Source organism: Pararobbsia silviterrae (assembly GCF_003628125.1).
In the GTDB taxonomy this organism is placed as follows: domain Bacteria; phylum Pseudomonadota; class Gammaproteobacteria; order Burkholderiales; family Burkholderiaceae; genus Pararobbsia; species Pararobbsia silviterrae.
Genome location: NZ_RBZU01000004.1, coordinates 287,755 through 481,948 on the forward strand (window position 1 = coordinate 287,755; position 194,194 = coordinate 481,948).

168 protein-coding genes and 2 pseudogenes (1 of these 170 cut by a window edge) are annotated in these 194,194 nt (G+C 63.9%); 105 read left to right on the top strand and 65 right to left on the bottom strand.

Annotated elements, in window-relative coordinates:
• The 6 genes from paaB to D7S86_RS30160 all read left to right on the top strand — a co-directional run.
• Positions 1 to 332, top strand: the 3' portion of a protein-coding gene (paaB, locus tag D7S86_RS11740) for a 1,2-phenylacetyl-CoA epoxidase subunit PaaB (protein ID WP_121086926.1). It extends 22 nt beyond the left edge of the window; only the last 332 of its 354 coding nucleotides appear in the window; the start codon falls outside the window, past its left edge; the stop codon is at positions 330 to 332.
• Positions 333 to 343: 11 nt separating this feature from the next.
• On the top strand, positions 344 to 1,117 hold the full coding sequence (gene paaC, locus D7S86_RS11745; RefSeq protein ID WP_121086928.1) for a 1,2-phenylacetyl-CoA epoxidase subunit PaaC: 774 nt from the start codon (positions 344 to 346) through the stop codon (positions 1,115 to 1,117).
• Positions 1,117 to 1,650, top strand: a complete 534-nt coding sequence (gene paaD, locus D7S86_RS11750; protein WP_121086930.1) for a 1,2-phenylacetyl-CoA epoxidase subunit PaaD — start codon at positions 1,117 to 1,119, stop codon at positions 1,648 to 1,650. Before paaC ends, paaD begins: the two co-directional genes overlap by 1 nt.
• A 21-nt stretch (positions 1,651 to 1,671) precedes the next feature.
• Positions 1,672 to 2,763, top strand: coding sequence for a 1,2-phenylacetyl-CoA epoxidase subunit PaaE (gene paaE, locus D7S86_RS11755; RefSeq protein ID WP_121086595.1), 1,092 nt, complete (start codon positions 1,672 to 1,674; stop codon positions 2,761 to 2,763).
• A 100-nt stretch (positions 2,764 to 2,863) separates the two neighbouring features.
• Positions 2,864 to 3,502: a TetR/AcrR family transcriptional regulator gene (locus D7S86_RS11760; RefSeq protein WP_121086597.1), complete on the top strand. Its 639-nt coding sequence runs from the start codon at positions 2,864 to 2,866 to the stop codon at positions 3,500 to 3,502.
• A 24-nt stretch (positions 3,503 to 3,526) separates the two neighbouring features.
• Entirely contained in the window at positions 3,527 to 5,719 is a 2,193-nt protein-coding gene (locus D7S86_RS30160; RefSeq protein ID WP_240648097.1) for an aldehyde dehydrogenase family protein, read from the top strand.
• A 13-nt stretch (positions 5,720 to 5,732) separates the two neighbouring features.
• Here D7S86_RS30160 and D7S86_RS11775 read toward each other — a convergent pair whose 3' ends face one another.
• Positions 5,733 to 7,877 carry a tetratricopeptide repeat protein gene (locus tag D7S86_RS11775; RefSeq protein ID WP_240648098.1) on the bottom strand — a complete coding sequence of 715 codons (2,145 nt, stop codon included), beginning with the start codon at positions 7,875 to 7,877 and terminating at the stop codon, positions 5,733 to 5,735.
• A gap of 473 nt (positions 7,878 to 8,350) precedes the next feature.
• Between D7S86_RS11775 and D7S86_RS11780 the strand changes: the two genes are divergently transcribed.
• The 3 genes from D7S86_RS11780 (at position 8,351) to pdeR (ending at position 13,430) form a co-directional block, all read left to right on the top strand.
• Positions 8,351 to 8,758, top strand: a complete 408-nt coding sequence (locus D7S86_RS11780) for a heme-binding protein (RefSeq protein ID WP_121086601.1) — start codon at positions 8,351 to 8,353, stop codon at positions 8,756 to 8,758.
• 95 nt (positions 8,759 to 8,853) lie between these two features.
• Entirely contained in the window at positions 8,854 to 11,037 is a 2,184-nt protein-coding gene (locus D7S86_RS11785; protein WP_121086603.1) for a malate synthase G, read from the top strand.
• 398 nt (positions 11,038 to 11,435) lie between these two features.
• Positions 11,436 to 13,430, top strand: a complete 1,995-nt coding sequence (gene pdeR / locus D7S86_RS11790) for a cyclic di-GMP phosphodiesterase (RefSeq protein ID WP_121086605.1) — start codon at positions 11,436 to 11,438, stop codon at positions 13,428 to 13,430.
• A gap of 82 nt (positions 13,431 to 13,512) precedes the next feature.
• On the opposite strand, the gene D7S86_RS11795 is transcribed toward pdeR, so the two are convergent.
• The 3 genes from D7S86_RS11795 to pgm all read right to left on the bottom strand — a co-directional run bounded on the left by D7S86_RS11795 (position 13,513) and on the right by pgm (position 17,322).
• Positions 13,513 to 14,379 (bottom strand): crotonase/enoyl-CoA hydratase family protein, encoded by an 867-nt coding sequence (locus D7S86_RS11795; protein ID WP_121086607.1) that lies wholly within the window; start codon positions 14,377 to 14,379, stop codon positions 13,513 to 13,515.
• A 573-nt stretch (positions 14,380 to 14,952) separates the two neighbouring features.
• Positions 14,953 to 15,558: a response regulator transcription factor gene (locus D7S86_RS11800; RefSeq protein ID WP_240648112.1), complete on the bottom strand. Its 606-nt coding sequence runs from the start codon at positions 15,556 to 15,558 to the stop codon at positions 14,953 to 14,955.
• Between the two features lie 96 nt (positions 15,559 to 15,654).
• Positions 15,655 to 17,322, bottom strand: a complete 1,668-nt coding sequence (gene pgm, locus D7S86_RS11805; protein WP_121086611.1) for a phosphoglucomutase (alpha-D-glucose-1,6-bisphosphate-dependent) — start codon at positions 17,320 to 17,322, stop codon at positions 15,655 to 15,657.
• A gap of 171 nt (positions 17,323 to 17,493) precedes the next feature.
• Here pgm and D7S86_RS11810 point away from each other — a divergent pair, with 171 nt between their 5' ends.
• Positions 17,494 to 17,832 (top strand): hypothetical protein, encoded by a 339-nt coding sequence (locus tag D7S86_RS11810; RefSeq protein WP_121086613.1) that lies wholly within the window; start codon positions 17,494 to 17,496, stop codon positions 17,830 to 17,832.
• A gap of 23 nt (positions 17,833 to 17,855) precedes the next feature.
• On the opposite strand, the gene D7S86_RS11815 is transcribed toward D7S86_RS11810, so the two are convergent.
• Positions 17,856 to 18,614 carry a class I SAM-dependent methyltransferase gene (locus D7S86_RS11815; RefSeq protein WP_121086615.1) on the bottom strand — a complete coding sequence of 253 codons (759 nt, stop codon included), beginning with the start codon at positions 18,612 to 18,614 and terminating at the stop codon, positions 17,856 to 17,858.
• Positions 18,611 to 19,015, bottom strand: coding sequence for a VOC family protein (locus D7S86_RS11820; RefSeq protein ID WP_121086617.1), 405 nt, complete (start codon positions 19,013 to 19,015; stop codon positions 18,611 to 18,613). Before D7S86_RS11820 ends, D7S86_RS11815 begins: the two co-directional genes overlap by 4 nt.
• Positions 19,016 to 19,490: 475 nt before the next feature.
• Here D7S86_RS11820 and D7S86_RS11825 point away from each other — a divergent pair, with 475 nt between their 5' ends.
• The 3 genes from D7S86_RS11825 (at position 19,491) to D7S86_RS11835 (ending at position 22,176) form a co-directional block, all read left to right on the top strand.
• Positions 19,491 to 19,862, top strand: coding sequence for a sugar ABC transporter ATPase (locus D7S86_RS11825; RefSeq protein WP_147432300.1), 372 nt, complete (start codon positions 19,491 to 19,493; stop codon positions 19,860 to 19,862).
• Positions 19,863 to 19,902: 40 nt separating this feature from the next.
• Complete coding sequence (pal, locus tag D7S86_RS11830; protein ID WP_121086932.1) at positions 19,903 to 20,430, top strand: peptidoglycan-associated lipoprotein Pal; 528 nt, start codon at positions 19,903 to 19,905, stop codon at positions 20,428 to 20,430.
• Between the two features lie 210 nt (positions 20,431 to 20,640).
• A complete protein-coding gene (locus D7S86_RS11835) occupies positions 20,641 to 22,176 on the top strand; it encodes a methyl-accepting chemotaxis protein (RefSeq protein WP_338069177.1) in 1,536 nt (511 codons plus the stop codon).
• A 144-nt stretch (positions 22,177 to 22,320) separates the two neighbouring features.
• Here the strand turns inward: D7S86_RS11835 and D7S86_RS11840 are convergent, their stop codons facing one another.
• On the bottom strand, positions 22,321 to 23,103 hold the full coding sequence (locus D7S86_RS11840; RefSeq protein ID WP_121086623.1) for an IclR family transcriptional regulator domain-containing protein: 783 nt from the start codon (positions 23,101 to 23,103) through the stop codon (positions 22,321 to 22,323).
• 307 nt (positions 23,104 to 23,410) lie between these two features.
• On the opposite strand from D7S86_RS11840, the gene D7S86_RS11845 reads away from it, so the two are divergent.
• On the top strand, positions 23,411 to 24,523 hold the full coding sequence (locus D7S86_RS11845; RefSeq protein ID WP_121086625.1) for a 4-hydroxyphenylpyruvate dioxygenase family protein: 1,113 nt from the start codon (positions 23,411 to 23,413) through the stop codon (positions 24,521 to 24,523).
• 87 nt (positions 24,524 to 24,610) lie between these two features.
• Entirely contained in the window at positions 24,611 to 26,611 is a 2,001-nt protein-coding gene (locus tag D7S86_RS11850; protein WP_121086934.1) for a bifunctional sugar phosphate isomerase/epimerase/4-hydroxyphenylpyruvate dioxygenase family protein, read from the top strand.
• An 18-nt stretch (positions 26,612 to 26,629) separates the two neighbouring features.
• On the opposite strand, the gene D7S86_RS11855 is transcribed toward D7S86_RS11850, so the two are convergent.
• On the bottom strand, positions 26,630 to 27,592 hold the full coding sequence (locus D7S86_RS11855) for a threo-3-hydroxy-L-aspartate ammonia-lyase (RefSeq protein WP_121086627.1): 963 nt from the start codon (positions 27,590 to 27,592) through the stop codon (positions 26,630 to 26,632).
• A gap of 211 nt (positions 27,593 to 27,803) precedes the next feature.
• Here D7S86_RS11855 and D7S86_RS11860 point away from each other — a divergent pair, with 211 nt between their 5' ends.
• From D7S86_RS11860 to D7S86_RS11895, 8 genes are all read left to right on the top strand, one after another.
• Positions 27,804 to 28,157 carry a DUF1488 family protein gene (locus tag D7S86_RS11860; RefSeq protein WP_205962794.1) on the top strand — a complete coding sequence of 118 codons (354 nt, stop codon included), beginning with the start codon at positions 27,804 to 27,806 and terminating at the stop codon, positions 28,155 to 28,157.
• Between the two features lie 38 nt (positions 28,158 to 28,195).
• Complete coding sequence (locus tag D7S86_RS11865) at positions 28,196 to 28,780, top strand: hypothetical protein (protein ID WP_121086631.1); 585 nt, start codon at positions 28,196 to 28,198, stop codon at positions 28,778 to 28,780.
• Between the two features lie 406 nt (positions 28,781 to 29,186).
• The gene (locus D7S86_RS11870; protein ID WP_147432301.1) at positions 29,187 to 30,116 is read left to right on the top strand and encodes a hypothetical protein; all 930 of its coding nucleotides are present in this window, start codon (positions 29,187 to 29,189) and stop codon (positions 30,114 to 30,116) included.
• Positions 30,117 to 30,335: 219 nt separating this feature from the next.
• Positions 30,336 to 31,430 carry a catalase family peroxidase gene (locus D7S86_RS11875; protein WP_121086635.1) on the top strand — a complete coding sequence of 365 codons (1,095 nt, stop codon included), beginning with the start codon at positions 30,336 to 30,338 and terminating at the stop codon, positions 31,428 to 31,430.
• Between the two features lie 16 nt (positions 31,431 to 31,446).
• Complete coding sequence (locus D7S86_RS11880; protein ID WP_121086637.1) at positions 31,447 to 31,983, top strand: cytochrome b; 537 nt, start codon at positions 31,447 to 31,449, stop codon at positions 31,981 to 31,983.
• Between the two features lie 150 nt (positions 31,984 to 32,133).
• A complete protein-coding gene (locus tag D7S86_RS11885) occupies positions 32,134 to 33,204 on the top strand; it encodes a branched-chain amino acid ABC transporter permease (RefSeq protein WP_121086639.1) in 1,071 nt (356 codons plus the stop codon).
• Positions 33,201 to 35,006, top strand: coding sequence for a branched-chain amino acid ABC transporter ATP-binding protein/permease (locus D7S86_RS11890; protein ID WP_121086641.1), 1,806 nt, complete (start codon positions 33,201 to 33,203; stop codon positions 35,004 to 35,006). Before D7S86_RS11885 ends, D7S86_RS11890 begins: the two co-directional genes overlap by 4 nt.
• Positions 35,003 to 35,794 carry an ABC transporter ATP-binding protein gene (locus D7S86_RS11895; RefSeq protein ID WP_121086643.1) on the top strand — a complete coding sequence of 264 codons (792 nt, stop codon included), beginning with the start codon at positions 35,003 to 35,005 and terminating at the stop codon, positions 35,792 to 35,794. Before D7S86_RS11890 ends, D7S86_RS11895 begins: the two co-directional genes overlap by 4 nt.
• 34 nt (positions 35,795 to 35,828) lie before the next feature.
• Here the strand turns inward: D7S86_RS11895 and D7S86_RS11900 are convergent, their stop codons facing one another.
• The 10 genes from D7S86_RS11900 to D7S86_RS11945 form a co-directional block, all read right to left on the bottom strand.
• On the bottom strand, positions 35,829 to 37,307 hold the full coding sequence (locus tag D7S86_RS11900; protein ID WP_121086646.1) for a glycosyltransferase family 2 protein: 1,479 nt from the start codon (positions 37,305 to 37,307) through the stop codon (positions 35,829 to 35,831).
• 27 nt (positions 37,308 to 37,334) lie between these two features.
• Complete coding sequence (locus tag D7S86_RS11905; protein ID WP_121086648.1) at positions 37,335 to 37,937, bottom strand: cytochrome b; 603 nt, start codon at positions 37,935 to 37,937, stop codon at positions 37,335 to 37,337.
• Between the two features lie 61 nt (positions 37,938 to 37,998).
• Complete coding sequence (locus tag D7S86_RS11910; protein WP_121086650.1) at positions 37,999 to 38,946, bottom strand: anti-sigma factor; 948 nt, start codon at positions 38,944 to 38,946, stop codon at positions 37,999 to 38,001.
• Positions 38,943 to 39,491 (bottom strand): RNA polymerase sigma factor, encoded by a 549-nt coding sequence (locus D7S86_RS11915; RefSeq protein ID WP_121086652.1) that lies wholly within the window; start codon positions 39,489 to 39,491, stop codon positions 38,943 to 38,945. The genes D7S86_RS11910 and D7S86_RS11915 overlap by 4 nt, the downstream gene beginning before the upstream one ends.
• Before the next feature lie 324 nt (positions 39,492 to 39,815).
• Entirely contained in the window at positions 39,816 to 41,174 is a 1,359-nt protein-coding gene (gorA, locus tag D7S86_RS11920; protein ID WP_121086654.1) for a glutathione-disulfide reductase, read from the bottom strand.
• 24 nt (positions 41,175 to 41,198) lie between these two features.
• Positions 41,199 to 41,621, bottom strand: coding sequence for a DUF1810 domain-containing protein (locus D7S86_RS11925; protein WP_121086656.1), 423 nt, complete (start codon positions 41,619 to 41,621; stop codon positions 41,199 to 41,201).
• A 186-nt stretch (positions 41,622 to 41,807) separates the two neighbouring features.
• Entirely contained in the window at positions 41,808 to 43,388 is a 1,581-nt protein-coding gene (locus D7S86_RS11930; protein ID WP_121086658.1) for a cation:proton antiporter, read from the bottom strand.
• 205 nt (positions 43,389 to 43,593) lie between these two features.
• Positions 43,594 to 45,060: an efflux transporter outer membrane subunit gene (locus D7S86_RS11935; RefSeq protein WP_121086660.1), complete on the bottom strand. Its 1,467-nt coding sequence runs from the start codon at positions 45,058 to 45,060 to the stop codon at positions 43,594 to 43,596.
• A gap of 6 nt (positions 45,061 to 45,066) precedes the next feature.
• A complete protein-coding gene (locus tag D7S86_RS11940) occupies positions 45,067 to 46,584 on the bottom strand; it encodes an MDR family MFS transporter (RefSeq protein WP_240648113.1) in 1,518 nt (505 codons plus the stop codon).
• Between the two features lie 106 nt (positions 46,585 to 46,690).
• The gene (locus tag D7S86_RS11945; protein ID WP_121086665.1) at positions 46,691 to 47,842 is read right to left on the bottom strand and encodes an HlyD family secretion protein; all 1,152 of its coding nucleotides are present in this window, start codon (positions 47,840 to 47,842) and stop codon (positions 46,691 to 46,693) included.
• A 109-nt stretch (positions 47,843 to 47,951) separates the two neighbouring features.
• Here D7S86_RS11945 and D7S86_RS11950 point away from each other — a divergent pair, with 109 nt between their 5' ends.
• The 3 genes from D7S86_RS11950 (at position 47,952) to phbB (ending at position 50,711) form a co-directional block, all read left to right on the top strand.
• Positions 47,952 to 48,701: a CerR family C-terminal domain-containing protein gene (locus D7S86_RS11950; RefSeq protein WP_121086667.1), complete on the top strand. Its 750-nt coding sequence runs from the start codon at positions 47,952 to 47,954 to the stop codon at positions 48,699 to 48,701.
• A gap of 305 nt (positions 48,702 to 49,006) precedes the next feature.
• Complete coding sequence (locus D7S86_RS11955) at positions 49,007 to 49,840, top strand: hypothetical protein (RefSeq protein WP_121086669.1); 834 nt, start codon at positions 49,007 to 49,009, stop codon at positions 49,838 to 49,840.
• A gap of 124 nt (positions 49,841 to 49,964) precedes the next feature.
• Positions 49,965 to 50,711 carry an acetoacetyl-CoA reductase gene (gene phbB / locus D7S86_RS11960; RefSeq protein ID WP_121086936.1) on the top strand — a complete coding sequence of 249 codons (747 nt, stop codon included), beginning with the start codon at positions 49,965 to 49,967 and terminating at the stop codon, positions 50,709 to 50,711.
• A 23-nt stretch (positions 50,712 to 50,734) separates the two neighbouring features.
• Here phbB and D7S86_RS11965 read toward each other — a convergent pair whose 3' ends face one another.
• The 3 genes from D7S86_RS11965 to D7S86_RS11975 all read right to left on the bottom strand — a co-directional run bounded on the left by D7S86_RS11965 (position 50,735) and on the right by D7S86_RS11975 (position 53,688).
• On the bottom strand, positions 50,735 to 51,568 hold the full coding sequence (locus D7S86_RS11965; protein WP_121086671.1) for a shikimate dehydrogenase family protein: 834 nt from the start codon (positions 51,566 to 51,568) through the stop codon (positions 50,735 to 50,737).
• 44 nt (positions 51,569 to 51,612) lie between these two features.
• Complete coding sequence (locus D7S86_RS11970; protein ID WP_121086673.1) at positions 51,613 to 52,974, bottom strand: MFS transporter; 1,362 nt, start codon at positions 52,972 to 52,974, stop codon at positions 51,613 to 51,615.
• Positions 52,975 to 53,307: 333 nt separating this feature from the next.
• On the bottom strand, positions 53,308 to 53,688 hold the full coding sequence (locus D7S86_RS11975) for a hypothetical protein (RefSeq protein ID WP_121086675.1): 381 nt from the start codon (positions 53,686 to 53,688) through the stop codon (positions 53,308 to 53,310).
• A 504-nt stretch (positions 53,689 to 54,192) separates the two neighbouring features.
• Between D7S86_RS11975 and D7S86_RS11985 the strand changes: the two genes are divergently transcribed.
• The 4 genes from D7S86_RS11985 to D7S86_RS12000 all read left to right on the top strand — a co-directional run bounded on the left by D7S86_RS11985 (position 54,193) and on the right by D7S86_RS12000 (position 62,864).
• Positions 54,193 to 55,494: an MFS transporter gene (locus D7S86_RS11985; protein WP_121086679.1), complete on the top strand. Its 1,302-nt coding sequence runs from the start codon at positions 54,193 to 54,195 to the stop codon at positions 55,492 to 55,494.
• 50 nt (positions 55,495 to 55,544) lie between these two features.
• Entirely contained in the window at positions 55,545 to 58,094 is a 2,550-nt protein-coding gene (gene nirB / locus D7S86_RS11990; protein WP_121086681.1) for a nitrite reductase large subunit NirB, read from the top strand.
• Positions 58,095 to 58,135: 41 nt separating this feature from the next.
• Entirely contained in the window at positions 58,136 to 58,519 is a 384-nt protein-coding gene (gene nirD, locus D7S86_RS11995; protein ID WP_121086683.1) for a nitrite reductase small subunit NirD, read from the top strand.
• Between the two features lie 133 nt (positions 58,520 to 58,652).
• Complete coding sequence (locus tag D7S86_RS12000; protein ID WP_121086685.1) at positions 58,653 to 62,864, top strand: sulfite reductase subunit alpha; 4,212 nt, start codon at positions 58,653 to 58,655, stop codon at positions 62,862 to 62,864.
• Here D7S86_RS12000 and D7S86_RS12005 read toward each other — a convergent pair.
• From D7S86_RS12005 to D7S86_RS12015, 3 genes are read right to left on the bottom strand one after another with little or no spacing between them, the layout of a single operon-like run.
• Entirely contained in the window at positions 62,858 to 65,098 is a 2,241-nt protein-coding gene (locus tag D7S86_RS12005; protein ID WP_121086687.1) for a DEAD/DEAH box helicase, read from the bottom strand. The genes D7S86_RS12000 and D7S86_RS12005 overlap by 7 nt on opposite strands.
• A 43-nt stretch (positions 65,099 to 65,141) precedes the next feature.
• A complete protein-coding gene (locus tag D7S86_RS12010) occupies positions 65,142 to 66,437 on the bottom strand; it encodes an ATP-binding protein (protein ID WP_121086689.1) in 1,296 nt (431 codons plus the stop codon).
• Positions 66,434 to 68,722 (bottom strand): tellurite resistance TerB family protein, encoded by a 2,289-nt coding sequence (locus D7S86_RS12015; protein WP_158601927.1) that lies wholly within the window; start codon positions 68,720 to 68,722, stop codon positions 66,434 to 66,436. Before D7S86_RS12015 ends, D7S86_RS12010 begins: the two co-directional genes overlap by 4 nt.
• 369 nt (positions 68,723 to 69,091) lie before the next feature.
• Here D7S86_RS12015 and D7S86_RS12020 point away from each other — a divergent pair, with 369 nt between their 5' ends.
• The 3 genes from D7S86_RS12020 (at position 69,092) to D7S86_RS30745 (ending at position 72,971) form a co-directional block, all read left to right on the top strand.
• Positions 69,092 to 69,847 carry a DUF4410 domain-containing protein gene (locus D7S86_RS12020; protein WP_240648100.1) on the top strand — a complete coding sequence of 252 codons (756 nt, stop codon included), beginning with the start codon at positions 69,092 to 69,094 and terminating at the stop codon, positions 69,845 to 69,847.
• Positions 69,848 to 70,032: 185 nt separating this feature from the next.
• Positions 70,033 to 70,458, top strand: a complete 426-nt coding sequence (locus D7S86_RS12025) for an SRPBCC family protein (RefSeq protein ID WP_158601928.1) — start codon at positions 70,033 to 70,035, stop codon at positions 70,456 to 70,458.
• A gap of 476 nt (positions 70,459 to 70,934) precedes the next feature.
• Positions 70,935 to 72,971: a methyl-accepting chemotaxis protein gene (locus tag D7S86_RS30745; protein ID WP_276313408.1), complete on the top strand. Its 2,037-nt coding sequence runs from the start codon at positions 70,935 to 70,937 to the stop codon at positions 72,969 to 72,971.
• A gap of 58 nt (positions 72,972 to 73,029) precedes the next feature.
• On the opposite strand, the gene D7S86_RS12035 is transcribed toward D7S86_RS30745, so the two are convergent.
• From D7S86_RS12035 to D7S86_RS12050, 5 genes and pseudogenes are all read right to left on the bottom strand, one after another.
• A complete protein-coding gene (locus D7S86_RS12035) occupies positions 73,030 to 73,296 on the bottom strand; it encodes a hypothetical protein (RefSeq protein WP_121086695.1) in 267 nt (88 codons plus the stop codon).
• Position 73,297: 1 nt separating this feature from the next.
• On the bottom strand, positions 73,298 to 73,915 hold the full coding sequence (locus D7S86_RS12040) for a flavin reductase family protein (protein WP_121086697.1): 618 nt from the start codon (positions 73,913 to 73,915) through the stop codon (positions 73,298 to 73,300).
• 328 nt (positions 73,916 to 74,243) lie between these two features.
• Positions 74,244 to 74,342, bottom strand: a pseudogene (locus D7S86_RS12045) (IS3 family transposase); the annotation flags it as partial.
• 143 nt (positions 74,343 to 74,485) lie between these two features.
• The gene (locus tag D7S86_RS29515) at positions 74,486 to 74,653 is read right to left on the bottom strand and encodes a hypothetical protein (protein ID WP_158601929.1); all 168 of its coding nucleotides are present in this window, start codon (positions 74,651 to 74,653) and stop codon (positions 74,486 to 74,488) included.
• A gap of 12 nt (positions 74,654 to 74,665) precedes the next feature.
• Positions 74,666 to 75,085 (bottom strand): hypothetical protein, encoded by a 420-nt coding sequence (locus D7S86_RS12050; protein WP_121086699.1) that lies wholly within the window; start codon positions 75,083 to 75,085, stop codon positions 74,666 to 74,668.
• A gap of 575 nt (positions 75,086 to 75,660) precedes the next feature.
• On the opposite strand from D7S86_RS12050, the gene D7S86_RS12060 reads away from it, so the two are divergent.
• Positions 75,661 to 76,050: a DUF427 domain-containing protein gene (locus tag D7S86_RS12060; protein WP_121086703.1), complete on the top strand. Its 390-nt coding sequence runs from the start codon at positions 75,661 to 75,663 to the stop codon at positions 76,048 to 76,050.
• 2 nt (positions 76,051 to 76,052) lie between these two features.
• On the opposite strand, the gene D7S86_RS12065 is transcribed toward D7S86_RS12060, so the two are convergent.
• Complete coding sequence (locus D7S86_RS12065) at positions 76,053 to 76,280, bottom strand: hypothetical protein (RefSeq protein WP_147432303.1); 228 nt, start codon at positions 76,278 to 76,280, stop codon at positions 76,053 to 76,055.
• A gap of 200 nt (positions 76,281 to 76,480) precedes the next feature.
• Between D7S86_RS12065 and D7S86_RS12070 the strand changes: the two genes are divergently transcribed.
• A complete protein-coding gene (locus D7S86_RS12070) occupies positions 76,481 to 77,557 on the top strand; it encodes an NAD(P)H-dependent flavin oxidoreductase (RefSeq protein ID WP_121086707.1) in 1,077 nt (358 codons plus the stop codon).
• 4 nt (positions 77,558 to 77,561) lie between these two features.
• Here the strand turns inward: D7S86_RS12070 and D7S86_RS29075 are convergent, their stop codons facing one another.
• Complete coding sequence (locus D7S86_RS29075) at positions 77,562 to 77,912, bottom strand: hypothetical protein (RefSeq protein WP_147432304.1); 351 nt, start codon at positions 77,910 to 77,912, stop codon at positions 77,562 to 77,564.
• A gap of 219 nt (positions 77,913 to 78,131) precedes the next feature.
• On the opposite strand from D7S86_RS29075, the gene D7S86_RS30660 reads away from it, so the two are divergent.
• The 5 genes from D7S86_RS30660 (at position 78,132) to D7S86_RS12100 (ending at position 83,295) form a co-directional block, all read left to right on the top strand.
• Positions 78,132 to 78,557, top strand: coding sequence for a LysR family transcriptional regulator (locus tag D7S86_RS30660; RefSeq protein WP_420813233.1), 426 nt, complete (start codon positions 78,132 to 78,134; stop codon positions 78,555 to 78,557).
• 88 nt (positions 78,558 to 78,645) lie between these two features.
• Positions 78,646 to 79,074 (top strand): group II truncated hemoglobin, encoded by a 429-nt coding sequence (locus tag D7S86_RS12085; RefSeq protein ID WP_121086711.1) that lies wholly within the window; start codon positions 78,646 to 78,648, stop codon positions 79,072 to 79,074.
• Positions 79,075 to 79,556: 482 nt separating this feature from the next.
• A complete protein-coding gene (locus tag D7S86_RS12090; protein ID WP_121086713.1) occupies positions 79,557 to 81,035 on the top strand; it encodes a catalase in 1,479 nt (492 codons plus the stop codon).
• A 394-nt stretch (positions 81,036 to 81,429) separates the two neighbouring features.
• Positions 81,430 to 82,404, top strand: a complete 975-nt coding sequence (locus D7S86_RS12095; RefSeq protein WP_240648101.1) for a glycosyltransferase family 2 protein — start codon at positions 81,430 to 81,432, stop codon at positions 82,402 to 82,404.
• A gap of 66 nt (positions 82,405 to 82,470) precedes the next feature.
• Positions 82,471 to 83,295, top strand: a complete 825-nt coding sequence (locus D7S86_RS12100) for an arylamine N-acetyltransferase family protein (protein ID WP_240648114.1) — start codon at positions 82,471 to 82,473, stop codon at positions 83,293 to 83,295.
• 91 nt (positions 83,296 to 83,386) lie between these two features.
• Here the strand turns inward: D7S86_RS12100 and pcaQ are convergent, their stop codons facing one another.
• Positions 83,387 to 84,325 carry a pca operon transcription factor PcaQ gene (gene pcaQ, locus D7S86_RS12105; protein WP_121086717.1) on the bottom strand — a complete coding sequence of 313 codons (939 nt, stop codon included), beginning with the start codon at positions 84,323 to 84,325 and terminating at the stop codon, positions 83,387 to 83,389.
• Positions 84,326 to 84,518: 193 nt separating this feature from the next.
• On the opposite strand from pcaQ, the gene pcaH reads away from it, so the two are divergent.
• The 3 genes from pcaH (at position 84,519) to D7S86_RS12120 (ending at position 87,408) form a co-directional block, all read left to right on the top strand.
• Positions 84,519 to 85,253, top strand: a complete 735-nt coding sequence (gene pcaH / locus D7S86_RS12110; protein WP_121086719.1) for a protocatechuate 3,4-dioxygenase subunit beta — start codon at positions 84,519 to 84,521, stop codon at positions 85,251 to 85,253.
• Between the two features lie 2 nt (positions 85,254 to 85,255).
• Entirely contained in the window at positions 85,256 to 85,846 is a 591-nt protein-coding gene (pcaG, locus tag D7S86_RS12115) for a protocatechuate 3,4-dioxygenase subunit alpha (protein ID WP_121086721.1), read from the top strand.
• Positions 85,847 to 86,016: 170 nt separating this feature from the next.
• Entirely contained in the window at positions 86,017 to 87,408 is a 1,392-nt protein-coding gene (locus D7S86_RS12120) for an MFS transporter (RefSeq protein ID WP_121086946.1), read from the top strand.
• Positions 87,409 to 87,423: 15 nt separating this feature from the next.
• Here the strand turns inward: D7S86_RS12120 and D7S86_RS12125 are convergent, their stop codons facing one another.
• The 3 genes from D7S86_RS12125 to D7S86_RS12135 are packed head-to-tail and all read right to left on the bottom strand — an operon-like array spanning position 87,424 to position 90,375.
• Entirely contained in the window at positions 87,424 to 88,743 is a 1,320-nt protein-coding gene (locus tag D7S86_RS12125) for an ATP-binding protein (protein ID WP_121086723.1), read from the bottom strand.
• Complete coding sequence (locus tag D7S86_RS12130; RefSeq protein ID WP_121086725.1) at positions 88,740 to 89,453, bottom strand: response regulator; 714 nt, start codon at positions 89,451 to 89,453, stop codon at positions 88,740 to 88,742. The genes D7S86_RS12125 and D7S86_RS12130 overlap by 4 nt, the downstream gene beginning before the upstream one ends.
• A 22-nt stretch (positions 89,454 to 89,475) precedes the next feature.
• Complete coding sequence (locus D7S86_RS12135; protein WP_121086726.1) at positions 89,476 to 90,375, bottom strand: LysR family transcriptional regulator; 900 nt, start codon at positions 90,373 to 90,375, stop codon at positions 89,476 to 89,478.
• 81 nt (positions 90,376 to 90,456) lie between these two features.
• Here D7S86_RS12135 and D7S86_RS12140 point away from each other — a divergent pair, with 81 nt between their 5' ends.
• The 7 genes and pseudogenes from D7S86_RS12140 to lpdA all read left to right on the top strand — a co-directional run bounded on the left by D7S86_RS12140 (position 90,457) and on the right by lpdA (position 97,621).
• Entirely contained in the window at positions 90,457 to 91,194 is a 738-nt protein-coding gene (locus D7S86_RS12140) for a histidine phosphatase family protein (protein ID WP_121086728.1), read from the top strand.
• Positions 91,195 to 91,288: 94 nt separating this feature from the next.
• Complete coding sequence (locus D7S86_RS12145) at positions 91,289 to 92,512, top strand: acyl-CoA dehydrogenase family protein (protein ID WP_121086730.1); 1,224 nt, start codon at positions 91,289 to 91,291, stop codon at positions 92,510 to 92,512.
• A gap of 68 nt (positions 92,513 to 92,580) precedes the next feature.
• A complete protein-coding gene (locus tag D7S86_RS12150; protein WP_121086732.1) occupies positions 92,581 to 93,534 on the top strand; it encodes an alpha/beta fold hydrolase in 954 nt (317 codons plus the stop codon).
• A 200-nt stretch (positions 93,535 to 93,734) separates the two neighbouring features.
• A complete protein-coding gene (locus D7S86_RS12155) occupies positions 93,735 to 94,769 on the top strand; it encodes a M14 family zinc carboxypeptidase (RefSeq protein WP_121086948.1) in 1,035 nt (344 codons plus the stop codon).
• Complete coding sequence (locus tag D7S86_RS12160) at positions 94,766 to 95,596, top strand: alpha/beta fold hydrolase (protein WP_121086734.1); 831 nt, start codon at positions 94,766 to 94,768, stop codon at positions 95,594 to 95,596. Before D7S86_RS12155 ends, D7S86_RS12160 begins: the two co-directional genes overlap by 4 nt.
• Before the next feature lie 177 nt (positions 95,597 to 95,773).
• Positions 95,774 to 95,989: pseudogene (locus D7S86_RS30175) on the top strand (biotin/lipoyl-containing protein); the annotation flags it as partial.
• A gap of 162 nt (positions 95,990 to 96,151) precedes the next feature.
• Positions 96,152 to 97,621 (top strand): dihydrolipoyl dehydrogenase, encoded by a 1,470-nt coding sequence (lpdA, locus tag D7S86_RS12165; protein ID WP_240648115.1) that lies wholly within the window; start codon positions 96,152 to 96,154, stop codon positions 97,619 to 97,621.
• Between the two features lie 12 nt (positions 97,622 to 97,633).
• On the opposite strand, the gene D7S86_RS12170 is transcribed toward lpdA, so the two are convergent.
• Both D7S86_RS12170 and D7S86_RS12175 read right to left on the bottom strand, forming a co-directional pair.
• Complete coding sequence (locus tag D7S86_RS12170) at positions 97,634 to 98,341, bottom strand: protein-L-isoaspartate(D-aspartate) O-methyltransferase (protein ID WP_240648102.1); 708 nt, start codon at positions 98,339 to 98,341, stop codon at positions 97,634 to 97,636.
• A gap of 89 nt (positions 98,342 to 98,430) precedes the next feature.
• Positions 98,431 to 99,324, bottom strand: a complete 894-nt coding sequence (locus D7S86_RS12175) for a helix-turn-helix domain-containing protein (protein ID WP_121086736.1) — start codon at positions 99,322 to 99,324, stop codon at positions 98,431 to 98,433.
• A gap of 116 nt (positions 99,325 to 99,440) precedes the next feature.
• Between D7S86_RS12175 and D7S86_RS12180 the strand changes: the two genes are divergently transcribed.
• The 5 genes from D7S86_RS12180 (at position 99,441) to D7S86_RS12200 (ending at position 104,971) form a co-directional block, all read left to right on the top strand.
• Complete coding sequence (locus D7S86_RS12180; RefSeq protein WP_121086953.1) at positions 99,441 to 100,262, top strand: SDR family NAD(P)-dependent oxidoreductase; 822 nt, start codon at positions 99,441 to 99,443, stop codon at positions 100,260 to 100,262.
• A 50-nt stretch (positions 100,263 to 100,312) separates the two neighbouring features.
• Positions 100,313 to 102,106 (top strand): FAD-dependent oxidoreductase, encoded by a 1,794-nt coding sequence (locus tag D7S86_RS12185; protein ID WP_121086955.1) that lies wholly within the window; start codon positions 100,313 to 100,315, stop codon positions 102,104 to 102,106.
• Entirely contained in the window at positions 102,103 to 102,474 is a 372-nt protein-coding gene (locus D7S86_RS12190) for an NIPSNAP family protein (protein WP_121086738.1), read from the top strand. Before D7S86_RS12185 ends, D7S86_RS12190 begins: the two co-directional genes overlap by 4 nt.
• Positions 102,475 to 102,604: 130 nt before the next feature.
• Positions 102,605 to 104,011 carry an MFS transporter gene (locus D7S86_RS12195; RefSeq protein WP_121086740.1) on the top strand — a complete coding sequence of 469 codons (1,407 nt, stop codon included), beginning with the start codon at positions 102,605 to 102,607 and terminating at the stop codon, positions 104,009 to 104,011.
• Positions 104,012 to 104,185: 174 nt separating this feature from the next.
• Entirely contained in the window at positions 104,186 to 104,971 is a 786-nt protein-coding gene (locus D7S86_RS12200; RefSeq protein ID WP_121086742.1) for a TetR/AcrR family transcriptional regulator, read from the top strand.
• Here D7S86_RS12200 and D7S86_RS12205 read toward each other — a convergent pair.
• Entirely contained in the window at positions 104,958 to 106,364 is a 1,407-nt protein-coding gene (locus tag D7S86_RS12205) for a DUF3734 domain-containing protein (protein WP_121086744.1), read from the bottom strand. The two genes, D7S86_RS12200 and D7S86_RS12205, sit on opposite strands and share 14 nt — an antisense overlap.
• A gap of 68 nt (positions 106,365 to 106,432) precedes the next feature.
• A complete protein-coding gene (locus D7S86_RS12210; RefSeq protein WP_121086745.1) occupies positions 106,433 to 107,227 on the bottom strand; it encodes an acetoacetate decarboxylase in 795 nt (264 codons plus the stop codon).
• A 312-nt stretch (positions 107,228 to 107,539) separates the two neighbouring features.
• On the opposite strand from D7S86_RS12210, the gene D7S86_RS12215 reads away from it, so the two are divergent.
• Complete coding sequence (locus D7S86_RS12215) at positions 107,540 to 108,103, top strand: hypothetical protein (protein ID WP_121086957.1); 564 nt, start codon at positions 107,540 to 107,542, stop codon at positions 108,101 to 108,103.
• 1 nt (position 108,104) lies between these two features.
• On the opposite strand, the gene D7S86_RS12220 is transcribed toward D7S86_RS12215, so the two are convergent.
• Entirely contained in the window at positions 108,105 to 108,623 is a 519-nt protein-coding gene (locus D7S86_RS12220) for a rubredoxin (protein ID WP_121086747.1), read from the bottom strand.
• A gap of 339 nt (positions 108,624 to 108,962) precedes the next feature.
• On the opposite strand from D7S86_RS12220, the gene D7S86_RS12225 reads away from it, so the two are divergent.
• Positions 108,963 to 111,329 (top strand): glycoside hydrolase family 3 C-terminal domain-containing protein, encoded by a 2,367-nt coding sequence (locus D7S86_RS12225; RefSeq protein ID WP_205962796.1) that lies wholly within the window; start codon positions 108,963 to 108,965, stop codon positions 111,327 to 111,329.
• A gap of 148 nt (positions 111,330 to 111,477) precedes the next feature.
• Positions 111,478 to 112,311, top strand: coding sequence for a ProQ/FinO family protein (locus D7S86_RS12230; RefSeq protein WP_121086749.1), 834 nt, complete (start codon positions 111,478 to 111,480; stop codon positions 112,309 to 112,311).
• A 314-nt stretch (positions 112,312 to 112,625) separates the two neighbouring features.
• Here D7S86_RS12230 and D7S86_RS29080 read toward each other — a convergent pair whose 3' ends face one another.
• A complete protein-coding gene (locus D7S86_RS29080; protein ID WP_147432305.1) occupies positions 112,626 to 113,168 on the bottom strand; it encodes a hypothetical protein in 543 nt (180 codons plus the stop codon).
• A gap of 354 nt (positions 113,169 to 113,522) precedes the next feature.
• On the opposite strand from D7S86_RS29080, the gene D7S86_RS29085 reads away from it, so the two are divergent.
• Positions 113,523 to 114,365: a hypothetical protein gene (locus D7S86_RS29085; protein WP_147432306.1), complete on the top strand. Its 843-nt coding sequence runs from the start codon at positions 113,523 to 113,525 to the stop codon at positions 114,363 to 114,365.
• A 16-nt stretch (positions 114,366 to 114,381) separates the two neighbouring features.
• On the opposite strand, the gene D7S86_RS12240 is transcribed toward D7S86_RS29085, so the two are convergent.
• Both D7S86_RS12240 and D7S86_RS12245 read right to left on the bottom strand, forming a co-directional pair.
• Positions 114,382 to 114,633 (bottom strand): DUF1488 family protein, encoded by a 252-nt coding sequence (locus tag D7S86_RS12240; RefSeq protein WP_147432307.1) that lies wholly within the window; start codon positions 114,631 to 114,633, stop codon positions 114,382 to 114,384.
• A gap of 265 nt (positions 114,634 to 114,898) precedes the next feature.
• Positions 114,899 to 115,303: a DUF3564 family protein gene (locus D7S86_RS12245; protein WP_121086755.1), complete on the bottom strand. Its 405-nt coding sequence runs from the start codon at positions 115,301 to 115,303 to the stop codon at positions 114,899 to 114,901.
• A gap of 379 nt (positions 115,304 to 115,682) precedes the next feature.
• Here D7S86_RS12245 and D7S86_RS12255 point away from each other — a divergent pair, with 379 nt between their 5' ends.
• The gene (locus D7S86_RS12255) at positions 115,683 to 117,266 is read left to right on the top strand and encodes a GNAT family N-acetyltransferase (protein ID WP_121086760.1); all 1,584 of its coding nucleotides are present in this window, start codon (positions 115,683 to 115,685) and stop codon (positions 117,264 to 117,266) included.
• Here the strand turns inward: D7S86_RS12255 and D7S86_RS12260 are convergent.
• From D7S86_RS12260 to D7S86_RS12275, 4 genes are all read right to left on the bottom strand, one after another.
• Positions 117,224 to 117,571 carry a hypothetical protein gene (locus tag D7S86_RS12260; RefSeq protein ID WP_121086762.1) on the bottom strand — a complete coding sequence of 116 codons (348 nt, stop codon included), beginning with the start codon at positions 117,569 to 117,571 and terminating at the stop codon, positions 117,224 to 117,226. The two genes, D7S86_RS12255 and D7S86_RS12260, sit on opposite strands and share 43 nt — an antisense overlap.
• A 489-nt stretch (positions 117,572 to 118,060) precedes the next feature.
• Positions 118,061 to 118,714, bottom strand: coding sequence for a peroxiredoxin (locus D7S86_RS12265; protein ID WP_121086764.1), 654 nt, complete (start codon positions 118,712 to 118,714; stop codon positions 118,061 to 118,063).
• A gap of 273 nt (positions 118,715 to 118,987) precedes the next feature.
• Positions 118,988 to 119,752, bottom strand: coding sequence for a helix-turn-helix domain-containing protein (locus tag D7S86_RS12270; RefSeq protein WP_240648103.1), 765 nt, complete (start codon positions 119,750 to 119,752; stop codon positions 118,988 to 118,990).
• Positions 119,753 to 119,913: 161 nt separating this feature from the next.
• Positions 119,914 to 121,557, bottom strand: a complete 1,644-nt coding sequence (locus tag D7S86_RS12275) for an oleate hydratase (protein ID WP_121086767.1) — start codon at positions 121,555 to 121,557, stop codon at positions 119,914 to 119,916.
• A 397-nt stretch (positions 121,558 to 121,954) separates the two neighbouring features.
• Here D7S86_RS12275 and D7S86_RS12280 point away from each other — a divergent pair, with 397 nt between their 5' ends.
• The 23 genes from D7S86_RS12280 (at position 121,955) to D7S86_RS12385 (ending at position 148,113) form a co-directional block, all read left to right on the top strand.
• Positions 121,955 to 123,085, top strand: coding sequence for an ABC transporter permease (locus D7S86_RS12280; RefSeq protein WP_121086961.1), 1,131 nt, complete (start codon positions 121,955 to 121,957; stop codon positions 123,083 to 123,085).
• 44 nt (positions 123,086 to 123,129) lie between these two features.
• Positions 123,130 to 123,993 carry an ABC transporter ATP-binding protein gene (locus D7S86_RS12285; protein ID WP_121086962.1) on the top strand — a complete coding sequence of 288 codons (864 nt, stop codon included), beginning with the start codon at positions 123,130 to 123,132 and terminating at the stop codon, positions 123,991 to 123,993.
• Between the two features lies 1 nt (position 123,994).
• Positions 123,995 to 124,933 carry an MlaD family protein gene (locus D7S86_RS12290; RefSeq protein ID WP_158601930.1) on the top strand — a complete coding sequence of 313 codons (939 nt, stop codon included), beginning with the start codon at positions 123,995 to 123,997 and terminating at the stop codon, positions 124,931 to 124,933.
• A 14-nt stretch (positions 124,934 to 124,947) separates the two neighbouring features.
• The gene (locus D7S86_RS12295; RefSeq protein ID WP_158601931.1) at positions 124,948 to 125,619 is read left to right on the top strand and encodes an ABC-type transport auxiliary lipoprotein family protein; all 672 of its coding nucleotides are present in this window, start codon (positions 124,948 to 124,950) and stop codon (positions 125,617 to 125,619) included.
• Positions 125,620 to 126,202: 583 nt separating this feature from the next.
• Positions 126,203 to 127,111 carry a LysR family transcriptional regulator gene (locus tag D7S86_RS12300; protein WP_121086773.1) on the top strand — a complete coding sequence of 303 codons (909 nt, stop codon included), beginning with the start codon at positions 126,203 to 126,205 and terminating at the stop codon, positions 127,109 to 127,111.
• A 410-nt stretch (positions 127,112 to 127,521) separates the two neighbouring features.
• Positions 127,522 to 127,971 (top strand): phage tail protein, encoded by a 450-nt coding sequence (locus D7S86_RS12305; RefSeq protein WP_121086775.1) that lies wholly within the window; start codon positions 127,522 to 127,524, stop codon positions 127,969 to 127,971.
• 12 nt (positions 127,972 to 127,983) lie between these two features.
• Positions 127,984 to 129,036, top strand: a complete 1,053-nt coding sequence (locus tag D7S86_RS12310; protein ID WP_121086776.1) for a phage tail sheath family protein — start codon at positions 127,984 to 127,986, stop codon at positions 129,034 to 129,036.
• A 166-nt stretch (positions 129,037 to 129,202) separates the two neighbouring features.
• A complete protein-coding gene (locus tag D7S86_RS12315; RefSeq protein ID WP_121086778.1) occupies positions 129,203 to 130,552 on the top strand; it encodes a phage tail sheath family protein in 1,350 nt (449 codons plus the stop codon).
• Positions 130,553 to 130,625: 73 nt separating this feature from the next.
• Positions 130,626 to 131,846 (top strand): phage tail sheath C-terminal domain-containing protein, encoded by a 1,221-nt coding sequence (locus tag D7S86_RS12320; RefSeq protein ID WP_121086780.1) that lies wholly within the window; start codon positions 130,626 to 130,628, stop codon positions 131,844 to 131,846.
• The gene (locus D7S86_RS12325) at positions 131,846 to 132,316 is read left to right on the top strand and encodes a phage tail protein (RefSeq protein WP_121086782.1); all 471 of its coding nucleotides are present in this window, start codon (positions 131,846 to 131,848) and stop codon (positions 132,314 to 132,316) included. Before D7S86_RS12320 ends, D7S86_RS12325 begins: the two co-directional genes overlap by 1 nt.
• Positions 132,313 to 132,483, top strand: coding sequence for a DUF5908 family protein (locus tag D7S86_RS30665; RefSeq protein ID WP_420813234.1), 171 nt, complete (start codon positions 132,313 to 132,315; stop codon positions 132,481 to 132,483). The genes D7S86_RS12325 and D7S86_RS30665 overlap by 4 nt, the downstream gene beginning before the upstream one ends.
• Entirely contained in the window at positions 132,480 to 133,172 is a 693-nt protein-coding gene (locus D7S86_RS12330; RefSeq protein ID WP_121086784.1) for a CIS tube protein, read from the top strand. Before D7S86_RS30665 ends, D7S86_RS12330 begins: the two co-directional genes overlap by 4 nt.
• 5 nt (positions 133,173 to 133,177) lie before the next feature.
• Positions 133,178 to 134,791 carry a phage baseplate assembly protein V gene (locus D7S86_RS12335; protein WP_121086786.1) on the top strand — a complete coding sequence of 538 codons (1,614 nt, stop codon included), beginning with the start codon at positions 133,178 to 133,180 and terminating at the stop codon, positions 134,789 to 134,791.
• 38 nt (positions 134,792 to 134,829) lie between these two features.
• The gene (locus D7S86_RS12340) at positions 134,830 to 135,249 is read left to right on the top strand and encodes a GPW/gp25 family protein (RefSeq protein ID WP_121086788.1); all 420 of its coding nucleotides are present in this window, start codon (positions 134,830 to 134,832) and stop codon (positions 135,247 to 135,249) included.
• Positions 135,246 to 135,662 (top strand): hypothetical protein, encoded by a 417-nt coding sequence (locus D7S86_RS12345; RefSeq protein ID WP_121086790.1) that lies wholly within the window; start codon positions 135,246 to 135,248, stop codon positions 135,660 to 135,662. Before D7S86_RS12340 ends, D7S86_RS12345 begins: the two co-directional genes overlap by 4 nt.
• A gap of 30 nt (positions 135,663 to 135,692) precedes the next feature.
• A complete protein-coding gene (locus tag D7S86_RS12350; RefSeq protein WP_147432308.1) occupies positions 135,693 to 138,476 on the top strand; it encodes a hypothetical protein in 2,784 nt (927 codons plus the stop codon).
• Positions 138,477 to 138,682: 206 nt separating this feature from the next.
• Complete coding sequence (locus D7S86_RS12355; protein ID WP_147432309.1) at positions 138,683 to 141,295, top strand: hypothetical protein; 2,613 nt, start codon at positions 138,683 to 138,685, stop codon at positions 141,293 to 141,295.
• A gap of 17 nt (positions 141,296 to 141,312) precedes the next feature.
• Positions 141,313 to 142,155 carry a phage tail protein gene (locus D7S86_RS12360; RefSeq protein WP_147432310.1) on the top strand — a complete coding sequence of 281 codons (843 nt, stop codon included), beginning with the start codon at positions 141,313 to 141,315 and terminating at the stop codon, positions 142,153 to 142,155.
• A 35-nt stretch (positions 142,156 to 142,190) separates the two neighbouring features.
• Entirely contained in the window at positions 142,191 to 143,582 is a 1,392-nt protein-coding gene (locus tag D7S86_RS12365) for a contractile injection system tape measure protein (RefSeq protein ID WP_276313410.1), read from the top strand.
• A gap of 72 nt (positions 143,583 to 143,654) precedes the next feature.
• Positions 143,655 to 145,760 carry an ATP-binding protein gene (locus D7S86_RS12370; RefSeq protein ID WP_121086800.1) on the top strand — a complete coding sequence of 702 codons (2,106 nt, stop codon included), beginning with the start codon at positions 143,655 to 143,657 and terminating at the stop codon, positions 145,758 to 145,760.
• 14 nt (positions 145,761 to 145,774) lie between these two features.
• Positions 145,775 to 146,386, top strand: a complete 612-nt coding sequence (locus D7S86_RS12375; protein WP_121086802.1) for a Pvc16 family protein — start codon at positions 145,775 to 145,777, stop codon at positions 146,384 to 146,386.
• 124 nt (positions 146,387 to 146,510) lie between these two features.
• The gene (locus D7S86_RS12380) at positions 146,511 to 147,524 is read left to right on the top strand and encodes an AraC family transcriptional regulator (protein WP_158601932.1); all 1,014 of its coding nucleotides are present in this window, start codon (positions 146,511 to 146,513) and stop codon (positions 147,522 to 147,524) included.
• Between the two features lie 196 nt (positions 147,525 to 147,720).
• Positions 147,721 to 148,113: a hypothetical protein gene (locus tag D7S86_RS12385; protein WP_121086806.1), complete on the top strand. Its 393-nt coding sequence runs from the start codon at positions 147,721 to 147,723 to the stop codon at positions 148,111 to 148,113.
• A gap of 33 nt (positions 148,114 to 148,146) precedes the next feature.
• Here D7S86_RS12385 and D7S86_RS12390 read toward each other — a convergent pair whose 3' ends face one another.
• From D7S86_RS12390 to D7S86_RS12400, 3 genes are read right to left on the bottom strand one after another with little or no spacing between them, the layout of a single operon-like run.
• Positions 148,147 to 148,464 carry an AtuA-related protein gene (locus D7S86_RS12390; protein ID WP_121086808.1) on the bottom strand — a complete coding sequence of 106 codons (318 nt, stop codon included), beginning with the start codon at positions 148,462 to 148,464 and terminating at the stop codon, positions 148,147 to 148,149.
• Complete coding sequence (locus D7S86_RS12395; protein WP_121086964.1) at positions 148,451 to 149,833, bottom strand: acyclic terpene utilization AtuA family protein; 1,383 nt, start codon at positions 149,831 to 149,833, stop codon at positions 148,451 to 148,453. Before D7S86_RS12395 ends, D7S86_RS12390 begins: the two co-directional genes overlap by 14 nt.
• A gap of 18 nt (positions 149,834 to 149,851) precedes the next feature.
• Entirely contained in the window at positions 149,852 to 151,156 is a 1,305-nt protein-coding gene (locus D7S86_RS12400; protein ID WP_121086810.1) for a CitMHS family transporter, read from the bottom strand.
• 97 nt (positions 151,157 to 151,253) lie between these two features.
• On the opposite strand from D7S86_RS12400, the gene D7S86_RS12405 reads away from it, so the two are divergent.
• Both D7S86_RS12405 and D7S86_RS29090 read left to right on the top strand, forming a co-directional pair.
• Positions 151,254 to 152,159: a LysR family transcriptional regulator gene (locus tag D7S86_RS12405; RefSeq protein WP_121086812.1), complete on the top strand. Its 906-nt coding sequence runs from the start codon at positions 151,254 to 151,256 to the stop codon at positions 152,157 to 152,159.
• A gap of 369 nt (positions 152,160 to 152,528) precedes the next feature.
• Positions 152,529 to 153,227, top strand: a complete 699-nt coding sequence (locus tag D7S86_RS29090) for a hypothetical protein (protein WP_147432312.1) — start codon at positions 152,529 to 152,531, stop codon at positions 153,225 to 153,227.
• 37 nt (positions 153,228 to 153,264) lie between these two features.
• Here the strand turns inward: D7S86_RS29090 and D7S86_RS12415 are convergent, their stop codons facing one another.
• A complete protein-coding gene (locus D7S86_RS12415; protein ID WP_121086816.1) occupies positions 153,265 to 154,959 on the bottom strand; it encodes a tannase/feruloyl esterase family alpha/beta hydrolase in 1,695 nt (564 codons plus the stop codon).
• A gap of 251 nt (positions 154,960 to 155,210) precedes the next feature.
• Between D7S86_RS12415 and D7S86_RS12420 the strand changes: the two genes are divergently transcribed.
• From D7S86_RS12420 to D7S86_RS12435, 4 genes are all read left to right on the top strand, one after another.
• Positions 155,211 to 155,888, top strand: a complete 678-nt coding sequence (locus D7S86_RS12420) for a response regulator transcription factor (protein ID WP_121086818.1) — start codon at positions 155,211 to 155,213, stop codon at positions 155,886 to 155,888.
• Complete coding sequence (locus D7S86_RS12425) at positions 155,885 to 157,267, top strand: sensor histidine kinase (RefSeq protein WP_121086820.1); 1,383 nt, start codon at positions 155,885 to 155,887, stop codon at positions 157,265 to 157,267. The genes D7S86_RS12420 and D7S86_RS12425 overlap by 4 nt, the downstream gene beginning before the upstream one ends.
• 8 nt (positions 157,268 to 157,275) lie before the next feature.
• Positions 157,276 to 157,974 carry a response regulator transcription factor gene (locus D7S86_RS12430; RefSeq protein WP_147432313.1) on the top strand — a complete coding sequence of 233 codons (699 nt, stop codon included), beginning with the start codon at positions 157,276 to 157,278 and terminating at the stop codon, positions 157,972 to 157,974.
• 197 nt (positions 157,975 to 158,171) lie between these two features.
• Positions 158,172 to 158,408 (top strand): DUF4148 domain-containing protein, encoded by a 237-nt coding sequence (locus tag D7S86_RS12435; RefSeq protein ID WP_158601933.1) that lies wholly within the window; start codon positions 158,172 to 158,174, stop codon positions 158,406 to 158,408.
• Between the two features lie 99 nt (positions 158,409 to 158,507).
• Here D7S86_RS12435 and D7S86_RS12440 read toward each other — a convergent pair whose 3' ends face one another.
• From D7S86_RS12440 to D7S86_RS12475, 8 genes are all read right to left on the bottom strand, one after another.
• Positions 158,508 to 158,804 (bottom strand): gamma-butyrobetaine hydroxylase-like domain-containing protein, encoded by a 297-nt coding sequence (locus tag D7S86_RS12440; RefSeq protein WP_121086966.1) that lies wholly within the window; start codon positions 158,802 to 158,804, stop codon positions 158,508 to 158,510.
• 109 nt (positions 158,805 to 158,913) lie between these two features.
• Positions 158,914 to 159,903, bottom strand: a complete 990-nt coding sequence (locus tag D7S86_RS12445) for a HEAT repeat domain-containing protein (protein WP_121086826.1) — start codon at positions 159,901 to 159,903, stop codon at positions 158,914 to 158,916.
• Between the two features lie 52 nt (positions 159,904 to 159,955).
• Complete coding sequence (locus D7S86_RS12450) at positions 159,956 to 160,744, bottom strand: ABC transporter ATP-binding protein (protein ID WP_121086828.1); 789 nt, start codon at positions 160,742 to 160,744, stop codon at positions 159,956 to 159,958.
• The gene (locus D7S86_RS12455) at positions 160,741 to 161,595 is read right to left on the bottom strand and encodes an ABC transporter permease (protein ID WP_121086830.1); all 855 of its coding nucleotides are present in this window, start codon (positions 161,593 to 161,595) and stop codon (positions 160,741 to 160,743) included. Before D7S86_RS12455 ends, D7S86_RS12450 begins: the two co-directional genes overlap by 4 nt.
• Positions 161,596 to 161,662: 67 nt before the next feature.
• Positions 161,663 to 163,084, bottom strand: coding sequence for an ABC transporter substrate-binding protein (locus D7S86_RS12460; RefSeq protein WP_121086832.1), 1,422 nt, complete (start codon positions 163,082 to 163,084; stop codon positions 161,663 to 161,665).
• Positions 163,085 to 163,122: 38 nt separating this feature from the next.
• Positions 163,123 to 163,368: a 4Fe-4S dicluster domain-containing protein gene (locus tag D7S86_RS12465; protein ID WP_121086834.1), complete on the bottom strand. Its 246-nt coding sequence runs from the start codon at positions 163,366 to 163,368 to the stop codon at positions 163,123 to 163,125.
• A 9-nt stretch (positions 163,369 to 163,377) separates the two neighbouring features.
• Positions 163,378 to 165,117: a fumarate reductase/succinate dehydrogenase flavoprotein subunit gene (locus D7S86_RS12470; protein ID WP_121086836.1), complete on the bottom strand. Its 1,740-nt coding sequence runs from the start codon at positions 165,115 to 165,117 to the stop codon at positions 163,378 to 163,380.
• Positions 165,114 to 165,884, bottom strand: a complete 771-nt coding sequence (locus tag D7S86_RS12475; RefSeq protein WP_121086968.1) for a GntR family transcriptional regulator — start codon at positions 165,882 to 165,884, stop codon at positions 165,114 to 165,116. Before D7S86_RS12475 ends, D7S86_RS12470 begins: the two co-directional genes overlap by 4 nt.
• A gap of 338 nt (positions 165,885 to 166,222) precedes the next feature.
• On the opposite strand from D7S86_RS12475, the gene D7S86_RS12480 reads away from it, so the two are divergent.
• A complete protein-coding gene (locus D7S86_RS12480; protein ID WP_121086838.1) occupies positions 166,223 to 171,748 on the top strand; it encodes a trifunctional serine/threonine-protein kinase/ATP-binding protein/sensor histidine kinase in 5,526 nt (1,841 codons plus the stop codon).
• 143 nt (positions 171,749 to 171,891) lie between these two features.
• Here the strand turns inward: D7S86_RS12480 and D7S86_RS12485 are convergent, their stop codons facing one another.
• Both D7S86_RS12485 and D7S86_RS12490 read right to left on the bottom strand, forming a co-directional pair.
• On the bottom strand, positions 171,892 to 172,794 hold the full coding sequence (locus D7S86_RS12485) for an IclR family transcriptional regulator (RefSeq protein WP_240648104.1): 903 nt from the start codon (positions 172,792 to 172,794) through the stop codon (positions 171,892 to 171,894).
• A gap of 78 nt (positions 172,795 to 172,872) precedes the next feature.
• Positions 172,873 to 173,946 (bottom strand): Gfo/Idh/MocA family protein, encoded by a 1,074-nt coding sequence (locus D7S86_RS12490; protein WP_121086840.1) that lies wholly within the window; start codon positions 173,944 to 173,946, stop codon positions 172,873 to 172,875.
• A 197-nt stretch (positions 173,947 to 174,143) separates the two neighbouring features.
• Between D7S86_RS12490 and D7S86_RS12495 the strand changes: the two genes are divergently transcribed.
• From D7S86_RS12495 to D7S86_RS12505, 3 genes are all read left to right on the top strand, one after another.
• Positions 174,144 to 175,451 (top strand): ABC transporter substrate-binding protein, encoded by a 1,308-nt coding sequence (locus tag D7S86_RS12495; protein WP_205962797.1) that lies wholly within the window; start codon positions 174,144 to 174,146, stop codon positions 175,449 to 175,451.
• Positions 175,451 to 176,296 carry a shikimate dehydrogenase family protein gene (locus D7S86_RS12500; protein WP_121086842.1) on the top strand — a complete coding sequence of 282 codons (846 nt, stop codon included), beginning with the start codon at positions 175,451 to 175,453 and terminating at the stop codon, positions 176,294 to 176,296. Before D7S86_RS12495 ends, D7S86_RS12500 begins: the two co-directional genes overlap by 1 nt.
• Positions 176,297 to 176,369: 73 nt before the next feature.
• Positions 176,370 to 178,163 carry an FAD-binding protein gene (locus D7S86_RS12505; RefSeq protein WP_121086844.1) on the top strand — a complete coding sequence of 598 codons (1,794 nt, stop codon included), beginning with the start codon at positions 176,370 to 176,372 and terminating at the stop codon, positions 178,161 to 178,163.
• A 12-nt stretch (positions 178,164 to 178,175) separates the two neighbouring features.
• On the opposite strand, the gene D7S86_RS12510 is transcribed toward D7S86_RS12505, so the two are convergent.
• The gene (locus tag D7S86_RS12510) at positions 178,176 to 179,159 is read right to left on the bottom strand and encodes a LysR family transcriptional regulator (protein ID WP_121086846.1); all 984 of its coding nucleotides are present in this window, start codon (positions 179,157 to 179,159) and stop codon (positions 178,176 to 178,178) included.
• Positions 179,160 to 179,348: 189 nt separating this feature from the next.
• On the opposite strand from D7S86_RS12510, the gene D7S86_RS12515 reads away from it, so the two are divergent.
• The 12 genes from D7S86_RS12515 (at position 179,349) to D7S86_RS12570 (ending at position 190,958) form a co-directional block, all read left to right on the top strand.
• A complete protein-coding gene (locus tag D7S86_RS12515) occupies positions 179,349 to 180,485 on the top strand; it encodes a muconate/chloromuconate family cycloisomerase (protein WP_121086848.1) in 1,137 nt (378 codons plus the stop codon).
• Between the two features lie 29 nt (positions 180,486 to 180,514).
• Positions 180,515 to 180,805, top strand: a complete 291-nt coding sequence (gene catC, locus D7S86_RS12520; protein ID WP_121086850.1) for a muconolactone Delta-isomerase — start codon at positions 180,515 to 180,517, stop codon at positions 180,803 to 180,805.
• A gap of 81 nt (positions 180,806 to 180,886) precedes the next feature.
• On the top strand, positions 180,887 to 181,822 hold the full coding sequence (gene catA / locus D7S86_RS12525) for a catechol 1,2-dioxygenase (protein WP_121086972.1): 936 nt from the start codon (positions 180,887 to 180,889) through the stop codon (positions 181,820 to 181,822).
• Positions 181,823 to 181,938: 116 nt separating this feature from the next.
• Complete coding sequence (locus D7S86_RS12530) at positions 181,939 to 183,297, top strand: Rieske 2Fe-2S domain-containing protein (RefSeq protein ID WP_121086851.1); 1,359 nt, start codon at positions 181,939 to 181,941, stop codon at positions 183,295 to 183,297.
• Entirely contained in the window at positions 183,294 to 183,782 is a 489-nt protein-coding gene (gene benB / locus D7S86_RS12535; protein WP_121086853.1) for a benzoate 1,2-dioxygenase small subunit, read from the top strand. Before D7S86_RS12530 ends, benB begins: the two co-directional genes overlap by 4 nt.
• Before the next feature lie 37 nt (positions 183,783 to 183,819).
• Positions 183,820 to 184,845: a benzoate 1,2-dioxygenase electron transfer component BenC gene (gene benC / locus D7S86_RS12540; protein WP_121086855.1), complete on the top strand. Its 1,026-nt coding sequence runs from the start codon at positions 183,820 to 183,822 to the stop codon at positions 184,843 to 184,845.
• Entirely contained in the window at positions 184,842 to 185,618 is a 777-nt protein-coding gene (gene benD / locus D7S86_RS12545) for a benzoate diol dehydrogenase BenD (RefSeq protein WP_121086857.1), read from the top strand. The genes benC and benD overlap by 4 nt, the downstream gene beginning before the upstream one ends.
• 46 nt (positions 185,619 to 185,664) lie before the next feature.
• The gene (locus tag D7S86_RS12550; protein WP_121086860.1) at positions 185,665 to 186,915 is read left to right on the top strand and encodes a GTPase; all 1,251 of its coding nucleotides are present in this window, start codon (positions 185,665 to 185,667) and stop codon (positions 186,913 to 186,915) included.
• Positions 186,916 to 186,917: 2 nt separating this feature from the next.
• A complete protein-coding gene (locus D7S86_RS12555; protein ID WP_121086861.1) occupies positions 186,918 to 188,492 on the top strand; it encodes a dynamin family protein in 1,575 nt (524 codons plus the stop codon).
• Positions 188,493 to 188,672: 180 nt separating this feature from the next.
• The gene (locus D7S86_RS12560; protein ID WP_121086863.1) at positions 188,673 to 189,275 is read left to right on the top strand and encodes a DUF1326 domain-containing protein; all 603 of its coding nucleotides are present in this window, start codon (positions 188,673 to 188,675) and stop codon (positions 189,273 to 189,275) included.
• On the top strand, positions 189,272 to 190,087 hold the full coding sequence (locus D7S86_RS12565; RefSeq protein WP_121086865.1) for a DUF2182 domain-containing protein: 816 nt from the start codon (positions 189,272 to 189,274) through the stop codon (positions 190,085 to 190,087). The genes D7S86_RS12560 and D7S86_RS12565 overlap by 4 nt, the downstream gene beginning before the upstream one ends.
• Positions 190,080 to 190,958, top strand: a complete 879-nt coding sequence (locus tag D7S86_RS12570; protein WP_121086867.1) for a DMT family transporter — start codon at positions 190,080 to 190,082, stop codon at positions 190,956 to 190,958. The genes D7S86_RS12565 and D7S86_RS12570 overlap by 8 nt, the downstream gene beginning before the upstream one ends.
• A gap of 336 nt (positions 190,959 to 191,294) precedes the next feature.
• Here the strand turns inward: D7S86_RS12570 and D7S86_RS12575 are convergent, their stop codons facing one another.
• The 3 genes from D7S86_RS12575 to D7S86_RS12580 all read right to left on the bottom strand — a co-directional run.
• Positions 191,295 to 191,834 (bottom strand): immunity 42 family protein, encoded by a 540-nt coding sequence (locus tag D7S86_RS12575; RefSeq protein WP_158601934.1) that lies wholly within the window; start codon positions 191,832 to 191,834, stop codon positions 191,295 to 191,297.
• Between the two features lie 39 nt (positions 191,835 to 191,873).
• The gene (locus D7S86_RS29095; RefSeq protein WP_147432314.1) at positions 191,874 to 192,308 is read right to left on the bottom strand and encodes a hypothetical protein; all 435 of its coding nucleotides are present in this window, start codon (positions 192,306 to 192,308) and stop codon (positions 191,874 to 191,876) included.
• A partial coding sequence (locus D7S86_RS12580; protein WP_147432315.1) for a hemagglutinin repeat-containing protein occupies positions 192,305 to 194,194 on the bottom strand: 1,890 nt, incomplete at its 5' end. The genes D7S86_RS12580 and D7S86_RS29095, both read right to left, overlap by 4 nt.

Genomic DNA, 194,194 nt, shown 5'->3' on the forward strand with positions numbered 1-194,194 from the left:
ACCTCGAACACGCGGAACCGGCCGCGGCTCCGGACGCCGCGTCGATCCCGCGCGCGCAATGGCCGCTCTGGGAAGTCTTCGTCCGCAACAAGGCGGGACTCGATCACAAGCACTGCGGCAGCCTGCATGCGGCCGACGGCGCGATGGCGCTGCAGCTCGCGCGCGACGTCTATACGCGGCGTCAGGAAGGGACGAGCGTCTGGGTCGTGCGCTCGGACCAGATTGTCGCTTCCGATCCGCGCGACAAGGACATGCTGTTCGATCCGGCCGACGACAAGATCTACCGGCACCCGACGTTCTATACGTTGCCGGATTCCGTCAACCATATGTGAGCGACGCGACGATGAATGCTTCGATCCAGGTCACCCGCGATCCGTCGGTCCAGTATCTGCTGCGGCTCGGCGACACGTGTCTGATCCATGCGCAGCGGCTTGCCGAGTGGTGCGGTCATGCGCCGATCCTCGAGGAAGACATCGCGATGACGAATATCGCGCTCGACTATATCGGCCAGGCGCGCGCGTTGCTCACGCTCGCGGGGCAGCGCGAAGGCGCGGGTCACGACGAAGACCAGCTCGCCTATCTGCGCGAGGAACGCGATTACGTGAACCTCACGCTCGTCGAGTTGCCGCGCGGCGATTTTGCGGTTGCGATGATCCGCGCGTATTTGCTGGCGAGTCTGCTTCGGCATGTCTGGCGCGCGCTCGAATCGTCGCGCGACGAGGCGCTGGCCGCCATCGCGGGCAAGGCGATCAAGGAGGTCCGCTATCACGCGCAGCACGCGGGCGAATGGGTCGTGCGGCTCGGCCGCGGCACGCCCGAATCGGCGCGCCGCGCGCACGACGCGCTGAATGCGCTATGGCCGTATTTGCGCGAGGCGTTCGTCGCGGATCCCGTCGACGATCACGCGCACGCGACCGGTTTCGGTCCGCGCTGGGCCGATCTGCACGATGCGTGGCACACCGAGGTGGTTCAGACGCTTGCCGCGGCGGGACTCGAACCGCCGCCGACGACGCGCTTCGAAAGCGCGGGAAAATTCGGCCGTCACAGCGAGCATATGGGCTACATCCTCGCGGAGCTTCAGCACCTGCAGCGCGCGTATCCGGGAGGCGCATGGTGATGACGATTCGCAACGAGGGATGCATCGATCCCGCGCAGGTCGCGCGGATCATCGACACCGTACTCGATCCCGAGATACCGGTCGTGTCGATTCGCGAACTCGGCATCGTGCGCGATCTGCAGTGCACGCACGATCATGTCGACATCGTGCTGACGCCGACGTATTCGGGATGTCCCGCGACGGAGGCGATCGAAGCCGCGGTGCGCGAAGCGTTCGCGGACGCGGGCTATTCGAACGTGACCGTCCGCTATCGGCTCGCGCCGGCCTGGACGACCGACTGGATCACCGACGAAGGCCGCCGCAAGCTGCATGCATACGGTATCGCGCCGCCCGTGCGGCGCGCCGCCGACGAAGCCGCGCGCCACGAACGTCCGATCCGCTTCTTCGACCGCCGCGCCGATGCGTCCGTCCCGTGCCCGCAATGCGGCAGCGCGCAGACCGAGCGGTTGTCGGCGTTCGGATCGACCGCGTGCAAGTCGCTCTATCGCTGCCGCGCGTGCGGCGAACCCTTCGACTATTTCAAGCCGATCTGAATCCGGCGCGCCGAGCCTGTCATGAACACCCATTTCTATGCGTTGCGCGTGCGCGATGTGCGGCCCGATACCGACGATGCCGTCGTCGTGACGTTCGACCTGCCCGATGCGCTTGCCGAGACGTTCCGCTTTTCGGCGGGGCAGTACCTGACGCTGCGCCAGCAGGTCGACGGCGCGGACTTGCGGCGCTCGTATTCGATTTGCTCGGGCGTCGACGATCGCGCGTTGAGCGTCGCCGTACGCAAGGTTGCGGGCGGCGCGTTCTCGACGTGGGTCAACGACGCGCTGCGCGTCGGCGACGATATCGACGTGATGCCGCCGCAGGGCACGTTTCATGTGAGCGCGCCGGCGTCCGGCGACGATCTGCATCGCGGACGCGCGTTTCTGTTCATCGCGGCGGGCAGCGGCATCACGCCGATTCTGTCGATCATGAAGACGGTGCTCGCGCGCGAACCCGCATGCCGCTGCACGCTGATCTACGGCAACCGCATGCAAAGCACGGCGATGTTCAAGGAAGAGATCGAGGACCTCAAGAACCGCTATATGACGCGCGTCGTGCTCCACCACGTGTTCTCGCGCGAGCAGACGGATACGCCGTTGAGCAGCGGCCGGCTCGATCGCGAAAAGATCGCGCGCGTCTTGCAGACGCTTGTCGGCGTCGAGGCAATCGATCACGCATTTATCTGCGGACCGCATCAAGTCAACGACGAGGCCGAGATGGCCTTGCTCGATGCGGGGCTCGCGTCCGAACGAATCCATATCGAACGCTTCGGCGCGCCGCCGCCGGTCGCGGGCGCGCGCGCGGAGCCCGTGCGCGCGGACGTCGCGCCCGTCGCGCGCATCACGATCGTGCGCGACGGCATGCATCGCGAGATCCGCTTCGACAAGACCGATACGAGCATTCTCGACGCCGCGAGCGGCGCGGGTCTCGATATGCCGTTCTCATGTAAATCGGGCGTCTGCTGCACGTGCCGCGCGAAGCTGCTGCGCGGCGAAGTCCGCATGGATCGCAATTTCGCGCTCGACAAGCACGAACTCGACGCGGGCTTCGTGCTCACGTGTCAGGCCTATCCGGTGACCGAGGAGGTCGTGTTGTCGTTCGACGAGCGATAGCGAGGACAGCGGACACGTCGCGATCGTGTTGCGCGAACGGGGCTCTGAAGCCCGGATGGCAAAATAGGATCTCGATCGATGCCCTGCAAGGAGTGATGCCATGGCCCGCAAGCGGACCGCCGATTACGATATCCAGCGCGACAAGATTCTCGAACAGGCCGCGAACCTGTTCGCGCGCGGCGGGTATCCGGGAACCTCGATGAACGACGTCGCCGAAGCCTGCGGCGTCTCGAAGCCGGCGCTCTATCACTATGTCCGCGATAAGTATCAGTTGCTCGTGCATATCTGCGAGCGCCATATCGAACGGCTCGAAGCCGTCGTGCACGATGTCGCGGCGCTCGGACTTGCGCCCGAGCCGCGCTTGCGCGCGCTGATCGCGCGCTTCGTCGATGAGTACTCGGTCGCGCAAAGCGCGCATCGCGTGCTGACCGAAGACGTCAAGTTTCTTGAAAGCGAGGATCGCGACCGGATCCTCGACGCCGAACGCCGGGTCGTCGCCTATCTCGCGCAGACCGTCGCGGCGCTGCGTCCCGAGGTCGATACGGCGCGCTTGTCGAAGCCGCTGACGATGCTGCTGTTCGGCATGATCAATTGGATGTTCACCTGGCTCAAGCCGGGCGGCGAACTCGACCATGCGGCGATGGCGCCGATCGTGGCCGATCTGTTTCTGGGCGGACTCGACGCCGTGAAGGTCGAGCGGCCGCTTGCCAGCACGATGGAACTGACGGGAGACACATGACATGAACACGGAGCGGCGCACGCGATGACATCGTCCATCGGCATTCTTCAGAGTCATATCGCGGGCAGATGGATCGGGCAGCACGCCGGTCAGGCCTTGCATAGCGCGGTCACGGGCGACGCGATCGGTGCGACGCATGCGGAAGCCCTCGACTTCGGCGAAGCGCTCGCCTATGCGCGCGGGACCGGACTACGCACCGTGCTCGCGCACGATTTCCAGCAACGCGCCGCGATCCTGCGCGCGCTCGCGAAGTATCTGTTCGAGCGCAAGGAATCGCTCTATGCGATCTCGACGCTCACGGGTGCGACACGCAACGACAGCTGGATCGACATCGACGGCGGCATCGGCACGCTGTTCGCCTATGCGAGTCTCGGCGGCAATGAATTGCCGTCGGGACACGTCGTGCACGAAGGCCCTGTCGTGCCGCTCGGCAAACAGGGGACGTTCGCGGGCACGCATATTCTCGTGCCGCGGCGCGGCGTCGCCGTCCATATCAATGCGTTCAATTTTCCTGTCTGGGGCTTGCTCGAAAAATTCGCGCCGACCTTTGTCGCCGGCATGCCCTGCATCGCGAAGCCCGCGACCGCGACGAGCTTTCTGACCGAGCGGCTCGTGCGCATGATCGATGCCTCGGGCCTGCTGCCCGCCGGTGCGCTTCAGCTCGTGATCGGCGGAACGGGCGATCTGCTCGATCGCCTCGAAGGCACGGACGTCGTGACGTTCACGGGCTCGGCCGAGACGGCCGCGAAGCTGCGCGCGAATCCGAACCTGCTGCGCAGCGGTATTCCGTTCAATGCCGAGGCCGACTCGCTGAACTGCGCGATCCTTGCGCCCGACGTACGCGCCGGCGATCCCGAGTTCGATCTGTTCGTCAAGGAACTCGCGCGTGAAATGACGACGAAAGCGGGGCAGAAGTGCACGGCGATCCGGCGCGCGATCGTGCCGCGCGCGCAGCTCGACGCCGTGCTTGACGCATTGCGTGCGCGGCTCGCGAAGACGACGGTGGGCGACCCGGCGCTCGAATCCGTGCGCATGGGGCCGCTCGCGTCCGCGGCGCAGAAACGCGATGTGCTCGCGCGGATCGCCGAGCTTGCCGCGGGGAACGAAGTCGTCGCGGGAGAGCATGGAGGGCGCGTCGAATCGGGGATCGAAGCGGGTCTCGAATCAGGCGGTCAATCAGGCAGTCAATCAGGCAGTCAATCAGGCAGTCAATCAGGCAGTCAATCGGGCATTCCGTCGAGCGCGGCTTGGGCGCCCATCGGCGAGCGCACCGAGCAGGGCGCCTTCGTCGCGCCGACCCTGATCGTGTGCCGCGATCCGCACGGCCACGCGGCCGTGCACGACGTCGAGGCCTTCGGCCCGGTGTCGACTGTCATGCCGTACGACGACATCGACGAGGCGGTCGCGCTGGCCGCACGCGGTCGCGGCAGTCTCGTCGGCACGCTCGTCACGCACGATCCCGCGATCGCCGCGCGCGTCGTGCCCGAGGTCGCGAGTCTGCATGGACGTCTGCTCGTGCTCGATCGCGAGTCGGCCGCCGAATCGACGGGACATGGCTCGCCGTTGCCGCAGCTCAAGCATGGCGGTCCCGGGCGCGCGGGCGGCGGCGAGGAGCTCGGCGGCATCCGGGCGATCAAGCATTATCTGCAGCGCGCGGCGGTCCAGGGTTCGCCGACGATGCTCGCGGCAGTCACACGCGAATATGTGCGGGGCGCGGCCGTGCGCGAATCGGAAGTGCATCCGTTTCGGCGACACTTCGAGGATTTGCAGGTCGGCGACTCGCTGCTCACGCATCGGCGCACGGTCACCGAGGCCGATATCGTCGCGTTCGGCGGACTATCGGGCGACTTCTTCTATATGCATTTCGACGAGATCGCGGCGCGCCAAAGCGCGTTCGGACGCCGCATCGCGCATGGCTATTTCGTGCTGTCCGCGGCCGCGGGCCTGTTCGTGTCGCCGGCCGAGGGGCCGGTCCTCGCGAACTACGGGCTCGACGCGTTGCGCTTCGTCAAGCCCGTGGGCATCGGCGATACGATCCGCGCGCGTCTGACGTGCAAACGCAAGACCGATCGCGCCAAGCGCGATGCGAACGGCGTCGGGCAGGGCGTCGTCGCCTGGGATGTCGAGGTCACGAACCAGGACGGCGAGCTCGTCGCCTCGTACGACATCCTGACGCTCGTCGCGAAGCACGCGCCTGCCGAGACAGGCGCGGCCTGACGCGTTCCGGATCTCAGGCCGCGAACGTTTCCACGCACGCCGCGCGTACGCGCTCGACGACGCTGTCCCATGTCTCGCCGGGCTGCCGGCGAAACAGTCGGACCGTCTCCGGGTACCAAGGCGTGTCTTCGCGGCCGTGCATCCAGCGCCAGTCGACGTCGTGATCGGGCAGCAGCACCCAGCACGGCTTGCCGAGCGACGCCGCGAGGTGCACGACCGCCGTATCGACGCTGATCACGAGATCGAGCGTCGCGATGATCGCGGCCGTGTCGGCCAGGTCGCCGATCTCGGCCGCGAGCGCCTCGATCGGCGCGCCGCGCGCGGCCCAGGCGGGCGGCGGCGTGACGGCTTCTTCCTGGCCCGTGCCTTTCTGCAGGCTCACGAACCGGAGGTTCGGCAGGTTCGCAAGCGGTGCGAGCGTCGCGAGCGACGACAGCGAGCGGTGCGCGTCGTTGTGATGACGCGGATTGCCCTTCCAGACGAGGCCCACGCGCGGACCCGGCGACAACGATGCGAGACGCGCGCGCCACGATTCGGCGAGCGCCGGTTCGACATGCAGATAGCACGCGTTCGCGCGCGGGTCGTCGATCGATGCGCGCAGATGCAGCGGCAGACTCAGCGGGCTCGTCCAGTAGTCGAAGTCCTTCGCGTTCGCGAGCGCTTCCTGATGATCGACGACGGCATCGATGCCCTCGACGCCGGCGACAAGCCGTCGCAATGCGGGCATGCATGCGAACACGACGCGTGAAGCGCCGAGGGCTTCGAGCATCGGGAAGTAACGGCCGAACTGAAGCATGTCGCCGAGCCCGTCTTCCTGCCAGAGCAGCAGGGACTTGCCCGCCAGCGGTTCGCCTTGCCAATGCGCGCAGCGGATCAGCTTGCGCGTCGCATGGTGAATGAACTCGGCATGGTCGTAGCGCGATTCATAGAGCGGCCACGCCTCGTCGAAGCGTCCCTGGCTCAGCAGCAGCGTGGCGAGGCCGAAGCGTGCTTCCGGGTAGTTCGCGCGCGTGCCGATCGCCTGGCGATACGCGGCTTCCGAGCCCGCGAAATCGCCGAGCGCCTTGAGGACGTTGCCCAGGTTATAGGCCGCGCGCTCGAAATCGGGGTGCCTTGCCAGCGCGTCGCGGAATACGTCGGCGGCTTCATCGAGACGTTCGAGATCGCGCAGCACGCACCCGAGGCTGTTCTGGACTTCGGCGACATCGGGCCGCAAACGGTGCGCTTCGCGGTACGCGTCGGCCGCGTCGGCGAGCCCGCCCCGCGCGGTCAGCACGAGGCCGAGATTGAAGTGGGCTTCGGCGTAGTCGGGCCGCAGATGGATCGCGCGGCGGCACGCCGATTCGGCTTCGCCGAGCCGCTTGAGCGCGGTCAGCACGGCGGCGAACGTGTTGAGCGTGCGCGGATCTTCGGCGCGGATCGTCAGCGCGAGCAGGCAGGCCTTCTCGGCTTCGCGCGCCATACCCGAGAGCCGCAGCGCGTCGGCCATCTCGCGCAGCGTGTCCGCATTGTTCGGTTCGAGCTTGAGCGCGAGCTGGTAGGCGCGCAGCGCTTCGGGCAGCCGGCCGAGGTCCTTGAGCACGTTCGCGAGCCGGATCGGCGTGCGGCGATGGCCGGGATTCAGCTTGAGCACGGCCCGATAGGCGTGCTCGGCGTCGGCGAGCTTGCCCTGGTCGTGCAGCGTCCTCGCGAGGCCGAACGCGATCTCGGCGTCGTCGGGCCGTGCCGCGTGCGCGTGTTCGTAGAGCGCGAGCGCCGCGTCGAGCTGCTTGTTCTCGCGGAGCACGCCGGCGAGCGCCGCGCGCGCGTCGACGTCGTCGGGATGCGCGTCGTGCCATGCGCGGTAGAGCGGTTCGATCTCGGCGCCGCGTCCGACCGCGCGCAGCAGGGTGCCGAGGTTCGTATAGGCGTCGGCGAAATCGGGGGCGAGCGCGATGCAGGCGCGCCAATGCGTCTCGGCCTCGTCCGTGCGATGCATCGCAAGCAGGCACAGACCCGCGATGTTGTGCGCATGCGCGTGCGCGGACGGCGCGAGGGGCGCGTCGATCGCGCGCTCGACGATATGGAGCGCGGGCGCATAGTGGCCGGCCGAACAGAGGGATTGAGCCTGGGCGAACCAGTTGTCGGCAAGCGGGGGACGCGTCGGGAGGTCAGTCACGGGAAATCGGGCAGCGAATAGTGGAAGCGGCGGGCGGCATCGCCCGAAGCAGCGGAAGCGGGCGGTATCGCCCGAAGCATGCCTGCATTTGCTTACATTGTCATTGAGCGTGGGGCGGGCCGAAGCGCCGGCGCGCAAGGCGATGCGGCCCGCCATACGGGAGCCGAGTTCGCGATCCGGTAACGACGCGGCGCGATGCGCCGCGCCGCATGCCGCGGGCCTGGCCGGGCGGCGCGGGCGCGCCCGCCCGGATGCGCGATAACTGTCTGATTCTCCAACTATTCGGGTCGGATGTCGGGCGCGGGCCCGATTCGATTTCTGACTGAAGTATCCTTTGCCGGTTGCACCGCGCGCTCGCCGGGGACGGCCGGACCGACGCGGCCTGATTTGAAACGGCCCCGGTCGATGGTTAGACTCTTGTCGTCGCAGGTTCGCTTGTCCCCCTTTCCACCCCCACGCAGAACGGAACACGCATGCAAACCAAGGCTGTCCTGACCACGGTCGAAGTCTCCCGCATTCTCGCCGCCGCGCGCGCCGAGGCGACGCAACACGGCTGGCCCGTCGCGATCGCGATCGTCGATGACGGCGGCCACCCGCTCGCGCTCGAGCGGCTCGACCAGAGCGCGCCGATCAGCGCCTATATCGCCGTCGAGAAAGCGCGCACGGCCGCGCTCGGGCGCCGCGAGTCGAAAGCCTACGAAGACATGATCAACGGCGGCCGGACCGCGTTCCTGTCGGCGCCGGTCCTCAGCGGCACGCTCGAAGGCGGCGTGCCGATCGTCGTCGACGGGCAGGTCGTCGGCGCGGTCGGCGTGTCGGGCGTCAAGGCGCCTGAAGACGCGCAGATCGCCAAGGCGGGCGTCGCGGCCGCCCAAGCATAGGCGCGCGGCCGCGCCGGACCGGGCGGGCGCGGCACGCGCCCCGGTCCGCGCGCCCGCGCGACATACGAGATTCACCATCCGAAGCAGAGGAACACATGTCTGAACGCATCCAGCACCACGGCCTGCAGGTCGCCGAGATTCTGAACCGTTTCATCGAACAGGAGGCGCTGCCCGGGACGGGCATCGATGCCGCCGCCTTCTGGAAAGGGTTCGACGCGCTCGTGCACGATCTCGCCCCGAAGAACCGCGCGCTGCTCGCCGAGCGCGATCGCCTGCAGACCGAGATCGATGCCTGGCATCGCGCGAACCCCGGTCCGATCGCCGATATGGACGGCTATCGCGCGTTCCTCGAACGCATCGGCTATCTGCTGCCGCGCACCGCGCCGACACAGGCCACGACGTCGAACGTCGATTCCGAAATCGCCCTGCAGGCGGGTCCGCAGCTCGTCGTGCCGGTTTCGAACCAGCGCTATGCGCTGAACGCCGCGAATGCGCGCTGGGGCAGTCTGTATGACGCGCTCTACGGCACCGATGCGATTCCCGAGACCGACGGCGCCGAGCGCGCCGGTGCGTTCAATCCCGTGCGCGGCGCGCGCGTCGTCACGCGCGGCCGCCTGCTGCTCGACGTCGCGGTGGCGCTCTCGAAGGGCTCGCACAAGGATGCGACCGCGTATCTCGTGCGCGACGGCAAGCTCGTCGTCAAGACCGCGGCGGGCGAAACGACGCTCGCGAATCCCGCGCAATTCGCCGGCTATCAGGGCGCGGCCGATGCGCCGAGCGCGATCCTGCTCAAGAACCACGGCCTCCATCTCGACCTTCAGATCGACCGCAACGCGCCGATCGGCAAGACCGATGCGGCCGGGATCAACGACATCATCGTCGAAGCCGCGATCACGACGATCATGGACTGCGAGGATTCCGTCGCGGCCGTCGACGCGCAGGACAAGGTGCAGATCTATCGCAACTGGCTCGGCCTGATGACCGGCGATCTGACCGAGCAGCTCACGAAGAACGGCAAGACGTTCACGCGTCGCCTGAATCCGGACCGGGCCTACACGGCGCCCGACGGCTCGACGCTCACGCTGCATGGCCGCTCGCTCATGTTCGTGCGCAACGTCGGTCACCTGATGACGACGCCGGCCGTGCTCGACAAGGACGGCAACGAGATTCCCGAAGGCATCCTCGATGCGGTCGTCACGAGTCTCGCGTCGCTGCGCGATCTCGCGAATCGCAAGAACTCGCGCACGGGCTCGTTCTATATCGTCAAGCCCAAGATGCACGGTCCCGCCGAGGTCGCGTTCGCCGACACGCTGTTCAGCCGCGTCGAAGCGTTGCTGGGCCTGCCGGCGAACACGCTCAAGATGGGCATCATGGACGAGGAGCGACGCACGAGCGTGAATCTCGGCGCATCCATCGCGGCGGCGTCGGCGCGCGTCGCGTTCATCAACACGGGGTTCCTCGACCGGACCGGCGACGAGATGCATACCGCGATGGAAGCGGGTCCTGTGCTGCGCAAGGGCGACATGAAGTCGTCGAAGTGGATCGCGGCCTACGAGCGCAGCAATGTGCTCGAAGGTTTGAACGCGGGCCTGCGCGGCCGCGCGCAGATCGGCAAGGGCATGTGGGCGATGCCGGATCTCATGGCCGCGATGCTCGAACAGAAGATCGCGCATCCGAAGGCCGGTGCGAACACGGCCTGGGTGCCGTCGCCGACCGCCGCGACGTTGCATGCGCTCCATTATCACGAGGTCGATGTCGAGGCCGTCCAGCGCGAACTCGAAAAGGTCGATCTGAACGCGACGCGCGAAGGGCTGCTCGTCGATCTGCTCACGATCCCCGTCGTCGATGCGCCGAAGTGGGGGGCGGACGAGATTCGCCAGGAACTCGAAAACAACACGCAGGGCATTCTCGGCTATGTCGTGCGCTGGATCGACCAGGGCGTCGGATGTTCGAAGGTGCCCGACATCCATAACGTCGGCCTGATGGAAGACCGGGCCACGCTGCGGATTTCGAGCCAGCACATCGCGAACTGGTTGCGTCATGGCGTCGTGACCGAGGCCCAGGTCCGCGAGACGTTCGAGCGCATGGCGGCGGTCGTCGACCGGCAAAACGCCGACGATCCGAATTATTTGCCGATGGCCGGCCACTTCGACACGTCGATCGCGTACAAAGCGGCATGCGCGCTCGTGTTCGAAGGACGTGCCCAGCCGAGCGGCTATACGGAGCCCCTGCTACACAAATTCCGTTTGACCTTCAAGACAGATAAACAACATGCTTAGCTTTCGGCGTGTCACACGCCGCTAAGCTTGGTATCCCAAACGGGCCGCGCATGAGCGCGGCCCGTTTTGTTTGGGCCGTATCGCGCACAGGCCTTGCCGGATAAGCCGCGCGCGGCATACGATGCCGGCCGGACGCCGCTTCGGTGTCCATAGAGGTGCGCTTTTTCGGTGCTTGAGCCATCCGTATATCGCACAAACTGAAATGCAAAGGATGCTTGCGCCTTCTCATCCGCTTACCGTTACAAAAATAACGTGCTACGCTGCCTGAAATTTTCATCGCGGATTGCTCAGTTCCCGAGATCAACGAGACGTCTTATCTCTGCATGCGGCGTTCGGGGCACCGCCAAGCAAAACCTGCCGTGACTGTTCATACCTTGAGCCTGGTCCGGAGGGGGGCCATGAGCGGCGAACTCGACTATCCGGTGCTATATGCCCACTTCGGCACAGCGAGCCCCTGCTGGCGCGTGTCGAGCGACAGCAATGCGCTGCAGTTATCGGCGATCAGCGGTCCCGCGACCGTGTCGGTCGCGCTGAGCGCCGAGCAGGCGTCGCGCGTCCGTGCGATGACCGGGGTCACCTCGCACCTCGTGCTCGATATTGTCATTTTCGGCAATCCGCTCCAGCTGCACCTCGTCGGCAAGAAAATCAATTTCCACGAATGGGCGGGCACCGCGTCGGCGTACAACGATACGGTGTCGGTCGCGCGCGATCTCGTGCATGGCTTGTCGTTTGCCGAGCAGGTCGTGTCCGAAGTCAATTCGCTCGTCGTCATTCTCGATCAGCACGGCAATATTCAGCGCTTCAATCGGCTTTGCGAGGAAGTGACCGGCGTGCGCGAGGAAGACGTCGTCGGCAAGAACGCTTACTCGATGTTCATGACGCCCGAGCAGGGCCAGCAGTCGAGCCAGAACATCAGCGGCTTTTTCCGCACGGGCGAAGCCTATGAAGTCGAGCGCCTTATCAATACGATCGTCGGGCCGCGGCTTTATTTGTTCCGCAATAAATTCGTGCAAAGCGGCAGCGGCGTCGACGAAAAGTTTCTGATCTGCTCGGGCACCGACATCACCGAAGAGCGGCGCGCGCAGCAGCGCCTGTCCGAACTCGCGAACACCGACGCGCTCACGGGTCTGCCGAACCGCAATGCGATTCACGACCGGATCCGCCGCGCGCTCGCGGCGGACGGGTCGCCTTCGGTCGGCATCCTGTTCCTCGATCTCGACAACTTCAAGCGCGTCAACGACCACTATGGGCACGTGATCGGCGACCGTCTGATCAAGGACGTCGCGTCGGCGGTCAAGGAATGTCTCGAAGAGGGCGAGACCGTCGCGCGCCTCGGCGGCGACGAGTTCATCGTGCTCGCGCAAGGCAAGACGACCGAGCAGCTCGAAGCGACGTCGCAGCGCATCCTCGACCGGCTGCGCACGCCGTTCAACCTCGGGCTGATCGAGGTCTATACGGGATGCTCGATCGGCATCGCCATTTCGCCCGCGCATAGCGACACGCTCGAAGGCCTGATCCGTTGCGCCGATACGGCCATGTATGTGGCGAAGGAAGCCGGCAAGCGGACGTTCCGCGTGTTCTCTCCGGAGATGAACAAGCGTGTCGCCGAGTACATGTGGCTCGATACGAATCTGCCGCGTGCGCTCGAGGACAATCAGCTCGTGCTCCACTACCAGCCCAAGGTCCGGCTCGAGACCGGCGAGGTGCTCGGCGTCGAGGCGCTCGTGCGCTGGAATTCGCCCGAGCGCGGCCTGGTCTCGCCGCTCGATTTCATTCCGTACGCGGAAGAGTCGGGCATGATCGGCCCGCTCGGCCGCTGGGTCATGCAGACCGCGGCGACGCAGGCGCAGCGCTGGCGTGAGCAGGGTCATGCGATTCGCGTCGCGATCAATATTTCGGCGCGTCAGCTCTCCGATACGGCGATCGTCCACGATCTGACCGACGCGCTCGAAACGGCCGGGCTCGCCCCGTGCCTGCTCGACCTCGAATTGACCGAGAGCTGCCTGATCGAGGACGAGGAAATGGCGCTCGGCCTCATTACGCAATTCCGCGAGATGGGCGCGCAAGTGCACCTCGACGACTTCGGCACCGGCTATTCGTCGCTGTCGCAACTCGCGCGGATTCCGCTCGACGTCATCAAGCTCGACCGCAGTTTCGTGCGCGGCATCAACACGAACGCGAAATCGCAGGCGCTCGTGCGCTCGATGGTCGCGGTCGCGCAAGCGCTCAACTACGGCATCGTCGCCGAAGGCGTCGAAACGGCGGCCGAAGAGGAATTCATCCGCAAGTGCGGGATCGAGTACGTGCAGGGCTATTTCTATGCGAAGCCGATGACGGCCGAGGCGCTTGAAACGTGGCTCGTCGAGCGGCAGAAGCTCAGGCTCATCGCCTGAGCTTCCGTGTGAAGCGGTATCTCTGACAACCTTCCTGGCTTAGCCCTTTAGATGGCGGCGAGCCAGGCCCCGGCGGGCAGAATTAGCCAACGTGGCGCAGCTTCGACGTGCGCCGGTTCTGCAGCATCACGAGCCGCTCCATGAACGCGAGGTCCTTCTCCTCGATCGTGAAGGCGGCGCGCACCCAGTCCTCGGTGATGTCCATGAGTTCCGAACGCGTGAGCGGGTTCACCCGATCGCGCGCGCGGAGCATGGCCTTCGTGCCGTTGAGCTTGGGTTTGATGCTGTCGATAAACGTACGCGTCGCAAGGAATGCATCGCCGGTTTCGAACGTGCCGTCGACGAGACCCTTGTCCTGATGCCACTCGGCCATATGCGATTCGCCCGTGCCGATGAGCTCCTCGGCCAGCTTCGGGGTCGCCTTGCGCGCGACGAGCGAATAGCCGCCCATTCCCGGGAACAGATTGAACGCGATCTCGGGGAACCCGAGGCGTGCGTCCTTCTGCGCCAGGATGTAGTGGTGCGCGAGCGCGGCTTCGAAACCGCCGCCAAGCGCCGAGCCCTCGACCATCGCGATCGACACGGCGCCGACACCGAAGCCCGTGTAGATCTCATAGAGACCGTCGATGCACGAACGCGCATAGGCCATCAGCGGTTCGCGATGACGCGAGCGAATCGTTTCGGCAAAGAAGTTCAAGTCGCCGCCGACGTTGAACAAGGTCGGCACGAGCGAGCCGGTCACCCAAAAATCGATGGGCAGACCCGATTCGCGCGCACCGCGCGCAAGCGAGATGATGTCGGTCACGAGGTCCTGATTGAAACACGGACGCGGGTGCGCGCGCAGCATCATCCACATGACGTTGCGACCTTCTTCATAATAGGCAGAAACTTGCGAGAGGTTGCCGGCTTCAGTAAAAGGACGGCAAGCAGGATGATTTTTGAGGTTCATCTTCAAGTCCAGGTAAGTGCTACGGTTCAGGGGGTGAAGCACACACAGCCTATGTCAGAAATTGCAGCGCGCACGCATCCCGTCCGGGCAGAATTTCCGCCAGACCATTTAGGTACGCGAACAACTCGAACAGCCTGCTTCACGCCAGCCGCGGCGTTTATTTGAGCGTGCTTGTTTAGAAGCCGGAATCGATACGTGTTTATGACGCGCACGTATTGCCCGGAGACTTCGGCAACTGCGTGCTAAAACACATGTTTAGGTTAGCGACTTGGTTCTTAGAGGATCGTTGTCTTGCGCACGAAACTCGTAGGAAAAATCATTCGAATGTGCGCTTGTGAACAAGAGCATGTCGAAATAGACCGCGAATGCGGTCTTCCGAACGCGCATCGGTCAAATTGGAATGCTTACATCGGTAATGAAATGCGTGATTTTCGCTAAGCGGCGATCTGTATTTCCGGTTGTTGCGTTTCGAGAAAAGCAGAACGGCTTATTGAAGCGGGGAGCGTGGACGAGGCGTGTGTGCCGAGCGCGGATACCGATCGCGCGCTCAGTGTGTCGCGGCGTGCGGAACCTTTAAGCGTCGGCGCCGACGCCGAGCTGTTCCGACATCTTGACGAGATCGGCGACCGAACCGGCCTCCATTTTTTTCATCATGTGGCCGCGATGGATCTTGACCGTGATTTCGCTGAGACCGATGCGCGCGGCGATCTGCTTGTTGAGCATTCCGGCGGTCACGAAATGGAGCACTTCGCGCTCGCGCGCCGTCAATGTCGCATAGCGTTCGCGCAGCTCGGACAGCCAGCGGTCATTGCGGCGGCGCACTTCGTCGCGCGCGAGCGCGGCCGACACGGCGTCGAGCAGGTCCTCCTCGCGAAACGGCTTCGCGAGGAAATCGATCGCGCCGGCCTTCATGGCGCGTACGGTCATCGGAATATCGCCGTGTCCCGTCATGAAGATGATCGGCAAATGAATATCGGCGCGCTGGAGCTGGGATTGGAACTCAAGACCGTTGAGTCCGGGCAGGCGTACGTCGAGGACGAGACAACTCGGCACGTCGGGCAGCGCACGGCGCAGGAGTTCGGGCGCGGATGCATACGATTCGACACGTAAGCCGACCGAGCGGAACAGGCTGTCGAGCGCTTCGCGCAGCGACAGATCGTCGTCGACGACGAACACGATCGGTGCCCCGTGCGTATCGGGGTGCGTGTCGGGGTGCGTACTTGCGGACGGATCGGACTCGGTCACTGCGAGGTCTCCGGGGTGCGCCGCGCGGTTTTATGCGCCAAGCGCCGAATCGACGAGCGTCTGGGCTTCGGCGATCACGCGCTGGAGATGCTCGGGCCCATTGAAGCTTTCCGCATAGATCTTATAGATGTCCTCGGTGCCCGACGGCCGGGCGGCGAACCATGCGTGATCGGTGACGACCTTGAGTCCGCCGATCGATGCATTGTTCGCGGGCGCGGAGGTCAGCACGGCCCGGATCGGTTCGCCCGCGAGTTCGTTCGAACGGACCTGTTCGGGCGTCAGCGCGCCGAGCTTCTTTTTCTGTGCGGGCGTCGCGGGCGCATCGATACGGTCGGCCGCGGGCGCACCGAATTCGTTCGCAAGCGCGGTATACAACTGAGCCGGATCGCGGCCCGTTTTCGCGGTCATTTCGGCCGAGAGCAATGCGGCCGTGATTCCGCATTTGTCGGTCGTCCAGACCGTGCCGTCGCGCCGCAGGAACGCCGCCCCCGCGCTTTCTTCGCCGCCGAAGCCCAATGACCCGTCGCAGAGGCCCGGCGCGAACCACTTGAAGCCCACCGGCACTTCAAAGAGCGTGCGGCCGAGCTTCGCCGCGACGCGATCGATCATGCTGCTGCTCACGAGCGTCTTGCCGACGGCGGTTTGCGCGCGCCAATCGGGGCGGTTGCGGAACAGATAGTCGATCGCGACCGACAGATAGTGATTGGGCGGCATGAGGCCCGCGCTCGGCGCGACGATGCCGTGACGGTCGTGGTCGGTATCGCATGCGAACGCGATGTCGAACCGGTCCTTGAGTTCGACGAGGCTGCGCATCGCATACGGCGAGGACGGATCCATGCGGATCTTGCCGTCCCAGTCGGCGGTCATGAAGCGGAAGGTCGGGTCGACCGCGTCGCTCGTGATCGTGAGATCGAGCTTGTAGCGCTCGGCGATCGGCCCCCAGTAGTGCACGCCCGCGCCGCCGAGCGGATTGACGCCGATGCGGATCCCCGAGGCGCGCAGCAGATCCATGTCGATGACTGCCGCGAGGTCGGCCACGAAGGTCGAGACGAAATCGTGCCGCCGCGTCGTCGGGACCCGGATCGCCTGTTCGTACGGAATGCGTTTGACCTCGTTGAGCCCCGCTTCGAGCAGTGCGTTGGCGCGCTGCTCGATCCATTTCGTGATGTCCGTATCGGCCGGGCCGCCGTTGATCGCGTTGTACTTGAAGCCGCCGCTGTCGGGCGGGTTGTGCGACGGCGTGATGACGATGCCGTCGGCGAGGCCCGACGTGCGGCCGCGATTGAACGTGAGGATCGCATGCGAGATCGCGGGCGTCGGGGTGTATTCGTCGCGCTCGGCGATCCGGATTTCAATGCCGTTCGCCGCGAGGACTTCGAGCGCGCTCACATAGGCCGGATGCGACAGCGCATGCGTATCGATGCCGAGAAACAGCGGCCCGTCGATGCGTGCGTGCGCGCGGTAGTCGCAGACGGCCTGGCTCACGGCGACGATATGCGCTTCGTTGAAGGTGCGCTCGAACGACGAGCCGCGATGCCCCGAGGTGCCGAACGCGATGCGCTGCGTGGCGACCGACGGGTCGGGGCGTTCGGTGTAGTAGGCCGTGACGAGTTTCGGAATATCGACGAGACCCGACGGCGAAATCAGCGTGCCGGCACGGGGATCGACTTTGCGCGCAGGATCGGACGGGGCGTTCATGGCGTCTCCTGTCTGGAGAATCTTGGGTAAGGGCGAGGGCCGGGAGTGAGGCACAGGCTACCACTAAACCGAACGCGCGGACCACGGGGCAAGGCACGGCGGTGGTACGCTTGGGCGTCGCGTCCTGTCTATTTATTGGTTTCCTTACCTGTCTTCCCAAGCGGTTTGCCGATGCCCTCCCGCCGAACGCCCCGACATCACTACAGCGTGTACGTCATCGAGCTGTCGCCGCGCGTCTGGGACGAGCCCCGCTTTCGCAAGGCCAACCCCGACTATCTGTTCGCGCGGCCCTGCGTCTATGTCGGCATGACGGGTCTCGACCCGGATCTGCGATTCGACAAGCACAAGGCCGGCATCCAGTCGAACCGGTTCGTGCGCGAGTACGGCCTGCGCCTGTTGCCGCCGCTTTACGAGATCTATAACCCGATGCCCTATGACGGCGCATGCGAGATGGAAGTCGAACTCGCGATCGGCTTGCGCGAGACAGGGTACGGCGTCTGGCAGGCGTGAACGGGGCGTTCGGGCGTCGCGTGCTAAGCGTGCACGAAGGTGCCGTGAGGGCGGCGCCGGCAGATCAGCAGCACCTCGTCGACATGCCGCAGATCGAGCAGGCCTTCGACCGGCATCAGCGGTTTCTGGAAATGCAGCCCGAGCGGCATCAGCACGCGGTTATAGAGCCAGTTCGCGAAACGCGGACGATGCCGCAGACCCCAGACGCCCGCATCGAGCAGCCATGACGATTCGGGCTGCATGCCGTAGACGGCGCTGTGCACGACGTTCAGACCGTTCGATTCGAGCAGCTCGATCAATTCGACGGGTTCGTAACGGCGCTGGTGGCCGACGAGCGCGTCGAACGCCGTCCAGCGCGACGGATGCAGCGGCATGGACAGCAGCACGACCGCATCGGGCGCCGCGACGCGCATGAGTTCAGCGAGTGCGCGCCGATCGTCGCTGACATGTTCGATGATGTCGAGCGCGCAGACGAGATCGAAGCGCGCGTCGTCGAACGGCAGCGCCGTAATGCGTCCGGCGATCGCGTCCGCGCCGTGCGCGCGCAGCGTCTCGACGGCCGATTCGCTGAGATCGACGAAGTGCGTACCGTCGATCGGCAGGCGCGGCCGCAACCCGGGCGCTACTTCGAGACGCGCGGTCGATGCGGCGATCAGCGGCTCGAACAACGGCCACGTATTGAAGCGCTTCGGATCGGTCAGCGAGGCCGACGACCAGAGCGCGTCGTAGAACTGACGGTTGACGTCGACCCCTTTCGATTCGTTGCCGAGCGCGTTGCTCATGATGTTGCCCCTCCATCCAGGCGTTTCGCGAAGCTCAGTTCATGTCCGTCCGGATCGCTGATATGAAAATAACGCTCGCCCCAGGGCGCGTCGGCGGGCACCGTGCTCGGGAGCAGGCCCGCGTCGAGTGCCTTGTCGTAGAGCGCATCGACGTCGGAGACGTGGAAGATCACGCGACCCCACCAATGAATCTGACCATGCGTCTGCGCGATGAGATTCACGAACGAGGGGCCGCAGGCGAAGGTCGTGAAGGCGTCGTGCTCGCCGCCGACCTTGAGTTCGAAGCCGAGTGCGCGATAAAAACCGACGGCCGCGCGCATATCGCGCGTGGACAGCGTGATGGCGCTCAGCGCCTCGATCTGCACGGATTGCGGTGTGACGATGGCGGTCATCGATCTCATCCTTCTCGGTGCGCCGGCGCTTCGATCGATTTGAACAGAGGCGGCGGCTAGTGCGACGGCTAGTGCGGCGGCTGGCGCAGCGGGCACGTGCCGCGTTGGCGCGTACCGTCGCGATGGCAGTGGCAAGCGGAGTATCAAGCGGAGCGTCGAACGCAGCGGCCCCTGCGACGACCCATGCGACGACCCCTGCGATGGCCCGCGTGGCGCTGAGTGTAGCGCGCCGCGCGCCGCCTCTGTGCAGCGGCCTTTGAATCGAGATCGCGCGCGTGTTACGGTCGGAAACACGGATGCGTATCCGCGCGGACTAGCCGCGCGGCGCGCGGCATAGGACAATCGCGTCTGCCGTGCGGATCGCAGTCCGTTTTTACCGAATGTGACACACGATCGTCCGAGGCGGTCGGAAAAAAGGTGCGCGGCTGGCATACCCGATCCGACGCGTTCGATGTACGTCTTACCCATGCCTGTGCGAATGGCGATGAACAAATTGTATGGACCCGTGTCAGTGATGGCGTTGATGGGGCTCGCGATGCTCGGCGGCTGTTCGAGTTCGAACGTCGCGACGTCGTCGGGGGCCTCGCCGGCGAGCCTCGGCGGCACGGCACCGATGATCTATGTGCAATCGGCGCGCCAGCCCGACGACATTACGCGGTGCTTGCAGGGACACGCGTCTTCATTGCGCGTCGCGAATCTCGGCGGCGCGATCCAGCTCGGCGACGGCCTTGAGTGGCTGATCACGCTGACGCCGTCGCGCGGCGGTTCGACCGTGGCGGTGCAACGGGCGATGAATGCGTCGGAACAGATTCCCGAGCCCGAGATGCGCTTCGATATTGCGCGCTGTACGACCTGAGGCCGGCATGCGGCTCACAAGCAAACGGGAGACGAAACGGATGACGATCGTGCGGTCGGGGGTGCTGGCGGTGGCGCTCGCATGCGCGTTGAGCGCATGTCATAAGGTATCGCTCGACGAGACGCCGAAAACGTCGGCGCCGGCAAGCAGTCCGCCGGCGACGGTCGCGCCGGGCCAGGCCGTGAGTTCGGCCGAGGTCGCGAGCAGCCCGATCGACGATCCGTCGAGTCCGCTTTCGAAACGCAGCCTGTATTTCGACCTCGACAGCTATAGCGTCAAGCCCGAAGCGAACGACATTCTCGCCGCGCACGCCAAGTATCTGCTCGCCGATCCCAAACGGCGCCTGCTGATCCAGGGCAACACGGACGAACGCGGCACGACCGAGTACAACCTCGCGCTCGGGCAGAAGCGTTCGGAAGCCGTCGCGCACGCGCTCGAAACGCTCGGCGTGCCCGATTCGCAAATCGAGGCGGTGAGTCTGGGCAAGGAAAAGCCGCAGGCCGACGGCCACGATGAGACGGCTTGGGCTCAGAATCGCCGCACCGATTTGATATATGAGGCGCGCTAAGGCGACGTGCTCAAGTCAAATTGACCGGATGCCCCGCATGTCGCGCGGGCATTGACGCGCCGCGTCATGTCATAAATTCCTTTTTAAGGTTCAGATCGTTCGATACCCGCCGTAAACATGGCTTGAGCGGCCGCGCCGTGCTGCCGCTCGCGAGCGCACCACTTGGGTCATGGACCAGCCGGGATTTCGAACACTATGAAGCGGTTAACGTTGAAGCAGAAATTGTGGGGCGTTGTGGCGCTGCTCTGGGTTTGCTTGATCGTCATGGTGGCCGTCACCGCGATCATGATCCGATTCTCTCTGCTCGAACAAAAGAAAGCCGTGCTCGCCGAGCAGACGCAGACAGCGCTTGGCATCGTCGCCTACTACCAGAAGCAAGCCGCGAGTGGCGCGATCACCGTCGATCAAGCCAAGCACCAGACCATCGAAACCCTGCGCGGGCTCCGTTACGGCCCGGATCGCAGCGGGTATTTCGGCCTTTACGACGACAACGCGATCGCGTTGCTCGTGCCGTCCAAACCCGAGCTTGAAGGCAAGTCCCAGCTCGACATGGTCGACCCGCAAGGCACGCATATCGCGGGCGAGATCATGAAGAGCTCGGCGCCCGGCGGCGGCCATTTCAGCCACTACATCTGGCCTAAGCCCGGACATACCGAACCCGTCGGCAAGATCACGTATGCGGACACGGTGCCCGATTGGGGCTGGCGCATCTTTACGGGCGCCTACGTCGACGATATCGACGCGACGTTCACGACCGTGCTGCTGAACAACCTGGTTCTGATCGGCGTGATCGGCGCCATCGTGACCGTGGGCCTGCTCTGGTTGATTCGGAGCATCCGCGTGAGCCTCGGCGGCGAGCCTGAATATGCGGCCGACATGTGCCGCCAGATCGCGGCCGGCGACCTGACCGCGCGGCTGCAGCTCAATCCCGGCGACACGAACAGCTTGCTCTATGCGATGAGTCAGATGCAGCAGCAACTGACGGATACCGTCGCGCGCATTCAATCGTCGGCCGAGTCGATCACGCACGGCGCGAACGAGATCGCCGCGGGCAATGCGGATCTGTCGCAGCGCACCGAGGAACAGGCCTCGGCGCTCGCGGAATCGGCTTCTTCGATGGAGCAGCTGACGGCCACGGTCAAGCTCAACGCGGACAACGCGGTGCAGGCGAGCCATTTGGCGCAGAGCGCGTCGGAAACCGTGTCCGACGGCGGCAAGGTCGTCGACGAGGTCGTGCAGACGATCGTCGAGATCGCCGAGAGCTCGAAGAAGATCGAGCAGATCATCAGCGTGATCGACGGCATTGCGTTCCAGACGAATATCCTTGCGCTGAATGCCGCTGTCGAGGCGGCGCGCGCGGGCGAGCAAGGACGCGGCTTCGCGGTCGTCGCGGCCGAAGTCCGCACGCTCGCGCAACGCTCGGCGAGCGCCGCGAAGGAAATCAAGGCGCTGATCGACGCATCGGTTACGAACGTCGAACGCGGACAATCGCTCGCGGGCGATGCGGGTTCGTCGATGCAGGCCATCCTGCAATCGGTCAAGCGCGTGACCGACATCATGGGCGAGATCTCGGCGGCGTCGTCCGAGCAAAGCACGGGGATCGGCCACGTCGGTGTCGCGATCGCGCAGATGGATACGGTGACCCAGCAGAACGCCGCGCTCGTCGAGCAGGCGACGGCCGGTGCGGCGTCGCTGGCCGAGCAGGCGAACCAACTGAAGGAAGCGGTCGCCGTCTTTCAGCTTTGATGGGATGCGATCGGACTTGATTTGACGCGAGGTGGGCCGGCATCGCGCCGGCTTCGGTATCGATGCAGCGCGTCCGAAAAGATCCGGCCTTGGGCCGGATCTTTGCATTTCCGCCAAGCCAAACGACTCTAAGCCAAGCCAAGCCTAAAGCACGTTGATCAACGCGACGGCGGCTTCCTGCAGATGCGGCAACACGCGCGCGACGGCGCGGTCCGTCGATTCGCGGCTCATCGGCATATTCGTGCTCAGCGCGGCAACGACATCGCCATGCCGGTTCTTGAGCGGCACTGCAATCCCGCGCACGCCGATCTGCAACTGCTGTTCGATGACGGCGAAGCCGTCGATGCGCGCCTGACGGATCGTCTGGTAGAGGCGATCGCGATTCGTGACCGTATGCGGCGTGAAGGGCGTCAGCGACGTCGTGTCGAGCCATTCGCGAACCGCGTCCTCTCCAGGCTTGTGCGCGAGCAGCATGACGCCCGGCGAGGTCAGCGGCGCGGGCACGCGCGCGCCGAGCACGAAGCCCGTCGTCATGACGCGGCTGGTCCCGTTGCGCGCGATGAACACGAGTTGCCATTCGTCGAGCACGCTCACATAGCACGACTCGTCGATCGTCGCGCTGAGCTGCTGCAAATACGGCTGGACCATGCGCGGCAGGCGCGCCGAGTCGAAATACGACCAGCCCACGCGCAACACGCGCGGCGTCAATCCGAAATATTTACCGTCGCTATACGTATAGCCGAGATGTTCGAGCGTCAGCAGATACCGGCGCGCGGCGGTGCGGGTCAGTCCGGTGCGTTCGGCGGCTTGCGTCGGCGTCATCCGGGGCATTGCGTCGTCGAAAGCCTCGAGAATCGCGAGACCTTTTTCGAGTCCCGCGATCCAGTCGCGGCGGTCGAGCTCGCGGCGCGGGGGTTGCGTGGCCATGATGTGCGTTCCTGTCTTCGTGCGCGCGCGGCGCGCTAAGCGTATCCCTTCGGGCGATTATCGGATCGCTATACGTTTGCTTAGTCCTATGGTTAACCCGTGTTTCGATCGTTTATCGAACATTCGAGATCGCTTGTCGAACATGAATGCGCGATCACGCGTTGTCGCCGCTTGAGCGAATGCCTAAGCTTCGCTCACCTCAGTCGTGACGTTGCCGAGAGGGACGTCGTCGGTGTACAAACGATGCGAGCGCAACTTGCGCGCTAAGCAGCGCGCGTGCGCACATCGTGGACTAGGGGAACCCGAGATGAACAGCGACTTTCAGAACTCCGTCAAACGCCCAGGCAACGTCCTTGAAACCCATGCGAATCCGCTGGGCACGGCGGGCCTTGAATTCGTCGAATTCGCGGCGAGCGATTCACAAACGCTTGGCAAGCTGTTCGAGCAACTCGGATTCACGTCTGTCGCACGGCATTTAAGCAAGAATGTGACGCTGTATCGTCAAGGCCGCATGCATTTTCTGCTAAACGCCGAACCTGACTCGTTCGCCGCGCGATTCGCCGGCGAATATGGCGCGGGCGTCTGCGCGATCGGGATTCGCGTCGACGATGCGGCGCGCGCGTTCGAGTCCGCGATCGATCTCGGCGCGTGGGCCTTCGAAGGCGAACGGATCGGTTCGAGCGAACTGGCGATTCCCGCGATTCAAGGCATCGGCGATTCGCATATCTATTTCGTCGACCGCTGGCGCGGCCGCGATGCGGGGCCCGCGCGCGGCACCTCGATTTTCGACATCGATTTCCGCGCGATCGACGAAGCGGCCAAGCCTGTCGAGGGTGTGTATCCGGGCGCAGGGCTCGTCGACGTCGATCACTTGACGCAGACCGTCGCGCCGGGCGGCATGCAGGAATGGCTCGATTTTTACCGCGACCTGCTTAATTTCCGCGAGATTCACGAGCTGCACGAGAACTGGCACGTGTCGCCCGATGCGCGCGTGATGGTCTCGCCGTGCGGCGGCGTCCAGATTCCGCTTTACGAGGAAGGCACGCGCCGCACGGCGCTCATGCACAGCTATCTGCCCGATCATCCGGGGCAGGGCGTCCAGCATATCGCGCTGTCGAGCGCCGATATTTTCGCAAGCGTCGACGCGCTGCTTGCCAACGGCGTCGAGCTTATTTCGCCGCCGCCGCGGTATTACGAGCAGATCGAAGCACGGTTGCCCGGGCATGGGCTCGATCTCGACGCGCTTGCGCGGCGCAGCGTGCTCGTCGACGGCGAAATCGACGCGCAGGGCCGTGCGCGCTTGTTCTTGCAGACCTTCGTCGCGCGACGCACCGGAGAGATCTTCTTCGAAATCGTCGAGCGGCGTGGGCATCATGGTTTTGGCGAGGGCAACCTCGACGCGCTCGCGCGCGCACGTTAAGTGCGTCCGTGAGCCGGTCGATCGACCTTCGCCGTGCGCGTTTGTAACGCGCATTGAAAACGGGGCGACCCGAAACGAGGAGGCGTGGTGAAGCGATCGATCGCAACGGTGTCCCTGAGCGGGACGCTCGAAGAGAAACTCCGCGCATGCGCGAACGCGGGGTACGACGGAATCGAGTTGTTCGAAAACGACTTGTTGTGCAGCGTGCATGCGCCCGAAACCGTGCGCCGCATGTGCGAGGACCTCGGCATCGAGATCGCGCTCTATCAGCCGTTTCGCGACTTCGACTCGACGGATCCCGCGCGCTTCGCGCGCAATCTCGAACGTGCGCGGCGCAAATTCGACCTCATGCATCGGCTCGGCGCGGACAAGATCCTCGTCTGCAGTCATGTCGGCGCGGATGCGGTCTTCGATCGCCAGCAACTCGTCGATCAGCTCGGACAGCTTGCGCGGCTCGCGCAGAGCGCGCACGTCGAGGCCGGTTATGAAGCGCTCGCCTGGGGCCGTCACGTGCATTCCTATCGCGATGCGTGGCGGGCGGTGCGCGAGGTCGATCATCCGAATCTCGGCATCGTGCTCGACAGTTTCCATACCTTGTCGATTCGTGACGATCTCAGCGAACTCGATTCGATTCCGGGTGACCGCATCACGTTCGTCCAGCTCGCCGACGCGCCCTTGCTCGCCATGGACGTGCTCGAATGGAGCCGGCATTTCCGGTGTTTCCCGGGGCAAGGCTCGTTCGAACTCGCGCCGTTTGTCGCGCCGATTCTTCGTAATGGCTATGCGGGGCCGCTCTCGCTCGAAGTCTTCAACGACGGGTTCCGATCCGCGCCCGCGCGCGTGACGGCGCTCGACGGACTGCGTTCGCTGATCTGGGTCGAGGATCGCGCGCGCGCCTATCTCGACGCGCACGACGTATTCGCGACGCCCGCGGCCGCGGTCTTCGCCGTGCACGACGGCGAATCGGGCTCGACCCATGACGAACCGCAAGGAATCGGGCACGCGACCGCAGCCGTGGAAAGCGTGCGCGCGCAGACCGCCGCGCCCGCGTCGCTGGTCAGCCCGACCGGCTTCGCATTCCTCGAATTCGCCGTCGACGATGCGACGCGCACGCGACTCGCCGACTGGCTCGCGCACTTCGGCTTCGTGCGCGCGCGGCGGCACCGCTCGAAGCGCGTATCGCTCTATCAGCAAGGGCCGGTGAACCTGATCCTCAACGCGGAGCCCGATTCGTTCGCGGATCGCTTCTATGGCGAGCATGGCCTGTCGCTGTGCGCGGCCGCGCTTGCCGTCGACGATGCGGACACGACGCTGAATCGCGCGACGACGTTTCGATATGCGCCTTACAAGGGCAGCGTCGGCCCCGAAGAGCGCGAGATTCCGGGTGTCGTCGCCCCGGACGGCAGCCTTATCTATCTCGTTGCCGACGGACCCGGCAAGCCGACGATCTACGACACGGATTTCGTCCCGACTCATGAAACCGCCCCCGCCGATGCGGCCGATCTGACGGGCATCGATCATCTGTGCCTCGCCTTGCCGCGCGATGCGATCGATTCGTGGGTCTTATTCGCGCAGGCCGCTTTCGGTCTTAAACCTGAGCAACAGTGGATGCTGCCGGATCCGTACGGGCTCGTGCGCAGCCGTGCCTTGCGCAGCGACGACGGCCGCTTGCGCATCTCGCTGAATACCTCGGACGATACGCGCACGAGCGTCGCGCGCGCGCTGACGACGTATGGCGGCGCGGGGCTCCATCATGTCGCGTTCGGGACCTCGAACGCGATCCGCACGGCCGCGCATCTCGCCGCGCGCGGCGTGCCGATGCTCGCGATTCCGGACAACTACTACGAGGACGTCGCCGCGCGCTTCGGGCTCGACGACGCGTTCGTCGCGCAGCTACGCGAGAGCAACGTGCTTTACGACCGCGATGAGCAGGGCGGCGAACTGCTGCATGCGTATACGCAGCAGATCGGCACACGGTTCTTCTTTGAAATCGTGGAGCGGCGCGGCGGATACGACGGCTATGGCGTCGCCAATACGCCCGTGCGCAATGCCGCGCATGCGTGGGTGCGCGCGCTCGCCCAGCAGTAAGGCGCGCACCGCTCGCGTTTACGCGCCGACGAGCTTCGCGAATCGATCGAGATCGACGTTGCCGCCGCTGATGACGATGCCGACGCGCTTGCCGTGCAAGCGGTCCTTGATCTCGCGCGCGGCCGCGAAACTCAGGCATCCCGTGGGTTCGACGACGAGCTTCATGCGCGACGCGTAGAAGCGCATCGCATCGACGAGCTGCGCGTCGGTCGCGGTCAAGATGTCGTCGACATCGCGCCGGATGATCTCGAACGTGAGGTTGCCGAGATGCTGCGTTTGCGCGCCGTCGGCCAGCGTTTGCGGCGTGTCGATATGAACGATGCGGCCGGCTTTCAACGATTGCTGCCCGTCGTTGCCCGCCTCGGGTTCGACGCCGTAGATCGTGCAATCGGGCGCGAGCGCGCGCGTCGCCAGCGCGCAGCCCGACAGCAGTCCGCCGCCGCCGAGGCAGACGAACAACACGTCGAGCGGGCCCGCGTCCTCGATCAACTCCTTGGCGACGGTGCCTTGACCGCTGAGCACGTCCGCATGATCGAAAGGCGGTATCAGCGTCATGCCGTGTGTTTCGGCGAGCTGCCGGCCGATCTGCTCGCGGTCTTCCGTATAGCGATCGTAGGTGACCACGTGACCGCCGTAGCCGCGCGTTGCCGCGACCTTCGAAGCGGGGGCATCGTGCGGCATCACGATGGTCGCGGGGATACCGAGCAGCGAGGCGGACAGCGCGATGGCCTGCGCGTGATTGCCTGACGAAAAGGCGACCACACCGGCGCGCCGTTGCTTTGCGTCAAATTTCGACAAGGCGTTGAACGCGCCGCGGAATTTGAACGCGCCCATGCGTTGAAGGTTTTCGCACTTGAAAAACACCTGCGCGCCGAATTCCGCATCGATCGTGCGCGATCGCATGACGGGCGTGCGATGGGCGTGACCTTCAAGACGCCGCGCGGCCGCGACGACGTCGTCATAGGTGGGAAGAGGCTGCATGACGCTCCATGGATGTTTGCCGTGGGGCGAGCCGCTCAGGAGGGCTCGAGGCTCGCCGATTATAGCGTTGCGTTCGGCGGGCCTTTGCCGTGTCGGACCTTGCAGCCGCGCGCGGACGCGATTTTGAAGCATGCCGGCTGCTCCGTCGGGCACGTCACTTGCGGCCCACGGCAGTGAGCGCTCAAGGCGCGGTTCGATGAGGAGCATCGCCATGCGAATCGAATTTCCCGAGGGTCGGCAGGTCTGGAACGGATCGGAATTACGCGTCGATTTTCCGGTCAGAGTCGATAACGTGGACGTGCTCTGTTCAATCTCGGCCGAAGCGCTCGAAGATCATTTCGGCGCGCATTCGACGCTTGAATCCGACGTGCTCGGCGCGTTCGAACGCGAAACGCGGCGCATTCGTGCGTTGTGCCGGCGCGCGCTCGAAGACAACCACGGACAGCCCGTCGTGTTGCGCAGCGGGCTGATTCGCCTGATGGATGCGCAAGACACGATGCGAGGAGACACGCCGTCGACCGGGCGCGCGGACTTGCCGTCGTCGAGCCGTTCGCGCGACCCGTGAGGCCGTCCGCTCGCGCATGCCCTCGACAGGGAGGCGTCATGTCATTGATTGTCGCAGGTCGATTCCAGACGTTCGAACGGGCCGAACAGGCCGCCCATCATCTCGTCGACGACGATGGTTTTCCGCGTGACGACGTCCAGGTCTTTTACGTGAACCCGCCGGGACAACACGATATGCATGCGAGCGGCGACATAGATGCCGATGGTGCGATGCAACCCGAGCGTTCAAGCACGAGCGTGGGTCTTGCAGCGGGCGCGCTCGTGGGGTTCGGCGTCGGCATTGGTGCAATGCAAATACTCGAACTCAACTGGCTTGCACCGGCCATCATGACGGCGGTCGGCGCGTATCTCGGTTCCTTGATCGGCGCGATGACGCATACGACGACACATGCGACGACCGGCCACGACGATCGGGCGCAAAGGGTTGCCGTCGAGCGGATACCGGAGCCCGTGCGCGAATCGGGCGTCATGCTCGCCGTTCATGTCAGCGACGACAGCGAACGACGCGCCGAAGAGAGCCTGCGCCATGCGGGCGCGCGCGATGTCGAGCTTGCCTCGGGCATCTGGAGCGAAGGGCGGTGGCGGGATTTCAATCCGGTCGCGGCGCCCGCGACCGCGCATTGATGCGTATGCGTGGATCTGCGCGAGATCCACGCACGGCGCGCGCCCTGTGTGTCGACGCATGCCGACGCATGCCGACGCGTGATGACGCACGCTGAACCATGTCGATGCGTGACGATGTCACGTACGCTCGATGATTATTCTTGGCTAGAACGTCTGTTCGAACCTAGGATGGTGTGTGTCGTGCATATCGGTGAGACGTCGGCGGCGCGCGATTCCGGATACATTGCTCGCGCACACCGCTTCACGCATCACGGATTCGATGTTCGTCAGAATCATTCGGATAACTGAGGACGCGGGGCATCGCGCTGTCATCGAGATGACATGCGCGCGTGTCGGGAGACGGACGGCGTAGGCGCGCAAGCGCGACCGCCGGCCGGCCGCGTCCGCCATAAAGACAGGTTCCATCGTGACTCAGCCGGCCCGCCCCGCACGTGCCTCGCGGCGCGTGCGCGTCAATCGTTCGATCGATGCGTCGCAGTCGTGTCCGCTCGATTCGAATGCGTCGAAGACATTGAATGCGTTCGATGCCTCCCATGCGTCGAATGCGCGATATCTTCCATCCGATCCGTTACGTGTCGATGCGGGTGTATTCGAATGGCATGCGTCACGGCCGCGCACGGTCGAGATTCACTACGATCTCGAGTTCGATGCGCTTGCCGCGCGTCTCGGCGCGCATGGGGCGCGGCGTGCGGACGACGTGTTCGTCCATGTCGTCAATGCGTCGGCATCGGCGGGCGGCGTGCTCGGTCCGCAGGGCGCGGGCCCGAATTTCGACGGCGGTCTGATCAGTCTCTGCGCATGCAATCACGGCATGCGCGCATCGCTCGACGCGTGCGACTGGCCGGGCCGATGGGTCGCGGGATTCACGACGTACAGCGGCATGTTCGGCCATCAGCAGTACCTGCGTTATCTGATGCGTGTCGGCGAGGCCTACGCTTCGCAGCATGAGCTCGTGTCGGCGCTCGTCCATTCGGGGCGGGCCGACGTCGTCGACGCCAAGGACGCGTCGCGGCACGCGAGCGGCGATGTCTGGCGGATCAAACCGGGCAGCGCATCCGATGCGGCGACGGGCCGCTGGCGCGCGACGACCTATTGCCGGCCCGTGATCGGTCATGCGCATCGCGAAGATGTCGACGACGAGACCTGGCACAAGGACATCGAATACGTCGACCAGCACGGCCGCCGCGCGGCGCTGCTCGTCGGGGATCCGCGCTGGAGCTTCGTCTGGAACCAACCTTTCATCTGCAAGACAGACCCCGGACCGTTGCGCGGTCACCGGCGGGTCTCGGTCACCGCCTTGCTCAAGCATCTGCGCGCCAGCGCGGTGGCGACATAAGCGCGGGCGGGGTCTCTCGCGGGCTCGGCCAGCCGGTCTGTCGCTTGCCAATTCTGACGAAATCGTCATGATCGCGTCACGTGGCGGTCCGCGCGGGGCCGCGATCATGACGTCATACCGCTCGCTGCGCGGATCGGCCCGTTCACCCGCCGCGCAGTCGTTTCGTCTATCGTCCCCACTAGTCCCCATTACGCCGCACGAGCGGCTCAGGAGCAGCAGATGGCTCATCCGACGCCCCCCGGACGCCCCGGACCCGGCTCGCCGCCGCGCGGCGGCGCGCTTGCCTGGCGACTCGCCGCGATCGGCGTGTGCGTTGTCGGCCCGGCGCTGGCCTTTGCCTACGTCGGCGGCTGGCTGCGTCCCGGCCATCTCTCGACGAGCACGATCATCGGCGCGCTGCAGACCAACGGCGGCGTTCATCCGGGCTACCGGCGCAATCATGCGAAGGGCGTATGCGTCGCGGGCTATTTCGAAAGCAACGGCGCGCTTGCCGCGTATTCGACGGCGCAGGTCTTCGCGCCGGGGCGGACCGACCTCGTCGGACGTCTTGCGATTCCCGGCGGCAATCCGTACGCACCCGACAGCAGCGCGCCGGTCCGCAGCTTCGCGCTGCGGCTGACGCAGCCCGACGGGCAGCAGTGGCGCACGGGCATGAACAATATCCCCGTGTTTCCGGTCGCCACGCCCAAAGCGTTCTACGAGCAGCTCGTCGCGACGCGTCCCGATCCCGTGACGCATAAGCCCGACCCGGCGCGCGTCAAGGCGTTCTTCGGCTCGCATCCGGAGACTCAGGCGTTTCTCCAATGGGCCAAGACCGCCAAGCCGTCCGCAAGCTTCGCGACCGAAACCTATTACAGTCTCGACGCGTTCTATCTCGTCGACCGGTCCGGCGAGCGGCATGCCGTGCGTTGGCAGACGGTGCCTGAAACGCCGGGCACGCCGGCCGCCGGCGACCCGAACGACACCGATTATCTGAGCAAGGACGTGTCGGATCGTCTCGCGAAGGGGCCGCTGCGCTGGCACCTCGTGTTCCAGTTCGCCGACCCCGGCGATCCCGTCGACAACGCGACGATCGCATGGCCGTCGACGCGCCGCACGGTCGATGCGGGCACGATCGTCATATCGAGCGAGCAGCCGCAGGACGGCGGTCCCTGCCGCGACATCAACTACGACCCGACCGTGGTGCCGAGCGGCATCGCCGTCTCGGACGATCCGCTGCTCGCGGCCCGCTCGGCCGCGTATGCGAAGTCCTATGTGCTGCGCACGGGCGAAGAAACCGGCGCGCCGGGCTTCGAGCCCCGTAAGAACCCGTGATTCCGAGGCCCCGACCATGAATTCGACCCCGCATTTCAGCGGCGCGCAGCGGCTGCTGCACTGGACCATGGCTGTCGCGATCGTCGCGATGCTGTTTATCGGCGCGGGCATGGTCGAGACCGTGTCCGAGCGGCATCGCTGGCTCATCGCGATCCACAAGCCTTTGGGCATCGCGATCCTCGTGCTCGCCTTGATCCGGATCGCCGTGCGGCTGCGCAAGGGCGCGCCGCCGTTGCCGGCCGACCTGCCGGGCGTCCAGCGGCTCGTTGCGCATCTGTCTCACCTCGTGCTCTACGGTCTCATGATCGCGATGCCGCTGCTCGGCTGGGCGATGGTCTCGGCGGGCGGCTATCCGGTCACGCTGATCGGCGGCTGGCGACTGCCGCCGATCGCGCCGGCCGACGCATGGTGGTTCGCGCGGCTGCATCTCGCGCATACGTATCTCGCGTATCTGCTGTTCCTGACCGTGCTCGGCCACCTCGGCGCGGCGCTGTTCCATGGGCTCGTGCGTCGCGACGGCGTGCTGTCGAGCATGGCGACGAGCGGGCGCTGACGGGGCCGGCGGGCCCGCGGCGCGCCGTGATCGACGACGCCGAAGTTGACAGCGCAGGCCCGGAACTGGCATACCGTCGGTTCGCCGTCGGCCGGACCCGCACAACGGGGGGGCCGACAGTCCCTGTCTTGTCTGCTTCCCACGACCACCATGGATGTATCGATAGCCGCGATCCTCGCGCAGGACGGGATCACGAGCGGTGCGATTTACGCGTTGCTTGCACTGGGCCTCGTGCTCGTGTTTTCGGTCACGCGCGTGATCCTGATTCCGCAGGGCGAGTTCGTTTCTTACGGGGCGTTGACGCTCGCCGCGATCGAATCGAAGACCTTTCCCGCCACGAGCTGGCTGCTTGTCGTGCTGGGCTGCGCGGCGTTCGCGGTCGAGGCCGCGACCCATCTGCGCGCGCGTGCCCGCGGCGCGGCGCGTCCCGGTGCCTCGGGGCGCGCGCTGCTCACGGCCTTCGCGCGCGACGTGCTGTATCCGTTCGCGATCTGTGGTCTCGCGCGCGTGCTGACCCGCCACGCGGACCTGCCGTTCTGGGCCGAGCTCGCGCTGACGGTCCTGATCGTCGTGCCGATGGGGCCGCTGATCTATCGCCTCGCATTCGAACGCATCGCCGAAGCCAGCACGCTCGTGTTGCTGATCGTCGCGGTCGCTGTCCATTTCGTGCTCGTCGGCCTCGGCCTGCTGATGTTCGGCGCCGAAGGCTCGCGCACGGCGAGCCTGACCGACGCGAACCTGACGCTCGGCAGTCTCAGCGTGTCCGGACAGAGTCTCGTGGTCGTGGTCGCCGCGGCGCTGCTGATCGTCGCGCTGTATCTGTTCTTCGGCCAGACACTCACGGGCAAGGCATTGCGCGCGACGTCGATCAATCGGCTCGGCGCGCAGCTCGTCGGTATCGGCACGACGCGCGCGGGCCGCATCGCGTTCACGCTGGCGGCCGGTCTCGGCGTGCTGAGCGGCGTGCTCGTTTCGCCGCTGACGACGATTTACTACGATGGCGGCTTCCTGATCGGGCTCAAGGGTTTCGTCGGCGCGATCATCGGCGGCCTCGTCAGTTACCCGATCGCGGCGGCGGGTGCGTTGCTCGTCGGCGTGCTTGAGTCGTACTCGTCGTTCTGGGCGAGCGCGTACAAGGAGGTCATCGTGTTCGCGCTGATCGTGCCCGTGCTGCTCTGGCGCAGTCTCGCGACGCAACACGTCGAGGAGGGCGAGGAATGAGCGCCGTCCAACGCGAACGCCTGCGCGCGGGGCCGCTCGTCGCGTGCGCGATCCCCTGGATCGTGCTCCTTACGCTGCCGCTGTGGCCCGCGCCGATCGCGGTGCCCGAGTACTGGATCACGCTGCTCGACTATATCGGCCTCTATTCGATCGTGGCCGTCGGGCTTGTGCTGCTGACCGGCATCGGCGGCATGACGAGCTTCGGACAGGCCGCGTTCGTCGGTCTCGGCGCGTACTCGACCGCGGTCCTGACGACGCAATACGGTCTGTCGCCATGGATCGGTCTTGTCGCGGGTATCGTCGTGACGACGCTCGCCGCCGCGCTGATCGGGGCCGTCACGATGCGTCTGTCGGGCCACTATCTGCCGCTGGGTACGATTGCCTGGGGGCTCTCGCTGTTCTTCCTGTTCGGCAACCTCGACTGGCTCGGCAAATACGACGGCATCAACGGCATTCCCGCGCTTGGCGTGCTCGGCTGGACGCTCGACTCGGGACGGCGCATGTATGTGTTGATCTGGATCGTCGTCGCGGTGGCGATGCTGTCGGTCCGCAATCTGCTCGACAGCCGGTCGGGCCGCGCGATCCGTGCGTTGCGCGGCGGCGGGGCGATGGCCGAGGCGATGGGGGTCGACACGGCGCGTCTCAAGATCGCGATTTTTATCCACGCGGCCGTGCTCGCCTCGTTATCGGGCTTTCTTTACGCGCATCTGCAGCGTGCCGTGAATCCGACGCCGTTCGGCCTCAATTACGGCATTCAGTATCTGTTCATGGCGGTCGTCGGCGGCGTCTCGCATGTCGGCGGCGCGGTGCTTGGCGCGGCCGTGCTGACCGTGCTGCAGGACTGGCTTCAGTCCGTGCTGCCGCGCTGGCTCGGCTCGAACGGCAACTACGAGATCATCGTGTTCGGGGTGCTGATGATCGCGTTGCTCCAGTTCGCGCGCGACGGGTTGTGGCCGATGGTCGCGCGTTTTGTCGAACGGCCGCGGCGCGCACGCCGCTTCGCCGCGGGCGCCGCGTTGCCGACGCGCGCGAAGCCGGCCGATGCCGAGGCTGTGCTCGTCGTCGATGCGATCCGCAAGACGTTCGGCGGACTCGTCGCGGTCAACGACGTGAGCTTCCGCGTCGCGGCGGGCGAGATCGTCGGACTCATCGGACCGAACGGCGCGGGCAAATCGACGACGTTCAATCTCGTGTCGGGCGCGCTCGCGGCGAGCGGCGGCGCGATTCACTTCCGCGGCGAGCGCATCGACGGGCGGCCCGCGCGCAAGATCGCCGCGCGCGGCATCGGCCGCACGTTTCAGCACGTGAAGATCATGCCGCGCATGAGCGTGCTCGATAACGTCGCGCTCGGCGCGCACCGGCGCGCGGGCGCGGGGATCTGGCGCAGCATGCTGCGGCTCGACCGGCATGACGAAGCGCGTCTGCTCGCCGAGGCGGCGCGCCAGGTCGAACGCGTCGGGCTCGGCGCGCATCTCGACGATGAAGCGGGCAGTCTGGCGCTCGGACAGCAGCGCGTGCTCGAGATCGCACGCGCGCTCTGCGCGGACCCCGTGTTGCTGTTGCTCGACGAGCCGGCGGCCGGTTTGCGCTTTCAGGAGAAGCAGGCGCTCGCGCGTCTGTTGCGCAAGCTCAGTGACGACGGCATGAGCATCCTGCTCGTCGAACACGATATGGACTTCGTCATGAATCTGACCGATCACCTCGTGGTGATGGAGTTCGGCACGCGGATCGCCGAGGGCACGCCCGACGAGATCCGCACGAATCAGACCGTCCTCGATGCGTATCTTGGAGGTGTCGAATGAGCGCGGTCGTACCACACGATGCCGGGCGAGCCGTTCCCGTGCTCGAAGTTCGCGGACTCGGCGCGCGATACCGCAAGGTCGAAGCGCTGCGCGGCGTCGATCTGAATCTGCATGCGGGGCAGATCGTCACCGTCATCGGACCGAACGGTGCGGGTAAATCGACCTTGCTCAACGCACTCATGGGGGCCTTGCCCGCGGGCGCGCAGGCGCAAGGGACGGTGCGTCATCTGGGCGACGCGGTCGGCGATCTGTCGATCGAGGCCCGCGTCGCGCGCGGCATGTGTCTCGTGCCCGAGTCGCGCGCGTTGTTCGCGACGATGAGCATCGAAGACAATCTCAAGCTTGGCGCATGGCGTCGCAAGAAGGCCGGCGAGCGACACTATCTCGATGCGCTCGACGCCGTTTTCGCGCTGTTTCCGCGTCTGCTTGAGCGGCGCACGCAGCAGGCCGGCACATTGTCGGGCGGCGAGCGGCAGATGCTCGCGATCGGCCGCGCGTTGATGGGCAAGCCCGATTTGCTGATGCTCGACGAACCGAGCCTCGGGCTCGCGCCGCTCGTCACGCGCGATATTCTGCGTGTCGTCTCGCAGCTCAAGGAAACGGGAGTCGCGACCTTGCTCGTCGAGCAGAATGCGCGCGCCGCGTTACAGATCGCCGACTACGCCTATGTGCTCGAAACGGGCGACGTCGTGCTCGAAGGGCCGGCCGCGGAACTCGCCGAGAATCCGCGTGTGATCGAGACCTATCTCGGTCTGGGCCGACGCGGCGCGCCGCAGACGGCGAGCTGATCGACGGCTCGCGGGCCGGCCGCGACGCGATCCCTTAGTCGACGCGTCGCCGGCGCGCGCGCTGTCCGAGCACGCCCGCGCGGTGCTGGACGCCCCACGTCTTGCGTCCGAGCGCGAACTGGAACCAGCCGAGCGTCGCGCCCGTGTGCCGCAGCAACTGGAACGAGAATGGCTCGGTGATGGCCGCGAGCAAGGCCATGCCGAGGTTCGACGTCGTCGTGTTGCGCGTCCAGCGCCGATAGAGATAGACCGACCAGACGTGGAAGGCGAGATCGATCGCGATCTTGCCGACGATAAAGCCGAGCGCGGGCACGAGCGCCGAGTACTCGCCCGTGAACAGGAAGCCGAGCAGCAGTGCGAACGCGGTCAGGCCGTAGATGGGCTGCACTGTGTCGATCGCCTTGATCGGCAGCATGAGCAGACCCACGGCGCCGTAGCGCCGATCGCCCGCCATGTCGCGATTCCAGTATTGCGTCTGCAGAAAACCCGCGAACCAGCGCCGCCGCTGCCGCAGGAACGATGCGAGCGTGCTCGGCGCATCGGTGAACGCCTGGGCCGCGCCGATCACGCGCACGGTCCAGCCGCGCGCGTGATCGACCGAGAACCGCCGCAGCCGATGAATCAGCTCATAGTCCTCGACGAGGCACTCGGGGTCGAAGCCGCCGACCTCGACGAGCGCATCGCGCCGAAAGCACGCGAACGCGCCCGAGATGAGCAGCAGGCTTTCCGCCCGCATCCACGCATAGCGCGAAATGAAGTTCCGGATGTATTCGTAGGTCTGGAACCACTGGAAAAAACGGCCCTCGCGCGTGTGTCCGCAGAGCGGCGTCAGAATGCCGGCCGCGCTGACGAGATACGTTTCGGTCGCAAACGCGTGGCGCATCGCGCGGCATGCGCCGGGTGCGAGCAAGGTGTCGGCGTCGACCGTCATCAGCGTGTCGCTGCGCATCGCGCCGATCGCGGCGTTGAGCGCGCGCGCCTTGCCGCCGTGCGCGACGCGCAGCCAGCGCAGCGTCGGATGCGTCGGGCTCGGCGCGCCGATCTCGCCGTCGGGCGCGCGTTCGAGTCCATAGCGTTCGGCGAGCAGCGCGGCGGTGGCGTCGGTCGATCCGTCGTCGGCGATGACGATTTCATCGGGTGCGTCGTCCTGCTCGAACAGCGCGTCGAGCGTCACGGGCAGCACGCTCGCTTCGTTGTACGCGGCGACGATGACGCCGAGCGTGACCCGTGCGGACGGGGCCACGCCCGGCGTCGCGACGACATCCGGCGGCACGCGCCGCAGCAAGGGCAGCGATTGAATCGTCACGAAGACGAGCAGCACGGTGTCGTAGCCGATATAGACGATGCCCGCGGACCACGCGAGCGTGCCCTTCAGAAAGAACGCGCGAGCGAACAGCAGGATCCAGAGCACCATGACGCTGCCGTGGATCAGCACGCTGATCCAGGTCGTCGGGCGTGGCGTGAGGCGGGGCGAAGCGGCGGCGAGCGCGGTTTCGAGTGGAGTGGGGTTCATCAACAGGACACTGGGAACGAAGAATGCCTAGGGCAACATGCGCCGGATCACGGACTTGCGATCGATCCATTCGTGCTTGAGCGCGCCCGCGATATGCAGCCCGACAAGCACATAGAGTCCATACGCCAGCGAGGTATGGATCAAGCCGAACAGATCGTGCAGATGCTCCTTGAGCGCGGGCGGCTGGCTCATGACGAAGCCGATGCGCGGAAACGGAATCAGATAGAACAGCGACATCGGATGCGTCGCGGCGGCTTTCCAGGCCGAGTCGTGCAGCCATCCCGAGAGCGGCATCGCGAAGATGAGCACGTAAAGCAAAATGTGCGCGGCATGCGCACTTTTCCGTTCCCACGCCGGAAATTCGGCGGGCAGCGGCGGCGGACGATGCGTCACGCGCCAGAGCACGCGCAGGATCGCCAGTCCGAGAACCGTGATGCCGATCGACTTGTGCGTGTCGATGACGGGGCGAACCCAGTTGTCGGGCAGCGAATCGGCGCTCCACGCCAGCGCGATATTGACGATGATGCCGAGCGCGATGAGCCAGTGCAGCACGATGGCGGGGCGCGTGTATCGGCCCGCGGGCGCGGCGTGCGAGGCCACGTCGCGTAGCGGTTCGGGGCGTGCGGTCATAGGGATCTCCGGATTCGCGGGTCGGTCGGATGACATGGGGTTAACGAAGCGGCGCGCGGGTTTATTCGACGCGCAGCCGTGACGGGTCGTCGGCAAGCTGTCGATGCACGGCCGCGAGATCGACGTCGCGATTGCGGCCGATCAGCGCGAACGCGAGCTTATCGCGACTCCATGAAACGACGTCCATGCCGTAGACATGTTGCGATTTCATCGGCTGGTCGGCTTTCGCATCGATGACGCACAGCGCGACGGGATCGCCGTGCACGGGCAGGTACACGATCTGGATCAACGGCCGGCCGCGGAATCGCAGGCGCTGGATACGCTTGAACGTGAGGCCCGCGTCGCGCAGATCGGGAATCGCGATCGGCAGATGGTCTTCTTGATGGACTTCGTCGAGCACGCGTGCATCGAGCGTCGCGCTGTCGGGTAGGTCGTAGACGGTGTCGCGCGTGTAAAGCTCTTGATAGCCGGCGGCGGCTTCGAGCCAGGGGGCGACGCGCGGTTCGCCGAGCATCGGCCCGAACTTGAGCGCTGCGCCGCAAACGAACGCGCCCGCGATAAAGGCGGCCGCGAGCCAGAGGCCGGGCCGGCGCGCACGATGCGTGCCGCGTGTCGATGCGGTCGCGTCGGAGGTTATCGCCGCGTCGGGCATCGATGCGATCCGTTCGTCTTGTGCGAGATCCGATGAGCCGAGGCCGTGATGCGTACGATCGGCATGCGTCGCGACGTCGGCGTTCGGATCGGTGTTCGCTCCGCGCTCGCCGCGCTCGCCGCGCGCGCCGTCGCCGGTTCGCGCGAGCGTCTCGATGAAGTCGGCGAGCGCGGCGGGCACGGGCGGGAGTTCCGCATGCGTGAACGCCGCGCGATAGGGCAACGCCGACGCGCGCAGCGCCGCGACCCGGGCCGCGAGCTCGTCCGAGTGCGCGATCGCCTGCGCGAGCTCGGCCTTGCGCGAAGGCGGCAGTTCGCCATCGACGTAGGCCATCAGCAAGGTGTCGTCGATGTTCATGGATGCGCATCCTTGCGCGCGCCGCGATCGGCGTCGGCATGCGGCGTCGGCGTGCTGAATTGCGCGCCGATGGTCAGGCGCGCGCGGGATAAACGGCTCATCACGGTACCGATCGGTATTTCAAGGACTTCGGCGGCTTCACGATAACTCAACCCCTCGACGGCAACGAGCAACATGACGACGCGCTGAGCGTCGGGCAACGCATCGACGGCGGCGATCACCTGCTTGTAGAGCAGATCGGCCAACGGGTCCGTCGCGGCGGGGTCGGCGACCGTCTCCACGAGCGCTTCGTTCCATTCGACGCGCGCGCGGCCGCGAATCTGTCGCGCGCGAATCTCGTCGATCCAGATCGAATGGACGATCGAGAACAGCCAGCTCAGCGCGGACGTGCCCGGTTGCCATTGATGGCGGCGTTCGAGCGCACGCACGCAGGCGCGCTGCACGAGGTCCTCGGCATCGTGGCGATCGGCGGCCAGACGCAGCGCGAACGCCCAGATCCGCGGCAGCAGTTCAGGCAGCAAGGCAGGTAATTCGTCGCGCGTCATCGACGGGTTCCTCGTCACGATGACGCAAGTCTAGCCAAGGTTTGCAGGCTCTGCTCGTGAAACAAACCGTAATCGATCGGGTCCCGAAAACGCGTGCGCGCAGGGCGTCGTCGCGGAATAAAACGCACCGGGGTCGCGTTTTATTCCCGCGCCTGGCGCATCGTTTTGAGAGGCGCCGAGCGTGTGCTCGTGCAGGCGCGATGTATGCGGACGCTGCCGTGTGTCGCGATAAGGAATGCGCACGGCGCGCGGGGTCCGCGAGCGCATGCGATTGTGCGATCGCAGCGCGTCAGGCCCGATCAGACGAATCTGTATGCTGCGTGATTACGCATTAACTGGCGTACGCATGGTCACGAACTCTTCGGCCGACGTCGGGTGAATGCCGATCGTCTCGTCGAACACGCGTTTGGTCGCCCCCGCCTTGAGCGCGACCGCCATGCCCTGGATGATCTCGCCCGCGTCCGCGCCGACCATATGCACGCCGAGCACGCGGTCGGTATCGGAATCGACGATGAGGCGCATGAACGTCTTTTCATTCGACTCGGTCAACGCGAGCTTGAGCGTGCCGAAACGGCTTTCATAGACCGTGATGTTGTGGCCCGCGAGGATCGCCTGGTCTTCGGTCAGGCCGACCGTGCCGATATGGGGCAGGCTGAATACCGCGGTCGGAATGCCGTGGTAATCGACGGGGCGGTATTCGGACGGCCGGAACAGGCGCCGCGCGACGGCCATGCCTTCGGCTGTCGCGACCGGCGTGAGCTGAACGCGGCCGATGACGTCGCCAAGCGCGAGAATCGACGGCTCGGTCGTGACGTAGTGCGCGTCGACGCGGATGAATCCTTCGTCGTTCAACGCGATACGCGTGTTCTCGAGGCCGAGATCGTCGAGCATCGGACGCCGGCCCGTCGCGAACATCACGAGATCGGTGTCGAGCGTGGCGCCGTCGTCGAGCGTCACGCGCAGGCTGCCGTCCGGCTGTTTGTCGATGCCCGTGATCGTCGTGCGGAAGCGCAGGTCGAGGCCCTTTTTCGTGAGTTCTTCGCGCAGATGTTCGCGAATCGATCGGTCGAACCCGCGCAGAAACAACTCGCCGCGATAGAGCTGCGTCGTTTCGACGCCGAGTCCGTTGAAGATCGACGCGAATTCGACCGCGATATAGCCGCCGCCCATGACGATGGCGCGACGCGGCAAGGTATCGAGGAAAAACGCATCGTTCGACGTGATCGCGTGTTCCTTGCCGGGAATATCGGGCACGTTCGGCCATGTGCCGGTCGCGAGCAGGATGCGCTCCGCCGTGTGCCGTTGTCCGTTGATTTCGACGGTATGCGGGTCGACGAGCTTCGCATGCCCTTCGATGAGCGTGACGCCGCTCTTGACGAGCAAGGACCGATACGCGCCGTTGAGCCGCTCGATCTCGGCATTCTTGTGCGCGATCAGCGTGGGCCAGTCGAACTCGGGTGCGCTCGCGCTCCAGCCGTATGCGTGCGCGTGCGCGAGTTCTTCGCTGTAGTGCGCGCCGTAGACGAGCAGTTTCTTCGGCACGCAGCCGACATTGACGCAGGTGCCGCCGAGGTAGCGGCTTTCGGCGATCGCGACGCGCGCGCCGAAGCCTGCCGAAAAACGCGCGGCGCGCACGCCGCCCGAGCCTGCGCCAATCACGAACAGGTCGAAATCAAACGCCATGGTGGTTCCGTTGCGGGCACCCGCTTATCGCATGAGGTGCAGGGTCTGGGGATCGGCTTCGCCCTCGAAGTATTTGTCGAGGGCTTCGTCGAACTCGTTGTCGTCTTCGGCGACTTCGGCGAACAGCGTCATCGACGATCGAAACTTGAGTTCGTCGGGGTAACCGAAGATCTGCTCGATGGTGCGATCCTCGAGATCGTTGACGATACGCGTGACTTCGCGAATGCGCGCACCGAGCACCGGATGTTGAAGATAGGCTTCGGCCTCCTCGCGCGAGGCGATGCCATAGGCCTCGGACATTTCGCTTTTACCGAGCCCCAGGTACTGCGGAAAAATGAACCACATCCAGTGCGAGCGCTTTTTGCCGGCTTCGAGTTCGGCGCGCGCCTGGTCGTAGATCGGGGTTTGTGCGTCGACGAAGCGTCGGAGTTTGAATGGGTCGTTCATCGCAAACCGTCCTCTTTGAAGCGTCTTGCGAGTCCGAACAGGCCATCGTCTGCGACTCGCCGGTGCCGGTGATTTTCCGGCTTCCGGGAGCGGATGTACAGGCCCAGATGTACAGGCCTATCCCTCGCCTGTCACGGGCTCGTCATCGGCGCGTGACGGCTTCGTCAAGGGCGGAGCCTCAAGCGCCTATCCGCGGTTATGGCGCGCCGAGATTTCCTGCAGATCGAGATCGCGTTCGAGTGCGTGCATGAGTTCGTCGTGCAGCATGCCGGCGCGGTGCAGGCGCAGCAATTCCTCGCGGCCGGCCGCGATCGCGGCGAGCACGATGTCATAGTGCGCGATGCGGCGATCGGTCGGAAACGTGTCGAGCTCGCTGATGCTTTTGCTGAGTTGCGCGCGATAGCTGTATTGCTCGAAGAGGCGCGGGTGGATCAGCTTGCCCTCGGCGTCGCGCACGAGCGACTCGATCGCGCCGAGCTGCGCGGCTTCGAGATGCGCCCATGCTTGCGGCTCGTTCAGATGGCGCGTGTTGCGGACATCGGTGTCGTCGGGCGCAACCCATCGGATCACGGCGCCGATCGTCGAGCCCTGGATGACGACGGTCACGAAGATGACCGCGAACGACGCGACGAGGATCATGTCGCGCCCGGGCATCGAATCGGGCAGACCGAGCGCGACGGCGAGCGTCACGACGCCGCGCATGCCGGCCCAGCCGAGGATCGTCGTGGCTTTCCAGTCGGTCCGCGTGGCGTCGCCGCGCAGGCGGCGCACCAGCGCCCCGACGCCGTCGATGCCGAATACATAGACGAAGCGCGAGACGATGACCGCGACGATGACGGTCGCGACGGCCGGAATCAGCAGCGGCAGCGCGCCATGGGCTTCGAGGCGCGTGACGACGCCGCGCAGCGACAGTCCGATCAGGATGAAGACGAGCGCTTCGAGCAGAAAGACCATGACGGCCCAGAAAGACGTACCACGCAGCCGTGCGGCCGCGGAGAACAGTTCGTGCTGGTACCAGCCGATGGCGAGACCGCATGTCACGGTCGAGATCACGCTCGACACGCCGATGAAGTCCGCGACGATATAGCTGATCCACGACGCGAGCAGCGTGATGGTGATCATCAGGAAATCGTCGTTGAGATACTTGAGCGCCTTGATCAGCGCATAGGCGACCACGCCGCCGACCGCGATGCCGCCGAGCGCGAGCAGTCCGAACGACAGCGCCGCGCTCGACGCGCTGAAGGCGCCGGTCAGCGCCGCCGACACCGCGAAGCGCACGAGCACGAGTCCCGCCGCGTCGTTGAGCAGGCTTTCGCCTTCGAGCAGTACCGTGAGGCGGCGCGGCAACGCGAGACGTTCGAGCACGGCTTTGGCCGCGACGGCGTCGGGCGGCGAGACGATCGCGCCGAGCGCGAAGCAGGCCGCCCATGGCAGCGCGGGGATGACCCAATGGAGCGCGAGGCCCACGCACAGCGTCGTGAACACGACGGCGCCGACGGCCAGCAGCAGGATCGATGCGAAATTGGACTTGAGATCGTCCCAGACCGAGAAATACGCGCCGTTCATGAGCAGCGGCGGCAGGAACACGATGAGCACGAGGTCCGGGTCGAGCGTGATCGGCGGCAAACCGGGCAGAAACGCGAGCGCGGTGCCGCCGAGCAGCAGCGCGGCCGCCGGCGGCAGGCGCAGGCGCGTGGCGAGCAACTGGAGTCCGACCATCGCGATCAGACAGATCAGGACAAGCTTGAAGGCGTCGACTGAAGACATGGCGCTCGAAAGACGGGAGTCGGAACGGACGGGCCGGCGTCGTGACGGATCCGCGGACCCGGACGCGCTCGGGGCACGCTTCGGGGCACGCGTATGGCAGACCGTCGGGGCCGACCCAGACTATATCCGGTCCCCGTGCGGCGTGTCAGGGCGTTGAAAGCTCCGAGCGCCGCGCGAGAACGCAATCGAGCGCAATCGAACGCGATCAGCCCGGCGGCGTCCAGCCGAGGCCGAGCGCTTTCTGGAGCGCGACGTAATCCTTGACGAGTTCGGCGTCGCCCGAGATCCGGTTCTGTTCGGCCGAATAGCGCGTGCGTTCGGCGTCGAGCCAGTCGAGCGCCGTCGAGACGCCGGCCTGATAGCGCTGGCGCGTGAGCTGCGCCGTGTGCGACGCGGACGACTCGACCGAGCGAAGGCTATAGACGTTCTCGCGTTGATGTCCGTATCGCGAGAGCGCGACGTTCGCGTCGCGCAAGGCGCCGAGCACGGCCCCTTCGTATTGGGCCTGGGCTTCGTCGCGTGACGCGCCGGCCTGATCGACGCGCGCCTTTACGCGGCCGAAATCGAGACCGTTCCATTGCAGGTACGGAATGCCGACCCACGAGAAGTTTTCCTTGCGCATCAGATGGCCCGGATCGGCGGCCGTGAATCCGAGGTCGCCGAACAGCGTGAGCTTCGGAAACCAGTCGGCCTCGCGTTCGCCGATTTGCGCGGTCTGCGCCGCGAGACGACGCTCGGCGGCGCGGATATCGGGCCGCTGCTTGAGCAGCGCGGCCGGATCGCCGACCGCGACGGTCTCGGGCAGCACGGGCAGCGTGCCGGCGGGGCTCAATTCCGCATCGAGCGCGCCTGGTTCGCGGCCCGTCAGCAACGCGAGCTGATCGAGCGATTCGGTGATCTGTGCGTCGAGCGGAATCAGATTCGAACGCGTGGTCTCGACCTGCGTGCGAATCCGCTCGACGTCGAGATCCGATGCGACGCCGCGCGTGCGCCGCTGTCGCGTGAGATCGAGCATCTGCGATTCGAGGTCGGCCGAGGCGCGCACGAGTGCGAGACGTTGCTGCTGATCGCGGAGGTCGACATAGGCTTGCGCGACTTCCGCGGCGATCTCGACATGCGTGTCGGCGAGGTCCGCCTCGCTGGCATCGGCCTGATCGGATGCGGCCTCGATCGCGCGGCGCGTGCCGCCGAACAGATCGACTTCCCAACTGGCGTCGAACCCGACTTCGTAGAGATCGATGGGTCCGCGACCCGAACTCGAACTGCCGCTTCCGGAGTCATTCGACAGCAGCGAGGTGTCGGGCGCGCGCAGGCGGATATCGGCGGCGCTTGCCGACGTCTTGGGCAGCGCGTCGCGCTGTTGTTCGCGCAGCCCGGCGCGCGATTCGCGCAGGCGCGCCCGCGCCGCGCGGATATCCGTGTTGTGTTCGAGCGCCGTTTCGATGAGGCGCGTGAGCAGCGGATCGTCGAGCGACGTCCACCACTGCGCGGGTGCGGCGTCGGAGGCGATGCCGGCGTTCGGCGCGCGCGCGAAGCGATCGGCGTGCGTGGCGTTCGGCGCCACCTCGGGCGCGCCCGCGTAATTGGGGCCGACCGTGCAGCCCGCGACGAACGCGCAGGCCGCGGTGGCGATGAGGCAACGGCGAAGCAACGGAGAAACGGATGGCTTCATGGGAGATCAGTGGCCCGCCGACGCAGCGCCGGCCGAAGGCTTCTTGAGGAGCAGCGCGAGCGGCGCGCAGAGCGCGAGCGCGATGCCGAGAACGAAAAAGGTTTCGGAGAACGTCATGACGGTGGCCTGCTGCGCGATCTGTGTCGCAAGCTGGCCCAGCGCCTGGAGCTTCGCATAGGCCGCATCGCCGTGATTCGCGATGAAGCTCGCGGCGACGGACTGGATATGGTCCTGGCCGATCATGCTGTTCGCCGACACCGATTCGCGAATGACGTCGTCGTGATAGTGCGTGCGGCGGTCGATGAAGGTGCCGATCAGCGCGAGACCGACCGAGCCGCCGAGATTGCGGGCCATGTTGTAGAGGCCCGCCGCGTCGCCGGCTTCCTGCTTCGGCACGGCGGCCATCGACGCCTGGTTGAGCGGCATCATCGCGAGCATCTGGCCGAAGCCTCGCAGCAGTTGCGACGCATAGAAGTCGTGACCGACGCTCTGGGCGGTCAGCGAAATGTCGAGCATGCAGCTTGCAGTGAAGCACGCGAGGCCCGCGATGACGAGCAGGCGCGAATCGATTTTGCCGAGCACGCGCGGCAGGATCGGCATCATCAGGAAGGCCGGCACGCCCGATACGAGCATCACGGCGCCCGACTGCTCGGCGTTGTATCCGGAGACCGTGCTCAGGAACTGCGGCAACAGATACGAAATGCCGTAGAGACCCGCGCCGACCGTGAACACGATGAGGATCACGCTCGCGTAGTTCTTGTTCATCAGCAGCCGAAGCCGCACGACGGGCTGCTTCGCCGTGAATTGCGCGGCGATCAGCAGGGCGATGCCGACCGTCGCCACGATGCTGAGCCAGACGATCATCGACGATTCGAACCAGCGCTCGCGCTGGCCTTCCTCGAGCACGACGGTCAGGCAGCTGAGGCCGGTCGCGAGGCCCACGATGCCGAGCCAGTCCGCGTTGAAGAAGCGGTCGAGATGGACCGTATCGCGGCCCAGACCGAACAGCAGCAGGCCGATCAACGCGATCGAGACGGGCAGGTTCAGGAAGAAGCACCAGCTCCAGTCGATGTTCTCGGCAAGCCAGCCGCCGACGACCGGGCCGAGCAGCGGGCCCAGCAGCACGATGAGGCCGAACACCGTCATGCCGACCGGCATCTGATGGCGGGGCAGGCGCGTGGCGACGATCGTCTGCGCGGTCGGGATCATCGCGCCGCCCGCGAAGCCTTGGCCGATCCGGCCGATGACCATTTGCGCGAGGCTGTGCGAAAAGCCGCACATCATCGAGAACAGCGTGAAGCAGAGCGTGTTCGCGATCAGGAAGTTGCGCAGACCGAACACGCGCGTGAGCCATGCCGCAAGCGGGATCATGACGATCTCGGACATCAGATAGCCGGTCGAGATCCACGTGCCTTCGGTGCCGGCCGCGCCGATTTGTCCCTGGATCTGCGGCAAGGCGGAATTCGTGATCGAAATGTCGAGTGTCGCGAGCAGCGCGCCGAGCGAGCCCGCGGCGACCGCGATCCAGTCGGCGGCCGTCGCGTTCGGCGCGCGCGCGGCGGCCGCGGCGGGCGCACCAGGGGTGGCTTGGGCGCCGCCGGCGTCGGGCGAGCCGCGATGCGGGACGGCCTCAGCCACGATGCGATCCGCCTTCGTTGGATGCCGCGCCGTCGCCTTCGTGACCGTCGAGCGCCGCGCGCGCGCCGCGCGTGTCGACGCGCACCGTCACCGAAAGGCCCGGCAGCAGTCGCGCGCGCACGGCTTCGGGCGCGTCGATACGAATGCGCACGGGCACGCGCTGCACGATCTTCGTGAAGTTGCCCGTCGCGTTCTGCGGCGGCAGCAGCGCGAACTGCGAACCCGTGCCCGGCGAAAAGCTGTCGACCGTGCCGTGGAGGTCGTCGCCCGCGAGCGCGTCGACGTGAATCGTCGCGGGTTGCCCCACGCGCATCAGGCCGAGCTGCGTTTCCTTGAAATTCGCTTCGAGATAGACGTCCTGCACGGGCACGATCGTCATCAGACGGGTGCCGGGTTGCGCGTATTGCCCCGCGCGGACCGCACGGTCGCCGATGCGTCCGGCGATCGTGCTGCGCACGACCGTATCGCCGAGATCGAGCTTCGCCTGGCTCGCGCTCGCTTGCGCCGCGGCAAGCTGTGCGCGCGCCTGGAGGACCTGCGCCTGGGTCGTCGGGATCTGGCGTTGCGCGGCGTCGAGCGCCGCCGCATCGGCCGCGAGCGTCGCGGCGGCCTGCTTGCGCGCGTTGCGCAGTTCGGCCACGCGCTCGTCGGTTTCGGCGCCCGTCGCCGCGAGCGGCGCGTAGCGCGTCAACTGGTCGCTCGCGTAGGCGTCGCTCGCCTTCGCGCCGTCGAGCTGGGCGCGCGCCTGCGCGATGCTCGCTTGCTGCTGCGCGAGTTCGGCCTGAGCACGCGCGATATCGGCCTCGCGCGCCGCGATCGTCGCGTTCGCCTGCTGAAGGCTGACCTCGTAAGGGCGCGGGTCGAGACGCACGAGCGGCTGTCCGGCGCTCACGGTCTGGTTGTCGGCGACATAAACTTCGACGACGTAGCCCGAGATCTTCGGCGCGGCGGTGACGCTGTCGGCCTGCAGATAGGCGTCGTCGGTCGATTCGATGAAGCGCCCGACGGTCCACCAGCGCAGACCCCAGGCGCTCGCGCCGAGCGCGGCGAGGATGCACAGGCCGAGCAGCACGGCCTTGCGGTTCGAACGTTTGGCCGGGGCGGCGAGACCGCCGTGTTCACCGGCGGGCGCGGTTGCGGACATGAAGGAGGCTCCAGATTTTTTCCATTCGGGAGAATTATTCCAGTCGGGAAATATCTGTCAACTGTTATATTTCTGCGTGGTTGACCCAATTTATTCACGGATCTGCTCGATGAACCGGACGTTACGGCCCAGACATTCGACCGAAGGCGGCTATCCGCGCGGAGAGGAAACACGCGCGCGGATCATCACGGCGGCGATCCGGCTGTTCGGCGAGCTCGGTTTCGATGGCGCGTCGACGCGTGATATCGCGGCAAGCGCGGGCGTCAACGCGCCGGCGCTCCAGTACTACTTCGACAACAAGGAAGGGGTGTACGTCGCGTGTCTGCTCCATATCGTCGAGCAGGTGTGGGCGCGCCTCGAAGCGCCCGTCGAGGCCGCCGAGCGTGTGCTGGCCGATCCCGCATGCGAGGACGGCGCGCTCGTCGACGCGTACTGCGCGATCCAGGATTGCATCGTCGAATTCATGTTCAAGTCGCGTGTGGCCGACGAATGGCGCTGGTTTATGGCGCGCGAGCAGGCGGGGCTCGGTCCCGAGATCGGTCACGCGATCTTCAACAACGAGATCAACCGGCGCATGGTCGCGGTCAAGGCGTCGCTCGTCGGCCGCCTGCTCGGCCAATCGCCCGACGACGAAGACACGCTGATCCGCACGATGGGACTCGGCGGCCCGGCGCATGTGTTCCACGTGATGCGGCGCGCCGCGTTCAAGACGCTCGGCTGGGAACAGGTCGATGACGAACGCCTCGAGAAAATCCGGCGTGTCGTGCGTCTGCAGACTATTCAATTGCTCGAGGCCATGATCGGCGAGCGGCGCGCGCGCGGCGCGGATGGCGCCGCAGACTTCAAGTCGCCCGTCTGATCGAACGGTCGTCCTGTATCGACAAAATGCAGGCCATGCATCTGCTTATCCCATCGCCGATCGGATTTTTCCGAGCGTTTAGCGACGTCGTCCATTCGATATAAAAATTCAATTCTTCTCATAAAGATCCACTGCACGTGCGCTATTTATAATTTTCCCCGGTGATGCGGCGGTTTTATTGCGTACAGGGGGTGGGTATGAGAACGGATGTCGGTGTTTTCAAGCGGCGGTGGGTTGAGTATGTTGAGGAATCCTGCTCGATGGGCGGTCGAACGATCGATCGTCGAGCGAATCCCGGAGGCCGCGTGTTCGGGGCGCTCGCCTTGCCCGCGGACTCGAAGGTTGCCGGGGCGCGGATCATCGATGCGATGCTGAGCCGAATCCCGTTGAGCCGGATCGGAACCGCCGAGGCGTCGAAGGCGGCGTGCGCGGCGATCCGGCATGCACGCGCGCAGCTCGACACGATGCGGTGTCGTGGCCCGGGCGATTTCGCGACGCACGAAATGGCGTGTGCGCTCGCGGACTTCGCGCTCGGCGACCATGCGGGCTTGTATGTGCGGCTCACGTCGGCCCGCGCGATGGGCGACGACGCGTTCATGAGCGCCGGTACCTTGATGGTCGTGCTCAACACGGGGTGGCTCATGCCCGCGCGTGACCTGGCGGCCGACGCGCTCGATCGCTATCCCGACGACGCGTGCGTGCTTCGTCAGGTCGCGAACGTCTACCTCTGCGGGCTCGAATTTCGTCCGGCCATCGAGGTGCTCTCGACGCTCTTCGATCTCGCGGAGCGCTCGGGCGCGACGGACGAGATGAAGTGGCGCCTGGCCTCGGAACTCATGCAGCTCGGCGCGCTCGTCGAGCGCGTCGATGAGGCGATGCTCGATGAGCGCGCGCTCGTCGTCCAGGTTCAGCTCGCGATCGACGTGGCGTGCGAGGCGGGGCACGCGATCATCGGGCTCGAATGGCGCGCAGCGGGATCGGGCGGGGCGGCGATCGAGATGGGCATCGACGCGTCGGCGCGTCGATGCGAGCGCCTGGCGGCGCGTCTCGCTGAAGTGCTCGATGCTTACGTCGATCGCCGTGCGCGGCAGATCGTGACGATTGTCTATCGCTCCTATCGCAATGACGCGGTTCGCTGACTATAGTGACAGTCGAGCGTGACAGTCGAGCCGTCGCGCCCGGCACACCGGGTCGGTCCGCGTGCCGGGCGGATTCGGCGTCGGGCGGCGACGCTTGAACACGACGAACCATCCGGAGGCGCGTATGACCCAGCGGCGTGTAGCGCTCGTGACAGGCGGCATGGGCGGTCTGGGGGCCGCGATTTCGCGCAGACTCTGCGATGCGGGGATGGACGTCGCCGTCTCGCACTCGGCGAAGAACGATCATGTGCCCGCATGGCTGTCGGCCGAGAAAGCCGTCGGCCGACATTTTCAGGCCTATGAACTCGACGTGACCGCATTCGATTCGTGTCAGCGTTGCGCGACGCGTGTTCAGGCCGATCTCGGCCCGATCGACGTGCTGATCAACAACGCGGGCATCACGCGCGATTCGACGTTCATGAAAATGACGGCCTCCGACTGGGATGCCGTCATTCGAACGGATCTCGATGCGCTGTTCAATATGACCAAGCCGTTTGTGACCGATATGATCGATCGCGGCTTCGGCCGCATCGTCAATATCGGTTCGGTCAACGGCTCGCGCGGCGCATTCGGACAGACGAACTACTCGGCCGCGAAAGCTGGGATTCACGGCTTCACCAAGGCGCTTGCGCTCGAAGTCGCCCGTTATGGCGTGACCGTCAATACGGTTTCACCGGGCTATCTCGCGACCGCGATGACGGATGCCGTGCCCGAAGACGTCATGAACACGCGCATTCTTCCGCAGATTCCCGTGGGACGCCTCGGGCGGCCTGATGAAGTCGCCGCGCTCGTCGGCTTTTTGTGTTCCGACGACGCGGGCTTCATCACGGGGGCGGATCTCGCGATCAACGGCGGCATGCATATGCATTGACGCTGGGCCGCACGGGGGATCGGTCAATACTCGATCTGCGCGACGGCCCGGAGTTCATCGGGCGTGGTGGTGCCGAATCCGAAGAATTCGAGGTAGGCCGGGATCATCTCGAACAGCATGTCGGTCCCGACCTGCACCGCACAGCCTTTTTTCTTGGCCGCGCGGAGCATCGGCGTGAATTCCGCTTTCATGACGACTTCGCCGACGAAGGTCGACGGATCGATGCGCGCGATATCGAACGGGAGCGGATCGTCCTCGTTCATGCCGAGCGGCGTCGCGTTGACGATGATGTCGAAGCCGGCGGGGTCTTTCGATCCCGTCCGCACGATCAGCGACGGATACTGGCTGCGCAGACGATTCGCGAGCGCCTCGACGGCGCCGGTATTCGTATCGAACAAGGCGAGTTCGCTCGCGCCGGCGGCCGCGATCGATGCCGCGATCGCCGATCCGACGCCGCCGCTGCCGAGCACGAGCGCGCGCGCGTCGCGAATCGGTTGCCCCTTGCGTTCGACGCCGCGCGTGAAGCCCGCGCCGTCGAATTGATCACCGAGCAACGAGCCGTCGGCGCGCTTGAGAATCGCGTTGCACGCACCCGCGATCCGCGCCGTCGGCGTGAGCTCGTCGACGAGGTTCATCGTCGCGACCTTATGCGGCATCGTGATCAGCGCGCCGCGGATGTTCGTGAGCCGGAACAGCGACTCGAGGAACGTCGGATAGTCGTCGGGCAACACGCCCATCGGTACGACGACCGCGTTGATGTCGTTCTTTTCGAACCACGGGTTGTAGATCATCGGCGACTTGAACGTATGCGTCGGGTAGCCGATATGGGCGATGAGTTGCGTGTTGCCGTTAATCATGATGGTCTCGTTACACACTACAAACCGGTATGCGTCGGGCGACGTCAGGTGATCTCGACGCGATGGACATCGCCGACGATGAAGATATAGGACAGCGCGCCGATCAGTGCGGCGGCGGCGACGTATGCGAGCGCATAGAAAAACGATCCCGTCGCCGCGACGATGAAGCCGATCACGAGCGGCGTGATGATGCCCGCGAGGTTCGCGCACAGGTTGAACAATCCGCCCGTCAGTCCCATCAGGTGTTTCGGCGCGATATCCGAAATCAGCGTCCAGCCGAGTCCGACCATGCCTTGGCCGAAGAACGCGAGCGAAAGGATCGCGATGACCGTCGTGTCGCTCTGGACGTAGTTCGCCGCGATGATCGTCGAGGCGCCGAGCAGGCCGACGATGATCGGCAGTTTGCGCGCGATATTCGCCGAGCCGGTCCGCTTGAGGAGTACGTCGGAGATCCATCCGCCGAACATGACGCCGACAGCGGCCGCGAGAAACGGCATGATCGCGAAGAAGCCGACCTTGAGCCAGCCCATATGACGCTCGGTCGCGAGATAGGTCGGAAACCACGTCAGAAAGAACACGAGCGTCGTGTTGCCCGCGAACTGACCCAGGCAGGCGCCCGAGATCTGGCGCATGCGCATGAGCTTGCCGGCATTGGCCCACGAGAATTTGACGGTCTCGCGGCCGCCTTCGGGTTCGAGCCCGCCGCCCGCGGCGATGTAGTCGAGTTCGGCCTTGTTGACGGTGCGCGAGTGGTGCGGCTCGCGATAGACGAGCCACCAGACGATCGCGAACGCGATGCCGATGCCGCCGACGACGAAGAACGGCGCGCGCCAGCCATAGGTCGCGACAAGCCAGAAAATCGACGGCGCGAAGCAGGCGAGACCGAGATACTCGCCGACCGTGTAGATGCCCGTCGCACGCGCGCGTTCATGTTGCGGAAACCATGTCGCGACGACGCGGCTGTTCGTCGGAAAGCAGGGCGCCTCGCTGATGCCGAGACCGAAGCGGAACAGCAGCAGCGATTTGAGGCCGACCGCGAAACCTTGAAGCAACGTGAACAGCGACCAGAACGTCAGCGCGAGGAAATACGTGACCTTGCTGCCGAAACGATCGAGAAACACGCCGCCGGGGACCTGCACGAGCGCGTAGGTCCACGAAAAAGCCGAGAACACGATTCCCATGACGGCCGCGCCGATGCCGAGTTCCTTCGTCATCGCGGGCGCGGCGATGCCGAGCACCGTGCGATCGAGGTAATTGATCATCGTGCAAAGGGCGAGCAGCGCCAGCACGATAAAACGGACGTGAGTCCGTTTGCCCGCCTGCGCGAGCGGGCGCGCGTCGCCGACGGACGCGGAGTCGTGGTCGAGCGGTGAATCGACGGCGTGGCGATGCGGTTGAGCGGGCATGCGTGTCTCCTGACATCCTCGATGGTGCGCCGCGATTGTTGTCGTCAGGTATCCCTGCTTGGGCGACGCGGTGCCTCTATGAAGCACTGGTGCAAGGGTAGGCGTGCGTGCCGTGTGCGGCAATATCGCGCGAGCGCTTTTCGTATGCGTGTGCGCGTTTATCGAAACGCTATGCGCGATGAACGATCGAAATTCGGGTAAATAGGGAGAGGGTCTGGCGGGCAGTAAGGCAAACGGAAGCTGTGCGGCGCGCGGGGGACGCACGCCGATGATGGGATGCAGGGCAAAGTGTTGCGGACGCGCGGCGCGTCCGCATCGGGTACCGCGACGTCGTTATTTCCGCACGCGTCGCACGACGCACGAGGCGCGCGATGCCGGACGATGCATGTCGAGCGCGGCCATGCGCGCGACCGGATACGCGCAATGCGAGACGTGTTCGTCGGCCATGCCGTAGTCGAGATAGTGCGCGACGAGGCCCGAGGCATGCGCATGCGTCGACGTGTCGAGTTGCCGCTTGAGCAGCACGAGGAAATTGCGCAGATCGTCGGCGCCGTGACTCGCGATGAATTCGCCGACGATGCCGAGCAATGTCGCGAGCAGCCCCTGTTCCGAGCCTGTCTGCGCAAGCCGCGCGCGCGCCGTTTCGATATCGAACGCGTAATCGTCTTCGCAACGATGCATGGCGCTCGCGCCAATCAGAATGTTCTTGTGCATGATTTCAATACCACGTGGATAGACGCAGGACCCGTGGTCGGCCAAATCCCGTGCAATGCGGCTCAGCGCGGCGATTCGAGCTCTCCAGAAGGGTCCGCACAACCGGATCGATACGTTGCACGCGCCATGCGGCATGCGTGTGACATGCCGCGCGAGTATCGCTCTCGTGACCGCGACGCGCAGTCCGGCACGCACCGAAAACGCACTTCGCACGCACAAACAGCGTGCTGCGCCGCACCAGCCCCGCACGACGGTGATCCATTCTGGATTGCGCGCATCGAACCGATTGGGCGGTGTCAATGCGCGCGTGCGCCTTGTCCATCAAGGGTTTCCGGACAATAAGCCGGAAATGGCACAGGCCTTGCATTGAGTCCGGCACGCGCATCAACGTCGATACGCGAAGCAGCAAATCTCGTTTGAATGCTTTTGGACAACGGCGTCCCTTGAGTCTGGTTCATGTAACCGGGTTCGCGGGACGCCGTTTTCTTTTTTCCGGGGACTCACATGACTGACAAAGCGACGTCCATCGAGCTGCTCAGCGTTCGCACCCCTGCAATGCGCGCGTTTCACATGGCTTGGCTCGCCTTCTTCGTCTGTTTCTTCGCGTGGTTCGCCTGCGCGCCGTTGATGCCGCTGATCAAGCAGGAGTTCCATCTGACGGCGGGCCAGGTCGCGAACATCAATATCGCCGCGGTCGCGATCACGATCCTCGTGCGTGTGATCGTCGGGCCGCTCTGCGATCGCTTCGGTCCGCGCAAGGTCTATGTCGGTCTACTGCTGCTCGGCACGCTGCCGCTGGTCGGCGCGGCGCTCTCGTCGAGCTATGCGCCGTTCTTGCTCTGCCGCCTCGCAATCGGCGCGGTCGGCGCGAGCTTCGTGATCACGCAGTACCACACGTCGGTCATGTTTGCGCACAAGGTCGTCGGCGCCGCGAACGCGACGAGCGCGGGCTTCGGCAACGCGGGCGCGGGCGCCGCGCAATTGCTCGTGCCCGTCATGCTCGCCGCGTGCATCGGCTGGGGCGCGAGCCATGCGATCGCCTGGCGTCTGACGTTGCTCGTGCCCGCCGCGGTCATGCCGATCGTCGCCGCGCTCTATTGGCGCTATACGCAGGATTGCCCGCAAGGCAATTTCTCGGATTTGCGCGCTCAGGGCATCGCCGTCGAAAGCGGCAAGAAGGGCGGCTGGCAGAGCCTTGCGCTCGCCGCGCGCAACTACCGCGTCTGGATGCTGTTCATCACGTACGGCGCGTGCTTCGGCGTCGAGGTCTTCATTCACAACGTCGCGGCGATGTACTACGTCGACCAGTTCCACGCATCGCTCGGCTTTGCCGGCGTCGCGGCAGGGTGCTTCGGTCTGCTGGCGATTTTCGCGCGTCCGCTCGGCGGCATCGTTTCGGACTGGTTCGCGGCGCGCAAGGGCCTCTCGGCGCGCGCCACGCTGCTCTTCGCGCTGATCGCCTGCGAAGGCGCGGGCTTGCTCGTGTTCGCGCAAGCCGGCGACGCGCTCGGCGCGTTCGCCGCGATGCTGACCTTCGGACTGTTCACGCATATGGCTTGCGGCGCGACGTACGCGCTCGTGCCGTTCGTCGATCGCAAGGCGCTCGGCGGCGTCGCGGGCATCGTCGGCGCGGGCGGCAACACGGGGGCGGTCGCGGCCGGCTTTCTGTTGAAAGGTGTCGGCGATCTGCGCGAAGCGCTCGTCGTGCTCGCCGTCTTCGTGATGGTCAGTGCGCTCTGCGCGCTCGTCGTGCGGCTCAACGGCGAGGCCGTGAATCGCGAGGCCGAGCTGCCCGCCGCGAATTGATCCGAACCGCTCTTGAACGTGTCGAACGAATTGTTGAGGGAATGCAAGCCATGAAAATCATCGTGATCGGCCACGGCATGGTGGGCCACAAGTTTCTCGAATGCCTCGCGGAATCGTCGAGCGGCGCGGCCGATCGCATCGACGTCACGGTGCTTTGCGAGGAACCGCGCGCGGCGTACGACCGCGTCCATCTGACCGAGTATTTCGCGGGCAAGACGGCCGAGGATCTGTCGCTCGTCGAGGACGGCTTCTTCGAACGCACGGGCATGGCGCTCAAGCTCAACGCGCGCGCCGTCTCGATCGATCGCGACGCGCATACGGTCCTCACGTCGACGGGCGAGACGCTGGCTTACGACACGCTCGTGCTCGCGGCGGGGTCCTATCCGTTCGTGCCGCCGGTGCCGGGCAAGGACCGCGCGGATTGCTTCGTCTACCGGACGATCGAAGACCTCGAAGCCATGACCGAATGCGGGAAGCGCGCGAAGACGGGCGTCGTCGTCGGCGGCGGCCTGCTCGGGCTCGAAGCGGCGAAGGCGCTTGTCGATCTTGGCCTCGACACGCATGTCGTCGAATTCGCGCCGCGCCTGATGGCCGTGCAGGTCGACGACGGCGGCGGCCGCACGCTGCGCGCGAAGATCGAGGAACTCGGCGTGACCGTGCATACGCAGAAGAACACGCTCGAGATCGTCGACGGCGAGACGGGCACGCACCGCATGCGCTTCGCCGACGGCAGTCATCTCGACACCGACATGATCGTGTTTTCGGCGGGCATCCGTCCGCGCGACGAGCTGGCGCGCGCGAGCGGACTCGCGGTCGGTGCGCGCGGCGGCATCGTGATCGACGATACGTGTCGCACGAACGATGCCGATATCTTCGCGATCGGCGAATGCGCGCTCTGGAACGGTCAGATCTTCGGTCTCGTCGCGCCGGGCTACGAGATGGCGCGTGTCGCCGCCAGGACGCTGCTTGGCGAAGTCGCGCACTTCCGCGGCGCGGACATGAGCACCAAGCTCAAGCTCATGGGTGTCGACGTCGCGAGCTTCGGCGATGCGCACGGCACGACCGCGCGCAGCCGCCTGTATCAGTTCAACGACGATCGCAAGAAGGTCTACAAGAAGCTTGTCGTGTCCGAGTGCGGTAAATACCTGCTCGGCGGCGTGATGATCGGCGACGCGAGCGAATACGGCACGCTGCTCCAGATGATGCTCAACCGCATCGAGCTGCCCGAAGCGCCTGAATTCCTGATCCTGCCGCAGGCCGACGGTCAGGCGAAGCCCGGCATCGGCGTCGAAGCGTTACCCGAATCGGCACAGATCTGCTCGTGCAATAACGTGAGCAAGGGCGCGATCTGCGCGGCCGTCTGCGCGGGCGCGACGACGATCGGCGACGTCAAGGCCGCGACGAAGGCGGGTACCGCATGCGGCGGCTGCGTCTCGCTCGCGACGCAAGTCATGAAGGCCGAGATGAAGAAGCAGGGCCTCGCCGTCAACAATCATCTGTGCGAGCACTTCAAGTTCTCGCGGCAGGAGCTTTATCACATCGTGCGCGTCGAGCGCATCCGCACGTTCGGCGCATTGCTCGCGAAGCACGGGCACGGCATCGGTTGCGATATCTGCAAGCCGACCGTCGCGAGCATTCTCGCGTCGTGCTGGAATGAGTTCGTGCTCAAGAAGGAGCATGCGGGCTTGCAGGACTCGAACGACTATTACCTCGCGAATATCCAGCGCGACGGCACGTATTCGGTCGTCCCGCGTATGCCGGGCGGCGAAGTCACCGCGGACGGCTTGATCGCGGTCGGGCAGATCGCGAAGCAATACGGGCTTTACACGAAGATCACGGGCGGACAACGTGTCGACCTGTTCGGCGCGCGCGTCGAACAATTGCCGTCGATCTGGGAAGCGCTGATTGCCGCGGGTTTCGAGTCGGGCCATGCATACGGCAAGTCGCTGCGGACCGTCAAATCGTGCGTGGGTTCGACGTGGTGCCGTTATGGCGTGGGCGACTCGGTCGGTCTCGCGATCGATCTCGAGAATCGATACAAGGGCCTGCGCGCGCCGCACAAGATCAAGTTCGGCGTGTCGGGCTGCACGCGCGAATGCGCGGAAGCGCAGGGCAAGGACGTCGGCGTCATCGCGACCGACAAGGGCTGGAATCTCTACGTCTGCGGGAACGGCGGCATGAAGCCGCGTCATGCCGAATTGATCGCATCGGACCTCGATCGCGAGACGCTGATCCGGTATATCGACCGCTTCCTGATGTTCTATGTGCGCACGGCCGACCGGCTCCAGCGCACGAGCGTCTGGCGCGACAACCTCGAAGGCGGGCTCGACTATCTGATCGACGTCGTCGTTCACGACAAGCTCGGTGTCGCGGCCGATCTCGAAACGGAGATGCAGCACGTCGTCGATACCTACGAATGCGAATGGAAGCATGCCGTCACGGATCCCGAGACGCGCAAGCGCTTCCGTCATTTCGTCAACAGCGAGCGCGGCGACGAGAACGTGAGCTTCGTCCCCGCGCGCGGCCAGATCCGGCCGGCGACGCCCGATGAGCGCAAAGCCGCGGATGTGCGGATCCCCATCGTCGCCGAGACGGTATGACGTGCCTGACGAGCCATTGAGTTTTCGACCCGGAGCGGACCATGAACGCGATCACTGAACCCTTTACGCACACCGCGTCGGCCACGGCGGACGCGATACAGCGCTGGACGCCGATCTGCGCGCTCGACGACATCGTGCCGAACACGGGCGTCTGCGCGCTCGTCGGCGATGCGCATATCGCCGTGTTCCGCATCGAGGCTGACGAGCCCGGCGTTTATGCGATCGACAACTACGATCCCGCATCGGATGCGTCGGTCTTGTCGCGCGGCATCGTCGGCAGCCTCGGCGAGCGCATCGTCGTCGCGTCGCCGATCTACAAGCATCACTTCGATCTGCGCACGGGCGAATGTCTCGAAGCGCCCGAGAAGTCGGTGCGGGCCTTCGAGGCGCGCGTGCACGACGGTCAGGTCTGGATTTCGCGCTAGGCGCGAACGTTCCGCCCGCGAGGGTTCATAGACGAAGCACGAAGCACGAAGCACGAAGCACGAAGCACGAAGCACGAAGCACGAAGCACGAGCTAAGTGCAATAAACGTAGACACATTTTTACCGATCCTCGAATGACTTCGACTCTCGTCAAGACAGCATGTCCGTACTGCGGCGTAGGCTGCGGGATGGTGCTGCACGTCGAGAACGAACAGGTCGTCAAGATATCGGGCGACAAGGATCATCCGACGAACTATGGACGGCTTTGCACGAAGGGCCAGTCGGCCCATGTCGCCTTGCGCAAGTCGGGTCGTCTCGAGGCCGCTTACGCGCGCGGCGCGCGCGATGCGGATCCCGTCCCGTTGCCGATCGCGCAGGCCATCACGCAGACCGCGCAGCGGCTGCGCTCGATTCTCGACGCGCACGGGCCCGATGCCTTGTCGTTCTATGTATCGGGACAGATGTCGATCGAGGCGCAGTATCTGATCAACAAGCTCGCGAAGGGCTTTGTCGGCACACAGCAGATCGAGTCGAACTCGCGCCTGTGCATGGCGAGCGCGGGAAGCGGCTACAAGCTGTCGCTCGGCGCCGACGGCCCGCCCGGGTCGTACCAGGATTTCGACAAGGCCGACTTGTTCTTCGTGATCGGCGCGAACATGGCCGACTGCCATCCGATCCTTTTTCTGCGCATGATGGATCGCGTCAAGGCGGGGGCGCGTCTCATCGTCGTCGATCCGCGCCGCACGGCGACGGCGGACAAGGCGCATCTCTATTTGCCGATCCGGCCGGGCACCGACCTCGCGCTGCTCAACGGCCTGCTGTATCTGTTGCACGCGAACGACAAGACCGATGCGGCGTTTATCGCGGCATCGACCGAGGGATGGGACGCCATGCCGGCCTTTCTCGCGGACTACACGCCCGAGCGCGTCGCGCGGATCACGGGGCTCGACGAGACGGCGCTTCGTCAGGCTGCCGAATGGATCGGCGACGCGCGCGAGTGGATGAGCTGCTGGACCATGGGGCTCAACCAGAGTACGCATGGCACATGGAGCACGAACGCGATCTGCAATCTGCATCTCGCGACGGGCGCGATCTGCCGGCCGGGCAGCGGACCGTTTTCGCTGACGGGCCAGCCCAATGCAATGGGCGGCCGCGAGATGGGGTATATGGGGCCGGGCCTGCCCGGACAGCGTTCGGCGCTCGTGGATGCCGATCGCGCATTCGTCGAACGCGCATGGGGCCTTGCGCCGGGCACGCTCAACGCGACGAGCGGCGGCGGCACGATCGACCTGTTCTCGCGAATGGCCGCGGGCGACATCAAGGCGTGCTGGATCATCTGCACGAATCCGGTCGCGAGCGTCGCGAATCGCCAGACGGTGATCGCGGGTCTGCAGGCGGCCGAGTTCGTCGTGGCGCAGGACGCCTTCCTCGATACCGAAACGAACCGCTACGCCGATATGCTGTTGCCCGGCGCGCTGTGGGCCGAGGCCGAAGGCGTCATGGTCAACTCCGAGCGCAATCTGACGCTGATGCGCAAGGCCATCGACCCGCCCGGCGATGCGATGCCGGACTGGTGGATCATCGCGCGCGTCGCGTGCGAAATGGGCTATGCGCATGCGTTCGACTACGCGTCGGCCGACGAAGTGTTTGCGGAGATCACACAGTTCTCGAATCCGTCGACCGGATACGATTTGCGCGGCACGAGCCACGCACGCTTGCGCGAGACGCCGATCCAGTGGCCATGCGCCGCGTCGAACGCGCACGACCGCAATGCGATCCGCTATCTGAACGACGGCGTGAGCCAGACGCTACGCACGCAGGCGGACGGCTCGGTGCCGCACTTGTCGTTTCCGACGGCGAGCGGCAAGGCCAGGTTTTTCGCGCGCGCGCACGTCGACCCGGCCGAGATGCCCGACGCGGCCTATCCGTTCGTGCTCAACACGGGCCGTCTCCAGCATCAATGGCACACGATGACGAAGACGGGCAAGGTCGCGATGCTCAACAAGCTGAACCCCGAGCCCTTTGTCGAACTGCATCCCGAGGATGCCGCGGCGCTCGGCGTGCGCACGAAGGATCGCGTCGAGATCCGCTCGCGACGCGGCCGCGCCGTGCTGCCCGCGATCGTGACGGATCGCGTGCAACCGGGCAACAGCTTCGCGCCGATGCACTGGAACGATGTCTTCGGCGACGATCTCTGTATCAACGCCGTGACGAACGATGCGGTCGATCCGATCTCGCAGCAACCCGAACTCAAGGTCTGCGCGGTGGCGCTGACGCGTATCGAATCGCACGACGAGGTGCAGTCGTCGGAATCGACCGAAGCCGGCGAGCCTGCCGGATCCGCGTCATCCGTTACCGCGGCGGTCACCGATACCGACACCGTGTCTGAACAGGAAAGTCTCATGCCTCAAATCGATACGTTGTGCCGGATGCTCGCGTTGCCTGCGAGCGCGCCGACGCTGAGTCCTGCCGAACGCATCTACCTGACGGGGTTCGTCGCGGGCCTGCAGTCGTTTGACGGCCAAGGCGTGCCCGTGCTGCCGCCAAGTGCACCGTTTGCGTCCGACACGCGTCTGTGGGTCGATGGTCTGCTCGCGGGTCTGTTCAGCCGCACGCAGGGCGCGGCGATGGCCGCGTTCGGCGAGGCGACCGGCGGCACGCTCGCATCCGCGGATGCGAGCGAAGCGCACGGCGCCGCGTCGTCCGTGCAGATCGTGCATTCGCGTCCCAAGGTCGTGCTGCTCTGGGCGTCGCAGACGGGCAACGTCGAGTCGCTGACCGAGACGTTCGCGATGCGGCTCATGGACGCGGGCTTCGAGATCCGCGTGACGTGCATGGCGGATTTCTCGGTGGCGGCGCTGGCCAAGGCGCAATACGTGCTGTTGATGACCAGCACGTTCGGCGACGGCGACGCGCCCGACAACGGTCAGACGTTCTGGGACGCGCTCGGTGCGTCCGGCGCGCCCAGACTCGATGCGTTGCACTATGGCGTGCTCGCGTTCGGCGACTCGAACTACGACGCGTTCTGTGGTCACGGCCGCAAGCTCGATGCACGTCTGGCAGAACTCGGCGCGAAGCGTCTGCTCGATCGCGTCGATTGCGACACGGATTTTCAGGAACCGGCCGCCGCGTGGCTCGAACGCGTGACACTGCGCGTCAAGGAAGCGGATGCCGCGCTGCATGCGGTCGACGAGGGCGGGATGATGCCGCCGACCGTGCCGGGCGCGGTCGCGACCAAGGCGCGGCCCGCGCCGTCGCAGATGCTTGCGAATGTGCGCCTGAACCGCGAGGGTGCATCGAAGGACACGCGTTACGTAGCGCTCGATACGAAGGCGCGCGGCCTCGAATACGAAGCCGGCGATGCGCTCGGCGTCTGGCCGACGAATTGTCCCGAACTCGTCGACGAGCTGATCGCGGTCGCGGGTCTCGATGCGACGACATCGGTCAGCGTGCCGGGGGCGGGCGAGATGACGCTTGCCGACGCGCTCGTGCAGCATTACGAAATCGCGCGGCCGAGCCAGGAGGCGCTGGCGTTGATCGCCGAGCGCTGCGCGCAGCCCGGCCTCAAGGCTTTGCTCGCTGACGAACACAAGGCCGATCTCAAGCAATGGCTCTGGGGTCAGCAGCTCGCCGATGTGCTCCACGAACATCCTTCGGACGTGAGCGCGCAGGAACTGCTCGGCGTGTTGCGGCGCATGCAGCCCCGACTGTATTCGATTGCATCGAGCCCGAGCGCGCACGAAGGGGAAATCCATCTGACCGTCTCGGCCGTGCGATACAACAACGGCCGAAGAATGCGCAAGGGCGTCGCATCGACGTTTCTCGCGGATCGCGCCGCAGAGATCGAGGTGCCCGTGTTCGTGCAGAAATCCGCGCATTTTCGGCCGCCTCATCGCAGCGAGACGCCGATGATGATGGTCGGCCCCGGCACGGGCGTCGCGCCGTTCCGCGCATTTCTGCATGAGCGCCGCGCGCGCGGACACACGGGCCGCAACTGGCTGTTCTTCGGCGAACAGCATGCGGCGACGGATTTCTACTATCGCGACGAACTCGAGTCGATGCGCGACGACGGCTTGCTGACACGGCTCGATCTCGCGTTCTCGCGCGATCAGACCGACAAGATCTACGTGCAGGACCGCATGCGCGAGCAAGGCGCGGACATCTGGGCCTGGCTCGAACAGGGGGCGCATTTCTATGTCTGCGGCGACGCGTCGCGCATGGCCAAGGACGTCGATGCCGAACTCAAGGCGCTCGTTGCGCGGCACGGCGGGATGTCGAACGATGCCGCGGCCGACTACGTCGCGGCACTCGCAAAGGACAAGCGCTACGTGCGCGACGTTTATTGATCGGCGCGCAGATTGGCGGTCTCGGTGCCCGCGAGTTCGCGCGCAAGCGCGACGGCTTGCGTCAGGTCCAGGTTCTGCGACGCGTAGGCCGCGCGCTTGACGTCGTCGGGCAGGGCCCAGTCCCATTTCTCGCGATTCGCATCGTCGATCCGCGCGAATGCCTTGGCCGTGCTGGCCTCGGCTTGCGCGCCGATTTTCCGGAGCGCATCGACGACCGTCGCCGGCGTCGCGGCGCGTACGTCGATCGCGACGCCGCGATTGCTCGCGTTGAGCCCTTCGGCGCGCAGCAGCAGGGTGAGCGCATCGTTGATCCAGTCGCCGCGCCAGGTCGCGATCGCGACGTCGCGGCCGTCGCGCAAGATCGCGTGACGCGCGAGGGCGCGAACGCGGAAAAAGGCGCGCGCTTCGTCGAGCAGCGTGCGCGCCGTCGCATCGAGAAACGGGACGGGCGTGTGCTCCGATAGCACGCGCTTCATCTCGCGCCGGACTTCATCGTGAATCATCGCGGACGCGCCGTCGAAGACCGGCGGCACTCCGGCGGCATCGGCGCTCACATGGATCACGCGATGGCGCAGGTCGATCTCGTTCGCGATCCAGCGGCGGCCCGCGAACACGATTTGCTGTCCGACGCCGAGACCGCGCATGACGGGCACCGTGCCGAGCGTGCGTCCCGCGTCGACGATCCGGAACGTATCGGGCGTGTTGAACGCCGAGTAGAACTCGAAATGATGGACGCGCGCCTCGGCGCGTTGACCATGGAGCAGCAAGCCCGTCGGATCCTGCATCAGGAGATCGGCCGCGCCGAGGCTGCGCAGGATGGCCGCGAACGTCGGCTTGTCGATCTGCTCGAACGGTCCGGATTCGACGAGCATGTCCCAGAGCGCGCTTGCGCGGCATCCGCCGCGTTCGGCGATCAAGGACAGGATTTGCTGAACGAGCGTCGAGACGTGCATGCCCTGCGCGCGCGGCGGTTCGACCCAGCGCGCGAGCATGAGGCGAATCATCGCGATCGTCTGCACGAGACTTTCGCGCACGCCGTCCGAGAGGTCCGCATCGCGCGCGACGGGCCGCTCGACGCAATAGCAGCGGACGATCGAGGGCTCGCCGTGACGGCGTCCCGAGCGGCCCATGCGCTGGCGCAAGCTGGCGACCGACGGCGGCGGTCCGATCTGGGCGACGCTGCGCACGGCGCCGATATCGATGCCGAGTTCGAGCGTGTTCGTGCAGATCGCGGTGGCGGCGCGAACGCCGTCCTTGAGCGCGTGTTCGGTGTCGTCGCGCAGTTCCTTCGAGAGGCTGCCGTGATGCGGAAAGAACGCGTTGGGCACGCCTTCGCGTTCGCAGATGCGGGCGAGCAGGTCCGCGTAGATTTCGACTTGCCGGCGGCTGTTCGGGAACACGAGATTGTTCGACCCGTGCAGCACGTCATAGAGATGGCGCGCGATGTCGAGCGTTTGCCCCGGGACGGTGTCTTCGAGTTCGGGGCTCGGCAAGCCCGGTTCGATATCGATGCGCGCGGGCTGTTCGAGATAGCCTTTGACGACGATCTGCACGGCCTGGCCCGCCGACGCCGAGTCCACGATCTCGACGCGTTCGGCTTCGCGCGGGCGCAGAAAACGCGCCGCGAGCGTCATGTCGCCGAGCGTCGCCGACAGGCCGACGCGGACGACGCGATGGCCGCAGGCGCGTTCGATCCGGTGCATGAGCGATTGCAATTGCATGCCGCGTTCCGAACCGATGAAGGCGTGGAGTTCGTCGACGACGATATAGCGCAGCGATCGGAACAGCGTCGCGAGCGTCGATCCGCGATTCACGCACATCGCTTCGAGCGATTCAGGCGTGATGATCAGCACGCCCGCGGGATGCGCGAAAAAACGGCGCTTGCGATGCGCGCCGACATCGCCGTGCCAGCCGATGACCGGGATGTCGAGCGCATCGCAGAGTGTGCCCAGGCGTTCCCATTGATCGTTGATCAGCGCCTTGAGGGGGCTCACGTAGAGCACGGTCGCCGCGCGCGTCTCGTCGCGCAGCAGGTTCGTGAGGATCGGCAGAAACGCGGCCTCGGTTTTGCCGGCCGCGGTGGCGGCCGCGATGATCACGTCGCGGTCGGCATCGACGAGCGCGGGTATCGCGCGTGCTTGCGCGTCGCGGAGTTCGGTCCACCCGGCCTGCCAGATCCAGCGCCGGACCCGTTCGTCGAGACGATCGTACTGTGTCTGGGTGTTCGCCTGCATGCTCGGGCCGCTGTGAGGCGCATCCACGGTCAGCGCGTTCCGTTCAGAGCCGGAAGCTCGTGAGTTCGTCGTCACCGTCGGAGACGATGTCCTGGAGGCCGCCCGTATCGCGTTCGACGTCGAGCGATCCGATCAGCTCGCGCCATTGCGTGGTCGGATTCTGTTCGAGCACGGCGAGCAACTGGATAAATGCGGTGATCGTCGTGCGCGGCGTACGGAAATACGCGTCGCCGAGACGTTCAGCGCAGTGTTGCATGAAGGCGGGGATCGCTTCGTCGGGGATCAGGTATTTCGACGGGTCGCCGTATGCATAGACGCTGCGGATCTTGTCGAGCAAGACGTAGAAGTCTTCCTGGCGCAGGCTCGCGAGCCGGATCACGGGGCCGCTGTAATCGACGAGTCCATCGGTTGCGAACGTATTGGTCGCGAGCCGCGATTCGAGCGCGGAATAGCTATAGAGGCCGCGTTTCGTATCGAGCAGGAATTCGGGCGTCCCGCCGAGCGCGAAGCCGAGTCCTTCGGCCGTGCCCTGCAGCGCGTCGTTGAGGATCCGCAGGATCTGTTCGTAGTTCGCGTTGCGCGCCTGGACGTTCGAGAGTTTGTAGAGATTCACGAGTTCGTCGAGGCATACGAGCAGGCCCGCGTACCCCGCGAGCCGCACGAAGCGCGCGAGCAGCTTGAGCTGATCGTAGACGCTCGCGTCGTCGATGATCGTGCGCACGCCGAGCGCGTTGCGCGCGTCGGTGCGCGTCGCGAATTCGCCGCGCAGCCAGCGGATCGCGTCGCTCTTGAGTTTTTCGTTGCCTTCGTCGAAACCGCGGCAGTAGGCCGCGAGCACGTCCGCGAAGTCGTATCCGCTGACCATCTCCGTGAGCTGGCTCAACTGGGCGCGGATCACGTCCTCGCTCGAACGTCCCGATGCGCGCGCCTCGGTCCGAGCCTGGCCGATGAACTTCTCGACGACGCCCGCGAGCGCGCCGCCATCGGGTTTCGTGCGCGTCGACAGGTTTTTCGCAAGCTCGGCATAGAGCGAGCGCGCCTGCCCGCCCGACGCATGAAGCCGGCGATCGGGATTGAGGTCGGCATGCATCGTCACGAGCTTCTTTTCGAGCGCGATCGCGCGGACCAGATTCAGGAAGAACGTCTTGCCCGCGCCGTATTCGCCGATCACGATCCGAAAGCTCGAACCGCCGTCGGCGACGCGCTCGATGTCCTTGAGCAACGCTTCGAGTTCATGCACGCGTCCGACCTGGATCAGATGCTGACCGATACGGGGCACGACGCCCGAGCGGAGGGATTGGAGCACCGCATCGCGGTCCTTCGGGCGAATAGTCGTCATGCGGCAAGCCTCTGGGCGAGCTCCTGATTGATTTCCACGGGATCGTCGCCGTCGGTCAACGGCGCGTCCCAATGGTCGAGCGATGCTTCGTTGACCTGTTCGATCGCGCCGTCGAGCAGCAGATCGAGATCGGCCGCCGCGTTGGCGAGGTCCTCGCGGCTCCAGCGCGGTCGCGTGACGAGTAGCCGCAGGAACGTCAGATGCGCATCGTCGAGGCCGAGGCGGTCCGCGGACCCGGCGTCGATCGATGCGGGCGCATCGGCGGCTTCGAGCGTGTCCGGTGCGTCGGGCGCGCGGGATGTGGCTACTGCGTCTGATGTGTCGAGGTCGTCGGTCGATGCTGCGGCGCTCGAAACCGAGGCAGTCGAGTCTGCGATCGCTGCATGCGTGTCGACGAACGTGTCAGGCGCATCGTCGAGCGCGGGCGTGTCGAGATCGTCGGCGTCTTGCGCGAACACCTGGGCGAGCAAGGCCGATACGTGCGCCGTTTCGGCTTGCAGCGCGGCGATCCGATCGGCGTCGAGTGTCAACGGCGCGCGGGTCCGATCGTCGCGGGTCCGATCGCGCGCGCCTTCGCGCGCTGGCATCCCCGATCGCGCGCCGCGCGGCGACGATGTCGATGCATCCTGATGCAGATCGCTGTAAAGCTGTCGCGTATCGAGATCGAGCATCGTATAGATTTTTTCGAGCAGCCGGACTTCGGGCGGCGTGACGGTGCCGTCGGCGTTCGCCGTTTGCACGAGAAACGCGGCCAGCACATGGCGCGCATCGGGCGACAGCGGTTCGAGCCGCTTCTTGAGCAGCGCGAGCGGCTGCGGCGCGCTGATCTGGACCGCGAGGCGCGCCTTGAGCCGTTGCTGCTGCGCGGGGCTCAGATGCATCGCGTGCTCGATCTGGTGATGCATGAGCGTGAGTTCGGGATGCGTCGCCTCGCCGTCGGCCATCGCGAGCGTCGCGGCGACGTCGATCATGAGCGCTGCGGTCAAATACGCGCAGTCCTCGTCGATCAACCGTGTCGCGGGATCGATCGCGAACAGCGCGACGCGATCTTCTGCGCGCGGCGTACGCGCGCCGGTCCGGATATCGGGTTCGATACCGACGCCGGCCTGACCGAGCACGCCGACGAACGTGACGATTTTTTCGCGGCTCAGACCGGCCGGTGTCCGAAACGTCGCGAGCAGGTCGCCGAAACGCGTGAGTTCGAGGCCCTCGCGCGTCGTCGCGACGAGCGCGTCGAGCGGCTTGCGCAGGGACTCGGGCCACAGCGCGGGGGCGAGCAGCAGCGCGGCGTCGAGCGTGCCGTTCGATGCGGGATTGCGCGCGAGATAGCGTCCGTAAGGCGCGAGCGCCGTCGCGCAGTCGTTCACGAGTTGCTGCAGACGCGCGCGCGGCAGCGTGACGGCCGACAGATCGGGCAGCGCGCCGACCGATTCCGGCACATCGCGCTCGCGCAGCGCGGGAAAGGCCGTTTCGGGAAACGTGAGCCGCGTCCGGTTCGGCGCGACGCGCAGCCCCTCGTGCAAGCGCGTTCGATAGCGTTGCGTGAACAGCAGCCGGAACGTCTCGGGGATCCGCGAGAGCGGCGGCTTGCGCGTGATCGCGGAGTCGAGGCTCGCCCACGCATAGGCCCATTCCGCGGAGACGGGCGCGTCGTCGACGGCGGCTTGTCCGAACGCGACGCGCACGGAAAACGGCACCTGATAGCCGCGCGTGGTCCGCACGATGGGCTCCGTGCGATACAGACGCGTGGGTGCGGCACGCAGCACGGTCGCCGATTCGATGAGGTTTTCGACGTGCGTCAGGAAGGCCCAGTCGGTGCTCAGCGTCAGCAGTCGGCGCAGTTCGCCGAAGAGCGTGTCGAATTCGGCGGCGTCGATCGCGCCGTGCGCGCCGTCGACGAGCACACGCCGTTCGAGACCGTAGAGATACAAATTCAGATAGGCGGTCGGGATCTCGCGAGCACGGCGATCGGACGCGAGCCAGTCGATGAACACGCGGCGTTGCGCGGGCGAAAGTGCCTTGTAATCGAGCCAAGCCGCGGTTGGGCCGGTTTCGCGGTCCGTCCGGGCGACCGCGCCGACATCCGCGATGTCGAGCGCCGATACCACGACGGGCGAGTCGAGCGCGGCCGGTTCGGGGGCGCCGATGTCGTCGAGGTAGAACAGGCCGCCTTCGATCGTCGTCCCGGCGACGACCACGCGACGGTCGCGCGCAATCCACCGCGCACCGTCGGCGCGCAGCATCGTGCCGGGTGTCGGAAGGGCATTCGGCGCGAGGGCAGTCAAATCTGCAGGACTGCCGGCCGCCGGCGGGACGAAGTCGGAACACATTCCCGCGATTATAGGGCCCGAAGTGGGCGTGTGCTGCGGCGCGGGACCTTGCGCGCCGCGGTGTGGCGCGCGACGCGAAGCGCCCTTGCGCGGGGAATGCTCCCCGGGCGCGACATCGTCGTGACATCGGGCGACATAACTCCTCGATGGATTTCCAGGGTCCGCTCTCCGATACTCGCTCCTGTTGCCGGTGCGCGCGTCGAAGCGCACGAGACTGGGGTCGAATGCATGCGCCGAGCCCCGATGACCGAAAGTCGAGCGGCACGCGGTCATCGCCGGTTTGGCGCAGTCGTGACACAGGGACGTGTCGAAAAGGGAATCAGCATGACGATGTCGTGGAATCTGCGGGTGGGCAAGATGGTTCGTCATATCGGCGCGGCGCTCGTATTGAGCAGCGCGCTCATGTCCGGCTGCGCGAGCAGTCATGTGACGTCGCTGTCCGAACAGCCGGCCGCGCTCGGCGCCGCGCCCGCAACGATTTACGTGAGCGCGTTCGATATCGCGTCGAGCGAGGTCAAGGTCGACGAAGGCGGCATGCTCAGGAAACTTGCCGCGGGCTCGAACGACGAACAGGCACAGCGCGATGCCGCCGCGCAGACGCGCGACGACATCGCCGATCAAACGGTCGCGGCGCTGGCGCGCATGGGGCTGCACGCCGTGCGGCTCGATGGGCCGGTACCGAGCGGACAGAACGCGCTCGTCGTAACGGGGCAGATCGGGACCGTCGACGAAGGCAATCGCCGTCGTCGCCTCGTGATCGGGCTCGGCGCGGGCAAGAGCGAGGTCAGCGCGACCGTGCAGATCGTTTATCGCGCGTCGAACGGTGCGACGCATATCGCACAAAGCTTCGACGCGAGTGCCGACAGCGGTCACGCGCCCGGGCTGGCCGAGACGGCCGGAGTGGGTGCGGCCGCCGGTCATGTCGCGACCGCGGCGGTCACGGGAACGGGCCTGCACGCGGTATCGGAAAACAAGCGTGGCAGCGTGTCGGCCCAATCGCGCGGGATCGCGGAGTCGATCGCGAAGCAGGTCGCGCAGCTCGGTACGGTCCAGGGGTGGTACGTCGCGCGTCCCTCGTGAGCCGCGGCGTTGCGCGGGCCCGCGCCCATTCGACGGGCTCGCGCGCCGCACATTCGAGGCGTGCTCGCATGTGTCGCGGAGCCCGCGAACGCGACCTACACTTAGCTCACGACGTCCCGCGTTCAAACGACCGCATCAGGCGCTGCGCGGTGTCGTACCCCTTTGTTTTCGGTGTGGGAGTCCCCATGCGAGATTTTCATATCACGCGTCAGATCGGCGCGCCGATCGAGAAAACGTGGGCGGTGCTCGCGGATATCGATCATTGGCCCGAGTGGACGCGTTCCGTGTCGCGCGTCGAAGCCTTGTCCGACGCGCCGATGGGCGTCGGTTCGCGCGTACGTGTCCATCAGCCGCGCTTGCGGCCCGTCGTCTGGGAAGTGCGCGACTGGCAGCCGGCGCGGCGTTTCGTCTGGCAATCCGGTATTCCAGGCCTGCATATCGTGGCCGACCATCTGCTCGAACCCTCGGAGCATGGCTGCATGGCCGCGCTCCATCTTCGCTATGACGGTCCGTTGGGCGCGGTCGTCGGCATTCTCGGCAAACGGATCACGACGCGCTATCTCGCGTTCGAGGCGGACGGTCTCAAGGCGCGTTCGGAGGGCGCGATCTGACGGACGCCGCGCGAACGTCGATCGACCGAAGGCGATGCGTCGGGCGCGACGCCGCGACGCCATGATGCGGGACCGGGTCGCCTCGGTTCCGCCGTGACGATGTACGCCGTGCGATTTGCGCGGCATTGAATTCTCGCGGATCGGAGCCGATATCGTGCACAAGGCCGATTCAATGAATATCTTCTTTATCGCGCGGCCGTCGTCCTGATTTTCATTTGAATAATCGAAATAGGGATTCGATTATTCGGCCGTGTGCGCCGAATATGACCATCTAAATATGGTCATATTGCCTTTATTCAATCAGGACAAGGCCTTGCGTCATGCCTGAATCGTCTTGACTGCCCATTCTCGGAAACCCCGACTCAGTTTTATCGATGGAGCGCCGTTAAGGAGCGCATCGGATGCGCCTGCCAGGATTCACGAACATCCGCCGCGGCAAAAATACCAGAAGATTGTTAAACGAGACCACGCCTGCAATGAAGACGCTTTTCTCCCGTCTGACGCTCCCGACTAAATTCTGCATGCTCGGCGTGCTCGCGCTGGCCCTCATTGCGTGGCCGACCGCGTTGTTCGTGCTCGGTTCGAACGCGACGATCGCGGCCAAGCATCGCGAGCATGCGGGCATGGCGACGATGCGTGCGATGGTGCGGCTGCTCGAGGATGTCCAGCAGCACCGTCTGGCGGTCACGCGCAAGCTCATGAGCAGCGACGCGGCCGACGAAAAGGCGCGGGCGGATGTCGCCAAGCATATCGATCAGGATATCGACGCGGTCGGCGGCGCGCTTCAGCGGCTCGGCAATGCATCGGTGTCGAGTGACTGGGACAAGATCGTCGCCGCATGGCATACGTTGCGCGGCCGCGCCGAAGCGGGGTCGCTCGACGCGTCGCGGAGCTTCGATCTGCATACGGCGATCGTCCGGAGCGTGCTCCAGTTCAACGGCCGTCTGCTCGATGCATACGGTTTCTCGACCGATTCCGACCTCGACAGCCTCGCGCTCGCGCAGTCGGGGCTCGTCGATTTGCCCTCGCTGACCGAAGAGTTCAATCGGCTGCGCGCGACGGGCCGTATCGTGCTGACGCGCAAGTCGAGTACGCCGGTCGAGAATTTCACGCTGATGAGTGCGTCGGATCGCGCGGCCGAACAGCTCGCGTCGTTCAAGGGCAATGGCGACAAGCTCACGTCGGCCAACGCGACGCTCGGTGGCACGCTGGCGGCGCAAACGGATGCGCTCGCGACGTCGATGCAGGCTGTGCTGACGTCGACGAAAGACACGATCATCAAGGCGACCTCGCTCGATGCGAACGCGAACGACTATGCGGCAAGCGTCACGCATGTGATCGACGCGCAATATGCGGCGATCGATGCGTCGCTGTCGGCGCTCGACGCGTTGCTCGATCAGCAGTCGGGTAGTGCGCGTCACAAGCAGATCGGCTTGCTCGGCGGCATTGTGCTGTGCGTGATCGTCGCGGCGGCTATCGCGCTCGCGGTCATTCGCTCGATCACGGGGCCGATCGGCGAGGCGGTCGCCGTGGCCGAGCGTGTCGCCGCGGGCGATCTGACCGGCACGATCGAAGTCAGCGGCAAGAACGAGACCGCGCAATTGCTGCGCGCGCTCAACGCGATGAACGGCGATTTGCGCGCGCTTGTCGCGAGTGTGCGCGGCAGTGCGAATTCGATCGCCGATGCCGCGTCCGAAATCGCGGCGGGCAATGCGCATTTGTCGGAGCGCACGGAAGAGCAAGCGGCGTCGCTCGAAGAGACGGCGTCGAGTCTTGAAGAGCTGACGTCGACGGTGCGCCAGAACTCCGACAATGCGCGGCATGCGAGCGAACTCAGCGAACGGGCGTCGGATGTCGCCGCGCGCGGCGGCGCGGCCGTCAATTCGGTCGTTTCGACGATGCGCGAGATTTCCGAGAGCGCGGGGCGCATCGGCGAGATCACGGGCGTGATCGACAGCATTGCGTTCCAGACCAATATCCTCGCGTTGAACGCGGCGGTCGAGGCCGCGCGCGCGAGCGAGCACGGCCGCGGTTTCGCGGTCGTCGCCGCCGAGGTCCGCGCGCTCGCGCAACGCAGCGCGAATGCCGCGAAGGAGATCAAGACGCTGATTCAGGACTCGATGACGCGGATCGCGGAGGGCGCGCGTCAGGCGGGGGAGGCGGGGACGACCGTCGACGACGCGGTGACGCAAATCAGCCGTCTCACGAGCATCATGAACGAGATCGCGGGCGCGTCGGCCGAGCAGACGACGGGCATCGAACAGGTCAACGTCGCCGTGACGCGCATGGACGACGTGACGCAGCAGAACGCGGCGCTCGTCGAGGAGGCGTCGGCGGCGACGACGGCGATGGCGGATCAGGCGCGACGGCTGCGCGAGGGAGTGTCGGTGTTTCGTGTCGGCAGCGACGACGCGCCGCATCCGGCAGGCGCTGCGCGTGCGACCGGCGAGGCGCGGCGCACCGCGCGTTTCGGTGAACCGGGCCTCGATGGTGCGCGGGCGCTTGCGGGCTAGCCTTCGTTCGTGTCGCTATTTGAGTCGCTATTCCAGTCGTTGTTCGACGTTTCCGACGTTATTCGCGGACCCATCCCATATGCTCGAGCATCGCCGAGCATTGATCGATGTCCTGCTTGGCGGATGGCAGTCCGGCGACATTCGAGGTTGCGCACTGCGCCGTGTGCCCGGTTTGGGGATCGCGGTAAACGATCGGAGATGCGCAGCCCGCCAGCGCGACGAGCGCGGTCAGGCTCATCAAGAGGTTGCGTGGGGTCATGGTGACCGTTCCATAGGGGCGGGTGAAGCGCTGCGCATCGATATGCGCGGCGCGCCGGGTAGGCATTTCAGGCGGTTGGCCGAAACATCTCGAAGTGTTCGCCGATCTGTGCATAGTCGCCGCGATAGCCGGCGCGCATGACGGGCTGCGCGGCCTGCGTATCGAAGAGACCGTCCTTGATAAAGGACTTGCGGATATGCACGCCGACGACCTGGCCGAGCGCGAGCCAGTTATCCATCGGTGTGCCGTCGATCGTTTTGAGCCGGATGATATCGATGAGCTTGCATTCGAGCGAAGCGGGCGATTCGGCGACGTGCGGCACATCGACCGCGCGGCCCGGCGCAGCCGTCAGACCGGCGAGTTCGAATTCGTTGACGCCGTGTGCAACGGGCGCGGAGGTCTGGTTCATGTGTGCGGCGAGGGTGCGGCTCGTCATGTTCCAGACAAATTCGCGCGTCTGCTCGATATTGCGGATCGAGTCTTTGTAGCCCTCGCTTGAGAATCCGATGATCGACGGGAACGACGAAAACGCGCCGAAAAAGCTGTAAGGCGCGAGATTGACGCGTCCCTGCGCATCGCGCGACGAAATCCATCCGATGAGACGCGGCGCAACGATGGCCTTGAACGGATCGTGCTTGAGGCCGTGTCCTTCATCGGGCCGATAAAAATGAAAGTCTTCTGTCATGTTGAGCGTGTGTGGGTGCGCGCGCAGTCTACTGCATGCGTTCGAAGACCGCATGGGACGGGTGTTTCCGGGTACTACGCGGGGGATGCGGGGCGCATGCTTGTCGTCGCGCATGCTTGCAACGCGCACGTAGCCCTTTCGTTTGAGTGCGGGATGGGGCGGCAGCCACTCGGAATCGGCGCAAACGGGGCGCCGAAACGGTCCGCCTACGTGACACCCGAGTATCGAATGGGGTCCGAGGCGCGACGTGAAAAGCCGCGTGCATATTCGATGACAGAAAACAAAAGCCGCCTCGTGAACTGACCCCAAGAAATTGGACAGTAAAATGTTAGGCGGCCAAGGCCTGAGTTCGGTATTGCACCGGACTCAGGCCTTTTAGTTTGAGCTTGATACGTTGATGATTGTAGTAGTGGATAACTCTTTGTAACCATGCGGCCCCTGCTCGTAGCTTTGCACTACCAGCAGCTTGAACTTCTCATCGTATTTCGCCATGAAAAACACCCCAAAGGTCGGACTGGTGTCCAACTTTTGGGGTGCAGTTCATCGCGGCGGCTTTTGTTTTCTGTCGCGTCAATGCAGATATTGCGCGAGTATGATCAATCCGAATCCGATGCCGAGTCCGATCGCTCCCCAAACCGTGAATTTAAGCGTCGCTTGACGTGCTTGCATCGCTTGCTCACGGGCGATGGCTTTTTCGTCATCGCTCGCATCCCTGCGTGCGTAAGTGAGTTCTCTCATCTTCGGTGCTCCTTAATCGGCAAGGGCGTGAGCCCATGCCGCCAAAGCCAATGTTAACACGGCGAGTAATAGTGACGATGCGAACGCGGCGTATCGGTCGAACCACCATGCTTTCGTCCAAATCGAGAGCGCTGGGGCGTCTTCTTCCAAGGGTGTCGGGCCGACCGCGTTGATGCCGGCCACCATTCCGTTCAAGAGCGCGGCCAGCAATATCAGCACCATTTCCAGAACCATCGATCCCGTTAAGGTGGGTGCGCGTGCCATGGCTTTGATGAGTTCCGCGAAAGCCCCCGCAGCCCATCCGAGACCGACGTATCCGAGCTGTCCATCGCGAAACGCCGCGAAGTATTCGACCTTGGGTTCCTTGCGTAGCGCCCGCCGGAACCAGGCGATGAAGCTCAATACGATGATCGGCGCGAGTGCGCCAATCACGATGTTCGAACCGCACCAACCGAGCCAGTCTGCCCAAATAACCGCGCTTATCACGCGGTCCCCGGGCTTGTAATCGGGATGCTAAAAAAGGGCGTCGTTTCCCGCGCGCCGCTTGCATCATGCCAGCCGAGCGCGACGTCGCGAAAGGCTTCGCGCTGCGCGTGCGTGCCATGGATCGCGAGGCGTCGCGTGCGCGGCTGTCGTGTCGCCTGGATCCATGTTTTCGCAGGCGGCGAGACTGGGTTGGCCATGCACCGTTTCTCCAGGATTGACGCACATGATACGAATGCGGCTGATGCGGCGTCGAGCGGATCCAGGACCAATAGGGCGGCACGTGGACGTGTTTTGTGTAGGACACAATCGATTGATCGTGTGTAGCAGGCGACCGATGGTCGAGCGGTCGGCAAGGCGCTCAAAGCGTATCGCGCGCGCGCTTTCTATTGTTAGCACACGCCGACAGGTCTTCTCGATGGGCGCGGCTTTATCCGCGCGCCCGGCGCGCCTACGATGGACGCCGTATCATCGCGGTCGGCGACGACCTTTCGCAACCTTCAGACTGGCAAAGGACACGTGCAATGGAAACGAAGACCCCGACACGCACCGTCAAGATTCCGGGACCGGATCATCCGATCACGATCGAGCACAATGCATCGCATATCGTCGTCAGGCTCGCAGGCAAGGTCATCGCCGATACGCGCGATGCCTTGACGCTGCGCGAAGCGAATTATCCCGCCGTCCATTACATCCCGCGCAAGGATGTCGACATGGCGCAGCTCGAACGGACCGAGCACCAGACCTATTGTCCCTACAAGGGCGAATGCCGTTACTTCAGTCTCCCCGCGGGCGGCGAACGCGCGGTTAACGCGGTCTGGACCTACGAGACGCCTTACGACGCTGTCGCGGCGATCAAGGATCACGTCGCGTTCTATCCCGATCGTGTCGATGCCATCGATATCACGCCCTGAATTCAGCAATGGCACGTACGCCCGGTTTGACCGGGCGTACGCGGCGACGCGGGCGCGCCACGCCGGGCGTGATCGAGCGCGAGCATGAACAGATACCGCGATCCCCGGAACGCGAGCACCAGCACGATCTGCGTGATGCTGAAGTCGAGCGCCGTCATCAGACGCACGAGCATCAGGATCGGCAAAACGATCGCGGGTTGATAAAGGCTGCGTTCGATCAGGGCTTTCATGTCGGCTCCCATTCCTTGCTAGCCATGGTACGGACCGACCTCGACCGGATAAAGCCCACGATTTCGAATTGATATGTGCCGAGCTCGCAACAATCGCGCATCCGCAATCCCATGCGCGGACCGAGGGCATCCGAACGCGTGCTTTGCAGGCGCGCCCGCGTCAGTCGACAATGTCCCCCTATCGTCAAAGGGGGAACACCATGTCGAGCTGGCCTGACCGTCGAATCGCGAATCTCTTCGGCATCGAACATCCGATCCTGCTCGCGCCGATGGCGGGACCCGGCGGCGCCGAACTGGCGGGTGCCGTCGCGAATGCGGGTGGCCTCGGGTCGCTGCCGTGCGCGCAACTGAGCGTCGATCAGGCACGCGAAGCGATTCAAGCGTTTCGCGCGCTGAGCACGGGGCCGCTGAACGTCAACTTCTTTTGTCACACCCCGCCGACACCCGATGCGCAACGTTCGCTCGCCTGGCGCGCGCGACTTGCACCGTATTACGCGGAACTCGGTCTCGATGCCGAGGCAGCCTTGCCGAGCGCCTCACGCCGGCCGTTCGACGCCGAATATTGCGCGCTCGTCGAAGCGACGCGGCCCGAGGTCGTGAGCTTCCATTTCGGTTTGCCCGACACGGCGCTGCTCGAGCGCGTCAAGGCGACGGGCGCGCGCGTGATCGCTTCTGCGACGACCGTCGCTGAAGCGCGATGGCTCGCAGCACGCGGCGTCGACGCGGTCATTGCGATGGGACTCGAGGCGGGCGGCCATCGCGGCAACTTCCTGAGCGACGACATGGCCACGCAGATCGGCACTTTCGCGCTCGTGCCGCAGATCGCCGATGCGGTCGATGTGCCCGTCATCGCGGCGGGCGGCATCGCCGACGCGCGCGGCATCGTCGCGGCGTTCGCGCTCGGCGCGTCGGGCGTCCAGATCGGTACCGCCTATCTGTTCTGCCCCGAAGCCAAGGTGCCGGCCGTGCATCGCGCAGCGCTGCGTACCGCGCACGACGATTCGACGGCGCTGACCAATGTGTTCACCGGACGTCCCGCGCGCGGCATCGTGAATCGCGTGATGCGCGAAATGGGGCCGATCGCGCCCGTCACGCCGCCGTTTCCGCTCGCGGGTTCCGCGCTCGCGCCGCTGCGCGCGAAGACTGAACCGTCGGGCGTCGCCGATTTCGTGAATCTGTGGTCGGGCCAGGCCTCGGCGCTCGCACGCGAGCGGCCGGCCGCGGAACTCACGCAAGCGCTGGCGTCGGAAGCGCTCGCGCGTCTGCAGGCGCGTTGAGCGCTCAGGGCGTGCCGTCCATCTTTCGAATCATCGCGTCGTCGCGCGTGCGGCGTATCCGCTCGATCGTGCCGCGCACGGCGGTCATCGTCAGGTGATTGACCAGACCGAATACATTGCGGTCGAGGCCATGCGCGACGACAGGTTCCGTGCCATGTGTGTCGACCTTGATTACACATCGTTTGTCCGGACCGCCGCGCGGACCGTTGACGTCGTTCAGGTAGACGTCGACATGGCGGATACGCCGGCCGATGCGCGCAAACGCGCGCTCGATACGTGCGTGAACATGCATGCGAATGCTCGTGCGCTCGCGATCGGTCAGCGAGAGGTTTGACATCTGAATACGGATTTCCATCGTGATCTCCTGTTCGCGGGAATCGCGAGACAGGATCCAATCTAAGGCGATCCCCGGAGCGCGAATATTCGTTTTTATCGAAGCGTCGATCGATGCGCGCGTGCGGTTGTCGTGCGGATGTCGCGCGCTTCGATCGACGCCCGGCGTCCTCATTTTCGCCTCATTGTCGACGCCTACGATACGCACCATCGACACGTAGGCGAACACTGCGGGAGCGTCATGGTGAACTACAAGCATCTCTACTACTTCTGGATGGTCGCGCGCATCGGCGGCGTGGTGCGTGCGTCGCATCGACTGCACATCACGCCGCAAACCTTGAGCGGTCAGATCAAATTGCTCGAACAGCGTTTCGGCGGCGCATTGTTCGTGCGCGAAGGACGGCATATTCGTCTGACCGAGGCAGGCCGGATCGCGGCCGACTACGCCGACGATATCTTCGCGAAGGGCCTCGAACTCGATGCCGCGGTGCGCGAGAGCTTGCGCGCGACGCATGCGCTGTCGCGTCCGCCGTCGAGCTCGCCACTGCGTCCTCAATCGCACCCTGTTGCGCATCCCGACGCCGCGCCGCTCATGCGGCCGTTGTCGAACGATGCCACGCGCACGCCGGGGTTCGGCCATCTGACGCTTGTGTCGCGACGCGATTGAGCCGTGGACTGCCGGCGGCGCGTGGCGTTTGCCTGTAAGATGCAACGCGTTTTTTCGATTCCGTGGTTCGATTGGATGATGAGCTTCTATGTCTGACGCAAGCAACGACACACGCAGCGCGCCGACGGCGTTCGAATTGATCGGCGGCGAGGCGCGCGTGCGTGCGCTGATCGATCGTTTCTACGATCTGATGGACCTCGAGCCCGACTACGCGGGCATCCGCGCGCTCCATCCCGCGTCGCTCGATCATTCGCGCGATAAATTCTTCTGGTTTCTTTGCGGCTGGCTCGGCGGTCCTGATCATTACATCAGCCGCTTCGGTCATCCGCGTTTGCGTGCGCGGCATCTGCCTTTCCCGATCGCGACGTCCGAACGCGACCAGTGGCTGCATTGCATGCAGCAGGCAATGGAAGATATCGAACTCGACGACACGCTGCGCGCGCGTCTGATGAAGGCCTTTTTCGACACCGCCGACTGGATGGTAAATCGCGAGTCGCCGGTCACGAAGGTGATGTGAGCCGCCGCCGGAACGGATCGATGTTCTCGATGAGGACGATCCGACCGTCCATCTCGGTTTCGGCAGCACGAGTACTCTGTACGCGCTTCGCGGGTTCACGAAGTAGCCGCCGGGCTGTGCGCGTGGGCGCGCCGGCCGTTGCCACCTCGTTCGTGCGCGGTACGCACCCGCATGCGTATCGCTGATCGAGCTTCGTGTGCGCATAAGCATCGCGAGGCGTCCGATGTTTTAGCGACGAGGTTTCCCTGGCTTCTGTAGTCGTTCTCTATCAATGTGTTCGGAGTTCGCGAACATATGACAGCGAGCTTGCGTGTCGCGCGGGTGGGCGATCCGGCGTCTTAGGCAAGTCCTATGGGCGCAGTAAAAAAGCTCAACTACGCACAGCCCGCTTCGCTGATATCGTGAACGCACTTCATGACGGATCGCACCGATCCGGTCATGACTGAGTCCCCGTCCATTCATCACGAAAGAGGCACACTCTCATGGCAAAGCTCACGACGGCGTTTGGCGCGCCGGTGGTCGACAATCAAAATATTCAAACAGCCGGACCGCGGGGCCCTGCATTACTGCAAGACGTCTGGTTTCTCGAAAAGCTCGCGCATTTCGACCGTGAAGTGATCCCCGAGCGCCGCATGCATGCAAAAGGATCGGGTGCATTCGGCACGTTCACCGTGACGCATGACATTACGCAATACACGCGGGCCAAGATTTTCTCGAAAGTCGGCAAGCAAACCGAGATGTTCGCGCGGTTCTCGACCGTCGCGGGCGAACGCGGTGCGGCCGATGCCGAGCGCGATATTCGCGGCTTCGCATTGAAGTTCTATACCGAAGAGGGCAATTGGGATCTCGTCGGAAACAATACGCCGGTGTTCTTCTTGCGCGATCCGCTGAAGTTCCCCGACCTCAACCATGCCGTCAAGCGCGATCCGCGTACTGGCATGCGCAGCGCGCAGAACAACTGGGATTTCTGGACTCAGTTGCCCGAAGCGTTCCATCAGGTCACGATCGTCATGAGCGATCGGGGTATTCCGAAGTCGTATCGCCATATGCACGGCTTCGGCAGTCATGCGTTCAGCTTCATCAATGCGAACAACGAGCGCTTCTGGGTCAAGTTCCACATGTACACGCAGCAGGGCATCGAGAACCTCACCGATGCCGAAGCCGCGGAGCTTGTTGGCCGCGATCGCGAATCGCATCATCGCGACCTCTACGAAGCGATCGAGCGCAAGGAGTTTCCGCGCTGGACGATGTACGTGCAGATCATGCCCGAGAAGGAAGCCGGCCAATATCGCGTCAATCCGTTCGATCTGACGAAGATCTGGTCGAAGAAGGACTACCCGCTCATCGAGGTGGGCGTCATCGAGCTCAACCGGAATGCCGAGAACAATTTCGCCGATGTCGAGCAGGCCGCGTTCGCGCCCGCCAACGTCGTGCCGGGCATCAGCTTCTCGCCCGACAAGATGCTGCAAGGCCGTTTGTTCTCGTACGGCGATGCGCAGCGCTACCGCTTGAGCGTGAATCACCATCAGATTCCGGTCAACGCGCCGCGCGGTGCGAACTACGTCAATAGCTACCATCGCGACGGTCTGATGCGTGTCGACGGCAACCATGGCGGCACGACATCGTACGAGCCGAATACGCGTGGCGCGTGGCAGGATCAGCCCGATTTCCGCGAGCCGCCGTTGTCGGTCGAGGGCGCCGCGGATCATTGGAATCATCGCGTCGATGACGATTACTTTTCGCAGTCGGGCGATCTGTTCCGCCTGATGACGGCCGCCCAGCAGCAGGCCTTGTTCGAGAACACGGCGCGCGCGATACAAGGTGTTTCAAAGCCCGTGCAAAACCTGCATATCGAACATTGCACGAAGGCCGATCCCGCCTATGGCGCGGGCGTCGCGCAAGCGATCGATGCGCTTGACCGCGCAGCGGCGGCACGCGCGAATGCGAGCGTGCCAGCCTGACGCGTCGCTGGCACGACTGACAGCTTGGTCGTCGTCCGTCGCTTCCCCGTAGCGTTGGACGTTTGATGCGGTTGCCCGTGATCGGGCAACCGCATTTTTTTATTAAGCACTTCTGTTGCGCGATTTTCGCTAAACGTTCGCTGCGAATTACAGGATTAAGCGGACATTTAGGATGCCCTGCTTTCTTACCAAATTAACGATCTGCTAACCAATAAATAACAAATAGCTTTCTAAAGAAAATATTACTTTCGACAAGCCAACGGCGCACGCAATAGTTGCCTCGAACTGTTCGGTCGATCACCGACATGCTTCGAGGCGCGCTGCGAGACTCGATTGCGTCAGTGATGAAACGCCCGTACGGTCCGTTCCGGATCATCCTTTCAATGGCAATCGCATGGGGAAGAAGGACATGGTCAACGCGTTCGAGGTCTCGATCTGCATTCCCACGTGCAATCGGCCGGACCTCCTGGACCTCGCGATCCGTTCGTGTCTCGCCCAAACGTATCCCCACATACATGTGTTGATCGGCGACGATTCGACCGACGATCGGACGCAACGTTGGATGCAGACGCACTACGCGCTCGAGCGGCGCGTTCACTACCTGCGCAACGAGCGTTCGCTGGGGCAGGGCGCGAATGTGTCGCGTCTTTTCGAGCGCGCGCACGGCGACAAGATCGTGTTGCTGCACGACGACGATCTGCTCGAGCCCGATGGCGTGCGAACGTTGCTGGAACTGTGGGATCGCGTGCCGGATCTCGAAGTCGCATTCGGCGATCAGTATCTGATCGACATGCAGGGCCGCATCGATTATGCGGCGAGCGCGCGATGCAATAGCGACTTCCTGCGAACCGCGAGCGCCGAAGGTCTGCAGGCCGTACCGGGCCGCACGGGACTTGTCTCGATGTTTCCGAACAATGGATGGCTTGCGAACGCGGACATCGTCAAACAGGTCGGCTATCAATCTCAATACGGCGCGGGGTGCGACTACGTATTCGGCGTCGAGTTGTGTCTGAAGGCCAAGAAAATCTATTACGTCAAGCGCTATGTATCGTCGTATCGGCGCACACCGGGGGCGAGTTCGGTCGTCAATCGCGGGTCGTTGCGCTCGTCCGCGCTCGAAGCGCTGCGGCTCGTCAGCAGTCTCGACCTCAGCCACCATCTCGAACCCGCGCGGCGGATTGCCTACAAGCGCATGGTGCCCGTCGCCGTATCGACGCTTTCGCGCAACAACGAACCTGTCACGGGCTTACGTCTCGCGATGCGCCATTTGCACGCTTATCATTACGGGCTGAGTCGCCGCTTCTACTACCACATGATGTTGATCGGAACGTCGTGGTTCCGGCGGCGACGCAAGACCCCTCGTTTTTAGCGCGCAGGTGCGCTGCGATCGAGACGGCTTTCCACTCTCGCCAGACAGATACAGCGCACATTGAACGTGACTTTCCTCGACCGGTACCTCTCACGAATCCAGTATGCGGGCCCGCTTTCGCAAGCCCACGAGACCCTGACCGCGCTGATCGAGCATCACCTCGCGGCGATTCCGTTCGAGAACATCGACGTCTTGCTCGGCCGCGACATCGATATCGAGCCCGAAGCGATCGACGCCAAGCTCATCGATCGCGAACGCGGCGGCTATTGCTTTGAACACAACAACCTGTTCGCGCGCGTGCTCGAAGCGCTCGGATTCGAAGTCGATCGTCTCGCGGCGCGTGTGACCTTCGGACGCGCACCCGACGCGCCGCCCCTGCCGCGCACGCACATGACTCTGCGCGTCGAATCGGAAGGCCGGCATTGGCTCGTCGATGTCGGTTTCGGCGGCGTATGTCCGATCGCGCCGCTCGCGCTCGATACGGCCGAACCGCAGCCGACGTCGCTCGAGACGTTTCGCGTGCTGCCGGGCCGCGACGGCTGGATCGCCGAATTCGAGGCGGACGGCGCCTGGCGCGGCATGTATGAGGTGTCGCCCGAACGTCTCGGCGCGATCGATTACGCGCCGTTGAACTGGTTCACGTCGACGCATCCCGAATCGATCTTCAAGCATCATCTGATGGCCGCGATCGTCACGCGCGGAGCGCGTCACGGTTTGCTCGACAATCGACTGACGACGCGTCATGCCGACGGCACGCAGACCTCGCGCACGCTCGATGCCGACGAACTCGCACGCGTGCTCGTCGAACCGTTCGGACTGACGATCGAACCCGAATGGCGCGCGTTGATCGAGCGTCTCGCGCGCGACGAGGCCGAAGCGCCTCGCGTCTGACCGCCCCAGGGGTGATCGCCCCGGGTCTGATCCCTCTGAGTCTGAGAGCCCCGGGTCTGATGACCCAGAGTCCGATAACGCCGATAGTCCATTAAGCGACCGCGGGCCGCGCGCGTGCGGCCGCGCGGATCGCTTCGAGCAGGCTCTCGCCTGTCGGCGACGGGCCGTGGTCGTTGCGCCGGATCAGGCCGATCGGCTCGTCGGTGCCCGCGAACGGCATCGGCAGGCGCACGAGCAAACCGCGTTCGATGTCGTGTTCGACCGCGCCCGCGGGAACGAACCAGACCGCTTCGTTGGCCAGCGTCAGCGCGCGGCCGAGCGAGACCGACAGCGTTTCGACGAACGAACTCAGCGCCGTGGCGCCGAATGCGGTCAGCACGCTCTCGGCCGACTGTCGGATCAGCGTGCCGAGCGGCGGGACGACGACCGGATGGCGCGCGAGCATCGCGGCCGTGATCGCCGATTCGCCGCACAACGCATGGCCCGCGCGAACCGCGACGATCAGCGGCTCGCGATACAGATGCTCGAAACTCATGCCGGCCATGCCGTCGGGATCGGACAGCCGTCCGACGACGAGTTCGATCTCGGTCGCGCGCAGCCGTTCGAGCAGCCGCGTGTTCGCATCGGTCCAGACTTGCACGGATACGCCGGGCCAGGCGGCGCGGAACGTCGCGAGCGCGGCGGGCAGCAGCGCGCCCGCGACGGTCGGCAGCACGCCGATCGAGACCGTGGCCGGCAGGTTCGTCCCGTGCCGCATCAGCTTGTCGACGCCCTCGCGCAACGCCGCGACCGATTCGTTGGCATGGGGCGCGAACAAGCGCCCCTCGCGCGTGGGCACGGCGCCGCGCCGGCCGCGCTCGAACAGCGCGATGCCGAGGATCGATTCAAGCTCGGCGATCGTCTTCGAGACGGCCGGCTGCGTGATCGACAGGCTCGACGCCGCGCGCTGCACGCTGCCGAGCTGGAATACGGCCAGAAAACACTGGAGATGCCGGAATTTGACGCGATTGTTGGCGGTCGTACTTTCCATGACGGTTAGTTATACCTGAGCGCACAAAATGTCATTTTCCATAACTTTGTCTATTCGATAAAGTGGCTTCCACAACACGACGGACGGTCAGCACGGCGCGCAAGGCGCGTGCAGCCTTCCGCGCCATGCCCCCCACATCCACGTCCTAGCCGGCGGATGCGCGGATTCACAATGAACACGTCGGAGACAACGCATGACTGCTGAGACATCGACTTCCCTCGCCGAAACCCCGGCCATCCTGTCGCCCCGCGACTGGGACGCCCACCCGGCATACATCTATCCCGGTTATCGCTCGTCGGTGCTGCGCGGACCGACGCGCCCGCTGATTCCGCTCAAGGAAAACCTGCGTAACCGCCGGGTACCGGTCTACGGGGCGGAAGATCTCGGCAAGCTCGACAACGACCTCACGCGCAACGCCGTGAAGAACGGCGAGCCGCTGGGCGAACGCATCATCGTGACGGGCCGTGTGCTCGACGAAGGCGGCCGTCCCGTGCGCAACACGCTCGTCGAAGTCTGGCAAGCCAATGCCGCCGGCCGCTATGTGCACAAGACCGACCAGCATGACGCGCCGCTCGATCCGAACTTTCTCGGCGCGGGCCGCTGCCTGACGGACAACGACGGGTACTACCGGTTCAAGACGATCAAGCCGGGCGCGTATCCGTGGGGCAACCATCCGAACGCGTGGCGCCCGAACCATATTCACTTCTCGCTGTTCGGCGATGCGTTCGGCTCGCGCCTCGTCACGCAGATGTACTTCCCCGGCGATCCGCTGCTTGCCTACGACCCGATCTATCAGGGCACGCCCGAGAGTGCGCGCGAACGCATGATCTCGGCATTCTCGATGGACGTGACCGAAGAGGGTTACGCGCTCGGTTACATTTTCGACATCGTGCTGCGCGGCCCGAACCAGACGCCGACGGAGGACTGAACATGACCCAACTCAAGCAAACGCCGTCGCAGACCGTCGGGCCGTATTTCGCATACGGGCTGTGCCCGCAGCAGTACAACTACGATCTCAAGAGCCTGTTCACGCCGGTGCTCGCCGAGCCCGAAGTGCCGGGCACGCACATCACGATCATCGGCAATGTGTTCGACGGCGAAGGCAAGGCCGTCGCCGACGCGATGATCGAAATGGTTCAGGCCGATGCGTCGGGGCGCTATGTCGAGTCGCCGTCCGAAGCGCGTCAATCGGGTTTCCGCGGCTTCGCCCGTTGCGGCACGGGTACCGACGCTCAGGCGCGCTTCGTCATCGAGACGGTCAAGCCCGGCCGTGTCGATGCGCAATCCGCGCCGCACGTCGACGTCATCGTGCTCATGCGCGGCATGCTCGTGCATGCGTTCACGCGGCTCTATTTCGACGATGAAGCGGCGGCCAACGCGGCCGACCCGGTGCTCGCGCAAGTACCCGCCGAGCGTCGCACGACGCTCGTGGCCAAGCGCGTGCAAGGTGTCTCGAACCCCACGTATCGCTTCGATATCCACATGCAAGGCTCACAGGAAACTGTGTTCTTCGACCTTTGATCGCACGTCGCGCTTGACGTGACCCGGGCGGCTCGCCAACGGCCGCCCGATTCGAACGCCGGCATCGCGCGATTGGCCGGCACCCGACTTCGACTCGGGTGCCGGCCAATCGCGCGATCGTGCCGGCATGTTGGCGTTGTCATTTCAAAAACGATATTCAGGAGGCACACATGAACACCCCGCGCACGCCCGCGTCCGCTTCGGGCGCCGGCTCGCCCGTCAACGTACAGGCACTGATCAACGACAGCCGTTTCGGACCGTTTCAATGGCTGATCTTCGCGATGTGTTTTCTGATCGTCGTGCTCGACGGTTTCGACACGGCGGCCATCGGTTTCATCGCGCCGTCGCTCGTGGCGCAGTGGGGCGTCGCGAAGCCCGCGCTCGCGCCCGTGCTGAGCGCGGCCCTGTTCGGGCTCGCGTGCGGCGCGATTGTCTCGGGTCCGTTGTCGGACCGGCTCGGGCGCCGCGTCTTGCTGCTGACTTCGGTGCTGATCTTCGGCATCGCGTGTCTGGGTTCGTCGTTCTCGGCCGATATCGGCCAATTGACGATCATGCGCTTCGTCACGGGCGTCGGTCTCGGCGCGGCGATGCCGAACGCGGTCACGCTGATGGGCGAATATTGCCCGGACCGCAGCCGCGCGACGTTGATCAATCTCATGTTTTGCGGTTTTCCGCTCGGCGCCGCATTCGGCGGATTTCTGGCCGCGTGGATGATTCCGAACTTCGGATGGCGTAGCGTGCTCGCACTCGGCGGCACGATTCCGTTGCTGCTCTCGATCCTGTTGTTCGCGCGCCTGCCCGAATCGATCCGCTATCTCGTCGTCAAGGCCTATCCGGCCGAGCGGATCCGCGCGGCACTCGCGCGCGTATCGACGCGCGCGCTCGGCGCGACGGCGTTCTATATCGAAGAGAAAGGGGCGTCGGCAGGCGCGCCGGGCGGCATCGGCCTCGTGCTGTCGCGCCGCTTCGTGCTCGGCTCGGTCATGCTCTGGCTCACGTATTTCATGGGCCTCGTGATCTTCTATGCGTCGATCAACTGGATGCCGATCCTGCTCAAGGACGTCGGCCTGCCGCCCGCGCGCGCGACGCTGATCTCGGCGCTGTTCCCGCTCGGCGGCGTCGGCGCGGTGTTCTGCGGCGTGCTCATGGACCGCTTCAACGGCAACAAGATCATCGCGGCGTGCTATGCGTTGACGGCCGTCAGCGTCTATCTGATCGGGCAGGCCTCGGGCAACGTCGGCATGCTGATGCTTGTCGTCTTCGCGGCGGGCGTGCTCATGAATACCGCGCAGTCGTCGATGCCCGCGCTGGCGGCCGAGTTCTATCCGACGCAAGGCCGCGGGACGGGTGTCGCATGGATGCTCGGTATCGGCCGGTTCGGCGGGATCGGCGGATCGTTCCTCGTCGCCGAACTCACGCGCAGGCATGTCTCGTTCTCCGGCATCTTCGCGTACGTCGCGATCGCGGGGCTCGTCGCTTGTGTCGCGCTGATCGTCAAGCAGATCGGCAATCCGCAGACGGTCAAATCCGGCGCCGACGATACGCGCGTGGCCGCGCATTGACGCGCGCCGTCGGCCTCAGGCTGACGGCAACCGCACGATGGCTTCGAGGCCGCCGCCCTCGCGCGGCCTCAATTCGAAGGTGCCGCCATGCAGGCGCGCGATGCGATCGACGATCGCGAGTCCAAGACCGGTGCCGCTTGGATTGTCGCGCGCATTCGAGCCGCGCCGGAACGGCTCCTTGAGCCGTTCAAGTTCCTCGGGCGCGAGCCCCTTGCCCCGATCCCCGATCGCGATGCACACGTGCCGCTTTTCGACCCACGTTCGCGCCGACAGGCCTGTGCGCCCGTAAAGCACGGCGTTCTGCATGAGATTCATCAGCATGCGCATCGTGCTGACGGGCCGCAGCGGCACAGGCGGCAGCGTGCCGAGCGACAGCTCGAACGGATGGCCGAGACCCGTGAAATCCCCCGCGAGCCCTTCGATCAGCGCGTTGAGATCGAGCGGTTCGAGCGTCTCTTTTTCTCCGCTGCCCGCATAGTCCATGAATTGCTGAAGAATGCTTTCGAACCGATCGAGATACGACTCGGCGGCCTCGACAAAGTCGTCGTGCGTCCCCGACGGCAGCGACATCGCCATCGCGAGCCGGAGTTTCGTGAGCGGCGTGCGCATGTCGTGCGAGAGGCTCGCGAGCATCAGCGCGCGATGGTCTTCGGCGTCCTTGAGCGCGCGCGTCATTCGATTGAACGCGAGGCTGACGTCGGCGATCTCGGTCGGCCCGTCGGCGGGCAAGGGATCAGGCAAGACGCCCGCGCTCACATGCCGCGCCGCGCTCGCGAGCGTGCGCAGCGGCCGGTTGATGCGTCGCTGGATCAGATAGGCCGTCAGCGTCGCCAACGCGGCGAGCGCGAGCGACAAGGCGAGCGCGGTTGCGATCTCGTCGCCGCGGCCGTGTTCGGGTAATGGCAGCGGGACCCAGTATGGTTCGCCCGCGAGATGCAGCTTGACCCAGAGCCGCGTGTCGCCGCCGCGTTCAAGGCGCACGCGCATATCGGCGGGCAGATGGTCTCGGAGCCAATCGAAGAAGATCTGTTGTTGATAGGTTCGATAGAAGCCCGCGAGGTCCGTCGCGGTCGGATCGATCGCGGGCGGCGCGTCGGTGCGGCCGCCGAGCAGCGCGTCGTAGCGTGCGCGCGCATCCGGAGGTTCGGCATTCATCAGGCGATCGAGCAACAACACCGACGCGGCGAACGTCGCGGCCGCGCGTTCGATGCGCGGCCGCTGCACGAAATGCAGCAGTGCGCCAAGCGCGAAGACCTGACTCAACGTCACGAGGACGACAAGCAGGACGACATTGCGCGCAAACAGCGAGCGAGGCACACCGAGGCGCAGCTTCATGCGACGACGTCCGCGAGCAGCATATAACCGACGCCCCATACGGTCTTGATGTAGCGGGGTTTCGACGGATCGTCTTCGATGATCTGCCGAAGACGCAGCACCTGGACGTCGATGCTTCGGTCGAGCGCGTCGTGATCGCGTCCGCGTGCGCGCGCGATGAGGTTGTCGCGGCTCACGGGCCGGTTCGGCGACGATCCGAGCGCATGCAGCAGCAAGCGTTGCGCCGAATGGATGTCGAGCGGGGTGCCGTCGCGCAGCAATTCCTGGTTGGCGAGGTTCAGCGTGAACGGACCGAAGCGAATCGTCTGATTCGCGAGAGACGGCTCGCCCGATGCGATCCGCTGGCGCCGCAGCAGCGCATTGACGCGCGCGACGAGTTCGCGCGGCAGAAACGGCTTCGCGAGATAGTCGTCGGCGCCGGTTTCGAGGCCGATCACGCGATCGATCGGATCGCCCTTGGCCGTCAGCATCAGAATCGGCAGATGCTGCCCTTGCGCGCGCAAGCGACGGCATACCGACAGTCCGTCCTCGGGCTCCATCATGAGATCGAGGATCAGCAGATCGAAGGGCTCGCGTTCGAGAAAACGGTCGAGCCGCCGGCTGTCGGGCGCAACGCGCACTTCGAATCCGTTCGACCGCAGGAAGCGTTCAAGCATATTGCGCAGCTCGGCTTCGTCGTCGAGCACCACGATTCGGGCAGGGCGTTCCATATGCGCTCCTTGCGATGCGGATTCAGTGAAACGCCTCGATGAGCCGTTGACGGAACCATTGGTTCGCCGGATCGCCGTCGGCGTTCGCATGCCAGTATAGGTAGGCATCGGCCGCCGCGGAGTCGAGCGGAAACGCATGCACGGCATTGCCGAACGATTCGTTGATGAGCCGCGCGTGCCGGCCGGGCATCGTCAGCAGCAAATCGGTCTGACTCACGACGCGGCACGCCGCCGAATAATGCATGCAGCGCAGACGCACGTGACGCTGCAACCCCGCCCGCACGAGTTCCATATCTTCCATGCCGAGTCCGCGGCGCCGGCTCGTCACGAGCACATGCTGCTCGGCGACATAGGCGTCGAGACTCAGCGTCTTGCGGATTCGCGGATGCCCGCGGCGGCTCAGCACGACGAGTTCGTCGGAGGCGAGCCGTTCCGAGCGGACCGTCTGCGGGATCGGCAGCGCGACATCGATGACGGCGTCCATCGTGCCCGCGAGCAGATCGGCCTCGATCGTGCGGCGTTCGTGATGGACCGTCGCGACATCGATCGACGGCGCCGCATCGACGATCTGCTTCATGACGGGCGGCAGCACCACGGGTTCGAGCACGTCGCGCACTCCGAGCGTAAAGCGCTTGACGGTCGACTCGACGTCGAATTGATTGGTCTCGTGGAGCGTGAGTTCGAACGTGCGCAGCGCGTCGCGCACGCGCGCGATGATCGAGCGCGTGAACGGCGTCGGCACCATCGTGTGCCCATGACGTTCGAACAGCGGATCGCCGAGCAACTCGCGCAGCCGCGTCAGCGCATGGCTGACTGCGGATTGGCTCAGATTGAGCTGATCGGCCGCGCGCGTGATGCCGCCGTGCGTATAGATGCAGTCGAGCACGACGAAGAGATTCAGATCGATCCGGGAAATATGCATGAAATGAGTGGGTGACTCACCAAACTATTCATTTGCCTCATTGTATTCAAGTCCTTAGGCTATGCCCAGGAGACGACGCATATGGGACAACTCTTTCTCGTTCGACATGGACAGGCCTCGTTCGGGGCCGCCGATTACGACCGGCTTTCGGCGCTCGGCGTGACGCAGGCGGATTTGCTCGGGCGCTGGTTCAAGTCATGCGCCTTGCCCGCCGATCGGATCGTCGCGGGTGCGATGCGGCGTCATCGCGAAACCGCCGAGCACTGCATGGCGGCATTCGACGCCGAAGCCGTGCCGCGTATCGAAGCGCTCGCGATCGATGCGCGCCTGAACGAATTCGATCACGCGCACGTCATGGATGTGTATCGCGCGAGGCTGGCGGTCGAAGCGCTCCAAACGGTCGAAGCGGGCGGCGGCGCCGACGCGGATCGCCGTGCCGCGGCTGCGCTGTCGTCGGCCGAACTCGAACGCCAGTTCGCGCTCGCGATGGGGCGCTGGATGGGGGGCGAACACGATGCCGACTATGAGGAATCGTGGACGCAGTTTCGCGGCCGCTGTATCGCGGCATTCGAGGCCTTGACCGACGGCAGTCATCCGTCGAAGCACATCGTGGTGTTTACATCGGGCGGCGTGATCGCGGCGATCTGCCAGCACGTGCTCGATCTGACGAACAAGGCCACGCGCGAACTCAACTGGTCGCTCGCGAATACGGGCGTGACGCGCTTGCTGTTCACGAAGGGGCGGCGCGGCTTCGGCTATTTGAATAGCACCGCGCATGTCGAATGGGCGCGCGAACCCGCGTGGCTCACGTACCGATAAACGCATTGCCGGCCCCGGGATCGACGTCGTTGAAGACATCGATCTCGAGGACATCCTCACATCAAAGACACGATCGTCAACGAGGGACAGCACGATGAACGACCCGAGAATACATTTCGACCTCACGGACCGCGCGGCCGCTCTGCGCGAGCGCGTGGCCGCGTTCATGGACGCGCACGTCTATCCGAACGAGGACCGGTATCACCGCGAAGTCGCCGACGGCGATCGCTGGCAACCCGTCGCCGTCATCGAGGAACTCAAGGCGCGCGCGAAAGCCGACGGACTGTGGAACCTGTTCCTGCCCGAGTCCGATCTCGGCGCGGGGCTCACGAACGCCGAATACGCACCGCTGTGCGAACTCATGGGCCGCGTGCTCTGGGCGCCGGAAGTCTTCAATTGCTCGGCGCCCGACACGGGCAATATGGAAGTGCTGGTCCGATACGGCACGCCCGAGCAGAAAGCGCAGTGGCTCGAACCGTTGCTGCGCGGCGAGATCCGTTCGGCGTTCGCGATGACCGAGCCGCTCGTCGCGTCGTCCGACGCGACGAATATCGAAAGCTCGATCGTGCGCGACGGCGATGAATACGTGATCAACGGTCGCAAATGGTGGACGTCGGGCGCGAACGATCCGCGCTGCAAGATCTTCGTTTTCATGGGCAAAAGCAACCCCGAGGCCGAACGTCATCGGCAGCAGGCGATGATTCTCGTGCCGCGCGATACGCCGGGCGTGCGCATTCTTCGGCATCTGCCGGTGCTCGGATTCGACGACGCGCCGCATGGTCATGCCGAGATCGTGTTCGACAACGTGCGTGTGCCGGCCGCGAATATGCTGCTCGGCGAAGGGCGCGGCTTCGAGATCGCGCAGGGACGGCTCGGGCCGGGGCGCATCCATCACTGCATGCGGCTCATCGGGCTGGCCGAACGCGCGCTCGACATCCTCTGCGAGCGCAGCCTCGCGCGCGTCGCATTCGGCCGGCCGATCGCCGATCAGACCGTAACGCAGGAGCGCATTGCGAATGCGCGCATCGCCATCGACCAGACGCGGCTGCTCGTCATGGACGCCGCGCGCAAGATGGACGCCTTCGGCAACAAGCTCGCGTTGCGTGAGATCGCGATGATCAAGGTGGCCGCGCCGAACATGGCCTGCGAGGTCATCGACATGGCGATTCAGGCATGCGGCGGATACGGCATGCAGGATCGTTTTCTCGCGCATGCGTATGCCGCGGCGCGCTCGCTGCGGATCGCGGACGGTCCCGACGAGGTGCATCGGAATCAGATCGCGAAGCTCGAACTGGCGCGTTTCAAGGCCGCGCGCTGAGCGGCGCGCGCCGATGACGGTTCAGGTCGCGTATCGACGATGCGCGACGTATCGACAGGAGGCGGCTCATGTCACATCTCACGCAACATGTCCTGCAACACCGCTACGCTGCGCTTTCGGAGGTCAAACTCCATTACGTGTCGCAAGGCGAGGGCCCCGTGATTCTGTTCGTCCACGGCTTCCCCGAGTTCTGGTACGCGTGGAAGGCGCAGATCGACGCGCTGTCGGCATCGTATCGCTGCGTCGCCGTCGATATGCGCGGCTATAACCTGTCGGACAAGCCGATTCCCGTATCAGCCTACGGTCCGAAGCAGATCGTCGGCGATCTCCATGAACTCGTCGCGCATCTCGGCGGCCCGGTCTATCTCGTCGCGCACGACTGGGGCGGCGCGATGGCCTGGGAATTCGCGACGCGCTTTCCCGAACAGATCCGCAAGCTCGTCATCATCAACGCGCCGCATGCGTGCACGATGCATCGCGAGTTGCGCGAGAACCCCGCGCAGCGCGAGGCCTCGGACTATTTCGCGCTGTTTCGCAGCGACAAGGCCGAACGCGTGCTCAGCGAGGACAATTTCGCGCGCCTCCAACAGATGTTCGAAACGTGGGACGTCGGCGGGCATCGCGTCACGCGCGAGATCCGCCATCGTTACCTCGACGCCTGGTCGCGACCCGGCGGTTTGACCGGCGGGCTCGACTGGTATCGCGCGTCGCGGCTCGTGCCGCCGTCTTGCGGCACGCCGAACGTCGAGGATTTCGAACTCGACCCGCGCAATCATCAGGTCACGGTGCCGACGATGGTGATCTGGGGCGAACGCGATACGGCGCTGCTGCCGTCCTTGCTCGACGGGCTCGACGCCTATGTCCGCGATCTGCGGATCGAGCGGATTCCAGAGGGCTCGCACTGGGTCCATCACGAGTATCCCGAGCGGATCAATGCGCTGATCGGCGGCTTTTTTGACGGTTCGATGGCGGTCACGAATCCGACACATGCGGCATCGCGGGCGACGACCCAGGTGGCATGACGACGACGCCGGCGCGCGCCGCGTGGTGCGCGCGCGTGTCGTGAATCACGGCATGTTTCGGCGCGGGTCCGAATAACCGTCTAAACCGTATATTGTGTTTTTCGTGCATCACTCGCGCTTGTCCGCATGCGCGCCGCAATTGTCGCGCGCTATACTCGCCCGAACACGTGGCGGGACGCCTCAATGCACAGGGCGATGCGATGATCAGGCCAGCATGGGACACGGATTCGTTTACCGAATTTGACGAACTCACTTCGATTCTCGACAAGGCCTCGAACCAGCTCGATGTACGCGTCGTATCCGAAGTTCGCGCAGGCGCGCGCGCATTTCCGCTCGTTACGGCTTCGCTGGGATCGAGCGATCCGCAAGCGCCCGCGATCGGTTTTTTCGGCGGCGTGCACGGCCTCGAACGCATCGGCACGCAACTCGTGCTCGAATATCTGAAGGCCTTGCTCGAACGTCTCGAATGGGACGATCTGCTGGCCGCGCAACTCCAGTCGATTCGCCTGATCTTCTTTCCGATCGTCAATCCGGGCGGCATGTTTCTGAACACGCGCGCGAATCCGAACGGCGTCGATCTCATGCGCAATGCGCCGCAAAATGCCGAAGGCCGCGTGCCGTTTCTCGCGGGCGGTCAGCGCATCGGCCCGTGGCTGCCCTGGTATCGCGGGCGGGCCAACGCGACGATGGAAGCCGAAAGCATGGCCTTGCTCGACGTCGTCAAACAGGAGTTGATGTCGCGGCCGCTGAGCTTCGCCGTTGATTGCCACTCGGGTTTCGGCTGGGACGACAGCATCTGGTTTCCGTATGCGCGCACCGATCGGCAGATGATGCATCTGCCCGAGATGTATCTGCTCAAGACGATGTTCGAGCGCGCGCATCCGCATCACGGCTATGCGTTCGAACCGCAAAGCCATCAATATCGGCTTCACGGCGATCTCTGGGATTACGCGTACGACGCGACGACGCCCCCGAACATCTTCTTGCCGATGACGCTCGAACTCGGCTCGTGGCGATGGATCCGCAAGAATCCGCGGCAACTGTTCTCGCGTCTCGGCATCTTCAATCCCGTCAAGGCGCATCGGACACGACGCGTGCTCAGGCGCCACGTGAGTTTCCTCGACTTTCTGACGCGCGCCGCGTTTGCCTCGAGCCGCTGGCTGCCGCGCGACGACGTCAGGGCGAGCGTGCTCGAACGCGCGAGCGCGCACTGGCAACGGCCCGCGACGCGATGAGCACATGGATCCTGCTGCGCGGGCTCACACGCGAGACGCGCCATTGGGGCGCGTTCGCGCCGACGTTCGAGCGTATCGTCGGCGCGGCCGATCCCGATGCGCGGTGTATTCCGATCGAATTGCCCGGCAATGGCGACGCAAACGCGGAACGCACGCCGGCGCAGGTCGCCGAGATTGTGGCGTCGGTGCGCGCGACGGCGGCCCGGATCGCGCCCGGCACGCCTTATCGCGTGCTCGCGATGTCGCTCGGCGGCATGGTCGCGACGGCGTGGGCGCAACGGCATCCCGACGATATCGAACGGCTTGTGCTGATCAACACGAGCATGCGGCCGCTATGCGGGGTGACGCAGCGTCTGCGTCCGGCCGCGTGGCCGCATCTCGTCTCGATCATCGCGCGCTGGCGTCGCGCGGACGCGTGCGAAAACGCGATCCACGCGCTGACGTGCAACGCCGACGCGCAGCGCGCACACGAGGTCGCGGTCTGGGCCGAGATCCGGCGCAGCCGGCCCGTCGCATCGGCGAACGCGCTGCGTCAATTGCTTGCCGCCGCGCGCTTCGTCGCCGAGCGCGCACCGCCCCGTTGCCCGGCCTTGATCCTCTCCGCGGCGCGCGATCGTCTCGTCGACCCCGTCTGCTCGGCGCGGATCGCGAAGCACTGGGGCGCCGCGCATCTCGAACATCCGCGGGCCGGACACGATCTGCCGCACGACGATCCGGTCTGGACGAGCGAGGCTGTGCGCGACTGGCTCGGATGGGCGCGCGATCCTGCGTCGCGCGTCGAGACCTCCCGGCATGCGAGCGCCGGGCACGCCGCGGCGGGGACCTGATGGCGGGCATCTAAGGACCGACGCGGCACGCACGCGCGTGTCGCCGCCGCCGACGTGCCGCATCGTGCGCGCATGATCGCCCCGGGATTTGCACTGCCGACCGCGCGTGCCGCGCGTATCATCGTCCGGCTTGGATCGATCTACCCTTTGAGCCACGATTACTACAGGGAAATCAATATGGCGCGCGTCGAAGTCAAGGTGCCTCAGCTGTCCGAGTCGGTCTCGGAGGCGACGGTACTCGAATGGAGCAAGAAGCCCGGCGATCCGGTGGCCGTGGACGAGATCCTCGTCCAGCTCGAAACGGACAAGGTGGTGCTCGAAGTTCCCGCGGTTTCGGCGGGCGTGCTGGCCGAGATCGTCGCGAAGTCGGGCGATGTCGTCGTGGTCGATCAGTTGCTGGCCGTCGTCGATACGGACGCGAACGCCGTGGTGCAGGCCTCTGCCCAAGCTCAAACTCAAACGCAAAGCCAGACTCAAACACAAGCCGCCGCGCCTGTCGCCCCGCCTCAACCCGCCGCGCCCGCGCCGGCCACAGCTCCGCATGCCGCCGTTCATTTGCCCGCCGCGGGACCGGCTCAAACGTTTACGTCGCCTGTTTCGAAGGAATTCGACGTCGTCGTCATCGGGGCGGGTCCCGGCGGCTATATCGCCGCGATCCGCGCGGCGCAGCTCGGCAAGACTGTCGCGTGCGTCGAGCAGTGGAAGAACCCCGAAGGCAAGCTCAAGCTCGGCGGCACGTGTTTGAACGTCGGCTGTATCCCGTCGAAGGCCTTGCTCGCGTCTTCGGAGGCGTACGAGAACGCGCAGCACCATCTCGCCGATCACGGGATCGGCGTCGGCGACCTCACGCTCGACGTCGGCAAGATGGTCGCGCGCAAGGCGGCCATCGTCGACAAGATCACGGGCGGCGTCGAATTCCTGTTCCGCAAGAACAAGATCACCTGGCTCAAGGGGCATGGCACGCTGCTTGGCCGCACGGCGACGGGCGTCGCGATCGAAGTCAGCGGCGAAGGGCAGGCGGAGGTCGTCGGCGCGAAGGACGTCATCATCGCGACGGGATCGAAGGCGCGTCACTTGCCCGACGTGCCGGTCGACAACCGGATCGTCTCCGACAATGAGGGTGCATTGTCGTTCGATTCGGTGCCGAAGAAACTCGCGGTCATCGGCGCGGGCGTCATCGGGCTCGAACTCGGTTCGGTCTGGCGACGCCTCGGCGCCGACGTCACGCTGCTCGAAGCGTTGCCCGAATTTCTCGGCGCCTGCGACGAATCGCTCTCGAAAGAAGCGGCCAAATTGTTCAAGAAGCAGGGGCTCGCGATTCACTTCGGCGTGAAGATCGGCGAGGTCAAGCAGAACGCATCCGGCGTGTCGATTGCCTATACCGACAAAGACGGTGCCGCGCAGACGCTCGACGCCGATCGTCTGATCGTCTCGATCGGCCGCGTGCCCAATACCGACAAGCTCGGTCTCGACGCGGTCGGTCTCGCGACCGATGCGCGCGGCTTTATCCCCGTCGACGATCAATGCCGGACCAGCGCGCCGAACATCTATGCGATCGGCGACGTCGTGCGCGGACCGATGCTCGCGCACAAGGCCGAGGACGAAGGCGTGCTCGCGGCCGAAGTCATCGTCGGGCAGAAGCCGCATATCGACTACAACTGCATCCCGTGGGTCATTTATACGGAGCCCGAGATCGCGTGGGTCGGCAAGACCGAGCAGCAGCTCCGCGCTGAAGGGCGCGCCTATAAGACCGGGCAGTTTCCGATGATGGCCAACGGCCGCGCGCTCGGCATCGGCAAGACTGACGGCTTCGTCAAGATGATCGCCGATGCGACGACCGATGAATTGCTCGGCTGCCACATCATTGCCGCGAACGCGTCGGATCTCATCGCGGAGGCGGTCGTGGCGCTCGAATTCAAGGCCGCGTCGGAGGATATCGGCATCATCTGCCATCCGCATCCTTCGCTGTCCGAAGTCGTGCGCGAAGCCTCGCTCGCCGTGACCAAGCGCGCGCTCAATATCTGAGGCCGCACAGTCTCAGCACGACCAGCCGTGCGCGCCGATCAACGGCACGAACTGGACGCCGCCGAGATCGTCTCGATCGAAGACGGCGTCCGAGCGGCGCGTGACGCGCACGAGCCGCTGATAGTCGGGATCGAGCCCGACGGGTATCACGAGGCGTCCGCCGATCGCAAGCTGGCGCGCGAGGACATCGGGTACTGTCGGGCCGCTCGCCGTCACGACGATCGCATCGAACGGTGCATGGTCGGGCAGGCCGAGCGTGCCGTCGCCGATGTGAACGTCGATCTGCGTATAGCCGAGCTCGGCGAGTACGCGCCGCGCATGCAGCGCAAGCGTGTCGATACGCTCGATCGTGTCGACGTGTGAGGCCAGTTCGGCGAGCACCGCGGCGCCGTAACCCGATCCGGTCCCGATCTCAAGAACGCGCGCGCTCTGCGACGGAGCCGCGGCCTGCGTCATCAGCGCGACGACGAAGGGTTGCGAAATGGTCTGGTGTTCGCCGATCGGCAGCGGCGAGTCCGCGTAGGCATAGACGTCGAGTTCGCCGGGGACGAAGGCATGCCTCGGCACGCGACGCATCGCGTCGAGTACGCGATCCGTCAACATCCCGCGCCCTCTGAGCTGGCCGTCGACCATCGCGCGACGCGCGGCTTCAAAGTCCGGCATGACGATGAACTCCGAGAAGTTCGAGGACGGTTCGGCGTCGAATTGACGCCGATTCAAGGCACATTCGAGGCCCGTTCAAGGTCCATGAGTGCCTCGCGCCTAAGCGGCAATGTGCGCTTGATTGCGGAGCGCCGCAATCCGCGCATTCATTCCGTCGTCAATGCCTTGATCGCGGTCGCCTGGAATTGCGTGGGCGTCACACCGGTCTGTTTGCGGAAATACCGGCTGAAATAGGCGACGTCCGAAAACCCGAGTCCATGTGCGACTTGCTTGATGCTGAGGCCCGAATAGACGAGATCGCGTTGCGCTTCGCGCATCAGATGCGCGTTGACGAGCGCAGTCGGTGAACTCGAGAGTTCGTCGCGGCAGAGCCGGCCGAGTTGCGCAGCCGTGATGCCGAGCTTGTCCGCGTAGAACTCGACGGGTTCGTGCGTGCGGCAATGTTCGGCGATCAATTCACGAAAGCGGCGCAGATGGGCCGCGCGCCGCTCGTGTCCCGGCGTCGCGCTCGTCTCGCGACGCTCGCCGAGCCGTGCGATCTGTACAAAAAGTGCAACGAGCATTGAAATCCCGGCCGCGCCGTAGCCGCGATCCGAACGCCGGAATTCGCGCTCGATCGGCTCGAACAGCTTCATCAGCGTCGCGTCGGTGACCGACTCGCCGGTGACGGGAATCATCGCCGCATGCTGCAGCACGGCAACGAGCCCCGGCGAGACCACATGCGCGACGGTTTCGAGCGAACGCTGCGCGGCGGTCACGACGAGGCCGTCGATATCGGGTGCGAAAACGAAGCCGTGGACCGTCTGGGCCGGCAAAACCACGATGCAAGGCGGCACGAAATCAACGCGCGCCTCTTCGATGAACACGTGTCCTTTGCCGCCACGGATATAGAGCACCTGGAGCAGGGCGTCATGCCGATGCGCGGCGATATGAAAGTCGTTCGGCTTGCTGCGCTCGGGGATCCACTCGAAGTTGAATCCGTCGTACCAAGGGGGGCGCGCGGACTCGCCGTACAGGCTGTAGTTAGGGATATGCCTCATGCCGGATGGCCTCCATGCGACAAATTGTCCTGTGCTCTGCGGACTTTGTCCAATTTCCGGCGACGGCGCGTCGATACACTTTTTTCCAATCGAACATGGAATACAAGGAGACACGCATGACTCAAGGCGCACCTCATTGGCTCGGCCTCGAAGGGCAGATCTGCGTCGTGACGGGCGGCGCGGGCGGCATCGGGCGCGCGATCGGCGCCACGCTCGCGGACGCGGGCGGCCGCATCGCGCTGCTCGATCTCGACGCGGCCCATTGCGAAAACGCCGCGCAGGCGCTGCGCGACCACGGCCACGACGCGCTCGCGGTGCAATGCGACATCTCGGATCCCGCGAGCGTGCAACACGCGGCTGCGTTCGTCGAAGCGCAGCTTGGCCCGGTCGGCGTGCTCGTCAATAACGCGGGACTGTTGCGCGCGGCGGGCATCGAGGACATCGGGCTCGAGGCCTGGAACGCGACGCTCTCGGTCAATCTGACCGGCTACATGCTGACCTCGCAGGCATTCGGGCGCGGCATGCTCGCGCGCGGACGCGGCAGCATCGTGCACGTATCGTCGATCGCCGCGCTGAACCCGCAGACGTGGAGCGGTGCGTATAGCCCGAGCAAGGCCGCGATTTCGATGCTCTCGCGTCAGCTCGCGGCCGAGTGGGGACCGCGCGGCGTGCGCAGCAATTCCGTGTGCCCGGGCATGATCCGCACGCCGCTGTCGGCGGCGTTCTATGCGGATCCCGACGTCGAGGCGGGCCGACGCGCGATGACCGCGAGCCGGCGCATCGGCGAACCCGCGGATATCGCCGACGTCGTCGCGTTTCTCGCGAGCGCGCGCAGCGGCTACGTGAACGGCGCCGAACTCAGCGTGGACGGCGGGCTCGGCAGCATGCTCATGGACCTCGTGCCGCGGCCCGGATTCAAGGCGCCGAAAGCGGCCTGATCGCCGCTCCGTTATGCGGCACAGGCCGCTCATTGACAAGGATGGACATCATGACGATCGACAATCGTTCGTCGGAGCCGAGCTGCGATGTGCTCATCATCGGCTCCGGCGCGGGCGGCCTTTCGACGGCCGTCACCGCGCGCAAGCAAGGCCTCGACGTGCTCGTGATCGAGAAGGAAGCCTGGTATGGCGGCACGACCGCATTTTCAGGCGGCGTGCTCTGGATCCCGGGCAATCCGCATGCGAAAGCGGCGGGTGTTCGCGACACGCGCGAGGCCGCGGTCGAATACATGAAGAACGAAACGGGGGCGTTTTTCGACGCCGAGGCCGTCGATGCGTTTCTCGATCGCGGCCCCGAAATGATCGCGTTCTTCGAGCGCGAGACGAGCGTCAAGTTCGTGCGCACGCTCTATCCCGACTATCACCCGACGATCGGCGGCGGCGTCGACGTCGGACGCTCGGTGCTCGCCGCGCCGTTCGACATCCGCGCGCTCGGCGAAAACATGAAGCGCCTGCGTCCGCCGCTCAAGACGATCACGTTCATCGGCATGATGTTCAATTCGTCGAGCGCCGACATCTCGCACTTCTTCAACGTCACGCGTTCGTTGAAGTCCGCGTGGTACGTCACGAAACGTCTCGCGAGCCATCTCAAGGAACTCGTGCTCTATCGGCGCGGCATCAACGTGACGAGCGGCAACGCGCTGGCCGCGCGTCTGGCGAAGTCGGTCTTCGATCTCGGCGTGCCGATCTGGACGTCGACGGCCGCGCGCGAGCTGATCGTCGTCGACGGTCGTATCGCGGGCGCGGTCGTGAAAGACGCGCATGGCGCCGAGAAGCGCATCGTCGCGCGCAAGGCGGTCGTGCTCGCGTGCGGCGGATTTCCGCATGACACCGCGCGGATTCACAACGCGTATCCGCATCTGCGCAGCGGTGGAGAGCATCTTTCGCCGACGCCGGCCGGCAACACGGGCGACGGCGCGCGGATGGCCGAAACCGTCGGCGCGCAAGTGCCGATCCGCTTCACGGAGCCGGCCGCGTGGATGCCCGTCTCGCGCGTTCCGTACGGCGGCGGACAGTACGGCGTGTTTCCGCATCTGCTGGATCGCTACAAGCCCGGCATCATCGGCGTGACGCGCGGCGGCAAGCGATTCACGAACGAATCGAATTCGTATCACGACGTCGGCGCCGCGATGATCGAGGCGTGCGCGGGCAAGAACGAGACTGCGATGTGGCTGCTCTGCGATCACGCGACGATCCGCAAATACGGGCTCGGCTACGCGAAGCCCGCGCCGATGCCGCTCGGCGGGCTGATTCGCAGCGGATATCTGTTCAAGGGCCGCACGCTCGCCGAACTCGCGGACCGCGCGGGCATCGACGCAGGCGCGCTCGAAGCGACGGTTCGCGATTACAACCTCGGCGCGCAACGGGGTGTCGACGTCGCCTACGGCCGCGGTACGACGTCGTTCAATCGCTATCTCGCCGATGCGTCGCACGCGCCGAATCCGTGTGTCGCGCCGATCGGCAAGGGACCGTATTACGCGGTCAAGGTCATCATGGGCGATCTCGGCACGTTCGACGGCATCGTCACGAATACGGTGGGACAGGTGCTGCGCGACGGCGCGCCGATTCCGGGCCTCTATGCGGTCGGCAACGACCGCGCGAGCGTCATGGGCGGCAATTATCCGGGCGCGGGCATCACGCTCGGCCCGATCATGACCTTCGGCTACATCGCGGCGCTGCATATCGCGGGCAAGGCGTCGCAACACGTATCGGACGATGCCCGCGAGGCGCGCGCGCGTACGGTCTCTCCTCAAACCGCCGCACCGATCCGGAGCGCAGCATGAACAAGCCGTTTATCGACCATCGCATCTATACGATCCGGCCGCGCGGCATGGCCGAATTCATCGACGTTTTCGACCGGCTCGCGATGCCGATTCAGGTTCGCTATCTCGGCGCGCCCGTCGGCTTTTATATGAGCGACATCGGCGCGCTCAATCAGGTCGTGCATCTGTGGGGCTACGAGAGCATCGCGGACTACGACCAGCGCCGCACGGCGCGCGATGCCGATCCGGACTGGCCCGCGTATCTCAAGGCCTCCGCGCATCTGATCGTCGCGCAGGAAAGCCGCATCATCCGCCGCGTCGAATTCAAGAGCCTGGCGGGCCTCGACACGATCGCGGCATCGCGCGAGGTCGATCTGAGTCCGATCTGAGCCCGACCCAAGCCTTACTGCATCGCGCGCGGGCGTCAAGCGAGCGTCATGACTCGCAATCCCGTGCGTTCTTATCCCTATCAGGAGACATCAACATGAACCCGCTCTACGTCACGTTTGGAGGACGGCCATGAACACGCACGCATCGGTCGTCGATGTTCAAGGCTTTATCGACGATCATCGTTTTTCGCCGTATCAGTGGGTCGTCTTCGTTCTGTGTTTCCTCGTCGTCGCGGCCGACGGCTTCGATACGGCCGCCGTCGGTTTCGTCGCGCCGTCGCTGCTCGATCAATGGCATATCAGCCGCGCGGCGCTCGGTCCCGTCATGAGCGCCGCGTTGATCGGCCTCGGCTTCGGCGCGCTCGTCGCCGGTCCGATCGCGGATCGCATCGGCCGCAAGAGCGTGCTCGCGCTCTCGGTGTTCTTCTTCGGACTCTGGAGTCTCGCTTCAGCCACGGCGACGTCGGTCGAATCGCTGACGATCCTGCGTCTGTTGACGGGCCTCGGCCTCGGCGCGGCGATGCCCAATGCCGTCACGCTGATGTCCGAATACGCCCCGGCGCGCACGCGCGCCGTCATCGTCAATGCGATGTTCTGCGGGTTTTCCGCGGGGCTGACGATCGGCGGCTTGTCCGCGTCGTGGCTGATTCCGCATCTCGGCTGGCAAAGCGTGCTCGTGATGGGCGGCGCGTGGCCGATCGCATTGGCGGCCGTCATCGTGCTCGCGTTGCCCGAGTCCGTGCAATTCATGGTGCTCCGCAAGCGTCCCGCGGCGCGCATCGCGAAGGTGCTGCGCCGGATCGCCGACGACACGAAGCTTGACGCCTGCACGTTCACCGCGCGCGATACGCGTGATGCCGCGAAGCGTCAGTCGTCGCTTGCCACGATCGTGTCGAAGCGCTTTCGCACGCGCACGATTCTGTTGTGGATCGCTTACTTCATGGGTCTCGTCATCTACTACCTGCTTACGAGCTGGATGCCGACCTTGTTCCGCGACGCCGGATTCGACATGCGGCATGCCGCGTTGATCACCTCGCTGTTTCCGCTCGGCGGCATCGTCGGGAATCTGGGCCTCGGCTGGATCATGGATCGTGCGAATGCGCGTCGCGCGATCGCCGTGACGTATCTGATCTCCGCGCTGCTCGTGCTTGCGATCGGCGCGCATCTCGGCGGTCTCGACATGCTCGGCGTGCTCGTGTTCTTCATGGGTACGGCTGTCACGAGCGCGGTCACGTCGATGTCGGCCTTTGCGGCGAGTCTGTATCCGACGCATAGCCGCGCGACGGGCGTGGCCTGGATGCTGGGCGTCGGCCGCAGCGGCGCCGTCGTCGGCGCATTCGTCGGCGCGTTGCTGATGAATATGAATCTCGCGTTCGGCACGGTGTTTAGCGTGCTCGCGATTCCCGCCGTCGCCGCGGCCTGCGCATTGACGGTCATGCGCGTCTGCGAACGCGGCGATCGCCTTGGGCAGGACGACGGACTCGACAGGGATGCGGGCGCGATCGCCGCGGTGCGCGGCGAACCCTGGGCGCATTGAGGTCGGGGGCCCCGTCGATGCGTGTGTCCGTCACGACCGTCTCAGGGCAGTCGTGACGGCAGCGAGACGGGCAATAAGCGGGATGTCGTTTGGGGTTTCCATCAATGTCGGACATGGGGGGCGTTGTCATTACAATTCGTCAGTCTGACGTCACGTCACCAGGCGGATCCTCCGATGTCCGAACTCCACGAAACCGAGCATCCGAAGCACGTCGCCGATCATCGTTCGCTCGTGGCCGAGAAGAAGCGGGCCGCGATGCGCGCGCGATTGCTCGACGCGGCCATGCGCGTGTTTTCCGACGACGCCTATTCCTCGCCCGTCATCGACGATGTGATTCGCGAGGCGGCCGTCTCGCGCGGCACCTTCTATAACTATTTCGATTCGCTCGACGAAGTGCTGGCCGCGATCGGCCGAGCCTTCAGCGATGAAATGGCGACCGGCGTGCTACCGATTTACGACGTGCTCGCCGAGCCGTGGCAACGCGCATCGGTCGGCTTTCGCGTGTTTCTCGTGCGCGCGCTCGTCGATCGCAAATGGGCCGGTTTTCTCGTGCGCGTCGATGCGTGGCCGCATAACTCGATGGTGGGCAGGTATATGACCGCCGACCTCGAAAGCGGCCGGCGCAAAGGGCAATTCGCGTTCGACGATGTGGGCGTCGCGGCGGATTTTCTGATGGGTGCTTCGGTTCGCACGATCCAGTCGATCCGGCAAGGCGTGCGCGATCCCGATGCCTACATGGATGCGGCCGTGCGCATGGAGCTCGCGAGCCTTGGCTGCGGCGCCGAACTCGCGGCGCGCGGCGTCGCGTTTTCAAGCGCGTATCTGCATGACTGGGCGAAGGGTGTCGTCGTTGCGCCGAAGCCCGCGTGGGCACGCCATCTGCGCTCGAAAGGCGGCAAATTCTCTCTGGCCGAAGCGCCTTCCGTCGATATGGCGGACGTCTCGCTTAAGCCGATTTGAGCGTCGACGTCTTGGCGCGGCTACGCGTGCGCTTGGCCGTCGCGGGCGTGTTCGACTGATCGTTCGCGGCGGCCGCGGCGCGTTTGTTCGCAGCGGGCGCGCCGGCGTTTCGGGTCTTGGCGCTCGCTGTGGCCGGGGTCTCCGGTGCCTCCGGTGTGTCCGGTGTTTCCGGCACTTCCGCGGAGACGCCCGGTTGCGCGCCCGGCGGGATCTGATGCCGGTGAATATCGTGCGTCGCGAAGCCGAGTTCGCGGCTCGGGATGTCGAACCACTCGGCATGCGTAAACGAACGCCGAATGTCCTCGAGTCCGCTGCTCCAATGCTCGCTAAGCGTATCGAAGCTGAACTCGTAGTCCTTGTAGTGACCTTCGTAGAACTTGTTGTTGTAGATCAGGTGCACGATATTGATCGCGCCGCCGTCGGCAAGATCGGCCGCCTCCTGAACCAGCGGATGCGTACGGCGCACCTCGTCGGGCAGCAGGTCGATCATTTCCTTGAGCACGCGCTTGTGCTTCTGCTTGGCCGACAGCAGGTTCGTGATCGCGCGCGTGCGGCTCGAGAATTGAATGTCCTTCGTGCGTTCCGAGACATCGGGGAAATCGCCCGGCAGATTGCCGCGCGCGCTCCAGAGATCGACCTGCAGCACGAGCGTGTCCTTGTGCTGATTGTCCTCGATGATTTCCGTGAGCGGCGTGTTCGAGACGAGGCCGCCGTCCCAGTAGTATTCGCCGTCGATTTCAACGGCGGGAAAACCCGGCGGCAAGGCGCCGGACGCCATGAAATGTTCGGGCTTCAGACACATTTTCGTGTTGTCGAAGTAGATCAGATTCCCTTTGCGGACGTTGACGGCACCGACCGATACGCGGATGCCGCCGCGATTGATCCGGTCGAAGTCGGCATAGTCGAGCAGCGTCTTGCGCAGCGCGGCGGTGTCGTAGAAGCTGACTTCGTCGGGCTGACGCTTGTCGAAACCCGGGATCGGCAACGGGACGCGCGGTGTGAAGAACCGTCGCTGACCTTCGGTCAGCGTACGGCTTGCCGACCACATGCTGGCCCACTTGCGCGCGTGGTCGCCGAGTCCGAACGCGGTCGCCGCTTGCGCCGCGAATGCACCGAACGAATCCGCGGGCTGGCAGATCGCGTTCCAGAATTCGCGCAAGGCCTTGACGCGATCCTCGGGCGCATTGCCCGCGATGATCGCCGTATTGAGCGCGCCGATCGAGATGCCCGCGACCCAGCTCGGATGCACGCCGACTTCGGCCAGTCCTTCGTAGACGCCCGCTTGATACGATCCGAGCGCACCGCCGCCCTGAAGCACGAGCGCGACCTCGTCGTAGTGCGGCAACTCGAAGGCAAGCGTCTTGGCGGCGGTGTTGCGTGGGCTCGTAGGCACGGGCGCTCCTTGTTCTTGTTCGCGTCAGTCGGTCGGACCGCGTTGAATCGGGGTAGCGGGTCGGCGCGTCAGTCGTTCGCGGCGCGCTTGAGATACTCCGTCGGCTCGACGTCGTTCGAGGCCAGATAGTCGTAGACGACTTCGCCGATATCGAGTGTCAGGTTCGAAATGATATGTCGGGCGCCGACGACGCGCTTGACAGGCAGATCGGCCACGGGCGCGAGCGCATGCGCGTGAAGTTCGAGCGCGGCCGGGCCTTCCCATGCGCCGATGACGGACACGTCACGCAGATAGAAGCGCACGAGTTCGCAGATTCGCGCCGAGCCGTCGACGTGCGGCACGACCTTGAGCAGATAGTTCGGCGTTTCCGCGAGCTTGCGGCGTTCGGCTTCGATATCGAGTTCGCGGAATTTATAGCCCATCGTGCCCGTCGCGATGCGCTGCGAGCCGTAGTCGAGCGTGCCGAGCAGCGTATCGCGTCCGTCGACGCCGAGCCGCGGCGTCGCGAGCTTCTTCGGAAAGCCCCAGATTTCGCGGCCGCCCGCGATCGGACCTTCATCGTCGAGATACATCGCGTGCGTATAGCTGCCCTTGTTGCCGTGTTCGTCGATGACCGAGATCACCTGGCCGCTTTCGGTGTAATCGCCGAAGCCCGACGAGTCCGGCATCCGGATGAATTCGTAGTGAACGAGCCCGCTATCGACGCGCAGCGGTTCCGGCACGACCGCATGCAAAGCGTCGAGATCCGTCTCGTACGAGATGATGAAGTATTCGCGATTGACGAAGCGGAACGGCGGCTTCGGATAGGACGGGTTATGAAAGGGCATCGCATACGCGTGCTTGCGGATCTCTTCGATTTTCATCAAAACCTCCGGGCCTCGTGTCGAATGGGCTTCACTTTAAGATTTGTGCTCTGCAGCGTCAATGCTGCGGGCCGCACAGAATAAAAGGGACGGGCGCTTGTGCGCCGCAGCGCGGCGCAGGCGTGCGCGATGCGTGTCCTCAGCCCGCAATGAACGCGCATCCATGTTGCGCGATCATGTCAAAGCGGCGCGAATCGGGCTTGGAGAGGTCGAAAGCTTTCGATGTCCTTTCGGTTGTCGAAACGCGATGCCGATGCCCGATGCGATCGCGTGGCCGGGTGCGTCGTGCGACAAACGGCGCGGGAGCACGTCATGAACCGATCCATCCGAGCCGATGCGCGCGTGTTCGCACGTTTCGCGTGCGTGTTGGGGTTATCGATGTCGATGGCGTGTCAGGCGGACGCGCCGCGCCGCAATCACGGCGACGATCCCTTTTTCTCGATCTCGAACGGCATCGCGCGGTGTCCGGTGCCGCTCGGTCCGCTGCAGACCGACGAGGAATGGCTCGCGAATGCGCACAATCGTATCGAGCACGGTAACAATTGCTGGAGCGAAGGGCGGTGCCGGCTTGCGAATGCGTACGCATACGACAAGGAGATCGCCGAGACCGTCGGCCGCCGTCTGCGCCATGTCGACACGCTCGGATTGAACTGGCGGCAGCGCACGACGCTCTGGCTCGTGATTCAAAGCAGAGTGATCTTCGTCCAGGGATGCGTCGCGCCGGACTTCGATATACACCGGTTCGTCTTCGTGCTCGGACAAACCGCCGACGTCGATCGCGTGATCGACGACACGATGACGGATCCGGCGTCGGCGGACGTACCCTATCGGACGCAGGCCGATCCTGACCGGATGCCGGCCGACAAAGCACCTTGATTCAGAACTCGACGAGCGCGAAGTCGTCCTTGCCGACGTCGCACAACGGACAGCGCCAGTCGTCGGGGATGTCTTCCCAACGCGTGCCTGGGGCGATGCCGTCTTCGGGAATGCCGGCGGCTTCGTCATAGACCCAGCCGCAAATCACGCAGACCCATTGACGCGGCGCGTCGCCTTCGACGGCGGGCGAGGCGCCATCGAGCAGCGCCACGTCGGCTTCGGCCGGCGACGCGCCGGCGCCGGTGCCCGAATCCGCGTGGGCGCTCGAACGCGCGGCGGATGCGCGCGACCGCGACACGGCACGCGTGGCAGCGTCTTCGACTGCCGTTTCGGGACCCGTGAGATTGATGATGCGCGGCGGCGCGGTGTCATCGCGCGGCGTCGAGAAATAGGCCTGCAATTGCGCGAGCAGCGCGCGTGCTTCGTCGGCATCGAGGTCGATCCAGTACGGGTCGCCCGCCGCGTCGTTGACGCGATTCGATGCAAATTGAAGTTCGATAGCCGTGCCTTTCTTGTACATACGGGTCGTACACCTGCGTCTGGACATCCCGCGGTCGCCGGGGCGGCCACCGCATCGAGGGCGACAGTGTAGGGAATGCGCGCGCGATGAAAAACGCCGCGATTCCGGACGCAGCGTTCCGATTTTCATGACAATCGAATCGCACCCGTTGCTCGCCCGGGCTCCAAGCGAGCAACGCGTCGCCGTTCGTCTCGCCCGTCCCGCCAGGCCCGCCCGGCTCGGCCGCCGCGCGGTTTCAGCTATAGTCCGGATCCAGACAAACGCCGAGTGTTGAACGCGCGGCGTGTCGGCATAATGATATGAAAGCGCTTTCAGTTTTGATCGCGCACGGGAGGACGCATGAATACGACATCGACAAGAGAGGAGCAACGCATGGACCTCGCGCAAGCGAACGTGAAGCAGCAGGCGGCGGAATGGGTCGCGAAGATGACGATCGAAGAGCAGGCGTTGCTGCTGTCCGGCGATGGCTGGTGGGCGACCCATGGCGTCGAACGGCTGGGGCTGCCGCCGATCGCGCTGTCCGACGGACCGCACGGGCTTCGCAAGGTACGTCGCAACGACAGCGCGGGCGCCGAGGGCAGCGTGCCGTCGACGTGTTTCCCGACTGCATCGGCGCTTGCCGCGACGTGGAATGTCGATTTGTTGCGCGAGGTCGGTGCGGCGCTCGGACGTGAAGCGCAGGCCGTCGACGTGCAGGTGCTGCTCGGACCGGGCATCAACATCAAGCGTTCGCCGCTCGGCGGCCGGAACTTCGAATACTTTTCGGAAGATCCGGTGCTCGCGGGGCGCGCGGCCGCGGCCTATATCGAGGGCGTGCAAGGCGAGGGCGTCGGCACGTCGCTCAAGCATTTCGCCGTCAACAGTCAGGAAGATGAACGCATGGCGACGAGCTCCGATCTCGACCTGCGGACCCTGCACGAAATCTATCTGCCCGCGTTCGAGATCGCCGTGACCGAGGCGCGGCCCTGGACGATCATGAGTTCGTACAACCTCGTGAACGGCACCTACGCATCGGAGAACGCGTACTTGCTGACCGATGTGCTGCGCCGCGACTGGGGCTTTGACGGACTCGTCGTCTCCGACTGGGGCGGCATCAACGATCGCGTGGCGGGCGTTGCCGCGGGCAACGATCTCGAGATGCCGGGCAGCGGCGACTACAACCGCAAGAAGATCATCGCGGCGGTCGAGGAGGGGCGTCTTTCGAAGCCGGCGCTCGCGCGCGCCGCCACGGAAGTGGCGGCGCTGATCCTGCGTGCGGTCGCGGGGCGCCGGCCGGACGCGACGTTCGACGTCGAGGCGCATCACGCGCTCGCGCGTCGCGCGGGCGCCGAGGCGATCGTGCTCCTCAAGAATGACGATCACGTGCTGCCGATCGCATCGGACAAGCAGGTCGCGCTGATCGGCGCATTTGCGACGACGCCGCGTTATCAGGGCGCGGGCAGTTCGATGGTCAATCCGACGCAATCGAGCAACGCGGCCGACGAGCTTGCCGCGATCGTCGGCGATGCGCGCCTGAGCTACGCGAGCGGCTACGACGCCGAAGGCGAGACGACCGACGCGCTCGTCGCCGAGGCCGTGCAACGCGCCGAGGGCGCCGATCTTGCCGTCATTTTCGCGGGGCTGCCCGATAGCTACGAATCGGAGGGTTTCGACCGGCGCTCGATCGACATGCCGCCCGGACACGTGCGGCTGATCGAGGCGGTGTCCGCGCGCCAGCCGAATGTCGTCGTCGTGCTGCTGAACGGTTCGGCTGTCTCGATGCCATGGGCGTCGCGCGTCAAGGGCATTGTCGAGGCATGGCTCGGCGGGCAGGCGGGCGGCGGCGCGATCGCCGACGTGCTGACGGGCCGCGCGAACCCGTCGGGCAAGCTCGCCGAGACGTTCCCGGCCTCGCTCGAACAGACGCCGACATTCCCCAATTTCCCGGGCCGCGCCGGTCATGCGGTGTATGGAGAGGGCGTGTTCGTCGGCTATCGCTACTACGACGCGAAGCGTATCGAGCCGCTGTTCCCGTTCGGTTTCGGTCTGAGCTACACGCAATTTGCCTATGAGGCGATTCGCACGAGCACGATGCGTTTCGATGCGGATCGGGACGGTGCGGTGACGGTCGAAGTCGATGTGCGCAACATCGGCAAGGTCGCGGGCAAGGAGGTCGTGCAGCTTTACGCGCATGAGCGCGCGCCGGTCGTCGCGCGGCCCGTCAACGAACTACGCGCCTTCAAGAAGGTCGCGCTCGAACCCGGCGAGCAGAAGACGGTTCGCTTCACATTGAGCCGGCGCGATTTCGCGTATTACGATGCGGCGCAAGAAGCGTGGGCCGTTCGGACGGGCACATTCGAGGTTCGCGCGGGCGGTTCGTCACGCGATTTGCCGCTCGTCGCGGCCATCGACGTATCGGCGGCGCAGACACGCACGAAGCCGCTTTCGCGTCGCTCGCTCGTCGGCGAATTCAAGCGCGTGCCCGGTGGTGAGGCGCTCTACGTCGAACTCGTGCGCGCGCTCGGTTTCGGTGCACTGCTGAGCACGGACGACGAGGCGAGCATGACGCCCGACGAAATCGTGGCGATCCGCAAGGCGCGCATGGCGACCTTTGCATTCATCGACGATATGCCGGCGATCAAGGTCTGCGCGTTCTCGCATGGGGCACTGTCCGAAGCGCGGCTCGACGCGATGCTCGAACTTGCTCGAAAGGGTTTGGCCATCTAGGCTGCAGTGAGCGAGGTCACGGCGCACGCATCGCGTGCGCCGACGGCGGCCGCCGTGATTGACTTTTTTAACCGTGGCTCGCCCGCATGAGGGCAACCGCTCCCGGAGCGGCTGATACAATGCGCGCAGTTCAAAGTCGGACAACGCAATGGGATTCGAGCAACTCGCAGCACTCAAAACGCAACTTGCCGAGAAGGCGCGACAGGAAAAGCTCGCCAAGCAGGGCGGCGCGGGCAAGGGTCGTGGACCGCGCCCGCCGAAACCGGGCGACGCGAAGCCGCACGCGAGTGGCGAGGACCGGCGCCCGAATGCCGCCGGCGCGAAGCCGCAGGGGCAGTCGCCGGCCGGCAAGCCGCGTAAGAAGCATACCGAGCGCGTCGTGCGTCCGGCGCGTGACAATGCGGCGCGCCCCGCGCGCGAACCGGCTACGCCGACCGATCCGGTCCTGCTGCTGATTCGCAAGCTCCAGAATCGATTCGCGGCGACTTTCCCGAAAAAGCCCGCGCCGAAGGTGCCGCTCAAGATCGGCATTTTCGAGGACTTGATGGCGCACGCCGCCGAACTCGGCGCCGACGAAGCGCAATTGCGCGCGGCGATCAAGACGTGGTGCGGCGGCAGCCGGTATTGGGCCTGCATGGTCGAGGGCGCGTCTCGGATCGATCTCGCCGGGAATGCGGCGGGTGTCGTCACGGCCGCCGATGCGCATCGTGCGCGCCGTCTCGAAGTGCATCGCGAAAAGCGTGCGCAACAACGCGCTGCCGCGCCCGCACCGGCTCAAGCTACGCCGACCGCGCCGACCGCGGATGCCGCGTCTTCTGATCTGACCGCTTCGTCCGCCGGGACACCGCCTGAGCAGCAGGCGACGACGGCCGAAGCCCCGACTTCGGCGGATGTCTCCGTGCATGGCGCAGAAGCCTCCTCTGTGCCGTCAGAATCGACTGTGACGCCGGAAGCGCATTCGGAGTCAGATTCGCAGCGTTGATCGGCATGAATCGGCACTCGCCGAGATGAATCGGCGGGATCGCATCGATGGCCGCGCGTGTCGCGGCCCCTGTGCGTCGTCCGCGCGCACCCCCCGAGCGAATTCGGAAAGCCCCTCATTGCCGCATGCTTAGGATGGCCGGATCAACGGGAGTCCGGCTCATGTGGTCAACAATCGGTCGCTCGACGAGCGCACCCGACATGCGGCGTACGGCACGCGCATACGATGTGGGCGTTCGCGCAAACATCTATCGCCCGCCGGGTCACACGGATCGAGACGTGTCGATCGACGCATTGCGCGCGATGTTTGCGAATTTACGCACGGCGAAGTCGCTCGTCACGTCTGGCATGCCCTGTGGATTCGTCGAATCTTCGTTTCGCCTGTGCGATCCGACATCGCGCAGGCGGCTTCAATTGCTCGCCGTCAACGGCGAGGCCGGCGCGTGCGTGAGGCGTGGCGCATCGATCGCGACAATCCAGCGTGAACACCACATCGACGATGCCGTCGCACAGCTCGAATTGCCGCGGCTCGCGATTCGCGCCGGTGCGGGAATGCGAGCCTTCTGCGGCGAATCGTGTGACCGGATTGCATCGGAGTTTGCCGTGTCGAATCGCGATGCGCGCCGTGAACTCGAGCGGGTTTCGGTACGCGGGATGGCCGCCCTGCGTGTTTCGATCGGCTGGCCCTGTGACGCTATCGAGAGGGAACACGGAATCCGAGGCCGCGACGCCCGACGAGAGCTCGAATGTGTAGCGGTCCATTCGGCGGGCCGTACGATGTTGCAAAGCGGTGTGGATTGGACCGATGTCGCCGAAGCGCTCGGCATCCGGCACCCGCAGGCGCTGCGCGAACTTCATCGTTGCGCCAGGCGGTCCGCATCGGGTGCGATGGCGAACGAAGCGGCCCTCGGTGCGGCTCGCAGCCGCGAGACAGTGTCCGATCCCTTACGCGGCTCGACACGCGTTCCGGCTGTGGGTGATCTCGAGCTTTCGAGCGATGACGGTGTGGGGCGTAGCGCCCCAGTGGAGCCGAGATGCGAGCGCGGCGCACGTGGCGCGTCGACCGCATTCCGCGGCATCGCAAGCGAAGAGGCACGCGATGCCGCGGAATGCGCGTGGGTCCGGACGCTGAACATCGACACGATCGAGCATGACGAGGACTGGCGCGCGCTCTCGATACGGCTCGCTATCCGCTCGGACGCGGCGCGAAGCATGCTGCAACGTCGATTCGTGCGCGAGCGAGTGAGCCGCTTAGTCGAGACTGGGCGCGACTGGCGCAGGGTCGCCGCGCGTCACCATATCGTCGATCCCGAGGCGCGAAGCTTGATGCAACATCTCGTGGTGGATCGCTTCGCCGAGGAGCATGTGTACGACGGCGTGCCCTGGAGGCAGGTGGCCGAGATCTTCGATCTCGATGATTCTGGCGTCGGCGATCGTCTCCAGGATCTGGCGATCGACTATCACGCACCGGCTTTGCTAAAAAAAGGTTATACGTGCGATCAGATCGTCGGCGATCTCGGCGGGCTCGAATTGAGCGGAAGAATACAGCTCGAACGCTTATGCGTTGAAATGGTCGCGGGCGATTGGGTCCGCGATCGCGCCACGTGCGATTTCGTTGCCATGACATACCGCATCGATACCCAGGAAGGGCGTCTTGCGCTCGAACAGTGTGCGATATCGGGCCTTGCCGGACAGCGTGTGTGGCGCGGTGAACCCTGGTATGTCGTTGCCAGGCAACATACCGTGCGCTGTGACGAGATGATCGAAGCGTTACGTGCTCACACGCTGAACGACACGATCATCGCCTGTGTTCAGGCCGGAATATCATGCAGAAAGATTGCCGACGAATTGGCATTGCAGGGCGGCAATACGGAACTCGAACTCCAACTGATTTCGGCAAGCGGCCCCGGTTTGGAACGCGTATCGCGCGGAGAAGACTGGAGAGTCGTTGCTCAGGATCTCGGGATCGATTTGCCCGAAGCGCGCAGTCAACTCGTGCCTCCGATTTATCGTGATCGTCGATTCGACGCGTCGAATCATCGCAAGCTCGCGTGATTGCGGGAGCGGCCGATTAGAAATCCATGCTTTGAAGTTGAATCAGCGGACCGCGCCATGTCATGGCCGCGGCGACGGCGAGAATACGCTCGCGTCCCCGTTCGAATGCGGCGAGCCGATTACCCGATTGACGCGTGTCGCCGAAGTAGCGGCACAGTACTTCATCGGCAACGGTGCAGCGGTAATACGCGCCATTGACCGCAATCGTGAACTGCACGTTTCCATCTACGACAAAGGGCGCGGTGCCCGGAGCGAGATTGACGGTCATGTCGGTCGTCCACACTTGCGATGGGCACACCGTAGCACAGCACTGAATTCAAAAACAAGGTAGATGCGAACAATTTATGTCGAGTGATTCGACATGCAGAATAAATTCATCCACGGTTTCCGAATGCAAGCGGAGTTAAACGTTTGCGCGTCTGATGGGCGGACGGGTATTCGAACCCGTGTCGGCGAATGTCTTCTTTGTTATTAATAAGACGAATCGCAATATCGATCTGTTCGGTGGCGTACGTCGGCATATTTAACGCGATTTAATGCGATGAGCGTTCGGTATCCGAATGCCGATGTAAATCGGCGTCGGCGAATACGCTGTGCTCGGCATGTACCGCCGCGGCATCGACGCATTGCACCGACCAATGACCGGCCGACCCGTAAGCCGACATGCCGGGACGATACAGCGCGATGCCGTCCTCGCCACGATGCGGTGCATCGATGAGGCTCAGATCGAGTCCTTCGAGCGCGAACAACGTACAGGTGCGCTGCGGATCTTCGACGACCGTATCGCATCCGTCGCCGCGCAGGACACCCCATTCGGGAAGGTCGATGCCGAGATGACCTTCGCGGGACCAGCGACCCGTTTCGGGATCGCACCAGAGTACGGCGAAACTGCCGGTTTCGAGACCGTTGAATGTATCGAGATGAACCGTAATGCGCATGATCGCTCTCCAGTCCGATCGACGCGTTCGCGATGAGGGCGATCCGCGCAATCGGCATTCGCGAGACAGGGGGCACGCCTGGGCGAGCGCCGCAAGGGTTCGCGCTTCGCTCCGCTTGCCGCATCCGCACGAGGCGGCGATTCCAGTCTAGGTCGCGTATGGCGTGCCGGGTTGATCTCCGTCAACCGGAGCTTGAATCGACGCCTCGCGCGGCGCCGATTCGATCATGATGCGCGCGATCTGACGTCGTACTCGGGCATCGCGTGGGGCGATGTAGAAAGCGCGGCGCTCGCCCACGTATGCGTCAGATATGTCCGTTATATTCGCCATGCCATGGCGCGACGTCGTCTGACGGGCATCTACACGAGGACGTGAATCGATGGCGCACGATCATAGGGAAGAACGCGCAAACGCGCCGCATGGCGCGACGAGCGGTGGGTTTCGGCTGCGCGCGAGCTGGATTGTCGATACCGAAGCGCAGGCCGCGACGGTGCGCGCGCATGCGCTCGCGTGGCGCGTCGGCTTGACGTCGGTGTTCGCGATCGATGTCGCGCGCGATATGGACAGCGCCGACATGCTCGACTTCCTCGGCTCGGATGCGCACACGCAGATCGTGTTCCTTGCCACGTCACGTATTGAGCGGCCGGATCGGTTTCTATCGGCCATGCGCGCGACGTCGATGCGCAAGCCGGTCCTGGCGCTGGGTATGCCGCCGGACGGCGCCGAACCGGCCGTCTATTACGCAGCGCTGGCGCGGACCGCCGTGGTTTGCCTCGATCGATTCGAGACCTTGCTGGAGATCGCCGAGCACGCGGAAATCGAAGGTATCCGCGGCGGCACCGTGGGCGAACTTCATCGAACGGCGCTCGAGCGTATGTTCATGACGCCGCCGTTGCCCGCGCCGGATGCGCGCGGCCTTCGCGACGCGCATGCGCGCGCGCGGCACGCGTTCGACGATTGTGCGCGGACGCTGCGCGAGACGCGTCAGTGGCTCGACCCCGTCGACGCGCGACGCATCCTCGACGCATTCGGCGTGCCGACGCGATCGGAGAACATGCAATCGGTGGGCGCCCGGACATCGATCGATATCGCGATACACGACGACGCCGTGTTCGGCGCATACATGACGCTCGGATCGGCGCGCGATGTGTTTTCGACGCATCTGCTGCCGCTCGATCCTGTCGACGTCGACACCGCTTTGCGCCGCATGGCCGGTCTCGCCTCCGTCGCGCGCGAGATCCTGTGTCAGGCTGTCTATGTGCTCGAATCGCTTTCGGCGCTCGTGTGCGGCGAGCCGCGTGTCGAGCGCGTGACGGCGTGCTGCGTGCTCGACGTCGATCGCGCGTACATCGATGCGCCGCGTCTTTGCCTGACGCCGCACGCATCGCGCCGCGCGTTGTCGATTCGGCCCTATCCGTTCGAATTCGAAGAGACGATCGACTGGGACGGCATCGCGTTGACGTTCCGTCCGATTCGTCCTGAAGACGAGGGGCACCACGCGGGGCTGTTCGGCGCGCAATCGGCCGAGGACCTCTATCTGCGATTCTTCAGCATGCAGCGCAAGCCTGACCATGCACGGCTCGCTCGACTCGTGCGTATCGACTACGCGCGCGAAATGGCGATCATCGCGTGCTCGGGCGGTCTGACCGATTTCGTGACGCATGGCGTCGCGCGCGCGGTCGCCGATCCTTCAAACGAGAGCGCCGAATTCGCCGTCGCGATCCGTTCGGATGAAAAGGGCCACCATCTGGGCCGCATGCTGATGGACCGGATCATCGACTATGGCCGACGTCAGGGCATTGCGCGTCTCGTCGGTATCGTGCTCAAGGAGAATCACCGGATGCTCGCGCTCGCCCAAGACTGTGGTTTCGAGCGATTCAACGACGAGGATCCGACGATCTGGTCGCTCGTGCTGCCGCTTCAGGCGCGCACAACCGCCTGGCATCCGGAGAGCCTGGCATAGAGGCATACGAGACGCCGTCCCGGACAGCGGCGATCGACGACGATCATGCGCGAGCGGCTGCGGGTCTCGACGACCGCGCCGCGCCCGAGCGCCGAACGAAATGCGACGCCGCAGCGTAATCTCACGCCGATCATGACGACGCCGACCGCGGCGAGCGAGATCAGCTTGAACGCCGTCGAGCAGAAGACGCTGTCGGGCACGTCGAGCATCCATCCCGCGTAGAGCGTGACGACGTTGATCGCCAGCGCGGCGAGCGACGCAACGAGCAGATAGGCGCGCAGCGCCTCGATGCGTTTCGAATCCATGCATGCCCTCAGGTGTCGGGGCGGTCCGCGTTGCCCATGTGTCGCGTGCTGACCCCCGCCGGTCGATAGTGTGTTGAGCGAGTGTGACGGCAGTGCGAAACGACGATGCTGATGGATCTCAACAAAGCCCGATGCGCGTGGCGACACCCGTCACGCGCGCGCCGTCATACCCGCGAACGCGCACGTCCGGATCATGCCGCCGATGCATGACGATAGGCGGACGTCGGACGTCTGCGATCCTCACCGCGCGTTACGCCATGGATCGCTTCGCAATGCCGTCGTCAAGCCCGCGCCGACACGGCGGGAGGACAAGGAAAATGGAAGGCTCGCGATATAGGCGCACGCGCTCGCGTGTCGAGTGTCAGCAAGCGGCGTGCCGGAGGCCTTCGTATCGGTCGAATGGGGTCGTGATCGGCACGACGCCGGCCGTGCCGCCATCCTGCGGGGACGCGGCAACACCACGACGGCCGTGCGATCACGACAGCCGCGTCAGCGCGGCTGAGCGACGTAGCGCAGATAGGGTTTAAGGGTTTTGAAGCCTTCCGGATATTTCTGTTTCGCGGCTTCATCGGATACGGATGTCGGAATAATGACATCGTCACCGGGTTTCCAGTTCACGGGTGTCGCGACGGTGTGTTTGGCGTTGAGCTGAAGCGAATCGAGCAGGCGCAGCACTTCGTCGAAATTGCGTCCGGCGCTCATCGGATAGATCAGCATGGCCTTGACCTTCTTGTCGGGGCCGATCAGGAACACCGAACGGACGGTCGCGTTGTCGGCCGCGGTCCGTGCGCCGCCGCTCGCGTTCGGATGAATCATGTCGTAGAGCTTCGCGACGTGGAGGTCGGGGTCGCCGATCAACGGGTAATTGATCGCATGCCCTTGCGTTTCCTCGATGTCGCCCACCCATCGTGTGTGGTCGGAGACCGGGTCGACGCTGAGGCCGATGATTCGGGTATGGCGTTTATCGAATTCGGGTTTGAGACCGGCCATGTATCCGAGTTCGGTCGTGCAAACCGGGGTGAAATCCTTCGGGTGGGAAAAGAGAATGGCCCAATGATCGCCGATCCATTCGTGAAACCGGATCGTGCCTTCAGTCGTTTCTGCCGTGAAATCGGGCGCTTCTTCTCCAATGCGGATCGTCATTGTCTGTCTCCATGAGGGGTGAGCCAGAAGCGCCGCGTCGAGCGCGAATCGCGCCGCTGGCCGTTCAATTGTAGTCAGCGCGCGCGGACGCGGTGGTCCCGGTGAGGCGCGGGGCCGATATTCGAGTCAGCGCTGGAGAATAGGCAATAGGCGATCGAACCGCGGAGCGTCAAGAGGCATGACGCCACCCGGTTCGATACGGTACGCAGCTGAGCCGAGGTGCCGCCTTGAATCGCGTATGCCCGAATGATCGGGCCGCGATATCGATTCCAATCAAATCCGGGCCAGCCCTTCGAGGTCGAGCAGATGAATCGATTTGCCCTGCGTTTCAAGCAGCCCGTCTTTCTGGAACTTCGAGAACATCCGGCTCACGGTTTCGAGTTTGATGCCGAGATAACTGCCCATCTCCTCGCGCGTCATGCGCAGGCTGAAGGCGGTCGGCGAGTAGCCGCGCGTGCGGAACCGCTCCGAGAGATTCAACAGGAACGCCGCGACGCGCTGCTCCGCGGTCATGGTTCCCAGCACCATCAGCAAATTCGATTCGCGTACGATCGCGCTGCCCATCATTCGATAAAAATGGCGCTGCATCGGTTTGACGTCGTGGCAGAACGCATCGAACAGCGCAAACGGGATCACGCAGACCGAGCTGTCTTCGAGCGCAACCGCATCGCATGCATGGGCGTCATGACAGACACCGTCGAGCCCGAGCGGATCGCCGGGCAGAAACAAGCCTGTGACCTGCTCGCCGCCGTCGCGGTGGACGACGACGGTCTTGAACGAACCTGAACGCACCGCGTAGAGACTCTGGAACGCGTCGTCGGCGCGGTAGAGCGCGTCGCCGCGACGCACGCTGCGGCGCGTGCCGACGATCGCATCGAGACGGTCGAGATCGGGCAGTTCGAGATCGACGGGCAGGCAGATCGAGCGCATCCCGCAGCCGGAGCACCGGACGTTCTGCTTGCCGTGCGAGTCGGCGGGCGCCGTATGCCGAGACGCGGCTGCCGCGCGAACCGCGGCGTGTTCAATCGGAGCATTCACAATGGACCTCTCGCACGCACGATGCGCATGATATGCGCGTCAGTATGGCGTCCCCGTCCGTCCGGATAAATCGGCAGCGAATGAACTTCGCGTAGGAAATCAGGATGTCATGTAGGAATTTGCCTACAAAATATCAATCTCATCGGCGTGTTTTTGGCGCGTTATCGATCGTGGAGGGCCGACAACGCATCGTAGGCGACGCGCAGCGAATGCAAGCCCTGATAGACCGGCGGCGGTGTCTTGTCGAGCCCCGCGAGCCGGTATACCGCCGTCTGCGCGGACCGCACCGAATATTCGACCGTAAAGACCACATCGTCGGGCAGCTCGCAAAACTGGCCGATCAGCGCGAGGTTGCGGTACCCGTCGGGCGTCACGTCGGGTCGGTCGCCCGCTTGGCGCGGGAGGAACTGCGCGGTCACGTAGGGCATATGGCAAGGGATGCAGATCGCATCCCGCAGGATTTCGCGGCCGTCGCTCGGCATGCCGAGATGCCCGAGCAGTTCGGTCATGATTTCGCGTCCCGTGCATGCGCGCATCGGCTTGCGCACGAAATCGCCGGGCGCGTCGACGGATAGACCGTAGCCCCAGAACACCTGGACGTCTTCGGGCTGACCCATGAAATGAGGCTGATGGGGCAGGACGATCGACAGCGTCCAGCTCGATTGCGCGAACGTCATGAGTCCGCCCTCGCCGGGCACATTGCCCGTCAGGTCGCGGATGGCATCGAACAGCCCCGGATGATGCAGCGTCGTCGTGAACGAGACCCACCGCGATTCGTCGACGTGATTCGCGAACACGGCGGGCTTGCCGAACTCGGGGCGGCCGTTCGCGAGCGTGTCCCAAAGCGCCCACGCGCCCGCCGAGGCCTTGCCGCTGTAGAGCGCGGGCCGATCCATCGCGCCCTGGGTCGTGCCCTCGGTCATCGACCCGAGCGTGACGATTGCGCAATCGTGATCGCCGAGCACGTAGCGGCCCGGATGCGTGCCGCGCAGATAGTCGATCGTCTTCACGCGCGTGCCGTCCTCGGTGTCCTCGAAACCGAGATCGACGACGCGCGTGTTGACTTCGAAGTGGACGCCGCGATCCCGGAGCCACTTCTGCAGCGGCCGGACCATCGAGTCGTACTGGTTGTAGGTCGTGCGCATGATGCCGCGCAACTGATTGAAGCCCGCGACAAGGTGCGCGAACCGCAGCAGGTAGCGACGAAACTCGACCGCGCTGTGCCACGGCTGGAACGCAAACGTGGTGCGCCACATGAGCCAGAAATTCGTCGTGAAGAAGGCGGCGTCGAAGTGCGCGTCGATCCGCGTCGCGCCGAGCAGGGCCTCGGGTTCGAGCGCGATGCGTTCGAGCGTCAGGATCTGCCACTCGGTCAGCTCGAACTCGGGGGCGTCGATCCGATGGCCCTCGCGCACGAGCCGCGATTTCGACGCGGTCGCGAGCGTGCCGTTCCATTCGAACATCTCGCGCGTGACCGAGCGGTCGCCTTCGAGCGTGGGGATCGATGAAAACAAGTCGTACGTGCAGACATACTTGCTCTCGAACATGCGTCCGCCGCGCATGACGTAGCCGCGCAAGGCCGAGCCCTCGGCGTCGAGACTGCCGCCGACGATGTCGAGCGCTTCGATGACGGTGATCCGGTGACCCTGGACGTCGGCGTCGCGACAAAGGAACGCCGCCGCGGCCAGCGACGCGATGCCGCCGCCGACCAGGTAGAAATGACCCTCCGATGCGTGTGCGTGTGCGCGTGCGTACGCGTCGCGGTCGGACGCCGCCGGGCCTTCGAAAGACGTTGCGTCGGACATGATCGGGTCCCGTCGAAGAGAAAGACGAACTTGGGCGTTGATCGCGCCAACGATAGCGGGCGCGGGACAACAGTGGATTGCGCTAGATCAAATATGGGATGCGAAGCGCGGTGCGTTCTCGCGCGAGGGGCGCCGCCGTGCCGTTCACGTTGCGTCTTGGTAAAGACCTCGACCCCGGCAGGCATTCAAAATTCGATAGCGCGCTAATAGAATCAGTCAACCCGGCCTGTCGGGCTTCTTCGTGGGACATGCGGTCGCCGCGGTGCGTCATTTCGATAGTCGAGACGCGACGGCGCGGCATGCTTCGGCGATGCGATTTCGTCAGCCTCTTGTGCGGTATGCGCCGGCGCGTGGCATTCTGTACGCTCTCCAAGCGCTCCAAGACCGCCTATCGAGCATGCCCTCGACCCATCCGCCCACGCTTGAACGCATGCAACCCGACGGACTGCGCCTGATCGGCGACTGGACGCTCGACCACTTTCGCGAGCTCAGTACGATCACGCATCGCATCGGCGGCCCCGAGCGTGATGCGCGCCTCGACTGCTCAGGCATCACGAAACTCGACACGGCGGGTGCGCAGATCATCGCCGCGCTGTTGCCCGACGCGGCGCTCGACGGACTCGATGGCGTCGTGACGGGGCTGCGCCCCGCGCAGATGTCGCTGTTGCGCACGGTCGGCCGCGCGTCGCTTGCGATCGTGCCGTCCGAGCGGCCGCGGCGCCTCGGCGCGGCCTCGGACCTGTTCGCGCGCGTCGGCGATTCGGTCGTGCGCGTCGCGATGCATTTCTGGGTGTTGCTCGGCTTCAGCGGTCAGGTTCTCGAGCGTCTCGCGCGCACGATGCTGCGTCCGCGGCGCTGGCGCGTGACGGCGCTGGTCGCGCAGATCGAGCAGATCGTGCTCGACGCCGTGCCGATCGTCGCGTTGCTGACGTTCATGGTGGGCGCGGTCCTCGCATTTCTCGGCGTCACGGTGCTCAGCAGCTTCGGCGCGAGCATCTACGCGATCGATCTCGTGGGGTTCTCGTTTCTGCGCGAGTTCGGCGCGGTGCTCGCGTCGATCCTGATGGCCGGGCGTACGGCGAGCGCCTATGCGGCGCAACTCGGCTCGATGAAGATCAATGAGGAAATCGACGCGATCATCGCGCTCGACCTCGATCCGCTCGAACTGCTCGTGCTACCTCGCGTGCTCGCGATGGTCATCGGTCTGCCGATGCTGACCTTCATCGCGATCATCTGCGGTCTGCTCGGCGGCGGCCTCGTCTGCATGTTCAGGCTCGGCGTGTCGCCCGAGGCCTTCGTGCAGACGCTGCATACGGATCTGCCGATCCAGCATTTCTACGTCGGGATTGCAAAGACGCCCGTGTTTGCGTTTGTCATCGCCTGCATCGGCTGCATTCAGGGGCTATCGGTGGGGTCGAGCTCCGAGTCCGTGGGTGCGCACACGACGACGAGCGTCGTGCATTCGATCTTCGTCGTCATTCTGCTCGATGCGATCGCCGCGTTGTTCTACATGGAGATGGGATGGTGAGCACGACGACAGGCACGTCGGTAAGCACGTCAATGAGCGCGTCAATGAGCGCTTCGGCGAGCTCGGCGTTCGACACGACGGGCGCGCGGACGGCGCCGGTGCTCATCGAGGTCCGCGATCTCGTGAACCGCTTCGGCACGCGCACGGTGCATGATCATCTGAACCTTGACGTCATGCGCGGCGAAATACTCGGCGTCGTCGGGGGCTCGGGCAGCGGCAAGTCCGTGCTGCTGCGTTCGATCGTCGGCTTGCTCAGACCGACATCGGGCACCGTGCGGATCGCGAGCGGGGAAATCTTCGCCGACGCCGCGGCGCGACACGACGAAACGGCATCGCGGAACGATGGCGACGGACGGCCCGCGCGAACCCATCGCATGGGGGTGTTGTTTCAACGCGGCGCACTGTTCTCGTCGTTGTCGCTACTCGAAAACATCGCGCTGCCGCTGATCGAGCACGCGGGGCTCACGCGTGTCGAGGCCGAACGTATCGCGCGCATGAAGCTGGCACTCGTCGGCCTTGAGCAGGACACGGCGAACGTCGCGCCCGCGGCTTTATCGGGCGGCATGACCAAACGCGCGGCGCTGGCGCGCGCGCTCGCGCTCGATCCCGATGTGTTGTTCCTCGACGAGCCGACGGCCGGACTCGATCCCGTCAGCGCGGGTGCGTTCGACGCGCTGACGTCGACGCTGCGCGACGCGCTCGGGCTCACCGTGTTTCTTGTCACGCACGATCTCGACACGCTGTACACGATTTGCGATCGCGTCGCGGTGATCGCGAACGGTCGCGTCCGCGTTGCGGGGACGCTCGACGTCGTCGCGCAAACCGACGATGCATGGATCAAGGCCTATTTTCATGGACCCCGCGGTCGTGCGGCGTATGCGTCGCATGCGGCGGACGGAGGGCAGTGAGATGGAAGCACGTGCGCATCATGTCGTGATCGGTCTTTTTACGGTCATCGTCGTCGCCGCGGCGATGCTCTTCGCGATGTGGCTCGCGACGGGGAGCGCGGGCCGCAAGACGACCGAATACGACGTCGTTTTTTCAGAGCCGGTCGTTGGCCTGACCGAGGGCAACGGCGTGCAATACAGCGGCATCAAGGTCGGCGAGGTCGAGCGGCTCACGCTCGATCCGGAGAACCCGGCCAAGGTCCGCGCGCGTATCCGCGTGGGCGCGGATACGCCCGTCAAGCGCGACACGGTCGCCAAGCTCGCGCTCACGGGCGTGACCGGCATTTCCGTGATCCAGCTCAGCGGCGGCTCGGCGCAAAGCGAGCGGCTGACCGCGCCCGACGGTGAAATCCCCGTGATCATCGCGTCGCCGTCGTCGCTTGCGCAATTGGCGCTGCGCGGCGGCGACGTCATTGCGAATCTCGATTCGACGCTGCATGCGGTTCAGCAGGTGCTCTCCGACCGCAACCTCGAACATATCGACGCGACGCTCGAAAACCTTTCGCTGGTTGCGCAATCGCTTGCCGATCAGCGCGACGACATTCATGCGCTCGTGAGCGCGGCGACGCACGGTGTGCGCGATGCGGATGCGGCGGCGGTCGCGGTCCAGGGCCTGGCCGAACAGAGTCGGACGCTCGTCTCGCGTCATGGCGAGGCGATCTTTTCGAACACCGAGCACCTGACTGCGTCGCTTGCGAAGACGAGCGATGCGCTGAATGCGATGGTCGAACAGAATGCGTCGGCGATTCGCGCGGGATCGAACGGCGCGGCTCAACTTGCTCCGACGCTCGAGGCGCTGCAGCAAACCCTTGCGTCGCTGCGCGAAGTCACACGCCGCTTTGACGATAATCCGTCGGGATATCTGCTGAATCGCGACAAAACCCGTGAGTTTTCGCCATGAGATCGATGCGCCGCATGGTTCGGTGGGGCTTTGCAGGCCTTGCCGCGAACGTGATTGCCGCCTGTTCGGTGTTGCCGCCTTCGCAGACGCTCGACGTGTATCGACTGCCTGAAACGTGCGGTGCAAACGCGTGCGCGAGCGTGCATGACGGGACCGCGCAGTCCGCTCCGGACGCGGCGAGTCCGTCGGGGCTTGCGCATCGCGTGACGCTGCGTGTGGTTGCGCCATCGGCCGGCAATGCCATTTCGAGCGCGCGGATCGCGGTGATTCCCGAGGGCGATACGTTGATCGCTTATCGCAATGCGCGATGGACCGACCCCGCGCCCGAGCTCGTCGGCACGCGGCTTGTTCATGCGCTCGCGGCGCAGTCTGCGTTCAATGTCGTGGACCGTGACGTGCCTGTCACTGCCGATTGGGAACTCCGCAGCCATCTGGGCGCGTTTCAGACGGAGTACCGCAACGGTCAGCCTGTCGTGCATGTCGCGCTCGATGTCTGGCTGATCGATGCGTCGAGCAGGCAGATCGTCGCGACGCGCCATGTCGACGAGACCGAAGCGCCGTCCGCGCCCGCGGTCCCCGCGGTCGTGCAGGCGTTCGGCCGCGCTTCGGATCGGCTTGGCGATCAAGTGGCGACGTGGGTGTCGGGTGTCATCGCATCCGTGCCCGTGGACCATGCGAGCCGTTGAGCGACTCATGCGTGATCGCCGATGCGTTCGAGCTTGAGCGTGCGCGTCAAGACACAACCGACACGATCGGCATGACCGGTATCGCGCACGTCGCGTGTGCCGGCATCGGTCGCGTCGCGGATAGTGTTTGCGCGTGCGAAAGACTAGGCTCGATGACGGGTGCTTGACCCGAATCGGTCAAGTCATGTTCCTGGATGAAGGAGGTCACTCATGCCGCGATTCGCACTTCCCCAATCGAGAACGCTGCCTAGGATCCGGCCTCAAACGCCGTCGTCCGGATTGACGGGAATGTCAGGGCAGACATCGGATCAATCGACCGCGCTCGATCGACTGGGATCCAATCAAAGTCAAATGGCATCGCCGATCTCGCAGAACAGCCGCAGCGATGCGTTGAACTGGCGCGTTTGATGCGCGGTGTCGTGCAAGTATATTTCGCGTGCGGACTCGGCGACGCGGCTGTCGACGCGGCGTCGAGTCGCACGCGATCTTCGAGCTCGATCGCGGCCTCCTTCGAACGATGACCGTTGCGGCCTCGTCTTGTGTTTCAATGTCGAAAAAACATTGAGCCGAGAAGGGGTGTTGGATGGACCGGTTGTTTGCGATGAAGGTGTTCGTGCGGGTGGTCGAGACCGGCAGTTTCACGCGCGCGGCGCAGGCGCTCGACTTGCCCGGACCCACGGTTTCGCGCTTGGTCCAATCGCTCGAGGCGCATCTCGGTGCGCGGCTTCTGAGCCGTACGACGCGCAGCGTCAAGGCGACGGAGGAAGGGCTCGCCTATTACGAGCGATGCATTCAGGTCCTCAACGAGATCGAGGATATGGAAGCGGATCTCGGTCACTCGCGCCGCGTCGCGAGCGGTCGCGTGCGCGTGAGCTTGCCGACTTCGATCGCCAAGCACGTTTTGATTCCGTCGCTCCCTGAATTTTTCGCCGCGCATCCCGACGTTCGGATCGATCTCGTGATATCCGATCGTCCCGTCGATCTGGTCAGCGAGGCAATCGATTGCGCGATTCGCGTCGGCGAGTTGAACAACGAGGGTGTTGTATCTCGCACGGCGGGCGAGGTGTGGACACGGGTCTGCGCATCGCCGGCCTATCTCGAGCGGTATGGCGAACCCAAGACCCTTGCCGAGCTGCATGATCACATCGGCGTCAACTATATCTCGCAGGTCACCGGGCGCGTGCGCCCCTGGTCGTTCGTGATCGACGGAAAGCCGCATGCGGTGCAGATGAAAAGCCTCGTGACGGTCGACGACGCCGACGCCTATGTCGAATGCGGCGTCGCGGGGCTCGGCATCGTGAGTTCGTCGTCGTACCTGCTGCAGCGTCATACACGAACGGGCGCGCTCAAGCGCATCCTGACGCAATACAAGATCTCGCCGCGCCCGATCCATGTGATCTACATGCCGAATCGCCACTTGCCGCGCAAGACGCGCGTGTTCATCGACTGGTTTTGCGAGATGTATGCGGCGTTGATGGCCAAGTCGGATTAAGGCGAGTGTAAGAATCGATGGCGTTCTCACGTCGAATGGGACGGTCGGTCGGACGTCATCGATATGAAACTGTAAGGCGCACAGATGTGTCGCGCATGCGCGAACGATCGCAATCGATTCGGATCACGAATCGATGTTCAAACGGCGTTTAAATACATGATCTGCTAAAGGTCATCGCCGGTCTTCCGTTCGATCTTTCAACTGAGTGAGAAAAATTTCGCGTTTCGGATAGCGAGGTCTCGACGCGTCTTTTAGTCTTGATTCCGTGGAGGCAAACAACTTCATGCCGGACGATGAAACGCCGGAGGCCGATGAAACGATGCGCCGAACAGCGCGGGTCGTGCGGTCTCTGTCGGGCCGCTCCGCGGCGTTCGACGTGCCTGACGGACCTCTGATCAAGGAGCAATGCAATGGCGACCACCGCAGACCAGATTGCGTCGACTTATCCGATTCCGACCTACCGATTCGTCGTGTCTTTGGGCGGCGAGGATATCGCGTTCAACAACGTTTCCGGGCTCAATATCAACTACGACACGATTGAGTATCGCGACGGGGTAGGGCATTGGTTCAAGATGCCGGGCCAACGTCAACTGGTGAATATCACGCTGCGCAAAGGCGTGTTTCCCGGCGAGTCCGCCCTGTATGACTGGATCAACTCGACGTCGCTGAATCAGGTCGAGAAGAAGGACATTACGATCAGCCTGACGGACGACGCGGGCACGACCCTGCTGCTCACGTGGAACGTGTCGAATGCGTTTCCGACGGGATTGACGTTGCCCGCACTCGACGCGACGAGCAATGAAATCGCGATCGAAGAGCTCACGCTGATGGCCGATCGCATCACCGTTCAAGTCCAGTAAGGGGAGGCGATCATGGCCGTTACCACGACTTACCCCGGCGTCTACATCGAAGAAGATGCCTCGCCTTCGATTTCGGTGAGTGCCTTGCCCACATCGATTCCCTTGATTGCGATGGGGGCCACGTACAGTACGACGGCAAAGAAATTCGATAACTATCTGGATTTCGTGACCAGTAGCGGGGGCACGGTTGACCTCACGGACGCGGGCAATGCCGGCATGCGCGCGTACTTTGAAAACGGCGGGGGGACGTGTTATGCCGTTGCGTCCGCTTCAGTCGCGACGGCGGTGGCGGCTCTGAATGACGTGACGCTATTGGTCGCGAACAGCTACGACATCTCAGCGGCCGTGGCCACGACCTGCATCGACGGCGAAACGCGGTTCGCGATTCTCGACGGTCCGACGACCGCGTTGGATAGCACTGGGACGTCGTCCTCGACCTACGCGGCCAATCAATATGCGGCGGTCTACTACCCGTTTCTTTCCGTGACGTGGACGACCGTGGCGATTGCCCCGAGCGCGGTTGTCGCGGGGCTCTATTGCAGAAACGACCGTACGCGAGGCGTCTGGAAGTCTCCGGCGAATATTCCGCTGTCGGCCGGATATACCCCTAAGTTCACGGTCACGGACAGCCTTCAAGGCACATACAACACGGGAAAAGCGATCAACATGATTCGCTATTTTCCCGATACGGGGAACTTGGTATGGGGGGCGCGCACGCTCGACGACAGCGACGATTGGCGCTATATCGCCGTGCGGCGGCTGTTCAACAGCGCGGAAGCCGATATCAAGCAGACGATGGAGGCGATGGTGTTCGAGCCGAACAACCAGCCGACATGGCAGAAGGTCTACAGCGCGATCGACAACTATCTGTACGGCCTCTGGCGGGAAGGCGCGCTGCTCGGCGCGAAGCCCGAGGACGCGTATTTCGTGCAGATCGGCGAGGGCGTCACGATGACGCCCGACGACATCGCAAAAGGCAGGATGATTGCCAAAGTCGGGATGGCCGCGGTGCGACCCGCGGAATTCATCATTCTGCAATTTACGCAGAACATGGAAGGGGTGTAAGCGATTGAGCGACGAGACCCGAGCGAGTGCCAAGCGCAACGATCAGTCGATTGGAGCGGACATCCGTTGATTGTCGGCTCATTGCTATGGCGCAATTGGACAGGTGGGTCGCGTCGGGTGGAGCAACGGGTTCCTACGACGCTGCGTTGAGTGTTAGGAGAGGGAGATGACAGTCACAGTGACCTATCCGGGTGTCTACGTGGAAGAGGACAGCTCGACATCTTTGTCGGTCATCTCCAGTCCGACTGCAGTGCCGATATTCATCGCGGTCGACATGTACGATGACCAGGGACATTTGTTTCCTTCTTACGAGTGCATCCGGATTAACAATTATTTGGAGTTTGTCAATCTATCGATCATTCATTGGACGAACGTATCGGTTTCGATCCTATCAGGTGATGGTTCGTCAGGTGATCCGTACACCGTTTCTATTTCATATGTGCCGGTGAATGGAACGCACTGCTTTCTCCAACTGAGAAATTACTTCGCAAACGGGGGGGGATATTGCTACGTGCTTCCCGTTTCCGGGGACGATCTCGCCGAACCCGAAATTGCAGGTTCAAGACTCGTGTCCGAGATTCAGAAATATTCTGATGTCACGCTGATTTCGGTAGTTGCCTTAAACACCGAACGCAGCGCGGTTGTCTATCCATTGCTTACGCCGCTTCTTGTTAGTGGAAGTCTCTATTTCATGATTACGGATGCGGACGAGGAGGGACAACCAACCTCAGCGGCGCCTGCATACTCGGCTGCGTACTATCCGACGATCGAGATACGAGCAGACGGAACGCGTCCCCCCGACACGGCGATCACGGTGGTGAGCCGTGACGACAACGGGGACAACACGGTGACCACGTTGGCCGAAATGGGCGGGGACAATGAGGTGGCTTACTGGGACATCAGTAACCAGATTGATCGAGATTTTTTGACGCTCAGTTTTCCGATGCCTGCGTCGTCGACGATGGCTGGCGTCTATTGTGCGACCGATCGTCAACGTGGTGTCTGGAGCGCGCCTGCGAATGTGGCTATCGAAGGCATTCTAGGGATCTCGGCGCCCGTGTCGAATGCGGTAGCGGGTGCGCTCAACGATACCGGCGTCAACGTATTTCGATACGTCAATAAACGAGGCTATATCGTTGCCGGCGCGCGCACGGTCGACGGAACGGCGACGAACACCGACCTAAGCTGGCGCTACATCCAGGTGCGCAGACTTTTCAATAGCGCAGAGTCCGACATCAAGCGCGCTATGCGAACGCTCGTATTCGAGCCGAACAACGCGCCGACATGGGAAAAAGCGCGTAGCGCCATCGACAATTATCTCTATGCGCTTTGGCAAGAGGGCGCACTCGTGGGCGCAAAACATGAGGATGCCTACTTTGTCCAGATCGGCAAAGACGTCACGATGACCGATGACGATATCGCCGCGGGGAAAATGATCGCGACAGTGGGGATGGCCGCGGTGCGGCCGGCGGAATTCATCATCCTGCAGTTCACGCAAGACATGATGGGCAGTTGAGCGACGAGGCCGCACGCAGCGAACGCGTGATCCGCTTAGAGGGCGAGCGAAACCGCATCGAGGGAACGACGCCATGATGGAGATCCAACAACCCGATGTCAGTTACAGCGATCGCACGGTCGCGGGTGCGTATGATCCCGAGCCGACCGCGGTGCCGCTGTTCATCGGCTACACGGAGAAGGGCGCGACTTATGTGCCGATCGCCGTTAACAGCTATGACGACTACACGACGGCCTTCGGTGGCAACTCGACCTCCGACTCGGTCCTGAGCTACGCGGTCCAGCACTATTTCGACAACGGCGGCCAAGGCGGATTCGTCCTTTCGCTGGGCGACTACAGCGTGCTGGCCACGATCACGCCGAGTGATCTGATCACTGCGTTCTCGGATGTCCGAATTCGTCAGGCTGTTCAACAAGAACTGACGATTACCCTGGCGGCCATTCCGGACACCGTGTTGCTCGCGGACACCGACACCGCAAATTGGGCCCAGGCCTGGAATGCCTTGCTGGAGATTTGCCGGTCGCGCGACGGGGTCTTCGGTTTGTTCGATTGTCCCGATGCGCCCACGAACGCAACGACGTGCTTGGAGAGCTTCCTCGCGTTGACGCCCGATCACCCGGAATGGGGCGCTGCCTACTGGCCACGCCTCGTGTCGAACTATCGGGATGCGAATCAAACACCGATTGTTCTGCCGCCATCCGCGGCGATCGCCGGCGCCATGACGACGACCGATCGCCAATACGGCACCTGGCGCGCGCCCGCCAATGTACCGCTTGCGAATGTCATCAAGCCGACTCAGTCGTGGCTCGCGTCGGACGGCTTGTTTCAGCAGAACGGTGCGTCGCTCAATCTCATTCGCAGCTTTGTGGGCCGAGGTATCCGGATTTGGGGCTGCCGCACGTTGATCGCCGATACGGCGTCACCGTGGGTCTATGTTCAGGTCAGACGTCTCGTCGCGTATGTGGAAACGCAAGTCAGCGAGATCGGTCAGCATTTCGTGTTCGAACCGAACAACGCGCTGACGTGGATCCGATTCCGCGGGCTTGTCCATATTTTTCTGCGTGAACTCTGGATGGACGGCGGCCTATACGGGGCGGAAGAAACCGACGCGTTTTACGTCCAGATCGGTCTCGATGAAAGCATGACGCAGGACGATATCGATCAAGGCCGGATGATCATGAAAATCGGCCTCGCGGTCGCCTATCCGGCGGAATTCATCGACGTGAGCGTGACGTTCAACGCGGGCGTGTCCGTGATGCCGACCGACGCCGGCGTGGACGAGGAGTGGACCTGATGGACAACCTCTCTCTATACGAACCTTCGGTCTCGCACCGCTTCGCGGCGACGTTCTGGTTCGGACGGATCCCCGCGATGGACGTCTTCGACGTGTGCTTTCAGCGCATTCGCGGACTCAGCCGCGACCGGGACGTCACCGCGTATTCGGAGGGTGGCGAGAATCAACGCAACACGTATTTCGCCAACAAATTACGTCATGGATCGCTGGTCCTCGAACGCGGCGTGATGGTCGCGACACCGCTGACGCTGATGTTCAATCGTCAACTCAACGGCGGCAGGGTCGTCTACTTCAATGCCGTGATTTCGGTGATCGACGCGGTGCATGCGCCCACGACGAACTGGATTGTGACCAAGGCGATTCCGGTCCGCTGGCAATTCGGCGATCTCGATGCGGCCAGCAACCAGATCCTGATCAACACGCTTGAACTTCGGTATCAGGACATGACGTTGCTGGGAGTGCGGCTATGACGATCGAAATCCACGAACTCGTGATTCGAGCGCATGTCGTTGCCGAATCGCCCGAGCTCCGCGCGCGGGAACCGCTTGAACGGGAAGTGGACGTGAGAACCGTCGAGACGATTGCGCGGCGTGTCCTTGAACTGCTCGAAGAACGGCGTAGGGGATGGGAACTATGAGCATCACATTGCGACAGCCCGCGAAGCTCACGATCGTTGCGTACAGCGATCGCAATCGAGTGCATCGCGTGGACCGGATGTCCGTCAGATACAACCCGGACTCCGTGAATCTGGGCTACCGGACCGAGTACGCGGCGGAGAACTTCATCAACACGTCCGAGGAAACGAACCGCTATGTTCGAACGCGGCCGGGCGGATTGTCGATCGAGCTTCTGTTCGACGCGACGATGCCGGGCAACTGGGGATCGATCGATCGCCAGATCGCACGCCTCAAGACCGTTTGTTACGACGTGCATGCGGCAAGTCAAGAGCCCCGCTATTTGAACATCTACTGGGGCAGGATGAGCTGGAACAATCATGGGTACTTCCCGGGACGCATTACGGGAATGTCGGTTCGCTACACGCTCTTTGAACGCGACGCGGAACCGATCCGCGCCACGGTGCTACTTGAATTGATGGCGGACGATAGCTCCTTGCTCCAGGGCGCGAAGGGGCAGCTCGAGTCGCCGAACCGCGTCGTGATCGACATGCCGGATGCGACGTCGTTGGCGGCCGTGGCCGCTCAGACATCGGCATTTCTCGCGGGATATGTGACCTACCTGGCGATTGCGGCCGATAACGACCTCGATTCGCCCGACGCCACGTCGCCAGGCGACAGTGTGCAGGTTTCAACGAACACGGAAGCCTGAGTCTCATGAACCCGATCCCGACCATCACGTTAATGACAGGCGAGGCGCGACGTCCGTTGAGCGCGCTCAAGGTCGAATTCGTCGAGACCGTGCATCAGGTCAACGCGATTCCTGTCGCAAGCGTGACGTTGTCGGTCGAAGGCAATGCGCTTGATGATCTGACGCGTCACGTCGAGGATATCGCGCAGTGCCGGCCGGGTCAGAACGCCTCGATCTATCTGAGGCAATCAAAGGCACAATCGACGCTGATTTTCCAGGGCATCGTCGTCGATCAGCAGCTCAAGCTCTCGCGTTCGAGACCGGTCTTGACGCTGCAACTGCGCCATGAATTGCAGAAACTTCAGAACACGCATCGTTCGCAAGTGTTTGATCGGACGACCGATGCGCTCATCGTCGCGAACTTGCTCACGATGCAGACGATTCCGGTGCTTGCGATGTCGGGACTCGATCTCGTGCACGACCAGATGCTCCAGTTTCGCTGCTCGGACTGGCATTTCCTGCGGTGCCGTCTGAATGCAAACGGTGTGTGGCTGTTTCCGACGCCGCGGGGTGTCCGGATCGAGACACCGAACGTGACGGTTCCGCGCGGTCCCGAGTTGCGTCAGCGTGTAACGTCCTCCGACATCGGCGTGCGGATCGAAGAAGGGCAATGGCGGTTCAACGTGCTGTCGCAACCGTCATCGCTGACTGCGGGGAGCTGGGATGAACGCACACAGGTGTTTGATAGTCAGCGGGGCATGTCCGTGCCGCTGGGCACGGGGGCCTTCGATTGCTCGACGAGCGGTGAGCTCAATCGCACGCAGTGGGCATTCAATTTCAGCAGTTCGTTGGGCGTCGAGGGCACGCGTTCACTCGCGAAGAGCCTGTTGATGAATCTTCAATCGACACGCGCCTGCGGCTCGTTCCTGACGGAAGGGTCGACGCGGTTCGACCTTGGAGAAACCGCGCGGGTCGCCGGCTTCGGTACGCAGTTCGATGGCATGGGCATCGTGACGGGGATCACGCAACGCGTCTCCGACGCGGACGGATGGCGCACGATGCTTACGCTCGGATCCGACGACGTCGTCAAGGACATGAGTTCCGTATCTCGAGCGCCTGGACTGCATATCGGCGTCGTGCGCGAATTCGATGTGGATCCGACCGGCATGAAGCGGCTCAGGGTCAAGCTCCCTGTACTGGGCGACGATTGTCCTGCGATCTGGGCGCGTATCGCGCCGCCGTATGCGAGCGCGTTGAGCGGGTTTTGCTTCTATCCCGAGGTCGGGGACGAGGTCGTCGTGTGTTTCTTCGACGATGACCCGAGTTGTCCCGTGATTCTCGGTGCGATGCACAGTCCGCGAAATCCGGCGCCGATCGATCCCAGCGTGACTAACGCGATCAAGGCGCTGGTCGTCACGCAAGGCGCGCAGAAGTTCGAGTTGCGATTCGACAGTCAGCCTCCGCAAGTGTCGCTCGAATCGCCGGACGACAGCGTGACGTTGCAAAACGGCGTGAATATCGCAAGCAAGCAAGACTGCAAGATCGATGCGCCACGCGTGACCGTCGACGCAGACCAGGTCGATGCGACCGGCCGTACGTCGGTCACGATACGCGGCGCTCGCATCGATCTAGAAAACTGACGGATCACGCGATCCGTCTTGAAGGGACGTGTATCGACATGAACGACGACCTGCTGACACGCGTGTTTGGCCGCGGTTGGGCATTTCCACCGGCGTTTTCGCTCGACGTGGGCGTGGACATGGCCGAGGGCGCGGAGGACGTGCGCGAGAGTTTGCGCATCCTCTTTAGTACCGAGCCCGGCGAACGGATCATGCGCGAGGACTACGGATGCGCGCTTTACGACGTGATGTTCGCGAGCATCAATAGCGAACTCATGAGCGATATCGAAACGCGAATCGTCGACGCCGTGCTGCTTTACGAACCGCGGGCGAGTCTGAGGGCGATCCGCGTCGAACAGATCGGGAGCACGAGCCGGGTCGCGGTCGAAGTGTTGTACTGCCTGCGCGGCCATGCGATCGAGCGCAGAGTGGCGGGCGTCGTTGATGTACATACCGCTGATCGAGGAAGGATCGTATGAATTCGCTCATCGTGTGCGACGGTGACGCCGTGAATTTCGAAGCGATGTTCGGCCATCGTCTCGTCGTCTTGACCGCCCCTGCCTTGATCAAGGCGAGCGGCGTGGCAAGCGTATCGAAGCGCCGGATGTGCGTGCTCGGCGACGAAAAGCGGGATCGATGGCCCGCACGGTATTTCGTGACCGGCTATACACCGGGACAAGGCATGGTCAGCATCGACATGCTCGACGCGAGCCAGTTCACGCCGTGCATCGTCGGTCGGCCGCCCTTGATCGTGTGCGGTTTGCCATTCACGGCGCGATTCACGCCGACCGTTCCGGCGACGCTGATCAGTCCGCCGAATACGCCGGATTCGATGACGCCGAGTATCGGGCGCGGCAACTTTATCGCGCGTCAGCACTATGCGCGCGCTTGATGGGACACAAGGAAAGAGGAGACCACGGACATGCCTGGCCTTGATGAACTAAAGAGCGTGCTCGCGCAACGCGCACCGGACGCGGTCTTCAGGCTCGACGACCGAAGCGACGCGACCTTGCTTGCGCAACTACAAGCCTATGTTGGACTGATTCCGTTCGATACGAGCGGGAACACATGGGCCGATTTCTTTTTCATGTCGGGTTTGACGCCTGATTCGCTTGCACAGGTGTTCGCGAATACCGACGGTGCGGACGGGATGCTGTTGCCGCAGCAGGCCTTTCTGCTTGCCTTCCTGCAGTTGCTCAAGACGCCGCGCGCGTTGTTGAATGCGCTTCCGCTCGCGCATCGGAACTTGTACTACCGAAGCCTCCTCGGTCTTGACGAGCGACCCGCTCAAGCGGATCACGTCGTGCTCGGATTCACGTTGAGTCCGACGGCCCGCGCGTGTTTCCTGGCGGCCGGTACGCTGTTCGACGGCGGCGATGCGCAAGACGGCGCGCCCGTGCGGTACGCGCTCGACGACGACGTGCTCGTCAACCCGAGCGCGTGGACGGATTTGCGCTGGGTGCAACCTGATCCGGCCGACTCAGATCCGACTTCACCGACGATGTATTTGTCGGCGACGCCTTACGAGCAGGGCGCCGTTGCGTGGCCTGCGGCAGGTGTCCGCCTTTTCGATTCGTCGACCACGCAAACATCGGTGATTTCCGGACGCATGATTGCGTCGGAGTCGCTCGGCATGACGTCGGGCACGCGGCAATTCTCGGTGACGTTCAGCGCATCGGTGACCGCGGCGGACGTGACCGTGGCGCAAGTCAGCGCGGGGGACGTATGGCTCGATCTCGCTCTTGATCCGTCCTCGCCGCTATCCGGCACGACTTTGATTTGGGTCTTGTCGCAAGACGCCCCGGCGATCAGCGCGCCTCAAGGGCTCGACGGCATGACGCTCGACGTGCCAGTGATGCGGCTGGGATCCATCGCCGGGAAGACCGTGCCGCAGATCACGGCGCTCACCGTGACGGTCAACGACCCCGCCGCATTGCGTTACAGCACCGATAGCGGCGTCAGTCGCCCCGAAAATATCAGCTATCCGTTCGGCACGGCACCCGTTGTCGGCAATAGCTTCAATTTGATGCTGCCCGATTGGTGCGGGCGCAGTACGACAATCGATCTGACCGTCACGCCGAATTGGATCGGATTGCCGACGGTCGACTTTCCGGCGTGGCATGCGGGCTATGATGCGTCGGTCGCACCGGCGAGCAATGCCGACTTCGTCGTGAGTCCGCTGCTTGTGTCGTCGGTCGGTGCGTCTGCGCTCGTGCCGCCTGGGGGTACGGGAACGACGACGCAACCCTTGTTTGCCAGTACGACAGGCGCTCCAGTCGCTGCACCGCTCAAGGTCCGCCTGCCGGCCGAGTTGCCCGTGAGCGATAGCGAACCGTCCGACCCGTGCGATTGGCCGCGATGGGTACGCTTCGAACTCACAGGGCGCGATTTCGGGTACCAGTACTATCAGACGCACGCGGGTACCGAAACACTCAATCCGCCGTACACGCCGCAAATCAACAGCATGTCGATCGTGTTCACCGTGACGGCAGCGGGCTTTACGCAATACCAGCTCACCCCGTTCGGTTACATCGACGGCAGTGCGGCGGCGCCGAGCGGCGGCGCGAAATCCTATCTCTATGTCGGCCTGACGGATGGCACGCCAGGCGAAACGCTATCGCTCTATTGGAAGCTGCAAAGTCCGCAGACGCTGACGATCGAGTGGACCTATTTGAATGAAAGCAATGCGTGGATCTCGCTTGAGGACACGCTCGTCGACGGCACGCAAGGACTGCTCGACAGCGGTCTGTGGACGGCGATCCTGCCGCACGATGCGGCAAACGACGCGCCGTGCATGCCGGCGGGGCGGTTCTGGATCCGAGCGGAAATCGTTCGCAATGCGGTGTCGAACGAGGGTGATATCTGGCTGCAAGACATTCTGGCGAATGCCATGACCGCGACGCTCGACGCGCCGGAGACGGTCCCGGCCGACCATTTCCGCAGCCCGCTCGCCGCCGGCACGATCTCGCGCCCCGTCACGCCGAACGCCGCGCTGGGTTCCGTGACGCAACCCTGGGCATCGACGGGTGGCGCACCCGCGCAGACGCCCATGGCGTTTTTCGCGGAAACGGCGCAGCGCCTGTCGCATCGCATGCGCGCCTTGACGTGGCGCGACATGGCGAACTTGCTCAATGCGCAGTATCCCGAGGTCTTCGACGCGGCGATCCCGCCGGCCGACACCATCACGAAGCTACCCGCGTCGGTCACGCAAAGTCTTGTCGTGATTCCGGTCAATGCGAGGAAGGACAACCAGGACCTTTTGCGGCCCGTGTTCAGTACATCGCATTTGAACGAGATGGCGGGCTATTTACAGGCCCATGATTCGGCGTGGGCGACGATCGTGCTCAAGAATCCGACGTATCGGGATGTCACCATCGCGTATGACGTCGAGTTCAATGTGAACCCCGATTATGGCTATCGGCAGCTCAAAGAGCGTCTGACTCTGCGCTACATGCCGTGGATTCTCGATGGACAGCGCGGTGTGACCGTAGGCAACACGCTCGACTTCTACGGGATCATGGCGTTTATCGAGTCGCAGCCTTTCGTCGTTGAGGTCAACGACATGACACTCGACGGCGCACGTGTTTCCGTCGAAGCCGACGTGGACCAAGTCTTGATTCTGGCGTGGCCGGATGCCGATACGCGCACGTTCGCGATCGGCGCCGCGAGTACGGCCGCACGCCTTTCGCCGAGGACACGCGTATGAACGACCGCATGCCATTGTTTCGCCTCGTGCAGGCGGACATTCACTTCGACGCCCTCTACGAACAGGCCAAGCGGACTGTCGAGCGCTTCGGCGGTCAGATCTGGACCGACATGGGCGAACACGATCCCGGTGTGACGTTTCTCGAGGGGTATAGCTATAGCGTCTCGGATCTTGCGTATCGGCACACGTTGCCGCTCGAAGATCTCTTGACGCCGCCGATCGATGAACAGGTCGACGGTCAGGGCATTTTCCCGGCGGACTTCGGCCCGCAGACGGCGTTGACGTGCGGGCCGATCACGCTCGATGACTATCGACGTGCGTTGTTGGATCTCACGAATACCGCACGCACGACGTATCTATTTCGTAACGTCCAGATCTTTCCGTTGAACTCCACGGATACCGAAAAGCCTTCGTATGACTACGACTACGTCTATTACTACGACAAGTCGAGCTTGGTGTTTACGTTTGTCAAACCGGAGGTGGGGGACGAGACCGTTACGTACTATCTGCGCGGCAACTACAGGCTCTATGTCGAACCGATGCCCGGCGTGTGGAGTGCGGACTCGGATGCGCAAGCCGTATTGAGCGATTTTCTCCTCAATAACCGAAATCTTTGCGAGAGCGTCAGTCAGGTGAATTGGACGAGCGCGGACCCGATTGTTCCTGTCGCAGAGATCGAAGTCGAAGCGGGTGTACACAATTACGCCGACATTCAGGCTCAGCTCTATTCGGCCGCATGCGCATACATTTCGCCGGCGGTATCGCACGTCGAGACGGCAACATTGTTGGATCAAGGCCTGACAGCGCAAGACATCTATCAAGGTCCTTATCTTGAACATGGATGGCAACCGCAACTGCCGGCGCAGACCGACTACACGCACGCGGTGGTTGTGAACCTGAGCGGCCTTGCCGAAAAGTGGATGGAGATCGACGGCGTCAAGCGTATTCATTCATTGACGGAAGCGTCCGCCACGGCGACCGAGCCGTGGATCTGGCAGACAGCGGCCCCGGGTCAGTACCCTCTGCCATGGGGTGCGGATCTCGCCAGCTTTGTCGAACACGTCCGCTTGGTGACGGCGGATGGGACATACGTGAGTGCGACGGCAGACGACATTGCGGCGGCGCTCCCGCCCGTCGTTATCGAAGACAATTCGCCCGTCGTTTTGCCGTACGGTAAGCCGCGGGATGTCGCGCAATATCATCCGGTCAGCGACAAGATTCCGCCGTGCTATGGCTTGCAGTTGCAACCCGAGCAGGGTGCTCCGTTACCGCTTTTTCAATATCTTCTCGCGTTCGAGCAGGCGATGGCCAACGGCTGCGCGCAATTGTCGATGTTGCCCAAGCTGCTTTCGTTCGAGCGGACCGGCGATACGGTCTGGGGTGAACAATGGCCGTACGCTGCCGGAAGCGCCGGGGATGCGGCCCATACCTTGTACAAGTCCGCGTTGATTGCGCAGAGCGCGTCCTTGGCGAATGACTACGACCAGGAACTTCGAATTCTCGATGACTTGCTGGGTTATTTCGGCACGGAACGCGCGTCGCGGATGCTCGACACGACCGAAGACGATTTTCTGAGCGTCGAGCAATCGTACCTGAAGCAAATCACGACGCTCGCTTACTCGCGGGACAATATTCGAATCGATCAGGTGTCCGCGCTACAAAAGCGCATTGCGGCGCGTTTGGGATTGGGGCCGAATCTGTTCGTCGATCCGGTCGATATGGGCGAGTTGCCGTTCTATCTTGTCGAACACCGCGCGCTGCTGCCTGTCAAGCCATCGGCGGATTACGACGTGCCGACCTATCCGACGACTGTCACGGTGTCGGACGATGGGCTGATCATGACCGTCGTGAATCCGGCGACACCTTCGCTCGCAAATCTCAAAAAGGGTCAATTGATCGATTTTGTCTTGTATGCGATGACAGAAAGCAGGATCACGTTGCAAGCGCTGATTGTCGATACGGTCGATGCGAACACACAGACCTTCACGTTACGCATCGACGAGAATCCAGTGCTTGATTTGCGGGTCGATGCCGTATTGACGGCACAGGCTGCCAAGGATCTCACGTGGCAAGCTTGCAAAAATTGGCTCGAAGAGATTCTCTATCGGCTTCAATATGCGTCCGACACGCCGTCGTCGCCGGTCGATCCGGTTACGCTGACGATTCCTGAGTCTTTCCCGTTTCCGGCCGGGGTTCGGATCGGTGACACGCTGTCGATCGTCCCGTTCGATCTGACATCGGCGGAGACGCCGGTCAAGGTGACTGTTCAAGATGTCGACGGTATTCAAGGTACGGTGACGGTCGCTCGGGTCGATTCCTCCGATACGTATCCGCTCGCGGCCGATGCTGCGAACTACGTCTGGTATACGTTGAATACTGCTGATCGGTTTTCAATGATCGTGAGCCTGGTGCTCGACAAGACGATGTTGCCGGCGAACGGAGATCCCTACGCGACCGAAGCTTGGATCAAGCAATGCGTGCAAGAAGAATTGCCCGCGCATGTGGCGCTCATGATTCACTGGCTCACCGGCGATAGCGAGAGCAGCCAATCGTTCGAGAGTTTTGCGATTTGCTATGCGAGCTGGCAAGACGGACAAACCGCACCAAGCACCGCGACGTGGCAATTGCTCTGGAAGCTCGGACTCGGCACGGTTCCAGTTAAGTTAAATACCGGCATCGGATCGATGAAGGTCGCGACCCCCGACGAGCGGGCGGCCGCCGTCGGCGCTGATGGCACGGAGTGGAATGCGGACTACATTCTCGTGGAATATTTGTTCTTCGTGCCGAAGGGCAGCACGGCGAGCGGATCGACAATATGAATGGCAAGGAGCCTATCATGACGAAGCGTAAATCGGCGCGTGCGACGACGGGCGGAACGACCGAGGCGTTGAAGGGCAAATTCGCGGCGGGCAGCATCCCGCTCGACACGGATTTTGCGGAACTCATCGACATTGCCGATTGCGGTCGTTTGGCGATCGGACAAAGCCCCGATCAGACCGATAACACCGTCGGACTGGGTCTTGAACTGATGACCGACGCCGCCGATATCGGGAAGCTCAAAGTCAAAGTCAAGCCGAATGGCGGCATCGTGGCCGACGCGGATGGGCTGCGCTGCGATCCGATGGCCGCAATGCCCATCGGGACCATTCTGATGTTCAGTGGAACCGTGACGCCGCCGACCGGATGGCATGTCTGCGACGGGACGACAGGTACGCCGAACCTTAAGAACCGATTCGTCATGGGATCGGCCGGGTTGACGGCGGGTGATACAAATAGCGACGTCACGATGACTGGCGGGGTCAACGCGATGTATGTGGCGGCCACGACATCGACGACGCCGAATTCAGATTTGGTTGTGACAGTGCAAGATCATGTTTTGTTGGCACCAGAAATTCCGAAATTGGAGCTAAAGATTCACGATCATGTTTATTACACCACGTTGGGTGGTTTTGAGGAAGGAATCGCTAGCGGTGGCGATCAGGATAGAACATACGGACGTCTAGCAACTGATATTGAGAACTCAGAATACGGGGCGCTGTATGCGGAGCAATATGGCGACCCGACGACATACGGGCAACCTCATAATCACGGGGCAACCGTGACAGGCTTTGATCATGATCATACCGTCTCCGTCAAGATTCCGTATTACAGCCTTGTCTTTATCATGAAAATTGCATAGCGCCGTTTAACTAACGCAATGCATCGTGCCATGCCATGACGCACACGATAACCCTCGTTCAAGCTGAACTTGAATTGCCTTTTGGCATGCATGACATGCTCTCGCGCCGATGTGCCGACGTTCTTCGCCGTGTGCTCTCTTCGGAGTGTGAAACTGTTCTAAATGCAATTGATTCCGGCGTGGATCGAACGCTCCATATCGATCGCTTGACGATCGATCTTGGTCAGATATCGCTCGATCGCTTGGAAAGTCTTTTGCGCGAGCGCTGTTTGAAGATGTTCGAAGCCGGCGTCCGGGATCGAATCGATCGCATGCGCGATCGGTTCGACGTGGGCGTAGGCGATGAGGGGGAGGAGGTATTCGATGCATCGTCACGCCGATTCGAAGCGTATTTGCGCGCGCCTGACAATACACATCGCGGTGCGTTGATCGACGCGTTGAGGCGCGGCATGCATACGGATCCGGGACGCTGGCGGCGCGTCGTCGCCGATAGCGGATTGCTCGAAACGGCGCGGCGTAACTTGGTGTCGCTGGTCGGCGAAGTCGAACTTGCGAATTTGATGGGCTGGTCCGACCGTGCGACCCCGCAACGCGTGCTGCTCGAGTCGTTGCGCTACGCGCACGAACACGACATCGCGATCGCGCCGCCCGAACGGGGCGACGTCATGTCGATCGATCCGTCGGCAGACACCGATATCGCGCGGACTGTCGTGTCTCGACACGCGTCTCGCGGCTTGCAGCCATGGGTCGACGCGATTCGGCGGCAACCGCGGATGCAAGGACTGAGCGAGATGATGGACAAGGCCACGCAAGGCGCGTCGAATCCGATGCCTGCACAATCGATGTCCGACGTGGCGCCGCAAGTCCGCCTTGTCGCGAATGCGGGCCTCGTCACGCTATGGCCGCTGCTGCCCGATCTGTTTCGACGCCTGGGTTTGTACGAGGACGGCCGCTTTACGTCGTCGGAGGCGCAAGTCGAATGCGCGCTCTGGCTCGACTGGATCGCATTGGGCGACGTTCCGCTCGACGGCCAGATGTCAGTCGCGCGGTTTCTGTGCGGCGTCTCGGAAGACGTGCTGCTGCCCGAGCGCGTGCATGCCGATCACATGCGTGAGGCCGCCGAGCAATGGTTATCGACGGCTGTGCGGCAATTGCCCGGCTGGCGAACCTTGCGGATCGAGGATATTTGCCGATTCTTTCTCAGGCGGCCGGGCATGCTGAGCGTCGCGGCATCGGGGCCGATGCTCGAAGTCCCGTCGCAGGCCTTCGACATTCTGCTTGCCGATTGGCCCTGGCCGTTAAATGCGTTGACGCTGCCGTGGCTGCCGCAGCCGTGGTCGATTGAATGGAGCATGCCGGACATGGATGTCGCGGAGGGGAGTCCCGGCGCCCGTCGCGTGGTCGGGCGTCGGGGAAAACCCGGTTAGATGGAATGGACGTGCCGGTTCGTGAGATAAAGGCATGTCGGACAACCTGAGCTGCAAGGCCTGGAGAACCCAATGCGAAATCCTCATTGGAATGTCCTGACCGCCATGGATGCGGAAGCGCTGGATGTCGGACCCGCTTGGGGCGCGCTGATGCCCGAGCTCGAACGCATCGACTTGCTGTTGCAGCGGCGCTATCACCGTATTCATAGCGAGGATCCGGTGCCGTTCCCCGGTCACTTTCTGCTGGCGCCCGAGCGCGTCGAATCGCGCATCGCCGAGCCGCATGGCGTGCCGCACTGGTGGGAGTCGGACGACCCGACGCCGCCGGTACCGCCGCCCGGCGCGATGCATCGGCTTGCGAGCAATTTCGAGCTCAATGAATTCGAGTGGAACGTGCTGTTGCTCGCGCTCATGGTGCACGTCGACAGTCGTTACCATTTTTTGTTCTCCGATATTCAGGATAGCGAACGACAAAAGAGGCTGCCGACGATCGAACTCGCGCTGAGCCTCTTTTGTGACACTCCCGCCGAGCGGCTCGCGCGTCAAAGCAGTCTGTCCGCGGACGGCAGTCTGATCCGGCATGGGCTTGTGCGATGGATGGACCGCCCCGGACAATCGAGCGACGGCTGGACGCAATGCACCTTGTTGACCGACATCGGCGTTTATCACTACTTGCTTGGCCATCCCTATGCGCCGCCGTTCGAACTCGGAATCGAGAAGGTGAGCTGCATCGAGATCGAGCATGTGCCGTCGGTGTGCTCCGTGGTTGAACAGATCGAGGCATGGATCGAGATGCCGCGCCTCGATATTCATCCCGTGGCCGTGTTGCGTGCCGCGCCGGGGGCGGGCGCGGAGCGGCTCGTCAGTCAAATCGCGGCGCAATACGGTATGGACACGTATGCGCTCGACTGCGAAACGCTCTCGCGGGCCGGAACGCAGGGACTCTCCGCCTGCCGCAGCTTGTTCAGGGACATCCGCTTGCGCGAAGCGTGTCTCGTCATCCAAGGACTCACGTCCGCCACGACCGACGACGGGCGTGACCTGCAGGCGTTGATCGTGAAGTTGCTCGAGCAGCGAGGATTGCAGGTCGTGTGTCTGATCGACGCGCATGCGTCGCCGCCGAAACTCGCCGACGTGCCTCAACTGCATTTCGACTTGCCGATCATGACGCGGGGCGAACGCGCGGCGAACTTGTATGCGCTCGTGCCTCCCGACGCAACGGTCGATTGCGAAGCGTTAAGCCAGCGATTCGGATTCTCCGCCTACGATCTGCCCGTGATTGCGCGTGAAGCCGATCTTTATCGCCGGCGACGCGGTGCGCTCCACATGGACCATGAGGACATGTTGAAGGCGCTGCAACTCCGTGCGCAGCAGGATTTCGGAAAGCTTGCGCGAAGAATATCGCCGCGCCGAGGTTATGCGGACCTCGTCGTCGCCGACAGCGTGCTCGGTCAAATGACCGATATCATCAGCGCGGCGCGCTTTCGCGACGATGTGCTCGACATGGGCTTCGGCGCGAAGATCGGGTACGGTACAGGCATCAGTGCCTTGTTCTACGGCGATTCGGGGACAGGGAAAACGATGGCGGCCGAGGTGCTGGCCGGTCAACTGGGTGTCGATCTGATTCGTGCCGATCTGTCCGTCGTCGTCAACAAGTACATCGGCGAGACGGAAAAGCATCTCGCGAAGATCTTCGATCTCGCCGAGCGCGATGCGGGCGTGCTGTTCTTCGACGAAGCCGACGCCTTGTTCGGGAAACGCAGCGAAACGAAGGATGCACAGGACCGGCACGCGAATATCGAGGTGTCGTATCTATTGCAGCGTCTCGAGAATTATCCGGGGCTCGTGATTCTCGCGACCAACAATCGAAGCCACCTCGACGATGCGTTCAGCCGCCGATTTACCTTCATCGTTCGCTTTCCGTATCCCGACGCGATCTTGCGCGAGCGGATGTGGCGCGCGATCTGGCCGCCTGGCGTCGGTGTCGACCCCGAGGTCGATTTCACCAGCATGGCCGAGCGTATTCCACTGACGGGCGCGAATATTCGCAACGTCGCGCTGTTGGCGACTTGGCTGGCTCAAGCTGCGGGAGACAGCTCCATACGTCAACGCCATCTCGACCTGGCCGTCAAGCGTGAGCTCGCCAAAACGGGTCGAATTCTATTTGAACCGCACTAACAGGAGTCCGACTCATGTCCACGCCTTCCGATCCGTCCGTCGCTTCCGATGCCTCGATCATCAGCGTCAACGTGGCACTGCACAGTGCACTGAAAGACTATCTGAGTCCGGGCATCGATCTGACGTTCGCGCTTCCCGATCGAGATAGCGAGTTTTCGGTTCCGACGGTCAGCGTCTTCCTCTATGAAATCCATGAAGACTTACAGATGCGCAGCGGAGATGCGCGCAAATACGACTCGACAACGCACGTGTACGCACCCGGTACGGTTAACGTGAACTGCAACTACCTGATTACCTATTGGGAAACGGTAACGTCGACGGATTCCCACGGTCCCGTCGCGCTGCCCGACTCGCAGGCGATGATGGCCATGAATCAGGTCGTCAACGCGTTGGTGAACAATCGGCAGCTTAAAGGCTTGCCCCGTGCGTACACGCGCATGATCCCGCCTACGGAGGAACTCAATAGTCTCGGCAATTTTTGGCAATCGATGGGCAACAAGCCGCGCTTGTCGATCAATTGCTCGATCACGGTGCCGCTGACGTTGACCGCGCCGGCCGCGACCGATACGACGCCGGCTGTCGAGACCACCGAGGCTGACTTTGAACAAATTCCGGCAACAAGCTGACGCAGTGGAGTAGCAGAGACGCCGGGAAGTACGCGTACACGCCGCACGGGGAGCGAGACAGGCGGCGTGTGCGATGCTCTTCCGGGCTGTAATCGCTTCAAGAACACATTCGAGGAGTGTCGAAATGGAACTCCAATCGACCTATCGACGAACCGTCTATTCAGGTTTCGAACCCTGTCTAGCCTATGACGTGTTGTACGGAGGGCATGTCGAACATCGACTCATGCACGCGCAAGCCGGCACACTCGAGCATCACCAGCTCGTGCTCGATGAGCTTCACCTTGATGTCGGACAGTACGATTTTCCCGTGATCGCGCAGGGTCGCATGCCGCAGGATGCGTTTTGCGTGAGTTTCGCCGTCGCCGGTAACGACGTCACCCGATACAACACGGTATTGGCCGGCGCCGACGAGGTACAGCTCTATGGTCCCGGCGCGGAGTTTTTGTATCATGCCGCCGGTGCGTCGAGCTGGGTCAATCTTGCCGTGACGGAGGCGTGTTTTCAAAGATGGGCCGTGGCTTGCGTCGGACGCCCGATGATCCTGCCGGCAACCCTGTCCACCTCGATCCATCTGGATCCCGCACGGCGCGCGGCGCTCGCGAACGCGATCTGCGCGGCGGTGGCGGCCGTCAATTGGAGAAGCGGCGAAGGCGAGATCGACGCGCATCTCGCGCGCGACGTGTATCGGTCCTTGCTTTTCGTGTGCACGGACATCCTCTCCAAAGCGGGCGCTCAGATCCGATCGGGACGATCCGCGGCGCAAGAACGCAATTTTCGCCGGATTCTCGCGTGCGAACGCATCGCGATGATCGAATGCGAATCGGACGCCGATGCGGAGTTCGCCATTTCCGACGCGGCCGAACAGATCGGCTGCACCCGGCGTGCGCTCGAACGCACGTTCAGACGCAGCGTCGACATGACCCCGACAGGGTGGATTCTCAACAAGCGTTTGAATTGCACACTGCGCGATTTTCTCGCGCCGAGCCCCTCGTGTTCCGTTTCAGGGACCGCGCTCAACTGGGGTTTTCGGCATCTTTCGCGATTCTCGGAACACTATCGCGCCACGTTCGGCGAGCTCCCAAGCCAGACCTTGAGCCGCTCTCGGTCTCGCCTGAGGCAAAGCGCACGATCCGCGTGACACCATTCGTAATGGTGGGTGTCCTGCCAAACAAGCGGCTTTCAATCTACACTGCGACACGCGCGCGACGTCGACGTCGACGTCGCGCGGCACGCGGGGCGTGACGCGCTCCCCGGTATACTGCCCGATCGGTTCGCCAAGGAATCCGATCGGCTGGATGAATGCCACTTTCGCACGAGAACTAGAGAAGTATCGAATGAAGAGGACATCGCTGTTTCTGACGTGGGTCGCGTTTTGCACATTGACGAGCGCCGCTTGGGCATCCGACCCGAACGACGCCGGAAAGCGGCTCGCGCTGCTCCAGAGCATCCCCGATGCGTCTGCGCTCGGTCAGGCCGTCGAGCTTGACGATAATGCCGGGTGCCGTTTCATGGGCCAACTGAACCTCACGCACGTCGATGCGCAAGGGCATCCGCTTTCGCTGCTCGATCAAGGCGTCGGCGGCTCGGGTACGTGGTCGATCGACATTCACCAGCAAAACTGCAAGGGCGTCGTCAAAGCGGTCGAATTGCGCGTGCAGCTCCGCAATATCAGCGTCGAGCACGGCTATGTCGCCGGCGACGTCGTCGAGGCGTATCCGAAGCCGTAGTCATGACAAGTGGCGCCAAAGAGGGGCGGGCGTTTAGCGTTCGTCCGGCGCCGCAATCGTCATTCCCAGCAACGCCGAACTCACGCTCTTGCCATGCGCGTCGATGGCGAGCGAGCGCGTCACGCCGCCGCCGAGCGCATCGCGGAGCACGAAATTGAACGCGGCCAGATTCGGCAACGCGTACCGGATCACGTCTCCTTTTACGATATCGGCGAGCCACGCCTTGACGGCCTCCGGCGTCAATTCGCGCGACAGGTGCGCGTAGTGCGCGGGGTCATGGCAGATCACCGAGACATTGAGCGTATTGCCCTTGTCCCCCGTGCGCGCGTGCGCGAGTTCACGCAGCTTCATCGGCCGCCTCCACGAATTCGAATGTCGGACGGACCGCCGTTCTCGGCATCAGCACCGACTGGACCGCGATCACCTCGCGCATGGTTTTCGTCGCGCCGCCGCCGCCGGCGGGACCGTTCGTATAGAGCGTTTCGACCTCGTTGCCGATCCGTTGAGCCTGCTCGGCCGACGCCGCGCGTCCCGCGACACGGATCCGCACTTCGTAGGGCTCGCCGCGTTCGTCCTGTGCCGTGTCGCCGTAGAGCGAGTCGATACCGATGCGATCGAAGCGAAGTTCGCTCGTTTCGACGCCGGTCAACGCGAGACGCTCGCGCACGATCTCGAGCGCAAGCGTCGCGCGTTCGCGCGCGCCGGGGCCGCCGTATGAAATCTGCCCCTCGCCGATATAGCCGTCGACATAGGCGACCGATACCTTGAGCGTGTCCGTGCGCGGCGCGCCGTTACCGCCCGATACGCTCACGCGGTCCCGCGCGAGCGCGTTTACGCGGACGTCGCTGAAGTCGGCCACCACGTCGGGCTGCACATAGCGTCGGGGATCGTGGATTTCGTAAAGCAATTGTTCCTTGCACGTCGCCTCGGTCACGGCGCCGCCCGCATGCGCGACCTTCGTGATCTCGACCGTCCCGTCGGAGCTCACTTCGCCGATCGGAAAGCCGAGGCGCGCGAGATTCGGCACGTCCTTGAAACCCGGATCCGCGAAATAGCCGCCGGTGATCTGTCCCGCGCATTCGAGCAAATGCCCGACGACGGTCGCTTGTCCGAGCGTGCGCCAGTCGTCCATGCGCCAGCCGAAAGCGTGAATCAAGGGGGCGGTGAACAGGGACGGATCCGCGACGCGTCCGGTCAGCACGACGTCGGCGCCCGCATCGAGCGCGGCGACGATCGCCTCCGCGCCGAGATAGGCATTGGCCGACACGATCCGATCGCGGTACGCGGCGACATCGTCGCCCGTCTCCTCGAAGCGAAAGCGTTCCGACAGCACGCGATCGAGTACATCGTCGCCGCCGACGGCGGCGATCTTGAGTGTGCGCAAGCCGAGCGAACGCGCGATGCGCGCCGTCGCGAGCGCCGCGCCGCGTGGATTCGCGGCGCCCATATTCGACACGATGCGCACGCCGCGCCGAACCGCAAGCGGCAGCACGGCGCGCATCCGCGCTTCAAGCAAGGGGTCGTAGCCCTGCGACGGATCCTTGCGGCGCGCTTGTTGCGCGATCGCGATCGTGCGCTCCGCCAGACATTCGAAGATCAGGTAATCGAGTTCGCCATGTTCGACAAGCTCGACGGCGGGCTCGATGCGATCGCCCGAATACCCCGCGCCCGCGCCGAGCCGAATCCGGCGCCGTGCGTCCGCTGCCGATGTGGAATGCATAAAATCGTCCGCCAAGTCTTACCAAGGAAAGATGCCCAACACGACGCATGCGATCGTCATCACGATCGACGCGCCGAACAACAAAGGGAACGTGAATTTCTGGTGATCGGCCAGATCGATTCCGCATAAGCCGACGACGAGAAACGTCGCCGGCGTCAACGGACTGACCGGAAAACCCGTGGTCATCTGTCCGAGCAGGGCCGCTTGTCCGACATGGACGGCCGGCACGCCGAGCTGGCTCGCGATTTCGGCGACCACGGGCAGCACGCCGAAGTAGAACGAGTCCGGATCGAACAGCATGCTGAGCGGCATCGAAAGCAGGCCCAACGCCACGGGGATCTGACTCGCCATGCCTTGCGGCACGAAGCCGACCGCGGCCTGCGCCATCGCCTTGAGCATGCCGCTGCCTTGCATGACGCCTGTGAAGACGCCCGCGGCAAGCAGAATGCCGGCCATCATGAGCGCCGCGCGCGCATGCGCTTCGATGCGTTTGCGCTGCATGTCGACGTCGGGATAGTTGACGATCAGCGCCACGCAGAGGCCCACCATGAACATGAGCGCGGGCGGCACTTTCTCGCCCATGACGACCATCGTGCCGAGCACGAGCACGGTCAGGACGATGTTGAACACGAACAGCTTCGGGCGGCGCAGCGCCTGTTGTTCGGGCGTGAGTTCGCGTGTGGGCATCGGAATCGCACCGTCGGCGCGGGTCAGCCCGAGACGCTTTTCTTCGCGGCGGCCCAGCCAATAGGCCGCGCCGAAGACGAAAACAAGCCCGATCGCCTGAATCGGAATCAACGGATTGAACAGCGACGAAATCGGTACGTGCAGCGATGCCGATGCGCGAATCATCGGTCCGGTCCACGGCAGGAAATTGATGCCCGCCGCCATCGACGCCGCGGCGGCCAGCACGCGACGATCCATCTGCAAGCGATCGTAGAGCGGCAACATGGCCGGGATCGTGACGAGAAAGCAGACCGCGCCCGAGCCGTCGAGGTGGATCAGCAACGCGAGCAAGGTGGTGCCGACGACAATGCGCGTCGGCCGTGTGCCGACCGCGCGCAGGATGCGATCGATGATCGGATCGAGTGTCCCCGCATCGGTGATCGTGCCGAAATACAGAATCGCAAAGACAAACATGCCGACGACGGGCGCCAGACTCTTGATGCCGTCGATGACGAATTTGCTCGTCTGCAATCCGAAGCCGCCGAGCAGCGACGCCGCGACCGGCACGATGATCAGCGCGACGAGCGGCGAAAGCCGCTTGGTCAGGATCGCCGCAAGCAAGACCGCTATCGTGGCGATCCCCAATAAAGCCAGCATGGTTGTCTCCGATCTTGTCTTTTAGTGCGAGCCAGCGTAAGTTCGATGCGCCGATAACACAATTGAAATGATTTGATCGCAGTTATCCAAACACGTTATGGATCTGAATCTCCGCGATATCCGCGCGTTCGTCACCGTCGCGCAAGCCGGGAATTTCACGCGTGCCGCGACGCGTCTGCATCTTTCGCAGCCCGCATTGACCGTGCAAATCCGCCGACTCGAAGAGACCGTCGGCGCGAGGCTGTTCGATCGCAATAGCCGGAGCGTCGCCTTGACGCAGACCGGACGCGAATTGCTGCCTTTGCTGCAGCGCTCGCTCAACGATATGGAACAGGCCCTGCGCGACGCGCGCGCGCTCGGTGAAGGCGCGAGCGGCACGGTGCGTCTCGCGTGTCTGCCGACGTTTGCGGCCAGCGCGTTGCCCGAGCTGATCCAGGCGTTCAGAACGCGCGTGCCGCAAGCCCAGTTTCAGATCCGCGATGTCGTTGCGAACATCGTCAACACGCTCGTACGCAATGAAGACGTCGATATCGGCGTCACAGGCGGCAACACCGTCGATGCGACGCTCGATGTGCTGCATACGGGCGAGGACCGGCTCGTCGTCGTGTGTCCGACGAGCCATGCGCTCGCGCGCAAACGCCGCGTCAAGGTGACGGATCTCGGCGGCACGCCGCTCGTGCTGACCGCGCCGGGCACCAGCGTGCGCGCGGTCGTCGACGCCGCGCTGGCCGCGGCGCAATGCTCGCCCGATATCGCATGCGAGCCGACCTATATGATGACCGCCGTGGCCATGGTCCGAGGCGGACTCGGTGTATCGGTGCTGCCGGCCTCGGCTCGCGAGGTCCGCGCCGAGCCCGGTCTCGTGACGCGGACCATCGACGATCCCGCATTCGTCCGGCCGATCGCCCTCGTCAAGAAGCGCGGCAGAACACTGCCGCGCGTGACGGAGGAATTCGTCAAGGCCATCGCGCACGCGATGCCCAAACGGAAATCGTCGTCCTGATCCGTCGCGCCCCGGTGTGGTCCGAGCGTCACGGCGTGCGTCGTTCGATTCATTCGTAGCACTATTCAAAAAGTGTACCGAGACCCGTACACGGTCTAGGGATCCGGCGGAGACCTCAAAGAATCTCTCGATAAACGGTATTTGAATGTCGTTTTGTCGAGAGATCGTCATGTCCTGTGGCGAACCGCACAGAACCGTACGCGCATCGTGCCATTGTTCGCACATCTTCCATTTCTTTAGGATCGCAAAGTATGGAAGACGTCATCGATAAAAACACCGGACATCAAAGTTTCGGCTTCTTTGAAACGGGGGAGGGGGTGGACGATGCGAACAAACGTCATGAATGGGTCGAAGGTCGGATGTCGCTTGATGATGTCGCTTTTGCTGGCCGCGCTTCCTGTGCTGTGCGATGCACAGGACGAGTCGGATACCGGCGGCGCCGAGTCGATGGCGGCGTCGGCCGAGACCGGATGCACGCATGCCGTGACGGCAAGCTGCAAGAACGCAGGCGCGAATGGAACAGGCGCGAGCGCGGGAGCGGGGCAAGGCGCGGGGTCCGGGTCGGGTTCTGGATCGGGTGCCGGGTCCGGGTCCGGGTCCGGGTCCGGGTCCGGCGCCGGCTCGGGTTCGAGTTCGAGTTCGAGTTCGGGAAGCTCGGGCAGCGCCGGTAGCTCGGCCGGCGGTTCTGCCGGCAGCGGCGGAAGTTCAAGCAGCGGCGCGGGAAGCGGTAGCGGTTCGAGCGGAGGCACGAGTGGCTCTGGCGGCACCGGCGGCAGCACGAGCAGCGCATCGGGCGGGACGGGCGGCAGCGGTAGCGGCGCGGGAGGAAAAGGCGGCAGCACCGGTGGCGCGACGGGCGGCACGGGCGGGAGCGCAGGCGGTGGTCCGGGTGGTCACGGCGGCAGCGCGGGCAGTGCGAGCGGAGGCGCGGGCGGCAGTTCGGGCAGCGGCACCGGCTCGTCGAGCAGCGCCGGCAACGGCGGCAATGGCGGATCGACGGGCGCGTCGAGCGGTCACGGCGGCAGTTCGGGCGGCGCGTCGGGCGGCAGCGGCGGATCGAGCCGGTAAGTCTGCCGCGCGACACGCTACGGATGGCGACGCGCGGCTACGGATGATGCACGACGCATCGATAGCTCGACGCGTCACGCCGATCGCCGTGGCCGTCGTAATCGAGATCCGCGGGGTACGTGCAGACCGGCCGTTCGAAGCGCACGCCGGCTGACGGCGTATCGTCGACGTACTTCGTCGCGATAAACGTGCCGGGCGTTTGATCGTGTTCGACCCATGCTTCGAGCGCCGTCACCACGTCGCGTTCGGGCGACAGCTTGACGGGCGGCGTATTGCCGCCGATCGTCGTCGGCCCCGTGCCGCCGCCGCAATGACTCATGCCCGGGATCATGACGAGCCGGAAGAAGCGCTGCGTCTTCGCGATGCCGCCTTCGCGCTGCGCGACGTCGTTGAAGTACTCGATCGGCAGCGTCTGCGCGTTGAACGAATCCGACCAGCCCTGCGTCATGATGAGCTTGCCGCCATGGGCTTTGAAACGCGAGAGATCGGTCTGCATCGCATCGCTCGACGGAGCCAGCTTTGCGTCGAGCCGGTCGCTGTCCGCGCCGAAATCGAAGGTCGTCCAGTCCCAGTTCGGATCGTTGAAGACGACGTTCGCGACGAGCGGCTGTGCGTAGTTCGGCACGAGCGCGCCCTGAATCAAGGCCCATTGATTCTCGCTTCCGTGTACGAAGCCCGGATACAGTTCCTTACCCGTGCGCGAGTCGACGACCGGCGAGTAGAGGCGTTCGGCTTCGTGAACCTGCGCTTCGCTCAAGCATGTCGAGGGGTCGTCGCCTGCCTTGCATTGAATCGTCGCCGGATCGAAACGGCATTGCATCGGATTCGCGAGGAAGCCGTCATTGACGGCGTTCGCGCCTTCGCAACTTTGCAGCACCGCATGGCTCAGCACGCCGAGCGCGGCGGGCGTCAGCTTGGCCTCGGGCTGTTGGGCGGGCAGCTTGGCGCTCCAGAGAAAACTTTCCATCAGGTGGCTATAGCCCATGCCGGGCGAACCCGCATGAACGCCATCGTAGTCGTCAGGGTAGTACTCGACTTCTTCCATGGCCTCGGCGCCGCCCGTCGAACAGCCCGAGTAGTACGCATGCGATGCGGCATGGCCATAGAACCGTCGCGTGATCGCTTTCGCGGTCACCGTCATTTCATGTACCGCGCTATGCCCCCAGTCGCGAAGCTGCGTCGGATTGACGGCCCATTCGAGACGCTGACCGATCGCGCCTTGCGCGCCGCCTTGATGACCCGTGTCGGTATTGACGGCGACGAAGCCGCGCGCGGTCGCGGGCGCGAGGGCGCTATAGAGGATCGCCCCGCCGAAACCGCCCGATCCGAGTCCGAGCAAACGTCCGTTCCAGTCGTCGGCCGGCAGCCAGACTTCGATGCCGATATGTTCGTCGGGCCGCGTGCTGACGGTCGCGACGACACGGCAGACGGCCACGGATGTCACGACCGGTTTGCCGTCGGGGTCTTTGAGCGTGCTCTGCGCGGGCAGGATATTCGCCGACGCGATCGTCGTATCGGCGAAGGCGGTTTGCTGAAGCGCGGCGCACGCTTGTGCAGGGTCTTCGATCGTATGCGATGCCGCCGGCGTCATGGCGATCGACGTTTGCACCGCGTGCGCCGATGCGGTGCCTGCCGCGCCGACGAGCGTCGCCACGATCGCGTTGCGACAGGCGGCGATCGTCGAAGCACGGTGTCGCGCTCGGCGACGTCCAGGGTTTGAAGTGTCAGTCATGCGTTCTCCTCGCTCTATTTTTTTCGCGTGTGCTGCACGGTCGGATCAGCTTAGTCATCGCCCATGCATCAAGCAATTGAAACGATTTGATTGCAGTCATTACGTTTGATGATGGTTGATCTCGTGCCTTTATAAAATTATCTTCATTTTTGTGCGATGCAAAAGAACGGGTGTGTTCCCTACACTGGACCCGAGTGCCGATCGGTGCGCCTGGCCGCATCGCGACGCACAAACACGATGGGAATGCACCTATGCAACGAATCCTCACGATTGAAGACGACCCCGTCGTAGCGCGGGAGATCGTCGAGTCGCTGACCGAGGCGAACTATGACGTCGAGTGGGTCACGGACGGTCATCAAGGCGTCGCGCGCGCGCTATGCGCCGAGTGCGATCTCATCACGCTCGATCGCATCCTGCCCGGCATCGACGGTCTCACGATCGTGAAGACGATACGCGGCGTCGGCGTCGACACGCCGGTGCTCATGATCAGTGCGTTGTCCGAAGTCGACGAGCGTGTGCGCGGCCTGCGCGGCGGCGGCGACGACTATCTCGCGAAGCCGTTCAGCGCGAACGAAATGGTCGCGCGCGTCGAAGTGCTGCTGCGCCGCGCGCGCGATGCGAAGACGCCGGTCGAAACGATGATCCGCACGACGGATCTGGAAATCGATCTGCTCAATCGCACCGTGCGCCGCGGAGATCAGACGATCGCATTGCCCCCGATCGAATTCCGGATGCTCGAATACCTCGCGCGCAACGCAGGACAGATCCTGACGCGGACGATGATTTTTCAGGCCGTCTGGGACATGCACTTCGATCCGGGTACGAACGTGATCGACGTGCATATCGGCATGCTGCGCAAGAAGCTCGATATGTCCGGGCTCAAACCCCTGATTCGCACGGTGCGTGGCGCGGGGTACATCCTCGAGTGAAGGCATCCGGTCCCGCGTTGATCAGTCCCTGGCGTACGACGATCCTGCGTGTATTGCTCGCCTACGCGGCGTTTTTCGCGTTGTCGGTGCTGGTGCTGTTCGGCGTCAACTACTGGCAGTCGGCGACTTACACGGCCACGCAGGCCGACTTTACGATCGGTTGGCAGTTCCGCTATTTCCAGGCGCTCCCGCACGATGCGCTGCGCGATCGGATCCTCGCGCGCATTCATGCGGATGCGCATCGTCCCGTCAATTACTACGGGCTATTCGACAGTCATGGCCGATGGCTGCTCGGTGACGTCCTCGAATTGCCCGCGAGCCTGACGATCGACGGCGAGGGCGAATGGATCCAGCCGGTGCTCGATTCGCATACCGTGCGGCCCTCGCCGCGCACGCGCATGATGGCCGAACACTTGCCCGACGGATCGACGATCGTCATCGCGCGCGACGTCGACGAAATGATCCGGCTGCGCGACTTCATGCTCGGCGGCTTGATCTGGGGCGGGCTCGCGATGGTTCTTGCGGGCGGCACGTTCGGCCTCGTCTACGGAAGGCGGCAGCTAAGGCGGATTCGCGAGGTCCAGCGCGTGGCCCTGCGCATCGCGCAAGGCCATCTCGACGAACGTCTTCCGGCGGCGCGACGCGACGAGCTCGACTTGCTCACGCATATCATCAATCACATGCTCGACGAAGTCGTGCGGCTCATGGCGGAAGTCAAGGGCGCATGCGACGGCATCGCACACGATCTGCGCACGCCGTTGATCCATGTGCGCACGCTGCTCGGCCGCGCGATCGGCCGCATCGACGAAGGCGAGGGGCGTGCGCTCGTCGAACAGGCGCTCGCCGCGTCCGACGACGTGCTCGCCCGATTCGGCGCGATGCTACGCATCTCCGAGATCGAGTCGATGGGACGGCGCGGCGGCTTCAAGCAGGTCGATCTCGGCGCGCTCGTCGATCGTATTCATCAACTGTATGCGCCGATGGGCGAATTCAAGAACGTCGGCGTGACGATCGAGACGGATCCGGATCTCAGCGTCGAGGCCGATTATCCGTTGTTGTTCGAGGCGCTCAGCAACCTCGTCGACAATGCGATCAAGTTCACGCCGGCCTGCGGATCGGTGCGCATTGCGTTGACGCGGACCGCGAACGGTCCGCGCATCGCCGTCAGCGACACCGGTCCGGGCATCGACCCGTCGGAGCGTCACGCCGTCGTGCAACGCTTTTACCGGAGCGCGCGCACGCGCGATATTCCGGGCTCGGGTCTCGGCTTATCCGTCGTGCTCGCGGTCGCGCATCTGCATGATTTCGGCTTCGAGATCGTCGATACGCTCAACGGCACGACGATCCATCTCGACTGCTGGCCGCAGTCGATTGCGTGACGCGGCATATGCGTATCCTCTGCGTCGGCGCGGGCGGTCCCGTACGCGACTACCTCGCGAACGCGTTTATCGAAGCGAGTCATAGCGTGTCGCTCGTCGACGATGAACGCGATGCCGCGTATATCGCGTTTACCGAGACGTTCGACGCGGTCATTCTGCTCGATCCGCATGCGACGCCACGGCTTGCGACCCTGTTCAGGACCAAGACCTTCGTCGATATCGTCATCGCGATCGCGAACTGGACCGATGCGGATCATCGCGCCGCGATGCTGCGCGCGGGCGCCGATGCGTGTTTCGACCGGCGTTTTTCGTTTGCCGAGCTGATGGCGGTGTTCGACGCGTTGGCACGCAGGCGCGTACCGGACCGAGCGGCCGGCATCGGCACGCAGGCCCATCCGGAACGCCGAGACCGGCTCGACGCGGCGCGCCGATGCCTGGTGCTCGACATGGACGGCGATCCCGCACGCGCGCGCACGCTCGCGCTTTCGCACGGCGAGTATTTGCTGCTCGAATGTCTGATGCGAAAGCCCGGCGCGGTCGCGTCGTATGCCGAACTGCTTCACTACGCGTTCCATCGGACCGACGCCGACCGCAGAACGCTCACGTACACGATCAGCCGTTTGCGCAAGCGTCTGGCCGAGTTGGGATCGCGTTCGACGATCGCCGCCGTGTCGGGCATCGGCTATCGCATCGATCTTGCGTCCTAGCGCGCCCGGCCGGCCGTATGCGAGATTCGAGCGATGGGAAAGCGACCTCGGTGCCGTGTGCGATCCCGCGAATCGAGTCTTTGGGCGAAGGCGCGTTCGATTAAGCGAACTTCATGATCGTACGACCGGTTTTCGGCGCGACGCCGCTAGAGTGGACTCATGCCTGCATGTCGTGGGTCACACACCGGAGTACGAAGATGATCAAGAAGATTCAAGGATGCGCGCTGATGGCGCTGGCCGCCGTGTCGTTGAGCGTTGCGCACGCGGCGTCCGCGCAGGACGTGACGCGCGCGCAAGTGCAAGCGCAACTGCGTAAGGCGTTCCTGAACGGGACGTTGCCGCAAGACGAAGGTCCGAACTATCCGCGGCCCGAGGCCAATCGCGCGTTGGTCGCCGCCCATCGTCAATACGAAGCGGCACACGGCGCGTATTGAGCGGCGTGAATTGAACGCGCATCGCGGCCGCATGCCACAAGCGCGCCGTATCGAGATACCGAGTGCCTCGATACGGCGCGTTCCGCATGAATTGCGCGTTCAGTCCGCATCCCGTCGCGCGGCGAGCGCTTCGAGATACGGCCACGGATAGATCCCGCGCGCGTGACCGTCGCTGAAGACGAGTTGCACGCCGTAGCCCGCGGGTTCGATACCGGTCAGCACGACGTCCGGGTTCGCCTCGACGTCATTGCCGCGCAGTCGAAGCGTGCGACAGTCGGCGCACGGGCACGCTGCGCGAAGCTGGACATGCGTGAGCGTTCGCGTGTCGCCGTCGGCCCAGGTCAGCGCGAGCGCGCGCCGTGCCGTGTCAAGCCGGATTTCGGTCGGTGTATTCATCTTGCGTGTCGCACGGATCGATTCGATGGATGACGAGCACGATGCATGCGTCGATCGGGAGCGCGACATTGCTCCGAACGCCGCGTCGATCTGTGCTCGATATCGATACTCATGCCGTGGCTTCCTCGATTTGCTGAATCGCAATACGTACCGCTTTGCGGACCTCGGGATCCGGATCCTCAAGCGCCGTGCGCAGTGCGTCCAATGAGGCGCGGATGCGGAACTCGCCGAGCGCGAGCGCCGCTTCCTTGCGCAGATTGCTGATCGTGTGCGTCAGCAAGCCCGTGACGGCCGGCGCGGCGTCCGCATCGCGAAGTTGACCGAGCGCGCGCGTGGCGCGCAAGCGCACTTGCCAATAGTCGTCGTCCAACGCCGCGATCAACTCCGCCGTCGCCGGCGCGCGCAGTTTGCCGAGCGTCGTCGCCGCTTCTTCGCGGACCTGCCAGGCGTCGTCGCGCAGCGCGCGGATCAGCGCGGCGGCGACCCCGCGATCGCCGGACGGCGCAAAGCCCAATGCACCCACCGCCGCGCGCCGTACGTCGGCGCCGGTGTCCGTGGTCGCAAGCGCCGCGAGTCCCGCGAGCGCGCGCGGATCCTTGAGCCAGCCGAGCACCGAGACCGCTTCGAGCCGCACGCCTGAGTGCGGGTTGGCCAGCGCAGCCAGCGCGGGATCGAAGGCGTCCGCGTCGCGAAGCTCGCGCAGGCCGCGCAACGCCGATTGCTTGACGAAGGGATCCGCGTGTTCGACCCAACGCCGCAGCACCGCGGCTGCATCGGGATCCTTGAGTTCGGACAGGCTTTGCGCGGCCGCTTCGCGGACTTTGCGATCGTTGTCGAGCAAGGCCGTGCACAGCGCTTCGACAACCGGCGCCTGTTCCCAAGCGGCCAGAATCTGCGCGGCTTCGAAGCGCACGTCCGCGGACGGATCGTTGCGCAGCGCGGCGATCAGTACGGGCACGAGCGCGGGGTCCTCGATATCCGCGAGGTCGAGCAGCGCGATGCGCCGCACGGCGGGATCCGCGTCGCGAAAGCGCTCGATCAGCGCGCCGGCTTGAGCGGGCAAGGCCCCCGTGTCGAGAAAATCGGAAAGGTCGGTCATAGTGGTGCGAAATCGGTGCGGGGGCACGGACATGGAGCGTCCGCGCTTCGAATTAATGTTTGGCGTCGAGCAGGGCGAGGCAGGCGCGCTTGAGCTCGACGAATGCGGCGTCGGTCGTACTCGCTTCGTCACGCGGACGCGCGAGCGGCACCTTGAAATCGGCGACGATACGCGCGGGCCGTTGCGATAACACGACGATGCGGTCGCCGAGCAAGAGCGCTTCGTCGACGTCATGGGTCACGAAGACGACAGTCGTGCGGATCTTCGACCAGATATCGAGCAGCAGCAGTTGCATCTTGCGGCGCGTCTGCGCATCGAGTGCGCCGAACGGCTCGTCCATGAGCAGGATCCGCGGCTGATTGACGAGTACGCGCGCGATCTCGACGCGTTGCTGCATGCCGCCCGAAAGCTGCGCCGGATAGTGCGATTCGAATCCCGTCAGACCGACGAGATCGAGCAGCGCCGCGGCTTCGCGATGTCGGTCACGCGCGCCGACGTGTTTCATCTTGAGGCCGAACGCAACGTTGTCGATCACGCGTTTCCACGGAAACAGCGTGTGCTGCTGGAACACGAGGCCGCGTTCGGGATGCGGTTGTTCGACACGCACGCCGTCGATCGCGATCTCGCCGGCGGCGGGCCGGATATGTCCGGCGATCGCACCGAGCAACGTCGATTTTCCGCATCCCGACGGTCCGAGCACGCAGACGAATTCGCCGGGCGCGATATCGAGGTCGAGCGCATCGAGCGTCGTGAGCCGCGCGTGCGCGGGACCGACTTCGACGGTCAGCGATCGTACGCCGACATGGCCCGGCGCATGCCGGGCAGGGTCGATCTGCGTCATTGACGGGTGCCTCGCGCGCGATACCAGGGCGTCGCGAGATGCCCGGCGTATTTGACGAGCCCGCTGCTGCCCATGCCGAGGATGCCGATCAACGCCATGCCGACGACGATGTCCGCGTAGTTCTGCAGCGTGTACGACTCCCACGTGAAATAGCCGATGCCGTATTGGCCCGCGATCATCTCCGCCGTGACGAGGCAGAACCATGCGGTGCCCATGCCGATCGAAAGGCCCGTGAAGATCGCGGGCGCGGCGCCCGGCAGCACGACTTCGGCATAGAGCCGCAGCGGACCCGCGCCGAGGCCGCGCGCGGTGGCGACGAGCCGCGGATCGACGGCTTCGACGCCATGGACCGTATTGAGCAGGATCGGGAATAACGCGCCGATGAACGTGATGAACATCATGCTGATCTCGGACGACGGAAACATGAGCACCGCGAGCGGAATCCACGCGACGGCCGGAATCGGCCGCAGCACTTCGAGCGGCGGCAGCAAGATGTCTTCGAGCACGCGATACCGGCCGATCGCGAGGCCGAGACCGACCCCGACGATCGCCGCCGCGCTGAATCCGCTGAGTACGCGGATCACGCTCGCGCTCAGATGCATCGGCAATTTCGGCGAATGCAGCAGCGCGACGAGCGCGGGCACGACGTCGGTCGGCGAGGGCACGTTCGCGAACTTGACGATGCCGAGCGAAAGCTGGAAATGCACGGCGAGTTGCCAGGCGGCGATAAAGATCGCGAGCGAGCCGACGCGCAGTGCGCGGCGTCGCGTCGGCGATGCGGTGCGCGCCGCGCGCGCGGGCAGGCCCGGTAGTCCGGACTTCGTGTGGGGCGAAGCGAGCGGGGTGGCCATGCGGGTTCCTGTCGAAAGGTTCGATCCGGTGGCGCGTACCGCGGCGCATGCCGCGATACGCGCGAGGTCAATGCAATGCGAGCGCTTGCGATGCGGTGCCGCTCACCGCGGCGAAGTCCGCAACGGTGCCCGAGGTGCGCTGCGCGAAGGCGTCCGCGTTGCTCTTGAGGAGGAACGCCGTCAGACTGCCGTGTGCGTCCTTGACGTACCACGCATGAGGCGCAAACAGCTTGAGACCGCTGTCGTGATCGCGCACGTAGACGGCGCGAACCTTGACCGACGAACCCGCGGCGCCGATTGCCGTGAATGCTTCGCCCGGCTCCGTGTAGGTGCGGACGCGGGCTTCGTTCTCGAACCAGACCTGCGCGACATCGTGTACATCGCCGATCGGCTTGCCCGTCTTCGCATCGTTGGCGACGAGCGGCTGCGGCGCGTAGTTTTTCAGTGCCGCGTCGTAGTCGAGGCCCGAGGCCTTGAATGCCGCGCGGATATACGTATCGTTGACGAAGGTCTTCGGATCGAGATCGACGTCGGTCTTCTTGAGCAGCTTCAGCGTATCGATCGCGGTCGCGACGGCTTGTCGGTATTCGGGCTTCCAGGTCAGATCACGCGTCTGCACGCCGAGCGGGCCGTGATACAGATAGTCGACGGGCGCTTCGATGCCCGTGACCTTTTCGATCAGCAGGCTGTATTGCTCGGGATTCTCGGCGATCAGGCGGTTCGCTTCGATCGCGGCGCGCAGATAGGCGACGACGATCTCGGGATATTTCTGCGCGAAGTCCACATCGACGAGCGAGCCATGAAACGTCGGCGTGCGGCTTTGCGCGCCGTCATAGATCTTGCGCGCGTAGCCGCGATACGGGAACAGCTCCGCGTACGGCACGAAGTCGGCATGCGCGTCGATCTTGCCCGACTTCAACGCGCTGCCCGCGATTTCCGGCGCTTGCGTGATGATGTTGACGTCGGTGTCGGGGTTCCAGCCCTGCGCCTTGATCGCGCGCAGGAGCATGCCATGCGCCGTCGACGCGAACGGCACCGAAATCGTCTTGCCCTTGAGATCGGCGATCGAATTCAACGGCGAGTCGAGCGGCACGACGATGCCGTTGCCGCTGCCGTCGATGCTGCCCGACAAGACCGTGATGAATTCGCTATGTTTGCCGGCTTTCTGGAAGGCCGCGCCGTTCAGCGCGCCCGGGAAATCGGCCATGACGCCGAAGTCGAGCTTGCCGGCGATCATTTCGTTCGTGATCGGCGCGCCCGACGTGAAGTTTTGCCACTGCACGTCGTACGTCACGTTCGCGTACTTGCCCGTATGCGGCAGGTATTTGTCGAGCAGATGCAGTTCGCGGATCAGCAGGCCGCCGGTGGCGCAGTTGATCGTCGCGTCCTGCGTGCCGATCGCGACGCGGATCGTTTCGGCATGGACGTTCAACGCGGCAAGCAGCAGTGGGGCGGCAAAAAGGCCGAGCAGGCGAGTCGGTGCTTTCATAGGTTTCGTTGCGTAGGCGTTCGGAGGAGGCCGATCTGTTATCGAAGCAAATACGGAATATCGACTTTGACGGCGCCCGTCGGGCAGTCGCGTTCGCAGGGCATGCAGTACCAGCATTCGTCGAACTTCATATAGGCCTTGCCCTTCGTGACGTCGATCGCGAGCAGATCGAGCGGGCAGACGTCGACGCAGACCGTGCAGCCCTTGTCGGCGATGCAGCGATCTTCGTCGATCGTGACGGGTGCGCTGCTGCGCTGAAAGATGTCGTGCGGCGTGTAGGACATGAGATCTCCTTAGTTCGCGGTCTCGAGCGCGCGGTCTTCACGGATGCGCAAGCGGTCGTAGGCGCCGCGGTCGGCGTCGTGCAGCGGCACGATGTAGGGTTCGACGGGACGTTTCTCGCTCGTCATGCGCCCCGTTGCGTCCTTGCGAAGATGCGTGTGGCAGAACCAGTCGGCATCGTTGCGCTCGGGAAAATCGACGCGATGGTGATAGAGCCCCCAGCGGCTTTCCGTGCGGAACAGCGACGCGCGCGCGGCCATTTCGGCGCAGTCGCGGATCGCACGGACCTCGGCGGCACGCATCAATTCATGGGGATTGTTCGCCTTGATCGCGTCGATATCGTCGGCGATCTCCTCGAAGCGCTGGAGTCCGATCTCCATCTTGCGTGTGACCTTGGGCGGCTGCAGATAGTCGTTGACCATCCGTCGCAACTTGTATTCGACTTGCGATGCCGACAGGCCGTGCTCGCGTTCGAGCGGCGCATAGATGCGCGCGCGTTCGGCGGCGACCTGGGCTTCGTCGACCGGCGCATGGTCGCGGCCCGCGACGTCGTCGGCCGCGTTCGCGCCGGCGAACCAGCCGTACGTGAACGCGCCAAGCATATAGTTGTGCGGCACGGCGGCCATGTCGCCCGCCGCGTAGAGGCCGGGCACGGTCGTGCGCGCGCCCGCGTCGACATAGACGCCCGATGCGCTATGCCCGCTGCAGAAGCCGATTTCCGAAATATGCATCTCGACCATCTGATTCCGGTAGTCGGTTCCGCGGCCCGCATGGAAGCGTCCGCGGCTCGGGCGTTCATTCGTGTGCAGGATCTCCTCGATCGTCTGGATCGTTTCCTCGGCGAGGTGATCGAGCTTGAGAAACACGGGGCCGTTGCCGCTCTGGAGTTCGCGGTAGAACTCCCACATCATCTGGCCGCTCCAGTAGTCGCATTCGATGAAGCGTTCGCCCTTGCCGTTCGCGGTGAAGCCGCCGAGCGGTCCGGTCACGTATGCGCACGCGGGGCCGTTGTAGTCCTTGATCAGCGGATTGATCTGAAAGCATTCGAGGTTCGCGAGCGCGGCGCCCGCGTGATAGGCCATCGCATAGCCGTCGCCCGCATTCGTCGGGTTCTCGTACGTGCCCATCAAATACCCTGAAGCAGGCAGGCCGAGACGGCCGGCCGCGCCGCACGAGAGGATCACGGCCTTCGCGCGGATCACATGAAAATCGGCGGTCCGGCAATCGAAGCCGAGCACGCCGCTCACGCGTCCGGTCGCATCCGTCAGCAGGCGCGTCGCGACGATCCGGTTCGTGATGTCGACGCGCGCGCGCTTGAGCTGGCGATAGAGAATCTTCTTGATGTCATGGCCTTCGGGCATCGGCAGTACATAGGCGCCCATGTGATGGACTTTCTTGACCGCGTAGTCGCCGTTGCCGTCCTTTTCGAACTTGACGCCCCAGCGATCGAGCTGCTCGATCGTCGTGAAGCTGTGCTTCGCGTACGCGTAGACGGCTTCCTGGTCGACGATGCCGTCGTTGGCGACCGTGATTTCGCGCGTGTACTGTTCGGGCGTCGCATGGCCCGGAATCACGGCGTTGTTGAGGCCGTCCATGCCCATCGAAATCGCGCCGCTGCGCTTGACGTGCGCCTTGTCGAGCAGCAGCACCTTGAGCGCGGGGTTGCGTTCCTTGGCCTTGATCGCGGCCATCGGGCCCGCGGTGCCGCCGCCGACCACGACGATGTCGTATTCGAGAATTTCGGTTTTCATGAAGTCTTCCTCGCGCGCGTGCGCGTTTTCTGGCGGTCCGTGCGAAGCCGGTACTGGAACGCATCGCCGCGGAAATACAGGTATTCGTAGTCGATCGGATGGCCTTGCGCGTCGTGCGTGAGCCGTTCGATGCGCAAGACGGGGCTGCCTTCCTCGACGCGCAGCGCCTCGACGATGTCGTCGTCGGCGAGGATTGCGTCGATCGAGAGATCGGCGTGACCGAGCGGCACGCCGCAGTCGTTTTCGATGATCAGGAAGATGTCGCGCGTGACGAGATCGGCGTTCGCGATCCGCTTGCCGATCGATTCCGGCACCCACGTGAGTTCGAGCGAAACGGGTTCGCGGTTCAGCAGACGCACGCGATGAATTTCAAAGACGCTCGCGCCTTCGGCCAGCTTGAGGCGCTCGGCGACGTGCCGGCTCGCCTTGACGGGGCGCACGCTGCGCAATTCGTTGACGATTTCATAGCCCATCGACGACATGGCTTCGGCAAAGCCCTGGAGCCAGGTGACGTTCTGAAACGCCTTGGGCTTCGAGACAAACGTGCCCTTGCCGTGCAGACGAAATACGAGGCCTTCCTTTTGCAAATCGCCCAGCGCCTGTCGCACCGTGATCCGGCTGACGGAAAACATCGCGCATAGCGCGTGCTCGGACGGCATCTGGCTGTGCGGCGGATAGGTTCCGTCGAGGATGCGCGCGCGCAGCGTGTCCTTGATCTGCAAATAGAGCGGCTGTGGGGACAGCGGCACCAGGTTGTTTGGAGGCATGACCAACTTGTTATGACAAGATGGCCCGAGTCTAGTGAGCCGATATCCCCAAACCAACCAAGCATTTTTTATATGAATGTGAGAAATCCGGCTTTACCGGATTTTTGGCTCAACGCCAAATGCGACGGCGAGCGATACCGGGCGATGCCAAGCGCGACATCGAAATGAAAGGCTTTTGTTAGCGATATTGCTTAAGAGCGTTCCGCATCGGCATGGTTTAGACCGTGCCTGAGCTGCGCATACGCCTTGTATACAAAGGACCTTTCGACTGCGGCCCCAATAGTGCGGTAGGCTTTGCGCTGATCGCAATAAGAACGGCAAGGGACGGAGAACGCACGATGCGCGACGGCCTCGAAGCGGGCTGCGGTACGGACGGCGAATTCCAGGTGATCCGCAAGGAGGGGCCTCGCCTCTATTGTCGCGGTTGGCACGAGCGCATCGATCGCGAACGTCTGCTTGAATTGGCCGGACCCTCGGAGCTTGCTGCGTCGGACGGCCTTGCGATGCTCACGCACGAGTACGCGCTCAGGCACGCGCTGGATAGCGCATGGGCCGTCCGTCCGCTCGACCTGGTCCGCGATCATGCGCGCACCGCGCTCGTGTTCGAGGAGCCGGAGGCCGAGCCGCTCGACGAGCTGCTCGGCGAGCCGATGGCGATCGATGTGTTTTTACGCATCGCGACGGGATTGTGTTCGGCGCTCGCGCACCTGCATGCGAGCGGCATCGTTCATAAGGACGTCAAACCCGCTAACGTGCGCGTCGATGTCGTGACGGGGCGCGCATGGCTTTCCGGGTTCGGCATCGCCTCGCGCCTGCCGCGCGAACGCGCGATGTCGACGTCGCCGCCCGAACTCATGACGGGCACGCTCGCCTATATGGCGCCCGAGCAGACCGGCCGCATGAATCGCTCGATCGATTCGAGGACCGACCTCTATGCGCTCGGCGTGACGTTCTACGAGATGCTGACCGGGCAATGGCCGTTCACGGCATCCGATCCGCTCGAATGGATTCATTGCCATATCGCGCGTCGCGCGGCGACGCCGCGAGACCGTGTGCCGAGCGTGCCGCTGGTCGTCTCGGCGATCGTCATGAAACTGCTCGCGAAGACGGCCGAGGAGCGCTATCAGACGGCCGCCGGCGTACTCGCCGATCTGCAGTGGTGCATCGAGCATGCGGGCAACCTGCAGGACATCGAGGGTTTTCCAATCGGAAAACGCGATATGTCCGATCGCTTGTGGATACCCGAGAAGCTGTATGGCCGCGGCGCCGAGATCGCGCAGCTCGTCGCATCGTTCGAGCGTGTCGTCGCGACGGGCGTGCCCGAGCTCACGCTTGTCTCGGGCTATTCGGGCATCGGCAAGTCGTCGGTCGTCCACGAGCTTCACAAAGCACTTGTGCCGCCGCGCGGTCTCTTCGTCTCGGGCAAGTATGACCAATATCAGCGCGACGTGCCTTATGCCACGCTCGCCCAGGCGTTTCAGGGGCTCGTGCGCGGCGTGCTCGGCAAAGGCGACGCCGAGCTTCGATACTGGCGCGATGCGCTGGGCGAGGCGCTGGGTCCGAACGGGCAGCTCATCGCGAATCTCGTCCCCGAGATCGAACTCATCCTCGGTCCGCAGCCGCGTCTTCCCGATCTCCCTCCGCAAGACGCGCAAGGGCGCTTTCAACGCGTTTTCCGCCGATTTCTCGGTGTTTTCGCGCGTGCCGAGCATCCGCTCGTCCTGTTTCTCGATGATCTCCAATGGCTCGACGCGGCGACGCTCGATCTGCTCGGCAGTGTGCTCACGCAACAGGATGTCGGGCACTGGATGGTGATCGGCGCGTATCGCGACAATGAAGTCGATGTGTCGCATCCGTTGATACGCATGCTCGAATCGATCCGCGCTTCGGGCACGCGCGTTCACGAGGTCGTGCTCGCGCCGTTGGCGATCGACGACGTCTCGCAGTTGCTCGCCGATACGCTGCATGGCTCGTTGGACGCCGTGTCGCCGCTGGCGGGGCTCGTTCACGAGAAGACCGGCGGCAACCCGTTTTTCGCGATCCAGTTCATTCAGGCGCTGACCGAGGAAGGATGGCTCGTATTCGATCCCTTGTCGGCGCGCTGGACCTGGGATCTTCATCGCATTCGCGCCAAGGGCTATACGGATAACGTCGTCGAGCTCATGGTCGGCAAGCTGAGCCGCTTGCCCGATGCGACGCGCGGCATGCTCGAATGGCTGGCCTGCGTCGGCACGAGCGCCGACGCGGCGACGCTTGCGCTCGTGCGTCCCGCATCGGAAGCCGAGGTGCACGCGCAGCTCTGGGAGGCGGTGCGAAACGAACTCGTCGTGCGTTTCGACGATACCTATACGTTCGCGCACGATCGCATACACGAAGCCGCTTACTCGCTGATACCGGAGTCCGATCGCGCGGGCGCGCACTGGCGTATCGGACAACTGCTCGATGCGCACATGCCCGAGCATCGACGCGAAGAGGCGGTCTTCGATATCGTGAGTCAGCTCAATCGCGGCGCGTCGCTGATGACTTCGCGCGAGTCGCGCGGCCGGCTCGCCGAGCTCAATTTGCTCGCGGGCCGGCGCGCCAAGCGGTCGTCGGCCTATGCGTCGGCGCTCAAATATCTCGAGTTCGGCGAGGCGGTGCTGCGCGACGATCCGGGCTCATGGCCGCACGATCTCGTGTTTTCGCTGGCGCTCGCGCGCGCCGAATGCGAGTTCCTGACGGGCAGCATGCAGGCCGCCGAACTGCGGCTCTCGCTGCTGTCGGCGCGCGCGCGGAGCGCGGCCGAGCAATCGGCGGTCGCGTGCCTGCGCGTCGACCTTTACACGGCGCTCAATCAGAGCAGCCGCGCGGTGGAGGTCTGTCTCGACTATCTGCGGCGCCAGGGTCTCGACTATCCCGCGCATCCCTCGCACGAGGATGGCGCGCACGAATATGCGCGCGTGCTCGCGCAAGTCGGCGATCGTGAGATCGAGCAACTGATCGATCTGCCGTTCATGGATCACCCGGCCGCGCTCGCGACGATGGACGTGCTGACCAAGGCGTTTCCGCCCGCGTTGTTTACCGATGCGAAATTGCTGTCGCTGTTCGCATGTCTCGCGGTCAATTTGGGTCTTGCACAAGGTCATAGCGACGGATCGGCCGTCGCGTATGTCTGGCTCGGCATGATCGCGGGGCCGCATTTCGGCGACTATGACGCGGGTTTCCGTTTCGGCCGGCTCGGCTACGAACTCGTCGAGAAGCGCGGGCTCGAACGCTTCAAGGCGCGGACCTATCTTTGGTTCGGCCAGTTCGTCGTCCCGTGGACGCGCCATGTGACCGCGAGTCGCGAACTGTTTCGACGCGCGTTCGATGCGGCGAACGCGGTCGGCGATCTGACCGTCGCGGCCTATAGCTGCAACAACCTCAATACGAATCTGCTCGCGGCCGGCGATCCGCTGTCGGATGCGCAGGCCGAGGCCGAACACGGACTCGCGTTTGCGCGGCAAGCCTACTTCGGCTTCGTGACCGACATCGTCACGCCGCAGCTCGCGCTGATTCGCATGTTGCGCGGCCTGACCGCCGAATTCGGATCGCTCGACGACGGCGCGTTTCGCGAGGACGCGTTCGAGCGGCATCTCGCGAGTCAGCCCGCGCTTGCGCTGCCCGAATGCTGGTATTGGGTGCGCAAGCTCCAGGCGCGTTTTTTCGCGGGACGTCATGCGGCCGCGATCGAAGCGGCGCAACACGCACAGCGTTTGCTCTGGACCTCGCCGTCGATCTTCGAGGCGGCCGAATATCACTTTTATGCGGCGTTGGCGCATGCGGCCGTGTGCAAGGGGGCCGACGACACGGTGCATTTCGAGGCGCTGGCGCGCCATCGCGACCAACTCGATATCTGGGCCGCGAACGGGCCGGAGAATTTCGATCATCGCGCCGCGCTCGTCCAGGCAGAGATCGCGCGCGTCACCGGGCAGTATTTCGAAGCGATGGAGCGCTATGAGTACGCGATTCGTTCGGCGCGTGCGAATCGCTTCGTGCACCACGAGGCACTGGCGAACGAGCTTGCGGCGCGCTTCTACCTCGCGCGCGGCTTCGAGCGGATCGCGCGGACCTATCTGCGCGATGCGCGGCAAGGTTATCGGCGATGGGGCGCCGAGCGTAAGGTCCGGCATCTCGACGAACTCGACCCGCGCCTCGAAGGCGAAGCGCGCCGTCAGGATTTGACGAGCACGTTCGTCGCACCGGTCGAACAACTCGATCTCGCGACGGTGCTCAAGGTGTCGCAAGCGGCATCGAGCGAAATCGTGCGCGAGAAGCTCATCGATACGCTGATGCGAACGGCGCTCGAACATGCGGGCGCCGTGCGTGGCGTGCTCGTCTTGCCGGGCACGACGGAACAGCGCATCGAAGCCGTGACGGGCAGCGGCGACGACGCCGTGACGCTCTGCGTGCGCGACGCCGAATCCGAGGATCGCGCGTGGCCCGAGTCGCTGATCGAGTATGTGTTGCGTACGCGCACGAGCATCATTCTCGACGACGCACAGGCGCCGAATCCGTTCTCCGAGGATCCGTACATCGTCGAGCAGGGTGCGCGGTCGGTGCTGTGCATTCCGTTCCTGCATCAGGCCAAACTCGTCGGCGTGCTGTATCTCGAGAACAATCTGTGCTCGCACGCGTTTACGCCGACGCGCGTGGCCGTGCTCAAGCTGCTCGCTTCGCAGGCGGCGATCTCGTTGGAAAATACCGAGCTTTACCGGAACCTCGAAGAACGCGAGGCACGGATCCGGCGTCTTGTCGATTCGAATATCGTCGGCATTTTCATCTTCGATTCCGAAGGCCATATCGTCGACGCCAACGATGCGTTCCTGAGCATGATCGGTTACGACCGCGCGCAGCTCATTTCGGGCCATATTCGATGGCCGGATCTGACATCGCCGGCCTGGACCGCATTCGACGACCGCGCGCTCGATGCCTTGCTTTCGGGCGGCGAACTCGAACCCAGCGAAAATGAATTGATTCGCGGTGACGGCGAACGCGTGCCGGTGTTGATCGGCGCGGCCTCGTTCGGCGGTCGCGATGGGCAGGGCGCCGCGTTCGTGGTGAATCTCAGCGAGCGCAAGCGCGCCGAACGTGAAAAGCTCGACAGCGAGCAACGGTTCCGAGAGATCGAGCATGAACTCGTGCGCGCGAATCGTATCGCGACGATCGGTCAGTTGTCGGCGTCGATCGCGCATGAGATCCGGCAGCCGATCACGGCGGCCGTCATCAATGGGCGCGCCGCGTTGCGCTGGATCGATGCGAATCCGCCGAATATCCATGAGGTCCGACTGGCGCTGAACCGGATCGTCGACGATGCGAACCGTGCCGGTACGGTGGTCGGCGGCATTCATGCGCTCGTCAAGCGTTCGCCGACGCGACGCGACGACCTCGATATCAACGAGATCGTTCGCGACGTCATCGCGATGGCGCACAGCGAGGCGATCAAATACGGCGTATTGGTGTCGGCGCAGCTTGACGATGCGTTGCCGCGCGTGACGGGCGATCCGATTCAGTTGCAGCAAGTCGTGCTCAATCTGATGATCAATGCGTTCGAAGCGATGAGCGCCGTGTCATGGAGCGATCGGGAGTTGGCGATCGTCACGGCGCGCGCGGAAGGCGAGTCGATCGAGGTCGCGCTCATCGATTCGGGGCCGCGTCTCGACGCGGGGCAGCTCGACCGCGTATTCGAAGCGTTCTATACGACCAAGCCCGGCGGTCTCGGCATGGGCCTCTCGATTTGCCGCTCGATCATCGATGCGCACGGCGGCGCGCTGCGGGCCGTGGCCGGCGATGCGCGCGGGGCGGAATTCCGGTTTGTCTTGCCGGTGCGCGCGGCGCAGGCGTGATATGCCTCGACGCCGAATTGGATTGCGGTGGCTGCACGTGTATTTCGACTTGCTCGTGCTTGGCGACGCGCATTGATTCGACTCGGGCCGTGCGTCGAAACCCTCGACGCACGGGAACCGTGGCGTGCCTTCATTCGATCGTGTCAGGCTTTCGTCGACGCACGACCCCGCGCTTTTTTGACCGGCGCGTGCTCGAGCGCAGCGCTCGATCCGGTTGCCGGCGCGCCGGCCCCTAACACCGTGTCCTGCGCCGGCCGATGTCCGGCGCGCTTGAAGTAGGGCGAGCTCAACGCGGCAGCACCCATATCGGATGCCGCGGCAAGCAACGAGGGCGCGATCTCCTTGAGTCGCGACTCGGGTAGACGCGTCGTCGGACCCGCAAGACTCACGATCCCGACGACTTCATGTGTGACAGGATTGCGCACAGTCGCCGCGATCGAGGTCATGCCCGATTCATAGGTCTCGATCGCCATTCCGTAGCCGCGCTGGCGCGCACCGTTGAGATCCTTGAGGAACTGCTGGATCGTCCGGGGCGCGCGCGGCACGTTTTGCGCCTTCGGCGCGAGTCCGCCTTGCTTCGATACGAGCTCGATCGCGCGCTCGTCGGGCAGCGTCGCGAGCCAGGCCTGACCGCTCGCCGTGCAATGCAGCGGCGGCTGGCTGCCCATGTCCGGATCGTAGCGCAGCCCCGATCGCGCACCCTGAGCCTTGCCGACGAACGTGATCTTGTCGTCCTCGATGACGCCGAGTCGCGCGAGTTCGCCCGACGTCTCGGCGAGCCGATCGAGGATCGGTTGCGAAATATCGAACACGCCGCTCGTCGACAAGTAAATCAGCGCAAGCGACACGAGCTTCAAGGCAAGCATGTATTCGCCATGATCCTTGTCCTGGCGCACGAAGCCCTCATCGATCAGCATCGACAACAAGCGATGCGTGCCGCTGCGCGGAATATTCAGCGTGTCCGCGATTTCCGCGAGCGGCATGCGCCCGCCGTTTTTCGCCAGCAGTTCCAAAACCGCCAACGCCCGCTCAAGATTGCCTGCCATGTCGTTCTCTCACTCAACGTGCTGTAAGCAAAATGAGAACACAATTCCACACTGGAATACAAGCGGCTTCAAGCGCTTTCAAGCGGTCGATGCCTCGACACGTGCCGAGGCATCGGGCGCTTGCGGTGCGACCGGGGCGCGCGTCTCGACCGCGCGATGCACGGCCAGCGTGGCGGCGAGCGTGCGCGAGGCGTCGTCGATCGAGCAGACCGGCGTTTCCTCGCGCGCGATCACGGCCGCGAAATGGCGGAGTTGTTCGTGATAGGGATCGCCGCTGTGCGGGGTGCTGCGTTCGACGGTCAGCGGATCGTGCCATCCCTTGCGCGCGCGATATTCCCAGATATCGAGCAGCGGCAGCGTCAATGAGGCATCGGTCCCCGTCACGAAGTGCGTGTTGACGAGCTGACGCGGATAATGCGCGGCTTCGCCCGCGGCGAGATCCCAATTCCATGGCGACGCCGCGCAATCCGACACGGCCAGCGTGCCCAGCGCGCCCGATGCGAATCGCAGCAGGACGGCCGCGGTGTCTTCGACCTCGAAGCCGCGCACGGCATTCGAACTGAGCGCCTGGACCTCGACGACTTCCCCGAGCAAAAAGCGCAGCAGGTCGATGTCGTGGATCAGATTGATCAGCACCGGTCCGCCGCCCGCGCGCCGTCTCCATGCCATGTCGAAGTAGCTGTCGGGCTTGTAGAACGTGGCGAGCGCATTGGCCGCGACGATCGTGCCGAGACGGCCTGATCGCACGATCTCGCGCGCGCGCCTCAAGATCGGGTTGTGCCGCCGATGATGGCCCACGATCAACGGAACGTCCGACTCGGCGGCCGCGTGGCTTAGCCTGTGCGCCTCGCCGACGTCGTCGGCGACGGGCTTCTCGATCAATGCCGGCATCCCGCGCGCGATACAGGCGAGGCCGACCTCGACGTGCGTCGCATTCGGTGTCGCGACGATCACGCCTTCGGGCCGTACGTCGTCGAGCATGGCCGTGTAGTCGAGATAGTCGCGCAGCCCCTCGGCACGCGCGAAGTCCCGCGCGGCGGGCGAGGGATCCGCAATGGCGACGACTTCGACCTGCGGATGCTGCCGCGCGCGCTCCACATGCATGCGCCCGATCGCACCGGCGCCCACCACCGCCAAACGTCTCCTAGCCATGTTTTTCCTCATTCGACTGTTCGATGCCCCGGCCGGGACCGGAGCGGGTAAACACCCGCCCCAACCATCCGCCAAAACAGAAATGTGATTTGATTATTGAATGCTATTCTAATTTGCAATAAAGTTCACAAAAAATTCGGCGCGACGCAGGCGTACGAAACTCGCCGTCAAATCGATGGATCCAGGAGACAACTCAGATGAAGGACGTGCACCACCTGACGACAGCATCCCAAACGGGCGACACGGTTTCGGGCGAATCCGCGCCCGGCTCCGGCATGACGCGCCGCGACTGGCTCGTGACGACGGGCAAGGCGCTCGCGAGCGGCGCGGCCGTGCTCGCGGCGCCCGCGATCGTGCGCGCGCAGGGCGAGCAGCCGATCAAGCTCGGTCTGTTGCTGGCCAAGCAGGGCGTTTGGACCGAGCAGGGCGAGGTCATCGCGAACGGCGTCAAGATGGCGCTCGACGATGCGAAGAATCAGGTGCGCGGGCGTCCGATCGAATTGCTCTGGTACGACGAGCCGAATCCGCAAGCCGCGCAGCAGAACATGCAGAAGCTCGTCGAGGAGGACAAGGTCGCAGCCGTGATCGGCGGCACGAACAGCGGCACGTCGCTCGCGATTTCGTCGGTCGCATATCGAACGAAGACGCCGTATATCGCGCCGAACGCGGCGGCGCGCGAACTGACGGGCAGCAGCTGCAATCCGTATACGTTCCGCGTGTTGAGCCCGACGCCCGTGACGTGCCGCGCGCTTGCGCCGTCGCTGCTCGCGATCGGCAAACGCTGGCATTTTCTCGTCGCGAACTATGCGTATGGGCAGGACATTCAGCGTTCGATGTCGGATCTGCTCAAGCAGGCCGGCGGCACGATCACGGGGACCGACGCGACGCCGCTTAACACGACCGACTTCAGCGCCTACATCCTCAAGATTCGTCAGGCGAAGCCCGATGTCGTGATGCTCGGTTTGCCGGGCGGCGATCTGTCGACGTTCCTCAAGCAGTACGCCGAAATGGGCCTCAAAGGCCAGATTCCCGTTGCATGTCCGATCATCGGCGACTCGGATCTCTGGTCGATCAGCGAAACGGCCGCGACCGGCTATTACGGCAAGCCCTGGCATTTCAGCGCGCCCGACCATTCGCCCGAAGAAGTCGCGTTTATCAAGGCGTACAACGCGAAATTCGGCAAACCGCCCGCCGACAAGGCATGGATCGGCTGGTTCACGACACGCGCCTTGCTCGGCGCGCTCAATCAGGCGAAGAGCACATCGGGCGCGGACATCGTGCGCAGTCTCGAGACCGTGCAGTTCGGCGACAGCTTCGGGCCCGCGTATTTCCGGCCCTGGGATCATCAGATGCTGCGCCGTTGGACCGTGTTCAAGGTCAAGGATCACATCACGGACAAGTGGGACTGGCTCGATACCGTATCGAACGTGCCGAAGAATCCGGGCGATCTCGACGCGTTGTACGGCACGCGCCAGGAAATCGGCTGCACGATGGGGGCGGTCTGATGGTCGCGCCCGTCTCTTGCGCCGATACCGCGGTCTCGCTCGACGAAGGACTCACGGGCGCCACGCGCGTGTATTTCGTCGTCGGCGATCCGATCGCCCAGGTGCGCTCGCCGATGGTCGTGACTGCAGCGATGCGCAAGGCCGGACGCGATGCGATCGTGATCCCCGTGCAAGTCGCGCCCGATGAACTCGATGCGTTTTTCGCGGGTGTCGCGTCGATGCGCAATGTCGACGGCGTCATCGTGACGGTGCCGCATAAATTCAGCGGTGCGCAACGGTGCGCCAGTTTGTCCGATGCGGCCGCGTTCGCGGGCTCGGTCAACACGATGCGGCGCACGCCCCAAGGCGAGTGGCGCGGCGATATGTCCGACGGCATCGGTCTGATCGCGGCGATGCGCGACGGCGGCTGCGTGTTCGAAGGTCAACGCGCATTGCTCATCGGAGCCGGCGGCGCGGGTTCGGCGATCGGCCATGCGCTCGTCACGGCGGGCGTGGCGTCGCTCGATATACGCGATCCCGATACGGCGCGCACCGATGCGCTTGTCGCGCGTTTGTCCGAATTGAAGCGCGGCGCCGTGCGCGCGGCCGCGAGCGATGTCGCGCCCGAAGCCTACGACGTGTTGATCAATGCATCGCCGCTCGGCATGCGCGAGGGCGATCCGTTGCCGATCGATGTCTCGCGTTTGCGCGCGTCGACGTTCATCGGCGACGTCGTGACGAAGCCGCCGCTGACGCCGTTTATCGAAGCCGCCCGCGCGCGCGGCTGCAAGACCGTGACCGGCACGCAGATGTTTGCACGTGTGAGCGGCTGGATCGTCGATTTTTTATCGGACCCGAACGCGTGAGCGCGCGGGCCGATTCCTCACTGTCATAGACGGCGCAGCGCCGCAGATACACCACGCATACGGAGAAGTCAGCATGAGCCGCAACGACGCAGCCCCACGAAACGCCGCGCAATGGGATGAGCAGGTCGATCTGCTGATCTTCGGCGCGGGAGCGGCGGGCATGACGACCGCGTTGATCGCGCATCACGAAGGTCTGCAGGTGATGCTCTGCGAAAAGACCGCGGCCGTCGGGGGCATTACGTCGACATCGGGGGGCACGACATGGGTGCCCGGCACGCGGTTGAGCGTCGATGCGGGCGTGCCCGACACGATCGGCGACGCGCGCCGGTTTCTCGAATCCGTCGTCGGCGATCGCGGCGGCGACGCGGCGCGTGAAGCGTTTTTGCAAAGCGGTCCCGAGGCGATCGACGAGCTTGAGCGTATCAGCGCGGTCAAGTTCGTCGCGGCGGCCGCGCATCCGGACTATGTCAACGGCCCGGGCGCGGCCTATGGCGGACGCGCGCTGGCGCCCGTTCCATTCGATGCGCGCGTGCTGGGTCGCGATTTCGTGCGCGTGCGGCCGCCGCGCGACGTGTTCATGGGGTTGGGCGGCATGATGGTCAATCGCAACGATCTGAACGCGTTGCTGTTTCCTTTCGCGTCGGGTCAGAACTTCAAGCGGACCGTCGAGGTCGTCGGCCGCTATCTGATCGACCGGCTGCGCTTTGCGCGCGGCACGCAGCTCGTCATGGGGAATGCGCTCGCCGCGCGCTTGTTCTACAGCCTGCGCGAGCGCGGTGTCGACATGCGTTTCGAAACACCGCTCGTCGAACTCGTGCGCGAGCAAGGACGCGTGACAGGCGCGATCGTCACGTCGCCGGACGGCACGCGCAAGCGCATCGGCGCGCGTCGCGGCGTCGTGCTCGCGACCGGCGGGCTGACGCGCCATCCGGTTCTGCGCAAACAACTGTTTCCCGCGGCGGCGCAGCCGCTGTCTCTGTCGCCCGATACGCATACGGGCGACGGCCTCGATCGCGCGGTCAAGGTCGAGGCGCGCATCGAGGACGGCGGCGACAGTCCGGGTCTCTGGATGCCGTGTTCGATTCAACGCGCACCGGACGGCACCGAACGCGTCTGGCCGCACATCATTCTCGATCGCGCGAAGCCGGGTCTGATCGCGGTCAATCGTCACGGCAAGCGCTTCGTCAATGAATCGAACTCGTATCACGACTTCGTGATGGGCATGCTGCGCGATACGGGCGATGGCCAGAGCGTGCCCGCGCATCTGATCGTCGATGCCGCATTCCTGCGCGACTACGGACTGGGACTCGTGATGCCCGGGCGTCATCGCGCGCGGATCGCGTCGTTCGTGCGCTCGGGCTACCTCGTGACCGCGCCGACGTTGCGCGATCTCGCGAAGAAACTCGATGTCGACGTCAACGGCCTGTTGCAGACCGTAGAGCGATTCAATCGCGACGCGGCCGCCGGACAAGACCCCGAGTTCGAGCGCGGCGGCAGTCCGATGAGCCGCTTCAACGGCGACCCCGCGCAAAAGCCGAATCCGTGCGTTCGTCCGATCGGCGACGGACCGTATTACGCGGTGACCGTGCGGCCCGCGGATCTCGCCTGCAGCGCGGGACTCAGCGGTACCGAGAACGGCGAAGTGCTCGATACGTCGGGCAAACCGATTCCGGGGCTCTTTGCGTGCGGCAACGATCTTGCGTCGATTTTCCGCGGCACCTATCCGGGACCGGGCACGACGCTCGGACCGGCGATCGTCTTCGGATGGCGGATCGCCAAGTTCGCGGCGGGGCGCTTGTCGGGACAGGCGCGCGACGCGCATACGGCGAACCCGGACGTCGTACCGTTGCGGCGCGCGAACGGGTAGTCGCGTCTCGCATCAACGCTTGATACGCGGCGTGCGGGTCCGCGTGCGCCGCTTCGCGTCCGTCGCGGGCGCGGGCGACGCCTGCGCCGGCAGCGTATCGAGCCACCGCTGCGGTTCCGCATACATCTCCGCGACCAGCTGCTTGACGATGTCGATGTACTTCGAATTGTCGTTGACGCGGTGATTGAAGATGATCGGCGATGTCGCGTCGTCGCTGTCGATCAGCCGGTAGTGAACGTCCTGCCGGATCTGCCGCGCCGAAGACGGGATCACGCAGACGCCGAATTCGGCGGCCACGAGACCGAGCGCCGTCTGGATCTCGCGCACTTCGAGCACTTCGCCGGGCTGCACGCGATGGCCATGGAAGACGTTCAGCACTTGATCGGCAAAGCTCGGGCGCGGCTGGTTCGGATACACGATGAGTTTTTCTCCCGCGAGTTGCTCGATCGAGAGCGGCGTCGATTCGCTCGCCATCGGCGAACCGATCGGCACGACCGCGGCAAGCCGTTCTTCGCGCAGCACGATGCTCGCGACATTCGGGTCCGTGTGACGAATCCGGCCGAAGCCGATATCGATGCGGCCTTCCTTAAGGGCTTCCACCTGCTGCAGCGACATCAGCTCGACCACCTGAATATCGAGTTCGGGGGCCGAGTGACGCAGCTTGCGCATGAGCGTCGGTAAGCCCGCGTACAACACCGAAGCGACAAAACCGATCGACAACACGCTGCGCTGACGCAATCCCACATGGCGCGCGGCGACCTGCATCTGTTCGACGCGACCAAGGATCTGGATCGCCTGTTCATAGAACAGACGGCCCGCGTCGGTCATGCGGACCGGACGCGTATTGCGGATCAGCAAGGGCACGCCGACTTCTTCTTCGAGCAATTGAATTTGCCGGCTCAACGGCGGCTGCGCGATATGGAGGTATTCGGCCGCGCGCGTGAAATTGCGCTCGCGGGCCACGGCGACGAAATAGCGGATTTGACGCAGATCCATGACAAGGTCCGGAAGGGTCTGAAAACTCGATACCCGAATCAAACGTTGCAGTGCAATAAGAGAAATACGAAAGAGATTTTACCGCTTCCATATCTTTAAGGTATCAAAGAGGATGGCAAAAGTATTGGACGCTCAAAGGGGCCGGACGTATAAAACTATCCAACGAACTTCCTTTACGCAGCGGCCGCCATGACTTCAGCCACGATCGAACGTATCGAAACCTGCCTCGTCGATTTGCCGACGATTCGTCCGCATAAGCTCTCGGTCGCGACGATGTACGGGCAAACCCTGATGCTCGTGAAGATCTACTGCAGCGACGGTGTCGTGGGCATCGGCGAAGGCACGACGATCGCGGGGATGGCCTATGGTCCCGAAAGTCCGGAGGCCATGAAGCTTGCGATCGACACCTATCTCGGCCCGGCGATGATCGGCAAGGATGCGACGCGCATTCAAGCGCTGATGGCGCACCTCGGCAAGCTCGTCAAGGTCAATCATTTCTCGAAGAGCGCACTCGAAACCGCATTGCTCGACGCGCATGGCAAGCGGCTCGGCGTGTCGATCGGCGAATTGCTCGGCGGCCGTCGCCGCGATCGCCTGCCGGTCGCGTGGACGCTCGCGTCGGGCGATACGGCGAAGGACATCGCGGAAGCCGAGCATATGCTCGACGTGCGCCGTCACAAGACTTTCAAGCTCAAGATCGGCGCCAAGGAACTTCAGGCCGATATTCGGCACGTCGCCGAAATCAAGAAGGCGCTGGGCGATCGCGCCGCGGTGCGTGTCGACGTCAATATGGCGTGGAGCGAAACGCAGGCCGCGCGCGCGATCCCCGCGTTGGCCGACGCCGGTTGCGAACTCATCGAACAACCGGTCGCGTCGGCCGCCGCGCTCGCGCGTCTGACGCGTCGTTTCCCCGTGGCCTTGATGGCCGATGAAATCCTGCAGGGCCCGGAGAGCGCATTCGATATCGCGCGCCACGACGGCGCCGATGTGTTCGCGATCAAGATCGAACAGAGCGGCGGCCTGTTCGCCGCGCAACGTGTCGCGGCGATCGCCGACGCGGCGGGTATCGAACTCTATGGCGGCACGATGCTGGAAGGCGCGTTCAGCACGATCGCGTCAGCGCATCTGTTCGCGAGCTTCGCGAATCTGCAATGGGGCACCGAATTGTTCGGGCCGCTGCTGATCACTGAAGAAATCCTGACTCAGCCGCTCGACTACAGCGACTTCGAATTGACCGTGCCCAAGGGGCCGGGCCTCGGCATCGAGCTCGATGAAGCCAAGGTCGGCCGATTCGTGCGGGACGGCGCGATGGAAGTCACCCAATAACCTCGATCTCGATCAAGAGGACGCTCACGATGCTTTTCCACGTACGGATGGATGTGCAGATCCCGGCCGATATGCCGGCCGATGTCGCGAACGAAATCAAGGCCCGCGAAAAGGCCTATTCGCAGAACCTTCAGCGCAGCGGTAAGTGGCCCCACATCTGGCGCATCGTAGGCGAGTACGCGAATTACAGCATTTTCGACGTGGCGAGCAATGCCGAGCTTCACGAGATCCTGACCGGCTTGCCGCTGTTTCCGTATATGAAGATTTCGGTGACGCCGTTGTGTCGCCACCCGTCGTCGATTCGGGACGACGAAAGTTAAGCCCAGGTAAGAGGTGAGCTTTCACGGGCGTCGTTGCCCGATACCGTTTTTTCCCCAAAATACCCCATGGAGACAGACATCATGAGCGTCAAAGTATTCCAAACCCAGGAAGTGCAGGACCTGTTGAAGGCCGCGTCGAACGTTGAAGCGAAGAACGGCAATGCACGCTTCCAGCAGATCGTGCTGCGTCTGCTCGGCGATCTCTTCAAGGCGATCGACGATCTCGACATCACGCCGGATGAAGTCTGGACGGGCATCAACTATCTGAACAAGCTGGGCCAGGACGGCGAAGCGGCGCTGCTCGCGGCGGGCCTCGGCCTCGAGAAGTATCTCGACATCCGCATGGATGCCGAAGACAAGGCGATCGGCGCCGACGGCGGCACGCCGCGCACGATCGAAGGCCCGCTCTATGTCGCGGGTGCGAAGGTTCACGACGGCCTCGTCAAGATCGATATCAATCCCGATGAGGACGCGGGTCCGCTCGTGATCCACGGTACGGTCAAAGGCGCGGACGGCAAGCCCGTGGCGGGCGCGATCGTCGAATGCTGGCATGCGAATTCGAAGGGCTTCTACTCGCACTTCGATCCGACGGGCGCGCAAAGCGATTTCAATCTGCGCGGCGCGGTCAAGACGGGCACGGACGGCAAGTATGAATTCCGCACACTGATGCCTGTCGGCTATGGCTGCCCGCCGCACGGTTCGACGCAAAAATTGCTCAATGTGCTCGGCCGTCACGGCAACCGTCCCGCGCACGTGCACTTCTTCGTGTCGGGCGACGGTCATCGCAAGCTCACGACGCAATTCAATATCGAAGGCGATCCGCTGATCTGGGACGACTTCGCGTATGCGACGCGTGAAGAACTGATTCCGCCGGTCGTCGACAAGACGGGCGGCGCGTCGCTCGGCCTCAAGGCCGACGCGTACAAGGATATCGAATTCAATTTCACGCTGACGCCGCTTGTCCAAGGTAAGGACAACCAGCTCGTTTCCCGCCTGCGCGCCGCCGCCACGGTCTAAGCGCTTCTCGACGCGGCGCCGCGTTCGCGCCGCCGCGTCCGACCCTCGTGTTAAGCATCATTCGACGCTGATTCAGGACTCCGTACAGCGTTTGGAATGGGCATTGGAGATCCATCATGTCCGTTGTTACCGACAAAGTCCGGGAACTCGATCATCTGCTGTCCACCGCCGTGCAGGACGACAAGCAGAACGGCGTCTTTCGTTGCCGTCGCGATATTTTCACCAACGCCGATTTGTTCGAACTCGAGATGAAATACATCTTCGAACAGAATTGGGTCTATCTCGCGCACGAAAGCCAAATTCCGAACAACAACGATTACTACACGACATGGATCGGCCGTCAGCCGATCGTGCTGACGCGCGACAAGACCGGCGCGCTGCATGCGGTCATCAATGCGTGCGCACACAAGGGCGCGATGCTGTGCCGGCGCAAGCACGGCAACAAGGGCAGCTTCACATGCCCGTTTCACGGCTGGACCTTTTCGAACACGGGCAAGCTGCTCAAGGTCAAGGACGAAAAGACGACCGAATATCCGGTGCAGTTCAATACGCACGGTTCGCACGACCTCAGGAAGGTCGCGCGCTTCGAGAACTACCGCGGCTTCCTGTTCGGCAGCTTGAATGCCGATGCGCCGCCGCTTGAGGACTATCTCGGCGAAGCCAAGGTCATCATCGACCAGATCGTCGATCAGTCGCCCCAAGGTCTTGAAGTGTTGCGCGGCAATTCCTCGTATATCTACGAGGGCAATTGGAAAATGCAGATGGAAAACGGCTGCGACGGATATCACGTCAGCACCGTTCACTGGAATTACGCGGCGACGATGGGCCGTCGCAAGGAAGACGGCACGAAGGCCGTCGACGCGAATAGCTGGAGCAAGTCGGTCGCGGGTGTCTACGGCTTTGAACATGGCCACATCCTGTTGTGGACTCAGACGATGAATCCCGAAGTGCGCCCCGTCTACAAGCATCGCGACGAAATCCAGGCGCGCGTGGGCGAGGTCGGCGCGGACTTTATCGTCAATCAGACGCGCAATCTGTGTCTGTATCCGAACGTGTTTCTGATGGATCAGTTCAGTACGCAGATCCGCGTCGTGCGTCCGATCAGCGTCGATCAGACCGAGGTCACGATTTTCTGCTTTGCGCCTAAGCATGAAAGCGCCGACGAGCGTGCGACGCGCATTCGACAGTACGAAGATTTCTTCAACGTGACGGGCATGGGAACGGCCGACGATCTCGAGGAATTTCGTGCATGCCAGGCGGGGTATGCGGGCAGCACGGCGATGTGGAACGATCTGTCGCGCGGCGCGCCGCTGTGGGTCGACGGCGCCGACGAGAACGCGAAGAAAATGGGCCTCAAGCCGCTGATCTCGGGTGAGCGCAGCGAAGACGAAGGCCTGTTCGTGTGTCAGCACGAATACTGGGTGCACGTGATGCGCGATGCGCTCGCGAAGGAACGCGAAGGAGCCGTCGCATGAGCTTCGACTATCAAACGATTTGCGCGGCGCTCTATCGCGAAGCGCGTTTTCTCGACGATCGTGAGTGGGACGCGTGGCTCGCGTGCTATACGAACGACGTCAGCTATTGGATGCCGGCCTGGGACGACGACGACCGGCTCACCGACGACCACGAGAGCCAGATCTCGCTGATGTACTACCCGGATCGCGGCGGGCTCGAGGATCGCGTGTTCCGGATCAAGACCGAGCGCAGCGGGGCGTCGACCCCCGAGCCGCGCACGAGTCACAACGTGACGAACGTCGAGGTGCTCGCCGAACGCGGCGACGAAGTCGACGTGCGCTACAACTTCCATACGCTCAACCATCGCTACAAGTCGACGGATCACTTCTTCGGAACGATGCTCGTGACATTGCGCAAGGTCGACGATGGCTTACTGATTTCGCGCAAGAAGATTGTGCTGAAGAACGACTATATCCGGCAGGTGCTCGACGTGTATCACGTCTGATATCGCGTGCCGCGTTACATGGTGAGACGGAGGTTCCATGTCCACGTACACAGTTGCATTGAATTTTGAAGACGGCGTCACGCGTTTTGTCGAATGCAAGGCCGGTGAAAAAGTACTCGACGCCGCATTCCGCGCGCGCATCAATTTGCCGATGGATTGCTCGGACGGCGTGTGCGGGACCTGTAAATGCCGCGCCGAAAGCGGCGACTACGATCTCGGCGACGACTATATCGAAGACGCCTTGAGCGAGGACGAGAAGGACCGGGGGCTCGTGCTTACGTGTCAGATGGTGCCGCAGAGCGATTGCGTCATTGCGGTGCCCGCTTCGTCGGCCGTCTGCAAGACCGAGCACACGCGATTCGCGGCGACGGTCTCGAAGATCGAACAGCATCACGACGCCGCCGTCGTGCTCGAACTCGACGTCGATGCGGCGGCACCCGTGTTCTTGCCCGGACAGTACGTCAATATCGATGTGCCCGGCAGCGGTCAGCATCGCTCGTATTCGTTTTCGTCGGCGCCCGGCGCGTCGAAGATCAGCTTCCTGATCAAGAAGATTCCCGGCGGTGTCATGAGCACGTGGCTCGAATCGGCGCAGGCGGGCGCGAAGCTCGATTTGAACGGGCCGCTCGGCAGTTTTTATTTGCGCGCCGTGCAGCGTCCGCTGCTGTTCCTCGCGGGCGGCACGGGGCTCGCGCCGTTTCTTTCGATGCTTGAAGTGTTGGCGCGTACGGGCTCGCAGCAGAAAGTGCATTTGATTTACGGCGTGACGCGCGATCTCGATCTCGTGCTTGTCAACGAAATCGAGGCTTATGTGGCGAAGCTGCCGAATTTCAGTTTCGCGACGGTCATTGCCGATCCCGCGTCGGACCATCCGCGCAAGGGTTGGGTCACGCAGCATATTCCCGACGATGCCTTGAACGACGGCGACGTCGACGTGTATCTCTGCGGCCCGCCGCCGATGGTCGACGCCGTGCGCAAGCATTTCGAGGACACCGGCGTCGCGCCGAACAGCTTCCACTACGAGAAGTTCACGCCGAACGCCGCGACCCCGAGGGCCGCATGAGCGCGCAACGATTCGCGGACAAGGTCGTCGTCGTGACGGGGGCGGCTCAGGGTATCGGCCGCGGCGTGGCGCTCGGTGTCGCGGCCGAGGGCGGCAAGGTCGTGTTCGTCGATCGCGCGGACTTCGTGGCGGACGTCGCGGCCGAAGCGAAGGGGGCCGAGACGGCGGGCTTTATCGCGGATCTCGAAACGTATGCGGGCGCCGCGTCGGCGATGGCATTCGCCGCAGCGCGTTTTGGCGGGATCGACGTGCTGATCAACGGCGTCGGCGGCGCGATTCGGATGCGTCCGTTCGCGGAGTTCGAACCCGAGCAGATCGATGCGGAAATCCGGCGCTCGTTGATGCCGACCTTGTACGCATGTCATGCCGTGTTGCCGCATCTGCTTGCACGCGGCGGCGGTACGATCGTCAACATCTCGTCGAACGCGACGCGCGGGATTCATCGCGTGCCGTATTCGGCGGCCAAGGGCGGCGTCAACGCAATCACGCAGTCGCTTGCGATGGAGTATGCGGAGCGCAATATCCGCGTCGTCGCGACGGCGCCGGGCGGCACCGCGGCGCCTGCGCGGCGTATTCCGCGCAATGCGGACGGCGACAGTGCGCAGGAAAAGATCTGGATGGACGAGGCGGTACGACAGGTGACCGATTCGACGTTCTTCAAGCGCTACGGCAGCATCGACGAGCAGGTCGCGCCGATTTTGTTCCTGGCGTCGGATGACGCGAGCTATATCACCGGCACGGTCTTGCCCGTCGCCGGCGGCGATCTGGGCTGACGGCGCGATCGCCTGACCCTATTCTTGAACAGCGGAGGATGATCCGGTGTCGAATGCCCAACGTGAACAGGCGGCGCGTGACGTCGCTTGTGTGTTGCCTAAGCGGACGCATGATCTCGCGCGTTTGCAGATTCTTATCGACGATAGCGAGCCCGTTGTCACCGTGGTCGGCAAATACAACCACGGCAAGAGCAGCTTGCTCAATGAGCTGGTTGGGCACGAGGCGTTCGCGGTCTCCGACAAGCGCGAGACCGTGGCCTTGTCGGACCGTCTCGTCGCGGGCGTGCGATGGCTCGATGCGCCCGGACTCGATGCGGACGTCGGCACCGAGGACGATCGTCAGGCCTTGCAGGCGGCGTGGCTCAGATCGGATATCCGACTGTTCGTCCACGCCGCGAAGGAAGGTGAGCTCGATGCCTCGGAGCGCGAATTGCTCGCGCAGCTCGGCGAGGATGAGAACAGGACGGGGCGGCAGACGCTGTTCGTGCTGTCGCAAGTGGATCAGCTTGCGGACGACGCAGAATTACGGAAGATCGGCGACGCGATCGCGAATCAGGTGCCGGGTATCGTGCCGAATGCGGTGTCGGCCGTGCGGCATCGCAAGGGCGTCGAAGGCGGCAAGGCGTTGATGCTTGAAAAAAGCGGGATTCCCGCGCTGCACGCGGCGTTGCAGAGCGAGCTCGCGCGTGTGCCCGAGGCTCGCGTACGGGAAACGGCCTTGCTGTTCGGCGAAATCGGCGAAGAATTGCGTCAGCTCAAAGCGGCACAGGATCAGACGCTGCATGTGCTCAAGCATACGCAGCGTCAGCAGCGCGCGGATTTTGATCGCGGGCTCAAGACCGTCATCGACAAGGTCAGCGGCGAAATCGAGGCCATGCTCGACGCGCTCACCACGGACCATGCGCTTGTGCCGGACACCGCGAAGGATGTCTATGCGATTACCGCGGGCAAACTTGAGCGTGCGCATATTCAGATTGCTTATTCGCGCGCATGCATCGAAATCGATGCATTTCTCGCCGGGCACGGCGTCATCGAATTGCCGGCCGAACAGCAGACCGTGGCGAGCAGTTTGAATTCGGTCATGATTGCCGTCATGGGTGTGTCGGTCAAATTCCGCAAGGATTTGCGCCGGATGTTCTGTGAAGCATCGGGGCGCGAACGTATCCAGCGCGATTTCACGCATTACTATGAGCGCTCGGCCGATCGCGAAGCGCTGGCGGAGCAGATTGCCGATACGGAAGCCGCGATCGTCGCCACCGACAAGGCGTCGGCCGCCTTGCATCGTATGGATGCTTGAACATGAAAGCCGACGCGACTCATGAATCTCGCTTTATCGCCGAAGTCGACGCGTTCGAATTCACGAGGCGCGACGTCGAAGCGGTGGTGCATGCGCTCAACGATTGGCTTGCGGCATTGAATGCGGCGCTGCAATCGCATGCGCTGGTCGCGATGGGATTGAGCGCGCAGAGCGAGCTGATCCGGCAAGCGGATGCGATCAATGCGACCGTCAGCGAGACCGCGCAGACGTGGACGCATCAATGGACGCGTCTTCAAGCGGCTCAGGACCTCGCCGATCATTTCGACGACAAGGCCTTGCTGCTCGTGTTCGGCAAATTCAATGCGGGCAAGAGTTCGTTCTGCAATTTTCTCGCGGAGCGCTTTGCCGCGCATCGCCGCGCGGTTCAGTACTTCTATGTCGATGCGGGGCGTGTCATCGAGACACAGGAGCCCTTCAAGGAAGGCTCGACTGAAACGACGTCGAGGCTTCAGGGCGTGTGTCTTGGCGACAACCTCGTGCTGCTCGACACGCCCGGACTGCATTCGGTGACGCCGGACAACGCCGCGTTGACGCAGCGCTTTACCGATAGCGCAGACGGCGTCTTGTGGCTGACGAGTTCGACGTCGCCCGGACAAGTGCAGGAGCTCGACGATCTCGGGCGCGAGCTGCACCGGAACAAGCCTTTGATGCCTGTCGTCACGCGCAGCGACGTCTATGAAGAAGACGAGGTCGACGGCGAGATCGTCAAATGTCTGCGAAACAAGAGCGCGGAACGACGCGCCTTGCAGGAAGACGATATCCGTGTTCGCGCGCGGGAGAAGCTTGTGACGATGGGCGTCGAACCGACGCTGCTGAGGCCGTCTGTATCGATCTCCGCGTATGTCGCGCGTGAGCAGGGCCAGACGGCTTCGGCGATGAGCGAGGCGGGATTCGAGCGCTTGTACGAGGCCTTGCTCGCGATCGCGGAACCGGCGCTCGCGTATAAGCGCCGCAAGCATGCCGAGATTCTGTTGCATCACCTCGAAGAGAATGTGCTCGGTGCGCTCGAGCGCGACGTATCGCCGATGCTGACTGAACTTGACGCGTCGTTGCGCGGCGCACTCACTGCGCTTGAGCTTCAGAAAACGCAGATGGCGAATGCGCTTTGGCGCAGTGTGATGCCCACGTTGCCTGCATTGCTCGATACGCACGCCGCGACGCACGATGTGACGGCGATGTGCCGTGCGTTGTCGGAGTCAGTGCGTGAAGCGTTTTCGCGTGAAGCATCGAGGATCTGGGCCGACTATGCGATTGAGCCGAACGCGTTGCGGATGGAGGTCGCGCTTGAGAGCGGCGCGGATTTTGACGATGTCGTCGTCGAGCATCCGGGTGTGAACGGACCGGTCTGCGAAATCGCGGGGATCGACTACGGACGTGTCCATGCGGCGCTGAGTCATGCGGTTCGTACAAGCGTCGTCACGCTCGCGAACGATGCGGCACGGCAATGCGAGGACACCGTGACGCAATGGCTCGCACGTGTCGATGCTTTGAAGGATTTGCTGAGTGCAGGCGCGCGTGGCTTGCTTGAGTTAAAGGTGCGCGTAAGGTCCGAATAAAGCATCGCAGTGTGTGCATCCGACGGAGTACGAAGCGTGTGTCATCGACCTTCGCGCGATCGCTGAATCGATCGTCGCCGAGCTTGACTTGGTGCAATGCGCAGCGGGAAAATTTCTACCCCCTGGCTGCCGCGCCTTGCGGCGAAAGACGGTGTTTGCGTACCTTCAACGGAGGTTCGTATGAGTTATCACCTGGAAGGTCGGCTCCTCGAAGTTTGCAATTGCAATGTTCTGTGTCCGTGCTGGATCGGCGAGGATCCGGACAATGGGACATGCGACACGATCGTCGCATGGCATATCGACAAAGGCACGATCGAGGGCATCGACGTCGGCGGCACGACGATCGCGGCCGTGGCGCATGTGCCGGGCAATATCTTGCAGGGCAATTGGACCGCTGCGATCTATATCGATGACACCGCCTCGAAGGAACAAGAAGAGGCGCTGCTGAAGGTCTATACCGGTCAAGCCGGCGGACCGGTCGCCGATCTTGCGAAGCTGATCGGCAAGGTCGTATCGGTGGAGCGCGCGTCGATTCGCTTTACCGTGACGGGGGGCAAGGGCGAACTCGAGATCGGTGCGAATTACTACGCGGAACTTGAGCCTTATGTCGGAACGAGCGGGGCGACGACCACGCTCACGGAGACGGTGTTTTCGACGGTGCCCGGCGCGCCGGTGTTTGTCGGCAAGGCGCCGACCTATCGATCGCGGAATGCCGCACTCGGCATCGATCTCGACATCAAGAATCACAACGCATTGCAGAGCACGTTTCGGTTCGAGGCATGAACCCGAGCGCCGGTCGTCCGCCGCTCGGCGTGTCGCACCATGCTTCGATTTTCATGCCGGTGCTGGCGGCGCTGATCGCGCTCGCGTGGATTGTGTTGTGGGCGTGGGCGCGCAGTCCGTATGGACGTTACGTCGAACACGGCGATTGGACTGCGTCGGGGCCCGCGGCATTTCTATGTCGTTTCGTGCCAGCGGGGGACGTGGTCGTGCCTCTGGTGCTGTACGCGGTCGCCTGGATTCTCATGACGATGGCCATGATGTTGCCGACCACGTTGCCGCTGTTCGATGCTTTCGATCGGATGACGATGGGGCGCGCGGATCACGGGCGGCTTCTGCTGATGCTTGTGTTGGGCTATGTGGCGGTGTGGGGCGCGTTTGGACTTGTCGCGCATGGTCTGCATGGTGCGGTGTTGTTTCTGTTCGCTCGCGTGCCTGTGTTGGCCTGGCGTGGTTGGATGATTGGCGTCGCGGTCATTGCGCTCGCGGGTGCGTTTCAGTTCAGTGCGCTCAAGTATCGATGCCTGGAGAAGTGCCGTACGCCTTTGAGTTTTATCGTCGAGCATTGGCGCGGGCATGCGAATGCGTGGCATGCATTCGTGCTTGGCGTGCGGCATGGGCTGTTTTGCGTCGGGTGTTGTTGGGCGTTGATGCTATTGATGTTCGCGCTCGGTCTCGGCAGTGTGGGCTGGATGCTTGTGCTTGCGGCTGCGATGGCGATTGAAAAGAATGTTCGATGGGGGCGGCGTCTGAGTGCGCCTTTGGGCGCGGCGCTGTTGTGTTGGGCGGTGGTGCTTGTGGTGCGCCATGCGTGAAGCGCGCAGTCGCATGTTCGTGTTGCAGACGATGATTCTCACTGCGGTGGCGATGGCGGCCTTTGCAGCGAATTCGCTGCTGTGTCGGCTTGCGCTTCGCGGAGGGGAAATCGATCCGGCCAGTTTCGCGAGCATCCGGCTTGTCTCGGGTGCGATCATGCTTGCGCTGATGGTGCGCTTGAGGTCGGCGCGGTCTTCGTCGGGACGCGCCGATTGGCTCGCTGCCGTGACGTTGTTTGCGTATGTCGCTTTCTTTTCGTTTGCGTATTTGACCTTGTCCGCGGGGACGGGCGCTTTGATTTTGTTCGGCGCGGTGCAATTGACGATGGTCGGTGTGGGTTTGCGCTCGGGAGAAGCGTTCGGAGTCGTTGCATGGTTGGGGCTTGGACTCGCGATCGCGGGGTTGGTCTATCTCGTGTCGCCGGGTATGGCGGCGCCGTCGGTGTCCGGGGCGGCATCGATGGGGGTGGCGGGTGTCGCGTGGGGTGTGTATTCGTTGCGTGGGCGCGGCGTATCGGACCCGCTTGCTGCGACGGCGGGCAACTTCGCGAGGTCGGTGCCGTTTGCGCTTGTGTTGAGTGCGTATAGCGTCGTGGATACGCAGGTGCATGCGTATGCGAACAGAGCAGGGGTTGGCTTGGCGATCGTTTCGGGGGCGTTCACGTCGGGCGTGGGGTATGTGATCTGGTATGCGGCGCTGAGCAAGCTCGGTGCGATGCGCGCTGCGACCGTGCAGTTGTCGGTACCGCTGATCGCGGCAGTGGGGGGCGTGGTGCTGTTGTCGGAACCCGTTACGCCACGATTGGCGATGGCTTCGGTGGCGATTGTGGGCGGAATTGCGATGGTGTTGGTGGGGAAGGGGCGAGGGTAGGGTTTGGGTGGTTTGCCGGCGTGTCGGTGTTCGTGTGTTGAACGCTCAAGTTTCTCCAATCGCTTGGGGGGCTGGGTATGTCATCGAGGGTTTTTTTAGTCTGCTCGACAAGGCGGTCCGGAAATTGGCTTGTCGTTCAATTGACTTGCCCATTTTCTTAGGACCCCGCAGCTCCAGAAATAACGGCTGTTGGCAGTCGTTGTTCATGTGCCGACGAAACTCGTCGGGCGTCTCGCCCTCCGTTGCCGGATATGTCGTTATCTCCAGATTCTCATGGTGCTCAATCGCCGGAGCAGGTCAGGTCGATGATTGTGTTATTTTTTATTCGTCAATGAGTCATTTATGTTTTTCATTCTCTATATCGTACAATTTCTCAAGGTGAATGTATGCTTCGCAAAATACATTGTCGAATTCATTTGGCGTCAATTTAAATTCTCTGATGTTGGGGGAGTCAATATGTTTGTAAAGCATTCTTGCTTCGCTGATATCTTCAACTAGGAATATTTTCCAGGAATCGAATACGTCGACCGGGATGCGGACGTCGAAACAAGCTGATAAGGGGTCGCCTTGTGTGTATTGAGAGATGTCTGTGCTATTTTCTAAAAGGGAGTTAGATGTCAGCGAAAAAATTTTATCTTTTTCTAAATTAGCTAATGAGGGGCAAAATCTCTTCCCGCTGTCGTTGCGTATGTACGATGATTGAATCAAAACATCGCGTAGAGATGTTCCGAGATTGTAGTCGCCGACGATGTCACCTCCAATCCAGTAGCATATGCGTCCGAATAGCCAGATGTCGCCATAATTTTTGTCGAGTTTTAGGGTGACGGCAAATCTATTTTTGTCTCCAATATGCGCGATTTCTTCCAGGGTATTCATTTTGGATTGGATCATGCGTTTAATATACAATTTGTAAGATCATGGTGTGGTGCAATCCTCGTAAAGCTTTGTTAATTTATAAATCAAATTTTGATTTTTGGGTTGATCAATTGCATTCCAGTTGTGCATGTCTAAATCCTCGAGAATTTTTGTTAATTTTGAGGTTCCGTTAAAGTACAATGCATTCCAAAGTATATCGATTGATATGTTGTTTGTCGGGTCTCCGTGTATTAATAAATCTTTGAGGCTTGTTGATTTCGAGCGTGCCATGACGATTGCGTGATGGGTGAGTTCTATGAGTTCGCATTTTATATTTATGCAAAGAAATTCAATTACTGCTTGCCTCCAAATTTCAGTGTTCCACCCGAATTGACCGCCCAAGTAATTTGAAAGGGCGTCATTGGGTGTAAAATCATCTAAGCTCGCAAAGATGAGTTGTTGTTGATAATCGATGGCGGGAAAGGTAAAAATCATTTGCTTGGAAATTTAAATTTGGCGGCTTTGCCATTGTTAATGTTTCGAATCGATGGGCTGCTAACTTCAACCGTCGCTGTTGTCGAGCGTGTCGCGGTCGACGCCTGGCCAGCAGGCCTATACGTGACGGCCGTCCCGTCAGGTAGGATAGCGACCCAGCTCCCCTCGCCTGTGATGTTATTCATAACTTTGACCGGTGTCTGGCTGTTGAATGCTGCCTTTGCAAATTGCTCCGCGGTGACGTTCGGATTGTCACTCGCTTCCATTGAGATTGGTTTACCCCTGCCATCAATGCCGGCAGGTAACTCGCCGTTTTCCCCAAAAATGGAGGAAAAAATCTCGGCGCTTGCTGATGCGGGTTCCCTAGGCTGAGGGGCCGGATTGTTAGGATTTGGCGCCTCATTTGCGTTTTTTCTACTACTGATTAGTGTATTACTTGGCAGCTTCTCAGGTTCGTATCCTAATGTCGATACCGCACTCAACGCCTTGGAATCGACCAGCACAGTCCCCGGACTGGCCGTTGGCGGCTTTCCTCCGCCAGTACCGGCTACGGCATTTACCCCATTGGCGATGCCCTGAGCGATCAAGTCCGATGCAGGTTCAGACATCTTCGCCTGCGCATCGGCGTTCATGTGTTGGACGCTCTGATTGCCCCAATTGCTGACGGTGCCGGGTATGTCGCCGTAGGTCCATTTGGCCCAGTCGGCGAACCGGTCCAGCATCTGGCTTCCCGTTCCGCCCGTGCCATCGGAGTTCGTCGTGGCACGGTTGTAGAGGTCGGCGTTCGACGCCATGAAGGCGCCTGTACCACCTCCGGCGAGTCCGCCACCCATTCCCGCGAGGACGTTCGACACGGTGTTGCCGAGCGTCATCGAGCCGGTTGCGTCTCCGATGGAATCGGCCAGGCTGTTGAGCTTGCCCGCAAGCGATGCCGATACGCCTGCGCCCGCAGCGCCTTGCATCGCGCCGCCTAGACTGCCGCCACCGAGTCCACCCATGAGCGCACCGCCGGCGATATGCGCGAGCACGCGGCTCGTGCCGCCTTCGGCCCATGCTTGTGCGCTTGCCGTGTCGCCGGCTTCTAGGGCCGCTTCCATCTGCGCATTCGCATAAGCGCCGATACCTTGCGCAACGACCTGACCCGCCGCTTGTGCGGCCTGCATCATGTCGGCTTGCTTGGCGAGCAGGGTGCTCAGGTCCGGCGCTTCGGAGAGCGTGCCATTCAGATCCGAGGTCTCGCGACGGATCGATGTGATGTCTTGCTTCTGATTCGCCTGATCCGTGATGTGGATCGCGCTCTCGCTGATCGCGCTCTTCGTCGTCGCGCGGCTATCGTCGCTGTCGTTTTGCGGCAGCATCGGCACGATGCCCCCGGCGCCGCTTACCGAGGCGGGCCCGGTTGCCTGGCCCGTCGAACCTACACCGCCTCCCGCGCTGATGCCGAAGCTCGACGCGTCAAGGCTCGAATGATTCTCGATGTCGGTGCTCGTGAGCGTATCTGTGCTCAGGCTGTTCTTTGATGCATCGGCGTCGCTTGCGAGATACGCACCCGTGAGCGTCGTATTGCCTTTGACGTTGATTTCGAAACCACCCGAGCCCGCTTGAATACCGCTTTGCTCATTGACGCCCGCGTAGCTGCCGCGTGCATTGCCACCCGATACGCTTGCGCTCGCACTGCCGCCACCCTGGCTGATGCTTGCACCCGCGCTCATGCTCTGCTGACGCACTGCACTCGTGGTCGTGTCCTGCACGCTGGCGACGTTCAGATCGCCGCCAACGTCTGCACTGATCGATGCACCCTTGACGTTGGCTCCGATGAGATTCGTGTCGCCACCCGAGTGGATCGATACGCTGTTCGCACCGCTCACGTGCGTGTTGTTCTGCAT

Coding starts and splice junctions, on each gene's coding strand:
- paaC (WP_121086928.1), top strand. CDS start 344: ATGAATGCTTCGATCCAGGTCACCCGCGATCCGTCGGTCCAGTATCTG.
- paaD (WP_121086930.1), top strand. CDS start 1,117: ATGACGATTCGCAACGAGGGATGCATCGATCCCGCGCAGGTCGCGCGG.
- paaE (WP_121086595.1), top strand. CDS start 1,672: ATGAACACCCATTTCTATGCGTTGCGCGTGCGCGATGTGCGGCCCGAT.
- D7S86_RS11760 (WP_121086597.1), top strand. CDS start 2,864: ATGGCCCGCAAGCGGACCGCCGATTACGATATCCAGCGCGACAAGATT.
- D7S86_RS30160 (WP_240648097.1), top strand. CDS start 3,527: ATGACATCGTCCATCGGCATTCTTCAGAGTCATATCGCGGGCAGATGG.
- D7S86_RS11780 (WP_121086601.1), top strand. CDS start 8,351: ATGCAAACCAAGGCTGTCCTGACCACGGTCGAAGTCTCCCGCATTCTC.
- D7S86_RS11785 (WP_121086603.1), top strand. CDS start 8,854: ATGTCTGAACGCATCCAGCACCACGGCCTGCAGGTCGCCGAGATTCTG.
- pdeR (WP_121086605.1), top strand. CDS start 11,436: ATGAGCGGCGAACTCGACTATCCGGTGCTATATGCCCACTTCGGCACA.
- D7S86_RS11795 (WP_121086607.1), bottom strand. CDS start 14,379: ATGAACCTCAAAAATCATCCTGCTTGCCGTCCTTTTACTGAAGCCGGC.
- pgm (WP_121086611.1), bottom strand. CDS start 17,322: ATGAACGCCCCGTCCGATCCTGCGCGCAAAGTCGATCCCCGTGCCGGC.
- D7S86_RS11810 (WP_121086613.1), top strand. CDS start 17,494: ATGCCCTCCCGCCGAACGCCCCGACATCACTACAGCGTGTACGTCATC.
- D7S86_RS11815 (WP_121086615.1), bottom strand. CDS start 18,614: ATGAGCAACGCGCTCGGCAACGAATCGAAAGGGGTCGACGTCAACCGT.
- D7S86_RS11820 (WP_121086617.1), bottom strand. CDS start 19,015: ATGAGATCGATGACCGCCATCGTCACACCGCAATCCGTGCAGATCGAG.
- D7S86_RS11825 (WP_147432300.1), top strand. CDS start 19,491: ATGAACAAATTGTATGGACCCGTGTCAGTGATGGCGTTGATGGGGCTC.
- pal (WP_121086932.1), top strand. CDS start 19,903: ATGACGATCGTGCGGTCGGGGGTGCTGGCGGTGGCGCTCGCATGCGCG.
- D7S86_RS11840 (WP_121086623.1), bottom strand. CDS start 23,103: ATGGCCACGCAACCCCCGCGCCGCGAGCTCGACCGCCGCGACTGGATC.
- D7S86_RS11845 (WP_121086625.1), top strand. CDS start 23,411: ATGAACAGCGACTTTCAGAACTCCGTCAAACGCCCAGGCAACGTCCTT.
- D7S86_RS11855 (WP_121086627.1), bottom strand. CDS start 27,592: ATGCAGCCTCTTCCCACCTATGACGACGTCGTCGCGGCCGCGCGGCGT.
- D7S86_RS11860 (WP_205962794.1), top strand. CDS start 27,804: ATGCGAATCGAATTTCCCGAGGGTCGGCAGGTCTGGAACGGATCGGAA.
- D7S86_RS11865 (WP_121086631.1), top strand. CDS start 28,196: ATGTCATTGATTGTCGCAGGTCGATTCCAGACGTTCGAACGGGCCGAA.
- D7S86_RS11875 (WP_121086635.1), top strand. CDS start 30,336: ATGGCTCATCCGACGCCCCCCGGACGCCCCGGACCCGGCTCGCCGCCG.
- D7S86_RS11880 (WP_121086637.1), top strand. CDS start 31,447: ATGAATTCGACCCCGCATTTCAGCGGCGCGCAGCGGCTGCTGCACTGG.
- D7S86_RS11885 (WP_121086639.1), top strand. CDS start 32,134: ATGGATGTATCGATAGCCGCGATCCTCGCGCAGGACGGGATCACGAGC.
- D7S86_RS11890 (WP_121086641.1), top strand. CDS start 33,201: ATGAGCGCCGTCCAACGCGAACGCCTGCGCGCGGGGCCGCTCGTCGCG.
- D7S86_RS11895 (WP_121086643.1), top strand. CDS start 35,003: ATGAGCGCGGTCGTACCACACGATGCCGGGCGAGCCGTTCCCGTGCTC.
- D7S86_RS11900 (WP_121086646.1), bottom strand. CDS start 37,307: ATGAACCCCACTCCACTCGAAACCGCGCTCGCCGCCGCTTCGCCCCGC.
- D7S86_RS11905 (WP_121086648.1), bottom strand. CDS start 37,937: ATGACCGCACGCCCCGAACCGCTACGCGACGTGGCCTCGCACGCCGCG.
- D7S86_RS11910 (WP_121086650.1), bottom strand. CDS start 38,946: ATGAACATCGACGACACCTTGCTGATGGCCTACGTCGATGGCGAACTG.
- D7S86_RS11915 (WP_121086652.1), bottom strand. CDS start 39,491: ATGACGCGCGACGAATTACCTGCCTTGCTGCCTGAACTGCTGCCGCGG.
- gorA (WP_121086654.1), bottom strand. CDS start 41,174: ATGGCGTTTGATTTCGACCTGTTCGTGATTGGCGCAGGCTCGGGCGGC.
- D7S86_RS11925 (WP_121086656.1), bottom strand. CDS start 41,621: ATGAACGACCCATTCAAACTCCGACGCTTCGTCGACGCACAAACCCCG.
- D7S86_RS11930 (WP_121086658.1), bottom strand. CDS start 43,388: ATGTCTTCAGTCGACGCCTTCAAGCTTGTCCTGATCTGTCTGATCGCG.
- D7S86_RS11935 (WP_121086660.1), bottom strand. CDS start 45,060: ATGAAGCCATCCGTTTCTCCGTTGCTTCGCCGTTGCCTCATCGCCACC.
- D7S86_RS11945 (WP_121086665.1), bottom strand. CDS start 47,842: ATGTCCGCAACCGCGCCCGCCGGTGAACACGGCGGTCTCGCCGCCCCG.
- D7S86_RS11950 (WP_121086667.1), top strand. CDS start 47,952: ATGAACCGGACGTTACGGCCCAGACATTCGACCGAAGGCGGCTATCCG.
- phbB (WP_121086936.1), top strand. CDS start 49,965: ATGACCCAGCGGCGTGTAGCGCTCGTGACAGGCGGCATGGGCGGTCTG.
- D7S86_RS11965 (WP_121086671.1), bottom strand. CDS start 51,568: ATGATTAACGGCAACACGCAACTCATCGCCCATATCGGCTACCCGACG.
- D7S86_RS11970 (WP_121086673.1), bottom strand. CDS start 52,974: ATGCCCGCTCAACCGCATCGCCACGCCGTCGATTCACCGCTCGACCAC.
- D7S86_RS11975 (WP_121086675.1), bottom strand. CDS start 53,688: ATGCACAAGAACATTCTGATTGGCGCGAGCGCCATGCATCGTTGCGAA.
- D7S86_RS11985 (WP_121086679.1), top strand. CDS start 54,193: ATGACTGACAAAGCGACGTCCATCGAGCTGCTCAGCGTTCGCACCCCT.
- nirB (WP_121086681.1), top strand. CDS start 55,545: ATGAAAATCATCGTGATCGGCCACGGCATGGTGGGCCACAAGTTTCTC.
- nirD (WP_121086683.1), top strand. CDS start 58,136: ATGAACGCGATCACTGAACCCTTTACGCACACCGCGTCGGCCACGGCG.
- D7S86_RS12000 (WP_121086685.1), top strand. CDS start 58,653: ATGACTTCGACTCTCGTCAAGACAGCATGTCCGTACTGCGGCGTAGGC.
- D7S86_RS12005 (WP_121086687.1), bottom strand. CDS start 65,098: ATGCAGGCGAACACCCAGACACAGTACGATCGTCTCGACGAACGGGTC.
- D7S86_RS12010 (WP_121086689.1), bottom strand. CDS start 66,437: ATGACGACTATTCGCCCGAAGGACCGCGATGCGGTGCTCCAATCCCTC.
- D7S86_RS12020 (WP_240648100.1), top strand. CDS start 69,092: ATGACGATGTCGTGGAATCTGCGGGTGGGCAAGATGGTTCGTCATATC.
- D7S86_RS12025 (WP_158601928.1), top strand. CDS start 70,033: ATGCGAGATTTTCATATCACGCGTCAGATCGGCGCGCCGATCGAGAAA.
- D7S86_RS30745 (WP_276313408.1), top strand. CDS start 70,935: ATGAAGACGCTTTTCTCCCGTCTGACGCTCCCGACTAAATTCTGCATG.
- D7S86_RS12035 (WP_121086695.1), bottom strand. CDS start 73,296: ATGCCTACCCGGCGCGCCGCGCATATCGATGCGCAGCGCTTCACCCGC.
- D7S86_RS12040 (WP_121086697.1), bottom strand. CDS start 73,915: ATGACAGAAGACTTTCATTTTTATCGGCCCGATGAAGGACACGGCCTC.
- D7S86_RS29515 (WP_158601929.1), bottom strand. CDS start 74,653: ATGAGAGAACTCACTTACGCACGCAGGGATGCGAGCGATGACGAAAAA.
- D7S86_RS12060 (WP_121086703.1), top strand. CDS start 75,661: ATGGAAACGAAGACCCCGACACGCACCGTCAAGATTCCGGGACCGGAT.
- D7S86_RS12065 (WP_147432303.1), bottom strand. CDS start 76,280: ATGAAAGCCCTGATCGAACGCAGCCTTTATCAACCCGCGATCGTTTTG.
- D7S86_RS12070 (WP_121086707.1), top strand. CDS start 76,481: ATGTCGAGCTGGCCTGACCGTCGAATCGCGAATCTCTTCGGCATCGAA.
- D7S86_RS29075 (WP_147432304.1), bottom strand. CDS start 77,912: ATGGAAATCCGTATTCAGATGTCAAACCTCTCGCTGACCGATCGCGAG.
- D7S86_RS30660 (WP_420813233.1), top strand. CDS start 78,132: ATGGTGAACTACAAGCATCTCTACTACTTCTGGATGGTCGCGCGCATC.
- D7S86_RS12085 (WP_121086711.1), top strand. CDS start 78,646: ATGTCTGACGCAAGCAACGACACACGCAGCGCGCCGACGGCGTTCGAA.
- D7S86_RS12090 (WP_121086713.1), top strand. CDS start 79,557: ATGGCAAAGCTCACGACGGCGTTTGGCGCGCCGGTGGTCGACAATCAA.
- D7S86_RS12095 (WP_240648101.1), top strand. CDS start 81,430: ATGGGGAAGAAGGACATGGTCAACGCGTTCGAGGTCTCGATCTGCATT.
- pcaQ (WP_121086717.1), bottom strand. CDS start 84,325: ATGGAAAGTACGACCGCCAACAATCGCGTCAAATTCCGGCATCTCCAG.
- pcaH (WP_121086719.1), top strand. CDS start 84,519: ATGACTGCTGAGACATCGACTTCCCTCGCCGAAACCCCGGCCATCCTG.
- pcaG (WP_121086721.1), top strand. CDS start 85,256: ATGACCCAACTCAAGCAAACGCCGTCGCAGACCGTCGGGCCGTATTTC.
- D7S86_RS12120 (WP_121086946.1), top strand. CDS start 86,017: ATGAACACCCCGCGCACGCCCGCGTCCGCTTCGGGCGCCGGCTCGCCC.
- D7S86_RS12125 (WP_121086723.1), bottom strand. CDS start 88,743: ATGAAGCTGCGCCTCGGTGTGCCTCGCTCGCTGTTTGCGCGCAATGTC.
- D7S86_RS12130 (WP_121086725.1), bottom strand. CDS start 89,453: ATGGAACGCCCTGCCCGAATCGTGGTGCTCGACGACGAAGCCGAGCTG.
- D7S86_RS12135 (WP_121086726.1), bottom strand. CDS start 90,375: ATGCATATTTCCCGGATCGATCTGAATCTCTTCGTCGTGCTCGACTGC.
- D7S86_RS12140 (WP_121086728.1), top strand. CDS start 90,457: ATGGGACAACTCTTTCTCGTTCGACATGGACAGGCCTCGTTCGGGGCC.
- D7S86_RS12145 (WP_121086730.1), top strand. CDS start 91,289: ATGAACGACCCGAGAATACATTTCGACCTCACGGACCGCGCGGCCGCT.
- D7S86_RS12150 (WP_121086732.1), top strand. CDS start 92,581: ATGTCACATCTCACGCAACATGTCCTGCAACACCGCTACGCTGCGCTT.
- D7S86_RS12155 (WP_121086948.1), top strand. CDS start 93,735: ATGATCAGGCCAGCATGGGACACGGATTCGTTTACCGAATTTGACGAA.
- D7S86_RS12160 (WP_121086734.1), top strand. CDS start 94,766: ATGAGCACATGGATCCTGCTGCGCGGGCTCACACGCGAGACGCGCCAT.
- D7S86_RS12175 (WP_121086736.1), bottom strand. CDS start 99,324: ATGAGGCATATCCCTAACTACAGCCTGTACGGCGAGTCCGCGCGCCCC.
- D7S86_RS12180 (WP_121086953.1), top strand. CDS start 99,441: ATGACTCAAGGCGCACCTCATTGGCTCGGCCTCGAAGGGCAGATCTGC.
- D7S86_RS12185 (WP_121086955.1), top strand. CDS start 100,313: ATGACGATCGACAATCGTTCGTCGGAGCCGAGCTGCGATGTGCTCATC.
- D7S86_RS12190 (WP_121086738.1), top strand. CDS start 102,103: ATGAACAAGCCGTTTATCGACCATCGCATCTATACGATCCGGCCGCGC.
- D7S86_RS12195 (WP_121086740.1), top strand. CDS start 102,605: ATGAACACGCACGCATCGGTCGTCGATGTTCAAGGCTTTATCGACGAT.
- D7S86_RS12200 (WP_121086742.1), top strand. CDS start 104,186: ATGTCCGAACTCCACGAAACCGAGCATCCGAAGCACGTCGCCGATCAT.
- D7S86_RS12210 (WP_121086745.1), bottom strand. CDS start 107,227: ATGAAAATCGAAGAGATCCGCAAGCACGCGTATGCGATGCCCTTTCAT.
- D7S86_RS12215 (WP_121086957.1), top strand. CDS start 107,540: ATGAACCGATCCATCCGAGCCGATGCGCGCGTGTTCGCACGTTTCGCG.
- D7S86_RS12220 (WP_121086747.1), bottom strand. CDS start 108,623: ATGTACAAGAAAGGCACGGCTATCGAACTTCAATTTGCATCGAATCGC.
- D7S86_RS12225 (WP_205962796.1), top strand. CDS start 108,963: ATGAATACGACATCGACAAGAGAGGAGCAACGCATGGACCTCGCGCAA.
- D7S86_RS12230 (WP_121086749.1), top strand. CDS start 111,478: ATGGGATTCGAGCAACTCGCAGCACTCAAAACGCAACTTGCCGAGAAG.
- D7S86_RS29080 (WP_147432305.1), bottom strand. CDS start 113,168: ATGAAGTTCGCGCAGCGCCTGCGGGTGCCGGATGCCGAGCGCTTCGGC.
- D7S86_RS29085 (WP_147432306.1), top strand. CDS start 113,523: ATGCTGCAACGTCGATTCGTGCGCGAGCGAGTGAGCCGCTTAGTCGAG.
- D7S86_RS12240 (WP_147432307.1), bottom strand. CDS start 114,633: ATGACCGTCAATCTCGCTCCGGGCACCGCGCCCTTTGTCGTAGATGGA.
- D7S86_RS12245 (WP_121086755.1), bottom strand. CDS start 115,303: ATGCGCATTACGGTTCATCTCGATACATTCAACGGTCTCGAAACCGGC.
- D7S86_RS12255 (WP_121086760.1), top strand. CDS start 115,683: ATGGCGCACGATCATAGGGAAGAACGCGCAAACGCGCCGCATGGCGCG.
- D7S86_RS12260 (WP_121086762.1), bottom strand. CDS start 117,571: ATGGATTCGAAACGCATCGAGGCGCTGCGCGCCTATCTGCTCGTTGCG.
- D7S86_RS12265 (WP_121086764.1), bottom strand. CDS start 118,714: ATGACGATCCGCATTGGAGAAGAAGCGCCCGATTTCACGGCAGAAACG.
- D7S86_RS12275 (WP_121086767.1), bottom strand. CDS start 121,557: ATGTCCGACGCAACGTCTTTCGAAGGCCCGGCGGCGTCCGACCGCGAC.
- D7S86_RS12280 (WP_121086961.1), top strand. CDS start 121,955: ATGCCCTCGACCCATCCGCCCACGCTTGAACGCATGCAACCCGACGGA.
- D7S86_RS12285 (WP_121086962.1), top strand. CDS start 123,130: ATGAGCGCTTCGGCGAGCTCGGCGTTCGACACGACGGGCGCGCGGACG.
- D7S86_RS12290 (WP_158601930.1), top strand. CDS start 123,995: ATGGAAGCACGTGCGCATCATGTCGTGATCGGTCTTTTTACGGTCATC.
- D7S86_RS12295 (WP_158601931.1), top strand. CDS start 124,948: ATGGTTCGGTGGGGCTTTGCAGGCCTTGCCGCGAACGTGATTGCCGCC.
- D7S86_RS12300 (WP_121086773.1), top strand. CDS start 126,203: ATGGACCGGTTGTTTGCGATGAAGGTGTTCGTGCGGGTGGTCGAGACC.
- D7S86_RS12305 (WP_121086775.1), top strand. CDS start 127,522: ATGGCGACCACCGCAGACCAGATTGCGTCGACTTATCCGATTCCGACC.
- D7S86_RS12310 (WP_121086776.1), top strand. CDS start 127,984: ATGGCCGTTACCACGACTTACCCCGGCGTCTACATCGAAGAAGATGCC.
- D7S86_RS12315 (WP_121086778.1), top strand. CDS start 129,203: ATGACAGTCACAGTGACCTATCCGGGTGTCTACGTGGAAGAGGACAGC.
- D7S86_RS12320 (WP_121086780.1), top strand. CDS start 130,626: ATGATGGAGATCCAACAACCCGATGTCAGTTACAGCGATCGCACGGTC.
- D7S86_RS12325 (WP_121086782.1), top strand. CDS start 131,846: ATGGACAACCTCTCTCTATACGAACCTTCGGTCTCGCACCGCTTCGCG.
- D7S86_RS30665 (WP_420813234.1), top strand. CDS start 132,313: ATGACGATCGAAATCCACGAACTCGTGATTCGAGCGCATGTCGTTGCC.
- D7S86_RS12330 (WP_121086784.1), top strand. CDS start 132,480: ATGAGCATCACATTGCGACAGCCCGCGAAGCTCACGATCGTTGCGTAC.
- D7S86_RS12335 (WP_121086786.1), top strand. CDS start 133,178: ATGAACCCGATCCCGACCATCACGTTAATGACAGGCGAGGCGCGACGT.
- D7S86_RS12340 (WP_121086788.1), top strand. CDS start 134,830: ATGAACGACGACCTGCTGACACGCGTGTTTGGCCGCGGTTGGGCATTT.
- D7S86_RS12345 (WP_121086790.1), top strand. CDS start 135,246: ATGAATTCGCTCATCGTGTGCGACGGTGACGCCGTGAATTTCGAAGCG.
- D7S86_RS12350 (WP_147432308.1), top strand. CDS start 135,693: ATGCCTGGCCTTGATGAACTAAAGAGCGTGCTCGCGCAACGCGCACCG.
- D7S86_RS12360 (WP_147432310.1), top strand. CDS start 141,313: ATGACGAAGCGTAAATCGGCGCGTGCGACGACGGGCGGAACGACCGAG.
- D7S86_RS12365 (WP_276313410.1), top strand. CDS start 142,191: ATGACGCACACGATAACCCTCGTTCAAGCTGAACTTGAATTGCCTTTT.
- D7S86_RS12370 (WP_121086800.1), top strand. CDS start 143,655: ATGCGAAATCCTCATTGGAATGTCCTGACCGCCATGGATGCGGAAGCG.
- D7S86_RS12375 (WP_121086802.1), top strand. CDS start 145,775: ATGTCCACGCCTTCCGATCCGTCCGTCGCTTCCGATGCCTCGATCATC.
- D7S86_RS12380 (WP_158601932.1), top strand. CDS start 146,511: ATGGAACTCCAATCGACCTATCGACGAACCGTCTATTCAGGTTTCGAA.
- D7S86_RS12385 (WP_121086806.1), top strand. CDS start 147,721: ATGAAGAGGACATCGCTGTTTCTGACGTGGGTCGCGTTTTGCACATTG.
- D7S86_RS12390 (WP_121086808.1), bottom strand. CDS start 148,464: ATGAAGCTGCGTGAACTCGCGCACGCGCGCACGGGGGACAAGGGCAAT.
- D7S86_RS12395 (WP_121086964.1), bottom strand. CDS start 149,833: ATGCATTCCACATCGGCAGCGGACGCACGGCGCCGGATTCGGCTCGGC.
- D7S86_RS12400 (WP_121086810.1), bottom strand. CDS start 151,156: ATGCTGGCTTTATTGGGGATCGCCACGATAGCGGTCTTGCTTGCGGCG.
- D7S86_RS12405 (WP_121086812.1), top strand. CDS start 151,254: ATGGATCTGAATCTCCGCGATATCCGCGCGTTCGTCACCGTCGCGCAA.
- D7S86_RS29090 (WP_147432312.1), top strand. CDS start 152,529: ATGATGTCGCTTTTGCTGGCCGCGCTTCCTGTGCTGTGCGATGCACAG.
- D7S86_RS12415 (WP_121086816.1), bottom strand. CDS start 154,959: ATGACTGACACTTCAAACCCTGGACGTCGCCGAGCGCGACACCGTGCT.
- D7S86_RS12420 (WP_121086818.1), top strand. CDS start 155,211: ATGCAACGAATCCTCACGATTGAAGACGACCCCGTCGTAGCGCGGGAG.
- D7S86_RS12430 (WP_147432313.1), top strand. CDS start 157,276: ATGCGTATCCTCTGCGTCGGCGCGGGCGGTCCCGTACGCGACTACCTC.
- D7S86_RS12435 (WP_158601933.1), top strand. CDS start 158,172: ATGATCAAGAAGATTCAAGGATGCGCGCTGATGGCGCTGGCCGCCGTG.
- D7S86_RS12440 (WP_121086966.1), bottom strand. CDS start 158,804: ATGAATACACCGACCGAAATCCGGCTTGACACGGCACGGCGCGCGCTC.
- D7S86_RS12445 (WP_121086826.1), bottom strand. CDS start 159,903: ATGACCGACCTTTCCGATTTTCTCGACACGGGGGCCTTGCCCGCTCAA.
- D7S86_RS12450 (WP_121086828.1), bottom strand. CDS start 160,744: ATGACGCAGATCGACCCTGCCCGGCATGCGCCGGGCCATGTCGGCGTA.
- D7S86_RS12455 (WP_121086830.1), bottom strand. CDS start 161,595: ATGGCCACCCCGCTCGCTTCGCCCCACACGAAGTCCGGACTACCGGGC.
- D7S86_RS12460 (WP_121086832.1), bottom strand. CDS start 163,084: ATGAAAGCACCGACTCGCCTGCTCGGCCTTTTTGCCGCCCCACTGCTG.
- D7S86_RS12465 (WP_121086834.1), bottom strand. CDS start 163,368: ATGTCCTACACGCCGCACGACATCTTTCAGCGCAGCAGCGCACCCGTC.
- D7S86_RS12470 (WP_121086836.1), bottom strand. CDS start 165,117: ATGAAAACCGAAATTCTCGAATACGACATCGTCGTGGTCGGCGGCGGC.
- D7S86_RS12475 (WP_121086968.1), bottom strand. CDS start 165,884: ATGCCTCCAAACAACCTGGTGCCGCTGTCCCCACAGCCGCTCTATTTG.
- D7S86_RS12480 (WP_121086838.1), top strand. CDS start 166,223: ATGCGCGACGGCCTCGAAGCGGGCTGCGGTACGGACGGCGAATTCCAG.
- D7S86_RS12485 (WP_240648104.1), bottom strand. CDS start 172,794: ATGGCAGGCAATCTTGAGCGGGCGTTGGCGGTTTTGGAACTGCTGGCG.
- D7S86_RS12490 (WP_121086840.1), bottom strand. CDS start 173,946: ATGGCTAGGAGACGTTTGGCGGTGGTGGGCGCCGGTGCGATCGGGCGC.
- D7S86_RS12495 (WP_205962797.1), top strand. CDS start 174,144: ATGAAGGACGTGCACCACCTGACGACAGCATCCCAAACGGGCGACACG.
- D7S86_RS12500 (WP_121086842.1), top strand. CDS start 175,451: ATGGTCGCGCCCGTCTCTTGCGCCGATACCGCGGTCTCGCTCGACGAA.
- D7S86_RS12505 (WP_121086844.1), top strand. CDS start 176,370: ATGAGCCGCAACGACGCAGCCCCACGAAACGCCGCGCAATGGGATGAG.
- D7S86_RS12510 (WP_121086846.1), bottom strand. CDS start 179,159: ATGGATCTGCGTCAAATCCGCTATTTCGTCGCCGTGGCCCGCGAGCGC.
- D7S86_RS12515 (WP_121086848.1), top strand. CDS start 179,349: ATGACTTCAGCCACGATCGAACGTATCGAAACCTGCCTCGTCGATTTG.
- catC (WP_121086850.1), top strand. CDS start 180,515: ATGCTTTTCCACGTACGGATGGATGTGCAGATCCCGGCCGATATGCCG.
- catA (WP_121086972.1), top strand. CDS start 180,887: ATGAGCGTCAAAGTATTCCAAACCCAGGAAGTGCAGGACCTGTTGAAG.
- D7S86_RS12530 (WP_121086851.1), top strand. CDS start 181,939: ATGTCCGTTGTTACCGACAAAGTCCGGGAACTCGATCATCTGCTGTCC.
- benB (WP_121086853.1), top strand. CDS start 183,294: ATGAGCTTCGACTATCAAACGATTTGCGCGGCGCTCTATCGCGAAGCG.
- benC (WP_121086855.1), top strand. CDS start 183,820: ATGTCCACGTACACAGTTGCATTGAATTTTGAAGACGGCGTCACGCGT.
- benD (WP_121086857.1), top strand. CDS start 184,842: ATGAGCGCGCAACGATTCGCGGACAAGGTCGTCGTCGTGACGGGGGCG.
- D7S86_RS12555 (WP_121086861.1), top strand. CDS start 186,918: ATGAAAGCCGACGCGACTCATGAATCTCGCTTTATCGCCGAAGTCGAC.
- D7S86_RS12560 (WP_121086863.1), top strand. CDS start 188,673: ATGAGTTATCACCTGGAAGGTCGGCTCCTCGAAGTTTGCAATTGCAAT.
- D7S86_RS12565 (WP_121086865.1), top strand. CDS start 189,272: ATGAACCCGAGCGCCGGTCGTCCGCCGCTCGGCGTGTCGCACCATGCT.
- D7S86_RS12570 (WP_121086867.1), top strand. CDS start 190,080: ATGCGTGAAGCGCGCAGTCGCATGTTCGTGTTGCAGACGATGATTCTC.
- D7S86_RS12575 (WP_158601934.1), bottom strand. CDS start 191,834: ATGAATACCCTGGAAGAAATCGCGCATATTGGAGACAAAAATAGATTT.
- D7S86_RS29095 (WP_147432314.1), bottom strand. CDS start 192,308: ATGATTTTTACCTTTCCCGCCATCGATTATCAACAACAACTCATCTTT.